This is a genomic window from Bradyrhizobium sp. USDA 4011 (genome assembly GCF_054063415.1).
This window is the reverse complement of sequence record NZ_JBSSGG010000001.1, coordinates 2,377,191-2,602,075: the sequence shown is the minus strand read 5'-3', so window position 1 is coordinate 2,602,075 and position 224,885 is coordinate 2,377,191. Positions and strand designations below refer to the sequence as shown.

The window sequence follows — 224,885 nt, the reverse complement described above, 5'->3', positions numbered from 1 at the left end:
GGTGCGCGAAGTCGAGGAAGAGATCGTCGCGCAGCTGGCTGCGGGGCAGCGCAAGACCGCCTGAGCGGGAAAGTCCTCAACACAACAAGCCCGAAGGGCTGCGACAGGGAGGTTTCAGTGCAGGCGCCGATCCAGATTATCGAAGGAAGTGTGGAAGGCTTGCCGAACCGCATCCACGAGGTGATCGATCATCACGTCGCGGCGACGCCAGATCATCCGGCGCTGATCGACGACAAGGGGCGGCTGACCTATCGCGAGCTCGATCGAACAATCGGCCGCGTCGCCGAGGCATTGCAGGCGCTCGGCATCCGCGCCGGCGACCGCATGATGATCGTGAGCGAGAATTCGATTCCGCTGGCCTGCCTGCTGCTGGCGGCGAGCCGGCTCGATGTCTGGTCGATCGTGGTCAATCCGCGGCTGTCGCCGCGGGAGCTGGATCAGATCAGGGATCACAGCGGTGCCCGCCGCGTGCTGCTGACCGCTGACGTCTCGCAAGAGGCCGCCGCGCATGCCGCGCGCTATGAAGCTGTCGTGCAGGATGTCGGCCCGCTCCGTGGCGTTGCCGTCACCGGCCTGAACCTAGCGACCACCGCCGAGCCGGTCGAGGCCGACGGTGCAAACCAGGTCGCGGTCCTGATCTACACGTCCGGCACCACGGGCACGCCGAAGGGCGTGATGCTGACCCACCGCAATCTCCTCTTCAGTGCCCGGGGCACCGCAGGCTTCCGCAAGATGGCCGCCGACGACGTGCAATATTGCGTGCTGCCGATCTCGCATATCGTCGGCATCTCGCTCCTGACGATGACCCTGATGGTCGGCGCTACGTTGCGCCTGGTCGCCAAGTACGATCCGGCCGCGCTGGTCAGGGCGATGGCCGAGGAGGGCATCACGATCCTGAACGGCGTGCCCGCCACCTATCAGCGTCTGCTCGAATACCGGCGCAACGCCGGCCTGCCGAAGCTCGATCGCGGCCGGTTGCGTGTGATCTCGGTGGCCGGCGCGCCGCTTGACCTTGAGCTTAAATCCCGGGTCGAGCAGGAGCTCGGGCTGCCCCTGCTCAACGGCTATGGCATCACCGAATGCTCGCCCGGCATCTCCGGCGTCCGGCCCGACAACCCGCGGGCCGACCACGCGGTCGGCACCGTGATGCCGGGCATCGAGGCAAAACTGGTCGGCCGCGACCTGAAGCCGGTTGCACCGGGCGAAGTCGGCGAGCTGCATGTCCGCGGCCCGAACGTGATGCGCGGCTATTACCGCGCGCCTGATCTGACCGCCAAGGCGATCGACCCCGACGGCTGGTTCAACACCGGCGACCTGGCGCGCTTCGAGAATGACATCCTGTACATCGTCGGGCGCACCAAGGAGATGATCATCCGCTCCGGGTTCAACGTCTATCCGGCCGAGATCGAGGCGGTGCTGAGCACGCACGATGCCGTTGTGCAGTGCGCCGTGGTCGGCCGGCCGGTCGAGGGCAATGAGGAGGTCATTGCGTTTGTGCAACTGATCAAGGGTTCGACGGCCACCGTGCAGGACCTGATGGCCCATATTGCGCCGCAACTCACCTCGTACAAGCGTCCATCCGAGATTATCCTGATGGACGCGCTGCCTGCGACATCGACGGGCAAGCTCCTGAAGCACAAGCTCGCGGAGTCGCTGCGCAGCTGAGGCTGAGCCGCCGCCGCAAGCCAGTCCACTCAAACAAGGCCGGAGTACACCATGCAGAAGAGAAACAAGACGGTCGCCGTCATTGGTGCCGGTGATTTCATCGGCGGCGAGATCGCCAAGAAGTTCGCTTCCGAAGGCTTCACGGTCTTCGCCGGCCGCCGCAACGGCGACAAGCTCGCGCCGCTTGTCAAGGAGATCGAGGCAGCCGGCGGCGAGATCCATGCGCGCTCACTCGATGCGCGCAAGGAGGAGGAGATCATCTCCTTCCTCAACGACGCCGACAAGCATGCGCCGCTGGAGGTCTGCATCTTCAACATCGGTGCCAACGTCAATTTCCCGATTCTGGAGACCACCGAGCGCGTGTTCCGCAAGGTCTGGGAGATGGCCTGCTACTCGGGTTTCCTCGCGGGGCGCGAGGCGGCGCGGCTGATGCTGCCGCGTGGAGAGGGCAACATCTTCTTCACCGGCGCGACCGCGTCGCTGCGCGGCGGCAGCGGTTATGCTGCCTTTGCCAGTGCCAAGTTCGGCCTGCGCGCCGTGGCGCAGGCGATGGCGCGCGAACTCGGACCGAAGAACATCCACGTTGCGCATCTGATCATCGATTCCGGCGTCGACACCGAATGGGTGCGGCAGCGCCGCATCGAGGCACTCGGCCCGAACGCGCTCGACAATCCCGATCTGTTGATGCCACCGGCTTCGGTCGCCGCGTCCTACTGGCAGCTCTACCAGCAGCCGAAGAGTGCCTGGACCTTCGAGCTGGAAATCCGGCCCTTCGGCGAGAAGTGGTAGGGAGCACGGCAGATGGAGCTCGCGCTATCCCCTGAAGACGCGGCATTTCGCGACGAAGTCCGCGCCTTCATCAAGGACAATTATCCGGCGGAGATGCGCGTCCCCAATCCGGAGACCGATCTTTCCAAGGAGCAGATGCTGCTCTGGCATCGCATCCTGCACAACAAGGGCTGGATCGCACCGCTCTGGCCCAAGGAATATGGCGGGCCCGGCTGGTCGATCACGCGCCGCTTCATCTTCGAGCAGGAGACGACGCGCGCCGGCACCATGCCGCCGCTGGCGTTCAGCGTCACCATGGTCGGCCCCGTCATCTACACGTTCGGCAACGCGGCGCAGAAGGCGAAGTTCTTGCCGCGCATCCTGTCCGGGGAGGACTGGTGGTGCCAGGGCTATTCGGAGCCGGGCTCCGGCTCCGATCTCGCCACCGTTCGTACCAAGGCGGTGCGCGACGGCGACCACTACATCGTCAACGGCCACAAGACCTGGACCACGCTCGCGCAGCACGCCGACTGGATCTTCTGCCTGGTTCGTACCGATCCGGCCGCCAAGCCGCAATCCGGCATCTCGTTTCTCCTGATCGACATGAAGTCGCCGGGGGTGACGGTGCGTCCGATCATCACCATCGACGGCTCGCACGAGGTCAACGACGTCTTCCTGGAGAACGTCCGCGTCCCCGCCGAGAACCTGATCGGTGAGGAGAACAAGGGCTGGACCTACGCCAAATTCCTGCTCGGCAACGAGCGCACCAGCATGGCTGGCATCGGCCGCTCGACGCGCTACATCGATCGGCTGAAGAAGATCGTGAAGGCCGAGATCCCGGAAGACGATCCGGCGCACCTGGAATTCATCAGGGACATCGCCCGCGTCGAGCTCGACGTGCTGGCGCTGGAGGCGACCGAGCTTCGCGTCGTCGCCCAGATGGCGCGCGGCATCGATCCGGGGCCGGCGGCCTCGCTGTTCAAGATCCGCGGCACCGAGATATTCCAGGATATCACCGAGCTGACCCATCGCGCGATCGGCAATGACGGCCTTGCGATCCGCGAGCATCCGGTCAGCGCCAACCGCTTCATGCCGGGCCCGGACTACGGCCACACGGCGTCGGAGAAATATCTCAACTCGCGCAAGCTCTCGATCTACGGCGGATCGAACGAGATCCAGCGCAACATCATCGCCAAGGCGGTGCTTGGTCTCTAGGGCGTGATGCTCAAACGAAGACCTGGAGCGCTTCTTATTGCGCTCTAGCAGCAGCGGCACGAGAGGATCGGATGGATATCCAGTTCACGGAAGAGCAGGAATTGTTGCGGTCCAGCGTGCAGCGGCTGCTGCGCGACCGATATGACTTCGATGCGCGCCGCAAGATCGTCGCGAGCGAGGACGGCTTCAGCCGCAAGCATTGGGCCGAGTTCGCCGAGCTTGGCCTGCTCGCCGCACCATTCGCAGAAGCCGTCGGCGGGTTCGGCGGCGGACCGTTGTCGACCATGATCATCATGCAGGAGTTCGGCCGCCATCTCGTGGTCGAGCCGTTCATCGAGACGGTCGTTGTGGCCGGCGGCCTGATCGAGCAGGCAGGTTCCGACGCGCAGAAGCAGGCCTACATCGCCGATATCATCGCGGGGTCGAAGCTGTGGGCATTGGCGTGGTCCGAGAGGGGCTCGCGCTTCGATCTTGCCGCGGTCGCCACGACAGCGCGCCGGGACGGCAATGATTATGTGCTCACCGGCGAGAAGACGGCAGTGATGGCCGCGCCTTGGGCGGACTATCTGATCGTGTCGGCGCGGACCTCGGGCCATCGCCACGATCGCGGCGGCGTCAGCCTGTTTGTGGTCGATCGCCGCGCCGCCAATCTCGATCTGCAGAGCTTCAGGACGATCGATGGCCGCCGGGCGGCCGAGATCAGCCTGCGCGGCGTACGCGGAGAATTGCTGGGCAGGGAAGGCGAGGGCGTCGCCGCGCTGGAGGCCTGCCGCAACCGGGCCATCGGCGCACTCTGTGCCGAGGCGGTCGGCGCGATCGGCGAGCTGAACGATGCGACGCTGAACTACTCCAAGACGCGCAAGCAGTTCGGCGTCACGATCGGCAGCTTCCAGGTGCTGCAGCACCGGATGGTCGACATGTTCATCGCGCATCAGGAAGCGCTGTCCCTGATGCAGCATCTCAGCCTCGGTCTCAGCGACGACGAGGCCGGCGTCTCCCGGCTCGCTTCGGGTGCCAAGTCCAAGATCGGCTATGCCGGCAAGTTCGTGGCTGATCAAGCGGTGCAGCTGCACGGCGGCATGGGCATGACCGACGAGCTCAATGTCGGCCACTACTTCAAGCGGATTTCCTCCATCAACATCCAGTTCGGCGATCCCGCCTATCACGTGCTGCGCTATGCGCAGCTCGACGCGGTCGCATAAGCCAGAGAGGCAAGCATGTCACAAGATGCAGTCATCGTTTCCACCGCGCGCACCGGCGTCGGAAAGGCCTACCGCGGCGCGCTCAACAACACCGACGGCCCGACCCTTGCCGGCCACGTCATGGCCGAAGCAGTCAAGCGCGCCGGCATCGCGCCCGGCGAGGTCGAGGACGTGGTGATGGGCTGCGCGATGCAGCAGGGCACCATGGTGATGAATGTCGCGCGCAAGGGCGCGATCCGGGCCGGACTTCCGGTTACGGTTGCCGGCACCACCATCGACCGGCAATGCGCCTCCGGGCTGCAGGCGATCGCGGTCGCCGCGCGTTCGGTCATGCTCGACGGCGTCGAGATCGCGATCGGCGGCGGCATCGAATCGATCAGCCTGGTGCAGAACGAGCACATGAACAGGTTCCACGCCGTCGATGACGAGCTGATGGCGATGAAGCCCGAGATGTACATGTCGATGCTGGAGACGGCGGAGGTCGTCGCCGAGCGCTACGGGATCGGCCGCGACAAGCAGGACGAATACAGCCTGGAATGCCAGCGCCGCGTCGGCGCCGCGCTGCAGGGCGGCCGCTTCAACGACGAGATCGTTCCGATCACGACCAAAATGGCCGTGGTCAACAAGGACACCAAGGAGGTCAGCTTCCAGCAGGTGACCTTGGCCAAGGACGAGGGTCCGCGGCCGGATACCACGGCGGACGGGCTCGCCAAGATCAAGCCGGTGTTCGAGGGCAAGACCATCAGTGCCGGCAATGCCAGCCAGCTCTCGGACGGTGCTTCGGCCTGCGTGATCATGAGCGACAAGATCGCCGCGCAGAAGGGGCTGAAGCCGCTCGGTATCTTCCGCGGTTTCGTCGCCGCCGGCGTCGAGCCGGATGAGATGGGGGTCGGCCCGGTCGCGGCGATCCCGCGGCTGTTGAAGCGGCACAATCTGAAGATCGACGACATCGATCTCTGGGAGCTCAACGAGGCCTACGCGGTGCAGGTGATCTATTGCCGCGACAAGCTCGGTATCGATCCGGACAAGCTGAACGTCAATGGCGGCTCGATCGCGATCGGCCATCCCTATGGCATGACCGGGGCGCGGCTCACCGGCCACCTTCTGATCGAGGGCCGGCGGCGCAAGGCGAAATACGGCGTGGTGACCATGTGCATCGGCGGCGGCATGGGCGCGGCGGGCCTGTTCGAAATCGTCCACTGACCGGAAACGCGGGAGAAACTTGTGAAGACAGCAATCACTGAACTGTTCGGGATCCAGCATCCGATCATCCAGGGCGGCATGCACTATGTCGGCTTCGCCGAGATGGCGGCCGCGGTGTCCAACGCCGGCGGCCTCGGCATCATCACTGGCCTGACCCAGCGGACGCCGGAGTTGCTGGCGAAGGAGATCGCGCGCTGCCGCGACATGACCGACAAGCCGATCGGCGTGAACCTCACCTTCCTGCCGAGCTTCACCGCGCCGCCCTATCCGGAATATATCGCTGCTATCCGCGAGGGCGGCGTCAAGGCGGTGGAGACCGCGGGCCGCAGCCCGGAACAGTATATGCCGGCGCTGAAGGCAGCCGGCATCAAGGTGATCCACAAATGCACCTCGGTGCGGCACTCGTTGAAGGCCGAGAAGATCGGCTGCGATGCGGTCAGCGTCGACGGCTTCGAGTGCGGCGGCCATCCCGGCGAGGACGACATCCCCAACATGATCCTGCTGCCGCGCGCGGCGGACGAGCTGACAATCCCGTTCGTGGCCTCGGGCGGCATGGCGGATGCGCGCAGCCTGGTCGCGGCGCTTTCGATGGGCGCCGCCGGCATGAACATGGGCACCCGCTTCATCGCGACCAAGGAAGCGCCGGTGCATGCCAATGTGAAGCAGGCGCTGCTCGATGCCGACGAGCTCGACACTCGCCTCGTGATGCGCGCGCTGCGCAACACCGAACGGGTGCTGAAGAACAAGGGCGTCGATGAGCTGCTCGAGATCGAGCACGAGAAGGGCGCCAGGCTGAAGATCGAGGACATCCACGAGCAGGTCGCCGGCGTCTACCCGAAGGTGATGATCGACGGCGAGATGGATGCCGGCGCCTGGAGTTGCGGCATGGTGGTCGGGCTGATCCATGACATCCCGACCGTCAAGGAACTGATCGACCGCATCATGAGCGAGGCCGAAGCGATCATCCGGCAGCGGCTGACCGGCTTCCTCGACGGCAAGTTTGAAACCACGGCGGCCCGCGCGGTCGCCTGACGGGAGAGTGCCATGACCGAGCATGTCAAAGTGGAGGTCGCCGCCGGCGTCATGACGCTGACCCTGCAACGGCCCGAGAAGAAGAACGCCCTGACCGGCGCCATGTATGACGCGATGTCGAACGCGCTGAAGCAGGCCGAGGCGGATCCAGCCGTCCGTGTGATCCTGTTCCAGGGCGACGGCGACAGCTTTACCGCGGGCAATGACCTGGCAGATTTTGCGAGCCAGGCGCGCGGCGAGAGCGCGGTCGATAGCCCGGCGCATCGCTTCATCGAGACCATCAGCAAGGCCGGCAAGCCACTGGTCGCGGCCGTGCAGGGCAATGCGGTCGGCGTCGGCACCACCATGCTGCTGCATTGCGACCTGGTCTATCTCGCCGAGAACGCGCGGTTGATCACGCCCTTCGTCAATCTCGCGCTGGTTCCGGAGGCTGCATCGAGCTGGCTGCTGCCCTTAAGGATCGGGCATGCGCGCGCCTATGCGATGTTTGCGCTCGGCGAGCCGATGGATGCGCAGGGCGCGCTGGCATCCGGCCTCGCCAATGCCGTGGTGCCGCAGGCCGATCTGCGCAAGAAGGCGCATGACGCGGCGGTAGCGCTGACCAGGCGGCCGGCCGGCTCGCTCAGCATGACCAAGAAGCTGATGCGCGAGCAGCAGCGGATCGCGGCGCAGATCGCCGAGGAGGGCGTGTTGTTCAAGGAGCGGCTGACGACACCGGAAGCGCGCGAGGCCTTTGCCGCGTTCGCCGAACGGCGCCAGCCCGACTTCACCAAGTTGTCGGCCTGACCGACAGCTAACTCACGGACACATCGAGGGAGCCAAAGCATGCGCGTCGTCGGCAGCCATCAATATCCCACCATGGAATCCGTGATCTACGGCAAGCCGGCGGCCGAAGCGCTGCGCGAGGAGGCCGAACGGCTGGGCGCGAAGCGCGTCTATCTGATCGCCAGCCGGACGCTGAACACCACGACCGACGAGATCGAGAAAATCCGCAAAGCGCTCGGCGATCGCCATGCCGCGACCTTCGACGGCGTGCCGCAGCACACGACGCGGGATGTCGTGACCCGGATCGCGCGACAGGCCAGCGAGGCCAGGGCGGACCTCGTCGTCGCGATCGGCGGCGGCTCTGTGGTCGACGCGGCGAAGATCGTGCTGATGTGCATGGAGCACGAGATCTTCGAGCCCGCCGGGCTCGACGGCTTCGAGACCACGCCGGACCGCCGGTTCGGACCGTTCCGCACGCCAAAGGTTCGGATGATCGCGATTCCCAGCACGCTTTCGGGCGGCGAGTACAATTCCGGCGCGCTGGTCACCGACACCGGCCGCAAGCTGAAGCAGATCTTCAATCACCCGATGATGATGCCGCGCAGCATCATCCTCGATCCCGCGATCACCAAATATACGCCGGAGAAGCTCTGGCTCGGCTCCGGCACGCGCGCGATGGATCACGGCATCGAGGCGATCTGCTCCAGTCGGCCCAACGTGCTGGTCGATGCGGTGTGCCAGCAGGGACTGCGCTATCTGCACGACGGCCTGCTGCGCACCAAGGCCAATCCCGGCGACGAGGCGGCGCGGCTGAACTGCCAATTGGGCTCGTGGCTGTCGGCCTTCGGGTTGCAGTCGCGGGTGCCGATGGGCGCAAGCCATGCCATCGGCCATGTGCTCGGCGGCACCTGCGACGTTCCTCATTATTTCTGCACGGCCGTGATGATGCCGAGCGTGCTGCGCTACAACCGCCCCGCGACGGAAGCGGCCCAGCAATCAATCGCTGCCGCGCTCGGTGCGCCCGGCCGCGACGCAAGCGAGGCGTTCGCCGGCTTCATCGCGCAGCTCGGCCTGCCGCGGCGGCTGGCCGATGTCGGCGTCGGTGAAGATCGCTTCGAGCTGATCGGCCGCAACGCCATGCTGTCGATCTTCACGCGGACCAACCCGCAGCCGATCCGCGAGCCCGGCGACGTCGTCAAGATCCTGAAGCTGGCCGCCTGAGGCAACAGCACACGGAGCAGCCCATCATGGCCGCCTTGCGCATCTTCTCCTATCTGCCGAACCCGCGGGTCTGGAAGGCAACCATCGCCGCGCGGTTCTGCGGCGTCGACGTCGAGGTCAGAGGCGCCTCCGGCAAGGAATTGCGCAACTGGCTGTGGGATTACGATGCCCGTCCGCTGGCGGAGCAGGAGCGCGCTGAGCTCGCCTCGCTCGCGCGAACCGGCCGGGTCGGACTGACCGGCGCGCAGCTCTTCAAGACCGATGCGTTCATGGAATCGCAGCCGTTCGGCAATGTGCCGGCCGCGTTCGGCGCCGACGGCAAGGTCGGGATATTCGAATCGAACAGCATCATGCGGGCCGTGGCGCGGCTCGGTGAGGCGGCGTTCCCGCTCTATGGACGCGACGCCTATGAGGCGTCCAGGATCGACAGCTTTCTCGACGTCAGCCTGGTCTTTGCGCGGGATACGCAGATCTATCTGCTCGCGCTGTCGGGCGGCACGGTCGATGCGGCCATTCATGCCCGTGCCAAGGACGCGTTCGCGATCTACGCCTCCGGGATCGAGCAGGCACTGTCGCCACGACGAGACGCGCTGGTCGGGAACGGCATCTCGATTGCCGACATCTGCCTTGCCGCCGAGCTTGCGCTGTTCATGAATGAGCATGCGCGGACCGAGCAATTGCGCACGCAGGAGCTGGAGAGAATTCTGCACCCGGGGGTTCAGGATACATATCCGCTGATGTTCGCTCACTTTGCCCGGCTGGTCGAGCACGAGCATATCAGGCCGGACCTCAAGCCCTACGTCGAGAAGCTACTGTCGAAGGCGGCCGCCTGATCTTGAAATCTGTTGGCTGCAACGCGGAGGATTGACTGCATGACCGCACCCGTCTGTCTGATATCCGGCGTTGGGCCCGGCACCGGCTCGGCGCTCGCCCGGAGGTTCGCTGAAGGCGGCTATCGGGTCGCACTTCTCGCCAGGAACGAGGAGCGCCTCGCCGCGCTGGAGAAGCAGCTGCCGAGCGCCAAGGCCTATCGATGCGATGTGTCCGATCCGGTGCAGGTCGAAACGGTCGCGTCGGCCGTGGAGCGCGATCTCGGCCATCCAGGTGTCGTGATCCACAACGCCGTCGGCGGCGCGTTCGGTACCTTCCGCGAGATCGATCCGCAGATTCTCAATCGCAACTTCCAGGTCAACACGATGGGCCTGTTGTACCTGGCGCGGCGGTTTGCCCCGGCGATGATCGGCGCCGGCAAGGGCGCCATCGTTGCGACCGGCAACACCTCGGCATTGCGCGGCAAGGCCGGTTTCGCGGGGTTCGCGCCGACCAAGGCGGCGCAGCGCATTCTGGCCGAGGCCATGGCGCGCGACCTCGGGCCGCAAGGCGTCCACGTCGCCTATCTCGTGATCGACGCGGTGATCGATCTGGAATGGACGCGGAAGCGCTGGCCGGAGCGGCCGGACGACTTCTTCATCAGGCCGCGGGCGATCGCGGACGAGGTCTGGCACGTCGCCCATCAGGACCGCAGCGCGTGGTCGTTCAACGTCGAGATCAGGCCGTTCGGCGAAGCCTGGTAGGCGCCGCACGGCGCTCGCAACAGCCGGTCAATTCATTCATAAGAGTTCAGGGGGAGTTCATGTTGGTGAAGACGTTTGCTGTGTCCATTGCGATGCTTGCGGCCGCTGCCGCTACCGCGGTCCGGGCGGAAACGCCCGGCGTCTCGGAATCAGAAATCAGGATCGGGGCGACATTCCCGTTCAGCGGCCCGGCATCGCCGCTCAGCAATGTTGGCAAAGGCCTCATGGCCTACGTCCATTCCATCAATGATCGCGGCGGCATCAACGGCCGCAAGATCAATCTCATCACCTATGACGATGCCTATTCGCCGCCCAAGGCGGTGGAGCAGACCCGCAAGCTGATCGAGAGCGACGAGGTGGCGTTCCTGTTCAGCCCGCTGGGGACACCAGGCATCGGCGCAACCATCAAATACGTGACTGCGAAGAAGGTGCCGCACCTCTTCGTCGTCAGCGGTGCGACCAAGTTTGCGAACTTCGCCGAGTTTCCGCTGACGACCACCGGGCTGCCGAGCTACACCACCGAAGGAAAGATCTACGCCAGGTACATTGCCCGGACGGCGCCCGACGCGAAGATCGCGATCCTCTACCAGAACGACGATCTCGGCCGTGACTTCGTGGCCGCGTTCAAGGAAACCCTGAAGGGCGAGTTCGACAAGAAGGTGGTGACATCTCCCTATGAGGTCACCGAGCCCACCATTGAATCACGCGTGGTGACGCTGAAGGCGTCGGGCGCCCAGGCATTCCTGATCGCCGGCACGCCGAAATTCGCCGCGCAGGCGATCAAGAAGGCGAGCGAGATCGGCTGGACGCCACTCACCATCGTGAATTACGTGTCGAGCTCGGTGTCCTCGACCATCGTGCCGGCCGGAGCGGACAAGGCGGTCGGCGTCGTCGTGGCGACCATCGCGAAGGATCCGAACGACAAGAAGTGGGCCGACGATCCCGGCATCAAATGGTATCGCGCCCACTTCGAGAAGTATCTTCCGGGTGCCGACATCGGCGACAGCAACTATCTGTTCGGGACCCAGCAGGGCCAGATCCTGGAGCAGGTGCTGAAGCAGTGCGGCGACGACCTGTCGCGCGAGAACATCGTGAAGCAGGCGCGCAACATCAAGGGACTTGTGCTGCCGACGCTGATGCCGGGCATCACGGTCAACACCGGGCCCGACAACAGCATGGCCTATACGCAGCTTCAGCTGCAGCGCTGGACGGGGAGCTCCTGGGAGCAGTTCGGCGGCGTGCTGAGCGCCGAGCCGAACTGAGCCGTCGCAAGGATGACTAACGCATCGTGCTAAAGCGTGATGAGATCAAGTCGAGTTGAAGCGGCATCGGAGGCCCACCTCTCCCCGGTGGGGAGAGGTGACCCGAATCCGGGGCCAAACCCCGATTCAACCTAACTCCATCCCGCTCTAGAGGAGCCGTCGTGCGATCGGCTTCGCCAGCGCGTTATGCCAGCTCCATTGCGATGATTGGTCGCCCGATCGCAGGCTCGCCAGGAACGCCGTGGTCTTCGGCTGCACCCGCGAGCCGTCGATCACCTCGAGCTGGCCGCACCGGTTGAGCGTGTGGAGCTTGCGCCCGGTCCATAGCGGCCCGGGATTGAGCAGATGTCGAACGGCCTGCTTGTAGGTCGTCGGCGACAATTCGAGCACCTCCGCAAGGCCGAGCGCCGCGCCGTATCCGTTGGTGCAGTCCTGCACCGGCCGCCACAGCTTTCCATCGACGGTCACGAAGTTGCCGGCCGGCCGCGTGGTCGCGCGATCCATCAGGATCGGATTGGCAGCATGCGGTTGCCAGGGGCCGAGCAATTGCCCGGCGTAGTAGATCGCCAGCGTGTCGGAATAGCCGCCGGTGCCGTCGCGCCAAGCGCCGAACATGTAATGGAGCCCGTTATGCTGCGTGATCGTCACGTCGGCAAGTTCGAGGCCGGACAGAAGCGTTGAGTGCCGCTCCCACTTGTCCGGAAAGCGGATGCATTTGTAGATCGGAACGTCGCGATGCGCGGTGCTTTCCGGGATCATCCAGAGTTCGCCGCCATCCTCGATCAGGAACGGGTAGGACAGATGCCAGGGCTCTTCGAGCACCGGCATGACCGTTCCGATCGGCCCGTTGCCGCCGAATTCGATCGCGGAAATGATGCCCTTGCCGGTCCGGTGGTCGAGGTCTTCGAAGAACACGAAGGTCCTGCCCTGCCATTTCACCGGGAACGGATCGGCATAGAAGTGGTTGCCGGGATCGCCGAGCACGTTCCAGGCAGGTCCCGACAGGTCGCCGGTGCGCCAGATATCCGTATTCCCGGCGAAGCGCCAACCGACATGCCAATGCGGCGCGTAGCAGCACAGGCGATAGATTTCCTTCGCGATCGAAGTCGCCACGCCGCGCACGACAAAGGGCGCTGGATTTCGCAGCTCGCCGCCGCTCGCCGGAGCAGCCAATTGCGGCACCAGCCGCGGAGCTCCTGACAGTATCGGCGGCAGCATCGACAGCGTGCGTGCCATCACCGTTTCGAGCCCGCCGCTCAGGCCGGCCGCGGTTTCCGCCGAGGGATGTCCGCGGTCCATCACCGAGCCGTCGAGCTCATTGACGATTTCGATCACCGGCAGATCGCCGGCGAGAATGGCCGAAAGTACGGCACTTTCTCCCGTGAGCCCGTTGAACCGCGGACGGAGATAGAGCCTGGCGGAGCAATTCGGATCCCGCGCGGCGCTGGTGAAGTCGACCACCACGTCGGGGTCGCCGGCGCGCGGACGCTCCGGGATCGCCTTCAGCCGGTCGGCGCCGCCGGCCTTGCCCTTGCGCAGCACGATGCGCTCGAGCTCGAACAGGATGTCGAGGCCCGCGGGTCGGGGCTCCGGCGTCGTGGTCCCGGCGATTTGAACGGGAATATCCTGATCGTTGACGCGCAACGGCTCGCGGCACATCCAGAGCCGTGGCTGCGCGCGGTCGCAGCGAAACTCGATAATCATGGCCAGCCCAACTTCCTAGTGCGCGTCCGCTCCCACGGCATCGCCGAGAATGCGGACGTATTCCTCTATCATGGCATCCAACGAATAACGCGACTTCAGGCCCACGGCGCTTTGCCGCAGCTGGTCGCCCAACACACGATCTGTCAGGACCTTCGATACGGCGGCCGAGAATTCGGCCTCGTTCGAAGCGTCAACGAATACCGCGGCAGGCTGCCCCTGGTAGGACAGCACCTCGCGCAGCACGGGGAGATCGTTGACGACGCACGGAATGCCGGCGCTCGCGGCTTCGACCGCGGCAAGCCCGAAGGTTTCGGCCTGCGTCGGGAATACGAAGACGTCGAGACAGGCCAGGAAATCGGCCATCTGGCGCGGTGCAATCTCGCCGATGAGGTGCAGCCGGTCCGAGACATCAAGCTCGTCCGCCAGGGCCCTCAGCCGCCCTTCATCCGCGCCCTGGCCGGCGAGCGCAAGGTGCCAGGATGGATCGGCAGCCAGCAGGCGAATGGCCGCATCGAGCCGCTTGTGCGGGTGCAGCCGTGCCGCGCAGCCGAGCAGGATGCGATCCGGCGGCAGCTTGAACTGTTGCCGCGCAACGTCCTTCTGCAGGCTGCGCGACTTGTCGTCGAAGCCGTGCGGGACGTGCTTCATGCGCGATCGGTACGGAGCCGGATAGCGCGCATATTCGCGCTCCATGTCCCGCGAGTTCAGCGTGATGCACTGGAAGAAACCGGTAGAGCCCATGATGATGTCGGCAGCGCGCACCGGCATGCTCATCGACAGCGCCGAGGACACCTGGTTGGCGATCACGGGGGCGCGGCTGACGAGGCGCGACACGCCTCCGCCGATCACATTGCCGAAGTGCTGGAAGGTCAGCACGGCGTCGGGCTTGCTGGTCCTGAGATGACCGGCGAGCGCCCACAGCATGCGCAGCAGCGCCACCGGATTTCCCGGACGGGTCTGCGCGCAATAGAACGTATTGGGCGGCTCGTCGAAGGAATCCGATTTGCGGAAGAAGAACAGGTTGGCGACGTCGTAGCCGCGTGCGGTGAGGCCGGCGCCGAGCAACCGCGAGATCTCCTGCGCGCCGGCGTTCTCGGCCTGGGTCTGCACCAGGACAACACGCAGCTTTCGCTTGCTCTCGTTCGGTCGATCGCGTGATGCGGTCGATGCCTCGCGCAATTCTGTGCTTGGCGTGTGTTGGAGCACGGATTCCTCACCCGTTGAAGGGGTGGATTCGTCCCCTGCATTTTTGCGCGCGTAACTATCACGCGAAGCGCGCGCGTGCATCGAGTAGCGTGTGTTGAGGTTACTGCTCATTTAGCAATCAGACATGTGTCGGCAATCGAGAACTATTATCTCACAGATAGGGTACAGCCGGCTCGTTAACTAATTGGTTACGGCAACCCGAAGAGGGGGTAACCGGCGATTAACCATGGATATTTACCTTGGAGCAGTACTGTCAGTTGAATTCGAGTCAGAGCCCATGAAGTTCGGTAGCCGGATAGGCCCGAGACGTTCCGAAGTCGCGGAACCCGCAGCGTCGTGGGAAACCGCCGGCGTGCCGGCTGGCCAATCCTCCGCGCAAACCACCAAGGGCGTGCTTAGCATTCCGGGTGTGTTGGCTTTTTTTCGCGAGAAGGGTCAACGCATCCTGATGCTTGCCGCGGTCATCTTCGCGGTCGGTGTCATCCTGTTGATGTTGATCCCGGCGCGTTACGCCGCGACGGCGCTCGTCGTCGTCGATCCGCGCGAGCAGCGCGTGACCGCCGACCAGGACGTCCTGCCCGGGATCGGTCAAGATGCCGCAGCGCTGCAGAGCTACGTCGAGATCGCCAAATCCGATGGATTTCTCGGACCGCTGATCGATCAGCTCAAGGTCGCGGAGGACAGCGACATCTCCGGTGGCAAGACCGACGCCACGCGCCTGCTCGACCGGTTTCGCAACCGGCTCGATATCTCAAGGCGCGGACTAACCTATGTTATCGCCATCAAATTCACGTCCAACAATCCGCAGCGCGCCGCGTACTACGCCAATGCGGTGGCCGAGGCGTTCGTGGCGAGCCAGCGCGGGACCCGCAGCGTGGCAACCGACGAGGCGGCCGACTGGCTGAAGAGCCGGCTCAAGACGTTGAACGACCGGCTGCGGTCATCGGAAGATGCCGTTGCCAAGTTCAAGCTCGAGCACCGGATCGTCAACGCGGGCAAGGAATCCACCACGCAGCAATTGCGCGTCACCGACCTGACGCAGCAGGTTGCCGCGGCGCGCGCCCGTACCGAGGAGGCCAAGTCGCGCTATGAGCAGCTGCAACGCGACCTGAAGGCAAATGTCGACGGGCCGGTCAAGCAGGACCTGCTGAGCGCGCTGCGGGCCCAGCGCTCCGCGCTCAACGACCAGATTGCGCAGAAGCGTGGGGTGCTCGGCGATCGTCATCCCGACCTCGTGATGGCGCTCAGCCAGTTGAGCGATCTCAACCGGCAGATCGAGATCGAGCGCAAGAAGAACATCGACACCGCGAAGTCGGAATACGAGGCGCAGCGCGATCAGCAGAAGGCGCTCGAAGACCAGCTGAAGGCGGCCGAGCAGCAGATCCTTGTCGATGGTCAAGCGCTCGTCAAGCTGCAGGAACTGCAGCGCGATGCCGATGCCAACAAGAATATCTACGAACAGTTCCTGTCGCGCTACAAGACGACCGACGAGCAGCGCGGTCTTCAGAACTCGCAGACCAAGGTGGCATCGCCCGCGACGCCGCCGGTGCGTTCGACGCTTCCGCCGCTTTCTCTGTTGCTCGTCGCGCTCGCGATCGTCTCGCTGTTGACGTCGACGGCGATCGTCGCCGTGCCCGGTCTGGATCTGAAGCGGCTCCCGATCAAGAGCATTCCGCCGCTTCGCCGCGCCGAGGCGCCCGCACCGGCGCCGGCATTGCCCTCGGCCGCGCCGCAATCTGCGCTGCCGCCGGGCTTGCCGGTGCTGGCCCGCATTCCCAACATGGTGTCGTCAGATGTCGTCAAGAGTGTCTGGCAGACCCCGATTTCGACGACGGCCGAGCCCGATCTCAGTCCGCATCTTCAATTGCTGATCGAGAACATCGAGCAGCTTCCGGGTGAGCACGGCAAGGTGGCGTTGCTGCTGTCGGTCGAGACCGGTGCGGGCGGCAGCACCGTCGCACGGTCGCTCAACCGGTCCGCCGTCAAGAACGGGATGCTCAGCGTCCTGATCGAGATGGAAACCAGCCGCACCGAAGCCGCGCCGCCGCAAGGCTCGGGGATCATCAAGGCCGATCTGCCGTCGGTCGTTGAACTGCTGGGCGCCAGCAGCAAGGCGCCGCCCTATCCGCAGGACGACATTCGCGCCGATTTCGGCCTGATCATCGTCGACGCATCGTCGCTTGCGATGCAGCCGGCCGCGGTCGCTCTGGCTTCCCATGCCGACATGGTGATCCTGGTGGTTCGCGAGGGCGTCGCCAACCCGGCTGCGATCGGCAAGGCGCGGACCGATCTGTCCAGGTTCGGTTCGGTCCCGATCGCGGTTGTCGTCAATCGCGTGGCGGCCAATGCCGCGGTCAGCAACCCTCGGCGCGAAGCCGTGGGATTGGCAAGCTGAAGCTCTAAATTCTTGTTTGACGGGTTTGCTTCACGCGAAGCGGCGTCCGCTTCGCTCGGAAACGCTCTAGTCCTTGCTATCCGCGACGCGGACTGCGTAAGCGCCAGCCTTCGACGACGCAAGATGCGACAACACCAGAATTGACGGGTCGACGCCGGTCCGCCGGCGGCACAGCACATTGAGCGCGACGGTGGCGAGCACCAGGGAAACCGTCGCCGAGATCGCCGCCCCGAGCACGCCGAGCCAGGGGATCAGCACGACAAATCCGACCAGTCGCAACGCCACGTTGGCGGCGACAACCGGGACATAATCGCGCTCATGCCCCGTCAGCTGCAGGACCGCGGCCGACGGCCCGCCCGCCGCCTGGAAGGCCGTTCCGATCGCGAGCACGATCAACACCCACTGCTGCGCGGCAAAATGCGGTCCGAACAGGCCGAGCAGGTAGGGAGCGCCGATCCAGACGATGACGAGCCCGCTGAGCACGCAGAGCGCGGTCACCTCGGCCATCAGCTTCAGCGTATGCTCGAGCTCGCGGTGATTCTTGCTGAAATACAGCGACGGCAGCCGGCGCGCGCCGAACGTGTAGAGCGCGGCGGAAAGCATCGCGAAGATGTTCGCCAGACGCGAGGCGGCGAAATAGACGCCCGCAGTGGCCGGATCCAGCATCCAGTAAACCAGGATGACGTCGAAATACTGGTTCGCCGCTTCGAGAATCGAGGCGAGCCAGAAGCGGAACGCGCTGCGGTTCCAGCGCGAGGTCTCGAAGCGCGCCGTGACCGCGCGCAGGTTCGGCAGCACGCGCACGATCGACACGATCTGCACGACCAGCCCCAACGCCATCGTGGCCGTCATCGCGGCGAACAGTTCGGCGGGGGTGAGCTGGCGGTGGCCGAACAGCGCCGCGATCAGGACCAGGACAACGGCAACTCGCCAGAAGAATTCGCGATTGCCTTCGCCCATCAGGATGCTGACCAGCGATCGTGCGATCTGGCTGCCGAGCATCAGCCCGGCATTGACGGCGGTGAACGCCGAGACCGAGAGGATCAAGAGCCACCATTCGCCGCGAATGCTCGCCACCGCGGCGATCGCGGCGATCGAGATCAGCATCCCGATCGCCGAGTACTTCAGGCTCGACAGCAGCACGCCCTTGGTCAACTCGGCCTGGCCGCGCACCTCGTACTCATTGAGGAAGCGAACCAGCAGCAACTCCTGGCCGACCAGGCCCACGACCGCGGCGATCTGGGCGACGGAGAGCAGGGTTGCGAAGTCTCCGAACGCGTCAGGCGTCATCGTCCGCGCCGCCAGCGAGAACAGGGCAAACGCGAGCCCGCCGCTGCCAACCTTGAGGAGGATGGTCCCGGCAACGCCGCGCGTGACATCGCGCCGTAGCATTCGAAGAACAGAGGCAATCACAAGCGACGTCTCAATATGCTGTCAGGCTGCTGACCCTAGCAACCGGTGAGGTCAGGAGTGTTAATGTTCTCTTGCTAATATTCCGTTCCCAACCGGCCTCCATGCGCCACGCAGTCGTGGATCTCGCCAAGATGTCGCGCTGCTCCATTCTGGAACGCTGTCGTCCTCGCTGTGTCCAAACGGCGCAGATTGGATTTTCCTCCGGCGCCCGGTGCGACAGCGTGGACCGCGCTGGTTGAAACCGCGTTAGCGCGCCAACGGCATCCGTCGAAGCTCCATGGCCTGGCCATTGCCCCGCCAGCCTGCCGTGGAGCGCCCAAAACATCGGTTTCATGACCGCTGTGGCTGCAAGCCATGTGCCGGGAAGGGGCTGATCGCAATGGGGCTCGTCGTTAACCTCGATCATGGAACTCGTCGTGTTCGTTCTGCGAGGCAGCAGGACGGGCAAGGAAATTGCAGTTCGGTGGTCAATTAGCCGCGGAGCGGACAAAGATGATTGCCGAGCAAAGCACCACCGAGCCGATCGCAACCTGCGAGGCTGAAACGATCGAGGCGGACGTTGCCATTGTTGGCGCCGGTCTGGCGGGCTCGCTCGCGAGGGCCGTCCTCACGCGTGCCGGGTATCGGGTCGTCCTGATCGACAAGCGCTCGATCCCGCCGGATGAATTCCGCGTCGAAAAGATCGCCGGACGGCAGATCGATATCTTCCGCCGCCTGGGCTTCATCGACGATGTCGAGGCCGTCGCCTCGTCCTATGACCGGGTGCTCAACATCAGGGACGGCAGACTGGTCGATATCGGCGTCGGCCGGTCCTACGGGGTTTCCTATGCCAACCTCGTCGACATGGCCCGCGGCCTGACGCCTGATACATCCAGCTTCCTGCTCGACCAGGTGACCAATGTCAGCTGCAGCGAGGATCGTCAGCAACTGACGCTGGCCTCCGGAAAACGCGTCGTCTCGCGCCTGGTCGTTCTGGCGACCGGCATGGCGGGCGCGCTTGGCTACAATCTCGGAATGCGCCGGAAGATAATCGCCGCGCGCCATTCGGTGACGTTCGGCTTCACGATCGCGCGGCCGGATAACGCACCATTCGGCTTCGACGCGCTGACCTGCTATGGCAAGCAGGCGGCTGACGGCGTCGACTATCTCAGCCTGTTTCCGATGTCGGGCGGCATGCGCGCGAACCTGTTCATGTTCCGCGATCCGACCGATCCGATCATGCGCGAGCTGCGCCGCGACACCAGGCGGACGCTGCTCCGTCTGATGCCCGGACTGGAGCGCTACCTTGGCGATTTCCAGATCGTCGGTCAGGTGCACAACTGGGTCATGGACCTGTCCGTGACCGAGGGCCATCTGCAGCCGGGCGTCGTGCTGATCGGCGATGCCTACCAGACCAACTGTCCTGCGGCCGGAACCGGCGTGAGCCGCCTGCTGGTGGATGTCGAGCGTCTGTGCACCGAATATGTGCCGCGCTGGCTCGAGACCGACGGCATGGGCACGGCGAAGATTGCGCAGTTCTATTCCGATCGCGACAAGCTCGCCGCCGACCGGCATTCACTGCAATTGGCGCACTTCCGCCAGGCTTTGACCTCGAACACCGATGTACGCTGGACCATGCAGCGGAAGCTGCACTTCCTGCGCCGCATGATCACGCATCAGGTAGATCGGATTCATCCGGGATGGGTGATGCGCGTTCGCAGCGCGCTCCGATAGAGCATGATCCGGAAAAGTGCGAAGCGGTTTTCCGAAAGATCATGCTCAAACAAAGAGCTGATGCGCGATGACGACGCAACCTATTCTCATCGCGCCTTAGGCGGCGGTAAGGCTTTCCCCAAGCGGCCTTACCGCGTGCCGGTCGAAGTGCGGACCGGCCTGAGGTCGGTCAACCGCTTGGCGGCCTGCTTGATCCAGGGCGCCTGCTTCAGCGCAAACAGTGCAAGCGATCCGGCCGCGCTGCCGGCCTGCGTCACGCTCGACATCGGCGTGGGCTGGCCTCCGAACTGCATCTTGTAGGGTTCGTCACCGATGGTGAAATCCAGCACCCGGTCTCCGCGCTCGATGCAGTCCTTGGCGACGCGTTCGAACGTCAGCGCGCCGATCGACTGGCTCTTGTATCCCTCGATGTCGAAAGCCGTCATGACGACGAGCAGGCTGCCGCGGTGAGCCAGCCCAAGGGCGGTGGCGATGACCTCGCCGTCCATCTTCATGGCATAGAGCCGGGTAAAGGAGCCCATGCCGCGCAGCGCCACGCTCGAGTAGAAATCGAAATATTCCGGACGCTGCAGCAGGTCACCGTCGCCGTGTGCCTGGAAACGCGGGCCGCGAAACTTCCTCATCACGTCCATGGCTTCGCCGATGGAATCGCTGTCGTCGCAGCATGAGAAGGTGAGCGTGCCCTTCTTGTGGATCTGGCGCCATTTCTTTGCCAGTTCCTTTTGATAGGATTTTCCCAGCGCGTTAAGCTGCCATTGCTCGAACGGCGCGACCAGGACCGTCGCATAGGCATTGGTGTCCATCAGGCTGCGGTGAGGCGCCCCGAGCAAATTCTCGATCGGCATTCTGGCATCGAGCAGCTTGGGGATGCGCAGCAGGTCGAACGGCCGGACCAGTTTGCGTAGCTTCTCGCAGGCCTGGCGGTCCTGCAGCAGGTCGGCGAATGTCTTCGTGGTGCAGACCGGCGACAAATAGTCGGACACGCGAAGGTCCGCGAATTCGATGGTGCGCATTGGGCCGCGCCGCACGCGCAGCAGCGGCAGCACGGCCGCAAGCGCGCTGTTGGCACGATGACGGACGACGACGACCAGCGGCTTCGCTGCCGCGGCGGGAGCAAGCTTGCGATAGAGGCTGTCGAGCCATAGCGGATGTTGGAAGGCGGTCGCGTCCGAGCCTTCGAACAATGTCGCGTATTCTTCAGACAGGAAGTCGAATGCGTCGTCGATGCAGACATCGAACGCGTCATCATTCTTATTCATGTGAAACCAAACAACGGGTTTTCAAAGCGCCGGTCGAGCCGCCGTGATCGCCTTATAGCAAAGGCTGATGATCTCGGGCACCGGGAGATTACGATTTGTATTAATGTGGTCCCTCGACCTTTGCGCAGTGTTGCTGCTCGAACGTCGCCGCGCCGAACGACCGGCATCGTTAACGATAACTTTACGGTCATCCCTGATCACCCGGCTGCGTGATGTCGCATGTGGTCTGGACCGGATATTGCAATTAAGGGCACGTGAGTACTGGAGCCCTGCCGAAATGTTGAGTCATAGCCAAAAAGCCCGCGCTTCCTACGATATTTCGTCCTCGCAGGACGGTCGCGAGCCGCCTCGGCGTCTCAATTCGGGCATGGCTGCTCCGCCTGTCCGGATTTGCAACACCTCGGGCGGCGAGCAACCGGTTTCCTCGATGGATGTCCCAGCCGAATCAACGATGCCGAACGGCATGCTGGAGCGGCGCACCAATCCTGTCGGCAGGGCTGCGACCGCCAGGGTTGCCCGGGCGACGATCGGCGGGCTGCGGCTCGCCGTGCTCGATCGCGAGCAGACCGCGGACTTCATGGTCGAGGCGGTGTATCCGAACCGGCGTATCAATCGGCCGCTGTACCTGACATCAGCCAATGGCGAGGTGTTGTCGCGCTGCTCCACCGAGCCGATGACCGACCGGCTGTTCCGTAGCGCCGACCTGATCAATGCCGACGGTCAGCCGCTGGTCATGGTGTCGAAGCTGCGGTCGCCGAACCCGCTTCCCGAGCGCGTTGCGACCACGGATTTGTTCCACAACGTCGCGCGCAAGGCGGAAAAACTCGGGCTGACCTTCTACCTGTTTGGCGCGAACGAGGCCGAGAACAAGGCGGCAATCGCCAATGTCCGCCGGGCCTACCCAGCGCTCAAGATCGTCGGCCATTCGCACGGCTATCTGCGCGGCGACGCGCTTCGGGCCAAGGTGGATGAGATCAACGCTCTGGCGCCGGACTTTCTCTGGGTCGCGCTTGGCGTGCCCTACGAGCAGGCCTTTGTCGACGAATTCATGCCGCGGCTTGGCAATGTCGGCGTCATCAAGACGTCGGGCGGATTGTTCAACTTCCTGTCCGGATCGCGGCCGCGCGCGCCGAGATGGATGCAGATCGTCGGGCTCGAATGGGCCTGGCGCCTCTGGCTCGAGCCGCGCCGGCTGTTCTGGCGCTATCTGACGACCAATCCGCACGCGCTCTATCTGCTGTTCAACCGGACCCGGTCCTCGGCGACCAAGGACTGAGTCCGTACCGAGTGCAATGTGCCGCTCCGATCCACCGGAGCGGCGAGCTCTTCAATGAGCGGAGTACAACCGATGGACGGTCGAGCAGTCGATAGCTCGGTCTGGCAGGCGCCGGGCGTTGATGCGGAAAATTTCGCGCGAACCATCGTCAATTGGTCGATCACCGTCAACGTGATCATGTCGATGGGGACGTTCCACCCCGCGCTGCTTCCGACCGAGGTAACGCTGGTTCAGCAGGCCGTCGCCCTGCTGATGTGGGGGGTGCTGATCTATGCGAGCCTGTTCATCCGTCCCTGCCTGCGGCTGGCGTTCAATCTCGACACGCTCGTGATTGTCGCATTCTATGCGTTCGCCACGATTTCGGTGCTCTGGACCAATCTGGACGCGGCGGCCCTGATGAAGGCTGGGGCGCTCGCGGTCACGACGCTGGGCGCGTTCTGCATGGTCAGCCGCGTCGACATCGACGACATCGTGAAGTCGACTACCCGCGGCCTCTTCGTTCTGATGGCGGGCTCGGCGTTTTGTGCGGCCGCACTCCCGGACATCGGCGTGGACCAGACCTGGATGCACAATGGGCAATGGCAGGGCGTCTTCGAGTCGAAGCAGACCCTGGGCTTCGCCGGTGCCTATCTCATGTTCTTTGCCTGCTATCGAAAGATAACCGGACAGGGATGGCTGCCGTTCCTCGTGACGTTCGCGCTGGCCTCGACTTGCGTCGTCTTTTCGGAGTCGCGCGGCGCCGGCGCCTTGTCGCTGGTCGCCTGTGCGCTGTTGCTGACCTCCTTGTGGTCGGTCAGGTGCATGCGAGTCTACGCGGTGCTGCCATGTGCCATGTGCGTCGCGGCCGCGTTGCTGATGCTGTACTTCTACACGACCGGCTACGACTCGATCCACGTGTTCGACACGACGATCAATTTTACCGAGAGAACCTTCATCTGGCATTACGCCATCAGCCATTTCGATGATGCGCCGCTGTTCGGGTTTGGCATCAACGGGTTCTGGACCAGACCGGAGATCTACGACTATTTCAACCAGAACCACGGCTGGGTGCTCGACAATTACCACAACGGCTACATCGCCATTCTCGTCGAAACCGGATTCCTGGGATATTTGCTGTTCATGGCGAGCGTCTTTCTGTTTTCCTACAAGATGCTCTGCCTGATCGCGGAGCGGGCGATCGACCGTCTGCATTGCGCGCTGATCGTCGGGTTCGTCTTCCTCAACTGCCAGACCAATTTTACCGAAACGGTATTCCTGCGTTCGACGATGTTCACATCGGTGCTGTTGATCGCCTTTTTCTTCGCCGCTTGCCGTTCGTTGCCGTCGTCGCGCCTGCAGCTGCGCGAACTGGAGCCGTCATGACCGCGTTTCGATTTGTTCCGCAAAGAGCCTTGAACGCGCTGCTGGCGGCGGCGCTTTCTGCCGTGCTGATCTCGCCCGGGCGTGCGGCCGGGCAGGGGGCATCTGCGGACGTCGCGGCGTTGGGGCGCGGCATCAATATTCTTGGCTATGACGGCATCTGGGAAGGTTACCCGAACGCGCCCTTTCGCCTGGAAAACCTCACCGCCATCCGCAAGGCGGGCTTTTCACACGTCCGGATCAACTTCTTCGGCTTCAAGCACATGGATGCCGGCAACATCCTGGATGACGCCGTCTTGCGGCGCCTCGATGCCGTGATCGAGCAGGTGCTGGCGAGCAAGCTGATCCCGATCCTCGATGAGCACGACACCGATCTCTGCCAACGCGACGTGCCGGAATGCACGGCGAAGCTCAAGGCGTTCTGGCGCCAGATCGCATCGCGCTACGCGGGCAAATACCCGGCGCTGGTGTTCGAGATCCTGAACGAGCCCGGCGGGAATATGACATCGGGCGAGTGGAACACGCTGCTCGGCGAATGCCTGGCCATCGTCAGGGGCACGAATCCGAAGCGCGATGTCGTTGTCGCCGTCCTGAATACCGAGGAGCTGCCGGTCGAGCAGTTGACGCTGCCGGCTGGCGACAGGAACCTGATCGTCACGTTCCACTATTACCTGCCGCTGCAGTTCACCCATCAAGGCGCGCCGTGGTCGGTGACTTTCTCGAAAATCGGCCCGTTGAATTGGGGCTCCGCGGAGGACGAAGCCAAGGCCGCCGCCGATTTCGACAAGGTCAGGTCCTGGTCGGAGAGGGAGCAGCGTCCGATCTATCTCGGTGAGTTCGGCGTCTACGAGCGTGCGCCGGCGGAGAGCCGGGCGAAGTACCTGTCGTTCGTGGCGAGGCGCGCCGAAAGCTTCGGCTGGGCGTGGGCCTATTGGCAATTCGATCACGATTTCGCGGCATTCGACGGCGCCCGGCAACGCTGGAACAGGGACATCCTCCGCGCGATCATTCCTCCGGCTCGATGAACCCTTGCGACCCATGCGCGGCCCCTGATGCAGAATCGCGCGGGACGCCATGCCTTGCCTTGCATGGCCCGAGGAATGATACTCGCTCCGGACCGACCAGGGAATCGAGAGCGTTGCCGGACATTGCGAGCAGGGAACAGTTCGATGTCAAGCGCGCAGCCTTTGCCGCAACCATCGGCAACATGCTGGAGTTCTACGACTTCATCACCTACAGCTTCTTTGCGACCGAGATCGGGCGCACCTTCTTCCCCGCGCATAGCGAATACGGCAGCCTCATGCTGTCGCTTGCGACCTTCGGCGCCGGTTTCCTGACGCGGCCGATCGGCGGCATCGTGCTCGGCATCTTCTCCGACCGGGTCGGCCGGCGGCCGGCGATGCTGCTGAGCTTTGCGCTGATGGGTGGCGCGATCCTGACCATCGCGCTGACGCCGTCCTATGCCAAGATCGGCGTCGTGGCGCCGATCATCGTGATCCTGGCGCGGATGGTGCAAGGGTTCGCGCTCGGCGGCGAGGTGGGACCGACCACGGCCTATCTCATCGAGATCGCGGCGCCCAGGAATCGCGGCCTGGTGGTGGCGTGGCAGCCCGCCAGCCAGGAGGTCGCGGCGACCGTCGGCGCCCTCGTCGGTGTCATCCTGAGCAGCACGATGGCGCCTGACATGCTCGAGGCGTATGGATGGCGCGTCGCGTTCCTGCTCGGGGCGGTGTGCCTGCCGTTCGGCATATGGATGCGCCGCACGCTGCCGGAAACGGTCCCTCACGGCGAGCGCGCTGCCGCAAGCGTCGAGAGCTCGAACCATGTCATGCTGGCGCGCCGGCATCTTCGCGTGATCATGCTGGCCGTGATGATCCTGGCCAGCGGCACGATCTCGACCTACGTGACGCAATACATGACGACCTATGCCAAGAATACGCTGCATGTGTCGCCGTCTCTGGCATTCACCGTCTCGCTGGTGAGCAATGGACTCCAGATCATCGGCGCGGTGCTGGGCGGCTGGCTTGCCGACCGGCTCGGACGCAAGCCGATCATGATCTGGCCGCAACTGGTCGTGCTGGTGCTGACCTATCCGGCCTTCCTGTGGATCGTCCGGGATCCCGGCGCGTGGTCCCTGCTGTTCGGCTTCGGCATCCTGTCATTCATCGGATCGCTGCCGTTCACGGCGTTCTATGCCGCCTTCACCGAAGCGCTGCCGCAGAACATCCGCGGCGGCGTGTTCGCCACGATCTATGCGGTCGCGATCGCGACCTTCGGCGGCACCGCGCAGCTCGTGGTCACGTGGCTGCTGCACGTGACCGGAGATCCGCTGGCGCCGTCCTGGTATCTGCTGCTCGCAGCAGCGGTCGGCATCGTGGCGATGAGCCTGATGCCGGAGACCGCCCCGGTGAAGATCGGCGAGAAGTGACCGCTGGGCTCAATCCATGTCGCGAAAGGCGTGGCCGTTGGCCTCGATCTCCTTCACGAGCTGCGGCGGCAGGTTGGCTTGCGCCGAGGTGCCGTCGAACACCCAGTCCTTGGCATCCGCCAGATCGGGAAGACCCGCACCCTTGCGGACATAAAGGCCGACCGACGCCTTCTTCGGGTTGATGTAGAGATCGTAGTCCATTGCGCGCCTCCTCTCGTTGAAGTTCAACGGAAGCTCCGGCACAGACTGGCCGGAGGCTTCCTGGAAGAGTCGACGCCGGCGGGTCTAGGCGGGTTTCTTCGCCTCCGGCGCAAGCACCACCGAGGCTTCGCTGGTCAGCATCAGGAAGGTGATGGTCTCCTGGAAGTAGAGCTGGACCGAGGTCGCCGTGTGGCTGAGATAGCCGATCGAAAGGTCCTGGCCGATCGAGAGCTGGAAGTCGCCGCCGCGGGTAGTGAGCAGGACGCCGCCCTCGATCGCAGGCGCCCAGATGATCTTGCCGTCGATCAGGCGCTGGATGTGCTGCAGCACGGGGTAGCCGTCGTCGGTCGCACCGCCGATCGCAGTGTAGGGCTCGGTGCCGAGCAGGAGCGTATAGGGACCGTTGACGCCGGCGAGCCGCAACTGGCTGACCGCTTGCGCGACCACGGCGGGATAGTTCTTGATGCTCGACGGCAGCTTCAGCACCGGGTTGCTGGTGCCCTGACGGATGCCCTGAATGCCGGCGGCCGTGTAGCCATCGAACACCGCGCGATCCTCGGCGAAGGCGATCTTTCGCGCGGCCTCCTTGAGAGGATCCCAGTCGGAATCATTGGAGCCGCGTTCGACGTCGTCGATCGCCTGGCGCGAGAGCTCGAACGGCACGCGCAGCTCGACCAGCGCGCGGACATCGCGCTGCGTCGCCTCGACCCCGTCGCCGGGCGTGGCAATTTTCTTGAGATGGCCGGTGCCGACCGCGGAGAAGTCCGTGCCCTTCGGACCATCGACGTCGACGACACGGCGCGCCGCCAGATGGCGCTTCAACGTCCGCGAGGCTTCCTCTTCGATCTGGGCCCATGCCGCGTCCGAGATGGGGGCTAGTCCCCGATGAAGATTATTCATGTCCAGCATCTCCTTTGAGTGAGCCGATCCCGAGCGATCCGTCGGACGGCGGTATTCTTGGTGCAGGTGGCTCGTCAGCCCCGGCGTCATCCAGCGACGGCTCGGCGGGCGCGGCCGCCGGCGCCTCGCTGGTGACGCCTTCCAGGAAGGTCGCCGACGGGATGAAGAACAATGTGCCGGTCACGGCGCGGCTGAAGTCGAGCAGGCGGTCGTAATTGCCCGGCGGCCTGCCGACGAACATGTTCTCCAGCATCTGCTCGATCCGGTGCGGGGACTTGGCATAGCCGATGAAATAGGTGCCGAACTCGCCCTTGCTGATGTTGCCGAACGGCATGTTGTCGCGGACGATATCGAACTCCTCGCCGTTCTCGACGATCGTCGTCAGGGCGTTGTGCGCGTAGCTCGGCTTCACCGCATCGTCGAGCTCGATGTCGGACAGCTTGGTGCGGCCGATGATCTTCTCCTGCATCTCGACCGGCAGCTCGTTCCACTTCGTCATATCGTGCAGGTATTTTTGTACGATCACATAGCTGCCGCCGGCGAAGGCAGCATCCTCGTCGCCGATGATCGTGGCCTCGGTCGCCGCCTGGTCCTCCGGATTCTCCGTGCCGTCGACGAAGCCGAGCAGGTCGCGCTCGTCGAAATATTTGAAGCCATGCACCTCGTCCGAGGTGGCAACCGCATCGCCGAGCCGCGACATGATCTGTGTCGCGAGCTCGAAGCACAGGTCCATCGGCACGGCGCGGATGTGAAACAGCAGGTCGCCCGGTGTGGCGACGGCGTGGTGGACGCCGTTGATCTCGCGGAACGGATGCAGACCTTGCGGCTTCGGCGCACCGAACAGCCGGTCCCATGCCTCCGAGCCGATGCCCATGACGCAGGACAGCCGGCCTTCGAGATCGCGGAAGCCGACCGCGCGCACCAGCGCAGCCAGATCGGCACACAGCGACCGCACCACGGTATCGTATTCCGGATTGGGCTTGATCGTGACCGCAAGGAAGATCGCCGCGCGCGTCAGCTTCGCAGCGACCGGTTGCGGAACGGCTGATGGCACGCATCTCTCCTTAACTAACGGCACTTTCACGCGAAAAAGGTCTGGACTGGACGCCGGATCAACGTCCAGACAGCGGAGAGGAGCATGCCATCGGAGCCTTTACAAGAGCCCGGATTGCTAGGCTTCCGCGGACGGACCAACCGGCTTGCCGGACTTCTCCTCCTCCAGCGTCACCGCAATGGCGGCGTTGGCGGAGAGCCGCACCTTGGAGCCTTCGACACCGGCAACGAAGCCGAGCTCGATATAGTGGTGATGGCCCTTGTGGAAGCCGTCGCTTTCGCTCTTCTTGAGCTTGATGCGGTTGCCTTCGACGTGATCGACGGTGCCGACATGCACGCCGTCGGCGCCGATGACCTCCATATTGTCCTTGATGTTCTGCTCCGTCATGGCGCTCTCCCTGGTTGCAGGTCGGTTTGTATATTCAGCTTGCATATGATGCGCGCAGACGACGCGGCGATGACGGCGCGTCGTCGGCGATCCGGGCTTCTCTCACACCGGTTCGAATTCGTCCGCGGCAGCGTTCTCGGGCTTCTTGCCGTTGAAGGTGAGGCCCGGCCTTGGTGGCGGAGAGCTTCACTTGCGAGCCGTCGCGCACGTCGCCGGCGAGGATCATCTCCGCGAGCGGGTCCTGCACGCTGCGCTGGATCACCCGTTTCAGCGGACGGGCGCCATAGGCCGGATCCCAGCCCCTCTCCGCCAGCCAGTCGCGTGCCTTCGGATCGAGCTCCAGCTCGATCTTGCGATCCTCAAGCAGCTTGCGCAGGCGCGAGAATTGAATCTCGACGATGCGGCCCATGTCGCTCTTCTGCAGCCGGTGGAACAGAATGATCTCGTCGATGCGGTTGAGGAACTCGGGACGAAAATGCGCCCGCACCATGTTCATCACCTGCTCGCGCACCGCGCTCGTGCTCTGGCCCTCCGGCTGGTTGACGAGGTACTCGGCGCCGATATTCGAGGTCATGATGATCAGCGTGTTGCGGAAATCGACGGTGCGGCCCTGTCCATCGGTGAGGCGGCCGTCATCGAGCACCTGCAGCAGCACGTTGAACACGTCAGGGTGCGCTTTCTCGATCTCGTCGAACAGCACGACCTGGTAGGGTCGGCGGCGCACCGCTTCGGTCAGTGCGCCGCCCTCGTCGTAACCGACATAGCCCGGAGGCGCGCCGATCAGCCGCGAGACCGAGTGCTTCTCCATGTATTCGGACATGTCGAGCCGGACCATCGCGGTCTCGTCGTCGAACAGATATTCGGCGAGCGCTTTTGCGAGTTCGGTCTTGCCGACGCCCGTAGGCCCTAAGAACATGAACGAGCCGATTGGCCGGTTCGGATCCTGCAGGCCGGCGCGGGCGCGGCGCACCGCGGTCGACACCGCACGCACGGCCTCGGCCTGGCCGACGACGCGCTTGCCGAGCATCTCCTCCATGCGCAGCAGCTTGTCCTTCTCGCCTTCCAGCATCTTGTCGACCGGGACGCCGGTCCAGCGCGACACCACAGCCGCGATGTTATCGGCGGTCACGGTCTCGCTGGCGGAGGAGGTCTCGCTGGCCTCGACGGCAGCGAGCTTCTTCTCGAGCTCCGGAATGCGGCCATAGGCCAGCTCGCCTGCCTTCTGGAATTCGCCCTTGCGCTGCGCGTTGGCGAGCTCCGTGCGCAACTGCTCGAGCTCGCCCTTCATCTTCTGCGCGTCGGAGAGCTTGCTCTTCTCCGACCGCCATTTCGACGTCATGTCCGCGGACTTTTTCTCGAGATCCACGAGATCCCTCTCGAGCGTCTGCAACCGGCTCTTGGAGCCGAGATCGGTTTCCTTCTTGAGCGCCTCCTGCTCGATCTTGAGGCGGATGATCTCGCGGTCGAGCGAGTCGAGCTCTTCAGGTTTGGAATCGACCTGCATCTTCAGCCGCGCCGCCGCCTCGTCCATCAAATCGATGGCCTTGTCGGGCAGGAAGCGGTCGGTGATGTAGCGGTTCGACAGCGTTGCGGCCGCGACCAGTGCCGAATCCGCGATGCGCACGCCATGATGCTGCTCGTATTTGTCCTTGAGGCCGCGCAGGATCGAGATGGTGTCCTCGACCGTCGGTTCCGAGACGAACACCGGCTGGAATCGCCGGGCCAGCGCCGCGTCCTTCTCGACGTGCTTGCGGTATTCGTCGAGCGTGGTGGCGCCGATGCAGTGCAACTCGCCGCGGGCGAGCGCCGGCTTCAACAGGTTCGATGCGTCCATCGCGCCGTCACCCTTGCCGGCGCCGATCAGCGTGTGCATCTCGTCGATGAACAGGATGATGCCGCCCTCGGCCGACGTCACCTCCTGCAGCACGGCCTTGAGCCGTTCCTCGAACTCGCCGCGATACTTTGCACCCGCGATCAGCGCGCCGAGATCGAGCGCGAGCAGCGCCTTGTCCTGCAGGCTCTCCGGCACGTCGCCATTGACGATGCGCAACGCAAGCCCCTCGACGATCGCGGTTTTGCCAACGCCGGGCTCGCCGATCAGGACGGGATTGTTCTTGGTTCGCCGCGACAGCACCTGGATGGTGCGGCGAATCTCCTCGTCGCGGCCGATCACCGGATCGAGCTTGCCATCGCGCGCGGCCTGGGTGAGATTGCGGGCGTACTTCTTCAGCGCGTCATAGGCATTCTCGGCCGATGCGCTGTCGGCAGTGCGGCCCTTGCGCAGGGCGCTGATCGCCGCATTCAGGTTCTGCGGACTGACGCCGCCCTTGGCGAGCAGCTTGCCGGCCTCGCTGTCCTTGTCGGCGGCCAGCGCCTGCAGCAGGCGTTCGACCGCGACAAAGCTGTCGCCGGCCTTGTCGGCGGCCTGTTCCGCTGCGGTGAAGGCGCGCGCGGTCTCGGGCGCGAGGTAAATCTGTCCGGAGCCGGCGCCGCTGACCTTCGGCACCTTCGCCAGCGCGTCCTCGGTCGCCTTGAGGATCGCGCGCGAGTTGCCGCCGGCCCGGTCGATCAGGCCGGCTGCGAGGCCTTCACTGTCGTCGAGCAGCACCTTCAGAATGTGGAGCGTCGAGAACTGCTGGTGTCCTTCGCGCGTCGCGAGCGATTGTGCCGACTGAATGAAGCCGCGGACGCGATCGGTATATTTTTCAATGTTCATCGTGGCACCTCAATGCAGCACAGTCTCGTCGAGATCCATTATGCCATGCATTGCCGCCGGCGACAGATGGCGGAACGATGACATCCATCATGCGACCGACAGGCGTCCAATCGTGCCGGGCGGAGAACCGCGGGCCTGACGCTGCCGTAGCTCGTATCGTGTGGTCGTTTCAGGGGAGTGTCAATCGCGGAGCGTGGCCGCCGGCATACCGCTTTTGATGTGTTTGCGACTGCCGCTGTTCGCTTCCGGCACTGATCCGGAGGCACTGCTACGGACGCACCGACAAATCGGGGTCCGGCATCACGCCGATGTGGCTCGGTTGATCGTGATGCTTGCGAAACGAGCGGCGCAATGAGCCCGGACGGTTGCAATCGTGCGAGAGCCGAAATCATGTTCGCGATTTCAGTAAGTGTCATCTCGCACCTCGCGGAATGCACGCGATGATGCAGACGTGCGTCGCGCGCTGTTCCACTGAATCGCGCGATCATGAGTCACTGCACACGCTGAACCGTCGATGAATGGCTGCGCGATGCGTTTGGCGCTGTTTCAGGTTGATGTAAGGTCAAGGCGCTAGCGATGAAGTGTGTCGGTCTGTTGCCGATGCACGGAACTTTTGTTCCGGTTCTCACGTTGAATGTGCTCATCGAAGAGGCTCCCCCAATGATCACTCGTCTTCTTTCGACCGCGTCGTGCGCCGCGATTGCCACGGCGCTGTTCACTGCGACGGCTGTGCCGGCAATCGCGCAGGATGCGGCATGCGCGCCGGTCTCTGCCGTCGATACCGCGCCGCCGCCGTTGCCGACCTACGATCAGCCGCCGGTGCCCGGGCCCGGTTACATGTGGTCGCCGGGCAATTGGTCGTGGGACGAGGATCGCGGCGATTACTACTGGGTGCCTGGCACCTGGGTGCAGCCGCCGCGGGTCGGGCTGCTGTGGACTCCCGGTTACTGGGGCGCTTTCGGCGGCGGCTTCATTTTTCATCCCGGATATTGGGGTGATCGCGTCGGCTTCTACGGCGGCATCAATTACGGTTTCGGCTACGGCGGTTCAGGCTACGAGGGCGGCCGCTGGGATCATGGCACGTTCTTCTACAATCGTGCCGTGAACAATCTGCAGGGTGCGCGGATCACCAACGTCTACGAGAAGAACGTCACGATCAATCAGACGACGGTCAACAACGTCAGCTACAATGGCGGCCGCGGCGGCATCGAGGTGCGGCCGACTCCCGCCGAACGTGAGATCGCCAAGGAGCAGCATTTCGCGGCGACGCCGTTGCAACGCAAGCAGGTCGAGACCGCAAGCCAGGATCCAAGCCTGTTCAAGCGGGCCAACAACGGCGTGCCCGCCATTGCGGCAACAGCGCGTCCCGGCGAGTTGAAGGGACCGGGCGTGGTTCGCGCGCGCCCGGCCGGCGAGGTGGTGCCTGCCAACGCTGCTCGGCCGGCGGCCGGGGAGCCGGCGCGGCCGGGCGCTGCAGCGGCACCCGCACCGGCCGATTCCCATGCGCTCCCGGTGCCGGGCAAGGAGCTTCCGGCCGCGCATCCGTCCGCTCAGGAGAACAAGCCTGCGGCCGAGGAGAAGCGCGCAACTCCCGAGACGAAGGTTGAGCCGCATCCCGCTGCACCGGCGCCTGCCGAATCCCACGCGCTTCCGGTGCCCGAGAAGGGGATTGCGGCGCATCCGCCCGCCGAGGTGAACAGGCCCGCGGTCGAGGAGAAGCGCGCAGCGCCCGCCACCGAGCCGAAGGTTGAGTCGCGGCCTGCAACGGAAGCGGCGCGGCGTGCCGCACCGGAGAGGCGGCCCGAGGAGGTGCGCAAGGAGGAGCCGCGGCCGGAGCCTGCCGCCGAAGCCCGCCGCGCGGCCGGAGCAGGCCGCAAGGCCCGAGCCTCGCCCGGAGCCTGCTGCAAGGCCGGAAGCGCGGCCCGAGACGATGGCGCGTCCTGAGGTGCATCCGCAGCAGCCGGCCCCTCGGCCGGAGCCGCACGTTCAGGCCGCGCCACACGTTCAGGTGCCGCCGCATGCCGCGCCGGCGGCAGGTCACCCCGCAGAGGAGAAGCGGCAGGAGCAACGCTGAGGTAAGATCGCGCTCCGCCGGCTCGTTCCGGCGGAGCGCGATATCTTCCGCTCGTGCGCAGGCGATCATCGCCGGAGGCCGGTCATGGCTCAGAGTCACGGTGGCGACGGACAGCTTGACGATGGAAAGCCTCGCCTGAGCGAGGACGATATACAGCGGGCCCTGCTCGGTCCGAGGGGCGTGCCGGGCAAGCCGGATCCCGCCAGGATGACGCCGCAGCAGAAAAAGAACATGCCGAACTATCTCGATCCCGGACATACCTCGTAAAGCGGCGATGACGTGAACGCATGCTGCGTCGTCCGTTCCCGGGCGGCGTGTCTGCGCACTTGCAAATCGTCTGCTTTTGCGTCCTCATGATTGCAGGTGCACTCACGGTGTTGCGGAGCAGGTTGTGAGAAATCCGTACGAGGTTCTAGGCGTCGCCCCGACGGCGTCCTCGGCCGATATCCAGAGGGCCTATCGAAAGCTGGCGAAGAAACTGCATCCGGATCTCAATCCGGGCGACAAGGCGGCCGAAGACAAATTCAAGGAAGTCGCCGCGGCGAATGATTTGCTCTCGGATGCCGACAAGCGCAAGCGCTTCGACGCCGGTGAGATCGACGCTGATGGCGCCGAGCGGCCGCAGCATCGCTACTATCGGGATTTCGCCACCGCGGATCAGGGGCATCCCTACGCCGACAGTTCGGGTTATGCCGATTATATGGACCAGGACGACGCGTTCGCCGAACTGCTGCGGCGCACCGAGCAAGCGCGGGCGAACCGGCGCGGCCGCGACCTGCACTACAGCCTCGTGATCGATTTCGCCGAATCGATCGCCGGCGCGAGCAAGCGCCTGACGCTTCCCGACGGCGGCACGCTCGATGTGACGATCCCGCCGGGACTGATCGACGGCCAGGTCATTCGTCTGCGCGGCAAGGGCATGCCCGGCACCGGCAAGGGCGGCCCCGGCGACGCGCTGATCGAAGTGGAGATCAGGCCCGATCCGCGCTTCACCCGCGAGGGCGACGACATTTCGCTGGAATTGCCGATCTCGCTGTCAGAAGCGGTGCTCGGCGGCAAGGTCAACGTTCCGACGCCGACCGGCGCGGTCACCATGACGGTTCCGAAGGGCTCGAACACCGGCACGACGCTGCGGTTGCGCGGCAAGGGCGCGCCGCGGGTCGGCGGCGGTCATGGCGATGAGTTCGTCAGGCTCAAGGTGGTCCTGCCCAAGGGGCCCGATCCCGCGCTCGAGGCGTTCGTGTCGAACTGGGACCGCAAGGGATTCAATCCACGCGATGATGGTGCATCATGAACAAGCAGCAGTTCCTGATCGATGCGGGTCTGGAGGCGCAGACCCTGGAGTTCTGGATCGAGCAGCAATGGCTCGTTCCGGACGAGACCGCGCACGAGATCAGCTTTTCCGATACCGACGTGGCGCGCGCGCATCTGATCCAGGATCTGAAGGGCGACTTCGGCGTCAACGACGAAGGGATCGACGTCATCCTCCATCTGGTCGACCAGCTGCATGGCTTGCGCCGTGCGTTCGAAGAGTTGCACAAGGATATCGCGTCATCGCCGCGCTAGCCGCCTCGCTTGCGGCGAACCTCAGCCTCTGGATCAGCCTTGGGAGACGATCATGACGGACAAGCCGACGCCGCTGACCCATGGCGAGATCGACGTTCTGATTTTGCAGGCGCTGGTGCGCAAGCTGATCGCAAAGGGCGTGCTGACGCCGGACGATGTCCGCTCGATGCTGTTCGAGGCCGCGAAAAATCTCGACCTTGTCGGCAGCGAACTTACGACGGAAGCCGCCAACATCATCGTGCAGGAGGATCTGGCGCCGGCATTCCTCGGCGGTTGATTTCGTCAGGTCTGGCCGCTGCGGCTGGAGACCAACCGGATTTGCGTGATCTGGTCGGCATTGCCGGCAAGATAGGACTGTGCGTCGCGTACCAGACGCTCGATCGCCGCGGCGTCATAGCCCGGATGACGGGTGTTCAGATGCAGATCGGTCTCGATCAGCATCACATTGGTTGTAACATCGGCGCCGATCTCGACCGAGAACGACACCAACGAAACGTGCGGGCTCTTGAACGCCATGTCTTGATCTCCTTTCTTCACGCGCAAAGCGCCGATATCACCGCGTTGGACGGTGGACGCCGTTACCCCAGGCTGCTGAATCTTCCCTCGCGGTTGCCGCATTTTGCGCGGCAACACCAGAATGCCTGCGATCGAGCTCCTCGATCATGCCGCGGGCGATCTCGCGCTCGCCCATGATCACGATGTCGGCTCCGAGCCCTTTCAGATGATCGACCTCGGCGTCGGAATGCGCGCGCGCGATGATCCGGATATCGGCATTTGTGGCGCGCGCCTGCTCGACGATCTGCCCGGCCTCGAACGCTTCGGGAATGGCGATGACGAGCGATCGCGCGCCGGCCGGATTGGTCGCGCGCAGCACGCTGGCGCGCGCGGCGTTGCCCGTCAGGGCTTCGATGCCGCGCTGCCTGAGCTTTGCGACCATGTCGTCGGACGCCTCGACCGCGAGGAACGACGCGTTGCGCTGATGCAGGGCATCGCCGACGATGCTGCCGACCCGGCCATAGCCGACCAGGATGGTGTGATCCCGCAAGTCGGTGACCGGGATCGCCTCGGAGGTTGCAACGATCGGCGAGGCGGCCTGCGGTTTCTCGAGCCGCGCGGTCAGCCAGTCGACTACCGCGAACAGCAGCGGGTTGAGCATGATCGAGAAGGTCGCACCGGCCAGGATCAGGTCGCGGCCGGCCTTTGGCAGCAGATTGAGGGCAACACCGAGCTCGGCCAGGATGAAGGAGAATTCGCCGATCTGGGCGAGGCTCGCCGAGATCATCAGGGCGGTCGCCATCGGATGACGGAACAGCACCACGATCAGCAGCGCAGCGAGCGACTTGCCGACCACGATGACGAACAGCGTCGCGAGAAACGGCCGCGGCTCGCGCACCACGCTGAGCGGATCGAACAGCATGCCGACCGAGACGAAGAACAGCACCGCGAATGCGTCGCGCAGCGGCAGGGTCTCCCGGGCGGCGCGCTGGCTCAGCGGCGATTCCCGCAGCATCATCCCGGCGAAGAAGGCGCCGAGCGCAAGCGACACCCCGAACAGCTTGGTCGCGCCGAACGCGATGCAGAGCGCGATCGCGAGCACGGCCAGCCGGAACAGCTCGCGCGAGCCGGTATGCGCGATGTAGTGCAGGGCCCATGGGATCAGCCGACGTCCGACCACCAGCATCAGCGCGATGAACACGGCGATCTTGATCAGCGTCAGCGCCAGCACGCCGGTCAGCCCGAGGCCGAAGCGGGCGGCGAGCGGATCGGCGACGAGCGCGCCGCCGTCGCCGCCCTGGAAGCTCGCCACCGCCGGGAACAGCACCAGCGCGAGCACCATGGCGAGGTCCTCGACGATCAGCCAGCCGACCGCGATCTTGCCGCGTTCGGTGTCCATCAGGCGGCGCTCCTGCAGCGCGCGCAACAGCACGACGGTACTTGCGACCGACAATGCGAGCCCGAACACGAGGCCCGCGCCGACGGTCCAGCCCATCAACAGCGCGAGGCCGAGGCCCAACAGTGTGGCGACCGCAATCTGCGCAACGGCGCCGGGCACCGCGATCGCGCGCACCGACAGCAGGTCGTTCAGCGAGAAATGCAGGCCGACGCCGAACATCAGGAGAATGATACCGAGTTCGGCGAGCTCGGTTGCCAGCGCCTGATCGGCGACGAAGCCGGGCGTGAACGGACCCACGGCGACACCCGCGAGCAAATAACCGACCAGTGGCGGAACCCGAAAGCGCTGGGCGATGGTTCCGAAGACGAAGGCAAGTCCGAGGCCCGCGACGACGGTCGCGATCAGAGGTGTGTCATGCGGCATTTCGCCTTGTCGCACAGCATGGTTGGCGGTGCACCGCGACCATTTGAGGCGCGGCATTCCGCGCGCGGAACTGTGATCTATTGCTCATAGCGTGAGCATATGATCTCATGCCGCGATGGATCCGCGGCTGCCCAAAACCGATCTGGTCATCTTCGACTGTGACGGCGTGCTCGTCGATAGCGAGGAATTGAGCTGCCGCTGCCTCGCCGAGGCGATGGCGAAGGCCGGCATCGAGATGAGCACCGAGCGGGCGCTCGAACTCTTCCTCGGGCGCAGCACCACGGCCCTGGTCGACTATTGCCGGGGCGTGGGCAAGCCGTTGCCCGCGACTTTCCTGCCCGAATTGGCGCACCAGGTGCGCGAGACCTTCCGCTCGCAGCTCAAGCCGATCGTCGGCATCGCCGCCGTGCTCGCGGAATTGCACCTGCCGTATTGTGTCGCTTCATCGAGCGATCTTGCCCGGGTGAGGTTCTCGCTCGAGCTGACCGGTCTTGCGTCGAGCTTCGGACAGCGGCTCTACACCGCGCAGATGGTCGAGCATGGCAAGCCGGCGCCGGATCTGTTCCTGTTTGCCGCCGGCGAAATGGCAGCCGAGCCGCGTCGCACGCTGGTCATCGAGGACAGCGTCAGCGGGGTGACGGCGGCGAAGGCCGCGGGGATGAAAGTGTGGGGATTTGTTGGTGGCGCCCACTATCGGTTGGCGGATGGCAGTGCTCTGCTGAAGCAGGCCGGGGCGGATCGAATCTTCGCCGCGATGACGGATTTCTGGAACGAAGGCTGACGCACGATCATGGCTGCGCCCGACAACGAAAAGTCTCGCCTCGACGATGCGGCGCGCGCCGGCTGGCTGTATTTCATCGCGGGCCACACCCAGGACGAAATAGCAAAAATGCTGCAGGTGTCGCGCGCCTCGGCGCAGCGCCTGGTGTCGCTGTGTCTGGCGGAGCGGCTGATCACGTTTCGTCTCGAGCACCCCATTGCAGCCTGCATGGAGCTGGCGTCTCGCCTGAAGGCGAGGTTCGATCTGGTGCATTGCGACGTCGTGCCGACGGATCCGGCGGCGCCGCTGTCGAATGCCGGGATCGCCGAACGCAGCGCCAATCTGCTGGAGCTGACGCTCCGCTCGGAGACGCCTGTCATCGTGGCGCTCGGCACCGGCCGCGCGGTGCGCGCCGCGGTCGAGCGGGTCTCTCCGATCGAGCGGCCCGATCATCAGATCGTCTCGCTGGTCGGCAACATCTCCGCCGACGGCTCGGCAAGCTTCTACGACACGGTCGGGCGGCTCGCCGACCGCACCGGCGCGCGGCATTACCCGATGCCGCTGCCGTTCCTGATGTCGAGCGAGGACGAGCGCAACCGCATGATCCGCATCGATCCGATCGCGCGGGTGAGGGCGGTCGCCGCCAAGGCCGATCTGCGGCTGATCGGCATCGGCCAGATGGACCAGAAGGCCCAGGTCCATGTCGACGGCTTCGTCACCCGCGAAGAATTGCTGGAGATGATGCGGCTCGGCGCGGTCGGCGAGGTGACGGGCTGGGCCTATGACGCCAAGGGCCGCCTGATCAAAGGCGGCACCAACAAGCGCCTGACCAGCATTCCGCCGCAGATCCCCGCGGTGTCGACCACGATTGCCGCGGCCGTCGGCGCCGCCAAGGTGCCGTCGATCAAGGCTGCGCTGGCGGGCCGGGTGATCAACGGCCTCATCACCGACGAGGCGACCGCGCGCGCGGTGCTGGACCGCTAGGCGGCTCTCTCTTCCGTTCAGGAACCACCCTTCCAGCGTGCAATGCAACCCGCAGTCGCGCGGGACGGTGCAGCCGCGCGCGCTTGACAAACTTTAACGATGGGATGAACATACGCCCAACACGTGGGCATATGCTCAACGTGACATAAGGGAGGTCACCTTGAAAAACGTCCTTTGCGCCGTTGCGGGCGCGGCTGCTCTTTTGATCTCTGCCCCCTCGATCGCCCAGACCACGCTGACGGTGGCGACCGTCAACAACGGCGACATGATCCGCATGCAGGGGCTCACCAGCGAATTCACCGCGAAGAACCCCGACATATCAGTCAAATGGGTGACGCTCGAGGAGAACGTGCTGCGGCAGCGCGTGACCACCGACATCGCCACCAAGGGCGGCCAGTTCGACGTGCTCACGATCGGCACCTATGAGGTGCCGATCTGGGCCAAGAAGGGCTGGCTGGTGCCGCTCGACAAGCTTGGCGCCGATTACGACGTCAATGACCTGCTGCCGAAGATCAGGGATGCGGTCTCCGTCGACGGCAAGCTCTACGCCGCGCCGTTCTACGGCGAGAGCTCGATGGTGATGTACCGCACCGACCTGTTCGACAAGGCCGGCCTGAAGATGCCGGAAAGCCCGACCTGGGACTTCGTGGTCGACGCGGCCAAGAAGCTGACCGACAAGTCGGGCGGCGTCTACGGCATCTGCCTGCGCGGCAAGGCCGGTTGGGGCGAGAACATGGCGTTCCTGACTGCGATGGCGAATTCCTTTGGCGCGCGCTGGTTCGACGAGAAATGGGAGCCGCAGTTCAATTCGCCGGAATGGAAGAAGACGCTCACGACCTATGTCGACCTGATGAAGCAGGCCGGCCCTCCCGGCGCCTCTTCCAACGGCTTCAACGAGAACCTCGCGCTGTTCAATGCCGGCAAATGCGCGATGTGGATCGACGCCACGGTGGCGGCGTCGTTCGTGACCAACCCGGCGCAGTCCACGGTCGCGGGCAAGGTCGGTTTCGCGCTGGCGCCGAACACCGGGCTCGGCAAGAACGCCAACTGGCTGTGGGCGTGGAGCCTGGCGATCCCCGCCGGCTCGAAGAAGGTCGAGGCGGCCGAGAAATTCATCGCCTGGGCGACCAGCAAGGACTACTCCAAGCTCGTCGCATCGAAGGAGGGCTGGTCCAACGTGCCGCCGGGAACACGGACCTCGCTGTACCAGAATCCCGAGTATCTGAAAGCGGCGCCGTTCGCCAAGATGACCCTGGCCTCGATCGATGCGGCTGATCCGAGCCACCCGACCGTGAAGCCGGTGCCCTATGTCGGCGTGCAATATGCGGCGATTCCTGAATTCCAGGGCATCGGCACCCAGGTCGGCCAGCAATTCTCGGCCGCGCTGTCCGGCTCGACGTCAGTCGATGCCGCGCTCGCCGCCGCGCAGTCCGTGACCGAGCGCGAGATGAAGCGCGCGGGCTACATCAAATAATCCACGCGATCCGATCGCCAGGGCGCGTCAAACGCCCTGGCCCCCGACCAGCTCAAGACCTCCCGAGCTGGGCTACTCGCGGCCATCCTGTCCCGCAGCGGGATGGTCGCTCCTTTCCTTAAGAAGGAGGCGGGGATGGCGACCCAGCAGACCCAACTGCTCGCACGCACGCTGCTCACGCCCGCCGTGGCGCTGCTGTTCATCTGGATGATCGTGCCGCTGGCGCTCACGATCTACTTCGCGACCCTGCACTACAATCTGCTCGATCCCGGCTCCGAATCCTTCGTCGGGCTGGAGAATTTCCGCTACTTCCTGACCGATCCGGCCTTCCTCGCCTCGCTGCAGAACACGCTGGTGCTGGTCGGCTCGGTGCTCGCGATCACGATCATCCTCGGCGTGCCGCTGGCGCTGTTGCTCGACCAGCAGGTGGTCGGGCTCTCGATCGTCCGGCTGATGGTGATCGCGCCGTTCTTCGTGATGCCGACGGTGAGCGCGCTGGTCTGGAAGAACCTGTTGATGCATCCGGTGTCGGGCCTGTTCGCCTGGATCGCGCATCTGTTCGGGCTGCCGGCGATCGACTGGTTCAACGATGCGCCGCTGTTCTCGGTGATCCTGATCGTCTCCTGGCAGTGGCTGCCGTTCGCGACCCTGATCCTCTTGACCGCGCTGCAATCGCTCGACGAGGAACAGAAGGAGGCCGCTGAGATGGACGGTGCGAGCGCGATCTCGACTTTCATCTACATCACGCTGCCGCATCTGGCGCGTCCGATCACGGTGGTGATCCTGATCGAGACTATCTTCCTGCTCACGGTGTTTGCGGAGATCTTCGTCACCACCGGCGGTGGCCCCGGTCTGCAGACCACCAATATCGCCTTCCTGATCTATTCGCAGGCGCTCATCCAGTACGACGTCGGCAGCGCCTCGGCGGGCGGCCTGGTCGCGGTGGTGCTCGCCAACATCGTTGCGTTCTTCCTCGTTCGTATCGTCGGCCGGAATCTGGAGGCGTAACCTCATGGCGCGGAAGGTCACGACACGGAACAAGGTGATCTCGACGGCGGCGGCCTGGCTGGCCGGCTTCCTGATCTTCTTCCCGATCCTCTGGATGGTGCTGGCGAGCTTCAAGACCGAGCTCGAAGCCTTCGCGATCCCGCCATCGTTCCTGTTCTTCCACTGGACGACGGAGAACTACGTCACGGTGCAGGAGCGCAGCGACTACCTCCACCACGCGCTCAACTCGATCATCATCGCCGGCGGCTCGACCTTGATCGCGATGCTGATCGCAATTCCGGCGGCATGGTCGATGGCGTTCTCGCCGACCAAGCGGACCAAGGATGTGCTGCTCTGGATGCTCTCCACCAAGATGATGCCGCCGGTCGGCGTGCTGGTGCCGATCTACCTGATCTACCGGACGTTCGGCGTGCTCGATACCCGAAGCGGCCTGATCTTCATTCTGTGCCTCGGCAATCTGCCGATCGTGATCTGGATGCTGTTCACCTATTTCAAGGAAATCCCGAAGGACATTCTCGAGGCGGCGCGGATGGACGGCGCCACGATCGGCCGCGAGCTGATCTATGTGCTGACGCCGATGGCGGTGCCGGGGCTCGCCTCGACCTTGCTGCTCAATCTGATCCTGGCGTGGAACGAGGCGTTCTGGACGCTCAATTTGTCGACCCTCGAGGCCGCGCCGCTCACCGTGTTCATCGCATCCTATTCCAGCCCGGAAGGATTGTTCTGGGCGAAATTGTCGGCGGCGTCGACGCTCGCGATCGCGCCCATTCTCGTGCTCGGCTGGTTCAGTCAGCGGCAGCTCGTCCGCGGCCTGACCTTCGGCGCGGTCAAATAGCAGAAGGGCTTTCGCCATGGGTCAGATTACGCTGCAAGGTGTGCAAAAATCGTTCGGGCCGGTCCACATCATCAAGGGCGCCGACCTCGAGATCGCCGACGGCTCCTTCGTCGTCTTCGTCGGTCCGTCAGGCTGCGGCAAGACCACACTGCTGCGGCTGATCGCGGGGCTGGAAGACGTCACCGGCGGCGCCATCCTGATCGACGGCCGCAACGTGGTCGACGTGCCGCCGGCCAAGCGCGGGCTGTCGATGGTGTTCCAGTCCTACGCGCTCTATCCGCATATGAGCGTGCGCGGCAACATCGCGTTCGGCCTGAAAATGGCAGGAGTCGCCAAGGACGAGATCAACCGCAAGGTCGAGGCTGCCGCGGCCACCCTCAACCTGACGCCCTATCTCGACCGCAAGCCGCGCGAGCTCTCCGGCGGCCAGCGCCAGCGCGTTGCGATCGGCCGTGCCATCGTGCGCGAGCCGAAGGCGTTCCTGTTCGACGAGCCGCTGTCGAACCTCGACGCCGCGCTGCGGGTGCAGATGCGGCTCGAGGTGACGCGGTTGCAGAAGCAGCTCGGCACCACGGCAATCTACGTCACCCACGACCAGGTCGAGGCCATGACCATGGCCGACAAGATCGTGGTGCTGAACGGCGGCAAGATCGAGCAATACGGTTCGCCGCTCGAGCTCTACGAGAAGCCGGCGAACCTGTTCGTCGCCGGTTTCATCGGCTCGCCGAAGATGAATTTCGTCACCGGCGAGCTCGCCAGGCAGCAGGGCGCGACCACCATCGGGGTGCGGCCCGAGCATTTGAAGGTCGAGCGCGACGGGCAGGGCGGCTGGCACGGCACGGTCGCGGTCGCCGAGCATCTCGGCAGCGACACCTTTCTCTATGTCGACGCTGCGGCATTGGGAACGTTGACCGCGCGCTATGTCGGCGAGCTCGACCTGCATCCCGGCGATCGGGTGTCGCTGATCCCGGATCCGGCACGCATCTATCGTTTCGACGACAGCGGAAAGTCGATCCACGCGTAAGGAAGAAGAAAATGTATCTCGAGAAATTCAGACTCGGCGGCAAGACTGCCATCATCACCGGCGCCGGTCAGGGCATCGGGCTAGCCTGCGCCGAGGCGCTCGCGGAAGCCGGCGCCAAGGTCATCATCGGCGACCGCGATGCCAAGGTCGCCAATGACGCGCAGGCGGCGCTGAAGGCCAAGGGCTTCGACGCCGATATCGCGCTGATGGACGTGACGGATTCCGGGCGCGTCTCGGCGGTCGCCGACGAACTGGTCCGCAAGTACGGCAAGGTCGACATCCTCATCAACAATGCCGGCATCGCGCGCAGCGAGACGCCGGCCGAGACCGTGACCGACGAGCACTGGCTCAACGTCATCGACGTCAATCTGAACGGCACCTTCTGGTGCTGCCGCGCGTTCGGCAATCACATGCTGAAGGCGAGGTCCGGCACCATCGTCAATGTCGGCTCGATGTCCGGCTTCATCGTCAACAAGCCGCAGGAGCAGTGCTTCTACAACGCCTCCAAGGCCGCGGTGCATCATTTGACCAAATCGCTCGCCGCCGAATGGGCCGCGCGCGGGGTCCGCGTCAACGCCGTGGCGCCGACCTATATCGAGACCCCGCTGAACGCCTTCGTGAAGAACAGCCCCCGCATGTATGACGCCTGGATTGGTGGAACCCCGATGGCGCGGATGGGGCAGGTCGACGAGATCGCCTCCGTGGTGCTGTTCCTGGCCTCCGAGGCGGCGAGCCTGATGACCGGAAGCATCGTTCTGGTCGATGGCGGCTACACTTGCTGGTAAGCTTGCGCCGGAAATGACGGAGCGGCCATGCGGCAAGCCTATATCGGGGTGGACGTCGGGAGCGCCAGCGCCCGGGCGGGGGTATTCGACGAGGCCGGGAAGCTATTGGGTTCGGCCCGGCATCCGATCCGGGTCTGGCATGAGCCCGGCGACATCGTCGAGCAATCGTCCGACGACATCTGGGCGGCCTGCGTGACGTCGGTGCGTCACGCGATGCGGGAGGCGGCGGTCGCGGCCGAGCAGGTCAAGGGCATCGGTTTCGATGCGACCTGCTCGCTGGTCGTGCTCGACAGAGCCGGCCGGCCGCTCACCGTCAGCCCGTCCGGCGACCCCGCGCGCAATGTCGTGGTCTGGATGGACCACCGCGCGATGGACGAGACCGAATTCGTCAACGCGACCGGTGATCGCGTGCTGCGCTATGTCGGCGGCGCCATCTCGCCGGAGATGGAGATTCCGAAGATCCTCTGGCTGAAGCGGCATCTGCCCGCGACCTTCGACGCCGCTGGGCATTTCTTCGACCTCGCCGACTATCTCTCGTTCCGCGCCTCCGGCTCGCTGGCGCGCTCGACCTGCACGGTCACCTGCAAATGGACCTATGTGGCCAGTGAGGGCGGCTGGAGCGAATCTTTCCTGAAGCGGGTCGGGCTCGAGGCGCTCGCTGCGGATCGCTTTGCCCGGATCGGGACCGAGATCGTGCCGCCCGGCTCGCCGCTCGGCCGCGGGCTGTCGGAGAATGCCGCACGCGATCTCGGCCTGGTGCCGGGAACCGCGGTCGGCGCCTCGCTGATCGATGCCCATGCCGGCGGCGTCGGCGCGATCGGTGGCCGTGATGGCTCGGGCGCCGACGTCGATGTCTGCCAGCGGCTCGCCTACATCATGGGAACGTCGGCCTGCATCATGGCGACGACGGTCGATCCTTGCTTCGTGCCCGGCGTCTGGGGCCCGTATTTCGAAGGCATGGTGCCGGGCTTCTGGCTGAACGAGGGCGGTCAATCCGCGGCAGGTGCCGCGATCGATCATCTGCTCAAATCGCATCCGGCGCATGCCGAGGTTTTGCTAGCTGCGAAGAACGACGGCGTCGATGTCATCGAGCACCTCGAAAGGCGCATCCTGGCGCGCAGCGGCAACGCCGGCGCGGCCGCACTTCTCGCCCGCAACGTTCATGTCCTGCCGGAATTCCTCGGCAACCGGTCGCCCTATGCCGATCCCGGCTCGCGCGCCGTGATCGCGGGGCTCGATCTCGACACCGACGTGTCGGCGCTGGAGCGGTTGTTCATCGCCGGCCTGTGCGGGCTGGCCTATGGCCTCGCCGATGTCATCGAAGCGCTGCAGGCCCACGGCGTCAGCGGCAAGACCATCGTGATCGGCGGCGGCGCGAGCCGCAGCCCCCTGGTGCGCCAGATCATGGCCGACACCACCGGCTACACGGTGGCGCTGCCGCAGACGCAAGAACCCGTCTTGCTCGGCGCCGCGATGCTTGGCGCGGTCGCCAGTGGTGCGCACAACTCGATCAATGCGGCGATGGCCGGCATGTCGGCGCTCGGGCGGCTGAGCGAGCCGACCAGGCCCGAGCTTGCCGATTTCCATCGCAAGAAGCGCGGCGTGCACAAGATGCTGCGCCAGCTCGATCGCGACAGCCGCGAGGCGATGAAGCGGGCGCCCGGTGCGGCGCCGGGTTGAGGTGTTTGCATGCTGCTGAGTTGCGGAGATGCGCTGATTGATTTCCTGCCGTCGCGGACGGCGGATGGACGCGAGGCCCTGACGCCCGCGGTCGGCGGCTCCTGCCTCAACATCGCGATCGGTGCCGCCCGGCTCGATGTTCCCACCGGCTTTGTCGGTGGCATCTCGACCGACACCTTCGGCCGAATGATCGCCGATCACGCCGCGGCGTCCGGCGTCGATCTCAGCCGCGCGACGCGCAGCGACCGCCAGGCCACGCTCGCCTTTGCGCGCGTGACCGGCACCGAAACGCAATACGCCTTCTATGACACCGACACGGCATCGCGGAACTGGATCTATCGGCGCGAGGCGATCGCGCTCGACGGCGTCACTTGCCTGCACACCGGCTCGACCACGCTGGTCCATGACAAGGGCGCGGCCGAGACGCTGGCCTTTATCGTAGATGCGCGGCCGAACGCGACCATCTCACTCGATCCGAACTGCCGGCCGAACCTCGTCAAGGACAAGGATGCCTATCGCACCCGCATGCTGGCGTTCTGCGGCAAGGCGGACGTCGTGAAGATGTCCGACGTCGACTTCGCCTATCTGTTTGGCGACGAGGCCTACGCTGCGCGCGCCGAGGCGCTGCTCTCGGGCGGCGCGTCGCTCGTCGTCATCACGCGCGGCAATGATGGCGCCTCTGCCTGGCATCGTGAGGCCGGATCGATCGAGGTCGCGTCGCCGGCCGTAAAGGTCGTGGATACGATCGGCGCCGGCGACAGTTTTCAGGCGGCGCTGCTCGCCGCGCTGCATCGGCTGGATCGGATCGCGCGGCAGCGGCTGCATGACATCTCCGCGGCCGAACTCGCGCGCGCGCTGTCGTTTGCCTGCAACTGCGCCGCCTTCACCTGCACGCGCGCCGGTGCCGATCCGCCGCGGAGCCGGGAGTTGCCTGCGGACACTTGGTAGGCCGGCGCACCGCGTGGCGCCATGCGCACAAGGCGATAGACTTGCGACATGCCGCACGGCACGATGCCCGGCGATCGACCATGTCTGATGCGAGCGCTTTGTCCCGATGAGCGATGATCTCTGTCTGCTGCCTGCCGTTGAGCTTCGCGCGCGGATCGCGCGCAAGGAGGTCTCTCCCGTCGAGGTCACAACCGCGGTGCTCGGCCGCGCCGAGCGGCTGCAGCCTGAGCTGAACTGCTTCATCACGCTGTGCGGCGACGAGGCGATGGCGCAGGCGAAGGCCGCGGAGCGGCAGGTCATGGCCGGCGAGCCGCTCGGCCTGCTGCACGGCATCCCGTTCACCGTGAAGGACATCGTCAGCACCAAGGGTGTGCGCACGACCTTCGGCGCGGTGCCGTACCGGAACAACGTACCCGATCATGACGCCGTGGCGGTGGCCCGGCTCCGTGCGCAGGGCGGAATATTGATCGGCAAGACCACGACGCCGGAGTTCGGCAGCAAATGCCTGACCGACTCGCCACTGTTCGGCCGCACCCGCAATGCGTGGAGCGCCGAGCGCTCCAGCGGCGGTTCCAGCGGCGGCGCGGCGGTGGCGGTCGCAAGCGGCATCGCGCCGCTGGCGGTTGCCACCGACGGCGGCGGCTCGACCCGGATTCCAGCCGCCTGCAACGGCGTTGTCGGGATCAAGCAGAGCAACGGCGTGATCCCGCACAGCCAGGTGCAGGACGCGTTCGGCAACCAGACCTATGTCACGCCGACCACGCGCACCGTCGCCGATACCGCGCTGATGATGCAGGCGATGGCCGGCGAGGATCCGTCCGATCCGTGGTCGATTGGCGTGCCGGTGCCTGATTATCTCGATCGTGCGGCGCCGCGCGGCGATCTCAGGGGCAGGCGGGTGCTGTACTGCCTGTCGCCGCCCGGGCGCCCGGTGACCGCGGACGTCGCCGCTGACTTCAAGGCGGGCCTCGACCGGCTGGCCAGCCTCGGCGCCGAAACTCGAGGAATTCTCCGGCGACGGCTTCGACGTCGAGCCGATCTGGCGCGCCATCAATCACACCGTCTGGCGGACCCGCTTCGAGAAGCTCGCGGCCGACCATCCCGATGATCTCAGCCCGACCTTCCTGAAGCAGCTCGCACTCGCCGCAAAGGTGAGCGGCGTCGCCTACCAGCAGGCGATGTTCGACCGCACCGCGCTGTTCCGCCGCGTGCAGTCGCTGCTTGCGCGCGGCGACTGGCTGGCGATGCCGACGCTGACCCGCACGGCGCTGCCGATCGATCAGGATCTGTTCGGTACCATCGACATCGACGGCCAGAGCTTCGACAGCGTGCGGCCGCACTGGTTTCCCTGGACCATGCTGTTCAACATGACCGGGCATCCCGCGGTCAGCATCCCTTCCGGCTTCGGCCGCGATGGCCTGCCGATCGGCCTGCATCTGGTCGGCCGCTTCCGGGCCGATGCCGACCTGCTGCGCGTCGCGGCGCTGTTCGAAGAGGCGAGCGATCTGCTCGGCCGCTGGCCGGCGCTGAAATCATGAATGACGCGGCCGAGGGCTTGCATTCGTTCGCGAACATGTTGAAACCTGCGGCCTGTTCCTTACCCTTCGGGCGGGCATGAGCGTATTCTTCCTGCGACGGATCCTGACCCTGGTGGCGACGCTGTTCGCGGCCTCGCTGATCATTTTCCTGGTGCTCGACGCGCTGCCCGGCGATGCCGCGCAGATGCTGATGGGCGCCGACGCCTCGCCCGATGCGGTGCGCGCGCTCACCGTCAAGCTCGGGCTCGACCAGCCGCTCACGGTTCGCTATCTGCTCTGGATCAAGGGCGTGGCGGTCGGCGACCTCGGCAACAGCTATGTCTATGGCACGCCGGTGGCCGGCCTGATCGCGGAGCGGCTGGTGCTGACCATCCCGCTCGCGATCATGTCGATGCTGATCACGGTGGTGCTGGCGCTCGCTGCCGGCATCTACACCGCGGCCAACCACAACAAGATCGGCGATGTCGGCGTGATGTCGCTGACCCAGATCGGCATCGCGCTGCCGAATTTCTGGTTCGCGATCCTCCTGATCCTGCTGTTCTCGGTGAAGCTGCAATGGCTGTCCGCCGGCGGATTTGCCGGCTGGGATGACGGCATCTGGCTCGGAATCAAGTCGCTGCTGCTGCCCGCGATCTCGCTTGCCGTGGTGCAGGCCGCGATCCTGGCCCGCGTCACCCGCTCTGCGGTGCTGGAGGTGCTGCGCGAGGATTTCGTCCGCACCGCGCGCGCCAAGGGGCTCGGCAAGCGCGAGGTGCTGTGGCGTCATGTGCTGCGCAACGCCATGATCCCGGTCATGACGGTCATGGGCTTGCAATTCGCCAATCTTCTGGCCGGCACCATCGTGATCGAGAACGTGTTCTATCTGCCGGGCCTCGGCCGGCTGATCTTCCAGTCGATCGCCAACCGCGACCTGATCGTGGTGCGCAACTGCGTGATGCTGCTCGCCGCGATGGTCGTGACAGTCAATTTCGTGGTCGATGTGCTCTATGCCTTCATCGATCCGCGCATCAAGGTCGCCAACCTGTGAGCGCGCCGCTGACCGCATCCGCCGGCACGGCGGCGATCGCACCGGGGACGAGGCCTGTGACCGGCTTCTGGTGGCGCGCCCTGCGCCATCGTAGCTTCGTGCTTGGTGCGGTGCTCAGCCTGCTCGTGCTCGGCGCGGCGCTGCTGTCGCTGGTCTGGACGCCGTGGTCGGCCTATGACATCGACGTCGCCTCGAAGCTGCACCCGCCGTCGGCGGCGCACTGGCTCGGCACCGACGTGCTCGGCCGCGATATCGTCTCGCTGCTGCTGGTCGGCGCGCGCTCCACCATCATGGTCGGCGTCATCGCCGTCGGCATTGGCCTGACCTTCGGTGTTGGCCTCGGCCTGACCGCGGCTGCCCGCAAGGGCTGGACCGAGGAGCTCATCATGCGGATGAGCGACTTCACCTTCGCTTTCCCTGCCGTGCTGTCGGCCATCATGCTGGCCGCGGTCGCAGGCCCCGGCATGGTGACGTCGATCACCGCGATCGGCATCTTCCAGATCCCGACCTTCGTCCGCGTCACCCGCGGCTCGGCCAATGCGATCTGGGCCCGCGAATTCGTGCTGGCGGCGCGCGCCGCGGGCAAGGGGTCGTTCCGCATCACGATCGAGCATGTGCTGCCGAACATCCTGTCGATCCTGATCGTGCAGGCGACGATCCAGTTCGCGCTCGCGATCCTCGCCGAGGCCGCGCTGTCCTATCTCGGGCTCGGCACCCAGCCGCCGCAGCCGTCCTGGGGCCGCATGCTCAACGATGCGCAGACCCTGCTGTTCCAGTCGCCGATGCTCGCGGTCTATCCCGGTGTTGCGATCGCGATCGCGGTGCTCGGCCTCAATTTGCTCGGCGACGGCTTGCGCGATCTGCTCGATCCCCGTCTGGCGCGGGAGCGCTGAGCATGGCTGACACAGGCGCGCCGTTGATCGAGGTGAAGGACCTGGGCGTCCGGCTCAACACCAGCCGCGGCCCGGCGCAGGCCGTCCGCGGCGTCAGCTTTGCGCTTCGGCGCGGCGAGACGCTCGGGCTGGTCGGCGAATCCGGTTGCGGCAAGTCGGTCACGGCGCTGGCCCTGATGGGGCTCTTGCCCGACAGCGCCGTGATCAGCGGCAGCATCCGGCTCGAAGGCGCAGAGCTCGTTGGCCTGCCCGACGCGGCTTATTGCAAGCTGCGCGGCAACCGCATCAGCATGATCTTCCAGGAGCCGATGACCGCGCTCAATCCGATGCACACGATCGGGCATCAAGTCGCCGAGCCGCTGCGGCGTCACACCGGTGTCTCGGCAACCGAAGCGCGGCAGGAAGCCATCGCCTTGCTCGATCGCGTCGGGCTGCCCGATGCGGCGAAGCGGGTCGATGCCTATCCGCACCAGTTTTCCGGCGGCCAGCGCCAGCGCATCACGATCGCGATGGCGCTCGCCTGCCAGCCGGAAGTGCTGATCGCCGATGAGCCGACCACAGCCCTCGACGTCACGATCCAGGGCCAGATCCTCGATCTGATCGCCGATCTCGTCGCGGTGCGCGGCATGTCGATGATCCTGATCTCGCACGATCTCGGCGTGATCGCCGAGAATGTCGAGCGCATGATGGTGATGTATGGCGGCACCGTGGTCGAAAGCGGCGCCACCGATGCCGTGTTCACCCGGATGGGCCATCCTTATACGCAGGGCCTGTTCCGCGCCCGCCCGCGGCTTGGCGCGCGCAAGGGGACGCGGCTCACGACCATCGCCGGCACCGTGCCGGAGCTGGCTGACTTGCCCGCGGGATGCACCTTCGCCGATCGTTGCGCGATCGTGGAAGGACGTTGCCGCGCGGCGCTGCCGGCGGTCGTCGACGTCGGCGGAAGCCATGGCGTGCGCTGCATAAGGACGGACGTCTCGATGGCGGCCGGGGGCATCGGCGCATGACCGTGCTCGATCAGCCCTGGTCCGCGTCCGCGACGCCGCTGCTCGAGGTGACGGATCTCGCGCAGCGCTACACCTTGCCGCGCGAAAGCCTGTTCAAGCCGGCGGCGCAGGTGCATGCGCTCAACGGCGTCACAGCGCAGGTCATGCCGGGCAAGAGCCTCGGCGTCGTCGGCGAGTCCGGGTCGGGCAAATCGACCTTTGCGCGGCTGGTGATGGCGCTGGAGCGGCCGACATCGGGGCAGGTGTCGCTGCTGGGGCGTGACCTCAATCGGATGCCGGCGGATGAGCTGCGCCGCGCCCGCCGCGATTTCCAGATGGTGTTCCAGGATCCCTACGGCTCGCTCGATCCGCGGCAGACCATCGCGCGCATCGTGGCCGAGCCGCTGACCGCGCTCGGGCGGATCGATCGCGGCAGCCTGCGCGAGCGTGTCGCCACGGTGCTGCGGCAGGTCGGGTTGCGCGATGCCGACATGTACAAGTTCCCGCACGAATTCTCCGGCGGCCAGCGCCAACGCATCGCGATCGCGCGCGCGCTGATCACCCAGCCGAAGCTGATCGTCGCCGACGAGCCGGTCTCCGCGCTCGACGTCTCGGTGCAGGCGCAGGTGCTCAATCTGATGCAGGATCTGCAGGATGAATTCGGCCTGAGCTACATCCTGATCAGCCACGACCTCGCGGTGGTCGACCTGCTCTGCGACGAGATCGCGGTGATGTATCTCGGGCGCATCGTCGAGCAGGGGCGGCCGACCGATCTGTTTGCGCGCTCTGCCCATCCCTATACGCGCGCGCTGCTGGATGCGGTGCCGCGCGCCCGGGCCGGTCGCGTCCGGCGGCGCCGCGGCGCGCAGGCGATCGGCTCGCAGGCCTCGGCCATCACCGGCTGTCCTTACGCGCCGCGCTGTCCGCTGGCCGACCAGCATTGTCGCGAGGCCGCGCCTGCGCTACGCAGCGTGGGAGGCGCCCATCTGGCGGCCTGCCATCACGCCGAAGCCGTGATGGCGCTGCCGCCAGTGGTCGCCGAGGCCGGTTAGTCCTGTGTGCGGGATGAACCCAAGTTGATCAAAGAACACGTCCGGGGAGCAGACCAATGTTGAGGAAATTGTGCGTCATCGCGGCGGTTGCCGCGCTCGCCGCAGCACCGCTGCCGAGCCTCGCGCAGGGCAAGAAAGACAGCGTTGTGATGGGCATGACGCTGGAGCCGCCGGGGCTCGATCCCACCAACGCGGCAGCCGCGGCGATCGCCGAAGTCACGCTCTACAATGTCTATGAGACGCTGACCAAGATCAACGAGGACGGCTCGGTGTCGCCGTTGCTCGCCGAGAGCTGGCAGGCCTCGCCCGATCTCAAGACCTACACTTTCAAGCTCCGCAAGGGCGTCAAATTCCACAATGGCGAACCCTTCGATTCCGCCGCGGTGAAGTTCTCGTTCGACCGCGCGGCCGCGCCGACCTCGACCAACAAGGACAGGAGCCTGCACCAGGCCTTCACGTCGGTGACGGCGCCGGATCCGGAGACGATCGTGGTCGCGTTGAAGTACGCCGAGCCCAACCTGCCGTTCCTGCTCGGTCAGGCATCGGGCTCGATCGTCGAGCCGAAGAGCGCGCCGACCGATGCGACCCAGCCGGTCGGCACCGGACCCTATACGCTCGGCAGCTGGGCCAAGGGTTCGTCGATCACGCTGGTCAAATGGCCGGACTATCGCAACGCCGCCGCGATCAAGCTCGCCAAGGTGACGATCCGCTTCATCGGCGATCCCGCCGCGCAGGTCGCGTCGCTGCTGTCGGGTGACGTCGACGCGTTCCCGCGGGTTGCGGCGGCGCGCAGCCTAGCGCAGTTCAAGGCCGATCCGCGCTTCGATGTCCTGATCGGCGGCTCGCGAACAAAAACCATCGTCGGCATCAACGAGCGCAAGAAGCCGCTCGACGACGTCCGCGTTCGCCGCGCCATCCTGGCCGCGATCGACCGCAAGGCGATGATTGACGGCGCCGTCGACGGCTTCGGCACGCCGATCGGCAGTTTCTACACGCCGGGGATCGCTCGGCTATGTCGATACCACCGGCATCAACGCCTACGATCCCGAACTGGCCAAGAAGCTGCTGGCCGAGGCCGGCGTCAAGACGCCGCTGGAGCTCAGCCTCAAGCTGCCGCCGCCGTCCTACGCGCGGCAGGGCGGCGAGGTGCTCGCGGCCCAGCTCGCCAAGGTCGGCATCGTGGCCAAGATCGAGAACGTCGAATGGGCGCAATGGCTGTCGCAGGTCTTCACCGGCCCGCACAATTACGACCTTACCATCGTCGCGCATGTCGAGCCGTTCGACCTCGTGAAGCTGACCGAGCCGGACTACTATCTCGGCTACAAATCCGAGGCGTTCAACGCGCTGTACCAGCAGATCATGGCGACGCCCGACGAGGCCGGCCGCGCGAAGCTGCTCGGCGACGCCCAGCGGATGCTGGCAACCGATGCGGTCGCCGGCTTCCTGTTCCAGCCGCAATTGATCACGATCGCCAGCAAGAAGCTGAAGGGCGTGTGGAAGGACGTGCCGCAGTTCGAGAATGATTTCTCGACCTGGGCTTGGGAGTAACTTGCGAGTAATCCGGGAGGAAGCGATCGCTCCGGCGGAGACCGATGGCCTCAGCCGGCGCCGCACCTCGCGCGACGCCGTCGCTTGACGCTTAGTCTCATTTTACGTGCTGCGCCTGCGAAGGCGAACGTGTCCGGCGATACGCGAAGGCGCCGGAAGACACCGATATTGCTCAGGTTGATGCAAGCCCGCGCTCGCAGCACTCGGGCGCGCGAACGCATGCTGTTCCGGCTTCGCAGTGAGCGCATCGGTTGTCTTTGTGAAGGACAGCGCTAACATGGAACCCGTCCATCGATACCTGTCGTTGTCTTTTTTGATCACCTATTGCAGCGCAACCAAGGCCACCAACGGTGCGCGGTTGCTACGGCGGCCAGGCCTCGAAGGGGAAGTAGCAAACATCATCCCTGATACTGCAACCAAGAAATAACGGGGGAGAGCATGTACGTGAAAGGGCTTGCGGCATTCGCCACAGCGGTCGGCGTTGGCCTGTTGTCCGGTGCTGCCATCGCACAAGAAGTCAAGCAGGAGAAGCAGTCGGTCCTGGGGAACGCCAATGTCCCTCCGGTGACCCAGGAGCAGCTCAACGCCGCCGACAAGAACGCGAAAGACTTCCTGCTCACCAACGGAAATTACGCGCAGACGCGGTTTTATCCGGGCAAGCAGATCGGCCGGGACAATGTGAAGAACCTGCACGTCGCCTGGATTTTCCAGACCGACGTCAAGGAGTCGCTCGAGACATCGCCGATCGTCGTCGACGGCGTGATGTATGTCACGACGTCGTTCAGCCATGTCTATGCGCTCGACGCCAAGACCGGCCAGCAGCTCTGGCACTATGCCCACAAGATGGGCCCGATCACGGTCTATTGCTGCGGTCCCAACAATCGCGGCGTTCAGGTGCTCGGCGACCGGGTCTATCTGGCGACGCTGGATTCCAAACTGATGGCGCTGAACGCCAAGACCGGCGAGGTGGTCTGGACCACCAACATCGCCGATCCCGAGCTCGGCTACAGCGAGACGATGGCGCCGACCGTGGTCAAGGACAAGGTGCTGATCGGCACCAATGGCGGCGAATACGGCGTCCGCGGCTTCGTGCGCGCCTATGATGCCAAGACCGGCAAGCAGCTCTGGAATTTCAACACCATTCCGGAGAACTCCGTCGGCGTCTGGGCGACCAAGGACGCCACCGGCCGCGACATGCATCGCAATATCCAGGCCGAGAAGGACATGCTCGCCAAGATCGGCGATCCCTATGCCAAGCTCGGCGGCGGCGTGTGGCAGAACCCGTCGGTCGATCTGGCGACCAACCGGATCTACTTCGTCGTCGGCAATCCCTCGCCCGACCTCGACGGCTCGAACCGGCCCGGCGACAACCTCTACACCAACTCGCTGGTCTCGCTCGATCTCGACACCGGCAAGTATGTCTGCCACTTCCAGTACATCGCCCATGACGTCTGACGTCTGGGACCTCGACGCGGTCAGCCCGACGGTGCTGGTCAACGTCAAGGACAAGGACGGCAAGACGATTCCCGGCGTCATTCATGCCGGCAAGACCGGGCACATCTATGTGCACGATCGCAAGGACTGCAGCCTGATTCGCTTCTCCGAGGCGATGGTGCCGCAGGAGAACATGTGGGTGCTGCCGACCAAGGAAGGTGCACGCATGCTGCCCGGCGCCAACGGCGGCGTCGAATGGTCGCCGATCGCGACCGACCCGGGACAGGAGCTGGCCTACGCCATCAACCTGCACCAGCCGATGACCTACCACGTCGAGAGCTCGGCCTATCCGAACGGCAAGCTGTGGCTGGGCGGGGCCTTCAAGGTGATCCCGAGCGAGAAGCAGTCGGGCAACATCACCGCGGTGAACTACAACACCGGCAAGATCAAGTGGCAGGTCAAGACACCAGAGCCGATGATCGGCGGCATCCTCGCCACGGCCGGCGGTCTGGTCTTCACCGGCGAAGGCAACGGCAAGTTCGCGGCCTATAATTCGTCGAGCGGCAAGGAGCTGTGGAGCTTCCGCGCCGGCGCCGGCGTCAACGCGCCGCCGTCGAGCTACATGATCGGCGGCAAGCAGTATGTCGTGGTCGGCGCGGGCGGTAACACCCAGGTCGATTTCAAGCGCGGCAACAACATCATCGCCTTCACGCTCGACTGAGCCGGGGCGTGATGCATCGTCACGCGTGCAAACATTGACGGCGAGGCGGGGCCGGGTCGGTCCCGCCTCTGTTTTCTTCGGATGAGCAGATGTTCCGCAGACTGATGATGTGCGGCGCCGCGCTGCTGCTGATGGCGGTCGAGGTGCAGGCGGAGACGATCGAGCAAAAGGTGCAGGTCTGCGCCGGATGCCACGGCGAGGACGGCAAGCCCGTCGACAAGACCATTCCGACGATCTGGGGCCAGCAGGCCGGCTATCTCTATATCCAGCTGCGCGATTTCAAGCGCGGCGACCGCAAGAGCGAGATCATGCAGCCGATCGCGACGCAATTCGAGCGCGACGACATGCTGGCGATCGCGGAATATTATTCGCAGAAGCCATGGCCTGACCTCGGCCAGCCGCGCGCGCCCAGGGATGTCGCGGAGAAGGCGGTCAGCGCCAGCGCTTCGGTCGGCTGCCCGGCCTGCCATCTCGATCGCTTCCAGGGCGACGGCACGGTGCCGCGGCTCGCCGGGATGGGGCGGGATTATCTTGCCAGGACCATCGCCGATTTCCGCACCCGCGCGCGCGGCAACAATCCCGGCATGTCGGACCTGATGCTGGCGACGTCGCCCGACGACCTTGCCGCGCTGGTGGAGTATCTGGCGGGGCTGTAGCGGCGGGTCGCCTCAGCGCGGCGTCAGCTCCTCGCGCAGCCCCGACAGGATGGTGAGATCGGCGGCGTGCTTGCCGGCCTTGTCGGCCAGCGCCGCATCGGCGCCGCGGGCGAGCAGCGCTTTCGCAATCGCGGGATGGTTGCCCTCGGCGGCGATCATCAGCGCCGTGCGACCGCGGGCGTCGCGTTCGTCGACCCTGGCGCCTGCGTCCAGGAGATAGGAGACGACCTCGAGCGCCTGCGCCTCTGGCACGGCCTCATCCGGTCCGGCCGCCCACATCAGCAGCGTCAGATCGTTGGCATAGCGCGCGTTGATGTCGATCTCGAGCGCAAGCAGCTGCTTGACGATGCCGAGTTGACCGCCGGCCGCCGCATACACCACCGGCGGCTTGCCGGTGTCGTCAGCCTTGCGGCCGTCGGCGCCGTGCGCCAGCAGCATGCGCACCACCATGTCCCGGCCGGCATAGGCGGCGGCCGCGACCGCCGAAGCGCCGCTGCGTCCGGTGAGGTTGACGTCGGCGCCGCGCTCGATCAGGCGCTGCACGATCGCGACATGGCCGCGCTCGGCCGCAAGATACAGCGCGGTCGATCCCGCGAGGTTGCGTGCATCGACCGGCGCGCCGCGGGCCAGCAGCAGGTCGACCATGTCGAGATGGCCGGAGCGGGCGGCGTGGCTCAGCGGCCTTGCGCCGAGCCGGTCCCGCGCATCGACCGAGGCGCCGCCATCGAGCAGCGCGGTGGCGAGATTGATGCAATCGGCATTGGCCGCCGCGAACAAGGTCAGCGAGATTTCGACTGCGCTGAGCTGCGCCTTGTCGGTCTCGTATTTGCGGATCAGCTCGCGACACCGTGCCGGGTCGGCCGCCGCGAGGCTGCTGTGGATACTGCCTGCAACAAGCAGCGCGGCAAGGGCGATGCGGCGATACAAGACGTGTCCTCCGTATGGGCTGCTGACAGCATCGCCATTCGGATTGAGCGTCGCATGATCCTTCGTTGCTGCCAAGCTGCGCAGCCGCGCGAGAACACGATGACATTATGTGGAATAGCGAGCGCGACCGCGCTGCGCTCCCTCGCCCCATTCTTATGGGGAGATGGGGTGAGGGGTCTCTCAGCGCATGCGAAGCCGGACGGATGCGCGGAGACTCCCCCTCACCCGGAACGCATCTAGCGATGCGTTCCGACCTCTCCCCGCGTGCGGGGCGAGGTGCAGCAGAGCCCGTTGCCTGCTCTAGCCGGTCTGGCCGGTGCTCGCATGTGCGACGGCGCGCGCGACATTGGCGATCACCTCGTTGCACTTCTCCATCGGAGCACTTGCCCCGGTCAGGTAGACCGTCACCACGATCGGCTTGCGGCCGGGCGGCCAGAACACGCCGATATCGTTATAGGTGCCGCGCTCGCCGGTGCCGGTCTTGTCGCCAACCCGCCAGTCGCGGGGCACGCCGGCGCGCAGCCTTGTGTCGCCGGTCTTGTTGGCGACCATCCAATCCACGAGCTTCTGGCGCGAGGCGGCCTGCAGGACGTCGCCGATCACCACGCGCTGCAGACTCTTCAGCATCGCGACAGGGCTCGTCGTGTCGCGCGGATCGCCCGGAACGGCTTCGTTCAGCGCCACCTCCCAGCGATCGAGCCGGCTGACATTGTCGCCGATGGTGCGGAAGAAGCTGGTGAAGCCGGCAGGCCCGCCGATCTCGCGCAGCAGCAGGTTGGCAGCGGTATTGTCGCTTAGGGTAATGGCGGCCTCGCAGAGTTCGGACAGCGTCATGCTCGATCCGACGTGTTGCTTGGCCACCGGCGCATAGGCCAAGATGTCCTTGGCCTCGACCTGCACGCGCTGATCGAGGCTGGATTTACCGCGGTCGACCCGGTGCAGCACCGCGGCCGACGCCAGTGCCTTGAAGGTGCTGCACATCGGGAACCGCTCGTCGCCGCGCTGGCTCGCGCGCAATCCGGTCTCCATGTCGAGCGCGGCGACGCCGAGCCGGCCGCTGGTCGCAAGCTCGATGCGTGCAAATTCCTCCTGCAGCCGCCGCGCCGGTTCGCCTGGTCCCGCCGCTGCGCTCTGTCCAGCCGCGGCGCTCTGTCCTGCCGCGGCGCTTGGCCGCGGCAGGGTGCAGGTCACCGCAAGGCCCAGCGCGCGCAATCCGAATGTCCGTCTCGTCAGCATGTCTCGTCTCCGTTGGCGGCGCGAAACTGCCGGGCGGCGTGACGGCGCACAAACAATCATTTATACAACGAGGCATGAGGAAAACTTGGTCATGACGCCGTGCGCCGGCATCTCCCGCTGAACGCGCTGCGCGCCTTCGAGGCGTCGGCGCGGCTTCTCAGCTTCACCCGCGCGGGGCTGGAGCTGCGCGTGACGCAGACCGCGATCAGCCACCAGGTCAAGCAGCTCGAGGAGCTCCTCGGCGCGAGCCTGTTCCGCCGCCTGCCGCGCGGGCTGGTGCTCACCGACGAAGGGCTGGCGCTGCTGCCGGTGCTGACCGACACGCTCGACCGGATCGGGGCTGCGATCGACCGCATCGAGGCCAAAGGCACGCGGGAGGTCGTCACCGTCGGCTGCGTCACGACGTTTGCGACCGGATGGCTGCTGCAACGGATCGATCGCTTCAAGCGCGCGCATCCCTATATCGACCTGCGCCTGCTCACCAACAACAACCGCGTCGATATCGCGGGCGACGGGCTCGATCTTGCGCTGCGCTTCGGCGACGGCTCCTGGCACGGCACCGAGGCGATCCATCTGCTGTCCGCGCCGCTCTCGCCGGTGTGCTGCGCCGACGTGGCGGGCCGGCTGCGCAAGCCGTCCGATCTCGCGCAGGAATTCCTGCTGCGCTCCTACCGCGCCGAGGAATGGCCGTTGTGGTTTGCGGTGGCCGGCGCGCCATGCCCGAAAATCCAGGGACCGATCTTCGACAGTTCGGTGGCGATGGCCGAGGCCGCCGCGCGCGGTGTCGGCGTCGGGCTGGTGCCGACAGCGATGTTCAAGAACGAGCTGGCGTCGGGCCGGCTGCTGCGGCCATTCGCGGCTGAAGTCCCGGCGGGGTCCTATTGGCTGACCTGGCTGAAGTCGCGCGAGGTGACGCCGGGCATGCGCGCGTTTCGCGACTGGTTGCTCGATACGTTGCGGGCGGAGGCAGATGAGAGCGAGCAGGCGAGGAATGCGCCCGCTTCACGGCCGAAGGCAAACACCAAGGCCAAACCAGGGGCCAAGGCGAACGCCGTGAAGAAGCGGACGCGCTAATCTTCGAGCAAGGCTCTTTACACCGTCATCCTGAGGAGCCGCGAAGCGGCGTCTCGAAGGATGTACGGCCCGGCTGGTGGCCGTCGACCCTTCGAGGGCCGCCAAAAAGGCGGCCACCTCAGGGTGACGGTGAGGGAGTGGGGAGCACCGACAACTTGTTGCAGCGGCACGCCCTACGCCAGATGGCACGCCACAGAATGCCCGTTGCTGCCTTCGCGCAGCTCCGGCGCGCTCTGGCGGCAGCGCTCTTCTGCGATCGGGCAGCGGGTGTGGAAGTGGCAGCCTTTGGGCGGATTCATCGGGCTCGGCACGTCGCCCTTCAGCCGGATGCGCAGCTTTTTCGCCTTGGGATCCGGCACCGGCACCGCCGAGAGCAACGCCTTGGTATAGGGATGCTGCGGATTGCGGTAGAGATCGCTGGCCTTGGCGAGCTCGACGATGCGGCCGAGATACATCACCGCGACGCGGTCGGAGATGTGTTCGACGACAGAGAGATCATGGGCGACGAACAGGTAGGTGAGGTTCAGCTCGGCCTGCAGATCCTCGAGCAGGTTGATCACCTGGGCCTGGATCGAGACGTCGAGCGCCGAGACCGGCTCGTCGCACACGATCAGCTTCGGCTCCAGGGTCAGCGCGCGGGCAATCGCGATGCGCTGGCGCTGGCCGCCGGAGAATTCATGCGGATAGCGCCGCATGTGCTCGGCCTTCAGCCCGACCTTGACCAGCAGGCGCGCGACGCGGTCCTCGCGCTCGCTGGCCGAGGTCACGAGGTTATGGATGATGAAGGGCTCGGCGAGGATCGCGCCGACCGTCATGCGCGGGTTGAGCGAGGCGAACGGGTCCTGGAACACCAGCTGCATGTTGCGCCGCATGGCGCGCAGGTCGCCGCCGCCGAGACCGATCACGTTCTGGCCGTCGAACACGACTTCACCGGAGGTTGGCTCGATCAGCCGCAATACGCAACGCCCGGTGGTCGACTTCCCGCAACCGGATTCGCCGACCAGCCCCAGCGTCTCGCCGCGGTTGACCGCAAACGACACGCCATCGACCGCATAGACCTGGCCGACCTCGCGCGACAACAGGCCGCCGAGCACCGGAAAGTGCTTCTTCAGATTGCTGACGCGCAGCAGCGGCTCGCTCATGACGCGTCTCCGAGGTGGCAGGCCATGCGATGGCCGGGCGCGATCTCGCGCAGCCGCGGCTCCTCGTCGATGCAGATGCTCATGGCGTGTTTGCAGCGGGACGCAAAACGGCAGCCGGGCGGCGGGTTGATCAGGATCGGCACCGAGCCGCCGATCGCTTCCAGCCGGGTCTTGTGCTCGGCGTCGAGATCGATGCGCGGGATCGAGCGGATCAGGCCCTGGGTGTAGGGATGGCTCGGATTGCCGAACAATTCGTCGACCGGCGCCTCTTCCACCACCTTGCCGGCATACATCACGACGACGCGCTGCGCGGTCTCCGCGACCACGCCCATCGCGTGGGTGATCAGCATCACCGCCATGCCGAGGCGCTCCTTCATGTCCTGCAGCAGGTCGAGGATCTGCGCCTGGATGGTGACGTCGAGCGCGGTGGTCGGCTCGTCGGCGATGACGAGCTTGGGCCGGCAGGCCAGCGCCATCGCGATCATCACGCGCTGGCGCATGCCGCCGGAGAACTGGTGCGGATAGTGATGCACGCGGCCCGCGGCATTGGGGATCTGCACCAGCTTCAGCATCTCGATGGTGCGCTCGAGCGCCTGCTTCCTGGTCACCGCCTCGTGGCGGCGCAGGCTCTCGGCGATCTGCTCGCCGATCGTCAGCACCGGGTTGAGCGAGGTCATCGGCTCCTGGAAGATGAAGCCAATCTCCTTGGCCCTGATGTCGTCGAGCTGATGGCTGGTGAGCGGCGCCAGATCGCGGCCCTCGAACATGATCTCGCCCGCGACGATCTTGCCCGGCGGCATCGCGATCAGCTTCAGGATCGACATCGCCGTGACGGTCTTGCCGCAGCCGGATTCGCCGACCACGCAAAGCGTCTCGCCGCGGTTGACGCTGATGTCGACGCCGTCGACCGCCTGGACGATGCCGTCGTCGGTGGTGAAATGGGTTTTCAGACCCTTGATGTCGAGCAGCGCCATCAGATCACCTTGCGCGCATCGAGCGCGTCGCGCAGCCCGTCGCCGATGAAGTTGATGGCGACGACCGCGATGAAGATCGCGCCGCCCGGAAACAGCGCCCAGTGCGGGCCGATATCGAGAAAGTCCTTGGCGTCATAGAGGATGCGGCCCCAGGTCGGCGTATCCGGCGGGAAGCCGAGGCCGAGGAACGACAGCGTCGATTCCGCGATGATCGCGGCGGCGACGTCGATCGTGCCGGCGATGATCACGGGTCCCAGCGCATTGGGCAGGATGTGGCGCACCACCTGCCGCACCGGGCTCGCGCCGAGCGCGCGCGCCGCCTCGACGAATTCCTTTTCGCGCAGCGACAGGAACTGGGCGCGCACCAGGCGCGCGACCGGCATCCAGCGCAGGCCGCCGATCACAAGCACGATCAGGATGAAGATGCCGCCCTCCGGGCCGAACACGGCCTTGAGCCCGTCGCGGAACAGATAGATCAGCATCAGGAGCAGCGGCAGTTGCGGCAGCGACAGGAACAGGTCGGTCAGCCACATCAGCGCATAGCCGAGCGCGCCGCGCGACATGCCGGCGAGCGCGCCGATCAGCGTGCCGACGAACACCGAGACCAGCATCGCGGCGAGGCCGACCGCGAGCGAGATGCGGCCGCCATAGATCATGCGGGCGAGCAGGTCCTGGCCGAGATCGTCGGTGCCGAACGGATGCGCCAGCGAGGGGCCCTGCATGCCCGCCACCACGTCGATGTCGCTCATCGAGACGCGCCAGACGAACGGGCCGATCACGATGGCTGCGATCAGCAGCAGCAGCAGCACGGCGCTGACCACGGCGGGCCGGTGCCGGCGGTAACGCCGCCAGGTTTCGCGCCAGGGCGAGTAGCCGCGCCGCTCAGCGGAAGGAGATGCGAGGGTCAAGCCAGCCATAGAGGACATCTGCAATCAGGTTGAAGAGCACCACGAGACACGCGAACACGAAGGTCACGGCCATCACGACCGGCGTATCGTTGGCGAGGATGGAGGAAATCAGCAGCGAGCCGATGCCGGGAATCCGGAAGATCTGCTCGGTGACGATGGCGCCGCCGAACACGGCGGGCATTTGCAGCGCGATCAGCGTGACGACCGGGATCATCGCATTGCGCATCACATGCTTGACGATCACCTTGGCCTGCCCGAGCCCCTTGGCGCGCGCGGTGGTGACATAGTCGAGCCGGATCACGTCGAGCATCGCCGAGCGCACGAAGCGGGTCATCGACGCCGCCTGGAACAGGCCGAGCACCATCACCGGCATGATGGCCTGCCGGATCATCTCCAGCAGCCAGGGGATGCCGCTGCCGGGCACGTCGGTGTAGACGAAGGGCAGCCAGTCCAGCTTCACCGAGAATACCAGGATGAACAGGATGCCGGTGAAGAAGGTCGGCAGCGAGAAGCCGATGAAGGCGAAGGTGTTGGCGAGTTGGTCGAACAGCGAATAGGGCCGGGTGGCGGCATAGACGCCGACCGGGATCGCGATCAGCAGCGCCAGCAGCTGCGCCGAGCCGATCACGTAGAGCGTGGTCGGCAGCCGTTGCAGGATCAGCGTGTCGACGTTGATCCGGCTGACAAAGGAGAAGCCCCAGTCGCCCTGCGCCATCGCCGCAAGCCAGTGCAAATAGCGGAGGTAGATCGGATCGTCGAGGCCGAACTTGGTGCGCAGCGCGGCCTGTACCTCGGGCGGCACGTTCGGATTGGTCGCGAGCTCGCTGAACGGATCGCCCGGCGCAAGCGCCAGCACGACGAACAGCACGACCGAAATCCCGAGCAGGCTCGGGATCGCGATCATCAGACGGCGCAGGATATATTGACTCATCGAGGGATCATCTAACTAACGCTCGCACCTTGAGCACGTTGATCTTGCTTCCAGTCGAAAGCCGAGCTTCACCTCGCCCCCGTGCGGGGAGAGGTCGGAATTCAAGCACAGCTTGAATTCCGGGCGAGGGGGATTCTCCAAGAACTCATCTCTCACGGTATTTGCGGTTGGAGCCTCCCCGAAGAACGGGGAGAGGGAGAAGATGCACCCACTCAACTCCGAACCCGTCCCCGTGTCTCAGGTTTCACGATACCAGTCTTGCAGATTGTCGGTTTGGTTGGCCCAGCCGGAGAGCGCGGGCCGCACCGTGTTGGAGCAGGCTTCCACTGCAAGCCGATGCATCACGGGGATCATCACCGTGTCCTGCCACATCAGATCGTTGCACTTGATATAGAGATCCGCGCGCTTGATCGGATCGGTCTCGGTATCGGCGGCATCGACGGCGGCGTCGAAATCCTTGTTGACCCAGCGCGGGAAGTTTGGTCCCTGCCACTTGTTCTCCTTGGTGGCGACGTTGCGCGAATGATAGCGGCGCATGTGCAGGGCCGGATCGGGTTGCGTCATCGGGATCTGGAACATCTCGATATCGGCATAGAAGTGCGAGTAGGTGTCGGGGTTGGCGACGTCGGAGGAGAAGAACACCGAGGCCACCACCGATTTCAGCTCGACGTCGATGCCCGCCTTCTGGCAGGCCTGCTTGACGATCGCCTGGGTCTTCTGCCGCGGTCCGTTGATCGAGGTCTGGTACAAAAGCTTCAGCTTCTTGCCGTCCTTCTCGCGGATGCCGTCGGAGCCCGCCTTCCAGCCGGCCTGCTCGAGCAGTGCGCTCGCCTTCTCGACCGAGAACTCCCATTTGGTGTTTTTGGAGACGAACTCCTCGGGGCCGTTGAGATAGTTGGCGGTGGTGCGGCCGGCGCGGCCGTAGATCACTTTCTTGATGGAGTCGCGGTCGACCAGCAGCGCGAGCGCCTGGCGCACGCGCGGGTCGGACAGGATCGGATGCTTGGTCTTCATCGACGAGCGTTCGCCGTCGACCTCGGTGTTGGGGTCGGTGAAGTTGATGGCGATGAACTCGATGTCGCCGCCGACGGCATAGAGCGTCTTGCCCTTGCCGCCCTTCTCCAGCCGCAGCAGCACCTCGTCCTCGACCTGGATGTTCCAGGCGAAATCATATTCGCCGGTCTGGATCACCGCGCGGGCCGCCGACACCGCGTCACCGCCGCCCTTCATCTCGATGGTGTCGAAATAGGGCCGGTTCGGCATGTGGTAGTCTTGATTGATCTCGCCGCGGATCAGGTCGCCCGGCTTGAATTCGATGTACTTGTAGGGGCCGGTGCCGACCGGCTTCAGATTGGTCGGCGCCTCGCGCGACTTGCCGCCCTTGAATTCCGCGAACAGGTGTTTCGGAATGATGCAGCCATAGGCGCCGACGAACGCGTTGGCCCAGAACGGCGTCGGATCCTTGAACTTGATGCGGATCGTGAGGTCGTCCACCTTCTCCACGGTCATGCCGGCGTAAGTCGCGCTCGAGACCGCGGCCGTCGCGGGGTCGCTGGCATATTCCCAGGTGAAGACGACGTCGTCGGCGCTGAACGGTTTCCCGTCATGCCATTTGACGCCGGGTTTGAGTTTCCAGACCACCGATTTGGCATCGGCGGCGAGTCCGCCGTTCTGGATCGAGGGAATCTCGGCGGCGAGGATCGGGTTGAGATGGCCGTCGACGTCCCAGCTGGCCAGCGGCTCGTAGAAGATGCGCGAGCCGTCCTGGTCCTTGGTGCCGGTGGCGAAATGCGGATTGAGCAGGGTCGGGCCCTGCCACCACAACAGCTTCAGCGGACCGCCGCCGCCGCGCTTGGTCGGCTTGTAGGGGTTGGGGCTCTGCGCCATCGCGACGCCGCCGATCGCCAGAATCTGGTTGGCCAACGGCGCGGTGAGGCCGACGGCAATCATTCGCTTGACGAAGGCGCGGCGGTCCATCCGTCCGTCCCTTACGTCGTCGATCATCCCGCGCAGATTGTTGTCGAACATTGTCCCCTCGGTCCGGCTCACGTGTGATTGCGGCGGGCCTTGGAACCGGCCGCCGTGCTGGCGGCAGATGGCACACCGAATGACCGCGAAGGTCAACGCCTCCCGAGGTTCAGCGACTAGGTCTTTTGGCTATCGCTTGTGCAGAACCGCTCCGCGCCGCACATCGGTTCGGCATTTCGGTGCCAAAGCGCGCCTGCGCGCGCCTCGCAGTGCGGAAAATTTGTTCGTTATCCTTTGTTCCGAGATGCTTTTTTGTCACGCGCGAGCGTTTTCGAGCGAGCGGATGCCGACTCGCGTGACGAAGATGCGTCAAACCAAAAAATCCAGAGCCCCCGCTCCGATCCAATCGGATCAGGATAGGCGCTGGCCGGGCCTCGCATCGACGCGCAGGCCCGGCTGCAGATGCGGCGCTCAGGCGACCGACATGTCCAACGGCGGTGCAACATTCGCCGGCAGCGGACTGACATAGGGCGTCCGGGTGGTCCGCTTCTTGAGGTCGGCCTTGGCGGCCGCGATCAGCTCCGGCTCCATCAGCGCCTTGACGCCGAGGCCGGCCATCGCCTTGGCGGCCTGCACCATCGCCTTGTGCGCGGCCGGCGTCTTGCCCTGCGCCACAACCTGCCAGGTGTGGAACGGCGTGCCGATTGCAACCGTCGGTGCATGGACCTGCACCGTCGGCACCACCCAGCTGACGTCGCCGACATCGGTCGAGCCGATCAGCGGATTGCGCTTGGCGTCGATCGGGACCAGGAAATCGGCCAGCGGCTGGTCGGTCGGCTCCATGCCGATCGCATAGTAGACCGAGGCGATGTCCTTGTCGGTCAGGGTCGCGCGGATCTTGCCGGCGAAATCCTTGTCGGCATCGTCGAAATGCGGCGGGCCGAGATCTTCCATGATCCGGTGCAGGGTCTGCTCCAGCGGGGTGTTGGGCAGGATGTTGGAGACCGCGGAGATGATCTTCATCTCCATCTTGGTCTCGGTCATCAGGGCTGCGCCCTGCGCGATCTTGTGCACGCGCTCGACCAGCTCGTTCATGCCGGGCAGGTCGCGGGCGCGGATCGAGTAGCGCACGCGGGCATGGGCCTGCACCACATTGGGTGCAATCCCGCCGGTGTCGAGCAGCGCATAGTGCACCCGGGCATCGCTCGGCATGTGCTCGCGCATGTAGTTGACGCCGACATTCATCAGCTCCACCGCATCGAGCGCGCTGCGGCCGAGATGCGGCGAGGCGGCCGCATGCGAGGTCCGTCCGGTGAAGATGAAATCGGCACGGGTGTTGGCGAGCGACGGCGTCACCGCCACCTCCCAGAAACTGTGCGGATGCCAGGTGATGGCGATGTCGGCGTCCTCGAACGCGCCACTGCGCACCATGAAGGCCTTTGCCGCGCCGCCTTCCTCGGCCGGACAGCCGTAGTAGCGCACCCGGCCCGGCACCTTGTTGGCGGCGAGCCAGTCCTTGACCGCGGTCGCCGCGAGCAGCGCGGAGGAGCCGAGCAGATTGTGGCCGCAGCCATGGCCGTGGCCGCCGCTCTCGACCGGACGAGGTTCGGCAACCCCGGCCTCCTGGCTGAGACCGGGCAGGGCGTCATATTCGCCGAGGAAGGCGATGACCGGGCCGCCCTCGCCCCATTCGCCCATCACCGCGGTCGGAATGCCGGCGAGGTTCTCGGTGATGCGGAAACCCTGGTGGCGCAGCTCGGCCAGATGTTCGGCGGATGAGCGCGCCTCGGTGTAGCAGACCTCGGGCATCGCCCAGACCCGGTCGCTCAATTCGATGAAACGCGGCTTGATCGTGTCGATGCCACGCCAAACATCACTACGGTTGTCCATTTGCTCCGGTCCCTCAACTAAGGCAATCTGAAGCGCGAAAGGCTAGCAGCTTGGCATGATGTCGCCTAGCGCCGGCCGGCAGATCAGCTGTTCCGCAACGTCACGTCTCGGTGTGGTTTTCTCTCGATCATGGCATGGTCATCGCATGACGCGCCGCCTCGCGTTACAATCCGGCGATGAGTGATTCAATTCCGTCTCTGCTACCTAGAAACTCGGGCCACCAGTTCGTGATCTATGCCGACGCCTGTTCCGGCGTTCCCGGCGCGCTGCATGAGCGCACCTTCGCGTCGGTGAACAATGTGGCCCGCAGTTCGGTTCAGCATCGAATGCGGTGGTTATGGGCTTTCGCCAGGACGACGGAGGGATAGGTCTCAAGCCGTCGGAATCAAACTTGTACGTCCCCCCTCACAAATTGATCACCCCGCGCCGCGCCGCATGCGCGACGGCGTCGGTGCGGCCGGTGGCGTCGAGCTTGTCGAGCAGGGAGCCGACGTGAAACTTGGCGGTGTGGACCGAAATTCCGAGCCGCTGCGCGATCATCTTGTTGGATGCGCCTTCGGCGAGCAGCGCCAGCACGTCGAGCTCGCGCGGCGTCAGCTCGAAGTCGCCGCCGCCCGCGGTGTCCCGGTTGCGCGCGACGAGCGTCGCCGTCGCCTGTTCGCCCGGCGCGGCAAGCCGCAGGCCGGTGACGCTGCCGAGCAGCGTCGCCAGCCGGTCGGCCAGGGCGGGGTCGTCGATCTCGAGTGCGATGATGATGTCCGAAGTGGGCTCACTGCTCACGTCTCGGGCCTTTCGCCGACCGTCACCTTGAAGTTCAACGGCTCGCCGCCGCGATGTACGGTGAGCTCGACGACGCTGCCGACGCTCTGCGGCCCGAGGCCGCGCGACAGCGCCCGCACGCCCGACAGTCTCTCGCCGTTGACGGCAATGATCACGTCGCCCTGGCGGATGCCGGCGGCAGCTGAGGGGCCGGCCTTGTCGACATTCATCACCATTGCGCCGAGGCCGTCGTCGAGACGGACCGGCTGCAGCCCGACGCCGAGATATCCGCGCGCGATGCGGCCGCTCTTCTCGAGTTGGGCTGCGACCCGCTCGATGGTCGCAGACGGGATCGTCAGCACGCGGCGCGGGCCGAGTACCGCCATGCCGAACGGCACGCCCGCGGCATTCAGCGCAAGCCCGCCCTGCTGGCTGTGCCGCAGCCGGACGTCGAGCTCGATCCTTGCGTCGATCTCGCCGCCGCGCAGGCTGCGCCAGGCGCCACCTGACCGGGAGACCATGCCGAGCCGCGCGATCGGCGCGCCGCGGTCGGCCGCGACGATCGCCGCGAGCGATCCGAGCGTGGGGATTTCGCTCGACAGCTCGATCGGCGCAACGTCGCCGTCGACGCGCAGCAGCGCGACGTCGGTGGTGTGGTCGCGTCCGGCGACGGTGGCTTGCCTGCGGCTGCCGTCGGCAAACTGGATTTCGATCTCGCCCTCGTCGGCGAGCGCTTCGTCCGCGGTGACGATCAGGCCGGTCTTCCAGACGAAGCCGGAGGCGCGCGCGCGATGCGAATGCACGGAGACGATCGCAGGCGCAGCGCGCGCAATGGTCTCGGAAAGGGCTGACGACAGCGAGGCGAGAGTGGTCGGTTCGGTCATGGGAAACTCCGTTGGCTTCCCCCAATCTGGGATGTTGCGGCCGGCGGTGAAACTGGCCGGATGGGCAGGGCCGGACGGGCCGATCGGAACTGCCGCTCAGCTCAACCGGTGCAGGGTCGCCTTCGGGCTTTCGCCGAACTTGGCGCGGTAGGCACTCGCCATGCGGCTCAGATGGGTAAAGCCGAGATCGAATGCAATATCGACGATGCGTTCGCCCGGCCGCGCCGTCTTGAGGCGGGCGTTGAGATGGGCGAGGCGGATGTCGAGCAGCATCTCGGAGACGGTGGTGCCGAAGTGACGACGGAAGCCGAGTTGCAGCGCGCGGACACCGGTGCCTGCGATCTCCGCAAGCTCGGCGAGATCCAGCGGCTCGGTCGCGCGGGTCTCGAGATAGGCCCGCACGCGCTTCAGCGCCGCCGGCTGGGCCTCGGCGCGGCCGTTGAAGACATCGATCGCCGAGCTCAGGCTGTGCCGCTGCTCGTTGAGCAAAACATTGAGAAACGACTCGCGCCAATCGGCCGCCGCGACCGCAGACAAGCTCTTGTGCGGCCCGATCTGCTCGGCTGTCGTCACGAGCTGCTCGATCCTGGCCGAGAGCGCCTGCCCGAACGGTCCGCCCAGCGCGACGGCCGGATCGAACTCGACCGGCCGGACCGCCACCCCGCCAAGCGCTGCGGCGCGATGCTCGACCAGCTTGCGGTCGAGCAGCACGATGAGCTGGGCGCAGTCGTCGCGCCAGGTCATCTCGGTTGGAATGGTCGGCGACAGCAGCGAGGCACAGTGTTGCGGCCCGGTGGTGAGCTCGCGCGCGGCGGTCCGCACCACGGCCGAGCCGGACAGCGGCATCTGCAACAGGAAGAAGCGGTCGAGGCAGCCCGGATTGATTGCGACCGATCCGCCATAGGCGACATAGTTGACCGAGAACCCGTCGAACCCCGCGCAATTATGGTGCGCGCAGAAATCGCGCTCCGAATGATCGACCGGCGTCAGATCGTGCGGACAGAAGATGCGCCCGATCGCTTCAGCCGCGTCGTCGACACGCGCGGTCGCGACGCGCGCGAAATCCTTCAGCCTTGCGCTTGTCGAACTGGCCCTTGCCGAAACCTCGTTGCCAACAGCAATCACGCCGGCCGTCCGGAGTTGTTTGAGGTCTAAAACATCATGCAGCCTAGTGCATCCGTCGGCAAAGGGGAACGCCGTTTCGTCGCGCAAACTGCCCGATCGGCGCGCAGGCAGATGCGGCGCCATTGGGCACAGGCTTCCGGGCTCGACGCTGCCGCATTGCAGCATGGTCGCGCCGGCTGCGGATTCGTTTATCGGCTAGACAGCCGCACCGGCTGGCGACAGGCTCAGTGTCGGCAATACGCATCCAAAACTGGAGAGGCTGATATGGGCGCGCTCGAAAAAGGCATTACCCGAACCGGCACGGGCTACGGCGGCAAGACCTGGAATATCCTGGGCCAGGTCTATTATCCGAAGGCGGTCACCGACTCGACCTTCGCGTTCGAGACCAACAGCGATCCCGGCCAGTTCGTGCCGGTGCACATCCACCCGACCCAGGACGAGTTCATCCTGGTGCAGGAGGGCGTGCTCGACCTCAAGCTCGACGGCGTCTGGGTGCAGGCCAAGGCCGGCGACCTCGTGCGCATGCCGCGCGGCATTCCGCACGGCTATTTCAACAAGTCGGACAAGCCGGCGCGGGCGCTGTTCTGGGTGTCGCCGATGCAGAAGCTCGAGGCGCTGTTCGAGAAGCTGCACAATCTGCAGGACCCCGTCGAAGTGGTGCGCATTTCCGCCGAGCACGAGGTGGACTTCCTGCCGCCGGAAGCCAACGAGTAGGCCGGCGGCCAGCAGACAATAGGCACGCGAGGCGGCAATCGCCGGAGCAGGCTCCGGCGATCGCGGGGATGCGCGCACTTACGAAATTGCACCTGTTCATTCATCGCGGAGACGTTTCATGGTCAAGCAGAAGCATGTGTGCGTCATCGGCGCCGGCATTTCCGGGCTCGCCGCCGGCAAGGCCTTTGCCGGTCGCGGTCACAAGGTGACCATCATCGAGCGCAGCGGCGATCTCGGCGGGGTCTGGGAGCCGGCGCGCTCCTATCCCGACGTGCAGACCCAGAGCCCGAAGGAGCTCTATCGCTACACCGACAAGGCGATGCCGGAATCCTATCCGGAATGGCCGAAGGGTCCGCAGGTCCATGCCTATCTGCGTGACTATGCCCGCAGCCATGGGCTCGACGGTGCGATGCGCTTCAACACCAGGGTCGAGAGCATGATGCGCCGCGCCGACGGCAGACCGGGCTGGACGCTCGCGCTGCGCTCGAGCGACGGCGCGACCGGCCATGAGGATTTCGACTTCGTCGCGGTCTGTACCGGGCAATTCAACGAACCGCAGACGCTGCCGCTGCCCGGCGAGGACAGCTTCAAGGCGCAGGGCGGCCAGATCCTGCATTCGTCGCAATACGGCGACCCCGATCTCGCCAAGGGCCGCAAGGTGGTGGTGCTCGGCGGTTCGAAATCGGCAACCGACATCGCGGTGAATGCGGTCAATTCAGGCGCCAGCGAAGTCACCATCGTGTTTCGCGAGCCGGTCTGGCGGATTCCCTATTTCGTCGGTGGCCTCGTCAACTTCAAGCGCATCCTCTACATCCGCGCGCAGGAGCAGATGTTCGCGAGCTGGGGCATCGGGCCGATGGCGCGCCTCGCGCATGTCGTGGCAAAGCCGTTCGTCTGGGCGAACTGGCGCGGGCTCGAGAGCATGCTGAAAATGCAGCTCAAGCTGAAGCAATGCGGCATGGTGCCGAAGGAGCGGATCGAGGACGGCGTCAACTGCTCGGTGCCGATCGCGACCCCCGGCTTCTATCCGATGGTTGCCGATGGCCGGATCAAGGCGGTGCAGGGCACCTTCGATCACTATGACGGCAAGACCATCGTGATGAGCGGCGGCCAGCGTGTCGCGGCCGACGTGGCGGTGCTCGCGATCGGCTACAAGCTCGGCGTCCCGTTCCTCCCTAAGGAGTATCAGGACAAGCTGGTCGAGCCCGACGGGCAATACCGGCTCTATCGGCTGATCGCCAACCCCGATCTGCCCGACATGGGCTTCGTCGGCTTCAATTCGAGCTTCTGCACCGTGCTGTGCGCCGATCTCGCGGCGAACTGGCTGGTACGCTACGCCGACGGCCAGCTCGCGCGGCAGCCGAGCGCGGCCGAGATGCATGACAACATCGCGATGATGCTGAACTTCAAGCGCGTCGAGCGGCCGGCGGCGGGCGTCTATGGTGGGCTCTGCGTCGCGCCCTATCACTTCAAGCATTTCGACGAACTGCTGGCGGACATCGGCACCAAGGCGTCGCGCCGCAACCCGCTCGTCGAAAAATTCACGCCGCCGGACGCGGACGCCTATGCGCGCTTCCTTGCGACCGCGCCTGAATACAAGGCGGTGGCCTAAAGCGTGAAGAAATAGGTTGTGCTGATGCGGCATCGCAGGTTTGCCTCTCCCCGTTGGGGAGAGGTGCAGCCGCTCTCGTGCCGATGTGGTTCAGTCGCGGCCGGCGTCGAGGAAGGCTTGCGCCAGGCGCTCGGGATTTGAGAAGCACAGCTCATGGCTGCCCGGCACCTGGACCAGGCGGAACAGCCCGAGCTTCTCCGACAGCCGCGGGTGCCAGGGCAGGCCATGCGGCATCGCGGTATCCTCGGTGCAGTTGACGTAGGATTTTGCGATCGGCATCTCGGCCGGATTGGTCCGCAGCGCGATCTTGTCCTGAAAGGTCTTGAGCGGATGCGGATTGAGCTGGTCATAGGCCTGCTGCGCCGTCTCGAGATCGGCGTCGTTGATGAAGGCCTCGCGCCAGATCGGGAACGGCAACACCACCGAGCCATCGCCGCGCTCGGCATGGATGGCATCGAACAGGCCGACATAGTGCGGCGGCACCATGTCGTTCAGACTCTCGCCATTGTTCGGCACGAACGCATTCCAGTACACCAGCCGGCGGATGCGATTGGCAGCGGCGTCGGCGACACCCGTGATGACCATGCCGCCATAGCTGTGGCCGACCAGCACGATGTCATTCAGATTGTGTTCGGCGAGGTAATCCACGATCGACTGGATGGCCTCGGCAAGGCCGGAGTCCTTGCGGTCGCCGGGCCGGTTGCCCTTGATGGTCGGGGTGTGGACGACGTGGCCGGCCTTGCGGATCGCAGCCGCAACCGGCTCAAACTCGGCGCCGGTATGCCAGGCGCCATGGACGAGAACATAGGTCGACATGTTGTACCTCCCTGTGTGATTTGGTCAGATCAATTGCGCGGTTCGGACGGCCGGGGATACGCGCTGACGTCATGCGGTTCCTGATGGATATTGACCCGAGGCTATGGAACGCGCTTGGCTGTAACCGAACCGGACTGGACTCGGAGTGAACTGATGCAGCAAATCGCCGCCGCGGATCGCTCGCGCAGGCTGAGCTGGAATACCGCGGACACACGGCCGGGCGAGCAGTTCGCCTATTATCGCGAGGCGATCTGCCAGGCCTTCATGAACCTGACGCCGGAGCCGCCGGCGACGCCGGGCTTCATCGCGCGGGTCGAGACCGTCGGGCTCGGCGACAGCGCGGTCAATCGGGTCAGTTTCCCGGAGCATGTCGTGCGGCGCTCGGCCGCCGACATCGCCGCGTCAAGCCGGCGCTGCTACTACCTCAACCTGAAGCTGGCCGGCCGCTGCCGCATCCGGCAGGCGGGTCGCGAGATCAGCCTGTCGCCGGGGCAGGTCGGAATCTTCGACAGCGGGCAGCGCTTCTCGCTGCTGCACGACCGCGGTCCCGCGCTGCAGGTCGCCTCGTTCTGGGTGCCGGCCGAGGCGCTCGATGAACGGCTGCCGTCGGCGCCGGAGGTCGCACCGGCGCGGGTCTCCGACGATCCGTTCGTCGGCCATCTCATCGCCGAGACGGCACAAGTGCTGAACAATTCGGCGCTCCGGGTGTCCGATACGGACAACGCGCGGCTGTTCGGCGTGCTGCTCGACCTGGTCGCGCTCAGCCTGTCGCGGTCCGGTCGCGCGGGCGTTCCCGAGAGCGCAGGTCTTGCCGATGCGACCTGGCTCGCGCTGCGCCGCGCCGTCGACCGCAGGCTGCGCGAGCCCGGGCTCGCTGTTGCCGCCGTCGCCGCCGCGATCGGCATCAGCGAGCGCTACGTCCACAAACTGTTCGAGCGCGCCGGGACGACATTCGCGAGCTACGTGATGGACCGCCGCCTCGACGGCGCCGCACGCGACCTGAAGGATCCGGCGGTCGCCGGGCGCGCGATCGGCGACATCGCGTTCGACTGGGGCTTCTCCGATCTGTCGCATTTCACCCGGCGCTTCCGGCATCGCTTCGGCTGCACGCCGCGGGACTGGCGCCGGGGCTAACGCAATTTTCGGAAATCACGATGTCACAATCATTCATCTATCAAGTCAGTCCGATGCGGGTCGTGTTCGGGACCGGCACCGTCGCGCAGTTGGCGGACGAGCTCGATCGGCTCGGCATCAGACGTGCGCTGGTGCTGGCGAGCCGGCGGCAGCAGGCTGAGCTCGGCGATCTCGCTGATTTGACCGGCGGCCGCATGGCGGGCGTTTTCGACGGCGCCGTCGTGCACACGCCGGTCGCGGTGACCGAACGTGCGATGCAGACGGTCGGCGAGTTGAAGCCCGATGGCGTGGTTGCGATCGGCGCAGGTGCCGCGACCGGATTGAGCAAGGCGATCGCGCTGCGCACCGACCTGCCGCAACTGATCGTGCCGACCAGCTATGCCGGCTCCGAGATGACGCCGGTGCTCGGCGAGACCGTGGACGGCGTCAAGACCACGCAGTCGTCGCCCAAGATATTGCCGGAGGCCGTGATCTACGACGTCAACCTGACTCTCTCGATGCCGGCAAAGTTCTCCGCGATATCAGGCCTCAACGCGATCGCACATGCAGCCGAAGCGCTGTATGCGCGGGACGGCAATCCGATCACCTCGCTGATGGCGGAGGAGGCGATCGCGAAACTCGCGTCATCGCTGCCGGACGTGATCGCGCGGCCGCGCGACCCCGACGCGCGTTCGGATGCGCTGTACGGCGCATGGCTGTGCGCGGTCTGTCTCGGCACCGTCGGCATGGCGCTGCACCACAAGCTCTGCCACGCCGTCGGCGCGCTGTTCGACCTGCCACATGCCGAGACCCATGCGGTGCTGCTGCCGCATACCATCGCCTACAACACGCCGGCCGCGCGCGATGCGATCGGCCGCGCCGCGCGGGCGCTCGGGGTTGCTGATGCGGCCGACGGCCTGTTCGATCTGTCGGCAAGGCTCGGCGCGCCGCGTTCGCTGGCCGAGATCGGCATGCCTGAAGACGGCATCGCAAAGGCGGCTACACTTGCCACCAAAAATCCTTACTGGAATCCGCGGCCGGTCGAAGAGCGCGGCATTAGCGATCTGCTCCGGCGCGCGTGGTCGGGCGCGCCGCCGCGGGCCGGATAGATCAAACCCCGATGGCGTTGCGCGCGATCACGTCGCGATAGAACGCCGCGCTCAGTTTCGGCACCCGCGCCTGGGTCTCGAAATCCACGCGATAGAGGCCGAAGCGCTTCGCGTAGCCGAAGATCCATTCGAAATTGTCCATCAGGCTCCACAGGAAGTAGCCGTGGACCGGCACACCGTCGGCGGTCGCGCGCTGCAATTGAGCGAGGTAGTTGCGCAGGAACATGATGCGGTCGAGGTCGTAGATTTGCCCGTCCGGCTGCACCTTGTCCTCGCCGGAGGTGCCGTTCTCGCTGATGTAGATGCTCTTGATGTTCCAGAGCTTGGCGGCAATCCGCGGCGCCCAGTAGATCGTCTCCGGCGCGATCCGCAGCCAATCCGAACTCATGTGTGGGAACGAGCCCGGCATCGGTAGCGGCTTCCAGCCGGGGGCTTGGTCGGTGGCGAGGACATAGCAGTGCGGCGCGTAGATGTTGAGCCCGACGAAATCGTTGGGCTGCGCGATGATCTTCAGCTCCTCGGCGGTGAATTTGGGCGCATCGGCGCCGGCATATTGCAGGAAGCCTTCGGTGTACTTGCCTTCGAGAAGGACGCCGAGGAAACCTGCATTGAGCTCGCGCGTCGCGATCTCGGTGGCGCGGATGTGCTCCGGCGTGTTGACCGCGGGCACGCAGGCGGTGATGTTTTCGGCGGGGCCGACCCGCGTGCCGGGCCGGCCCTTGGCGCGGATCGCCTGCACCGCGAGCCCGTGCGCCAGCGCGACATGGTGGCGCGCCTGGTTCACCTCGGCTGGCGGCAGCGTCAGGCCGGGCGCGTCGATGCCGAGCGCATAGCCAAACGGGAGGAAACGCCCGACCTCGTTGAGGGTGAAGATGTTCTTCACCCGGTCGGTCAACCGCTGCGCCACGTAGCCGGCGTAGTCGCCGAACGCCTTCGACGTGTCCCGTGAGCGCCAGCCGCCGACGCGGTCCTGCAATGCCTGCGGCAGGTCCCAGTGATAGAGCGTGGCGTAAGGCTCGATGCCGTTCGCGAGCAGCTCGTCGACCAGGCGGTTGTAGAAGTCGAGGCCCTTCGGATTCGGTATGCCGGTGCCATCGGGGAACACCCGCGGCCAGGCGATCGAGAAACGGTAGGCCTTGGCGCCGAGCTCCTTGATGAGGCGGATATCGTCCTTGTAGCGGTGATAGTGGTCGTTGGCGCGATCGCCGGTCGAGCCGTCCTCGATCTTGCCCGATGTATGGGTGAATGTGTCCCAGATCGACCGGCCGCGGCCGTCCTCATTGACCGCGCCTTCGACCTGGTAGGACGAGGTCGCGGTGCCCCAGACGAAGCCGGCCGGAAAGTTTGCGCCGTCAGGCCGCGGAGCGCGGTTCGCGGCCTGACCCGGGGCCGACAGGCCCAGCGCCGAGAGGCTTGCAAGGCCCGCAAACTGCCGGCGCGAGAACTTACCGAACATTATTGTCTCCCGTGGCCGGCCGCTGCGGCTGGAATGCCAGCCGCAGGTTAACCTTCCACCCTGCCGTTGAGCAACAACGGCCGAGAGGCCGAGGCGCGGTAGCGAGCGGCGCACCGATCGATGCGACCCGTTGCGATGTCAGATGTCGCGGAGTTGTCAGTTTTATGGCGACATGTTCTCTACTAGATTGCCTGCTACGTCCTTCCGCAATGACATCCGAAAATCCCGAGATCCCGGTGAGCTGCGCGATGAACAAGCCTGCGACCCATGTCCGAACCGCGCTGCTGCGTCGTCTTGCCACGGCAATCGGCTTGCTGCTGGCGACGGCCGCAGGCGCGCAGGCCGAGCAGACATTTTCGTTCGACGACACGCCCGGGAAGCTGCCGAAGACGGTCGTCCCGTTGAGCTACGCGATCGAGCTGACGCCCGATATCACCGGCCTGGCGCTGCCGGGCGTGGAGACCGTCGACATCGAGGTGCGTGAGGCTACGGCGCAACTGACGCTGAACGCGATCAACACGACGTTCGCCGAGGCTGCGATCGATGACGGCGCGCAACGCGCGGAGGTGACGACCGACGCCACCGCGCAAACCGCGACGCTGACCTTCGCCAGGCCGCTTGCGGCGGGCCGGCACAAGCTCCGCATCGCCTTCACGGCGCAGATCAACAAATTCGGCACCGGGCTGTTTGCGGTCGATTATCCGACCCCGACCGGGATCAAGCGGCTGATCTCCAGCAAGCTCGAGCCGGCCGATGCAAGGCGGATCTTTCCGTGCTGGGACGAGCCGTCGTTCAAGGCGAGCTTCGCGCTGAGTGTCGTGATCCCGCGTAGTCTGCTCGCGGTCGGCAACATGCCAATCGCGAGCGAGACGCCGGTCACCGGCGATCGCAAGAAGGTCACGTTCGCGCCGACGCCGAAGATGTCGAGCTATCTGTTCGTGCTCACGGTCGGCGAGCTCGAGCGCGTCACGGCGGATGCCGGCGGCGTCACCATCGGCGTGGTGACGACGGCGGGCAAGAGCGGGCAGGGCCGGTTCGCGCTCGACAGCGCGGTGAAACTGCTCGCCTATTACAACGACTATTTCGGCGTGAAATATCCGCTGCCGAAGCTCGATTTGATCGCCGTTCCCGGAGGGTTCGGCGGCGCGATGGAGAACTGGGGCGGCATCACCTTCTTCGAGAGCCGGCTGCTGTTCGATCCCGCGACCAATGCGGAGACCGCCAAGCGCGGCATCTTCGCCATCATCGCGCACGAGATGGCGCATATGTGGTTCGGCGATCTCGTCACCATGGCGTGGTGGGACAATCTCTGGCTCAACGAGGGCTTTGCCAGCTGGATGGCGACCAAGGCCTCGGAGCAGTTCTATCCGCAATGGCAGAGCTGGCTGAATGGTAACGGTGCGAAGCAGTTTGCCATGGTGCTCGATGCGCGCCGCACCTCGCATCCGGTGCAGCAGCCGATCGCCGATCACAGCGAAGCGGTCACGGCGTTCGATGCCATCACCTACAACAAGGGCCAGGCGCTGATCCGCATGCTCGAGACCTATCTCGGCGAGCAGGCGTTCCGCGACGGCATCCGCAAATATATGGCCGCGCATGCCTACAGCAATTCCACCACCGCCGATCTCTGGCAGGCGCTCGAGACGTCCGGCGGCAAGGCGATCACCGGCATCGCCGCCTCCTTCACCGAGCAGGATGGCGTGCCGCTGGTGGTGGCCGAGACGGCCTGCGATGGCACAGCACAACGCCTGACGTTGCGGCAGGACCGTTTCGTGGTCGCGCCGGCCAACGATCCGCCGCTGCCGGCCCACAGCTGGCAGATCCCGGTTGCGGTCGGGCCGGTGCAGGGCAGGCCGTTTGACGAGATACTGTTGAAGGGCAGTGCCGATATCCCGGCCGGTGCTTGCGGCGATGCGGTCAAGGTCAATCTCGGCGACGTCGGTTACTTCAGGGTCGAATACGGCCCGAAGAACCGCGCGGCGTTGCTGAACGCATTTCCGCACATGCAGGTCGCTGATCGGCTCAACGTCGTCACCGACAGCTGGGCGTTGGTGCAGGCCGGGCGCACTGAAGCGCCATCCTATCTCGCGCTGCTCGACGCGCTCGATGCCGGCGACCATCGCGCGGTGTGGGATCAGGTGATCTCGACATTTGCTGCGCTCAATCGCCTGTCGCGCGACCGCAGCGAGCGGCCGGTGATCCAGGCCTATGCCCGCGCCAGGCTGCGCCCGGTGTTCGACCGGATCGGATGGGACGGCGGCGGCTCGGGCGACGATGACACCGCGCTGCTGCGCGCGAGCCTGATCTCGGCGCTTGGCGACCTCGGCGACGCGGCAATCGTCGCCGAGGCGAAGCGGCGCTTTGCGGCGTTCCGCGATGATCCCAACTCGCTGCCGACCACGCTGCGCGATGCGGTCACCCATGTCGTCGGCATCACGGCCGATCGGGCAACCTATGACAAACTGCTGGCGCTCGCGCGCAACAGCACGGCGACCAATGAGCGGCTGCGCTATTATTTCGCCGCGGCCAGCGCCCGCGATACGGAGCTGGCGCGCGCGACGCTGGCGTTGACGCTGACCGATGAATTGCCCGATACGATCGTCACCGGGATGATCAACGCGGTTGCATCCGCAGGCGAGCAGCCGCAGCTTGCCTGGGACTTCGTCCAGGCGAATTTCGAGACGTTGCTGGCCAAGCAGGGACCGAGCTTCCCGAACTTCATGATCAATTTTACCGATCAGGCCCACGCGGCAGAGCTGGCCGCGTTCGCCCCGTCGCAATCCACCAGCGGCGGGCGGGTGACGGTGGCGCGCTCCTTGCAGGCGATCGCGATCTCGGCCGATCTCGCCGCGCGCGTGCTGCCCGCCGCCGATGCCTGGATCAGGGCGCACAAGCCGTGAGATCGCAAGAGAGTTTCCGGCGGCGCGCGATGCGGCTATGCTCCGTGGGCGGCATGCAATTAATGATGCGAGGCTGACATGGTCAAAGGTTCCGACTTGCTGGTCGCGGCCCTCGAGAATGAGGGCGTGGAACGGGTGTTCGGCGTTCCCGGCGAGGAGAATCTCGACGTCGTCGAAAGCCTGCGCAAATCCTCGATCAAGCTGATCGTGACTCGCCACGAGCAGGCGGCGGCGTTCATGGCGGCGACCTATGGCCGCCTGACCGGAAAGCCCGGTGTCTGCATGACGACTCTCGGCCCCGGCGCGCTCAACCTGACCACCGGTGCGGCCTATGCGTTGCTCGGCGCGATGCCGATGGTGATGCTCACGGGGCAGAAGGGCATCTTGAGCAGCCGGCAGGCCAAGTTCCAGATCGTCGACATCGTCAACACATTCCGTCCGCTGACCAAGCTGTCGCTGCAGATCGTCAGCGGCGCGACCATTCCGACGCTGGTGCGCGACGCCTTCCGGATCGCGACGCAGGAACGGCCGGGGCCGGTGCTGCTCGAACTGCCGGAGGATATCGCGCGCGAGGAGATTGCCCCGGTCGAGATCGTGCCGCCGCATCCGATCGAAATTCCGATCGCGCATGCGGCCGCCCTCGACCGCGCCGCCGACATGATCCTGAAGGCGCAGCGTCCGCTGATCATGCTCGGCGCGGCGGCATCACGGCCGCGTAGTACCGCGGGGATCGGCGACTTCGTGCGGCGCACCAAGATTCCGTTCTTCACCACCCAGATGGGCAAGGGCACGGTGTCCGGCGGCACCAATCAATATATGGGGACGGCCGCGCTGAGCGAGCGCGACTATGTGCATGAGGCGATCGACCGCGCCGACCTGATCATCGCGATCGGTCACGACACGATCGAAAAGCCGCCGTTCATCATGGGGCCAAAGGGGCCGCAGGTGATCCATGTCAGCTACACGGCGGCGAATGTCGAGCAGGTCTACTTCCCGCAATGCGAGGTGATCGGCGACGTCGGGCCGAGCCTCGAACTGCTGGCCGACCGGGTCGCGGGAAAGCTGCCGTCTGCCAGCGCGCTGCTCAGCCTGCGCGAGGGAATCCTGGCGAGGATCACCGATCGCGCCACCGAAGGCCGCTGGCCGCCGACGCCGCAGCGCATCGTGCACGATGTGCGGCAGGTCATTCCCGAGGACGGCATCGTCGCGCTCGACAACGGCATGTACAAGATCTGGTTCGCGCGCAACTACCGCACGCTGCTCGCGAACTCGCTGCTGCTCGACAACGCGCTCGCCACCATGGGCGCCGGCCTGCCGTCGGCGATGATGGCGGCGATGCTGTATCCGAAGACCCGCGTGCTCGCGGTCTGCGGCGACGGCGGCTTCATGATGAACTCGCAGGAGATGGAGACCGCGGTCCGCCTCAAGCTCAATCTGGTGATCCTGATCCTGGAGGATTCTGCCTACGGCATGATCCGCTGGAAGCAGGCGGTCGACAACTTCCCGGATTTCGGCCTGACCTTCGGCAATCCGGATTTCGTCAAATATGCCGAAAGCTACGGCGCCAAGGGCTCGCGGATCGAGAGCACGGAGGCGATCGTCCCGACCCTGGAGCGGGCCTTCTCCGGCGGCGGCGTGCATCTCGTAGTAGTGCCGATCGACTATACCGAGAACAAGCGGGTGCTGGTCGACGAGCTGCGCGAGAAAGTACAGCAGATCGATGTGTCGTAGAGCATGATCCGGAAAAGTGTGTAGCGGTTTTCCGAAAGGATCATGCTCAAAAGAAAGGCTAAAGCGCGATGATGCTCAACCCGGCCTCATCGCGCTGTGGCGGATTGCCGCCGACGGCACGGAACGAAATGCGCTCGGCTTGATTGAACGTAAGCCGCCATGGTAGCACGCCCAGCGATCAAGCCACGGCATCACTCGTTGTGCTGATGGTCGGCGATACCAGATCTGAGAGGTCACGTGACTGCACCAAATCCTGCCGCCGGCAAGCCCATCGATCCCGCCGCACTTACCAATGTGCCGCGGCTGGTCACGGCCTATTTTGCCGGCAAGCCCGACGCCCTCGATCCCACCCAGCGGGTTGCTTTCGGCACCTCGGGCCATCGCGGCTCGTCGCTGAAGAATTCCTTCAACGAGGACCATATCCTCGCCACCACCCAGGCGATCTGCGACTACCGGCGTGAGAAGGGCCTCACCGGACCGCTGTTCATCGGTATCGATACCCATGCGCTCGCCGAGCCGGCGCTGGCCAGCACGGTGGAAGTGTTCGCGGCCAACGGCGTCGAGATCATGATCGACGCGCAGGGTGGCTACACTCCGACGCCGGTGATCTCGCACGCCATCCTGAGCTACAACAAGGGCCGCAGCGCGGGGCTTGCCGACGGCGTCGTCATCACCCCGTCACACAACCCGCCGGAGGACGGCGGCTACAAATACAATCCGCCGCATGGCGGTCCCGCCGACACCGACGTCACCGCCGTGGTCGAGAAGAACGCCAACCGCTATATCGAGGCCGGCCTCAAGGGCGTCGCGCGAATGCCGTATGATCGCGCGCGCAAGGCCGCGACCACGCATCTGCACGACTACATCACGCCTTATGTCGCCGATCTCGGCAACACCGTCGATCTGGCGCTGATCAAATCCGCCGGCGTCAAGATCGGCATCGATCCGCTAGGCGGCGCGGCCGTGCATTACTGGCAGCCGATCATCGCGCGCTACGGCATCAACGCCACCGTGGTCAACAATGCGGTCGATCCGACCTTCCGCTTCATGACCGCGGATTGGGACGGCAAGATCCGGATGGACTGCTCGTCGCCTTATGCGATGGCGAGCCTGATCGGAATGCGCGACCGGTTCGACGTCGCCTTTGCCAACGATACCGATGCCGACCGCCATGGCATCGTGACCCGCTCGAACGGGCTGATGAACCCGAACCACTTCCTCGCCACCGCGATCGCCTATCTGTTCGCGCACCGGCCGCAATGGAGCAAGGACGCCGCGATCGGCAAGACCATCGTGTCGAGCTCCATCATCGATCGCGTTGCCAAGAAGCTGAACCGCAAGCTGGTCGAGACGCCGGTCGGCTTCAAATGGTTCGTCGAAGGGCTCGGCAGCGGCGGTTTCGGCTTTGCCGGCGAGGAAAGCGCCGGCGCGTCGTTCCTGAAGCGTGACGGCTCGGTATGGACCACGGACAAGGACGGCATCATCCTCGGCCTGCTGGCGGCGGAGATCATCGCCAAGACCGGCCGTGACCCCAGCGAATTGTTCAACGAGCTGACGGCCGAACTCGGCGTTCCCTATTACGAACGCATCGATGTCGCGGCGACGCCGAAGCAGAAGAACGCGCTGAAGGCGCTCGGGCCCGAGCAGCTCAACATGACTGAACTTGCCGGCGATCCCGTGCGCGCGGTCAGGACCAAGGCGCCGGGCAACGACCAGCCGTTCGGCGGCATCAAGGTCGAGAGCGAGGCCGGCTGGTTTGCCGCGCGTCCCTCCGGCACCGAGGATGTCTACAAGATCTACGCCGAGAGCTTCCGCGGACCGGATCATCTGAAACAGATCCAGGGCGACGCGCAGGCGGCGATCGCCAAGGTGTTCTGAGGCAGGGGCCGGCGGAATTCATGCGCGTATTGTTGACCGGCTCTTCCGGCTGGCTCGGCCGCTTCCTCGCGCCACAGCTTCGACAGGACGGCCATGAAGTGACCGGCCTCGACATCGTTCCGGGCGAGGCGACCAGTGTGATCGGCTCGGTGGCCGATCGATCGGTGGTCGATCGCGTGTTCGGCGATCGCGGCATCGAGGCCGTGATTCATGGCGGCGCGCTGCACAAGCCTGATATCGCCCGGTTCGCGCCGCAGGCCTTTGTCGACGTCAATGTCACGGGTACGCTCAATCTGCTGCAGGCGGCGGTTGCCGCCGGCCACGACCGCTTCGTGTTCACCTCGACGACCTCGCTGATGATCTCGCAGGCGATCCGCGACGAGGAAGGCCAAGCCGCGGTGTGGCTCGACGAGACCACGGGACCGCTCGAGCCGCGCAACATCTACGGCGTGACGAAGCTCACCGCCGAAGGCCTGTGCCGGCTCTACAGCCGCGAGCATGGCCTGAACTGTGCCGTGCTGCGCACCAGCCGCTTCTTCCCCGAAGACGACGACACGATCGTTGACATTCATGGCGAGAACCTGAAGGCGACCGAGCTGCTGTACCGCCGCCTGACCGTCGAGGACGCCGCCGATGCCCACGTCGTGGCGCTGGACAAGATCCGCGGCTTCGAGGTGTTCGTGATCAGCGCGCCGACGCCGTTTGCGCGCAGCGATGTCGCTGACCTGAAGACCGACGCGGGCGGCGTGATCGAACGCTATTTCCCCGACGCGCCGGCGCTGTTCGCGCGGCGCGGCTGGCATCTGCCGGGCTCGATCGGTCGGGTCTACGATGCCGGCAAGGCCGAACGGCTGCTCGGTTTCCGCGCGGTCACCGACTTTACCGCGGTGCTCGGCGCGCTTCGCCGCGGCGAACCGCTTCCCTTTGCGCACGATCCCGATTATGTCTCGCCGTCAACGAGGCTCGCAAATGGCTGACTTCCACGGCGTCTTCCCGTATCTGGTGTCCCCCATCGATCCCGCCGGCCATGTCCGCACCGAGGTGCTGGCGAGGCTCTGCGACGATCTGGTCACGGCCGGCGTCCATGGGCTGACGCCGCTCGGCTCGACCGGCGAATTCGCCTATCTCAACAACGCGCAGCGCATGCAGGTGGTGGCGACCACGATCGAGGCCGCGCAGGGTCGCGTCCCTGTCGTGGCCGGCGTCGCCTCGACCTCGACGGCCGACGCGGTGGCCCAGGCCAAGGCCTATCAGAAGCGGGGCGCTGCCGGCATTCTTGCGATCCTGGAAGCGTATTTTCCGCTCGGTGACGCCCAGGTGGAAGCCTATTTCCGCGCCATCGCCGATGCGGTCGACATTCCGGTCGTGATCTACACCAACCCGAATTTCCAGCGCGCCGACCTGACGCTCGACGTCATCGCGCGGCTCGCCGAACATCCGCGCATCGGCTACATCAAGGACGCCTCGACCAATACCGGCCGGCTGCTGTCGATCATGAACCGCTGCGGCGACAGCCTGAAAGTGTTCTCGGCCTCCGCCCATATTCCGGCCGCGGTGATGCTGATCGGCGGCCATGGCTGGATGGCGGGACCTGCCTGCATCATCCCGCGGCAAAGCGTCGAGCTCTACAATCTCTGCCGCCGCGCCCGCTGGGACGAGGCGATGGCCCTGCAGCGCAAGCTCTGGCGCATCAACGAGGCATTCGCCCGCTTCAACCTCGCCGCCTGCATCAAGGCCGGGCTTTCGAGCCAGGGCTACGATGTCGGCGACCCCGTGCCGCCGCAGGCGCCGCTCACCGCCGAGCAGCGCAAGGTGGTCGAGGCCGCGTTGCGCGACGTGGCGTAAAAGAGCGGGAGCCCGCGACGGGCGGACCTCGCGTCAACCTACACCGCTCTCAGGCCTTCTTGCGGCGTGTCGCGGATCAGGTTCTCAAGATCGCTCCGTTCGAGCGTCTCCTTCTCCAATAGCTGCTTGGCTGCGCGATCGAGGATGCCGCGGCGCGCGGTCAGAATGCCTTCGGTGCGCTGGGACACACGCTCGACGATCGCGCGCACCTCCTCGTCGATCGCGGCCGCCGTGTCCTCCGCATAATCGCGCTCGCGTACCGGATAGGGCCGATCGGCGCCGGCCAGGAAGTTGCCGGGCTCGCGTTCATAGGCGACGCTGCCGAGCTTCTCCGACATGCCATAGCGCGTCACCATGCTGCGGGCGATGTCGGTTACGCGCCGCAGGTCGTCTGCCGCGCCGGTCGAGAGATGGTCGAACACGATCAACTCCGCGCTGCGGCCGCCGAGCAGCACCGCCATCTTGTTCTCCAACTCCTCCTTGGTCATCAGGAAACGATCCTCGATCGGCCGCTGGATGGTGTAGCCGAGGGCGCCGACGCCGCGCGGGATGATCGAGACCTTGTGCACGGGGTCGACGCCCGGCAGCGAGAGCGCGACCAGCGCATGGCCCATCTCGTGATAGGCGACGATCTCACGCTCCTTCGGATTGAGCAGGCGGTTGCGCTTCTCCAGGCCGGCGACCATGCGCTCGACGGCGTGGTTGAAGTCGCGCATCCCGACCGCCTCGGCGCCGCGCCGGGTCGCCAGCAGCGCCGCCTCATTGACGAGATTGGCAAGGTCGGCGCCGGTAAATCCCGGAGTCAGCGCCGCTACGGCGTCGGCATCGACGTCGTCAGCGATTCGTATCTTCTTCATGTGCACGTCGAGGATCGCAATTCGCCCCTTCTTGTCGGGACGGTCGACCAGCACCTGGCGGTCGAAACGGCCGGCGCGCAACAGGGCAGGATCCATTATTTCCGGCCGGTTTGTGGCGGCCAGGATGACAAGGCCGGAACGCGAATCGAAGCCGTCGAGCTCCACCAGGAGCTGGTTCAGCGTCTGCTCCTTCTCGTCATGGCCTCCGGCGAACGGGCCGATGCCGCGAGCGCGGCCGAGCGCATCGAGCTCGTCGATGAAGATGATCGCCGGCGCCTTCTCGCGCGCCTGCTGAAACAGATCGCGCACCCGCGCGGCGCCCACGCCGACGAACATCTCGACGAATTCGGAGCCCGAGATCGAGAAGAACGGCACACGCGCCTCGCCGGCCACCGCCTTCGCCAGCAGCGTCTTTCCCGTGCCGGGAGGTCCGACCAGCAGCACACCCTTCGGCATGCGCCCGCCGAGCCGGCCATAGTCGGTGGGGTTCTTCAGAAAATCGACCACCTCGCGCAGCTCGTCCTTGGCCTCGTCGACGCCGGCGACGTCGCCGAAGGTCACGCCGGTGTCGGACTCGACATAGATCTTGGCCTTGCTCTTGCCGATCGCCATCAGCCCGCCGCCGAGGCCGCCGCTTTCCGCGGCGCGCTTGCCGATGTACCACCACAGGCCGAAGAACAGCAGCACCGGCATGACCCACGACAGCAGGTCGCGCAGCAAGGTGCTCTCTATCTGTCCGGTGAAGCGGACATGGTACTTCTCGAGCTCCTGCGCCACGTCCTGGTCGACCCGTGTGGTCACGAACTGCTTCTGCCCGCCGGGCAGCGGCTGCTTCAGCGTGCCCTGGATGGTGCGGTCGGAGATACCGACGGCGTCGACCTTCCCCTCGCGCAGCAATTGCTGGTATTCGCTGTAGGGAATCACCGCGACGCTGTTCACCGCCGAAATCATATACTGGATCAGGAAAACCGCGATCACCGCCATCACGGCATATCCGATATTGAACCGGGTCTGTTTGGTCATGCCGGAGGCTCCGATCAATATGGGGTGAATTGCCGGTTCGGACCGGGCGATCCCGCCAAAGCCGGGACCGGCGAGCGCGACGCATGACGGAACAACTCAGAACCGGCATCTCGGTTTCACTGGCGCCGGTTTGCGCGGCAAATCGCGCCCGGCCTTGTCAAGGCCGCAAAGTGTGGCATTTGTCCCGCAGCGGGCTCAGCAACTTCCGATGCCTGGGCGCGTTTATCGGCGCAACCGAATGAAAGCTCCATGAACCGACGTCACCTTGCGGCCCTTGCCGTCGTCGCGGCCATTCTGCTGATCTTCACGGCCGGCAACATGCGCCAGGCGCCGTGGAGCGGCCCGGCTGCCCGCGCCGTCGCCGAGCGTGGCGCGCTGTCGGAAGCCGAAAAGGCCAATATCGAGATATTCGAGAAGGTCTCGCCGTCGGTGGTCCAGGTCGTGACGCAGACCGCGGCCAATCCGCTGAGCGAGGAGCAGGAGGGCGGTGCGGCGTCCGGCACCGGCATCGTCTGGGACAATGACGGCCACGTCGTCACCAACAACCATGTGGTGCAGAACGCAAGCCAGGTCGCGATCCGCTTTGCCTCAGGGGAAGCGGTGCGCGCCGAGATCGTCGGCACGGCGCCGAATTACGATCTGGCGGTGCTGCGCATCCGCAGCGCGCGCAGCCTGCCGCCGCCGTTGGCGCTCGGCAGTTCGGCTGATCTCAAGGTCGGCCAGTTTGCCTATGCGATCGGCAACCCGTTCGGGCTCGACCAGTCGATGTCCAGCGGCATCATCAGCGCGCTCAAGCGCAGGTTGCCGACCTCCAGCGGGCGCGAGATCTCCAACGTGATCCAGACCGACACCGCGATCAACCCCGGCAATTCCGGCGGCCCATTGCTTGATTCCGCCGGCCGCCTGATCGGCGTCACTACGGCGATCCTGTCGCCGTCAGGCTCGAACGCCGGTATCGGCTTTGCGATCCCGGTCGACATCGTCAATCGCGTGGTGCCCGAACTGATCCGCAACGGCCGCGTGCCGACGCCGGGGATCGGCATCGTGACCGCAAACGAGGCGGTCGCCACGCGTCTGGGCGCCGAGGGCTTGATCGTGGTGCGCACGACACCGGGGTCGCCGGCCGAGCGCGCCGGGCTCCGTGGCGTCAATCTATCGACGGGTGAACTGGGCGACGTGATCACCGCGGTCGATGGCAAGCCGGTGCACCGGCTCTCCGATCTGGCCGATCAGATTGAGCAGGTCGGGGTCGGCAACAAGGTGCGGCTTACCGTAAATCGCGATGGCTCCACGCGCGATGTCGAGGTCGCCGTCGTCGATATCGGCCGGACGCAGTAATGTAGTCACTGGCCGGCCGGCTGCCACTGGCGCGTGCTCGCGCACGCTGCAGGATGGACGGTTTCGGTGCGCCGGTTGTCATGCGGCCAAAATCCGCTAAAACCCCCGCCAATTCTTGGAAGCTCGAAGGACTCACTGATGAACATTCTTCCCGGCAATATGCGTTTTGGTGCGGGCCAGCCGGTCAAGCGTCTGGAAGACCAGCGGCTGCTCACCGGGAAGGGGCATTTCATCGACGACAAGCCACAGGACGGCGCGCTCTGGCTGCACGTGCTGCGCTCGCCGCATGCCCATGCCAACATCAAGTCGATCGACGTCAAGGCGGCGCTCGAAATGCCCGGCGTCAAGGCCGTCTATACCGGCGCCGACCTCGTGAAGGACGATATCGGCACGCTGCCGACGCTCGCGATCTTCAAACGCCCCGATGGCTCGCCGATGACCGTGCCGCCGCGGCGCCTGCTGGCGCATGAAGTGGTGCGCTTCGCGGGCGAGGGTGTCGCAGCCGTGGTCGCGACCTCGCGCGTGCTGGCGCAGACCGCGGCCGAAGCGATCGAGGTCGATTATGAAGTGCTGCCGTCGGTGGTCGATCCGGTCGAGGCGATCAAGCCCGGCGCGCCGGCGGTCTGGCCGGAGGCGCCCGACAACATCGTGGCCGCGATGAGCTATGGCGACGCCGCCAAGGTCAAGGAAGCCTTCGCCGGCGCCGCGCACAAGGTGTCGCTCGACCTGGTCAGCCAGCGCCTGGTGCCGTCGGCGATGGAGCCGCGCTCGACCATTGCCGAGATCGAGAAGAAGACCGGCCGGCTCATTCTCCATGTGCAGTCGCAGACCCCGGGCTCGACCCGCGATCTGCTGGCGGAATCGATCCTGAAGCGGCCGAAGGACAGCGTGCGCGTGCTGGTCGGCGATATCGGCGGCGGCTTCGGCCAGAAGACCAGCCTCTATCCCGAAGACGGCATCGTCGCCTATGCAGCGACCAAGCTGAACGAGAAGATCCGCTGGCGCGGCGACCGCACCGACGAGTTCGTCGGCGGCACCCACGGCCGCGATCTCACTTCGACCGGCGAGTTCGCGCTCGACGCCAAGGGCCGCGTGCTGGCTTACCGCGTGCGTTCGATCGGCGGCACCGGAGCGTACTCGTCGGGCACCGCCAACATCATTCCGCTGGTGCTCGGCCCGTTCGTGCAGACCGGTGTCTACGATCTGCCGCTGGTGCATTTCGAGGTGAAGTCGGTGATGACCAACACCGCGCCGGTCGGCGCCTATCGCGGCGCCGGCAGGCCCGAGGCGGTGTTCATCGTCGAGCGGCTGTTCGATGCCGCAGCGCGCCAGATCGGCATGGACCCGCGCACCATCCGCAAGGTCAACTACATCAAGCCGGTGCAGCTGCCCTACACCAACGCGGTCGGACAGGTGTATGACTCCGGCGCCTTCGCCCACATGCTGGAGCGCGCTTCCGACTTGGCCGACTGGAACGGCTTTGCCGCGCGCAAGAAGGCGGCGAAGAAGAAGGGCCTGCTCTACGGCCGTGGCCTGACCAGCTACATCGAATGGACCGGCGGCCGCGCCCACACCGAAAACGTCTCGCTGCATGCGACCGCAGAAGGCCGCGTCATCCTGCATTCCGGCACCATGGCGATGGGGCAGGGCCTCGCCACCACCTACACCCAGATGATCGCCGATACGCTCGGCATTGCCATGGACAAGATCGACGTCGTCCAGGGCGACACCGATCTCGCCACCGGCTTCGGCAGCGTCGGCTCGCGTTCGCTGTTCGTCGGCGGCACCGCGGTTGCGGTCTCCGCCAATGACATGATCAACAAGGCGCGCGACAAGGCGTCCCACCTGCTCGAAGCCTCTGTTGGGGACATCGAGTATCGCGACGGCTTCCTCACCGTGGTCGGCACCGACAGGCGCATCAGCCTGTTCGAGATCGCGGCCAAGGAAAGCGGCGCCAAGCTCTCGGTCGAGAGCGAGGGCAATGTCGACGGGCCGAGCTGGCCGAACGGCACCCATATCTGCGAGGTCGAGATCGATCCCGAGACCGGCGTCACGCGGGTGGTGCGCTACACCACGGTCGACGACGTCGGCGTCGCGGTCAATCCGATGCTGGTGACGGGGCAGGTGCATGGCGGCGTCGTCCAGGGCATCGGCCAGGCCCTGTACGAAGGCGTGGCGTACAGCGAGGAAGGCCAGCTTCTGACCGCGAGCTATCAGGACTATTGCATCCCGCGCGCCTCGGACATTCCGCCGATCACCGTGACGCTCGATCCCTCCGCGCCCTGCAAGACCAATCCGCTGGGCGCCAAGGGCTGCGGCGAGTCGGGCGCGATCGGCGGCCCGCCCTGCATCACCAACGGCGTGATGGATGCGCTGAGCGAGCTCGGGATTACCCAACTGAATACGCCGCTGACGCCGGTGAAGATCTGGCAGGCGATAAGGGACGCGAAGGCGGGGGCGTAGCCCGCCGGCGTCGCCACCCTCGGACGAGGAGGGCGCTCACACGACGGCGCTTGCGCGATTTCGGAATATTGGAAATGTATCCCCGATTTGCCCGACGTGTCAAGTTGCCTGGTCGAGCGCCGGCAGCCGCCAGCTCCTTTGCATGGGGTTGTTTTCGATATTTTGGCGGCGCGCACTTGGCGAGGAGTTCCTTCCCGTCACCTCTCTCCAGGGGAGGGTGACGGGAAGGCGAGCGCGTCCCGGCGCGCGCTACAGCCCCAGCACCATCTTCGCGATGATGTCGCGCTGGATCTCGGACGATCCGCCGAAGATCGTATAGGCGCGCCCGTTGAGATATTCCGGCACCACCGGCAACAGCTCTTCCGGAATCGCCGGCTCGTGGTTGAGCCGGTAGAACGGCCGCGCCGGCTCCACGGCAAGCCCATCCTGGCCGATCACGTCGACGCCGAGCCGCGTCACCGCCTGGCGGATCTCGCTGACGCGGAGCTTGATCAGCGACGACACCGCGCCGGGATTCTGCCCGGTCTGCAGCGCCGACAGCACCCGAAGCTCGGTCATCTCGAGCGCATCGATATCGACCTCGACCTCCGACATCCGCATCGCGATGTCGGGGTCCTCGATGGCGCGGCCGGTGACCTCGGAATCGGCGAGATCGGAGATCGTCTTCAGCGCCTCGCGCAGCTTGGCCGACGCGATGCCGGAGCCGCGCTCGAATTCGAGCAGGTATTTGCCGTAGGTCCAGCCCTTGCCTTCCTCGCCGACTCGGTTGGCGACGGGCACGCGGACGTCGTCGAAGAACACCTGATTGACCTCGTGGTCGCCGCCGATGGTCAGGATCGGGCGCGTGGTGATGCCCGGCGTCTTCATGTCGATCAGGATGAAGCTGATGCCGTCCTGCTGCCGCTCGCCCTCATTGGTGCGCACCAGCGCGAACATGCGGTTGGCGTGATGCGCATGCGTGGTCCAGATCTTGGTGCCGTTGATGACGTAGTCGTCGCCGTCGCGCACCGCGCGGGTCTTCAGTGACGATAGATCGGAGCCCGAACCCGGTTCGGAATAGCCTTGGCACCAGTAGTCTTCACCCGAGAGGATTCGCGGCAGGTAAAAGTTCTTCTGCTCGAGCGAGCCGAAGCCGATGATGACAGGGCCGACCATCTTCACGCCCATCACGTTGACATTCGGCACGCCGGCGCGGGCGCATTCGGCCTCGAAGATCCAGCGTTGCGCCGGCGTCCAGTCCGGCCCGCCATGGTCCACGGGCCAGCCTGGCGCGCCCCAGCCCTTCTTGTGCAGCGCGCGCTGCCAGGCCATGCCGATGTCGGGGTCGGAGAACACCGACGGCGTCAGCGCGGTGGCGCGCTTCATTTCCGGCGTCAGGCTCTCGGCAATGAAGTCGCGGACTTCCTTTTCGAAGGCGCGTTCCTCGGTACTGAAGGTGAGATCCATGGTGCGCTCTCCGTTTACGCGTGGGCGCGGCCGCTGAGCGCGGCGTGGCGGCGATAATGATGGGCGCTGCCGCCGAACAGCGTGTCGAAGGCGAGCAGCCGCTTGAAATAGGCGCCGATGTCGAGCTCCTCGGTGACGCCCATGGCGCCGTGCAACTGGACTGCCTGCTCGGCGACGAAGCGCGCGCATTTGCCGATCTTCGCCTTGGCGCCGGATGCCGCGCGGCCGCGGGCCACCGGCTCGGCATTGGCCATCAGCGCAGCGCGCAGCGCCATTGACCGCGCTTCGTCGACCTGCATCGCGACGTCGGCGAGGCGGTGGCGGATCACCTGGTTGGCCGATAGCGGCCGCCCGAACTGTTTTCGAATCTTGGTGTATTCGAGCGTGGTGTCGAGCAGGGTCTGCATGATGCCGACCGCCTCGGCGCCGAGCGCGGCCATCGCGCGGTCGATCACGGTTTCGATCGCAGGGAGCGCATCGCTGCCGTCGCCGAGCAGCGCATCGGCAGGCAGTTGCACATCCCTGAGATCGAGGTTGCAGCCGCGCCCGCCACCGAGCCGTGCATAGTCGCGCAAGGTGAGGCCGGGTGTGCCAGCCGGCACCAGGAACAAGGCAAGCTTGCCGGACGCGCCATTGGCGTTGGCGATGCGGGCCGAGACGATGATCTGGTTGGCGGCCGCGCCGTCGAGCACGGCGATCTTGCTGCCATTCAAAAGCCAGCCGTCGCCGGTCTTGCCGGCCGTGGTGTCGACATGGGCAAGATCGAACCGTGCGGCGCGCTCCGAATGCGCGAAGGCGAGCGTGAGCGCGCCCTCGGCAACCCTGGGCAGGATCGCTTGCTGTTGCTCCTCGGTGCCGCATTCGGCGACCAGCGCAGCGCCGATCACGACGGTGGAGAGGAATGGCTCGGACACCAGTCCGCGCCCGAACGCTTCCATCAAGAGCCCGATCTCGATCGCGCCGCCGCCGAGCCCGCCATGGGCTTCGGCGATCGGCAGCGCCAGCCAGCCGAGCTCGGCGAACTGTTTCCAGATCGCGGGCGAATAGCCCAGCGGATCGTTCGCCGCCTTCTTGCGATGGTCTGATGTGAACGTTTCCGCCACGAAGCGGTCGGCACTTTCGCGCAGCAGGCGCTGCTCGTCGCTGAGAGTGAGGTCCATCTGGTCTACTTCACGTTGGCGGTTTTCTTGACGGAGGGATGCAGACCCGCGGGGTCCACCACCATTCCGAATTCCTGCAGATTGTGTGCGTGGCAGAGCTGATGCAGCGCGAAGGCCTGATCGATCGCGGCAGGCTGCCCCATGATGTCGATCGAGCGGTTCACCGCCTCCTTGGACAGCTTCAGCGCGAACGCGGGTTTTGCTGCGATGCGCCGCGCCAGCGCCAGCGTGAAGGAGGAGAGATCGCCGCGCGGCACCACGTGATTGACCATGCCGAGACGATGCGCCTCGTCGGCGCTCCAGACGTCGGCGGTGAAGAGCATCTCCTTGGCCTTGCGCGCGCCGAGCTCCCAGGGATGCACGAACCATTCGACGCCGCAGACGCCCATCGTCACCACGGGATCACAGAACTCGGCATCACTGCTCGCGACGATCAGGTCGCAGGCCCATGCCAGCATCAGCCCGCCGGCGATGCACTTGCCATGCACCTCGGCGATCGTGGGCTTGGCGAGATTGCGCCAGCGCCTTGTGATCTGCAGGTAGATCTCCTGCTCGCGCGCGAAGCGCCCATGCGCGTTGGGTTCGGCGAAGCCGCCCCAATTTCCGATTGGCGGGAAATCGACGCCCGCCTGGTTCTTCGCCCCCGGCCTGAGATCGTGACCGGCAGAGAAATGCGGGCCGTTGCCGGCGAGGATGATGACCTTGACCGCGTCGTCCTGCACCGCCTGGTCGAAGGCGGCATTGAGGTCGTAGGTCATCTGCAGGTTCTGCGCGTTGCGAGCCTCGGGGCGGTTCATCACGATCCGCGCAATCGCGGGCTCCGGCCGCTCGACGACAATCGTCTCGAATTGTTCAGACGCCAATGGATCCTCCCGGGATCGATTTTCTCGGCATGATGAACGGCGCAGGGCGGGATAGGCAAGGGGCATCATCGGCAAAACCGGCCGCGAATCCCGCCACGCGGGATTGTCGCGCGAAAATCTGCTACTCTGATCGAGAATCCATCGGGAGGACCTTCTTTATGCGCAAGCTTTGGACCGTGCTGGCAGCGCTGGCGACATTGAGCCTGACCAACTGCGGCTACAACGCGATCCAGACCAATGACGAGCAGGTCAAGTCGAGCTGGTCGGAGGTGGTGAACCAGTACCAGCGGCGCGCCGATCTGGTGCCGAACCTCGTCAATTCGGTGAAGGGCTTTGCGCAGCAGGAGAAGGACGTGCTGCTCGGCGTCACCAACGCGCGCGCCAAGGTCGGCAGCATCCAGGCGACGCCCGAAGTGCTCAACGATCCGGCTGCGTTCCAGAAGTTCACGCAGGCGCAGGGTGAACTGACCAGCGCGCTGTCGCGGCTCCTGGTCGTGACGGAGAACTACCCGCAGCTGAAATCGGATGCGCTGTTCCGCGACCTGATGGCGCAGCTCGAGGGCACCGAGAACCGCATCACCGTGGCACGCAACCGCTACATCAAGGCAGTGCAGGACTATAACGTCGGCATCCGCACCTTTCCGAACAATCTGACCGCGATGGTGTTCGGCTACAAGGAGAAGCCCAACTTCACGGTCGACAACGAGAAGGCGATTTCGACCGCGCCGAAGGTCGATTTCAATCCGGCGCCCGCGCCCGCGCCGTCGAAATAGCGCCGGCGTGTCCAGCAACGCGATGACAGCCGCACGCGTGTTCCTGCTGGCCTTCCTGCTGGGCTTCGTATGCCCGGCGTGGGCCGAGGTCGCGGTGCCTCAGCTCACCGGCCGCGTCGTCGATCAGACCGGGACGCTGTCAGCGGGCGACGTTGCGTCACTGAACGACAGGCTGAAGGATCTGGAGACCCGCAAGGGCAGTCAGATCGCGGTCCTGATCGTGCCGACCACCGGTGAGGAGACGATCGAACAGTTCTCGATCCGCGTTGCCGAGGCCTGGAAGATCGGGCGCAAGAAGGTCGACGACGGCGCGCTGCTCGTCGTCGCCAAGAACGACCGGCATTTGCGCATCGAGGTCGGCTACGGCCTCGAAGGCGTGCTGAGCGACGTCGTCACCCACCGCATCATCGACGAGGACATCACGCCCAAATTCAAGGCCGGCGATTTCGCCGGCGGCATCTCGGCCGGCGTCGACCGCATGATCCGCCTGATCAATGGCGAGCAGCTGCCGGCGCCGGAGCCGGAGCATTGGCAGGGTCCCAACCTCGTCGATCTCGCCAATCCGGTGACGATCTTTGTCGTCATCATCGCGGCGAGCGTGTTGCGCGCGATGCTGGGGCGGCTCTTGGGCTCGGCGGCGACCGGCGGCATCGTCGGCGTCTTCACCTGGATGGTGGCCGGCTCGCTCGCCACCGCCCTGGTGGTCGGGCTGTTCGCTGCCGTCGCGGCGCTGATCTTCGGCGGATTGAATTTTGGCGGTCCGGCGGCCGGCTCGGGACCATACCGGCGTGGCGGGGGCTGGTCCGGTGGCGGCGGCTGGAGCAGCGGCTCGAGTTCGGGCAGCAGCGGCGGCTTCAGCGGCGGAGGCGGCAGCTTTGGCGGCGGCGGCGCCTCGGGGAGCTGGTAGGCATATGGGCATCAAGCGCATCGGCAAGCATCTGCTCGAGCATCGCTGGCGCGTGCGGCGGGAGTTTCCGCCGCGCGTGCTCGACGCGATCGAGAAGGCGATCAAGGCGGGGGAGGCGACCCATTCCGGCCAGATCCGCTTCGTCGTCGAGGGCGCGCTCGACGGCGTGCCACTGTTCCGCGATCAGCCGGCGCGGGAGCGGGCGCTCGACGTGTTCGCGCACTTGCGGATCTGGGACACCCATTACAACAACGGTGTCCTGATTTATCTTTTGCTCGCCGACCGCGACGTCGAGATCGTCGCCGATCGTGGCATCGATGCGAAGGTCGGCCACGCCGGCTGGGAAGCGATTTGCCGCGCGATGGAAACGGACTTTCGCGCCGGCCGGTTCGAGCAGGGCGTGATCAAGGGGATCGAGGCGGTGTCGCGGGAGCTGGCGCGGTATTTCCCGCATGTCGCCGGCGGCCCGAACGAGCTGCCGGACAAGCCGGTGGTGATTTGAGCGACCAACGATTTGGTCCGGTGCTCTTCATCCTCCCCTGGAGGGGGAGGATCGACGCGAATGCAATGAGCGGCGAGGTGGGGTGAAGGTCTCTCCGCGTGAACGCTGCCCGAGTGGAGAGATCACCCCACCTCGGTTCGCATTGCGCTGCGCTTCATGCAAACCGATCCTCCCCCTCCAGGGGAGGATAAGAATAAGAAGACCCTAAGCCTTCACCGAAGGCCGCGCGCCGACGCGGTTGAACCAGGCGACGATGTTGGCGTTCGACGGGTCCAGCGGTTGGCCGACCTGGTTGCCGAAATCGAGCCAGCAATAGAGCAGCATGTCGGCGAGCGTGAAGCGCTTGCCGCAGATGTACTCGCGGCCGTCGGCCATCTGGTTATCAAGCCATTTGATGCGGTTGGCGGCGATCATCTTCAGCCCGGGGGAGGCCTCGGGCGCGACCGGAATGCGCTTCTCGAAGAACTTCAGCGCCTCGCCGAAGCGGTAGCCGTTGGCGAGCGGCTCGGCGATGTTGAGATCGACGCGGCGCGTCCACATCCGGCACTCCGCGCGCTCTTCCGGCGTCGTGCCGATCATCGCGGGCGAGGGGTGCTTCTCCTCAAGATATTCGCAGATCGCCGTGATCTCCGAGAGGTAGTTGCCGCAGTCGAGCTCGAGCGCCGGCATCTGGCCGTGCGGATTGCGCTTCAGATGTGCCTCCTCGCGGTTCTCGCCCTTGCGCAGGTCGACGGCCTGCTTGGGGATCTCGATGCCCTTCTCCGCCATGAACATGCGCACGATGCGCGGATTGGGTCCGATCGAGTCGTAAAGCTTCATGGTCCTCGCTCCCTGTTGTTTCAGCGTTGTTGTTGCCGTTGTTGAACAGGCCGCGCGCGGATTGTCAAATGTGACGGTGCGCGAAGATCAATCGTCGAGCTTGTTGAGGTCGCGCACCGACTGCATGATCGGCTCGAAATTCGAGCGTGCATCGAGCGCGTCGAACAATTGCGCGGTGTCCTCGAGCAGGGCGTGCGAGCGTTGCAGCGCGATCCGTACGTCGTCCTGCGGCGTGTCGGACAGCCGGCCATGACCCGACAGCAGGATCTTCGAATTGAGGCCCTTCAGCCGTTCCAGCGACTGGATGTAGTCGGCGATCGAGCCGGAGCCGAACACGCCGCCCATCACGCCGCCGGGCATCAGCGTGTCGGCGGCGAACAACAACCCCTTGTCCTGATCGAACAGCGAGATGCAGGCCGAGGTATGGCCCGGCGTGTACATCACGCTAAGGCGGAAATTGCCGAGGTCGATCAAATTGCCTTCCTCGAGCCAGATGTCGATGTCGATCGGCACGTTCGGTTCGTTGAACATCTTGCGCAGCATCGAGAAGTCGTCGCGCAGCATGATCTTGTTGGCGGCGAGCCGGTGCGCGGCGATGTAGGCGCTGCCGTGGAAATGATAGGCCGCGCCGATATGATCGAGATGCTCGTGGCTCAGCACCACCATGTCGATCATCTCGGGCGTGATGCCGAGATGGTTGAGGCAGGCAACCAGCGACGGATAGTTGGTCGATAGCCCGACGTCGATCATGATGGTCCGCTTGCTGCCGCGCACGAGATAGGCATTCGCCGCACGGTTCTTGAAGCGGATCTGGTAGACGTCGTCGGCTGCCTGGATCAGCGTCGCGACGTCGGCCTCGAACAGCGTCTTGAACGGGCTCGGCTTGCGGTCGCTCATGGTGCGCCTGCCGCTCTGTAAGTGACGGCGTTGGAGGCGCGCAGGCGTTTCGAGAGCGCATCCATCACCATCAGCGCGAACGCCGGCTGCTGGCTGACCAGATAGACGAAGCGGGCGTGGTTGATCCGCATCACCCGCGTCTTGGGCGCGGAGGCGATCGCGGTTGCGGAGCGCGCCGAGCCGTCGATCACGGCCATCTCGCCGAAAAACTCGCCCTTGCCGAGGCTGACGATGACCGTCTTGTCTCCGCCATTGATCTTGGCGATGTCGACGGTGCCGTCGAGCACGACAAACAGCTCGCGGCCGGTCGAGCCTTCCTCAAAAATGACGTCATCGACATCAAATTCATTGATGCACTTCTCGATCGTCACGGCGTTCTCCTGCCTTCTGGCTGGAAGACGCCGGTATGTTAATCGGGAAAACGCCGCGCGCAAACGGAGCTGACGCAGATTGCCGCATGGCAACATCGCCCAAATCCGGCCCGGAAAACTCCCTAAAATTTAGGTAATGGCGGAGCGGGGTAACCATTTCGCAAGCAATAAAAGTTACCGAATTGTCAACCTAGTCTGGAGACTTTGAACGTGAGTGAGCAGCAGAGCGAGCCGATCAGCGGTCAAGCCGGCGCCCAGATGGCGGCGAAGAGCGAGCCCGCGATGGCCGCGGCCGGCGTCGAGGCTGCCAGGCTTGCGCCCGAGCAGGAAGAGACGTCGCCAAAGGCCGACGCGCCGAGGATGGACGCGCCGAAGGCCGAATCCCCCAAGGTCGAGCCGTCCCGGCTCGATCCAATGATTGAGGCCAAGATCGACGCGAAGATCGAGCCGACCAACATGGACGTGCCCAAGGTCAAGACCGGCAAGCGTGAAGAGCCGCGTTTCCCGGGCAAGCTGATGATCATGGCGCCCGGTGACCGGACCTGGGACCATGAGGCGACCGCCGCCAAGCCGGGTGCCGAGCAGGCGGCCAAGGCAGCAGGAAAGCCGGCCGGCACGCGCCGGTTCGGGGCGATGGCCGCCGTGATTGCGCTGGCGACGGTGGCAGGGGCCATCGGTGGCGCGCTCGCGACCGCCGGGCTTGGCCATCTCGCCGCCCCCGCCGCTGCCTCCATCAGGGATGTGGCTGCCAAGGACGCTGCAAAGGACGCCGCTGCCAAGGAAGCGGCCGATGCCTCCTTCGCCCGGATCGAATCCGAAATCGCCGCGCTGAAGGCAAGCGTGGAGCAGACCGCCAAGGCCGGCCAGGCCCAGTTCAGCAAGGCCAGCGACCGGATCGAGAAGGTCGAGAAGGCACAGGCCGAGCCGCTGGCCAGGCTCAACAAGCTCAGCGAGACCGTCGACAAGCTCCGCGCCCCGCAGACGACCGTCGCCGCGGCGACGCCGGCCCGCGAGGTCACGGGCTCGGTCACTCCGGCGGCTGCCGCCGCAGCACCCGCGGCCGCAAGGCCCGAGGTCGGCCGCCTTCCGGTGGTCGATGGCTGGGCGCTGCGCGACGTCGGCAATGGCGGCGCATTGATCGAGGGCCGCGGCGGCATCTACGAGGTTTATGCCGGCGATCCCGTTCCCGGCCTCGGCCGCGTCGACGCCATCCGCAAGCAGGATGGCCGTTGGGTGGTCGTCACCAGCAAGGGCCTGATCGTTTCGCGTTGATCGGCCAAACAGGACGATACCAAGGCGGTTCACCGCGATGTGAAGCGCCTTTTTTGTTGAATAGGGTTTGCCGTGCGGTGTTAGTGGGGCATGAGCCGCGCGCTGAAATGCCTCCTGGTGATGTCCGTTCTGCTCGTTGGCGCCGTGCCGGCACGCGCCGCGGAGGATCGCGCGCTCGAGCGCGGCGCGGCGGTGATCGATCCCGCGATCCTGCGCGAACTCGATCATGGTCGCCTCAGTCTCGGCCGGATGCTCGCGCAGGAGCGTTCCGCCGACACGCCGCTGTCGAACCGCGATCTGTTCGGATTGCCTGCGATGGTGCCGGTGCGCGAGGCGCTCGATCGCGAATTCGATCGTTATGTCGGAAAGCACAAGGCAAGTCTGCCGAACGAGAGCATCGGGGTCGGCGACGGCTTTGCGTTTCAGCTGTTCGACCGCACGCTGTTTGAATCGCCTGACGTTCGCTTCGTGCTGGCCGGCATCGTCAACCGCATGGACCGCGCCTATGTGGCGCCGAAGGACTGCGGCGAGATCCGGCTGATCTACCGGCTGACCCGCACCGATGTGCCGCGGATCGGCGAGAACGCGGTGTCGCAGCGGCTGCCGATGACGCTGAACCTGGTGCTGAAGGCGAAGGGTGTCGGCAATGACGCGTCGCTGACCTGCCGCGAGATCGCGCGGCGCTGGCTGGCGACCGGCAGCGCGCCGCCGGCGATGGAGACACTCTTCGGCAAGGATGGCCCGCTCCACCTGATCGATGCCGGGAATATCGATCGCATCGAGACCAATCTGCAGATCGCGCATGCGCCGAAATCCGCGGTGCGCGACTTCCGCACCGACTATCTGCTGAAGGTGTTCGATTATGACGGCGCGGCAAAGCGCTTTGCCGAGGCGCCGCTGGAGAACCAGATCGATCGCGATCGCATTCTGGCCGACGAGGCGTTGAAGCGCGACTTCAAGACATGGCTGCTCGATCCCGGGCATTTTGCCGAGCTCGATCGCGGCACCCTGCTGATCCCCGATCGCTTCCTCGCAACCGGTGCGGTGGCGCCGACGCCGACCGGCTTCGACGTCAGCGACCTGGAGCCGGAGTTCGGGATGGTGCAGGGCGAGGGGACGGCCGGGCCGGCGGTGTTCTCGGAAGGTGACGTGGTCGGCGCGTTGCAGAAGGCCGCGGCGGACGGGACCAAGCTGCAAAACATCCAGTCGCTGGCCGGCTTCGAGCGGCGCCTCAACGACGTCACCTGCGCGGGCTGCCACCAGACCAGCGGCATTGGCGGCTTCCATTTCCCCGGCGTCGACTGGATGGCGGCAAAACCGTCGAACTCCACCGTGGTGCCGGCCTCGCCGCATTTCTTCGGCGACCAACCCCGGCGCCGCGATATTCTCGCAAGCTTCCGCGACGGCAAGGCGCCGGACTTTTCGCGCGGCTTCTCCAACCGGCCGCAACTGCGCGGCAGCGCGGAGCTTGCCGGCACCGAATACAGCGATGGCTGGGGCGCGCATTGCTATCTGCCGGGCGGAAGGCCGGCCGAGACCGACCGCAGCTTTCGCGGCTGGACCTGTGCCGAGGGGCTTGCCTGCCAGGTTGTTGGGAAAGCCTCGCGGATGGGGATGTGCTTTGTGACGGGGCGGTAATTCCAGCCGGAACCGAAGCGGCTGAGCGTCATTGTTCGATGCTATATTGCGGTTCGCGACCACGACCCGAACAGCCCAGCCCCTTGAGCGGAGACCGGCCGATGAGTGCTCCCGAGCAGGACAAGCAGCGCAACCGCGAGATCGCGGCCAACGAGGCCGAGCGTCAGGCGATGAGCGCCGTCCGCGTCAGCAGCTGGGCGATCGGGCTCGCGGTCGTCATCGGCATTATTGCCGTGGCCCTGGTCTGGTCCTGGCTGAAAAGATAGTCACTCACACGTAATGCTTCAGGCGCGGCCGCGATCCGGGTAAGGAGTACAGGTCTCACCTGCATCTCTATGCTCCCGGGGAAGCCCGTCTCCCCGCATGAGCGGGGCGACGGAGGAGCAGCATCAGCTCGACCTCAGGCAACCGCGCCCGATGCGCGCAGCTTCTGGATCGTGGCCTCGTCGTAGCCGGCCTGGCGCAGGATCTCGTCGGAATGCTCGCCGACCTCGGGCGGCTTGCGCGGCTGCACCTTTTTGGCGCCGTCGATGAAGATCGGACTGTTGACGGTCAGCATGGTGTCGTTCTCGAAGCGCACCAGCACCTCGTTCTCGATCATCTGCTTGTCGTTCGGGATGTCGTCGAGGATGCCGACGACGCCGAACACCAGGCCGTTGCCGTCGAGGATATTGCGCCATTCGGCGAGATCCTTGCCGGCGAACACCTCGTCGAAGATCTTGATCAGCTCGACCGAGCGCGCATGGCGGTCAGCCTTGGTGGCAAAGCGGGCATCGGCGACGAGGTCCTCACGGCCCATGCAGCGCGCCAGCGTCGGCCACTGCCGGTCTTCGTTGAGCAGCGACAGGATCAGCCAGCGGCCATCCTTGCACTTGTAGTGGTTGGTGACGGCGTTCAGCGCCTCTTCGCGCGGCTTGCGCTTCTTGAACTTGGCGCCGACGAGCTTGGCCTGCGCCAGCACGCCGTTGGCCCAGACGCCGTTGGCCATCAAATTGGTCGAGACATGCGAGCCCTTGCCGGTCTTCTCGCGCTGGAACAGCGCGGTGACGATCGCGCCGTAGAACGCCATCGCGCAGGGGTGATCGCCCATGCCGGCGACCGAACGGGCCGGCGTGGTGTCCTCGTCGGCGCGTACCAGGTCCATCAGGCCGGAGCGGGCCCAGTAGGCGTTGGAGTCGAAGCCGGGCTTGTTCGCTTCCTCGCCCTTCTCGCCATAGCCGGTGAAGGAAGCGTAGATCAGCCGGTCGTTGAGATGGGCGAGATGGTCGTAGGTGATGCCGAGCTTCGCCCGCACCTGCGGTGGCATGTTGGTGATGAACACGTCGGCCTCGGTGACGAGCTTGTAGAGCACTTGTTGCGCGTCCGGTTTGGTGAGGTCGAGCGCGAGGCTCTTCTTGTTGCGGGCCTCCAGCATCCACGCGAAATTGTGCTCGCTCGCGGGGTAGCCGGGCAAATTGGGCAGATTGCGGTAGGGGTCGCCGGCGCCGGGCGGCTCGATCTTGATGACGTCGGCGCCGAAGTCGGACAGCACGGTGGCGGCCGCGGGCGCCGCGATGAAGCTCGCGCAGTCCAGGACCTTGAGCCCGTCAAAAATGCCTTTTTCCATCGTGCCGTCGCTCCCGTGGCGCTTGTTGGTGTTTTTCCGGTAGCTGGAATTATCGTGTGCGATGATCCCGATCGGACCGCCATTTGACCCATCTCGGTGGCACGATGCAACGGCTTGTTGGGACGTCATTGCGAGGAGCGAAGCGAGGAAGCAATCCGCGCTTCAGCAGGCGGAGGTATGGATTGCTTCGCCTTGCTCGCAATGACGGCGCCCGTTACTCCACCCCCGCCATCAGCGCGGCATTGCCGCCCGCGGCGGCGGTGTTGATCGTCACTGTCTGCTCGGTGGCGAAGCGCGTGAGGTAATGCGGGCCGCCGGCCTTGGGGCCGGTGCCGGAGAGGCCGCTGCCGCCGAACGGTTGCACACCGACGACCGCGCCGATCATGTTGCGGTTGACATAGACGTTGCCGACCTGGAGACGGTCGATCACGTGCTCAATCGTGTCGTCGATGCGGGAATGGATGCCGAGCGTCAGCCCAAATCCAGTCGCCTCGATCGCGGAAAGCACGTCGCCGAGCCGTTCGGCGCGGTAACGCACGACATGCAGGATCGGGCCGAACACCTCCTCACGCAGCTGGCTCGCCGCCGACAGCTCGAAGATATGCGGCGCGACGAAATTGCCTGTCGGCGCCTCGCCGGCGAGATGCACCCGCGCCTCCTGCTTCATCCGCGCTATGTGCGCATCCAGCCGCTGCTTGGCCTCCGCATCGATCACGGGTCCGATATGCGTCGACGGTTGCATGGGGTCGCCGATCTTCAGCTCGTGCGCGGCGCCGGCGATCATCTCGATCATGCGGTCGGCGACGTCGTCCTGCACAAACAGCAGCCGGAGCGCCGAGCAGCGCTGGCCGGCGGAGCGGAACGCCGAGGTCACGACGTCGTCGGCGACCTGCTCGGGCAGCGCGGTGGCATCGACGATCATCGCGTTGATGCCGCCGGTCTCGGCGATCAGCGGCACGATCGGCCCGTCCTTGGCCGCAAGCGTGCGGTTGATCGATCGCGCCACCTCCGTCGAGCCGGTGAAGACCACGCCGGCGATGCCGGGATGGCTGACCAGCGCGGCGCCGACCGTGCCGTCGCCCTGGACCAGATGCAGGGCCGATGCCGGCACGCCCGCTTCGTGCAGCAGCGCGACGGCCTCGGCCGCGATGCGTGGCGTCTGCTCGGCCGGCTTTGCGATCACCGCATTGCCGGCCATCAGCGCTGCCGTCACCTGGCCGAGGAAGATCGCCAGCGGAAAATTCCACGGCGAGATCGCGACAAATGCGCCGCGGCCGCGCAGCTCCAGCATGTTGCTCTCGCCGGTCGGCCCGGGCATCGCCTCGCCTTGCCCAAACAGCTTCCGGCCGAGTGCCGCGTAGTAGCGGCAGAAGTCGATCGCCTCGCGCACCTCCGAGAGTGCGTCGTCGAGTGTCTTGCCGCCTTCGCCCTGCAGCAAGGCGAGGAAGTGCGCGCGGCGCTGCTCGAGCAGGTCGGCGGCCTTGTCGAGGATCGCGGCACGTCGGATGGCCGGGGTGCCGTCCCAGGCCTTGAAGCCACCGCGCGCGGCGACGACCGCGGCATTCGCCTGCTCGACTGTCGATGTCGCAACCATGCCGGACGCGACCTTGGGTTCGACGGCAATCGCCGACGTCAACGCATCGAGCGCCTTTCGTTCGCCGAATTCGATGCCATGCGAATTCTCGCGCTGCGGGCGATAGAGATCGGCCGGCAACGGAATTCCGGAGTGAGCAGCGTTAGTGTCGGCACCGATGATCTCGGCCGGGCGGCGCAGCAGGTCCACGATGGACACGCGATTGTCCGCGGCCAGCGCCACGAACGACGAGTTGGCGCCGTTCTCGAGCAGCCGGCGCACCAGATAGGCGAGCAGGTCGCGGTGGCTGCCGACCGGCGCATAGGTACGGTGAGCGATCTCCGGGCGATCCTCGCCGAGCTGTGCGTAGAGCGCTTCGCCCATGCCGTGCAGCCGCTGGAATTCGAAGCTTGTGGGATCGTCTGACAGTTCGAGGATGGTCGCGACCGTCAGCGCGTTGTGGGTGGCGAATTGCGGAAACAGCCGCGGCCGCAGTGCGAGCAGCTTTCGCGCGCAGGCGACATAGTTCAGATCGGTCATCGCCTTGCGGGTGAACACCGGATAGCCGTCGAGCCCGCGCTCCTGCGCGCGCTTGATCTCGGTGTCCCAATAGGCGCCCTTGACCAGGCGCACCATCATCCTGCGGTCGAGTGCGCGCGTCAGCTCGTCGACATAGTCGATGACGTCGGCAGCGCGCTTCTGATAGGCCTGGATCGCAAGCCCAAAGCCGTCCCAGCCGGCTAGCGACGGGTCGGCGAAGGCAGCCGCGATGACGTCGAGCGACAGCTCCAGCCGGTCGGCTTCCTCGGCGTCGACGGTGAAGTTGAGATCGAACGCCTTGGCGCGGCGTGCGAGGTCGACCAGAAGCGGCACCAACTCGGTCATCACCCGCGCGTGGCTGACCGCCTCGAAGCGCGGATGCAGCGCGGAGAGTTTCACGGAGATGCCGGGCCGGTCGGGCAGCGGCTGATCGCCGGCCGCCTTGCCGATCGCGTCGATCGCGCGGGCGTAGGATTCGAAATAGCGATGGGCATCGTCGGCGGTGCGCGCGCCCTCGCCAAGCATGTCGAAGGAATAGCGCGAGCCGCGCGCGGTGTGCGATTGCGAGCGCGACAGCGCCGCCTCGATGGTCTCGCCGAGCACGAAATGACTGCCCATCAGCCGCATCGCCTGCCGCGTCGCGGCACGCACCGCGGGGGCACCGAGCCGCTTCGTCAGCCGGCCTATCGTTCCTTGCGGTGTTTCACCGGGCTGGATCACGCGCGCCGACATGCCGAGCGCCCAGGCCGAGGCGTTGACCAGGAACGCGCTCGACCTGGTCTCGTGGTTGACGAAGTCGCCCTGGCCGAGCTTGTCCTCGATGAACTGGTCGGCGGTGCGGGCGTCGGGCACCCGCAGCAGCGCCTCCGCCAGCACCATCAGCGCCAGCCCCTCCTTGGTCGAGAGTGCGAACTCGCGCAGCATGTCCTCGACCCCGCCGAGCGGATCGTCGTTGGCCCTGATCGCCTCGATCAGGTGCGTCGCGCTGCGATCGATCCGGGCCTCCGCCTCCGCGCTAAGCCTGGCATCCTGGCGCAGGCGGCCGGCGATGGCGGCGTCGTCGGGGGCGTAGGGCGCGCTGAACGGCGGCGGGAGCGGGGATGGGTCGAGCATGACGATTCCTTGGGCGGTTCCTCGAGGGTTGCACGGGAACACCTACGCGCGGTCGCACCGTAGTTCGATAGACAAATTAGCAGATTTGCCTTAGGAAATCAGGATCAACTAGAGTATTGCCGTAGATATGACAGACATAGATAAGATCGACCGCAAAATCCTCTCGATCCTGCAAGGGGATGGCCGGATCGCCAATGTGGAGCTGGCTGAGCGGATCGGCCTGTCGCCGACCTCGGTCGGCGAGCGGCTGAAGCGGCTGCAGCGCGATGGTTTCGTCGAAGGCTATGGCGCGCGGCTCAATCCGCATCGGCTCGGGCTCGGCCTCCTGGTGTTTGTCGAGGTGCTGCTCGACAAGACCACGCCCGACGTATTCGAGAAGTTCGCCAGGGCCGTCCAGACCGCGCCGGAAGTGCTGGAGTGTCACATGGTGGCCGGCGGCTTCGACTATCTGGTCAAGGCGCGCGTCGCCAACATGACCGCCTATCGCAGGTTTCTCGGCGAGACCCTGCTGGCGCTGCCGGGCGTGCGCGAGACGCGAACCTACGCGGTGATGGAGGAAGTCAAGCGCGACGCGCCGCTGCCGGTCGGCTGACAGGCTCCCGATCTGATCCACAGCCATGCGCAGGATGTACGCAGGATGTCTTGGCATCGCGACGCACCCGCGATAATTCTGCCCTCAGTTGGGGGCCGCGACATGGACGATGCCAATCAGCCGATAGGTGCGAAGCGAACCGGGGTTGCCGGCGCGTTATGCGCGGCCATCTTGTCCCTGTCCGCGATGACGCCGTCCCGCGCGGCCGAGCTCAGCTCCGGCATCATGCAGCTCTATACATCGGTCTCGATCTATCCACCGTCGGCCTCGGCGATGACGGTGTGCTACGGCTTCGTCTGCCGGCGCCGCGAGATGCTCGACTTCAGCGGAGCCGACCGGGCGGCCCTGACCAGGATCATGGCCACCGGCCGCGCCAACGCCGCCGCCGAACGCGCGGCCGTGCAAAAGGCCGTGATCTGGTTCGACCGCCGGATGGGGCCGATCCTCGGCACCGACAAGCGTGTGGCGAAAGCCGACTTCCGCGCCAACGACGACAAGCACAATTACGATTGCTGGGACACCACCCGCAACACGACCAGCCTGATGCTGGTGATGCAATCGTGGAACCTGTTCAAGTTTCACGACGTCGGGGATCCCCACTATCGCGGTTTTTCGTTGGGGCAAACGCCGCACAACACCGCCGTTCTGCTCGAACGCGCGACCAAGGTGGAATGGGCCGTCGATCTCTGGCCCCGCGGTTATCTGCAACCGCCTGACGTCATGACCGTCGCCAAATGGGTGACGGAAGATTGAACGGCTGAACGTTCCTGCCGCGCGCGTTCCCGTTCACGGCGCAGCATTTTCCGTCGCGACTCGGGCACGATGGAGAGAGACATCCCGCGATTGTCGGTGAGGCTGACGTGCGGCGGGCTACAGCAATGGGGGCGGTGCCGGGTGTGACGGTCAAATGGCCAATAGCGGCACGCGATCGGTGGCGGCCGAAAAAAGTTCAACGCCGTGGCGCGCGGGCGCCGTGCCCGCTCCGCCGAACGTCACGTCGTGTGATATTGGATCGGCCCTCACTCCCGGATCTTGTCCGAGAGTGCGCCGCTGGATCTCGCGCGGTGCGCTAGACCTTGAGGTTCTCGGCTGACGTCTTGCCGCGATTGGCAATCTCTTCGTATTCAACAGACTGGCCTTCGTTGAGGCTCTGAAGACCGGCCTTCTGAACTGCTGAAATATGAACGAAAATGTCCTTGCCGCCTGTAGCGGGCTGGATGAATCCATAACCCTTGGTCGGGTTGAACCACTTCACTGTACCTTTGGGCATTCCAGTCGTCTCCGCGGAATCAATCGAAAACAGACCAGTCGGTCCCCGCACAAACCGGCTTGTCCGTACCACACAGGATAGCAGTTTGAAAAAAGCTGGGTAGATCAAACCACGGTGTGTTTTTGCCCGGAAACAACCCGCTTTGCGGAGTTTTGCAGCTGGATTGCCTGTTTCGTGGTCAATTGATGCGCTGCAAAAAAGACCGGTTCCACTTGGATCGATAGCCCCGCGCGCGGGCTTTCTGCCAGCGCGCGGGGGATGGATCGGCCGCGTCTCAATAGGTCGCGGAAAGATACTCGACGATCTTGCCGACGTCGGCCTGGTCGATCGGCGCGCCGTAGACCTTGATCATCTTGGTCACCTCGGCCTGCCAGAAGTCCTTCTTGAACTTCTCGCCCTGCGGCTGGGTCTTGATGTAGTCGGCCGAGTGGCAGGCGGTGCAGTTGTTCTGCACCACGTCGAGGTTGGGACCCGGCTTGAAGGTCGCGGTCTCCTCGGGGAGCGTGTAGTTGACGGGTGCGGCCATCGTAGCTCCGATCGACAGTGCGGCGATCACGGCGAGGGAGGCAAGCAGCTTGCTGGTCATGATGCTTCTCCTCACGCCGCGGTGACACGCACGGTTTCGACGACGTTGCGCAGATAGCCCGCGGGATTCCACAGCGGATCCATCGGCTGGGTGTCGCCGGCATTGTTGGTGGCGCGCACCTTCAGCTCCGAGGCGCCGGCCGGAAGTGCCACCTTCAGCTTCCATTCGCGGAAGGCGTATTTGCCGAGATCCTTGCCGAGCTTGGCCGGCGTCCAGCTCTTGCCGCCGTCGATCGAGACCGCGACCTCCTTGATGCCCTTGCCGCCGTCGAAGGCGATGCCGCGCAGCGTGGTGCGGCCGGCCTTCAGCCTGGCGCCGTCGGCAACGCTGGTGATGAATGAACGCACCGTGAAGCGGTTGATCGGGATCGTCGCCTTTGGTGCGGTGCCGGGCTCGACCGCATTGTTCGGCGTATCCGGAATCCGATAGGCCGACTTCATCCAGAAGCCCTCGAACACATTGTCGATCACGGTGATCTCGTTGAGGTGCTTGACCCAATAGGTGCCGTAATAGCCGGGCACCACGAGGCGGAGCGGGAAGCCGTTGAGGAATGGCAGGTCCTCGCCGTTCATGCCCCAGGCCAGCATCACCTCGCCGTCGCGTGCATGGTCGATGTCGAGCGCCTTCACGAAGTCAGGCGTCGTGTCCATCACCGGACCGTCCATGCCATTGAAGGTGACCTGCTTGGCGCCGGCCTGCACGCCGGCCATGTCCAGCACGGTCTTCAGCGGCACGCCGTGCCAGCGTGCGCAGCCCATCGCGCCGTTGCCGAGCTGGCCGCCGGCGACGCGCGGGTTGAAGAAGCCGCGGCTGTTGCCGGAGCACTGGTTGACGGCGACGAGCTCGACAGCCTTCAGCTTCCGGATCTCCTTCAGCGACAGCCTCACGGGCTTGTCGACCTTGCCCTTGATCTCCAGCGTGAACTTGTCCGGATCGAGATCGTAGGGGATGCCGGCGAGGTGGTAGCGGACGAAGAACGCGTTGTTCGGCGTGAGCGGCCCGTCGTTGAAGACCGCAAACGGCGTTTCCAGCTGCGGCGGCCGGGCGGTCAGGCCGATCATCGGGCGCTTCTGCGGGTAGTGCACCAGCGGGCGCTCGCCATTGCCGAAGGGCAGCGTCACGGTGTCGAGGGCGAATGCGCCCCTTGATCCCAGCCCCGTCACCAAAGCAGCCAACCCGGCGCGCTTCATCAAGTCTCGTCGATCGAGCATTCCGCTTCCTCCGAAGCTGTTCTGTCGTGAGCTGGTCATCACCAGGCTCACCTTGCCTTGCGCGCCTTCGCATCATGGAATGCGCGCCGCGACAAATGTCGCACCTGACAACCCCAAGTCAATTGAGCTTTCGCAGCGTTGCGTCGCAACAACGAGAAGCCCCGGTCGCATGCGGCGACCGGGGCATTTCCATCCAAGTCGAAGGTTCGATCAGTAGCAGACGTTCACGGTGCGATAGCGATAGCCGTAGGGCGTCATCACCAGGCGGGTGACGTAGCAGCCGGAATCGACGAAGCCGACGGAGATGCCCGGGCCACCCCAGAAGTGATGGTGATACGGATGCCAGAAGAACGGCTTGGCCGAAGCCGAGGTCGGCGCCAGCGCGGCGGCAGCAAGCGTTGCGGCAGTCGCGAGAGCAAGCGTGACTTTGCGAAGCATGGTCGTCTCCTTCAGATGCGCGTTGAACTCTGTCGCGGCGCGGTTGCAGTGTTACCCATCGCCAGTCAGTCGCATCCGGCACCGGGCGCGTTCGAGCATCTCTGCTGAACGCAGCTTCGGATGTGCGGCAGGTCACATTCGGTGAAGGGGAAGATGAACCGGTCAGGCCGCCACGGCGTGTCGGTCGTCGACCAGCGCGGACAGGACGCGCGTCGTCTCGACGGTGCGCACGGTCATCGGCTCGTTGCGGCCGCGGATCGCGACCTCCTGCGCCGGCAGGGCATCGTCGGCCAGGCCGGCGGTGACGCGCACCTCGTCGGAGATGACCGCCTCGCAGGCCAGCGCCTTCGTCATGTCCTGCAGCCGTGCCGCGACGTTGACGGCGTCGCCGAGCGCGGTGAACACCATGTGGTCGCGATAGCCGATGTCGCCCACGATCACCTCGCCGCCATGGATGCCGATGCCGAAGCGGATCGGCTCGCGCAAATCGTGGCTGAGAAACTGGTTCAGCTCGTCGATATTGGCTGCGATCAGCGCCGCCGCGCGTAGCGCCTGGCGGCAGGCCACCTGCCGGTCGGTGCTGAGCCCGAACAGCGCCAGCATGCCGTCGCCGATGAACTGGTTGGGCCGCCCGCCGGCTTCCAGCACCGCCTGCGACACCGCGCCGAGGAAGCGGTTGACGATGAACACGGTATCGAACGGCAGCCGCTTCTCGGCAAGCTGCGTCGAGCCACGCATGTCGACGAACATGCTGACGAGATAGCGCTCCTGGCCGACTCGTGTCGGATTGGCGGCGTGCGCGTTGGCCGACATCGTGTGCGGCAGGAACAGCTGGAAGAAGGCCAGGTCGGCGGTCGGCCGCAACTGGCAGGCCAGCCGGATCGACGGATCGTCGGTGCCGACCCGGTGCAGCACGAAGGCTTCGCGCGGGGAAGGCTCGGGGAGGGCGGCGTGATCGCCGATGATGCGGATGCGGCAGGTCGAGCAGCGCGCACGGCCGCCGCAGACGCTCGCATGCGGCACGTTGTAGCGCAGGCTCGCTTCCAGCACGCTCAATCCCTTCGGCACCCGCAGCGTGCGGCCGTTGCCATAGGACAGCGCGATCATGCCGCCGCGGCGCTCAAGCAGGGCACGCGCGCCCCGCGCCAGCAGCACGAGGCCGAGCAGGGCGAGATAGCCGAACGTCAGGCCATCCGTGATCTTCCCGAGCGTGGCAGCCTGTGCCGCCGTGCCGAGCTTCTGCACCGACAGCTCCTCGCGCCGCCAGTCGGGATCCTGATAGTCCTCCATTGTGGCGCGGCCGCCCTGATAGATGCCGAGCATTGCCAGCGTCGGGATCAGCACGGCTACGGCCAGCAGGAACGGCGCGGCGCGCGGGAAGAACGCGCGCAGCCGCAGCCAGAAATACAGCCCGATGCAGCCATGCACCCAGGCGATCAGCAGCACCGCAAACATCAGCCACAACCGGACCGGCGAGGCGATGAAGAAGGTGTAGAGCTCCTGCGGGTAGAGTTTCTCGTGCCCATACAGGGTCTGGCCGAGCCGCACGCCGACGATGTGGATGATGATGAAGACCGGGATGCTCAGGCCGAGCACCAGCTGCAGCGGCTCGATCGCCTTCCAGCGGAACTCGCGGCGCTGGTACAGCGCCCAGATGCCGAGGCCGGTATGCACCAGGCAGGCGCCATAGAACACGATCGCGACCGGCAGGAACTGCCAGAATTCGGTGTGGTAGTGCACCCCGATCGCCATCGCCTCGGTCGAGATATTGCCGAGCGCGTGGTTGAGGAAATGGCTGATCAGGTAGGCGAACATGATCGCCCCCGTGACTAGGCGAACCTGCCGCTGGCCGATGCCGCGGGCCATGTCCTGCAAATGTTCGCGCGAGGGGGAGGCCATGCGATTCATATCGGCAATTCTAGTGCTTAATTCCCGCGCTGAACACCACCTCGGGTCCGGACGGGTCGCGGTAGCGGGCCGTGCGGCACGTTGACACTCGGTTAAGAGTCGAACAAAAAGCGCCGTGACGATAGCCCGAGCCCAATCCGGAGCCGATAACATCAGCGTTAAGCCGGCCCGTTCGCGCGCGCCGGATTGGCGCGGCGTGATCGCCGTGATCGTCGCCATGACCGCGATGCGGCTGGTCTATGCCCATGCGCTCGATCTGCGCACCGACGAGGCCTATTACTGGACCTGGTCGAAGGAAAACGTGCTGTCGTTCCTCGACCATCCCCCGATGGTCGCCTGGTTCATCCGTTTTGGCACGGCGATCCTCGGCGACACCAATCTCGGCGTCCGCCTCGGTGGCATCGTGGCGATGCTGGCCTCCCAGCTCCTGCTCGCCGACATCGTCCGCCGCGCGACATCCAACAATGTCCGCGCCGTGATGCTCGCGCTGCTGCTGCCGGAGGCGGCGCTGTATTACGGGTTGTTAATGGCCAAGGTCGCGCCCGACACCGCGCTGATCCCGTTTTCGGTCGCGATGCTGTGGTCGCTGGTGCGGCTCGCGCAAAGCAATGACGGGCGCTGGTGGCTCGCCGCCGGGCTGTTTGCCGGGCTGTCGCTGCTGTCGAAATTCACCGCGATCATGTTCGCGCCGGCGGTGCTCGCCTTTGCGCTGGTGCCGGACTGGCGCTGGCGCTGGCTGCGCAGCCCGTATCCCTACCTCGCCGCGCTGATCGCGATCGTCGTGTTCGCGCCGGTGCTGATCTGGAATGCGGAGCATGACTGGGCCTCGTTCCGCTTCCAGGCGGTGCGCGCCACCGCCGAGCGCGATCTCACGTTCCGAACGCTCGGCGAGTTCATCGGCATGCAGTTCGGCCTGGTCGGCTTCGTGCTGCTGCCGGTGACGCTGTTCGGGACAGTGCTGACTGCATGGCGCGGCTATAGCGGGCGCGAGCCGGTTGCGATCCTGCTTGCGACCGCGGTGCTGGTGCCGTTCGTCTATTTCCTCTGGAAGTCGCTGACCTTGCGGGTCGGCGACACCTGGCCGATGTTCCTGTGGCCGGCCGGATTTGCGGCGGTCGCCATCGACGTCACGCGGATGCCGTTCGAGGGCTGGTCGCTCGGGCTCATCAAATCGACCGTGTCCTGGGCGCGGACTGCGATCACATCGGGCATCGTCTTCGTCGTCTGCGTCTTCCTCTATTACATGATCGCGCCGTGGAATCTGATCGGCCGCACCGATCCGATCGGCACCGAGGCAGGCTATGATGTGGTGGCCGCGCATACCCTGGCGCAGGTGCAGGCGACCGGCGCGACCTGGGTCGCGACCACGGACTATCGCACCTATGCGATGCTACGCTGGATGCTGCGCGGACGGGTGCCGGTCATCGAAATCAATGAGCGCGGCCGCTTCCAGGGTTTTGCGGATCCGGGCATGAGTCAGATCCGCGGTCACGTCGGCATCTATGTCGGGCGCGAGCCCGAGAACAACCTGCCGCTGTGGAGCGAGACATCAGCGGTGCGCCAGCCGCTGGAGCGCGTGACGCGGAGCTGGCGCGGCATGGTGATGGACACCTACGCGCTGGAGAAGATCAGCGGCTGGACACCCGATCTGTCGCCGCCGCCGGACACCACGTTCTTCCGCTGGCGCGTGCTGGCCTTCTCCTTCTCCCCGCCTGCGCAGGGCTGTCCGGGGAAGTTCAACCATAGCAGAGTTCCATCTGGTCGAGGGACGTTGTGGATTTGCGACGGCCAGGGTTGATTGGCGGAGGCTTTTCGATGCTGGCGAAGGCTCGCCGGGTGAACAGGAACTGGCTGACGAGTTCGGCGAGCCTGAGCGGCAGCATTTTGATGCAGTGGGACCGCGCGGCAATGCGCAACAGTAGGTAGGCAATCATCGCAGCAAGGACTTGCAGGCGGATTGCATTGTCATTGGTGCCGAGGAACTTGCGAATGTCGAGGTGTTGCTTGATCCAGCGGAACAGCAGTTCGATCTGCCACCGGCTCTTGTAGAGGGCGGCGATCTCGACAGCCGTTCGGGTCGTGTCGTTGGTGAGAAGCGTGATCACGCCGCCGTTCTCCCGCCTGACCTTGATGCGCCGCAGCGGTATCGGCAAACGCGAGTCGCCCTTACTGGTGAGCTTCACCTCGTCGTCGACGATGATCTTGAAGCCGTCCCCCTTGCTGTTGCGGATGGTGCGATGCCTGACCGCGCGTAGCCGGATGCTCGTCTTCGGCCGGGTCACGAAGAAAGCCTTGCTGTCATTGATCTTATGCCACCAGTCGAAACGGCAATATCCCTTGTCGAACACATAGGTTGTGCCGGCCTGGATCGGAGTCTGGCGACCGATCTCGATATCGTTGACGTTGGCAGCCGTCACCTCGACGCACTTCGGGATATCGCCCTTGGGATCGTAGACCACGTGCAGCTTCATGCCGCGGATGCGGCCGTTCCACGCCGCCCAGGTGCAAACTTTGCCAAGCGGGATCGGACTGGCATCGATCAGGCGCACCATCTCCGTGCCTTCGCCCCGCAACTGCCGGCTTGCCATCGCCGACAATCGTGCAAAGGTTTGCGCAAAAATGCTGGACGGGCGGCGGCTGTTGGCATCCGACAGTGTCGAGCGGGACAACCTGCCGGTGCCCAGGTGATAGTGATGCTGAGGATTGGCGTTGAAGCCGGTCACCACGGCGCGCAGGCTGTTGTTCCCGCTCAACTGCGCATAGATCAGCGCTACCAGGTGATCCCAGCTCTTGAACGACTTGTCATAGGCATCCCCGTCCAGACGATCCACAGCCGCCTGAAACTGCCGCCGATTGATCGGTTCAAGCAGCCTACTAAAAATGCTATCGCGAAATCGCATGCTCGGCCTTCTGTGTCTCGACAACCAGAAAAGACCGATTTGCCTCGGTTTCGCCGAGCATGCACCGCGACACAGTGAATCATTCCCCGGACAGCCCTGCCGCCTGCGGGGAGAAGGTCGGGATGAGGGGGAGTCTCCGCAGGGACGGTGAAAGACGGACTCGTGGAGACTCCCCCTCACCCTGATCGCATCTGGCGATGCGATCAGGCCTCTCCCCGCAAGCGGGGCGAGGCGAAGACTGCTATTCCTCTTCCTCGCGCTTGCGGATCAAATCCTTCGCCAGATCGGTCAGTGCCGGGCGCGGCAGTGCGTTGAAAGGAAGTGGGCGGGTGACGTCGATCGCGGCGAGGCCGAGGCGGGCGGTCAACAGGCCGTTGAGCATGCCTTCGCCGAGGCGTTGTGACAGTTTGGCCGCGATGCCGTGGCCGAGCATCTGCTGGATCAGGCTGTCGCTCGCGGCCATGCCGCCGGTGATCGCCAGATGCGCGATGACGTGGCGCAGCAGGCGGATCATGCCGAGCGCGCCGGGCCGGCCGCCATAGAGCCGCGCCAGTTGCCGGATCATCCGCAAGCTCGCCACGAACACGAACAGCACGTCGATCATCGCGCGCGGGCTGACCGCGGTGACGACGGAGACACGCTGCGCGGCCGTCGACACCAGCCGCCGCGCCTCCTCGTCGAGCGGCGCCATCAGTTCGCGCTCGGCGAGGCGGATCATGTCGGCGCCGTCGATGATGTCGTCGGTGTGGCTCTGCAACGCGCTGCGGGCGCGGGCGAGCTGCGGGGTCTGGTGCGCGAGCTTGAGCAGCTCGGCGACAACAGCCCGGCTCGCGGCGCGGTCGTCGCTGATCAGCACTTCCGCGGCGCGCAGATGCAGCTTCTCGATGGTCGCCAGCCGCGCCAGGCCGACCAGCTCGCGTGTGGTCACGACGGCCAGCGCCACCGTGGCGATGACGGCGAGCCCGAGCCCGAGGACGCCGAGCCCTTCGTTGCGCGCAAACAGATCCTCGACCAGGTTGATCACGCCAAGCCCGGTGCCGAGCACCACAAGGCCCGCGACCGCGCTCCAGAACAGCGTGCCCCAGCGGAAGCCGCGGCGCGCCGGCAGCAGCGGCGAATCAACTGGCACCGGAAGCTGCGCGGGCTCGGCCTCAGGCACGATCTGGATCGTTCCGCGGGTAAGGCGGCTGCTGTCGTCGGGATCCATCACGACCACGCCGGGATCGTCGAGCTTGAACGTCGCCGGCCGCCGCGGGGGCGTCTTCTCGTTCATTGCAGTCTGTCTCCGATCAGGAACTGAAGGGCGCGGTCAAGGCGGATGTGAGGCAGCGCCGGCTCCGCATCGCCGCCTCGTTCCAGCTTCGGTGGCCGGAAGCGCAGGAAACGATAATCGGCGGCCTCGGCGCCGGCGCTGGAGAGGCCGCGGAATCTGCCGTTGAACAGCTCCTCCGGATTGTCGGGCAGGTCGCCCGGAAAGGTCGCAACTTCAGTTTCGCCGTCCAGCGTCCCGCCATTGGCGACCTCGCCCGGCGCCGGCGTGCCGAGGATCGATGGCAGCCGGTCGCGGCCGCGCTGCACTTGAGCTTCGCGCGTGGCGCGCACCGCGGCGAGCGCCACCACGTCGATGGCAGCGCCGGCATATTCGGCGCGCTCGGCGGCCCGGGCCACGATCCGCCGCAGCACGGCTTCCAGCCGGTCGTGGCTCTGGTGATGCAGATGGTCGGCCTTGGTCGCCGCGAACAGGATGCGGTCGATGCGCGGCCGGAACAGCGCGCTCAGGATCGTGCCGCGGCCGATCCGGAAGCAGTCGAGGATGCCGGCGAGCGCCGCCTTGAGATCATGCAGCGCCTCGGGGCCGGCATTGAACGCGGCGAGCGCATCGGCCAGCACGATCTGGCGATCGAGCCGCGCGAAGTGATCGCGGAAGAACGGCCGCACCACGACGTCCTTATAGGCCTCGTAGCGCCGCCGCATCATCGCCCATAGCGAGCCGTCGGGCGCGTTGCCGTCCACGGGCACGTCGAGCGGCGCAAAGGTCAGCGCCGGCGTATCGGCGAGGTTGCCCGGCATCAGGAAGCGCCCGGGCGGCAAGAGGCTCATCGCGAAACGCTCGTCGCGGCAGGCGCGCAGATAATCGGTGAACAATCTTGCCTCGGTGCGCGCGGCCTGCTCGTCCTCCTTGGCCTCGGGCTTCAGCGTTGCGAGATGGGCGTGCCATGGCGCCGCCAATTTTGCGCGCAACGGCTCGCGCGACAGCGCGAGGCTCTCCGCCGACCATTGCTCGTAGCTCTTGTTCAGCAGTGGCAGGTCGAGCAGCCACTCGCCCGGATAGTCGACGATGTCGAGGGTCAGCGTGCGGTCCGCGCCATTTTGCCGCTGATACTCGATCACGAGGCGGAGCTCGGAGATGTCGGTGGTCGAGCTCGGCCAGGTCCGCTCCTCGATCAGAGTGCGGACATGGTTCTCGTAGGCGAAGCGCGGCACCGCATCGTCGGGCTGCGGGGCGAGATAGGCGCGCGCGATCCTCCCCGAAGCGTAGGCCTCGAACACCGGGAAGCGGCCGCCACGGGTCAGGCCATGCACCAGCGCGGTGATGAACACGGTCTTGCCGGCCCGCGACAGGCCGGTGACGCCGAGACGCACCGTCGGCTTGAAAAGGCCCTCGCTATAGTCGAGCAGCGCCCGCGCCGACAGACGCGCTTCCTCGACGATATCAGAGAAGCGGGGGGGCATGGAGGGTTAACGAAAAGACCCGGCAGGAGGAGCCAAAAAAGGTGGGCGATCACCCGCAAGGTGGCGATTATCGGGCCAAAATCAAGCTTCACATTTCCGGCGCCTTTGCGGGCCAGGGGAATGCAAGGGGGATTGAACGCGTCACGCCACTCGCGTTACCCATAGTCCATCGGCCCACAGGAAAGCCCTGCATGACGGTCTTTCGCCTGAAGCAAATCTCGACCTCGATCCACGCGGCCGGCGCCGCGCTGTGGAACTACGACCGCGCCGAACTGATCGCCGACGGCGTCGTCCATCTCGTCGGCGTCTGTTTCGGGCTGGTTGCCGCCACCGCGCTGATCGTGCTGACCGCGGTCTATGCCGGCCCGTTCGATATTGCCGTGGTCTCGGTCTATGTCGCGGGCCTGCTCGCGATGCTGACGCTGTCGGCGACCTATAATCTCTGGCCGGTGTCGCGCGCCAAATGGGTGCTGCGGCGCTTCGATCACTCCGCGATCTATTTGTTGATCGCCGCGACCTACACGCCGTTCATCGTGGAACTGAAGGACAGCATTTTCGCGATCGCGCTGCTGATCGGCGTGTGGTGTGTCGCGATCGTCGGCATCTGGCTGAAGCTCGCCTATCCCGGCCGGTTCGACCGGCTCGCGGTCGGGCTTTATCTTGCGATGGGCTGGAGCGGCATCATGCTCTACGACGCCGTCGTGAAGGCATTGCCGGCGAAGGCGCTCGGCTTCGTGCTGGCCGGCGGCATCCTCTATAGCTTCGGGGTGATCTTCCACTCCTGGCGGCGGCTGCGCTTCCAGAACGCGATCTGGCACGGCTTCGTGCTGCTCGGGGCCGCCTGCCACTATACGGCGGTGTTCGACGTCGTGCTGGCGAGCTGAAGTTCTCGCCATCCGCGGCGGATGGGCTATCATAAGCCCGTAGGCCCGTCCTGCTCTCTCCCGTCACCCCCGCGCAACGGCTTTGCCGTTGTCGCTGGAGGAGCGCGGCACGCGCGTCTCGAAGGGTCGACGCCACCAGCCGGGCCGTGCATCCTTCGAGACGCGCTCCGCGCTCCTCAGGATGACGGGATAGATAGATGGGTGAGCAACGTGACAGCGTTCAATCAAAGATATCGGGAGGATAGCCATGCAGGTGGCAGGTAAAGTCGTGGTGGTCACCGGCGGTGGCAACGGCATCGGCAGGGCGCTGTGCGAGGCGTTCCACGCCGCGGGCGCATCCAAGGTCGTGGTGGTCGACCTCGATCATGCGGCGGCCGAGCAGGTCGCGGCCTCGGTCGGCGGCGCCGCGTTCAAATGCGATGTCGGGCAGGAGAAGAACATCCTGCACGTGATCGACGAGACCGAGCGCATGTTCGGCCCGATTGCGCTGTTCTGCTCCAACGCCGGGATCGGCGGCGGCTTCGATCCGCTGTCGAAAAATGCCGGCGGCACCTCGGACGAGCCGTGGTCGCGGAGCTGGGCGATCCATGTGATGGCGCATGTCTATGCCGCGCGGCATCTGGTGCCGCGCATGAAGGCGCGCGGCGGCGGCTACTTCCTCAACACGATCTCGGCCGCGGGCCTGTTGTCGCAGGTCGGCAGCCCGGCCTATTCGACCACCAAGCACGCCGCGGTCGGCTTTGCCGAAAACCTCGCGATCTCGCACCGCGCCGACAACATCAAGGTCTCGATCCTCTGCCCGCAGGGCGTCGACACCAACATGCTGCGTTCGATCCCGAAGGGGCCGCAATCCGGCGACGGCGATCTCTCCGCCGAGCAGGTCGCGCGGGATGCGCTCAAGGGCATCGAGCAGGAGACCTTCCTGATCCTGCCGCACCCGCAGGTGCTCGGCTACATGCGCAAGAAGACCGAGAACTACGACCGCTGGATCGGCGGCATGGCCAAGATCCAGGCCAAGATGCGGGAGAGCTACGGGGAGTGACTCGCGGGAAAGACCGGCCGCGCACCTCGCTGCGGTGTGAGGTGAGCGCGCTAGTCAGGCTCCCTCCCCCCTTGCGGGGGAGGGTTGGGGAGAGGGGTGTCCCGGGCAAGATGACGGAAGTGCGTCGCGCTTTCGCAACTTCGATCGCGCACCGTTGAGACTTATATCGAGAGAGCGCGTCGTGTGGCACCCCTCTCCCTAACCCTCCCCCGCAAGGGGGGAGGGAACCCAGCCGCAAGTGCCTTCCTTACGACCGCGTAGAGAGATTGCATTGCCTCTCTGTTCGTGACGACGAGGAGTGGCGGTTGCCGCTCACCCCTTCGGGGCGTAGAGCAGCGGCACCGCGGAATCCACCATCACCTCGATCAGGCTGGCGCCCGGATGCGAGAGGGCGCGCTGGTAGGCGCCCGGAAGCTCGGCCGATTTCGTCACCCGCATTGCGTCGCAGCCCATGCCTTCGGCGAGCTTGACGAAATCGATGCCGGGCAGGTCGAGGCCCGGCACGTTGCGCACCTGCATCACCTGGCTGAACGAACGCATCGCGCCGTAGCCGGAATTGTTCATCACGACGACCGTCAGCGGCAGCTTGCGCTGCGCGGCGGTCCACAGGGCCTGGATCGAATACATCGCCGAGCCGTCGCCGATCAGGCAGACCGTGCGCCCCGTGCTGCGGCCGAGCGCCATGCCGACCGCGGCCGGCAGGCTGTAGCCGAGGCCGCCGCTCGCCATGGTGTAGAAACTGTCCTGGCCGCGCATCGGCATCGCCTTCTGCATCAGCGGGCGATGCGACGGCACCTCCTCGACCAGCGCGTCCTGCGGTCCCATCGCGGCCGAGAGCGCATGCAGCGCGTATTCGGCAGGGATCGGATCGCCGGCCGCGGGCGCCGGCGGCAGGACGCGGCCCGGCGATGCGGTGCGCCTGGTCTCGGGCAGCATCTCGAGCAGCGCCGTCAGCGCCGGCTTCATGGTGGCGACGATGCTGTGGCCGGTCGGCGTCATCGTGGCGGCATCGGGATCGTCGGTGATCTGGAAGATCGTGGTCGTGCCGTCGAAGATCGCGGCATGGCCCTCGACATGGAAGGTGAAGACCGGCGCGCCGACCACGACGACAAGATCGTGATCGCGCAAGGCATCGGAGAGCTGACCCGGTGCGGCATGCAGGAAGCCGGCAAATTGCGGGTGCCGCTCCGGGAACGAGCAGCGCGCCGAGAACGGGCTGGCCCAGACCGCGGCCTTCGTCTTCTCGGCGACTTTTACCATGAGATCGACGGCTTGCGCGCGATCGACGGCGGGGCCGACGACGAGGGCGGGGCGCTTGGCCTCGCCCAGCGCGGCGGCCAGCGCCTGCATCGCCGACAGATCGGGGCCGATTTCGCGGCTGACCTGGCGTGCATCGAGCGGCTGTGTCGCATGCGCCCAGTCGTCGATCGGCACCGAGACGAAGGTCGGTCCGCAGGGCGGCTGCATCGCGACATAATAGGCGCGTGCGATCGCCGCCGGCACGTCCTCGGCGCGCGCCGGCTCGACCGCGAATTTTACGTAAGGCCGCGGAAATTCGGAGGCGCGCTCGGCATAGAGGAACGCCTGCAGCGGCATGATGGAGCGCGCCTGCTGGCCGGCGGTGATCACGAGCGGGGTCTGGTTGCGATAGGCGTTGTAGATGTTGCCGAGCGCGTTGCCGACGCCGGCCGCCGAATGCAAATTGACGAAACCGGCATTGCGCGTCGCCAGTGCGTAGCCGTCGGCCATGCCGACCACGGAGGCCTCCTGCAGGCCGAGCACGTAGTCGATGTCGTCGGGCCAGTCGCTCAGGAACGGCAGCTCGGTCGAGCCGGGATTGCCGAATACGCGTCTGATGCCCCACGCGCGCAGGAGGCCGAAGGTGGCCTCCTTGACGGTGACGGTCTTGCCCTTGCTGGCGGCGGGTTTGCGGGACGACATCGGGCGGTTCCCATTGCTGTCTTGTTATGCAGTCTTGTTACGTTCCGTCATTGCGCGCGGCAAAGGCGGAAAGGCAATCCACCTGTCGATGGATTGCCTGACGATGTCAAGCCGCCGCACCCATAGTTGCCGTGGCAACGGCTGAAATTTGCGCGGGCGCCTGTCCCGTCATCCCCGCGCAAAGGCTCCGCCTTTGTCGCTGGAGGAGCGCGCTCTTGCGCGCGTCTCGAAGGATCGACGGCCACCGGCCGGGCCGTCGATCCTTCGAGACGCCGCTTCGCGGCTCCTCAGGATGACGGGACGACATTTCGCAGTGGCTCCCTAATTGGCCTTCTGCAGCGCAGCGGTCTGCTTGGCGAGCTGCTTGTCGAAATCCTGCTCCAGCCCCGCCACATAGGCGGCGTTTTCACCCGGCTTGACGAACGGGTTCGGCGCGCCGTCCTTCATCCGTGCGTGCTTGGCCTGCATGCCGTAGACCTCCGGATGCGGTCCGAGCAGCACGTCGACCTTCATCGCCTTGACCTTGGCGAAGGTCGAGCGGTAGTCGTCGACGATGCCGGGATAGGTCGGGCGGCCGACCAGCCGGTTCAGCGCCACCGTTCCGCTGCAGAAGAACAGCACGTTGCGCTGCTGGTTGCCGTCTTTCACCGTCATCTCCCAGCTGGTGCAGCCGGGCGAATGGCCGGGTGTCGTGTGCGCGGTCAGTGTCACGTCGCCGAGCGTCACCTTATCGCCTTCCTTGACGGTGCGGTCGACCTTGACCGGCGTAAAGGCAAGATCGGCGTTGCTCTCGTCGCCCGGATAATAGCCGCCTTCAAGCAGGGGCTTGTCGCGCTCGCCGGCGATCAGCTGCGCGCCGGTCTCCTGCTTGATCTCGGCAAAGCCGCCGGTGTGGTCGAGATGGGCGTGGGTGTTGAGGATATATTTGATGTCGCCTTCCTTGAAGCCGAGCTTCTTGATGTTGTCCTTGATCATGCCTGTCGACTGCTGCATCGCCGTATCCATCAGGATCAGCCCTTGCGACGTCTTGATGATATAGACCGCGATCCCGTCAGTGCCCACGTAGTAGATATTGTCGACCAGCTCGTACGGTTCGAACGGTGCGGTCCATTTCTTCATGACAACAGCCATGAAATCCTTGAGCGTCTGTGCCTGCGCCCCGGTTGCGATCAGCGCGAGCACGCACAGCGCGGCTGCGATCGTCCTCATGGTTGCCTCCCGATTTGTTGTTGTTTGTGCACGAAGGCGCACTATGCGTGCCGGCAACGCCGATCGCAAGCCGCGGACAGTAAGCAGCCGGACATGCCACCGCCTGTCCGGCGCATGCCTGTTCCGCGCTCAGCTCGCGTATTGTGCGATGCCGTTGCCGAACGACCAGTTTTCCTTGGCGACTTCGACCAGGTTGATGAAGATATCGTCCGGACGTCCCTGCAACAGGCTCTGGAAATCGTCCACGATCCGCTTGTAGAACGCCTTCTTCATCTCGACCGTACGCCCGGCATTCAGCGTGATCTGGATGAAGATGAGATCGTCGCTGTAGGTATTGCCGAGATAGCTTTCGGCGTAGTTCAAGTCGCCGCGATCATGCTCGGTGATGACCTGAAACTTGTCATTCTCGGGTACGTTGATCACCTCGCGCATTGCCTTGTAGACGATCTGGCCCAGGGTCTTGCGATATTCGGCGGACTTGCCGCGCTTCAGGTCGATACGAACGAATGGCATGGTGGTCTCCGTTGCTATGCGGGGCTCGGCCGGATCGGCCCCGTGTGATCGGGACGCTGCGACGGTGCGAATGCTCTCGCGTCGTCCGCTTGCGCCGGCGGCGTCGGGAATTCAGCGGGTCGCCTTGAAGGTCTCCCATCGCGCATCGCGCTCTCTTTGATATTTCGGCGTTCGCTCCGCGACTATGTCCGCCCATTGCAGCGGCTCGCCGCAGGCTTGGCAGACCGGACCGAGCCCGGCCGGCTTGCCGCAGGCAAGGTGCGTGTAGTTCATGGAAAGGCCGTCCCTGGACGACTTGCACCAGGTCTCGCCCCAGGCGCGGAGCGCGAACATCACCGGGAAGAACGCCTCACCCTTCTTCGTCAGATGATATTCGTGGCGCAGCGGATGCTTGTTGTAGACGCGCCGCGTCACCAGTCCGTCCGTTTCCAGCTTCTTCAGCCGTGCCGTGATCATCTGCGGGGTCGCGCCGGTGTAGGCCTGAATTTCCTCGAAGCGGTGGTTGCGCGCGAACAACTCGCGCAGCACCAGCACGGTCCAGCGATCGCCGACCACGGTTTCCGCGCGGGCCACCGGACAGAGCGTTTGGTCAGCAGGGTTACCCTTTGACTTTGCCATCACGTTTTCTTCATCGGCATTGTTACTATGATTTTCATAGTAATTTGCGCTATCGTCGGTTCGGGGGCAACGGGCATCTTCGGCCCGGTCCTTCACATTTCAAGGAGCGAGCCATGAGTGCTGAAAGCAAGGGTTCGAAGCCGGGTGTCGACATGAGGCTCGAAGTCGTCGTGATTCCGGTGTCCGACGTCGATCGGGCCAAGCGCTTCTACGAAAACCTGGGCTGGCGGCTCGACGCCGACTTCGTCAGGGCGGACGGCTCCCGCGCGCTGCAATTGACGCCGCCGGGCTCGCCGACATCGATCCATCTCGACAAAGGCTCGGTCCTGCCGCGATTCCTGATCGTGAACGACATCGAGGCGGCACGCGCCGAGCTGATCGCGCGCGGCGCCGATGTCAGCGAGGTGTTTCACCGCGGCGCGGAAGGCCGCATCAAGGGGCCTGATCCGGAACGGCCGAGCTATGGTTCACTCGCGACGTTCAGCGATCCCGATGGCAATGTCTGGCTGCTGCAGCAGGTCACGCAACGCCTGCCCGGACGCGTTGATACGGACCGCACGACTTTCAGTTCGCCCGCCGATCTTGCCGCCGCACTTCGCCGCGCGGCAGCCGCACATGGTGAGCACGAGAAGCGGACCGGCGGGCACGATGCAAATTGGCCGGACTGGTATGCCGACTACATCGTCAGCGAGCAGGCCGGCAAGCCGTTGCCCGAGTGAAAAGTCAAACAGGAGTATCCGTCATGGCCAAGCTTGCAATCGTTGCCACCGTCGAGGTCGCGCCGGGCAAACGGGATGAGGTGCTGCCGCTGTTGCAGGCACACCGTGCCCGCTCGCTGAGGGATGAGCCGGGCACGCTGCAGTTTGATGTTCTGGTGCCGCGCGACGACGCTTCGAAACTGCTGCTCTACGAGGTCTATCAGGATGACGCCGCGTTCGCGGCGCATCGCAATGCGCGATCGATCGCACAGTTTCGCGAGGAGACCGCCGACCTCGACGTCAACGTTGCCGGCACATGGTGCACGCCCGCCGAGTAGACGTTGTCGTCGCTGTCGCGGCTGCGCGATCAGACCATCTGACGCAGCAGGCTGATCAGGCGGCCGCATTCATCGTCCGTGCCGACCGTGATGCGCAGGAAATCCTCGATCCGCGGCTTCTGGAAATGCCGCACCAGCACGCCGCGCTCCCGCAGCTTTGCGGCGAGATCCGCGCCGCGATGGTCACCGTGGCGCGCGAACACGAAATTCGCATGCGACGGCAGCACTTCGAAGCCGAGCTCAGTGAGGCCGCGGGCGAGCGCCTCGCGAGTCCTGATGATGCGTTGCCGGGTTTCTTCAAACCATGCGTCGTCCTCGATCGAGGCGACGGCACCCGCGATCGCGAAGCAATCCAGCGGATAGGAGTTGAAGCTGTCCTTGACGCGCTCCAGCGCCTCGATCAGCGGGCGCTGGCCGACGGCGAAGCCGACCCGCAATCCGGCCAGCGCGCGCGACTTCGACAGCGTCTGGATCACCAACAGATTGTCGTGGTGCGCGACCAGCGGCACGGCGCTCTCGGCGCCGAAATCGACATAGGCCTCGTCGACCACCACCAGCCGGTCGGGATGCTCGGTGACCAGCGCCTCGATCGCGGCGCGCGGCAGCGCGATGCCGGTCGGTGCGTTGGGATTGCATAGCAGGATGGCGCTGTCCGGCCGCCGGTAGTCCGCAAGCTGTATCCGCATCGCGGCATCTAGCGGGACCGCCTCGTAGCCGACGCCATAGAGGCGACAATAGACCGGGTAGAAGCTGTAGGTGATGTCGGGGAACAGCAGCGGCGCGTCGTGCTTCAAAAGCGCCGGAAAGGCGTGGGCCAGCACCTCGTCCGAGCCGTTGCCGACGAACACCTCGTCAGACGTGACGCCGTAGCGCCTCGCGATCGCCTCGCGCAGGGCCGATGCGCGCGGGTCCGGATAGAGCCGCAGGCGATCCGTGGTCGCTGTGATCGCCGCCACCGCGCGCGGCGACGGCGGGTAGGGATTCTCGTTGGTGTTGAGCTTGATCAGGCCGTCGATCTTCGGCTGCTCGCCGGGCACGTATGGCGACAGATTGTGGACGACCGAACTCCAGAAGCGACTCATGATCTGCGATCCAGGGATGAATGCGATCACAATACGGAATACGAGGCGCTGATGAAAGCGCCTCGTTGTCCCGTCGCATTCTGATGTGGGTCGCGCTTGCGAGCTACCAGGTCGCCGTGCCCTTCATGGTCGGCTGGCCCTCGGCATTGGCGGTCCACAGCTCCATGCCGCCGTCCTTGTCGATGGCATTGATCGAGAACTCGCTGCCCTCGAACAGCGGCTGCACGCCGCGATAGGTGAGCTTCTTCGGCGGCTTGCCGCCGCGCAGCTTGGCGGCGAGTTCGACGATGAAGGAGGCCTGCAGCGGGCCGTGGAAGATCAGGCCCGGATAGCCCTCGACCTTGGTGACGTAGTCGCGATCGTAGTGGATGCGGTGGCCGTTGAAGGTCAGGGCCGAATAGCGGAACAAGAGCACCGGATCGGAGACGTGGCTCTCGCGATGCTGCGCAGTCGGGGGAGGCGGCGGCGCCTTGGCAGGCGCTGCGGCTTGTGTGCTCGTCATCTCGCGATAGACGATGTCCTGCCGCTCGCGCACCGCAAGCCCGCGCGAGGTCGTCACCTCGTGATGGACCGAGACGAAGCACAGCGTGCCGGTCGAGCCCGATTTCACCGTGACGTCGGCGATGCGCGAGGTGCGTTTGGCGTCGTCACCGATGCGCAACGCGTCGAAGAATTCGAGTTCGCCGCCGGCCCACATCCGGCGCGGCAGCGGCACCGGCGGCAGGAAGCCGCCGCGGGTCGGGTGGCCGTCGGGGCCAAGCTGCGACATCGGAAACACCGGCTGCGCCAGGCACCAATGCGTGGTCCACGGCGCGGCGTCGCCGGCCTTCGGCTCGCCGATCTCCTGGAACAGCGTCGCACGCAGTCCCATCACGAGATATTTGGTGACGACGTCGGAGGCCTCCTGGGAGCGGCCGATCCACTGGCGGAGATGATCAAGGTCGAGTTTATCGGTCATGACTGTGTTGCCCGGTCAGGAGGGATCTCAGGATCGTTGGATGCGCTCGCCGATCGCAGGCACCTTGCCGTAGTGCCTGTCCTCGCCGACGAAAATCGCGGCCGGTGCCGGATAGCTGACACGGCCGTTCGGCGTGTCGACCTCGACGCGGCGCAGATGCGGATGCCTGGCGAGGTCATCCATGCTGTTGACCTCGGCGAAGGCGATGTCGGCCTCGGCGAGCTTCGCCAGCAAGTCCTCGCGCGTCAGCCTGCCGAAACTGTCGCCGACGATCTGGTCGGTCAACGCGCGGTTGCGCACGCGCTCGACCATGTTGGCAAAGCGCGGATCGTCGGGCAGACCGGGCTGGCCCAGCACCCTGGCGCACAGCGTCTTCCACTCGCGCTCGCTCTGGATCGAGATCAGGATCTCCTTGCCGTCCTTCGAGCGGAACACGCCGTAAGGTGCGATCGAGGGATGGGCGAGGCCGATCCGCTTCGGCGACTTGCCGTCCTCGGCATTGAGCAGCGGCACGGTGAGCCAGTCGGCCATCACGTCGAACATCGAGATGCGGATATCGGCGCCCTGACCGGTGCGGCCGCGGCCGATCAGCGCCTCGAGGATCGAAGCATGCGCGGTAGCACCGGTTGCGACATCGACGATCGACATGCCGACGCGCGAGGCGCCCTCGGGGCCTCCGGTGATCGAGGCGAGGCCGCTTTCGGCCTGGATCAAGAGATCATAGGCCTTGCGATCGGCGTACGGACCGGTGTCGCCATAGCCGGTGATGGTACACATGATCAGTTTCGGATAGGCCTTGCGCAGCCGCTCCCGCGAGAAGCCGAGCTTGTCCATCGAGCCCGGCTTCAAATTCTGCAGCAGCACGTCGGCGCCCGCGATCAGCTCCTCGAGCTGCGCGCGGCCTTCCTTGGTGGCGAGATCGACCACCGCGGAATCCTTGCCGCGGTTGAGCCAGACGAAATAGCTGCTCTGGCCCTTCGCCGCGGCGTCGTAGCCGCGGGCGAAATCGCCCTCGGGGCGCTCGATCTTGATGACATGGGCGCCGGCATCGGCCAGGCGTGACGAGCAGAACGGCGCGGCAACCGCCTGTTCGACGGCGATGACGGTCAATCCCTCAAGCGGCAGCATGATTCTCGAAACTCAGTAGGAGCGGGGCATGCCGAGCACGTGCTCGGCGACGAAGGACAGGATCAAATTGGTCGAGATCGGCGCCACCTGGTAGAGCCGCGTCTCGCGGAACTTGCGCTCGACGTCGTATTCCTCGGCGAAGCCGAAACCGCCATGGGTCTGCACGCAGGCATTGGCCGCTTCCCAGGAAGCATCCGCCGCCAGCATCTTGGCCATGTTGGCCTCGGCACCGCAATCGAGCCCGGCCTCGTATTTGCGGGTGGCTTCCTTCACCATCAATTCGGCCGCGCGCATCGAGGCATAGGCCTTCGCAATCGGGAACTGGATGCCCTGGTTCTGGCCGATCGGCCGGCCGAACACGCTGCGCTCCTTGGCGTAGTTGGTCGCCTTCTGGATGAACCATTTGGCATCGCCGACGCATTCGGCCGCGATCAGGATGCGCTCGGCATTCATGCCGGAGAGGATGTAGCGGAAGCCCTTGCCTTCCTCGCCGATCAGGTTCTCCGCCGGCACCTTCATGTCGGTGAAGAACACTTCGGTGGTGGCGTGGTTCATCATGGTGCGGATCGGGCGAATTTCGAGGCCCTTGCCCTTGACCTCGCGCATGTCGACGATGAACACCGAGAGCCCGTCGGTGCGCTTCCTGGACTGCTCCTTCGGCGTGGTGCGCGCGAGCAGGATCATCAGGTCGGAATATTCGGCGCGGCTGGTCCAGATCTTCTGACCGTTGACGACGTAGTGGTCACCCTCGCGGCGCGCGAAGGTCTTCAGCGACGAGGTGTCGGTGCCGCTGGTGGGCTCGGTGACGCCGAACGCCTGCAGCCGCAATTCGCCGGTCGCGACCTTCGGCAGATACTTCGCCTTCTGCGCGTCGTTGCCGTGCCGCAGCACGGTGCCCATCGTGTACATTTGGGCGTGGCAGCCGCCGCCATTGCAGCCGGCGCGCTGGATCTCTTCGAGGATCGCCGCCGCCGCCGACAGCTTCAGGCCCGCGCCGCCATACTCCTCGGGGATCAGCACCGAGAGATAGCCGGCCTCCGTCAGCACATCGACGAACTCCTTCGGATAGGCCATCTGGCGATCGAGCTTGCGCCAGTATTCGCCGGGAAACTGCGCGCAGAGTTTTGCGACGGCGTCGCGGATGTCGGTGTGGTCGTCGGTGTGCTGATCGTGTGCGGTCATGATTTCGTTTTGCCGAGAGGTTGCGCCAGAGCGTTGTCGAGCGAAGCGGAAACCAGTTCGCGTGAGGAAAACGCCCGCTGTTGTGGGGTCCCGGTAAACTCCCTATGCTGTTTTGTTATAGCGTATGAACCTGCCTTCCAGGATTGGCAAGTATGGATTTCCGCCAGCTTAGGACCTTTGCGTGCGTCGCGGAACTCGGGAGTCTGAGCAAGGCATCCGATACCCTGCGGGTCGCGCAGCCGGCGCTGAGCCGGCAGATCAAGCTGCTCGAGCATGAGCTGCGCACCGAATTGTTCACGCGCAACGGCCGCGGCATGGTGTTGACCGATGCCGGCCGGCTGCTGCTGGCGCGCACCGGCGGTATCGTGCGGCAGATCGACCAGATCCGGGACGACATCCAGTCCGCGGGCGGCGCGCCGTCCGGGCGCGTCGTGCTCGGGCTGGTGCCGACGGTGAGCTGCGTGATCTCGGCGCGGCTGGCGCGGCGCACGGTGGAACGCTATCCCGGCATCTCGCTCTGCATCGTCGAAAGCTACAGCGGCCACCTGATCGAGTGGCTGCATCGCGGCGAGATGGACCTTGCGGTGATCTACGGCCCGTCGGTCGATCTGCACCTGGCGGTGCAGAGCCTCGGCCGCGACTCGATCGTCGCGGTCGGCCCGCGCGGCAGCGGGCTGAAGCAGAAGAAGCAGGTCGATATCGGCTGGCTGCTGCGCCAGCGCCTGGTGCTGCCAAGTCATTCGCACGGGCTCCGCGCCATGATCGAGCATGCGGCGGCGAAGAAGAAGGTGACGCTCGACGTCAAGCTTGAGGCGGATTCGTTCCGGGTGCTGACGAGCCTGGTCGAGGAGGGGCTCGGATACACCATGCTGCCGCCGTCCTCGGTGCGCGGCGAGGTCGCCGACGGCCGGCTCGAGACCGCGCCGCTCGCGCGGCCGGCGCCGCGGCGCGAACTGACCCTGGCCTCGCCGGTCGAGCATCCCGGCTCCAATGCCATCACGCTGATCGCCAAATTGCTGCGCGACGAGGTCGCCGCGTGCCGCGCCGAGGGGCTCTGGGATATCCAGCTCGCCTGAACGCGGCTTCGCATCACTTCACCTGGAAGCCGAGATGACCGCGGAAGCGGTTCTTCAGATAGGTGCCGTCGCGCGGCGGCAGCGCGCGCTCGACTTCACCGGCCGCGATGCGGATGCGCGCCAGCCGCGGACCGCCAGCGAGATCGCGCATATCAGCGCGGAAGCGTTCGATGCCTGCCAGGTCGGCGATGTCGGAGACATTGCCGATGCCCGCGCCGCTCGCGATCACCTCGAGCCTGGCTCCCAAGCCGGAATGGCTGAGCTGCATCCCGGTCTCGCCGAAATGGCCGTTGTCGAGCACCGCGATCGAGAGATTGCCGGGCTGCTTGGTGGCGATCGTCAGCAGGCTGCCGATCCCCATCAGCTGCTCGCCGTCGCCGGTGACGACCAGCACCGGGCGCTTCGGCTGCGCCAGCGCAAGGCCGAGCCCGACCATCGCGGCACCGCCCATCGCGCCCCAAAGATAGAAGTTGCCGGGGTGCTCGCCGGCATCGAACACGTCATAGGACGAAGAGCCGAGCCCGGAGATCACGAGCAGGTCGCCGCGCTCGGTGAGCAACGCCTTCACGGCGGCGCGGCGGTCGAGAGTGCCTGTTGGCGCTGACATCAATGCGTCTCCCTGGTCCACTTCTTGCGGCCGATCATCCGCTGCGAGATCAGCACCGCGACCTGCTGGTCGCCGTCATAGGCGAGCGAGGCGGCGGCCGAGATCACTTCCTCGGCGTCACCGGGGTGCTCCAGCCGCAGCACGGTGGTGCCCATGATCTCGAAGGCCTGCGGCGTCGCGCGGCCCATCGGGATCTGCCAGGGATTGAACTCGGCCCATTCGCCGCGCATCGTCACCAGCGTGAGCAGCGGAAAGCGGCAGCTCGCCATCAGCGACAGCATGTTGACGCAATTGCCGACGCCGCTCGACTGCATCAACAGCACCGCGCGGTCGCCGCCGAGCCAGGCGCCGGCGGACAATGCCACGCCTTCCTCCTCGGTCGTCAGCACCGTGGTCTTGATGTCGGCATCGGCGTGCGACAGCTTGATCAGCTTCGAATGTCCCGCGTCGGGAACGTAGGACACTTGAGCGACGCCAAAATTCTTCAGCGTGCGGTAGATCGCGACCGGCCAGTCGGTGCCGGTGGCGTTGTCCTGGTGAACGGCAATCTGGTCCATCGTGGCCTCGGCTAGGGGCGCGCAGTGGCGCGTCCTCACCGAAGCCCTTTACCGCGCGAGCAGCCTTGATCCCCTTCGCATCTGGCTCGCGCAGCTATACCGGATTTGTATATCCCCGTCAGCGCGGCCGGGACCCTCGAACTCAGGCGTTCGGCTGCAGAAACGAGCCGTATTGCTTGCTCGCGACGACCGCGGCGGCGGCCTCTCCAATGACGCGCATCGTCGCCATCATCGGCCATGGCACAAGGCTGACCCGGCGCACGCCGGCGCGGGCAAGCTCCGGGATTTCGGGAACGCCCCGCGTCACCATGATGTTGACCGGCAGCGGCGTCAGTTGAACGAGCCGCTCTGGGGCTACGGCCCGGCCGTCCGGCTTGGAGTCCGGCGCGCGCGTAAAAATCTCCGGCACGGGGTGCCGGCAAATTCGGCCATGATGTTGACGCGCGCTTCCAGGGATCGCCGGAAAGCGCCTCGCCAGGACGCTGGTTCTGGCCGATTGAGCGGGAAAAGCGAGGGATGCCGGCTTCGCCGGCAAGTGGTGGCCGTTGTCCCCGTGGCCGCCTGACCTGCACGATGTCTATCGCGGGTCGCATTTTTGATCTGGATCATAGAGCCGGTCGATCAGCGCAATACAGAGTAGCTCAACCCTCGCCATGCAAGGGGGACGTCTCAACCGGAAGAACCCCAAGGGATCATTGATGTGATTAATCTCGCAAGGATTGAACGCGATCCGAACTACCGGGAACTCGTGCGTCGACGGTCGTCGCTGGGTTGGAGGTTGTCGCTGATCATGCTTGTCGTCTATTTCGGCTTCATCCTGCTGGTGGCCTACGCTCCCAAGTTTCTGGGCACGCCACTGGGCAGCGGCGTGATGACGATCGGCATTCCGATCGGCTTGTCCGTCATCGTGCTCGCCTTTGTGCTGACGGGCATCTACGTGCGCCAGGCGAATTCCAGCTACGACGCCCTCGTTCGCAAGATTGTCGAGGGGAACCGCCCATGAAAAAGGTCTCCTGGCTTCTGACGCTTCTCCTCGTCGGCATGCCGACGTTCGCGCTTGCCGCAGGTACCATTGATGGCGGCTCAAAGCAGGCGATCAACTGGTCGGCGATCGGCATGTTCGTAGGCTTCGTCATGCTGACGCTCGTCATCACCTATTGGGCCGCAAAACGGACCGCGTCGGCTGCGGACTTCTACTCGGCCGGTGGTGGAATCACCGGCTTCCAGAACGGGCTGGCGATCGCCGGCGACTATATGTCGGCGGCCTCCTTCCTCGGCATCTCGGGCCTCGTCTACACCTCCGGTTATGATGGCTTGATCTATTCGGTGGGCTGGCTCGTGGGCTGGCCGATCGTGACCTTCCTGATTGCCGAGCAGCTGCGCAATCTCGGCAAGTTCACCTTCGCCGACGTCACCTCGTTCCGACTCGGACAGACCGACATCCGCATCCTGGCGGCGTGCGGCTCGCTGGTCACCGTTGCGTTCTACTTGATCGCCCAGATGGTCGGGGCCGGCAAGCTGATCCAGCTGCTGTTCGGTCTCGACTACTGGATCGCGGTCGTCCTGGTCGGCGGTCTGATGATGATCTACGTGACTTTCGGGGGAATGAAGGCAACAACCTGGGTGCAGATCATCAAGGCCGTGTTGCTGCTTGCGGGCGCGACGTTCATGGCCGGAGCCGTTCTCTACAAGTTCGGGTTCAGCCCGGAAGCGCTGTTCGCCAGGGCGACCGAGGTGCATCCCAAGAAGATCGCGATCATGGAGCCCGGCAGTCTGATCTCCAATCCGTTGTCGGCGATCTCGCTCGGCCTCGCGCTGATGTTCGGAACGGCCGGCCTGCCGCACATCCTGATGCGCTTCTTCACGGTGAAGGACGCCCAGGCTGCCCGCAAGTCGGTGTTCTATGCCACGGGCTTCATCGGCTATTTCTACGTTCTGACCTTCATCATCGGCTTTGGCGCGATCACGCTGGTGTCCACCGATGCGACGTTCCTGGACGCCTCCATCCTGGAGAAGACCAAGAGCGGCATCGCGGCCATCAAGGGCGGCTCGAACATGGCGGCTATCCATCTCGCGAACGCGGTGGGCGGCAACCTGTTTCTCGGCTTCATCTCGGCGGTCGCGTTTGCCACCATCCTGGCTGTGGTGTCCGGTCTGGCGCTGGCCGGTGCATCATCCATCAGTCATGACCTCTACGGCATGGTGATCAAGCGCGGTGCCGCCAACGAGCAGGACGAAATCCGAGTCTCGAAAATTGCGACACTGGTGCTGGGCGTGCTCGCGATCTTCCTGGGCATCGTGTTCGAGAACCAGAACGTCGCGTTCATGGTCGGCCTTGCGTTCGCCATCGCCGCGTCCTGTAATTTCCCGGTGCTGGTAATGTCGATCTTCTGGAAGGGGTTGACGACGCGGGGCGCGCTGATCGGCGGTTTCCTCGGTCTCATCAGCGCCGTGGTCGGTGTCGTTCTATCGCCGGCGGTGTGGGAGGCGACCCTGGGCTACGCCAAGGGTTCGGCGCCGATCAAGCTGGACAATCCCGCCCTGTTCTCGATGGCGATCGCCTTCGCCGGGATCTGGTTGTTTTCGATCCTGGATCGCAGCAAGCGGGCGGCGATCGACCGCGACGGCTTTGATGCGCAATTCGTCAGGAGCCAGACCGGTATCGGCGCGGCCTCCGCCACGACGCACTAAGAGGCCCTCAGGATAGCCCCTTCGGTCCCGGCCGGGTTCACGACCCGGTCGGTACCTCGCTCAACCGGCCATCAAAACCGACATGCCCAAGGCGTTCGACATCAGCAATGCACCGTTCGATCGCCTGACGCCGGGCGAAGCCGAGATGCTGCGGGCGTCGCTGGATGTGGCATATTTCCGTCCCGGCGACGTGATCCTCGGCAAGGGCGCGCCCGCGGATGCGCTCCACGTCATCATCAAGGGCACGGTCGAGGAGCGCGACGAAGCCGGGCTGGTGGCCCTGCTCGGCCAGAAGGACACTTTCGACAGCCGCGCGCTCGTCCACGACCAGAACGGGCACGCGTTTCTGGCACGCGATGAGACGCTTTGTTACACCATTCCCAGGAAGGTTGCGCTCGACCTGATCAAGGCGAACCCGCGCTTTGCCGCCTTCTTCTACCGCGAAATCTCGCGGAAGCTGGACGAACTCGCCAATGACCAGGAGGCGGAACGTTTCGGTTCGCTGATGTATGCCAAGGTAGGCGAGCTTTTCCTGCACCCTCCGGCGTTTCTGGTTGCAGGGGATACGATCGAGGCCGCCGGTCGCCTGATGCGCCGGATCGACAGCAACGCGCTGTTTGTTCGCGATGGTGAGCGGGTCGGCATCATCACCGGAATGAGCCTGTCGAAGGCGGTGGTGCTGCGGCGCGAGTCGGTCGAGCTTCCGGTTGGTCTGCTCGCGAACTTCGACATCGTGTCGGTCCAACGCACCGATTTCGTGTCCTCGGCGCTCCTGCTCATGACGAAACACAACAAGCGCCGGCTCGCGGTGAAGGACGGCGAACGGTTGGTCGGCATTCTGGAGGAGATCGACCTGCTGGGATTTCTGGCAGGAAGCGCCCAGGTTACCGCCGGCCGGATCGATCGAGCCTCAAGCCAGCAGGATCTGGCCATCGCGGCACGCGAGATCGAAGCTCAAACACGGGTGCTGCGGCGACAAGGCGTCAAGGTGGAAGTGATCGCCGAGATCGTCTCCGACCTCAACAGACGCCTGCTGCGGCGATTGTTTGAAATGGTTGCGCCGGCCGAGATGCGCAGCGGTAGCTGCCTGATCGTGATGGGCAGCGAGGGGCGCGGCGAGCAGACGATGCGTACCGATCAGGACAACGGCCTCATCCTGTCCGCCCCTGTCGACGTCGAGACTCTTCAATCGTTCCGGAGCGGGTTCTCCAGTGCGCTGCAGGGTTTCGGTTTCCCGCCCTGTCCCGGCAATGTCATGGTAAGCAATCCGGCATGGTCCAAGCCGCTTGCTGACTACCTTGCGGATTTCCGTCGATGGGTTGCGCTCCCCGACGAGGCCGCGCACATGAATGTCGCCATCATCTATGATGCGCAAGCGATTGCCGGCAATTTGCAGCTGCTGCACAGCGCCAAAGCGGAGCTGATCGACCTGGTGCGGGGCGAGCAGGCCTTTCTGGCCCATTTCGCGCGCGCGGTCGATGCGTTCGAAACGCCCATCGGCCTGTTCAACAACCTGATCACGTCGGAGGGCACCGGGGACGCGCTCGACCTCAAGAAAGGCGGCATCTTTCCCATTGTCCACGGCGTTCGCAGCCTCGCGCTCGAGCAGGGTCTGCACGAGACCTCCACCGACAAGCGGATATCCCGGCTGTGCGACCTGGGCATATTGCGCACCGAATTTGGACGCGACCTGAAGCAGGCCTTCCGGTTCATGTTGATGCTCCGGCTCGACGCACAACTGGCCGCGTCGGCCGGCACGTCGGGCACCTTGGTAAGGCCGGCGCAGCTATCCAGCATGGAACGCCATCTGCTGCGTGACGTGCTTCAGGTGGTGAAACAGTTTCGCGAAATTGTTCGTCACCACTTCAAGCTCGCGATGTTCTAGAATGCTTCCGCGTGCGATCAAACGATTGCTCCACCAGGCGACCCTGAGCGATCAGTCGTACCGTTTCATGTTCGATCGCCCCCCGGACGACGACCTCGTCGCCATTGACTGCGAGACGACCGGCCTCAACGTGCGGAAAGACGACGTTGTCACCATTGCTGCCATCAAGATCCGCGGCAATCGAATCCTGACCAGCGAGCATTTCGAAGCAGTCGTGCACCCCGACAGCGAGATGAAGACGGAGGCGATCAAGATCCACCGCTTGCGTCAGTCCGATGTCGAGGCCGCGCCAATCGTCTGGAAGGTGCTGCCGAGTTTTCTGCGCTTCATCGGTTCGCGTCCCCTGATTGGCTATTACGTCGACTTCGACGTCGCTATGCTGGACAAGTACATCCTTCCGCTGGTGGGCATCGAACTGCCGAACCGGCGGATAGAAGTCTCGCGGCTCTACTACGAGCGCAAATACGCCGACGCGCCGCCCAACACGTCGGTCGACCTCTCGTTTTCCGCAATCCTCAAGGACCTCCGTATTCCCTCGCTCAATCAGCATGATGCGTTCGACGACGCATTGATGACGGCGATGATGTTCGTTCAGTTGCGCGACCTTGCCCAGCGCGGTGGGCGGATCGCGCGCCAGCGCACCAGCCCCGTTTTCAATCCGACCGGGGCATGATCGAGCCCTGGTCCGGTAGAGCCGAAAGGTTTCAGCGCACGTTCTTGCCAACCGTGAAGACGTACATGTCCCAGAACGTCTCGGGGTGCTCGACCTCGAAGCGGTGCCACTGGTCGAGATTGGTCTCGTCGGCCGTGCCCGGAAACTGTTTGCGGAATTGCTCGAGCACCGCCGGATCGTCAAACGGCTCGAAACCCCCGAACGACAGGTCGTGCTCGTTCAGGAATGCCGCGATCTCGGGAATCGTCAGGCGATGTTCCATGACATTGAACAGCAGATCGCGGCAGCCGCTCATGCTGTAGAAATCCTTGGCGCTGATCAGCGGCTTCCATTGTTCGGCTTCGCGAAAAATGTCCTGGCGGCACCGTCTGATGTCGTCCGCGGTGGTGCGATAATTGCGCGTGGCGATGCGGGCACGGGCCTCCACGATGACGCGGCGGGCCAGATCGCTGTAAAGGCCGATGCGCATCGCGCCGCCCGGCCGCAGCAGCGAGACCAGTACGTGCCAGCCGGCAAAAGGCTCGGCCAGATGGTGCAGCACGCCGACCGATTCGATGCTGTCGAAGGTGCGACCGATCGCGCCCAATTCCAGGATATCCGCCTGCGCATATTCGATGTTGTGCAAGCCCAGCTCCCGCGTCTTGCGGCGCGCATAAGCAAGGCTGGTCATGCTGATGTCAACCGCGAGCACGCGGGCATTCGGATAGACCTGCGCGATCTGGATCGCGTGCGAGCCGGTGCCGCAACCCGCGATCAGGATGTCCAGTCTGGCTTGCTGTTCTTCGGTCGCGACGGTTCGTCCCCGCGCTCGATCGGCCGCGAATGCCGTCAGCGGGTTGATGGTCCAGCGCGGGTAGGGATTTTCCTCGTATTGGCGCATCACTTCGACGGATACATCGTTCTTGATCGGGGTGAGCGTCGCAATGGCGCCGCGCTCTTCCGCCTCCTCGCGCGGCTCGCGAAGCTGTACCTTTAACAGGCCGGCTACGGCCTTGGGCCAGTCCCGCCGCAGCAGCGCGTCCGTCCCAGGCAGGGCATGAAGCGGAAAATAGGCCGCCACCACCGCCAGCGTGATCGGCGCGATCGCGGCCGCCGATGCGAGGTCTTTCAGCAATCGATCGCGCAATGCGCCGGCGAGTTCGCCTTCCGCCTGGCTCTGTCCGCAGGCATATTCGTTGATGAAGCATTGCCGGGCGAGCGCGCAGGCAAAGCCGACGATCTCGTCGTCCGCTGCGTCCTGATCGCTCGCGCGCCGCAACAGCTCGGCCCGTGCATAGCCGAGCAGCACCTCGAGTTGCATGCTTGCCAGCGTCGTCGCTTCCATCGAGGCGCACAAGAACAGGTCGCGAGCAAGCAGGCCGATGCTGTCAGTGCCGAACAATTCGGTGCTCGTGACCGGCAGCGGCCATTTGCCGGCGATCCGCCCGATATAGGCGGTGACGGTCGGGCTCTGCATGATGAAGCCGACGGCCTTCGTATCCATGCCGAGCGCCAGCGCCTTGGCGAAATGTGCGGCCGCCTTGGCGCGATTGCCCGCCGCCTGGTACGAATTGCCGGCATTGTAGTGGCAGGCGGCGTTCACCTCGTCGGAGGTAATCGCTTTCGCGAACATCTTCGCGGCAGCCCGGTGATCGCCGGCTGCCTGCGCCATCAGGCCGAGAAGATTGAGGCTCTGCACATGGGTGGGCTCGCGCGCGAGAATGTGCCGGCAGATCTCCTGCGCTTCGTTGAAGCGGCGCATCCCGTAGAAGCGGCTTGCCTCGGCAGCAAGGTCGGCAATGCTGACGCTGGCGGAGCCGAACGCGGGTGCGCTTTTGCCGGACTCGTCTCGTCGCTTACCGGCCGCCCGCCGTTCTTTTCGGTTCATGTTCCGTCAACTGGCCCAAGCTGCAAGATACTGCCGCACCGGCCGGCTTGCAGCCGCGCATCGACAGTCACGTCAGGCAGACATAGGGCCGAACGTACTTGCAGCCAAGGATATTCTAGGCTCAGCCCGGGATCCGCACCGGCAGGTTCTCGATGCCGCGGACGAAGCTGGAATAGACCCGCTTCGGTTCGCCGACCACCTCGATGCGGTCGAAGCGCTTCAGCATCTCCTGCCAGACGATCTTGAGCTGCAGCTCGGCGAGCCGCATGCCGACGCAGCGGTGGATGCCGAAGCCGAACGACAGATGGATGCGCGGCCGGGCGCGATCGATGATGAACTCGTCGGGGCGGTCGATCACCTCGTCGTCGCGGTTGCCGGAGACGTACCACATCACGACGCGGTCGCCCTTCCTGATCGTCTTGCCGCCGATTTCGGTGTCCTGGAGCGCGGTGCGCCGCATGTGCGCGAGCGGCGTCTGCCAGCGGATCACCTCCGGCACCATGGTGTCGATCAGCGCGGGGTTCTCCTTCAGCTTCCTGAACTGGTCGGGATGCTCATGCAGCGCCAGTACCGAGCCGCTCATGGTGTTGCGCGTGGTGTCGTTGCCGCCGACGATCAGCAGGATGATGTTGCCCATCAGATTGTCGGGGTCCATGTGCCGGGTGGCGTCGCTGTGCGCCATCATCGACAGCAGGTCGTTGCGCGGGGCCGAGTTGACGCGCTCGTTCCACAGCTTCGAGAAATAGGCGTAGCACTCGTCCATTTCCTGCCGCCGCTGTTCCGGCGAGTTGACGATGCCGCTCTTCGGCAGCGCGGTGGAGACGTCGGACCAGCGCGTCAGCTTGCGCCGCTCTTCCCAGGGAAAGTCGAACAATGTCGCCAGCATCTGGGTGGTCAACTCGATCGAGACGCGTTCGACGAAATTGAAGGTCTCGTTGCGCGGCAGGTTGTCGAGCACGCTCGCCGAACGCTGGCGGATCAGCTTCGCCAGCTCGTCGAGATGCGTTGGCGTGAACATCGGCGACACGGTCTTGCGCTGATGGGCGTGCTTGGGCTGGTCCATCGCGATGAAGCTCGGATAGTCGTAGCCGGGCGGCACGTCGCGGATCGAGATGCCGCCGAGCGTGGAGTCGGAGGAGAAGATGCCGTGGCTGGTGTCGACATGCATGATGTCGTTGTACTTCACGACCGACCAATACGGCTCGATCGGCGCATTGGTGCAGTAGTGCACCGGCTCTTCCTTGCGCAGCCGCTCGAACCACGGCCACAGCGTGTCGTTCTGGAATAGTTTTGGCGCGCCGGGGTGAAAATCCCTGAGGGGCGTCGCATAGGCTTTCTCGCGCGCCTGGCGCAGCAGCTCGGCCCGGTCGGCGCGGATGGCGGTCTGGACGTTCATCTCAGCTAGCTCCAGTGAATTTTCTGACTTCCACCTCTCCCGCTTGCGGGGGAGGTCGGATCGCATCGAAGATGCGATCCGGGTGGGGGCTTTCTCCATACCAAGAGTGTCACTTGCGGCGACACCCCCACCCCAACCCTCCCCCGCAAGCGGGAGAGGGAGTTAAATCGTCACGCGTCAGGCGGCAATGCGCACGGGCAGCGTCTCGTAGCCCTTGATGAAGCTGGAATACACCCGCTGCGGCTCCTCCACCACCTCGATCGTGTCGAAGCGCTTGAGGATTTCCTCCCAGATGATCTTCAGCTGCAGCTCGGCGAGCCGCAGCCCGACGCAACGGTGGATGCCGAAGCCGAACGAGATGTGGGTGCGCGGCCGGGCGCGGTCGATCAGGAACTCGTAGGGCTTCTCGATCGCCTCTTCGTCGCGGTTGCCCGAGACGTACCACATCACGACCTTGTCGCCCTTCTTGATCTGGCGGCCGCGGAACTCGAAGTCGGCGAGCGCGGTGCGCCGCATATGGGCGAGCGGGGTCTGCCAGCGGATCACTTCGGGCACGAAACTGTCGATCAGCGCTGGGTTCTCCTTGAGCTTGCGGTATTGCTCCGGATGCTTGCTGAGCGCGTAGATGCTGCCGGACAGCGTGTTGCGCGTGGTGTCGTTGCCGCCGACGATCAGCAGGATCAGGTTGCCGAGGAAGTTCTTCGGATCCATGTTCCGCGTGGCGTCGCTGTGCGCCATCATCGAGAGCAGGTCGCTCTTCGGCGGCTGGTTGCTGCGCTCCTTCCAGAGACTTGCGAAATAGCTCGCGCATTCCATTAGTTCGGCCTGCCGCTCGTCCTCGGTGGCGACGAGGCCGCCGGCGCCGGGCAGCGTGGTCGCGACGTCGGACCAGCGGGTCAGCTTGCGACGGTCCTCCCACGGGAAGTCGAACAGCACCGCGAGCATCTGCGTGGTCAGCTCGATCGAGACCTTGTCGACCCAGTCGAACACCTCGCCGCGCGGCAGATTGTCGAGGCACTCGGTCGAGCGGTTGCGGATATTGATCGCGAGCTCGTCGAGGTGCGTCGGGGTGAACATCGGCGCCACGGTCTTGCGCTGCGCCGAATGGCGCGGCTGATCCATCGCGATGAAGCTTTCACGGCGCAGATCCGGCGGCACGTCGCGGATGGTGATGCCGCCGAGCGATGCGGCCGAGGAGAACACCGCGTGGTTGGTCTCGATGTCCATGATGTCGTTGTAGCGGGTGATCGACCAGTACGGTCCGAACATCGAATCCTTGCAGTAGTGCACCGGATCCTCGCGGCGCAGCCGGTCGAAATACGGCCAGAAGGTATCGGTCTTGAACAGCTCGGGATGGCCGGGATCGTAATCTGCGAGCGCAAGCGTGTTGGCGCGTTCGCGTGCGGCATCCAGATTGGTGTCGTCGACCAGATCGATGGTCCCGTGCATGAGCGGCTCCTCAACCGTTTCGCGGCCGGGGCATCGCCGGCGCGGCATGTTTTACCGAATTACATTCTCATTCCGCGGTTTGCGCAAGGGCTCTCAACGCGCATTTGGCCGCATTGATGTCAGGTCAAGCGGCCGAATCCGGGCTTTTCGCCGGGGGAGGGGACGAGGCGCCGACCAACGCTGTTTGAAACGGCGTTTGATATTGGTCGGGCCGCGAGGGCGGCGTCTATTGGGTGCCGGGCTTTTCGCAGGGGTAGGTGTCCTGCATGCCCCACAGCAGCAGGAGAGCGACCACCATCTCGCCTTTCGCGGACCGCTTGTCGGCCGACTTGAGCATGATCTCTTCGGTTTGCTCGCTGGTCAGCGCGAGGCTGTCGGGCATGCAGAACAGCAATTGGCCGCCGTGCCGCTTCAACCAGGCATTGGAAGCCATCAGGCCGCCCCTGACGCCGTCCAGGTACATATGATTGAAGATGCGAATGTTCTCATTCTTCGGATTGCGATAGGAATCCAGCCGCACGTCGACGGCAGCGGCGGGAGCCGCCGTGAGCGCCAGAAAGCACGCCGCCAAGATCCATCTGTTCATCGCCAAGGTTTCCTCGCGCTTGCGGCGGCGTCTTTGCCGTTCGGCTTGTCGGCTAAGTCGGCAAATTACCGCTTTGGGTTCGAATCGCGCGACCTCGATGTGAGAAAACGGGCGGCAGCTCGGCTCACGACCGATCTCCAGCGGTCCCGTTAAGGGAAAGCCAACCCCACCCAGCCAAAAGCCGCCCGCGCTCTCGACCTGCTGTGAAACCTGGATCACACTCACAGCGACAAACCTGTGCTTTTGATGCGCAGAGATTGTCCCGTCCTGGAGCTATCCCGTGAACGACATGAGCTGGACCCCGCCGGGGCCGCCGCAGCCGCGACCGCAACCGGTTCCGCCGCCGATGCCGGTGGCGTTTTCCGGGAGCCGGAACGAGTTCTTCCGCCTGGTCTCGCGCGGCGCCGGGCTCGAGCTCGTCACGCTCGGCTTCTACCGGTTCTGGCTCACCACGGACATCCGCCGTCACCTCTGGTCGAACACCCTGATCAACGGCGATGCGCCGGAATATACCGGCCGCGGCAAGGAGCTCCTGATCGGCTTCCTGGTCGCGCTGGCGATCCTGGTGCCGGTCTATCTCGGCTACGCCTTGCTCGTCATCGAAGCCGAGCACGGCCAGACCTTCTCCTCGCTGCCGATGGTCGCCTTCTTCTATCTGTTCGGCCAGTTCGCGATCTACCGCGCGCGGCGCTATCGGCTCACCCGAACGGTGTGGCGCGGCGCCCGCTTCTGGATGAGCGGCTCGGGCTGGATCTATGCGCTGAAGGCCTCGCTGTGGGGCCTGCTGGTCGTGATCACGCTCGGCCTGGCGCTGCCCTGGCGCGAGGCGGCACTCGAGCGCTACAAGATGCGGCATTCCTATTACGGCGATCTGCAGGGCTCGTTCGAGGGCCGCGGCTGGGATTTCTTCAAACGGGGCTGGTGGCTCTGGCTCTTGATGCCGTTCGCGCTGGTCTCGGTGTTCGGCCCGTTCGCCTATGCCGCGTTCAAGGCGATCGAGTGGCGCTGGTGGCTGTCGGGCATCCGCTTCGGCGAGGTCAGGCTGGAATCCACCATGCGCCGCAGCGCGCTGATCGGGCTGTACTGGAAAGTGATCGGCTGGGCCGTGCTGCTCGGCGCGCTGTTCTCGGCCTATCTCGCGCTCTGCATCTTCCTGGCCGCGAGCATGGCCGGCTCCTCGATCGCGGACTTCTTCAGAACCGAGGCGTTCGCCAGGAGCATTCCCCTGATGGTCCTGCTCGGCATCGGCTATCTTGCCCTTGCGCTGGCGATGAACGTGGTGATGCGGGTCTATCTGATGCGCGATCTCTGGGTCCGGGTGCTGTCGTCGACCATCGTGTACAACATCGAGGCAGCGGCCAATGTCACCGCGCGCGGCGAGCTCGCCAACGCGCTCGGCGAAGGCTTTGCCGACGGCCTCGACGTTGCGGGATTCTAGCGCCATGGAAGCCGATGTCAGCCAGGCCAATTCCGCGGCGCCACCTGTCCCGGGGGCGGTATTCTTCGACGGCGCATCGAACCGTCGGCGCATCGTCGCGCTCGAATTGTCCGATGCGCTGGAGATCAGGGAAGGCGGCGAACTGCTCGCGCGCTGGGCGTTTGCCGACATCCGCCGCGCCGACAGCCCGTCCGGCCTGCTGCGGCTGAGCTGCCTGACCGCGCCGGCTCTGGCGCGGCTCGAAATCCGCGACGCGCAGCTGACGGCCGCGCTGGTCGCGCGCTGCGACAGGCTCGAGCAGGACCTGCCGAACCGCAAGGGCGTCGCCGGCATCGTCGGCTGGTCGCTCGCGGCCGCGGTGTCGATCGTGCTGGTGGTGCTGTTCGGCGTGCCGCTTGCCGCCGAGCGGCTCACGCCGCTGGTGCCGGATTCCTTCGAGCGGCGTCTCGGCGATGTCGCCGAGGCGCAGGTCAAGGTGGTGTTCGACGGCAAGCCGTGCGGCAACGCGGCCGGCCAGGCGGCATTCGAGAAGCTGGTCGGCAAGCTGCGGGAGACCGCGGGCCTCGACAATTCGGTGCAGTCGGGCGTGCTGGCGACCTCGGTGCCGAACGCCTTCGCGCTGCCGGGCGGCAAGGTCTATCTGTTCGAGGGGCTGTTGGAGAAGGCCGAAAATCCCGACGAGATCGCCGGCGTATTGGCGCATGAGCTCGGTCATCTCCGCCATCGCGACAGCATGCGCGAGCTGATCCACAATGGCGGCACCTCGTTCCTGATCGGGCTGCTGTTCGGCGACATCACCGGGTCCGGCGCGCTGCTCTTCGCCTCGCGCTCGCTGGTGACGTCATCCTATTCGCGCGACGCCGAGACCAATGCCGACAGCTTTGCGATCGAGACCATGCACAAGCTCGGCCGCCCGGCGAAGCCGATGGGCGAACTGATGTTCCGCGTCACCGGCAAGGAAGGCGGCAAGGGACTCTCGCTCGTCTCCAGCCATCCGCTGACCGAGGATCGCCTCACGCGCATGGACAAGGCCGATGCCGGCAGCCGGGCCAACGGCCAGCCGCTGCTGTCGTCCGCCGAATGGCAGGCGCTGAAGGGCATCTGCGGGGCGGGCAAGGTGTGAAGCAGGCGGATTTCGAGACTGGAGCAGTCCCATGCCGCGTGAGGACAGATACTGGTTTCCCGCCAAGCGCTACGGCTGGGGCTGGGGACCTCCGAACAACTGGCAGGGCTGGTCGGTTGTCGCGGGCTTTGTCGCGCTGATCGCCGTCGGCGCAGCGACGATCCTGCCGCATTCTCCGGCACGCTTCATCGCCTATGTCGTCGTGCTGAGCGTCCTGCTCACCGGCGTGTGCTGGTGGAAGGGCGAGCCGCCCCGCTGGCGCTGGGGCGGCGACTAAAGCGGGATGAGTTTTGATTGAATCGGCTTTGGCGCGGTCTCGGTTCACCTCTCCCAAAGGGAGAGGTGAACCGAGACGCCGTTCCAGCAGTAGCTGACAGCCGAACCTCTACTTCACCAGCCTGAACTTGCCGCCGTCGACCTTGATCAGGAACGCCGAGCGTTCGTCATAGCCATTGTGGTCGGTCGCGCTCATCGTCGAGAGGCCGTTGTTGAGGTAGACGTCCTTGCCGCGTTCGAGCTCGTCGCGCAGTGCGGCGCGGAATTCCGGCGTGCCGGGCTTCGCCGTCTTCAGCGCGCTCGCCGCCGCCCGTTTGAACAGCGTGACGGCGTCCCACAGATGCGCGCCGAAGATGTTCGGGCTCGAGCCGTTGACCTTCTCGTAGGACGTCACGAACGCGTCGCGCGCCTGGCGGAACGGATCGCTCGCCGGCAGATCGTCGGCGATGGTGAAGGCCTCGCCGGTGAAGATTGCGCCCTCGACATTGGCGCCGCCGAGCTTGATGAATTCCTCCGACGCAACGCCGTGGGTCTGGAAGATCTTGCCGGCATAGCCGCGGCTGCGCAGCGCCTCCTGCGGCAGCACCGCCGGCGTGCCTGCGGATGCGATGAAGATGGCCTCCGGGTTGGTCGCGATCACCTTCAGCGCCTGGCCCATCGCGCTGGTGTCGGCACGCGCATAGACCTCATGCGTCGTGACGGAGAGGCCGAGCGTGGGTGCCAGCCGTGACACCTCATTGTAATAGCCTTCGCCATAGCCGTCGGACACGCCGATATAGCCGAGCGTCTTGATGCCGGATTTCGTGATGTATTTCAGGATCGCCGCCGCCATCAGATCGTCATTGGGCACCACCTTGAACGCCCAGCGGCGGCGGTCGTCCATCGGCCGCACGATCGCGGTCGCCGCCGCGAGCGAGATGATCGGCGTCTTGGATTCGAACGCGACGTCGAGCATCGGCATGGTAACCGGGGTCAGCGAGGAGCCGATCAGGATATCGACGCCGTCCTGGATCACGAGGCGGCGGGCATTCTGCGTGCCCTTGGTCGGGTCGGACTCGTCGTCGAGCGCGATGTAGACCACCTTCTCGCCGCCGATCTCCTTCGGCAGCGCGGCAATGGTGCGCATCTGCGGCTGGCCGAGCGCCGAGCCCGGCCCGGATGCGGACACCACGACGCCGACCTTGATGTCGGCACGCGCGTCCGGCGCGATCAGGAGCGCGCCCGCAAGTACCCAGAGTCCGGCCATGGCCAGCTTCATTGCAAATCCTCCCCAGCAGGTTCTTTTTTCTATAATGCGCGGCCGATGATAGCCGACCGGCGTCCGGTTCGGCATCTTATTGATTCCACCGGATGCGTCTGTCCCCCTGATTGGGGACACAGGGGAAGGTTGGTGATCCGGCCGCGACCCGGTCCTGAAACCTCGCGTTTACCACTTCCTTAAAGGCCGCGAGAACCAGTTTCCCTAATCGGGCAGCAACGACCTGCTGCTATTGAAAGATCAGAAGAGGGAGTACGAACCATGTTCAGCATCGTTCGGATCCTGGTTTTGATCGCATGTGCGCATGCGGGATCCACGTACGCGGAAATGCCGCCTGACGGCTCGCGGCCTTTGCAAGCAGTTCACGCAGTCCACGTCGATGAGTGAGCCTCATCCGATCGCGCCCGAGCACGCGCGCGCCATCTGCGAGGAGATCGGCGAGCGGTTGCGCTACGCCCTGCGCGGAGATTACGCCGATCTGCCGCCAAGGCTGCAAGAGCTCGTGGATGAGCTAGCTCGGCAGGATTGTCAGGTGCCGTCGCTGTTGCCGACGACGGCGGACAGGAGGAGACCGCTGGTCGTCGCGGCCTAGGTCTTGGTTCACGACGACCTACCGACCTGCCGATTGGAAATGTCCGGCGGTTGAATGTGTGCTAGCCTGCATCCCGGGATGGAATTGCCGTCCGGCATCTTGGGAGGACCTGGCTATGAAAGGCTCGTCGTTCTTCACGAATCTCGCTGCCACCGTCTTGTCGATCGCGCCGCTGCTGTGCGGATCGAGCGGCCCGGCTCGGTCGCAGCCCAGCCCGCTGCCCAGCATTTCGGTCGAGGCGCCGCGGCACGTCGGCGTGCAACCGAGGCCGAAGCAGCACGCGGCTGCTCGCAGCACCGCGTCTTCGTCTCCGCATGCGGCTGCGACCTCGGTGTTCTGCATCGGCGGTTGCATGACGAGCATGAAGTCAGGTGACCGCCCCTGGATCGGCTGCTCCTGGTCCGCCGGCGCATCTGCTTATACCGGATGCCGAAACATCGGGCCCGGCGGCGTGCCCTTCAAGAGCTATAATCAGTGCACGGAAATCGGACTGAATAACGGTTGGAGGAGCGGTGAAGTCTCCGCGTATTGCACCAACCTGGCTTTGAAGTAGGTAGGCGCAAGTCCGCGCTACACGTTCTTCGCGACCTTCCGCGTTCGCGTCGGTCCGGCGCCGGCGATCGTCGGCTTGATGTTCCACACCGCGCGCACGGCCGCGAAGGCGTGCGCGATCACCGGCTCCTGGCGACGGGCGGCCAGGCAGGCGAAAGAGAGATCGCAGGTGAGCTTCACCCGGTCGGAGACCACGAACTGATGCGGGCGCGCCATCCGTGGCGCCAGCACGCTGTCGCGCGCGAGGCTGAGGCAGAGCCCGGATTCGACGAAGTCGATCATCGCCTCTTCCTGATCGGTGTAGCCCACGCGTTTCGGCAAGGCGCCGAGCGGACGGAAGATGTCGTCGAGCATCCGGCGGTGGCCGGAATGCGGCGGTGTCGCGAGCCACGGCAGCTCGGCAAGCTCCGCCCAGTCCTTGCCGATCACCCGGTCCCGCCAGCCGATCGGCGCGATCACGCGGTAGTGGTAGCTCAGCAGCGGCGCCAACTGGTAGCGGCCGTCGGCGATGGTCCGCTCAGCGAAGCTGTGATGGTTGAGCTGCTCCGGCGGCGTGGCGTCGACGTAATAGCTGACGTCGAGCTCGCCCCGGCCGACCTGCGCTAGCACGTCGTCGCTGACGCCGTGGCGCAGAAACACTTCGGTGCGTTGCGAGGACATCGCAAGGCTGCGCACGAACGGCCCGAGCCGGGTGAATTCGGGGTCGAGGATGGTGCCGACGCGCAGCGTGCCGCGCTGCGCCTCGTTCAGCGAGTCGGCCATCGCCTTGAAGTCGGATGCCGCGGCTACTGCGCGGTGCGCCAGCGGCAGCAGCGCGGCTCCGGCCTCGGTCAGCGTGAAGCCGCCAGGGGTGCGGTTGAACAGCTGCAGCCCGGTGCTTTCCTCCAGCGCCTTGAGTTGCAGGCTGACCGCCGGCTGGGTCAGTTTCAGCATCGCTGCAGCGCGCGATACAGTGCCCTCACGGGCAACCGTGATGAAGCAACGCAAGGCCTGGGTACGGGGAAGCTCGCTCATTGCGTGAGCTTATAGCACACTTTTCCTGCCGTGCATCCGACCTTGTCGCGTAATTATAATACAACCAATGCGAGAAATCAGGATGGCCGCCACGCAACCATGCCTTCGGTCCGCGCGCGCACCTCCGGCGAGGCAAGGCAGGTTGCGACCGCCTCATAGCCGGGCGCGCCGGGCACGGGCGTGACGCAGATCGGCCGGCTGTGATTGGCGGGGCACAGGATGATCGCTTCGTCGTCGCCGACCGCATCGAGGTCCAGAATCGCGTTGGAGCGCGTGAGGAAGAACAGCGGCCGCGCCTCGGGCCCGCGGCGGCGCAGATGCGCGATCACGGCTTCCTGGCTGGCCGCATCGAGCCCTTGCTCGAGCATGTCGATCACCAGGATCGCGTCGCCATTGGCCTCGAGAGCGGCGAGCAGGGCGGTCAGTGCGGCTGAATCCACCGCGCCCTCGGCGAGCAGGGCGGCAAGGCTCGCCTCGACCCTCGCCTTGTGCGCCGGGTCGGCATCGAGCCGCGCGCGAACGGCCGCGCCGCCGTCAGCGGCACGGTCCAGCCCCACGAAGCTGGCGTCGGGCAGCACGTCGGCGAGCCGCTCTGCGAGGCGCGTCTTGCCGCTGCCGAGCGGCCCGACGATGTAGTTCAGCAGCTTGATGTCATGCAGTTCGAAGCGCTCGCCGCCCCACGGCCACGGCAGATCGAACGCGACGCCGATCGCGCGCCGTACCCTGACCGCACCGATGAGATCGCACGTCGCGGGCATCTTGCCGCGGCCGAGGTCGGCGCGCAGCCGGCGCACCCTGGCGATGCTGTCGCCGCTCTGGCGGATGCGTGCTTCGAGCGTGGCCTCGTGCGCGGCCAGCACGCGATCGAGGATCACTGCGTCGCCGCTCAGGATCCGCGTCACTTCATTGATGCTGAGGCCGAGCGCGCGCAGCGCGACGATTTCGGCGCCGCGCGCCATCTCGGCCGCACCATAGGCGCGCCATCCCGCCGGCGTGCGGCCAGGTGCGATCAGGCCGCGCTCCTCATAGAGGCGCAGCGCTTTCGCCGAGATTCCGAGCTGCCTTGCAGCTTCGGACGGACTGAGGAAACGGGCAGCAGGAGCATTCATCGAATCACCTCGCGTCGTCTGACCGCGCTTCTATGGAGGCGGCCGCAGGGGCAAGGTCAAGCGGGAGGTGCGACAAACCCGACGGGCAACTCGGATTGGTAGGATGGGTAGAGCGAAGCGAAACCCATCATTGGCGCCGCGGGTACGAATCGATGGATTTCGCTGCGCTCTACGCATCTGCGCGCCGTCAGCCTCAGTTGATTCGGGCGAAAGATGTCGCGAGAATGCGGATGCGCGACTCACGGCCCGTGCAACATACCCGGTGTCGTCCCTGCGAAAGCAGGGACCCATAACCACGAATGGTTGTCGGTGAGCGACGTTGGTACGACGAGTCCCTTCGATAACATCGGCTGCGGAGTATGGGTCCCTGCTCCCGTGCGCAATTGCGCACTAGGCAGGGACGACACTGGAGTGTGTGACGGGACGCTGCGTTCCCTATAACTCGCAGATGCCCTCACTCCAGATGGTTCACCTTCGCCACCCAGGCGCGGACGTCGGTGAGGACTTCGGGCAGCGCGGCCTTGACCTCCTGCACGTTCATGCCGGGCCTGATGCGGGGGTCGTAGAGCAGATTGAGCAGGTATTGGTCGTAGACGTCGAAAAAGCCCATCGAGACGCTGTCGTTGAACATGGTCCACGGCACGGTCGCGGTGTCGTTGATGGGGCCGAGCGACTGCAACAGCTCCTCATAGGCGCAGTCGAGGAAGACGAAATCGCCATTGTCGACGGTGAGGATGACGTCGGAATGCTCGATCTCGTAATTCTCGTTCTTGCGGAAGCCGGACAGGCATTGCGGGTCGAGCGAGGTGCGGATCTCCCTGGCGCGCTCCTGGCCGTAGAAAGTCGCGATCGTGCGATACAGCTCGCGGTCGCGCACCAGCTTGACCACGACATTGGCCGCGTCGTTGTTATCGGTCATCGCGATGTCGAGATGCTGCACCTTGGCTCGGATGTCGGCGATGACCTTGGCGAGCTGGACCTTGCGGTCGGCGCGGTTGCCGTCGGCGAACACGCGCACCGGCCTGTCGTATTTGCGGATGCGGTCGACCCGACCGGCGAGATGATATTCGGCGCCGAACGCGGTTTTAAGAAAGCCCTCGACGATCTCGGCGTCGGTGAAGACCTTCTTCTCGTTGCGCTGGCGCGAGGCGATGGCCGGAATCTCTGCGCCCGTCGCCGGTGCGATGGCGTCGGTGAGCGAGGTGGTGAGCGCCGCGGCGAGCAGCAGCAGGATCGGCGAGCAAGGTTGGCGCATTCGAACCACGCTGCCGCAATGCGCGCGGCAGCGCAAGCCGGGATCAGCGATCTTGCCGGATGAGCGCCTGGTTGCGTTGAAATCGACGCGATCAGTTCTTCACCACCACGGTGGCGCCGACCGAGACGCGATCATAGAGGTCCTTGACGTCGTCATTGGTCATGCGGAAGCAGCCCGACGAGACGGCCTGGCCGATCGTCTCGGGCTCGTTGGAGCCGTGGATGCGGTACAGCGTCGAGCCGAGATACATCGCGCGTGCGCCGAGCGGGTTCTCGATGCCGCCGGCCATGTGGCGCGGCAGATCGGGGCGGCGGCGCAGCATCTGCGACGGCGGCGTCCACGACGGCCATTCCTTCTTCGCGCTGATGCGGTGGACTCCGCCCCAGCGGAAGCCGTCGCGGCCGACGCCGATGCCGTAGCGCAGTGCCTGGCCGTTCGCCAGCACCAGATAGAGCCGGCGCTCCGCGGTGTTCACCACGATGGTGCCGGGGGCATAGTTGGTCGGGTAGTTGACGGTGGTGCGCGGGATCGGGCTCGCGCCGCCACCGCCGAAGAAGCTCGGGGCCTCGGACTGGTAGCCACGGGAGTCGAAGAACTGGGCCTGGGCCTGGCGGGCACCTGCCAGGATGGTGAGCGCGGCAAACATCACGGCAATCGGGCGCATCGTCGTCCTCGCGAACAATCAAATATGCAGCCAAAAAGGCCACAATCGCCGGCCTTTCGCAAGCGACGAAGCCGTGACTTCAGGCACTTTCGAACAGGACGGTTTAAAAAGGCAACAGACCGGAAGCGATAGCTGCATTGTCCGGCCAAACCTTTGACGAAGCGGATGAAGAATGGTTGATCTGGAGCGACCTCAAGAACATCTCGAAACGGGAGCGTGAGCATGAACGGTGCGGAAAGTCTGGTGCGGACATTGGTCGCAGGCGGCGTGGACGTCTGCTTTACCAATCCGGGCACCTCGGAGATGCATTTCGTCGCAGCTCTGGACAAGGTCCCCGGCATGCGCTGCGTGCTCGGCCTGTTCGAAGGTGTGGTGACCGGTGCGGCCGACGGCTATTTCCGCATGAAGGGAACCCCGGCCTCGACGCTGCTGCATCTCGGGCCCGGCCTTGCCAACGGTCTTGCCAATCTGCACAACGCCAAGAAGGCGCATTCCGGCATCGTCAACATCGTCGGCCAGCACGCGACCTACCACATCGGTTACAACGCACCTCTGACGTCCGATATCGAAGGCCTGGCGCGGCCGATGTCGTCCTGGGTGCGCACGTCACCCGATGCCAAGTCGGTCGCCGCCGATGGCGCGGCCGCGATCGCCGCGGCCAGGAGCGCGCCGCCGCAGATCGCAACCTTGATCCTGCCGGCCGACACCGCCTGGAACGAGGCCGACGGCATCGCCGAGGTGGCTGTCGATACGCAGCGCCCGAGCTATTCGCCGCAGGCGGTCGACACCGCGGCAAAAATCCTGCACGGCGATGCCGCGCACACGCTGCTGCTGGTCACCGGCAGCGCGCTGACCGAGCAGGGGCTGGCGCTCGCCGAGCGCATCGCCGGCAAGACCGGCTGCACCGTGATGGGCCAGACCTATCACCCGCGCATGGCGCGCGGCCGCGGCCGCTTCTCGATCAACCGCATCCCCTATGTGATCGAGCAGGCGCTGCCGATCCTGAAGAATTTCCGTCACATCGTGCTGGTCGAGGCCAACGATCCGGTGGCGTTCTTCGCCTATCCGAACAAGCCGAGCATGCTGAAGGCGGAAGGCTGCGAGGTGCATCGCATGACCGCCTGGGGCGAGAATTCGGTCGCAGCCCTCGGGGCGCTCGCCAATGCGCTGCATGCGACGGCGCAGGACGTCAAGCCGCAGCAGCACCAGGAGCTGGTCAAGCCGACCGGCGCGCTGAACCACACCGCGATCGCGCAGGCGATCGCGTGCGCGATCCCCGAGAACGCCATCATGGTCGATGAATCCGTCACCACCGGCCGGGGCTTCTTCCCGCCGACGGCGGCAGCCGCGCCGCACGACTGGCTGCAGAACATGGGCGGTTCGATCGGCTTCTCGACGCCGGTCGCGACCGGCGCCGCGGTTGCCTGTCCGGACCGCAAGGTGATCTGCATGGTGGGCGACGGCAGCGCGATGTACACCATCCAGTCGCTGTGGACGCAGGCGCGCGAAGGGCTCAACGTCGTGACCATCGTGTTCGCCAACCGGATCTATCAGATCCTGCGCGGCGAGTTCGACGGCGTCGGCGCCGGCGAGCCCGGCAAGCGGGCGCAGGACATGCTGAAGATCGATCGGCCGACGCTCGATTTCGTCGCGCTCGCGAAGGGCATGGGCGTGCCGGCGGTGGCGGTGACGACTGCCGACGAGTTCAACAAGGCGCTGGCTGATGCCGTCGCCGAGCCGGGCCCGCGGCTGATCGAAGTGCAGATGTAGCAGCGCGATTTGAAGAGGCCGCGGCGGCGGCCCAGTCCAGTCGGAGGCGCCAATGCAGACCGAGCTGAACAAGGTGATCGCCGCCGTGCAGGAGTTTTACGCGCAGGAAACGTTCCTGCTGGAGCGCGATCTCGGCGAGCGAACGCTTACTCACCGGCTGGCTGTCTATGTCGAGCGGCAGTTTCCCGGCTGGCAGGTCGATTGCAACTATGATCGGCTCGGCGAGCGCACGCTGCGGCTGCCGCGCGGCTCGGGGAGCTCGACCGATGACCATCTCGGCAAGTCGATCTATCCCGATATCGTCGTGCATCAGCGCGACATCCCGAACAATCTCCTGGCCGTCGAGCTGCGCAAGGACAGCAACCACCAGCCGCTCGAGCACGATCAGCGCAAGCTGCAGGCGCTGACCGATCCGAATGTCTGGTTTGCCTATGCAATGGGCATTCTGGTGATCGTCGGACAGCACGGCGTGAGCCATTCCGAAGTCTATGCCGGCGGCGCCATCGACAGCGCCATGTCGCGCTGGTTTGCGGAGCGCATACGCGAGAGCGGGCTCGCGGGCAGGCGCGACGATGGTGCCCAGCATTGACTCTGTCGCGATGAATCTTGCTCTGCATCGCAGTGATAGCCCGTTTGGATCATGCGTTGCCGCCGCACGCGCGTCACAAGAGAAGGTGCGGGAGGTGGAGCAATTCCTGGAGCTGGTGGTCAATTTTCAGAACGATCCGATGGCGGTGCGGACTATCGGCTCTGCGCCTCTTTCGCTCCCTCTCCCGCACTTTAATTTTCTGGTTCAATTCTCACTGTCTCAATTTTGGCTTGCCCAACTTGCCCCAAGCGGTCGGCGCATTTGATCGCGACGCGACGGGCGAGGCGGCATCCGCACCGAGACAGCAAGCAAAAAGGCCGCCTTTGGGGCGGCCTTTTCCGTGATCGTCAGATCCGTGATCGGCTACCGCGATTGTTTCTGTTTATTGCTTGGCCGCATCATCGCCGGTCGTGGCGGCGCCAGCCTTGGTGCCTCCCTTGGCGCTCGATTTCTTTCCGCTTTTCTTGGCTTTCTTCTTCGGCGCCATCTTGGTTGCCTCGCCCTTGGTCGCCGTGTCGCCGCTTTGCGCTGCGGGGGCCGGGCTGCTGCCGGCCTTGTCCTGCGCGAGCGCGGTGGACGAGACGAAGGCAAGCGCCGTGGCGGCGAGGATCAGTGTTCGCACCGGATGGTTCTCCCAAGTTGGTTTTCGGCGTCCCCTGAGCGGGACAGAATGTCGCAGGTTCCGCGACGTCGATCAGCAGTCCGTGAGCTGTGCCTGACCGGCATCCGCCACGAAGCGCCGGAACCGGGAACCGCACGCCGCGTTATGTCGCTGGGCAGGAGTTCCGAGGAGAGACGCCATGCGCTGGCGATCAGTGACGGAAACCACCAATACGGTGCTCGACACCGCCCCCGAGGACACCTTCTACACGGTGGGCTGGACCATCAGCGGCCTGGCGACACTGGCCACCATCGTCGCGGTCTGGATGTTTGGGATCTGAGGGCGAATCGGCGACCGGCTTGCCTCCGCCGGCGGGCAGTCGCTGCGTGCGCCGGTCGGCTACTTCCGCAAAATGGCCAGCGCTTCCCGGTAGAGCTGCGAGAAACCGAGCAAGAGCGCACTCGACAGCAGGAACATCGCGATGCTGTCATAATCGTCGGCCGTCGGCCAGGCGAATTCGAAATAGGGCGGCATGAACACCCACCAGACGATCGGTACCGTGATGATGGTGGCAAAGGCGCCGGCCGGTGCGCCGCCCATCAGACCGGCGATCAGGATCGCCGGCACGAAGGCCGCGAAATAGAACTGCATGCCGAAGCTCGCGAACATCTCCTGCGTCGCGGTGGCGAGCACCACGGCCAGCAGGGCGACGACGAACGTCGACAACGACCAAGGCCGCAGCTTCAGAATGTAATCATTGCCCTTGCGCATTGAGACGTCCCGGCCCCCGCGAGTTCCCGGAAGGTAGCCGAGGAAGCCTGCAAACAAAACCCCGTAGGACTCCGAGGGTCAGCGTTGTGCTCGGCATAGTGAAAAGGAACCGCGCCCCGGTCAAGCCGCTGCCGATTGTCGCGCTTATTGCATTGCGGCAAGGAGATATCCTATTCGGCCGCACGCCAATACGCCGGGCGTCATCGCCGCCAGCCTTTGCCGTTACGCCACGGCCTTCTTCTTCGATTTGCTCTTGGCCGGTTTTGCAGTAAGCCGGATTCCCATTGCCCCGATGATGCGCAGGATGGTTGCGAACTCCGGGTTGCCATTCTCGCCAAGCGTCTTGTAAAGCCCCTCTCTGGTCACGCCGGCGGCCCTGGCAACCTCGCTCATGCCTTGTGCTCGGGCGACGAGATTGAGGGCGTCTCGGACTTCGGCGGGATCGCCATCGGCGAGAACAATGTTCAGATACTCAGCTCGCGCCTCCGCTGTGCGAAGGTGTTCGGCGGCATCGAACTTCTTCAGTTTGCTGACTTTCATCCTCAGTCCTCCAATGTCTCCGCGATTTCCTTGGCCTTCCGAATGTCCTTACTCTGGGTCCGCTTGTCGCCGCCGCAGAGCAGGATAACGACGACCTTGCCGCGCCGAGTGTAATAAACCCGGTATCCCGGTCCGTGATCGATGCGAAGCTCGCTCACTGCGCCTCCGACCGATTTAGAGTCCCCGAAGTTTCCAGCGGCAACCCGTGCGATCCGCCGAACAATCTGCAAGCGGGCGCGCTGATCGTTCAGCGCGGCAAGCCAGTTGGTGAAGTCAGGCGTTTCGCGAACGTCGGATCATGCAGTGATTGTAATCTATAGATTACATCTATAGATTACAATTGTGCAACCGAAGATGTGATCTATAGGTTACAATCCCACTATGCCTTTTCCCGGCTAGGCCCATGATGTGCTCGTCGGCGCTAGGGAACGCTACTCGCTGACCGAGTACATTGAAGACCGTATCCGGGCGGTTGGAGCGATCGACGATCCCGACAAGACACGCGACAAGAAGCAACGGTGACGCTCGGAAGTCCCGGGCAGTGAGGCTACGATTTCGGCGCGAGTTCCCGGCCCAGACTGCGGACCCGATGCCCGTTTTGGGCCTGGTCCGACATGCATCCATGCCCGGCTTGGGGAGCAACGCGGACGCAATCAAGTTCGGAGATGGTAACCCATTGATCCGGCTTGCATCGGCTCCTTTGCATGGGGTTGTTTTCGACATTTTTGATCAGGCGGTCCCGAAGGGCAGCAGAATGTCGACAATCGCCCGCACTCGGCGGTTCAGGAAGGGGAATGGTGGACGCACAAGGGATCGAACCTTGGACCTCTCCCGTGTGAACCACAATCCGTAGATCCAGGCTGACCACGCACAGCCACAGTTTTGTCGAAATAATTCGTTTTATTGCAGTATCTTATGGCCGCTTTAGCCTCAGTAGACCATAAGCGGCCATACTGCATTTTGTGTGCCCCTGTTGTGCCCGCCGCAGATTTCCCCTTGGGGCACAACAATGAGGGAAGATCTGAGGTCTGGTCTCTCGATTCTTCCTTTTGGGGCACATTGTGAGGGAAGCTCTGAGAGCTTGCCCCGATTGGGCGCGATTGCCCCTCGCAGGGGCACACCGGGGCACAGAGGTGGGGAATGGATCATGACGGAGCCGACCAACCAGCTGACACTCACCGATGCGGTGATCCGCAACGCCGTGCTGCCGCCCGGCAAAGCTCAGCATTATCTCCACGACGACAAACTGCCTGGCCTTGCCCTGCGCATGCGCGTCACCGGGGGCCGAACGTGGGTTTACCTCTTCACCAAGCCGGGAATAAGAGGGACGCAACGCAAGACCCTCGGCCCATGGCCCAAGTATAATGAGAAGGCTGCGCGCAAGGCCGCCACCATCGCCGCCGGCGAGGTGGTCAAGGGCATGGACCCCAACGACGCCAAACGCGAAGCGAGGCGGCAACAGGCAGCCGAAAAGCAGCGCACCATCCTGGCAGACCTCGTCGTCGACGATGGTCCCTACCAGACGTCCTTGACCGGACGTCAGGTCGTCAACTGGAAGCCAGCCATGTCGGCGTTGCGGCGCGGGCTCAAGGAGCACGCTGAGAGCGGCGTGGGGGACCTGACGCGGCGGCAAATCATGGCGGCGGTCGACCGCGTCGCCAAAACCGGCAAGCGGGGCGCGGCCAAGGACCTGCGCAAGCACACCCACACGTTCCTCGAATGGTGCGTTGGCGAGGGCTATGTCAACCACAATGTGCTGGCTGGCTATCGTGAGCCCAAGGAAACCCGCGCGCAAAGGGTCGCACGCCGAACGAAGGGCCGTGCACTGACCGATGAAGAAATCATCAAGGTCTGGCACGCATCCGGCAAGCTCGGCACCTTTGGGCTCCTGACGAGGGTGTGCCTACTCGGTGGCCCGCGCCGGAGCGAACCCACCCTGATCGAATGGCAGAAGCACATTATGGATGATCGCATCACCTTCGATGCGGCTTGGACCAAGATGGGCTTGCACCACGATGTACCGCGCACACACCTCGTTGATGAGGTGCTCGCGGCCGCGAAACATTTTCAGCGCGCCACGTCCGACTTCGTCTTCCCGTCACCGAAGACCGGTGGCCAGATGTCGGGCTTCACCAAGATGGTCAATCGGTTGATCAAAGAGGCGGGTGTTGCAAAATTCACCATGCATGACTTAAGGCGCAGTTTGCGCACCATCATGTCGCGCTGCGGCTACGACAACGAGATCCAGCGGCTGTGTGTCGGGCAAAAGCCGAGCGGAATCGATCAGGTCTACAATCACGACGAACAGTGGATCATCCGAAAAATGGCATTCGAAGCGGCCCATGATTACATCGCGGAGCTGGTCGGCGCGATGCGGGTCGGCAAAGTCGTGCGCCTGCAAAGAACGAATCCGCTCGATCCGATCAAGGCTGAACTGCTGGGTCGTCTCCGCGAGCATTATGCGGCTGAGACGGCTTAGTAGCTTTGTCTGATTTGGCCAGATAGTCCCGCACGGCATCGACCCGATAGAGCGGGCGGCCGTCGACGTAGCGCCATTTCAGGGTGTGGTTCGGATCGCGTCGCCACTGTTCCAGCGCCCCGGGTGTGCGCCGGATGACCGCGGCCGTTTCCAACGCCGTCAAATTGGAGCCGCCCGGCAGCGTATCGATATCGAACGTCGCGGGGGGCGGCATGCCACGACTCTTGCGACGGCGCTTCGGGCTACTCGGCGCTTTGCTGGAATCTGGCGATCCAAATACCTCGTTCCGATTCTGGTCGTCGTTCATGCGCTCCGGACCAATGATCGGTCTGACGCAATAAGATCGTAGGCTGATCCAGCAAGAAAGAAATCAACTGCGAGGGTATGGCTGCTGGATGGCTGTGGCGTACAAATAGGACGAACCGGTTCAATTGGCCTACGAAGCGCTCGGGGGCGCAAATTGCATTCATTCCGACCTTCGGCCTCATAACCTGAAGGTCATAGGTTCAAATCCTATCCCCGCAACCAAGCTAAATGTTTGATTTCAAACTGAAAAAGCCCGCCTCTGGCGGGCTTTTTCATGTTTTGCAGGTGCTTCCCACGTGTTACCAGTAATTGCGCCGTTCTCCCTTTATTATCAATTGGTTACAAGGCATTCTTTCGACCGGTTACCCTGGCTTACAATTTTCTACATGGCACATGATTGGCACATGAAATCGAAGTGGCCATTTGCCTTTGCAACGAAAACTTGCAGAATGAAATTATTCGCATAATAGCTTCATTCATGGCGTTGCCCTCATGCTTGATAAGTCGGCCTATTATCACGGCGCCGCTGTCATCCCGATTCTCGAAGATGCGCGTTGCCAGTCAATCCGCAAGCTCGGCTCGCTCGGATATCTCCTAAATGATGAGAGCTTTCTCTTCATTAAGTACACAACCAAAGAGAGATCGCCGTGGCGCTTCACGTTCGACCAGGAGGACGTAGAGCGGTCGATCGGCATGGCCACCAAGTATCGACGGCTTGTCTTCGGCCTAGTGTGCGGCAGCGACGGCGTCTGTGCGATTGATTGGGATCAAGGTCGCGACCTACTCGGAAGCAAGCCCGGCTGGATCGCCGCATCCCGCAAGCATAACCACAGTTATACGGTTTGGGGGACAGGCGGCGAGCTAAAGCGAAAGGTATCGCTCGGAAAATGGCCAGCGTTGGCCTTTGGCGTCGAAGCGGACGAGAGCGCGAATGCCGCATAACGCCGCCGCTCCCATTCACCATCGAGAAATCATCCGTGATGGGCAGCATACGACGGAGGCGTTGAGCGCGCTCGCCAACGAGATCTCCGATCCCACTTCTCTTCACGTCATTGCGGAACGAGCTGCGAGCATTCTTGGATACGCGATCGATCCCGTATCCGGTAATGAGGAGCCCAGCTATGGGCTTCTCTACGGCCTCATTCAAAGCGGCAAGACCAGCGTCATCGCTATTACGACCGCGATGGCCGTCGATAACGGCTTCAAATGCATCATTATCCTGACGTCCGACCTAAACCCGCTTTATACGCAAACCCTCCGCAGAATTCGAAGCCAGCTGCGCGGATTAAAGGTATTTGGGAAGTCGGAATGGGACGGCCCCGCTTTCGAGCGGCAACTGCGAACGTCGCCTTTCGTCGTTGTCTGTTCAAAGAATTCGGATCACTTGTCCAGCCTGATCGAGGCGTTTCGAAAGATCGGGGCGGCGAACGGTGCGCGCGGGCTTCCCGCGTTAATCATTGACGACGAGGCGGATCAAGCAAGCCTAAATACACATACCCAAAAGAATGCCACGAAGAGCACGAACGAGATCAGCACGATCAATAAGTTGATCTCCGATTTCAGGAGCTTCTTCAGAACAAACACTTACTTGCAAGTTACAGCGACTCCGCAGGCGCTCTTTTTGCAGACCCCGGATCATAATTACCGCCCTTCATTCACCGTGCTCAGCAACCCCGGGCCAGGTTATGTCGGAGGTGAAGCGTTCTTCGAGGATGATTCAAAGCTTCTCGTGCCCGTCGACATCGATGAAGTCGATGAACTCAAATCAGGACACCAACCTAATCCGACGCACCGCATTCCAGCCGGAATACGCGAGGCGCTCCTGACCTTCTTCGTTGCCGCTGGCGCAAAGAACATCCAATTTCCGCAAGAGAATTTCTCATTTCTCTGCCATATCAGCCATACGAAGATCGATCATCGGCATATCGTCGAATTATTTGAGCGGTTTCGGGAGGACACAGTCAACACTCTCGCCGAACCGGGAAAATCTCCATACACGAAACTCCACCACGATCTCACCGAAGCCTACCGTAACCTGGCTGAAACCGAACCTGGCCTTCCTCCGTTCGACGCCGTTTTGCAGAAGATTGCTTTTCTTCTGCCTGCGGCGAGCATCAAGGAAATCAATTCCAACTCGAACGAAGAAATCGTTCCCGATCATCCTTACAGCATTTTTGTGGGCGGCAATAAGCTCGGTCGTGGTGTAACGATCCCGAACCTTATTACCAGTTACTACGGCAGAAACCCAAAACGACCCAATTCCGATACAGTGCTACAGCATGCGCGCATGTACGGCTATCGGCAGAAGCACATCGGTGCTACCCGACTATTCTTGCCGGAAAAGCTCGCCGAGCATTTTCGTATCATTCACCAGATGGAGACGGCGCTTCGTGCGCTTATCGAACGCCATCCACAAGGCGAGTTCGAAGGCATCTGCTTGGCTTCACCTCTGCAAGCAACACGACGCAATGTGCTAGACCCGAATGCCATCGGCGTCTATGTGGCCGGGGGATGGGTGAACCCGCGCTATCCACTTCGTACGGCCGCTACAGCGGAGGCCACACAATGGCTTGACGCCAAGCTCTCCAGCTACAATGGAACCAAGCCTTATTACGTGACGGATGTGCCGTCTGTCATTGAGCTGATTCAGAAATGTGAATCTGATCCCGAGCTTGGAGCGGAGCTTTGGAACGGGAAGACGATTGGTGCCGCGCTCGAAAAGATGGAAGTGCTGAAGGGCGCTAAGGCATACATTCGTGTCAGCCGCGATCGTGAATTGGAAGCCCCTCGTCGAGAGACGCAAGGTTTCTATAGCGGCGGAGAGGACACTGAGGTGCCAACCGACGCCGTAACGCTGTTCATGTACCGATTAAAGAAAAGTGCCAAAGGTGAAGCCGTATGGCTGCCCCAGGTGCGCTTTCCCGACGGAAATTACGCCATCGCCTTCAGCTTTGAATAGCGAACGCCGGCATACCCGCATTAAGCGTCGGTCCGGTCGAGCCGGAAGTAGCGTGTCTCGCCCGTACCCTTGGTAAATCTGGCTGCGTCGAATTTCGTCGGGCGCACGTACCAGCATTGCGTGATTTTGCAGACCGAAGAGACCGCAGCGGACGCAACTGCCTCCATTTTCGAGCCGGTAAGTCCGATCTCAAAATTGAAGCCTTGGCGCACATACCACTTGTTGAAGCCTCTGAGCATAAATGCGGTAGCCTTTTCCAGATCATCCGAATTGATATAAGTTACCTCCGAACTGGCGCTATCCGTAGCCGCAATCTCGGCGATTTGCTTGGCGACCCGATTGCGAGGCGTGGTTCCTTCTGGCGCAACCACCTCAAGACGGTCGATCACGTGATTGTCGATCAATGAAAGAAGGCGCTCGTGCTTTGGAGATGCGAACGCGAACAGCACATTGCGCCGTGTCTCGTCGGCGTCCGCCTGAAGCAGTGGCAGACATTCGTACGGTCCAATCTCGCCCGTCAAAATGCCGGAAAGCGTATCGAAGAACTTCTGCCGGTTATGCTGTTCTTCGGCCTTGAGCAAGGCTTTCATGTCTCGATCAGTCGGGTAGTAGCTCTTCGCTTGCGTATGAGCTACTAAAACGGTGCCCGATTTCTGTAAGCCATCGCGGACAGCGTGAAATATGACGGGCTTTGCCAATCCCGTTACATCGATTAGGGCGGGCTGATTTGTGAGCGGCAATCCGTCCGCAATCGCAGTGCGATATGGAATCACGTCGATCTCGGTGCCCCAACTCTTGAGGCTGTCCAAAATCTCTTTCGATCGGCCCGCATCCTCGTACTGAATAGCAATAACTCTAGTCGGCGGTAGCGCCTTTGTCAGGGCGCGCACTGACGCGAGGGTGCGGTCCTCAAAGCCAAGGCCGATGACAATCTGTGCCGGCCTCACCGCGGCGATCCCAGAGCCGTTGAGCGTCTTGACATTGATGCTTTGCGTCGGAAGGCGTGTGAGGTCCGGCGACGGCTCTTCCGGAGCTTTTGGCTGTTCGGGCTGTGGCGGTGGCAGGCTTTCAAAGAGGTCCATTGTGACCTTGGCAGCAGGCGCCGCGACTGTTGGCTCTATAGCCGGCTCCTCCGGTTCCGCGTCGTCCTCTTCCGCCAGCGGCCCCCCAAGGTTTCTCATCAGGATTTCTTTTCCGGCCGCCGGATTTGCGAGCCATTCCTCCAGGTTCGCTCCGGACAACTCAAACCGATCTCTTTCGGCAAGGCCAATGAAATTGGTGAGCCCGTAAATGCGCCTAAAGGTCAGCTTGAATTGGAGAATTGGATCGGAATCCTTCGTCTTGGTTCGCGGGCTTCCGCCCGTGAATACAAACACGCCAGCGTCGATTAGATCACGAAGCTGGGCCATCTGCTTGCCCGTGTCGCCTGTAGTCACGCGCACATAGATCGACGAGTATTGCCGCAGTCGGCGCGCCGTCTTTCCATTCTTCTTGGCGTCCTTGAAAGACTTAAGCAGCAACTCGTACGAAGCTTCCGCGAACGACCGAGCTACATCCTTCAGTTCGCTCCTACGCCGGTTGAGATCGTAGAGACGATGCGAGCAGTGATCCTGAAAGCAGTCGCACTGGACTTGCGCCGGTACGGGAATTCGACCGTTTGCCGCTTTGATGATCCGTTCATAAAGGCTGATAACGTCGCCGATGTCGCCAACACATACATGGGCGAGCGCGGTGATGCCGCGATAGACTTCTTTGCGTTTGCTTGAAGTGGAGGCGCTTTCGGCAATTTCTCGCGCGATCGTTTCCATGTTTTCGTCGCCAAGCAATTGCGACGGCGTCGCACGCGGATGTGCCGAGAAGTGTTCGGCGCGTTGCTCCAGAATTCGTTCGACGAACTGCTTTCCCTGCGGTCCCTTTATCTTGTCATACACTTCGGAGCCGAGGTCGAATACGGAATAATCGCGGCCCTCCCGGGCCGGGAAATTCTCTCCGGGTGTTTTGAGCTCCAGCTCCATTGTTTGCACTTCGGATGTGATTTTGAATGCGCAAACAGGATGCTGGAATAGCAACGCCGAAAGCAGCTCCCGGATCGGGCCACCTTTGAGGTAGCGGGTTGAGACATCATCAAGCAAGAACAGTACACGGCCAGCCATCCAGTGTGGGGAACACACCCGCAATGCTCTCCGCCAGATGAATAAACGCATCGCTCGGGTTAATCTGCAAGCGCAAGCTGTTGCCCGGCTGGCTGTGCTGCACGAGTGCCTTTCGCAGGCGGGCGTCGAAATCATCGAGATCGATGGCATCTGATAGCTCGCCGGAATTGGTCAGGATATCGGTCAACGCCCTGCCAATAACCTTATGGGAATGCTCATTGACGCCCGCTGTGCGAATGTCGCGCAAGTGCATGATCGAACGGACCGCCTCGACGGCATACGCTAGTATTAGCCGCGCAAACGGATCGGCGTTTGTCGTTTGCCCGGGGTCGCGTCGGTCGATAAGCCTTTGAGCCGAGACGAACAGGCCGATGTATCCATCGCTGCTGACACGCCCAATGACAGTGTCGGCAGTTTCGCCGCGCGCCTGCGAAGCGCGCGCATGAAACTGAAGTGCGCGCAGCAGCATTGTCTTGCCACAGCCGCGCATGCCGGTGATGATTTGCGGACCTGGCGTGCTGATCTGCTTCAGCCATGTGCCCTCCGGATCGATCAGGAGAGCCGGCACGTGCCATGGTTCAAGAGTCAGCGCGTTGTATGCCGAACCGAAACTCGTCAAAGCCAGCGGCTGCCGCCACGACCGCCATGAATGGCGCGGTATCATCTCATACGCGAGCCGAACTTGTCGGATGAGATCTTGCGCAGATGGAAAACGCGTATTCTCTGCCGGTGCGGCCAGGACTTGGAAAATGTCTTGCAAGGTGCTCGCCAACCGAAAATCATGATCAGACACCTGATCCGGGCTGGCCAACAATCGCGCGCTCAACCGCGCAATGTGCTCAGCAATTCGGCTGATATCACCTTCGCGTTGCTTGGCAGGATCGCTCTTGGTTTGTACCGCGGCGGAGCCGAGATCGATGGCGACCGCCCGAATGGATGGGTCTACAGCGTCGGCGCGAAAGCTGTCCTTCTTAAGTCGCTCGACGATGATGTTGCCGGCATGCAGATCATTGTGAAACACCTTCTTGCGCTCTAGCTCTTCGCGCAAGCGCAAAAGATCAATGGCCATCTGCGCCGCTATGGCTGCCGTGACCTTCTGCTCGCCATCGAAGTAGTCGGTGAGAAGAAGGCCGTCGATAAAATTAAGCTCCGCGACGCAACATTGGAGCGACTGGTCGCCGAATTGAACCTGCTCGTCAGGAAGCATGTCGCGGATTCCAACGAGGTGCTCGGTTCCCTCCGCTATATCGCGGTGCAAAAGGCATTCTTCCTCGAAATCCTTCCCGGGAAAGAACTCATAGAATGCTTTCGGCGTAACCTTCAGAACGGATTTGTTGCGCAGCCCCGTTTTGCGCTCGGCTACGTATGTCGCCGCATAAAAGCCTCGTCCCAAAGGCCGCAGAATCTTGAACGGGCCAATTTCTGCGGGAGCGTTGCTCAGCGGAAAGCCGAAGGGGCGACCGCAGCTCGGGCACGGATCGGTTATCTCATTGTCGTTATAAGTAGCTGCGGGACAAAAGAAGCAACAATAGCTAGGCACGGACAAACTCCTCCAGACCGACAGCGTAGTCCATCAGCTCGACGACACGGAAGCATTTCATCAGGGGGGGCGCGCAGCTAGGCCAGAGGCCTTGCGTCGCGCGAACTGACGCCAGTATTTCTCCGTTCCTAACGAAGCTGCCGGGCCTTTTGCGAAGAATCAGGCCGAGGTTATCCGGGAATGGCTCTTCATTGGCAGGCGCGTTCGCGGTTACAAACGCCGAACGCAATCCGGCAAGGTCAAGCGAGAAAAAGCCGCTTTGTTGTGCGGCGATCTCTGTCCGTGGCGCTCGCGCAATTGCTTCTGCCTTGCCAAGGAAGCCATCCTCAGTGCCACCTTGCGCGGCGATGTTCTCGAAGAACGGCTTCCCGATTTCTTTCACAAGCGACCCCCGAGCTGGATGCAGAGCGCTGACGTGTGCTGCGAGTAGCAGGCAGCGATCGGCATGATCGAGAAGCCATTGGTCTTGGCTACCGTCGATCAGCTTGCTAAGGGCTAACAGTGCTTCCCCCCGCCCGATGTATGGTTGGTAGGGTGTGCGTGCATCGGTCAATCCTGCGACGGCGCTAATTCCCACTGCCTTCGCAGCTAAACAGAATGATTTGGCCGTCTGTCTGGCTGAGGCGAAGTCACCGCCAAAATTCCCATGAGGTGCGACCCGCACATCAAGGCCCGCGGACTTGACGCCGCACGCAATCTTTTTCGCAAGGATACTGGCCACGGCCAAAGGAGGCACGTCTTGCGCGCCCGATTTCTGGCGATAACGGAAGAGCGTGGCATCCAGCGGCGCGAAATCGGGGCCGGCGAGAAAGTGCGCATAGCCGCATCGGTCTAAAGCAGCCCGCGCTGCGGCTGCATCCAGGTCGGCCTTATATCCGGGGACTTGAGCAAGCACATCAATCCCTCCCGCCGGCCGGCCTGGCACGCCGAGCTTCGGGACTTGGAAGCCGAGGTTGCGCAAGTATAGCGGGCACAGCAACGTCGAAAGTGATGATGGAGCCCCGGTCGAAGCGACATCCGCGGTGGCGATATCATCGGGAAAAGTCAGAGTGTTTCCGCTGCGCGCCAGCACCTCCGCAAGTCGGCCGATCTCATCGACTCCCCACGAATCTCCGATCGCTGAGGCGACAACCGATGCCATCGCCGCTTCTGACGGATTTCGCGCAAGATCTTCGATCAAATCTAACGAGCGCATCTACCGGTACCCACTTCCTCTATAACGCCAGCGTTAACGCCGACAGGTAGCCTAGCCGGGGCGGAGAACGCGGGCCACGCGGCGAACGACATTCTCCGGGGTCCGCAGCTCGTGCTGCCAAAATCTCAATAGTGTCCAACCTTGCTTCTTCAAAGTCTTGTTTACCAACAGGTCGCGTTGACGATTTCGTTTCAGCTTTTGTTGCCAAAAATCCTGATTTGTCTGCGGCATTGATCCGTGGCGCGGACAGCCATGCCAAAAACAACCGTCGACAAAAACTGCGATCTTCTCCTTTGGAAACACAAAATCAGGCTTTCCAAAAATCCGTGACCGCCGCCGCCATCCTCGAATTCGGTTGGCGCGGAATATTGCGATAAGACGTAGCTCGGTCGCCTTGTTCCCGCTCCCTCTTACGCGGGACATGATCTCTGAGCGCTTGCGGGCGGAAAAAACGTCTGCCATCTGCTTCTGTCTTAGCCGCGCAGCCTAAAGTTCTGTGAATTCTCAACCCCTGAGAGATCGGCGGGCCGCGCGGCGGGACTTCGCTTTTGCGTTTGCTAAGCTCTTGGCGATTTCGCCGGCATGGCGACGAATGAAAGTCGGCGGAAGCGCGTTGCCGATCATCAGCGCGATAGATTCCTTGCTCCTGTCGGCCGGAAAGCGGTATCGGCGCGGAAATGACTGAAGGATGGCCGCCTCGCGCAGCGTGATGGCGCGGTTCTCAGCCGGATGGAGAAACCGGCCCTTCGAAGGATTGAAGCACCCGCCCGTGATCGTGGGTGCGGGCTCATGCCATGCCATGCGCCCGTATATGTCGTTGAATCCATCTGTTCGCTTGTGACAGGCAAGTTGTCGCGATCTCGGGAGATCGGTTCGACTGCCGCCGTCTTTCGGAATTGCGCGGATCAAGTTCAAGACTTTCTCACTCCGGTTCTCCGGCAGATTTTGCAGCTTGTCACGGCTGTGACCGGGAGACTTCAAATCGCCTATCGCCTTCCAAACCGTCTTGATGTTGTCAGATTCCTTGGCAAGCGGGACATCGAAGCGGCGTCCGGCGACCAAGATCAATCGCTTACGTCGTTGCGGCACGCCATAATAGCGAGCGTCCTTGATGTCCCATTCGACCCGGTAACCGAGCTTTCGGAGATCGCGGCAGAGTTTCTTGAACGACCAATGCTGCGCAAGTCCTGGCACGTTTTCCATCATGATCGCTTTGGGCTGGAACGCGCGAGCAAAGCGCATCATCTCAGTGATGAGACCGTTCCTCTTATCGCGTTTTTGCGTCGCGCCGTTTCGCGTGCGCAAGGAGGAGAAGCCCTGGCAAGGCGGGCAGCCGGCCAAGAGATCGAGCTCGCCAACCGCAAGCTTCAAACGCTTACGAAGCGACGCGGCCTTCACCGCGAGAATGTCGTCGTGACACACGGCGACACCGGGATGGTTCGCCTTGTATGTCTGGACAGCCAAGGCGTCTTTTTCGATGGCGGCGAGGACTTTAAAGCCCGCCAGCTTCAACCCCAGCGTGAGTCCCCCGCATCCGGAAAACAAATCTATCGCAGTGTACTTGGATTTCATTCACAGAACGCAATTCGCCCGAGCCCGGCCGGAACAGCCGCGGCCGTATCTTTGACGAATCACGGACTCTCCCTCAAGCCTGTTGAAGGCGAGCGCATAAGCCGTTGAATTATCAATTGATTTTAGTGCCGCTGTTATGCGGCGTCGCTTGCGGTCACAGGAATTTAGCTTACGGTCTCAAAAACGGGTGATTCCTTGAGCCGACCAGCTCTGGGTGCATAGTTCTTGGGAAATAGAGTGGCCAGCGCCATTTGTGACAATGACATATCACGTCGAGACTAGTTTATGCCAAACACGAGCCCGATCTGGGACATTTTCATTTCGCACGCATCTGAGGATAAGGACGGCTTTGTGCGGCCGCTCGCGCATGCCCTGCAAGGCGTCGGTGTGAAAGTTTGGTACGATGAGTTGTCATTAAAGCTCGGCGATTCACTATCGCGGTCCATCGATAAAGGACTGGCACAGTCTCGGTATGGGGTGGTGATCCTCAGCGCAGCGTTCATGCGCAAAGCTTGGCCTGAATACGAACTGCGTGGTCTTGTCGCCCGTGAAATCGGTGGACATAGCGTCATTCTTCCAATTTGGTTTGGTGTCGATCACGAGGACGTACTCGCCTTCAGTCCGCCCCTCGCCGATAAAGTCGCGGTCAAGACAGGTGACGTGGGGTCAGCCGAAGAAATTGCCCTTCAAATCTTGTCGGTCGTACGCCCCGACATTTACGCGAAGATCGACAGAACCACGTTCAAGCACCAGCTAGGCGAAGCTGACTTGGCGGCGCTTCAAGAAGAGTTGGACGCGGCGCGACAGGAATTGGCCGAATATCGCTGTCCCTCCTGCGGCTCCGACATTGTGGAGCAGCAAGATGTCCCGCTGGATTTGGAGCAAAAGCATTCTGGTTTGCTGCGTAGCTTCGAATGCGGCTTTGTCGAACTAGATGGTGGGACCCAGCGACCATGCCCAAATGATCCTCGGTTCCCAAAATTCGAGGAATACGACGTCCAGTGTCACGAAGATACTTCAGAGAAGCTGACCATGTTTCGCTGGACTTGCCATGCGTTCCCCAAAACCATTATGGCGCGGGCAGTTCGGCTAGATAGTTTTCCTGGGCCGACAGAAGGGGAAGCACGAGCAAGGTTGCAAGAGCAGTATCACCGGCTCGCACGAAAGCGCTAGAAGAGTGTCGCTCGCCGGAGGCACTCGCGCAAAGGGCTCGCCTTCGGCGCCGCTATCGCTGCCCGTTGCGCGGGTGCCTTGTTAACCGGTCTCGCGACTGCACTCGCTTTCGGGTCCCGCCGTCATTTCATGCCGGCGTCGCTATCACTGCCCCTCAACGGGTGCCATCTTTCCCGCCTCCGCTCCGCTTCGGCCAGGGCGCTCAGCTCGGCCGGTATCCTCGGAATGTTTGGTACGTCTGTGTACTCCAGCGCAGGCGCGGATGGCGCTTCAGCGAAGCTTGATCGAACGATCATGGCGGCTGAAATGGAGAGCGCACCATGCAAAACCTTGTCAGACAATCCCAGGATTGGCGTATTAGGTCCTTCCCCGAGCTTCTCGATGACGTAAGCCATCGTGCCGAACATCAGGGTTTCGAGTTGTTGTCCCTCGACCACCGGTAAGCAGCGGTCGTTGTCTTCCCTCATCCATCGTTGGTAGACGTTTTCAGCCATGAGAAAGGGCGAATTAGAGCGAGATTTGTTGAGTTGAATCAACCTTCGCGTGTACACCTAGGGAATGGTTGCAGCAAGCGGATTGCATGCCAATGAGCATATTTGACGACATCACCCGGGAGAATGATCAGCCGCGTCAGGAAGGCGAGCCCCTCTTTTCCTACCTCAACAAGAGTAGCCGTCCCGAAGCCCAGCGAGTGCGCGATTTAGTCGATGAATGGATATCGGAATACCCGGAATCTCATCGTGAAGGCCTCATCGCTCGGTTGCGTTCCGACATTGATGACCATCATCAGAGTGCGTTTTTCGAGCTGTTCCTTCACAAATTCCTTCGTGCTCGGGGCTGTAAGATCATCGAAATCGAGCCTAAGCTTCAACACACGAATAAATCTCCTGACTTTCTTGTTGAGGCGCCGACAGGTGAACGCTTCTATCTCGAAGGCGTCTTGGCCTCCGGCCGCTCGAACCAAGAGACGGCGGCATACGCGCGGCTCAATACGGCCCTTGCCGCCATCGACAATGTACCATCGCCCAACAATTTTCTCTCGCTCACGACAGAGGGGCTCCCAACCGCTCCCCTTTCACTGAAGAAGCTGAAGCGCGGTGTGCAGCCGTGGATTGCTGGATTGCCCGCGGGTGCAGCCGCCAAAAATGCCCCTGCATTCAGCTACGAAGAACATGGGTGCCGTATAGAGCTGCGGGCGCTTCCGCGAAGCAAGCCCGAGGAAGGCGCCCGAGCCGTCGGCAGGAGAAACTTCCCCATTACCCAGATAACGCCGCATCAGGAAATTCGCCCAGGCCTCAAAAAGAAGGCGTCTCGTTATGGCGAGCTTGATCTTCCTTACGTTGTCGCGATCGATTGCTTGTCGATGTATCACCGCGAAGAGGGTGTGATTGATGCGCTATTAGGCGAGCCATATGTCGCAATCACAAAACTTCCCGACGGCTCGTTGAAGGAGGAGCACCTACGGAGGCCGGACGGCATTTGGTACGGGCCACCCAACGGCCAGCCTCAAAACACACGCATGAGCGGCGTGCTCGCATTCTTCCGAATTGACGCTTGGAACTTTGTCACCAAGAACGGGATTCTCATCCCCAATCCATGGGCCGGAAAGCCCGTGCCGGCCCTCAATCTGGGAACGGCCGAGCTGACGCTAGTAAATGGCACATATGAGCGGGTCGAGGGATCGCCCGTTGGACAACTGTTAGACATGCCGGCGAACTGGCCTGAAGAATAGTTGTCAATTTTCAGGGAGAGACCAGCCGTTTACGCCGAAGTGCTTTTCGATGATGTTGACGAGGGCTTTCTCAAAGACTGAGTTCGATTTGAGCATGCCGACCAATTCGAGCGCAGCTTTCCGCTGATCGGAACCGTAGAGCGCGAGCGCACCCATGAGGGCCGCTTCCGCAGACAATGGTCTAACGAGGGCGCCCCCAAAATTGTCTGCCTTGCCCAGGACGCGTAGAATGCCATCCACGCCGGTATCGACCGCGTCGCTGAGGGGCTGTTCCGGTCGAAAGGCATTTGCCGCTTTTAGCTGGCTGTCCACCGAATGCAGCGAGTTTCCGAGCAGGAAGGCCAAGACCCGCCCGCCGATGCGATAGGTTGGCGCGTTTCGGTCTTTGCAGCCTGATTGGTAGAGGCGGCACCGATCGGGGCGATGCCGAATGAATGAAAATCCTGTGCAGTCGGCCAATTCAAGGTCGCTATCGACCATGAATTCCGAAGTGTAGTCGCCATTCCAGTACCAACGACCACCCTGCCTAACGACCGGACCTTTATCGGTACGAGGGTCGTAAGGAGTGACGTGACGGGAATTTGAGAGATCGCGGTTGGTTACGAGCAAGCGATAGGCATGGGGCGAGTATTTTATTGCCTCGACCCAGTAGAGTTGCCGACCCCTTATGATGTCGCGCCATGAAAACGAAAACTGGACATTGCCATAGATCGACCCCGGGCCCCAGGTGTTGGCAGACACCCACGCCACGCATGTCCGTGATTTATTAAGTCGGCTCTCGTCGTAGATCAATCCAGCGCGTATCCGGTCATCCTCAAGGATACGTCGCGCACCGGGGACATGCACCACATGGTGGACCGTTTTCAGCTCGTGATACGCACGTGCAGTCGCGCTGGTCGGCAGCGTTAGGCGGTAGGGTGTCCATTCAGGCATCGGGCTAAGTGCTTCAATTGAGGCTTACCAGCCTAGCGCGTTGCCCCCCGACCGCGCCATCTCCGGATGTTCAACGCCATCCTACATGGCACATAACTGGCACATGACGCCAAAACGGCGCGAAATTTAATTTCTTGCCCTTCCGTAAGTATAAGATTATACAAGCGTTTCTCATTGGCGCGGGATAGAGCAGCCCGGTAGCTCGTCAGGCTCATAACCTGAAGGTCTTAGGTTCAAATCCTATCCCCGCAACCAACGCTCCCCTAGATTCTAGGGGTTTAGCCGCCCTCTCGGAAATCCTGAGCAGGGCGGCGAGTTGGCCGTAAATTTCGATCCTCACGGGCTTGTACCGGCCCCGTGGATGGACGACGACTTTCTCAACAATCTCCCGAATAGCTTCGTTGGCCGCCAAGCGGCTGTCCTCGTCTGACTCGGACAGGGCCTTCTTAAGGTTCTGGATCTTGTCGCGGTACGCGTTCGCCGCATTGGGGTGGAATTCCACGGCGGGCGGGACAACATCGGCTATGGCCGCCTCAATCTCATCGCGCTCAGCCTCCAGGGCGGCCAAGCGCTCGCGCAAGGCGCGGCTGGGGGCCTCACCCAAGAGCGCGTCGACGGCTTTGGAGATCGTTCCGTTGACGTTGCCCAGCCGCTTTTCGAGGTCGCGGCGCCGATGAGCGGTCGAGCTGTGCAGTTCGCGCGACATCCGGTGATACTCGCGGACGTACTCGGCAATCAGTTCGGGCGACGCCAAGTTCTCCTCGATGCCTTTCAGGACCAGCGCCTCGATAGCCTCGCGTGCCACGGTGCGCCGGTTTTCGCAAAGGCCGGTCGCCGCAGGCCTTGCGCAGCTCATCGAGCAGCGCACGTTGGCGCGGATGGACGACGGGGATCTCCCGCGCGCGGCCGCCCTTGCACCAACTGGATTGCATCGCCAGGCGATCTCCTTTGTCGGCCTGGTTCACGCGGAATTTCAAGCTCTCTTCCAGCCGCATGCCGAACGCCATCTGCAGGCGCAGCGCGAGCTGCACACGATAGGGCAGGGCGGCAAGCTTGTCGGTGGAGGTGGTGTGGGCACGATTGCCGTTGAAGGCCGAACGCCGCTCAATGCCGGCGCTGTCGTTGTCGCGCGGCACGACGCCTGGCTTGCGGACTCTTCCAGCCCACCAGCGCAGCCAGCCCATGCGGTTCTTCATGGTGCCGACCGAAAGTCCCGACGATCGCCAATGGCCGACGAGCGCCTCAACATGGCGCGGCTTCAGTGACGACGCGGCAGGGAGCTTGAGGCCGAGCGCGCGGAGGTCGCGTGCCATCAGCTGCAAGCCCCGGTGCCGTTGGCTGCGCGTGAGATACGACCCGACACCATCGCTCAGGGTGATGGTTTTCAGGTCGTATGCGAGCGCGTCCATCGTCGTTGCCTTCGTTAGTGCATGTTGTTTTTTGCGAGAATCGGGATTGAACGAAGCCGCTGCCGCGGCGTAGGGGGCAAGGTGGCATAGATCGCCTCCTGGCTGAGAGGATGTGGGTGTTGGAGCCCACCCCCTCAGACAGGAGTATCGAGATGGCCGATTTGAGCCCTCTTCGCCGCCGCATGATCGAAGACATGACCGTCCGCAATCTGTCGCCGGCGACGCAAAGATCCTACGTCAGCGCGGTTTCGAAGTTCAGCCGCTATTTTGGCCGATCGCCTGACCGGTTAGAGCTGGAAGACGTCCGCGCCTTCCAGGTGCATTTGGTCTCGACCGGCATCTCATGGCCGGCGCTGAACCAGATCGTCTGTGCGCTACGGTTTTTCTACGGCGTCACGCTCGGCGAGGCGCTCATCCCAGAGCGCATTCCCTATGCGCGAGAACCGCGCAAGCTGCCGGTCGTTCTCAGCGCCGACGAAGTGGTTCAGTTTCTTGAAGCGGTATCGAGCCTGAAGAGCCGCGCCGCGCTCACCACCGCCTATGCGGCCGGGCTCAGGGACTCGGAGGTTGCGGGACTGCGGATCGAAGACATCGACAGCGCCCGCGGCGTCATCCAGGTGCGCCACGGCAAGGGCGCGAAGGATCGCAACGTGATGCTGTCGCCCCAGCTGCTGGGCATCCTGCGCACCTACTGGCGGCTCGCCCGGCCGCGGCTTTATCTGTTCCCTGGTCGTGACGAAGATCATCCGATCGATCAGACCGTGCTGCATGCCGCCTGCCGGTCGGCGGTGAAGGCTGCGGGCCTGACCAAGCGCGTCACGCTGCACACGCTGCGCCACAGCTTCGCGACACATCTTCTCGAGAACGGAACCGATATCCGGATCATCCAGGTCTTGCTCGGGCACAATAATTTGTCGTCGACAGCGCGCTACACGCAGGTCGCCACCGATACGATCCGAGCGACGCAGAGCCCGCTCGATCGCCTGTCGCTGGAGGTGACGCCACCTGGATGACCCGCAGCGGGATGCGGGTCATGACCCGCTCCGACATCCGCTCCAACAGGCCCGCCATCGAGATTGCCGATATTCTGCGCCGGCATGGCGACGCCTATCGCCGTGTACATGCCGGTCATCTGGGGCGGGTCGAGCGGCGCGTGATGAGCGCGATCGTTGCGTGCCGGACCGAGGCGCTCGGCGGCCACATGGAGGCTTGCGACGACTGCGGCACGACACGCGTTGCCTATAATTCCTGCCGCAATCGGCACTGTCCGAAGTGTCAGGGGAGAGCCCGAGCCGCGTGGCTCGCCGCGCGTCAAGCCGACCTGCTTCCGGTTCCCTATTTCCACGTCGTCTTTACACTTCCCGCACCGATCGCCGCGATCGCTTTCCAGAACAAGGCCGTCGTCTATGCCATCCTGTTCAAGGCTGCCGCCGAGGCGATGACGACGCTCGCCGCCAATCCACGCCGGCTCGGCGGTGCGATCGGCGGCGTCGCCGTCCTCCACACCTGGGGACAGACGCTGATGCATCATCCCCACGTCCATTGCGTCGTTCCGGGTGGCGGCCTCTCGCCCGATGGCGCGCGCTGGACCGCTTGCCGACCGAACTTCTTCCTGGCCGTCAAACCGTTGTCCAGACTATTTCGCACACTTTTTCTCAAACGTCTGTCGGCAGCCTTCAACTCCGGTGCCTTGCGTTTCTTCGGCGATCTCGGAGCTCTGGCCGAGCCGGCTGCCTTTGCGGCCCACCTCGACGCCATGCGACGCATCAACTGGGTTGTTTACGCCAAGCGGCCCTTCGGCGGACCCGCACAGGTCCTGGCCTATCTCGGCCGCTACACCCATCGCGTCGCGATCGCCAACAGCCGGCTCGTCGCACTCGACGACGATCATGTCGCCTTCTCATGGAAGGACTATCGCCAAAACAGCGCGACAAAGATCATGAATCTCAAGCCCGATGAGTTCATTCGCCGTTTCCTGCTTCATACGCTGCCTGACGGCTTCCACCGCATCCGCCACTTCGGCTTCATGGCCAACCGCCATCGCGCTGCCAAGCTCGCCCTTTGCCGCGAACTTCTCGATCATGAGCGAACAGCCCCAAACGATGGCCAGCCGTCGCCTGTGGATTCGGAGGCTCAAACCTGGGCCGAGGTTCCTGCCTGTCCCGATTGTGGTGGCGTCATGCGCATCATTGAGCGCTTTCGACATAGCTTCAGACGCCCCAGCCCTCGAACATCACCGTTCCGATGCGACACATCGTGAGCCAAGTCATGTCGTGCACGACGATCATCATTCGTCATTTCGCTCCCAGCGTCTCGATCATCGCGGACGATGTCGAATCCGTGCTGTCACACTGCGCGACAACAACCGTCCGATGCAGCAAAAGGCCTATCGCGATCTCAGGCGAAGCGCGTCTGATCTCAACTCTTCCAGGATGCGCACTCCTGTGTCTCTGCCTCACGCGCCGAGCCAGCAGATCGGGCATGGCGATCTCGAACAATCCCCATAGCTGCAAAACCGCGAATAGCCTCCCGCGCCTTCGTTCAATCCGGCTTCAATGAGGTCGCGTCATAAGCGCCTGCCGCGCCCTCGCGTGAGCGCGACCTCACAGAACCCTCCAGATTCCCAGAAGGGACAATTTCTGATTCAAACTCCATGCTGGAACGGGGCCAGCATGGATGACGCGACCCTATTCGGAAGATCTTCGTGAACTCGCTCTGGCGCGGGCTGACGCGGGCGAGACCGTTCGTTCGATTGCAGAAGCGCTTCAGATCAGTCCTTCCTGTGTGACGAAGTGGAAGAATCTGCGGCGGGAGACCGGAGGCGTTTCTCCCGGCAAGATCGGCGGTCACAAGAAGCCGGTTCTGTCCGGCACCAATGCCGACTGGCTGCGCAAACGCATTCGCTCCGGCCCATTCACTTTGCGGAAGCTGACGCAGGAACTGGCTGCGCGCGGCATCAAGACCGACGTGCGGGCAGTGTGGACGTTCGTCCATGCCGAAGGGCTGAGCTTCAAAAAAAACGATCCTGCCGGCCGAACAAGATCGCCCCGATATCGCGCGTAAACGGACGCGCTGGAAGACCCATCAGGGCAGGATCGACGCTTCGCGCCTGGTCTTTATCGACGAGACCTGGATCAAAACCAACATGGCGCCGCTGCGAGGCTGGGGACCGAGTGGGCAACGTCTCCAGGCGTCTGCGCCTTTCGGCCATTGGAAGACCATGACCTTCATCGCGGCGCTGCGCCACGACCGGATCAGCGCGCCATGGGTCATCGACGGCCCCATCAATGGCGAGCTCTTCACCCTCTATGTCGAGCAGGTGCTGGCGCCGACCCTCGCAAAGGGTGAACTCGTCATTCTCGACAATCTCGGCAGTCACAAGGGCAAGGCGGCGCGCAACGCCATCCGCGCCACAGGAGCCCATCTGCTTTTCCTGCCGCCCTATAGCCCCGACCTCAATCCGATCGAGCAGGTCTTCGCCAAGCTCAAACACCTGATGCGAGCCGCGCAGCCGCGTGATGTCGAAGCGACTTGGCGCAAGGTCGGCGAACTCCTCGACGTCTTCTCCAAGGAGGAGTGCGCCAACTATCTCAAAAATTCAGGGTACGTTTCCGTATAAACACATCATGCTCTAGTGTTTATGACCGCCGCGAAAGCCTTGGCATGACGCGGCCCGCCTGACTGGCGGAATGGTCGTTCCAATGCGGCGAGCGACGCCGCGTTGTCTCGTTCTGGTCTGTGATCGGTTCGCTACCGGGAATGCGGCCAGCTCCTTCCATGCTGTGCGTCGGCATTGCCGAGTTGTTGCGTTTCCTTGTCATTACTTGCCTCGTATCGGCGTGCCGCCGGCATTGCCCGTGGGGTTGCACTGGCGGCGGGATGGCTGGGGCAAACCCAGCTCGGGTTCGTCGTGTGGACATCATCTTGCTCCTTTGAAACGGTTGTGACCTGTCGGCCGGGGATGGTTCGTCTTGTCGTACGGCCTGGCGAATATCTTCTGGCACTCGCCGGCACTCGGCCATTGCAGAGCCCGTGCCTATTCAGCCGACGTGCGGAATGATTGTGCAACCGTGGAGGGAAGTTGTCCGACAATCTTAGCGCCGTGCGTGCGGCGCGCGCCCTCACTACTGGTCTTTGACTGTAGTGAGGGCGCTTGCAGCGCGAGTGCCGGCGCGCCGGCATCGGGGAGGGGGCTCCCCGAGCCCTTCCCATGGCCGCTTAGGGTTGCACCACCCAGCGGCCAGCGGAGGCCTCGCGCGGGCCTCCACACCGCGCGCGGCCGGGGACACCCCGGCGCCCCGCACTGCGTCCCGTCGTGGAATCGTGAAATCGTGGACACGATAGCCGGGCAGAGACGCGAAGGGCGCCCGCATGGCGTTCTTTTTGTCTATCGTCTTCTTTATTTGAAGAGGTCGAGTTGAGGATCATCGACGATGCCGTTGTCGGATCTGAACTTGGCGGTCGTCATGTCCTCGGATGCCCACGGGAAGTAGAGAAGGCCGCACGTCGGGCAGGGGGAGTTCTGCGGTTCGGGACTTTCCCTGGTCCACTGCATCAGGTGATCTCCCGTGCAGCGGTACCAATGGCGGTGCATGTTAATCGCCATCGATGGCCTCGTCGGCCTCGTAGCTGCTGTCGGTGAGCACCTCAGGGCGGTAGTGGCTAAGCTTCTCGTCCTCGCACTTGGGACAAACCCGCGTCAGAGGAATGCCGCGCGCGTCATTGGCCCAGCGGGAAAGAAGCCCGGACCCGCAAGGGCACGGACGTGCGTCGTCGATCGCCATGGGCGTCTCCGGGAAAAAGGGATGTAGATGTTTTGGTGTGGCGGAATCTTGCGCCGCCTGGCTGCGATTGAAAAGCCCCCCGCCTGGCCGCTGATACATGCCCGTCGGCTAGGCAGACAGCTTTACGGCCCGTCACGTTGCGTCAGCATCGGGGCACAGCGTTCCGCTGGAAACATCCTCTCGTTTTGAAAAGGAAAACCGATGGCCGAGAGCAAGCTGCCCTCGCATGACGCATTCGTCGTCAGCGGTGACGGCAGGAAATCGACGTGGACCCGGATAGGCGCCGCGTGGCCGAACGACGACGGCAAGGGCTTCAACATCGTGATCGCACCCGGCGTTGCGGTGTCGGGCAAGATCGTCTTGCGCGAACCGAAGTCGCAAGGCGACCAGGAGGGCGACTAGATACGGTTTCGTTTGTCGAAGCCAATGCGCTCCTGGACGTGTTTCATGCGGCGATCGAGATGACCTCGTGGCCACACTGGCGCAAGGATCAGTTCATCCGGGCCGTTGAAGCGCTGGCGGAAGCCCAGCTAGTCGTTGACGGGGCGATTGCGCTGCCGCAAGAGGCGGAATCCAGGCAGCGCTTCGCCGCCGCCTTCATCCTGTTTGCGAAATGCTGAAGCTCCCCTACGGGGGAGCTTTTTTGGTTTTGGCGTGTCCCGTCGGGCCGGGCTTTAGGCTGCGCCCGGAGCCGATCACGTCTCCGCCCATTCGGGTCACAATCCCTCACGCAAGTCATATTGAACCCTTCGCCGGAGGCACTCGGTCACGCCGCTGCCTGCGGCACCGCTATCATTGCGGCGCGCGCCGGGTGCCGTTCCAGAGCGGTCTCAGGGCCGGAGAACGGTCCTCGCTGCGCTGCGGGCCATACTCCTTTTTCCTTTGGCCCCACCAGCTAGAAGCGGGTTGACTCGTCGTTCCCATTTTGTTCTTTTAAGCCGAGTCCGCCACCTGAGCGAACCGATGCCGACACTTGAATACATCCGCGCCGAGATTGAGCACATGCGGCGGCAAATTGGCCGCCAGCAGAAGGAAATCCTGACCCTTCAGCGGGCCGGCATTCCCACGACCTCGGCTGAAGCGCTACTGGAAAGAATGCAGGCCAAGGTAGATGGCCTGGTCGAGGAACGGGATCGCAAGAAGGGTGAGGCGAAGCTCGGCAAGACCTACCCCTCGGGCAAGCGGATCAATGGAACGCCGGCACAGCGCAGGGCGTGATGGACAACCTGCGGCGATTTCCCGCGCCCTGGGTGATGGAAGATCACGCGGACGGTTTTCGGGTGAAGGACGCCAACGGTTTCTTCATTTGCGGGGTCGCGCATCGTGACGACCTGCACCGAGGCAAATACCAATACGCCAATAATTTCCTTTCACGCGATGAGGCGCGGCGGATCGCCAAGGCGATATCGCGATTGCCAGAACTCCTCAGGCGTCCGCAATACTGAGATCGCATAGCCCGCTAAACTACGGTGCCGAGATTTAAGGTTAATCGAAGTATGCCGCAGTTTCGTGAGCCTGCGTGTGCCTTCCGTCGTATAGTCAGCGACGGAGGGATGATGAAAGCCACGCATGAAGATTTGCAGGCATTGAGATTGTTGCGAGCCTTTTCCGAGATTAAGGACCCACAAGCGCGCGAAGCCGTCATCGCATATGCCGAGCAGGTGCGTGAAGACGTTGAGCGTGGACGCTCCGACCTTAAGCCCGGGCACGACAGCTATGAATGACCTAGCCGGCGTCGCCGGTGTCCGATCGGCCAGAAACGTTCTGGTCGTTCAGCTGCACGATCGGCAGTGGCTTGGTCCTGGGCGGCCCTTTCTCATAACGCGAGGCCAGATCCAGCAAGCGCCGCTTGATAGATGGGTCCGCTCGGCTCGCCAAGTCGCGAACCAAACTGGCCCGTTGTTTGTTAAATTCATCGTCGAGCATGGGACCACCAAATAAAGTCCATTATACTCGCTGTCGTTTTCATAGGTTAGTTTCGAGTTGCGTATGGTTAAGCGTGCGGCCGGGATGCCGGGCTTCATCAAGCCCCAGCTTGCGACCCTGCGGAGCAAGGCTCCCTCGGGCGGCTACCTCCACGAAATCAAATACGACGGCTACCGCGTGCAGCTGCACCTCGACCAGGGCAGGGGCATAGCCTACACCCGCAACGGTCTCGACTGGACGAAGCGCTTCTCAAGGATCGTCGCCGGATTCGACGTTCCCGGTCAGGCTATCGTTGATGGAGAGGTGGTGGTCGTCCACGAAGGGCACACGAATTTCTCCGAGCTGCAGGCCGACCTCGCCAAAGGCGACCAGGGCCGTTTGTTGTACTACGCCTTCGATCTCCTGTGGCTGGATGGCCAAGCCTGTGTGGTACGCCGCAGGTTCAGCGTAAGGCCCTGCTCAAGGGACTGTTCGATACCCACGCACTTGAGCCACCCGCGCTCTACAGCGAACACCTCGAAGGCGACGGGCAGGCTCTGTTCGCGCATGCCGCCAAGCTTGGCTATGAGGGCATCGTGTCGAAGAAGGCGGCGGCGCCGTATCGCTCCGACCGCAGCGACAATTGGCTCAAGGTCAAAACCGTTCAGCGCGGCAAATTTCCAGTGGTGGGATTCATCAAAGACCCAACCGGTGTTGCGGCGCTTTATCTCGGCAAGCGGCAAGGCAAAGACCTTGTGTATATGGGCAAGGTAGGGACCGGCTGGGACCGCACGACCTCAAGCAAGATTCGCAAGGCGCTGGACAGCGTCATTAGTCCAAAGAGCAAATTGAGTAAGCCACTCAGAAAACCCAAGGCAACGTGGGTTGAGCCTGTTTTTAAAGCGGAAATCGAATACCGCGACATCACCTCGGAAGGATTGCTGCGCGCGAGTTCTTTCAAGGGAATTTCAAGAAAGTAACCCGTGTTATGGATAGCATCGTGTTCCGACCTTACGGTTGATCTATCACCGTGCGGCCCAAGGCAACTACCGGTGATGAGAACGCCCATCACAGCGCTCCCGCCCCACACCAACAGGGAAAGCTGCGCCATGAAGAAACGGCGTCGTTTCAAACAAACAGAAACCCTTCAGGAACGGCTCAGGAAGTTCGCGGCCGACAGTCGTGAACAGGCCCGCACAATGCCCGCAGGCGCAGAGCGTGAGCAGCTCGTGAAGAAGGCCCGCCAGGCTGACACCGCAGCCCACCTCGATGAGTGGATGAGTTCACCGGGGCTACAGTCGCCGAAATAGGGCTCGGAGGCATCTCCTCCCTCCAGGTCCTAAGGGCCCCCGTATCCGGCGCAGGGCTATCGCATGTGGCCGAGGAGTTCGAAGAGGAATGCATCGTTCCATCCGGCGCGCTTGAGCTTGCCGCGCAGGGAGACTGTCGTGTCCGGGTGGGCTTGGGCGACGTTGAGAGCCAGACGCCTGAGCACGGCCAGGTTGGCCGGTCCGTTGTCCTTGCGATTGCGGGCGAGGTCCTCGTCGAGGGTGACGTCGAGCGGCCAGTGCAGGCGATTTTCGATGCCCCAATGAGCACGGACGATGCGCAGGACCTCTTTGCGGCTGTAGGGGCGGCTCATCAGGAAGTAGCGCTCGACCGTGTCGTCCTGTCCCCGCTTGCTGGTGATGCGGGCGACAGCTTTGAGGCCCGGAAAGTCGTGCTTCTTGGCCATGCCAGGAACCGATGCGACCAGCGCCACACGCTTCTCGTTGCGTCCATGTTCCGCATCGATGGTGGTCAGCGAGGTCTTGCCCTTGCGTTTGACGGCGCGGATTGCGGCTTTGGCATCCTCCAACAGAGCGGGCTGGTTCGCCTTCACCGCCAGCACGTAGTCACCGCCCCGTGCCACAATCGCTTCGGCCATCCCGCGGTGGCAATGCAGGGCATCGGCCGTGACCACGCAGCCCTTGAGTTGCAGAAGCGCAAGCAACTGCAGGGCACCGTCGGCTTCGTTGTTGTTCGGCGCCAGCACATTGGCGAGCGCCATGCGCGTCTGCTCCGCCCAGGCGGTCACCATCACCGGCGGCATGTGGCTCTTGCCGCGTTCGTAACCCCGCCGCAACGCCTTGCCGTCGAGCGCGATCACCCCGCGCGGCCGCTTGATCTTCGCGCCTTGCGCAAAGGCCGTCATAAAACGCCGGAACGCGACCTCGAACGCCTTCGGATCGAGCATCCGGAATACCCGGCTGAACGTGTCGTGGCTCGGCAGGCCATTCTTGAGCTCCAGCACATCCTGCCAAAGATAGGCCTTCATCCGGGCAAACAGTGCCATGTCGGTGCAACTCGTCGCCCCGCACAGCGTCGCCATCAGTGCGATGAACAAGATCTCGGTCAGGTCATGCAGCGCGTTGTCGGCCCGCGGGTCGGGCAAATCTTCAAAGCACTCGGCAAATCGTTGCATCGGCCGCTCCCTCTAGATCAGGAGCGACCTTCAGAATCTCTTTCTCCCGATTTGGCAACTACTTGCAGCCGCGCACGTGCGATTCCCCTGGTATCCGGCGGGGGCCCTTTGCGTTAGGAACGGCACCTTTTAGGCCGCGTTCTAAAATGATGAGTGACGTGCATATCCTTGTCGAAGAATCCGTTCAGATCGCTTGGGATTTCCTCGAACGGTCTGGCGAGATCACCGATGGCTACGAGACCAGCCAGTTTCTTGTGAGTACTGTTGGCCGCATGGCGCTCGCTGGTGAGCGGCGCAAGCTTATGTTGGCGAACCGCGCCATCGACGTGTATAGGGCGAGCAGGCGGGAGGCCGCATGAACAAACGCATTGACGAGGCCGTTGCCGCCCGCGCCTACGAGCTGTGGGAGAAAGCGGGAAGACCGGAGGGCCGGGACGAAGAATTCTGGCATCTGGCAGAGCAGCAGCTGTTGAACGAGGACAAGTCGTCAGCCCTGCGGACCCCTGACACGCTGTGATCAACCCCAACTGCCCCATTTGCCATGGCCTCGGCTGGGTATGCGAGAACCACCCACAGTTGGCGTGGACAGACGAGCCGGGCGGCTGCCGGTGCGGCGCCGGCATGCCGTGCGCGTGCAATCGGTCGGATGACATCGACGCTGGCATCGAGGCGCCTGATGCTGGCCACGTGATCGACTGCGAGCCACCACCGAGCAGGCATTAGCGAGTTGCGACCAGAAGGCAACGCGCCGTATCCGGTCAGCCGATTTTATGAACATCCCCGGGCTGGAGTTCGAGCTCTTCGAACATTTTCTGCTGTTCTGACGTCAGGGTGATATCCAGAACTTCGGCGGCCCAACCTTCCGGAACGGAAGCGAGTATCAACGTAATGGCTTGACGCGGCTTGGCCCGCGCAATCCATACCTGCGTCGTCTTTGTGTCGTCCGCAGACACTTCGACGATCGTGAACTTGTTGCCGAACGATTCTGCCATGCCTTCCAATTCGGAGGGCCCACGCTGGTTGCTATCGTAGTCTTGATGTTTTGACAAATGTCCAGATTTTCGCCGGATAAACCCTTATTGCTGCCTCACCGTCCTTCGCAGATGCGTGCTGCAGGACTTGCCTGAAGGTGGGCGCACCGGAAATGTCAACTGAGCTTAAATCGGCCCTGTAACCGAGACATCGCAGCTTGTACGTTTGGTGCTATGATTATGACGCGGCAGTGCAGCATTTTCCGGGGATTCTCTTGGCATCTAAGAACAAGTCGGGACTACAACCCCAGCCTCCAGTCAACGAACGGCCTTTGGAGCGCGCCGAGCGCTTGGCCAATCTGCTGGCCTCCATCGTTGAGACCAGCGACGATGCAATTGTAAGCAAAAATCTAGATGGCATCGTTACAAGCTGGAATAGGGCAGCCGAGCGCATCTTCGGATATACGGCAACCGAGGCGATCGGCCGGCCCATTACGCTCGTGATCCCGGAGGACCGGCTCAGCGAAGAACGGGAGATCCTGACCCGCATCCGACGAGGTGAGCGCATCGACCATTTTGAGACGGTCCGGCGCCGTCGGGATGGTAGCTCAATCGTCGTGTCGCTGACTGTTTCTCCTGTCAAGGATGCCCACGGCAACATAGTCGGCGCATCAAAGATCGCTAGAGATATCACCCAGCAGAAGCGCAACCAGGAGCATATCAGCATCCTGGCACGCGAGGCCGAGCACCGAAGCAAGAACATTCTCTCAAACGTACAGGCAATCATCAATCTCTCTCAATCCGATACCGCCGAGGGGCTGAAGGAAGTAATCAGCGGGCGCATCCAAGCGATGGCAAATGTTCATTCGCTGTTTGTTGAAACTCGGTGGATAGGAGCCGAAGTCTCGGCGATCGCCAAGCAGGAGTTTGCCCCCTACCTCGAAGAGGGCGACGAGAAGCGGATTGCGATGGACGGTTTGCAAACCATGTTGGAGCCCACCGCTGCGCAGGCGATCGCGGTGGTCCTGCATGAGTTGGCCACCAATGCCATCAAATATGGAGCGCTATCCAACGCCAGCGGACGCATAGAATTGGCCTGGTCGCGCGACGAGGCTAGACGGCTGATGCTCCGCTGGACCGAATTGGGCGGACCGAGGATAAACGCGCCCCACCGCAAGGGATTTGGTAGCCGCCTCATTGAAGGGACGATCAGCCCGCTGGGCGGGAAGGTGCTTTTCGAGTGGCGCGCGGAAGGGCTTGTTTGCGAAATTGCCATTCCGACATGAATCGCAATCGAACCGGGTGTCGCTGCTCTTACCGCCGCTGCGACGGCTGGTGAAGCCACATCTGATGCGAAAGCCGACACCGGACGATACAGTTCAGCGGCTTAGTTTTATCGTCAGCGTATGCGTCCTGTGTTCCGCGGAAATGGCCAAAGCTATTGGCGCAAGGACCATCGCTGGAGCAGAGGGAAAGAGCGATATAACCCTAGGGGTGTGCGCCACGGTCATTCCCATATCGGCGGCTGCAGCTGCCCGACCGGATTTACAAAGCATCAGATGGATGCCACGCTCGATGCTCGGGGCACCAAGTCTCCCCCTGCAGCTAAGCTGGACGAAGGATGTCGGGCACGAGCGAAGCGGCTCCCTTGAGCCGTAGCCAAGCCTCCTCGGCTTGCCGCCGGCAATCCTCGGCCTGGAGATGATATCGTTCCACGTCAGTCACAGGACAATCCAGAGGAAGGCTAAAGGCTGGTTCCCGGTGGCGAGAAGGGCTACGTTCCCTGCAAATGGTAGGGGATGCTAGATGCCGATTAGGAGGTTGCTCGAACCCGGCAAATACACGCCGGAAGAAGTTGAAATCCGGACCAAGGCGTTCAGCCTGGCCCTGGGCATGATGGGGCTAGTCGACCGCAACGATCCGCTTTGTGAGCTGGTGGCACGCAAAGATCCTGGAAGCCGCCGAAGCCGGCTCGGGAAATCCGAAAGAGATCGCGGAGGCGGCGGTAGCCGCATCGGGCTTCGGTAGCCGCCTCTCACGATCAGAGATTCAAACCTTATCGCTTCGCTGGCGGCCCGCTCTTGTTGCCGGGCAGGCCTTTGACGTTGGACGGGTCCTGTTGCTGGACGTGCTGGTTCTGCGGGTTGGCGCCCACCGTGCCTTGACCCGGCGCCGGTCCATTCTTGTTGCCGGGGGCGCCGATGATGCCGGTTCCTGAATTCTGCGCGCTCGGCGAACTCGCCGCCCCGCTTGAGCTGCTGGCCGAATCCGGTCGCCCAGGCGCCGTAGCGGCCGCGCCCGGCTTTTCCTGCTCGCCCACATAGCCGGATTCGCCTGAATTATGGGTCTTGACGCCCTTGTCAGCTTCGCTTTGCTGGTTCTGGGCAGCCGCTGGTTGAACCATCACCGGCGTCGCTGCGATGACAGCGGCTGCAAGGGCGATCGTGCATGTCTTCATGAGCATCCTCCTCCAGGTTGCCCCAGAGCCACAACACGTTTCGTCGAATTGATTTCCTTCGTTTGCGAAAAAAACGCGATGCTAACACGGCGATCAAGGCTCGCCGCCCGCGACGCGCGAGCAGTTTAAAGGCGCGCTGCGCTGAGTTCTCGATGCCTGCCGGCTCGGTTCAAGCGACTGAGGCGAGGAACCTCACGTTCGACAGAGTGATTATCGGTCATGGACCGCACTCGAAATCGCCCTTGGACACCCGAGCAGATCGAAACTCTGCGCCGCCTCCGAGAGAAAGGAGCGTCGATTTTCCGGGCTTCTGTAGCGTTGAAGCGACCGCTTCCCGCCCTACGCAATAAGGCACGCGAGCTGGGGATGCCATTTCCAAGCAGGAACGAGTTACTCCGGCAAAGAAGGGCAAAAGGCATAGGTGGGCCACACACCTGATGCGAAAGCAGACAGCCAGCGATACAGTTCAGCGGCTTAGTTTTATTGTCAGCTCATGCGTTCTGTGTTGCTCGGATGCCTGCTGGCCTCGGTAGCCGGCGTTGCCGTGGCCCAGGATTGGGGCAACATCGCCGTCATCTCCGCGACGCTCGGCAACAACAGCAACCGGCTGTGCATCGGTGACCACTCGCGGTCCGGCGACATCGGCTGCCCGACTTATGCGCCGAGCCTAACCACGGCTGGCGACGTCAGTGTGAGCGGCAACCTGTCGGCCAACAAGTTCATCGGCGACGGCTCCGGCCTGACCAATGTCGGCGCGGCGAGCACCGACCGCATCGTCTCCGGCACCACCTCCATGCTGGCCATCAGCAGCACCAGCTATATCAGCCTTACCCAGGCGGGCACCAGTACCGGCTGGTTCGATCCCACGCGTGGCCTGGTCACCATCGGTGTGAGCAGCACAGGTGGGATCAGTGCAACCACCGGCTTTTTCTCGGGAGATATTCAATTCGGAACAGGCATCAATAAGTTCTTTTCGGCCAGGGATTCTAGCAATTATCTCCAGCTTCATAACGGCGCAGGGGTTTTAAGTCTTTCTGCAAAAGTGGATCAGGTCTTTATTACCTCCGGCACCGAAGCCATGCGCATCGTCAGCAGCGGCTACGTCGGTATCGGCACCACTGCCCCCACTTACCAGCTCGATGTCAGCACCAGCGTCAACGGTTCGGCGGGCGTAAACATCGGCAACTACTCGTCCGGCGCTGCCGCGGCGGCTACTTTGCACTTATACAATGGCGCCAACCGGCTGCAAATCGTCCAAAACGGCATCAACAACGCCAATACGGGTGCCTACAGGGCCTCGATGAGCACCTTTGCGGGAACGGCTGGGGGGATAAACTTTGCGGGTTCGGGACCCAATGGCGTTCTCGGCTTCTACACCGGCGGTGTCTCGACCACCAATGAGCGCCTGCGCATCATCTCCACTGGTCTGGTCGGTATCAACACCACCACGCCCACCACCGCGTTGGAAGTCAACGGCACGGTCTCCGCCACGCGCTTCATCGGCGACGGCTCGGGCCTCACCAACGTCGGCGCGGCCAGCACCGACCGCATTTACCTCTGGCACCACCAGCATGCTGGCGATTTCCAGCACGGGCTTCATATCTATCACCCAGGCTGGCACCAACACCGGTTGGTTCGATCCATCACGTGGCCTCGTCACTATCGGCCTCTCCAGCACCGGGCCGATTAGTGCCACGCAGGTTTATGCCGGTAACTTCGGTACCTCTGGCAGCCTGATTTTTCGCGACGTCGGTAACCTCACTGCCAACAGCAGCATTTTAGCCTCCGGCAACAACGTCAACGCCAGCAACTTTGTGCCCGCCAGCACTGGTGGCGTGCTTTGGAACACGGGGCTCGATAAAATCATTGGCGACGGGAGTAATCACTATATCGCCATCAATACCTCCGGCACCGAAGCCATGCGCATCGTCAGCAGTGGCAGCGTCGGCATTGGAACGATGGCGCCGAGCGCGACGCTGCATGTCAACGGAAATGTTCGAATAAGCAGTGGCAGCGCCGTCTTCATCACTATTGGCCCAAGCACCGACGGACAGAATTTGATAACTACTAACAATGGTCCGCTACGCATCAATCAAAACGTTGCCGACAACGTGTATTTGGTCGGGGGTAATAGTGGGGGAAAAGTTGCTATTAATTTATCTACAAGTGTTGCGCCCAACGCTAATCTCGAAGTCTCCGGCACCATCTCCGCCACCAATCTGGTGGTAAACGGCGTCAGTATCACGGGCGCCACCGCCAGCACCGACCGCATTGTGAGCGGCAGCATCAATGCTATCGCCGATGTCTCGTCGGGTGCCGTCCGGATCAGCGGTACGCTCGCGCTCAACAACACCGGCAACGAGCCCTGCGACGCGGCGCACTACTACACTTTCCGCGCCAATCCCGTGACGCAACGGCTGGAGATGTGCCGACCTTAATTTGCTGAAATCGATGGCCCCCGCCCTCGGCCGAGGGTCAGCCCGGCCGATTGCCGGTGTTGAGCGCGAGTGTACCGCTGATCCGGACGGCACCCGACGAGATTTCTGTAACGGCGTTGATGCTACCGCCAGAGATGCACTGCGCTTTGCGGTTGGAAGCCCCGACGGGCTGACGTCGCACTCCTGGCGGGTGTGGACCGAAAAGAAAAGCGAACTCTATTTGGCTTGCAGGGACGCTTTCAAAGACACCAAGGTCAGCCTTCATGCGAGCGGAAGGTGGCGCATGGGATTCACCAGCAAAGCCGTTCGCGATAACCCGAAACTCATAGAAGGTGATCGGGATCGAGCCTGGGAAGTTTGGGATAAGCCGCCTCCGGTGATGCCCGATGTTGTCGTTGCGTTCAGCATGTATTTTCCGGCTTCGGAGTTTGTCCTAGCCAAAGAACAGCGCTCAGACAAGAGCTGGAAGGATGTTCGATACATTCCCGCAGCGGGCGATGGGTTCACCACTGTGGTGAGTTTGTGCATCGCGGATACGCAAATGAGCGTTGAGCATTCTGGCACGAGCAGCGAACTCGGCGCATTTGACCTCGCGGATGGCAAGTGCGTGCGCTTGATTGCGCACGACACCGTTGATACCGACGTGCTGCGGGTCGTGAATGAGCAACGCGCGAAGATGTTGGATTTCGCGCAGGCGAACCGATTAGAAATGCCGGCAGACACCTTCGGCTATTTTCTTGGCCACAGGCCCGACGGCGTCCGCAACCTCATTGGCGTAAGATGGCCGGTTGCAAGCCCTACGTAGTCCGTGGGCGTCGCGCAACAGACACTCCGTGCGTACCTAGAGGACGGCATTAGCTGATTCGGTGAAGCGATTGCCGAATCTTCAAATTGCAGGTACATGCGTCGCCCCTCGTGCGTTCAGCTACCGATTCGGAGCATGGAATGACGAAACGATATTAGAGCCGGCTCCGTAAATCTGAACAGGGCGATAAGTGGAGTTTCTGCCTGACGGCGGGCAAGATTGTCCCGCGAATCAGGAGAGACGATGACGAGACGCGCACGCCGGAACCACACACCGGCTTTCAAGGCGAAGGTGGCGCTGGCCGCTGTCAAGGGCGACCGAACGATAGCTCAACTGGCCGAGCACTTTGACGTTCACCCCAATCAGATTACGGCATGGAAAGCCCAGCTGGAGGGTGGAGCTTCCGGAGTTTTTGGACCTGGCAGCGCCGCGCCCGCCGTGCCTGCAATCGACGTGAAGTCGCTGCACGCTAAGATCGGAGAACTGACGCTGGAGAACGATTCCTAAGAAACGGCAGCATCTACTTTCGGCTCCAAGGGCTGGAGAACAAAGCCGAATGCCTTGGCACGCCGATGCAAATTGTTGACCACTCGCGTCCGGTAACACGTCTCGTAGGACGAGGCCCCGGGATCGACATAGTCCATTCCGTATCGCAGAGCATTGTAGAACAGAACTGCGATCTTCCGGGCCGTGGCGGTCACGGCCTTGGCCTTGCCGATGCGCGCTGAGAGCCGTCTATAAAAGGCGCCGAGCGCGGTGTCTGTACGACCCACGGTCACGGCAGCAAGGCGCAGAAGTGCCGCCGCTCGGCCGCCGGATCGGCGCGTTCGGGACGAGAGCATTTTGCCGCCGGAGACCTTGTTGCTCGGCGCCAGTCCCAGCCAGGAGGTAAAATGCTTTGCACTTGGCCACGAGGAGAGGTCGTCGCCGCATTCAGCGATCAGCTTCAGCGAGAGGTAAGGACCGAGGCCGTCGATCGCGGTGAGGTCCTTTCCGAGCAACGCGAACAGCGCCTCGCGGACGTCGAAAGCTGGAGCGTTCGCCTGATCGGTTCGATTCCGACGCCGCGAGACCCGCGGCGCTGATCCATGGCCATGACCGCGATGGATGCTCAGTTCTTTCAACACGGCTTCGATCCGGGCGTCGCAGGCGGATGCCTTCTCGTGGTAGGCGTCGTAAAGCGCAAGTGCCTGCTCGAGCGCAAACAGATGCTCGGCGCGATAGCTTCCGGTGAGCGCCTTCGCGATCGTCTCGGCGCTGGAGCGGCAACTGTAATGGCGCAAGCACGCCAGCGCCTCCGGATCGCGCTCGCCGGCAAGGATCGCGCGTATGATACGCAGGCCGGTCGCGCCGGTGATGTCGGCGACAACGTGGTGCAGCTGAAGATTCATCTCCGTCAAGGCCTTCTGCATATGCTGGATGTGTGAGGCCGCGTACTCCAGCAGACGCTCGCGCTGACGCACGTAGGCTCGCAGCTCGGCAATCTTCCCTTTGGGCCGAAAGCTGGCCCGCAGCAACCCGAATGAATGGAGCCGCTGCAGCCATTGCGCATCGCTGACATCGGTCTTGCGCCCCGGCACGTGCTTGGCATCGCGCGCATTGACAAGAAACACGGTAAACCCCCGGGCATCGAGAAGCTCGAAAATCGGAATCCAGTAGACGCTGGTCGATTCCATGACGACGGTCTCGACGCCGCATTCCGTAAACCAGTCGACCAGCCGATGCAGATCGGCCGTGAAGGTACCGAAGCTGCGGACTGGCTGCGGTGCGCGATCTGCCCTCACAGCAGCCATGTGCATAGTCGCTCCGACGTCGATGGCAGCCGCGTTCGGGTGCACCATCGGCATCTTACCACCGTTCCTCGACTTCGATCTTTTGGCGTTCATCTCTAATCCTCCTGCTGACGGTCGCGGAAGGGCTGGGCTGCGCTATTGGTCAGATTCCTAAACGGGATCGCTGGATGGCGTCACCACTCTCAAGTGCGCAACAACCCATGGACCAGGTTTTTTAACGGGGTCACGTGCCACCAAAATCGTATCGGCCGCTCCCTTCCGGTCGGCAATCTAGCGCCGGTCCGTTTCTATCCCACAGGGGGCGCGCAGCGCCGCGCATAGTTTTTTAGAAGGAGCGCTCACCAAGGCGGGATTGCTGAGCGCAAAGCGATGATCGACCGTGAGCACGATCTGTCGATCACCAGGCAGGCGGAAGTTTTGAAGATCAGCCGTAGCAGCGTCTATTATCTGCCGCGCCCGGTGTCGCCCGACGATCTCGCGACAATGCGACGGCTTGATCGGCTGCATCTGGAGTTCCCTTTCGCCGGTTCGCGAATGTTGCGAGGCCTGCTGGCTGCCGAGGGGTGCAAGGTCGGCCGCCGGCATGTCAAAACGCTCATGCGGCGGATGGGGATAGAGGCGCTGTACCGTCGTCCGCGCACCACCAAACCTGAGCCCGGGCACAAGATCTATCCGTATCTGCTGCGCGGCGTGGAGATCACGCGCCCGAACCAGGTCTGGGCAATGGATATCACCTACATCCCGATGGCGCGCGGCTTCGTGTATCTCGCTGTCGTGCTGGACTGGGCGACCTGCCGGGTTCTGTCGTGGCGGCTCTCGATCACGATGGAGGCGGCGTTCTGTGTCGAGACACTGGAGGACGCTTTGGCGCGTCACGGCAGGCCTGAAATCTTCAACACGGATCAGGGCTCGCAGTTCACCGGCTCGGCCTTCACCGGCGTGCTCGCCAGCAACGGCATCGCCATCAGCATGGACGGTAAAGGAGCTTGGCGGGACAACGTGTTCGTTGAGCGATTGTGGCGCAGCGTCAAATACGAGGAGGTTTATCTGCGGGCCTACGACAGCGTGTCCGACGCCCGCGCCTCGATCGGCCGATACCTGGACTTTTACAATGCCCGACGTCCACATTCGAGCCTTGACGGCGGCACACCGGATCAAGCCTACTTCAACCCGCTGCCAATCCGCATGGCGGCCTAACCCCGGCAGAGCCTCCACTTATCGACGCGGAGATTCTGTTCAGACAACCGGGGACCAGCTCTCTCAGCAGGCTCCATTCGGTGACTCACAAACCAGCTTTTCTGGTGGCGCGAAGCGCGCGATTCGTGTCCAAGTTCTGACTCGGGACAAAGTCAGTCAGGTTCAAAACACCGGCTGCGTTTGGGGCGCCTTGGGGTTTTCAAAGCGTAGTCAGGCGCTTGATGCGTGCTGACTGAGCTGGCACGCCTGTTGCTATTGGGATGCAGAACACGGAGTGAGGGCTGAGCGCACACCAGATGCGCAAAACGAGTGATGCTCTCCTTCTCTTGAACCCGTGTGCTCCGTTTCTGAGAGAGACAGGCTAGCACACGAAATCGCGCAACGAGTGGCAATAGTTTTGGAGCGCAACATGGTGCTGCACATGGAGTCCCAAGCTCCCCCGATCAAGGTGGAGAACTGGCTGCGAGGCGAGCCCCTCACGAGCTTCCAGCCCGGGAAGGTGTACATCGTCGAATTTTGGGCAACTTGGTGCGGACCATGTGCGGCAGTGATGCCTCATCTAGTAGAGCTGCAAGAGAAATACAAAGACAGCGGACTTGAGGTGCTCGGCGTCGCAGCTTACGAAGAAGCTGCAACGGCGGACGAGGCCCGAAGAAGCCTGGACGCGTGGTTGACCGACAAGTTCTCGAACCTGAACTATCGGATCGGGTTCGACTCCACAGGCGAAATGAACAAGCTTTGGATGGAATCCAGCTTTTCTGTCGGGATTCCTACCTCGTTCGTCGTTGACCGTGACGGCCACATCGCCTTTATCGGTCCTCCGATGCAGCTCGATGACGTCTTGCCGAAAGTTCTTAACGGCAGCTGGCGGACCAGCGATGAAGCTAAAGCCGCCGACACAGAGCGGATCGAAACCGGACGACGCGAAATGGACGAAATGACGCGCGGGCGGGCGTTGACTGAGCCGATTCTCGCAGCGATGAAAGCGGAGGATTGGGCAAAGGCGGTTTCGGCGGTCGAAGAGGCCCTCGCGGTGATGCCGGACTACCTTGCCTTCCGCGGGCGCCATGCGGATCTGTTGCTTCACAAGCTGCGCAACATGCAGACCGGCTTGCCGGTTATGAGGCAATTCGCTCGCGACGCGATCGACAAAAACAATGAGGTGTGGATGGAAAAGGCGCTGCGTCAACTCTTCAATCCGGCGAATGACAACTCCCACTTCCCGTCTGCCGAGCGCCTTGCGATGGGCAAAGAGTTGTCCGAACACATTCTTGCGCTGAATCCTCCGCACCGGGACGGTGGCCTCAAGTGGCTGTCTTATGGGGCGGTCGCGCAGTATTATTATGAGAGCGGCAACAAGGATCGCGCAATCGAATTGGTCGAGGTGGCATTGAACTCGCTAAGCGGTCCTGAGCCTATCCCCGACGAACTGAAACAGCACGTCACGCCGCCGTTGGTCCAAGCGCTGGCCAACTACAAGGGTGAGAAGGCTTGCTATGAGAGTGTTTGTGCAACTCCGCAGGGAGCTCAGTGATGGCCCTGTAACTTGCTCACTTGGGATTATTAATAAACACCAGGCGAACTACGCGCAGGCTCGACAGAACCTGATCGATCACATTTCACGCTACAGTCACACTAAGGGCCTCGATTCCGTGTGGTTCATCCAAGCAACGTCGACAGCTGTGGCGTTACCGGAAATCCCATGACTCAACATCTTGCGAGCTGTCGCGAGCACAATCTCGCGGAGCAGTCCTGGCTGCCATCCGTGGCGTGGGTTGAGGGCCGGTTTATTGTCGTGCATGCCAAACGAACAGATTCTAGATTCGTGACTTGATCTGATACTCCTACATCTGGTTGAGCTAAACTGTCGACGTCAAATTAGGTTCATACCCTGCTCGCCCTACCTGCGACATCGCATAAGCGGCACTAGCGAACATTCAACAGCGCCGGTAGGTTTGTCACCTTGGCTGGTCGTCCGAGTATTTGGATGCCGCGGGTTGCGTTTGCACAAACAAGCCAAGTCTGGGAAACAACATGGCCACTGGGGGGGAACGCCTGCATGGGAAAAACTCGAAATCGGCCAATAAAGCAGCACTGCGTGCCACAGTGCTACCTGCGCCAGTTCGCCAATATGCATGGTAAGGCTCACGAAGGCTCACCACGTATCGGTCTTCGACCGCAAGAAGGCGCAGAGCTACAAGAACAACACCCAGGATGTGGCATGCCAGAACTACTTCAATCGCATCCCGCTCGACGGCATGGATCCGGATGCGCTCGAAGCAGCCATGTCGGAGTTCGAGACCAAGTTGGCCGATGCCTAGGGCGGTATCAATGAGGTGCGCCACCTAGAGAACGAAGACGATCGCGCGCACCTCCTCACGCTCATTGGGCTCACGGCCTTGCGAAATCCAGATGTGCGTAAGAACATCCGCGACATCGCAAGCGACGTCGGCAGGATGAACATTGCCGCGCGCCTCCAGAACGAACTGACATACAACGCGAGCGTCCAAGAAGCCAAGGCTCAAGGTGGCTTGCCGGACGACTGCAACGTCACCCATAACGAAATGAAAGCGGCTTTTGAGGATGGCTGCTTCAAGATCGTCCTCGACAATAACGCGCTGATTAGCACAGCGAACCCGCTGCGCGTCTCGACTGCCTGTACCACCTTCCGCGGGATGCACGATCATCTTGACGCTCCCCGAGCGAATGCAGGCGTAATCACCCCAGGCAGCCCGTCGATACCACAAGCCAAAGCATCGGCAGGGGAGGCGCATGGGCTGGTCATTGCGTTTGCCAGCATAGGATAATTGGACACCCCGCAGGGGCTTGAAGCTTACGCAGCGTCAGGTTGTATATTGCCAACCTTCGTGATGTGTAAGGGAGCAAAACGGCCGGTACTGGTAACCAGCGCTGGTGATGGACGACGAGACGCACCGCATATGATGCTCAGCTGCGCCACCGAGTTCGGTCCGCTGATCGTCTTCTATGCTGTGAATGCGAAATTTCAGTTGATGGCGGACGCTCAATTCTCAAGGGTGGGAGCGCACCTGACCTACCTGGATTGGTGGCCGCCGAATCCAACCGTTGGTCTATGCTGGTCCTTCAGGACTTGCAGATTTAGGAGAGATCAGGAGGCTACGAGAATGGCTAAACGCGCACGCATTCGCTACGTCAACAAGACAGGCAGAAAGAACCCTCACGAAAGAATCACACATGTTGGGGAGCTAACCCCGACGGGACGCCATCGACGCGAAGCATTGATCAGGTTATCAAAGATATCGAGATAATCATGGTTTGCAATACGCTATTGCATGCCGGGCGTGATCCTGTTGGCGGTCGATATCGTGCGCCGTCATGGTGATCTGCTCGATGAAGCCATCGTCCGCCGCGAGCTCGAAGGCAGCATTTGTCGCTGTACCGGCTAGCACAACATCATCAAGGCGGTGCTGGATGCGGCCGGCCGCATGAAGGTTTCGCAGGCCGCCGAATAAGCAGCGCGGCTCCGCCGATCGAGAGCTTTCAAAACGTAAGTGCGCAAATAAAGTTTGCTCGGGAAGACAGACATGGGTCTGGATGGGATTGGCGCCAGCGTTGTGCGCAAGGAAGGCAAGCGGTTCATTACTGGCAGGGGCCGGTTCGTGGACGACATCAAATTGCCAGGCATGACCTATGCCCATTTCATCCGCAGCCCGCATGCACACGGCAAGGTAAAGAACATCGATGCCTCCGCCGCGCTGGGGATGCCTGGCGTGGTCGCGGTGCTCAATGGCAAGCAGATCGTCGACGACAAGGTCGGCAACCTGATCTGCGACTGGGCCATCACCTTCAAGGATGGCAGCCCGATGAAGATGGACGCATGGCCGGCGATGGCGCCGGAAACCGTGCGCTTCGTCGGACAGGCAATTGCGGTCGTGATCGCCGAAAGCAAGAATCTAGCGCGCGATGCGGCGGAGGCTGTGGTCGTCGACTACGAAGAGTTGGCGGCGGTTGCCGACGTGCACGCCGCGATCAAGGCCGGCGCGCCGCAACTTCACCCCGAAGCTCCCGGTAACCAGGTCTATGACTGGGTCATCGGCGGTGAAACCGCCGTGAACGGCGCCTTCGCCAAGGCCGTGAACGTGGTGAAGATGGATGTCACCAACAACCGCCTCGCGTCCAATCCGATGGAGCCGCGCTCGGCGATCGCCGACTATGACGCGGCCGAGGAGCACTACACGCTCTACACAACATCGCAGAATCCGCACGTCGCCCGCCTCGTGCTGTCGGCGTTCTACAACATCGCGCCCGAGCACAAGCTGCGCGTGATCGCGCCCGACGTCGGCGGCGGCTTCGGCTCCAAGATCTACATCTACCCGGAAGAGATGGTGGCGCTGTGGGCCTCCAAGAAGGTCGGCCGTCCGGTGAAATGGACCGGCGACCGCACCGAGGCCTTCCTCACCGACCCGCATGGCCGCGACCACGTCACCCAAGCCGAGACGGCGTTCGACAAGGACAACAAGATCCGCGGTTTGCGGGTGAAGACGCATGCCAATTTCGGCGCCTATATGTCGCTGTTCTCGTCGGCGGTGCCGACCTATCTCTACGCGACGCTGCTGTCGGGGCAGTACGTCATCCCGGCGATCTATGCCGAGGTGATCGGCGTCTACACCAACACCACGCCGGTCGACGCCTATCGCGGCGCCGGCCGACCCGAGGCGAGCGACCTGCTTGAGCGCATGATGGAGACCGCGGCGCGGCAGCTGAAGGTCGATCCGGCAGAGCTGCGCAAGAAGAACTTCATCACCACGTTTCCGTATCAGACGCCGGTTATCATCGCCTACGACGTCGGTGACTTTAACGCCTCGATCGATGCCGCGATGAAGGCGCTCGACTACGCAGGCTTCGCTGGCCGCAAGGCCAAGGCGAAGTCCGAAGGCAAGCTGCGCGGCATCGGCGTGTCCTGCTATATCGAGGCCGGCGGCATCACCCCCTCGAAGGCGGTCGGCAGCCTGGGCGCCGGCGTCGGACTGCGGGAATCGGCGGAAATCCGCGTCAACCCGGTCGGGACCATCGAGGTGCTCACCGGCTCGCACAGCTACGGCCAGGGCCACGAGACGACGTTCTGCCAGCTGGTCGCCGACCGCCTCGGCGTTCCCATCAGCCAAGTCTCGATCGTCCACGGCGACACCGACAAGGTGCAGTCCGGCATGGGCACCTACGGCTCGCGCTCGGCGGCTGTCGGTCTCAAGGCGATGGAGAAGATGGAGGCCAAGGCCAAGAAGATCGCTGCGCATGTTCGGAGGCCGACATCGTCATCGAAAACGGCGAGTTCAAGGTCACCGGCACCGACAAGTCGGTCGCGCTGCCGATGGTCGCGCTCGCCGCCTATACCACGCACAATACTTCGTGGCGGCCGACGACTTCGGCCGCCTCATCAACCCATGGTCGTCGAGGGCCAGGTCCATGGCGGCCTTGCCCAGGGCATCGGGCAGGCCCTGCTCGAGCAGGCGGTCGAAAGCCCCAAAAGTCGTCGAATTACCGATCGGTCTCGAAATCAACATCTATGCGTGCGCCGTTCGCAAGGAGGTAACCAGAAAGCTGGGAGCGTGAAGGCAGATCCTATCCTTGCGGTCAACGATCGGAGTGAGCGCCACCCTCGTAAACAACACCACACACCTTAGGCAATCTCAAAGAGGAGACAAGATGTCGATCACGATGACTCATAACGCCAAGTCTGCCGCTGAGGACCGTACTCAGCCGTTGGGGAATTTCAAACTTGCAGCAGGAGTCACTCTGGCGGTGCTGGCGCTGATGGTGTTCTGGCGCATCTTTCAGCAGGTCTATGCTTGGAGTGCCGGCCTCGATTCGACTGAGCCCGCGTTCGATGCTGCCTGGATGACGTTGTTGAAGGTTGAGCTTAGCGTCATCCCTTTGCTCTGGGTGGTGACTTGGGCGTATCTATGGTTCACGCGAGACCGCAATCTTGGCGCGCTCAAACCGCGGGAAGAGCTCCGGCGTTACTTCAATCTGGTCCTGTTCATCTTCGTCTATGCCTTTTGCGTCTGGTTCTCTACCAGCTTCTTTGCCGAGCAGGACGCCTCATGGCATCAGGTTGTGGTCCGGGATACAAGCTTCACGCCGAGTCACATCGTGCTGTTCTACGGCACCATGCCACTCTACGTGCTGTTTGGCGTGGGATCATTTCTGTACGCGATGACGAGGCTGCCGAAGTTCGCAACGCAGATCTCAATCCCATTCGTGCTCGTGGTTGTAGGTCCGTTTCTAATATTGCCGAACTTAGGCTACAACGAGTGGGGCCATGCCTTCTTCCTGATGGAAGAGGTGTTCTCCTATCCCTTGCACTGGGGTTTTGTCGTGATGGGCTGGAGTGTGCTGGCCTTGGGTGGGCTCCTGATCCAGATCGCGATGCACATGCTTGAAGTGATCGGGCGGCTTTCCCAAGAGGACGAAGTTTCGGTCGCCACCCAGCGCTGAAACCGCTTATGAACCATTAATCGCTGACAGCCCAGCATGTGCAAAGCATGCCGTCTTGTAATCATGTCGGGCGTCGGCTTCTAGGAAGGTCGATCTCAACTCGGTAAAAGAATTAGGAGGAAGCCATGCAAAGAGGAACGTCTGTGAGACTGTATGGGCTCGAATGGCCTAAAGAGTCAGCAAGAATCTCAAGAGTGTTTGACCTTCTCGTCGCCGCCATCCTTTTTCTGGCCGTCTCCGGCGCATTCCACCTGCATTGCATGCTGACCGCAGGGGACTGGGATATGTGGATCGATTGGAAAGACAGACAGTGGTGGGTCACCCTGACTCCAATTATGGCCATAACATTCCCTGCAGCTTTGCAGTATGTGTTTTGGACGAAATTTAGACTTCCAATCGCCGCTACATTTGCGGTCGTTTGTCTCCTGTTCGGTCAGTGGATAAATCGATATTTCGGTTTCCACCTGTGGTCGTACTTTCCGATGAGCGAGGTCATTCCAGCGCTGCTGATACCTGGCGCACTAGTCCTCGATGTCGCTCTTTTGCTGACCGGGAATTTTTTGTTCACGGCGATGTCCGGCGCCTTTGCGTTCGCACTACTTTTCTACCCGACTAACTGGTTTTGGCTGGCGCCATATCGGCTACCCGTAGAAGTGATGGGGCAGCTTGTTTCCGTGGGCGATTACATCAGCTATGCCTTCACCCGCACCGCCCTGCCTGAGTATATCCGGCTGATAGAGCGGGGCACGCTTCGAACTTTTGGTGGCCACTCAGCCATTATCGCGTCCTTTTTCTCGGCATTCGTATCCATACTGATGTATTTGGCGTGGTGGCATATCGGAATGCTCCTCGCTCGCGTGGTAACGACGCCAAACACCCTGAAAAATTTCATGGGGCTCACCGATAAGGATGAGCCAGCTGAGACGGCCCGAAAATCCGTGGACGGTACCAGCCTGCAAGGGCGCTTCGTCGCAGCCGAATGATCCTGCTGGAACTGTGGAGGACTCCAAATGAGAACATTCTGTTTCCGCAAAGGCTCATGCGTGCGTGTAGTCTTATCGGCAGCGGCGGCGATCATGCAGATTGGAATACTGACCTTCGTCCCAGATGCTGCTCTGGCGCATGGTGAGCGCAATCAGGAGCCGTTTCTGCGGATGCGAACGGCTCATTTTTACGATGTGAAGTGGAGCACGAACGAAATTCCCGTGAACGGTGAAATCGTTGTCACCGGCAAGTTCCGACTTTTCCCGATCTGGCCAGTCAACCTACCCCTTCCCGAAGCGGCCTTTCTGGGAAACGGGACGCCGGGCCCGGTGCTAGCCCGAACCGAGAGCTACATTAATGGCGTCCCGGCAATTCAGTCCACCAAACTGGAGTTGAACCGGGACTATGAATTCAAAACAGTGCTCAAAGGACGAGTGCCAGGCCACCATCACGTCCATCCGATGATCAACGTGATGGGAGCCGGGCCGCTGCTCGGACCGGGAAACTGGCTGACGGTGACGGGGAACGAAAGCGACTTCAAGCTTTCAATCAAAACTCTCAGTGGCGAGACTATCGACAATCTCGAAACCTGGGGCCTTGGCAGGGTGTTCTTCTGGCATGGCTTGTGGGTTGCGATCGCCATCGTATGGCTTGTCTGGTGGTTGCGCCGGCCGCTCCTGCTGCCACGTTTTCGCGCGTTGACGGAAAAAGGCGGCGATCGATCTCAGCTCGTTACCAGCATCGATCGCCTATTCGGGGCCGGTTTGCTCGTGGCGACGATTCTCATCGTATTCTTCGGCTTTCAGGCGACCGACACCGCTTATCCAAGGACGGTGCCGCTGCAAGGGTCCCGCGCAACCGTCGAGCCCCTACCGGAAGTGCCTGAGCAGGTCAAAGTTGCGGTCAACAAGTCAAACTATGACGTCCCTGGCCGCTCGCTTCGTATGAACGTGACACTGACGAACAATGGGAGCTCGTCAGTGCAGCTTGGCGAGCTCTTAACTTCCAATCAGCGCTTCATCAACCATGAGGTTAGCCAGGCAATGGCGACGGTGGATCCGAATTACCCCAAGGAATTGCTTCCTCCGAATGGGCTAAAGGTGAGCGACAGCCGACCGCTCAAGCCGGGTGAAACGAAGACAGTCGATATCGAAGCGGCCGACGCGGCATGGGAGACGGAGCGCTTGAGTAGCCTGATCAACGATCCGGACAACACGTTGGGAGGACTGTTGTTCTTCTATGACGAGCACGGCAAGCGGACAATCTCAAACGTCAGCGGCCCCATGGTCCCTGTATTCACCGATCCCGACAACCGCACGGCTGAGAATCCGAAAGGAGGGATGGGTTGAACATAGTAAAAGCCGCAGTGCTTGGAATTCCATCTTTGCTCGTCATCCTGGACTGCGGTGGGGCGCGGCCAGCGATTGCACACGGGGGAGTATCGATGGAGAAAGACGTGTGCAAGCTTCGCGCAGGGCCCTATATGATGCATTTTACCGGATACCAGCCGGTCAAGCAGGGGAATCAGGAGTTTTGCGAGGACATTCCGGAAATCGGCCGCACCGTCATCGTCTTGGATACCATCGGCGATGTGCTACGTGATCTGCCCATCGAGGTGCGGTTGTTGCGAGACGCCGGCAACGACGTAGACAGCGAGGCCGTCCTTCGAATCCCGCCAAAAAAATATCCGACAGGCTCACTATCGTTTCAGTACACGTTCCCCGAATCCGGGCGCTTTGTGGGCCTCGTGACAGTCGGCGACGGACCGAAATACGTATCGAGATTTCCGTTTTCGGTTGGTTACGGCAACGGGATTTGGGTCCGATATAGGGACAGTTTCGCAATCGTTCTAGGAACGTTGGCAGCCGGGGCCGCCATGTTTTGGTACTCCACGTTGCGGAAGGAAAGCTAGGCTATCACTTTGTCGACCGCTGTCTTGCCATAAGGGGCACACGCATGTCTCACGAAAAACACAGAAACAAGAGCGATTGCATCCGAGTAGCGACGGGGCGGCCATCACTTGATCCTGCTGGCACGCTAAACTTGACTGCCGGCGCCGGCAGGGCGCGAACTAGGCTGATTGAAGGGACGGTAAAAGAACTCTCGTCCGCAAGCCGGCGTCCGGCATCAGCGCTTGGCATCACGTTGCTGTGCGTTGGCCTCGTGTGCCTGCCGACGGCTGCCTCTGCACATGCCGCTCTCGTGAAGTCAGATCCCGCGAGCCGGGCAGTGTTAGCTCATTCGCCGCAGCAGATCGAACTGTGCTTCAACGAACGCATAGAGCTCAAGTTTTCGAAAGTGGAGCTCAAGAACGCCAACGGTCAGTCGCTAACGCTCGGCGATTTGAAAGCAGGCAATGATCCGAAGTGCATGGTAACGGCAGTATCTGACATGAGACCGGGCAGCTATTCGGTTCATTACCGCGTGCTCTCGCAAGACGGGCATGTGGTGGACTACGGCTATCAGTTCACCGTCAAGGAACGTTAGGCATGCGGAATGACTGTATTGTTTCCAGCTCTGTGCAAGGCCATCGCTGACATTGCGCTTGCATGGGTCATAGGCGGAGTACTCTTTCTGTTGCTGGCAGGGCCGTCTTCCGATGCGTTCCTTGCCGCTTGGCAAAGACGAGTGCAGGTGAGCTTTCTCTGGGCAGCCGGCATTCACCTCTTCGCTACCGCCGGGTTATTTATCGCTCAAGTCGCGATTGCGACAGATATGGCCCTACTGGAGATAGTAGCGGCTGGCCAGACGCTGGAAAGCTTCGGATTTGACACACATTACGGTCGGATCACGCTTGCAAGGTTAGCGCTCTCTCTTCTTTTGCTGCTGCCGACAGCGATCCTAATTCGCGGCTGGTCGAGGGAGCGGCAACGTTCAGCTTCAATCGTGACAGCCGGGACAGCAGCACTGATCGCGCTGATTGGTCCACTTGCTGGACACGCCGCCGGGGAAGACGACAGCCGTTGGCTCGTTCCGACTTATCAACTTCACGTGCTCGCGGTTTCTGCTTGGCTTGGGGCCTTACCGGCTTGGATCTGGCTGGTGGCTTCGGTCGCTGTCACCCCCACGGAGACTCGGCGCGTCTATGTCGCAGCGACGCTGCGACGTTTCTCCCAACTAGCAATCGGTTTCGTGGTCGTCGTCGTCGCATCAGGTTTGGTGCTCGCGTTTAGCTCCACTAGTTCGGCTGGCGAGTGGCTTGGCACGACCTACGGTCAACTAATTATAACGAAGCTTGCTCTACTTGCATGCATCCTGTTGGTGGCCAATCGGATTCGCACGCGCTTCCTACCCGTCATGGAAACCGTAGGAGCAAGACCCGTGGCTTTTCTTGCAGGAGCTGGATGGGCAGCAACTGAATTCTTTTGCGGTGTTCTGATCGTCGGCTGCGCAGCCGCGCTCTCTTCAGTCATACCAGCACGACATGATCAGCCCATCTGGTGGCTGCCGTTTCGCTTTTCGATCGAAGCCACGTGGCCGGCGTGGCCGACGCCCGTTATCGCGCCGGGCGCCTTCTCACTAGCACTATTGTCACTCTTCTGGGGCCTGCTCGTTTGTTTGAGAAAGCCGCAAAAGGTAAAAGCAGTCGCGGCAGGCGCCGCCGCCGTTATTTCGGTCGCAGGCGGTCTGTCGCAGATATCCGTGCAAGCCTATCCCGATACTTACCGCCGCCCTTCGGTTGCCTATTCGACGATATCAATAACCAATGGAAAGCGTCTATTTGCCCAGAATTGTGCGGATTGCCACGGCAGCGGAGGGCTTGGCGATGGTCCGGCGGCATCGACCCTTCCCAAGCCGCCCGCGAATTTGAGCGAACCGCATACTGCGCTGCACACGGCCGGCGACATGTTTTGGTGGCTTAGCCATGGAATTCCAAAAAGCGGCATGCCCGGATTTGCTGATGTATTGGACGAACAGGCCCGCTGGGATGTGATCAACTTCCTGCGGACGTTTTCAGAGGGATTTCAGGCGCGCCTCCTGTCGCCTGAAATCGTACCCGATCATCCGTGGCTGGGGGCTCCCAATTTTTTCTTAGAGGACGAAAATGGGGCGGAGAGGGAGCTGAAGGACTTCCGTGAGCAAAGCAATGTGCTGCTCGTGTTTCCCGAAAAGTCCGATGCAATGCGCGTTGAACAGCTACGCCTTGAGCAGAATAGATTCCGGAAAGAACGATTGTGGGCGATTATCGTGTCGCCGGACGCAAAGCTGGCGGCGGGCGTCCCGAATGTCCGGCGTGGAGCACAAGAGGTTAGAGAAAGCTACGATCTGCTCTCCCGGAGCACTACAAATCGTGGAGATCCCAAGCGTTTGGAAATGGGAAGACATTCCATGGAATTCCTAATCGACAGGTTCGGATACATCCGTGCGCGCTGGTTGCGGGAGGAGGACGAATGTGGTTGGGAAAATTCCGACGAGCTGATCTCGCGGGTCCGAGTTCTCAATAGAGAGCCCAAAATTCTCCCGCCAGCCGCTCAACATGTGCACTGAACTAGTGGAAATCTTTCAGGGCTCGCAAACAAAGGAGGAAAGCATGCAAATATCATCCCGTCCCAACCGGTTTGGCGATCGATTCGAACAGTTCATTTGGTGCATGATTCTTGTGGCTGGCGCTCTGGTCGTGGCTCCAGCCCACGCACAACACCATGAGCCGGGCATGCACCATATGCACGGGTCTGACGGTGCGCCTATTGCGAGATCGGGAAATACCGGCGAGCTGCCCGCATTGAAGATCCTCCTGCCGCAATCGGGTAATACCATCGGCGAGCGTGTTGCTTTCGTTTTCCAAGCCGACGATAACATCGCAGAAATGACCATGAGCTCTGCCAATCCGAGCGTTCATCTGCATGTTTCGATGGACGAAACCGAGCTCATGCCAATGGCAGACCAGCTGATCCAGCTTGGTGATGGCCGCTATCTCTATGTTTTCGATCTTCCTGCCAAGCCCGGCCGGCACACAATAAGACTCTATTGGGCGGATCCGCAGCATCACACAATCTCCGAGACGGTACAGACCCTCAACGTGGTTGTGAAGGAATCAAAATGAGCAAGCCGTCAATCATTGGGGGCTTAGGGGTGAGGCATTATCAGGAAAGTCATGCGGGTGCGCTATGATCGGCTCGCCAAGGTTGTTCGACCGCAGGTCTCATGGACGCTCGTGCATTGCTGGCGTCATTTGCGTCGGCGCTTCGTCAAGCTGGCGCGCAACAGCAAATCGCCGATCGCCGAGGCCGCGGTTCACCAGATCGCACAGCTCTATGCGATCGAGGCCACGGTGCGCGGATCATCGCCGGAAATTCGGCTGGCCGCGCGCAGGAAAGCACGTTGCGCACGTGGGGTTTGCAGCTCCGGGAAAGAATCGGCTTCAAAAGAGCTGCCGTGGCTGTGGCGAGCAAGCTGGCAGTGATAATGCATACAATGCTTAAGACTGGCGAGCTGTTCAATCCGACAGCCGGAGCCATCGCATGAATCCGATTAGCGTTCTGAAGCTGAACGCTCGAGGTGTCCCTTGAGCCATTCCGCTGATGGGGTTGCACCGCTGACTCAGCAAAGTGCGTCGTCCACATTGAAGGGCTCGTCCCGCGAAGCTCCATCATGCGCCGGCTACTGTCGACCGCGAAGACAACCGTACACCCGGCAAGCACTTCAACAAGATTATATGCTTGACCTTTCAGCAGCGATTAGACAACCCCATCATAAACGGGATGGTGCGGGTCAGAGCGTGTTTAGGGATCAAGAGCGTCATCCTGCATCGGCGCTCGAAGTCGAGCGATAATTTCGCCTGCTCGCTTACCGTCCTTAGCGATAGTACTAAGTGCTCGCCGGGCTTCTTCCAGATCTGGCGGTTGAGTGCCCAACCAGTTTAAGGCGGCCTCTGCATTGAGAATCGCGGCTGTGAGCGCGTTGACGACAGCACTATAGGTGCGCACAACCTCTGCTGACGTCTGCAATGGCGCTTCGCCCTTCGCCTTGCGCGGATTTCCTTTTGGTTCGCTGAACCGGCTGCGATGCACCTTGCGCGGCCTTAGGTGCAGAAGGGCGTTTGCAGCCGTGCGGATCAGATCGAGTACCAGGTCGGGCTGGGCCCGCTTGGGGGCGCGGCGGCCGTCGATCTTAAGGACAGTCGAGCGTTTTGTGACAAGACATTGAAGGGCCGGTTGCACGATGCTGGCCTTGCCGCCCAAGATGTACCAACTCGGCTTCCACTTCCAGGACATAGCGCGCTCCTCTAGTGGGTCATGAGAACGCCTCGGCGCTGTCGGCCGAGGGAACCGTTTCAACGTCGATGGGACGCGAACAGCTCGCTGAGTACCGTCGAAAGTGCCGATCGTTGCGATAGCCAAGGCGCCAGCGACAGGATGGATCAACTTGATCATGAGTATCTTCCCTTCCTAAAAACGGCAGGGCTAGGCAACGCAGATGTCGGGCACGGCAACTTTCTGGAACAGATGAGGGGAAGCTACCGCCGAGGCCGGATAGGTGGCGATTTTTGCTAGAAAGTCAGGATGGGTGAAGGCCGCGCGGAAGTGTGCGGTGGATTCCCAGACGGCGTAGTTCAGATAGGTCGAGCTGTCGCCGAGAGCTCTGTGCAGCTGAGTGGAAATGAAGCCCGGCTGTCGCTTCATGAACGCTGCGTCGTCCTGCCAGGTTTTGAGAAAAGCCGCCTCATCGGCTTTGTCGAGAGTGAATAAGTTCACCAGGACGACCGAATTTGCCTCGATAGCAATCTGGCGGTCGATCGGGAAGGAAGGGTCCAGTGGGCGTAGCAACGACATGAGTGCCTCCATCGCTAGTTGATATGTGATGCCTAATTGGTATTATGATTACATAACAGATTGACATTATGATGTCAATATAAAATAGTGGTGACAAATGAAAAAAGCCGAGCGAACCCCCGAGGGTGACGCCCTGACCGACCTTGTTCTCGATCTATTCAGGCTCTACAGCCTACTTCTGACGGCCGGCGACCGTCTGGTCGCCCCGCTTGGCCTAACAAGCGCACGCTGGCAGGTGCTTGGCGCCATTGTGTCCGCCGAACGTCCCCAACCGGTCGCTTGGCTCGCACGCGACCTCGGCGGCAATCGTCAAAACGTGCAGCGAATTATCAATGATCTGCACAGGGAGGGCCTCGTATCTTTTGAGGTCAACCCGCATCACCGACGGGCGCAGCTCGTCGTGCTCACTGAGAATGGACAGCGCGCCTTCGAAGCCGCAATGGAATTGCAGGCTCCCTGGATCAACGATCTTTCAGAAGGGCTGTCGGTCAAGGATATACGGATTGTCCATCGCGTGATCACGGCCTTGCGAGATAAGCTTGAGGGCGCGGGCGGCTGTGCCACCAGTTTCTCGAAATAGAACGCTGCCGGGTATGGCGCGACATGTATGGAACGGCCCGCGGCGCAAGAGCTTTCTCAGTCGAGTTCACACATGGGAGCGGTGCGGTCATGTATACGGCCTGTAAAGCGCGGCGCATGACCGCTGGCCTCGATGAAGTCCGCGACACAAGGGGCTAAATCAATCAGACGCGCTTGAAGCGCATTGTCGCGCCAGCCTCACTCGTGTCGGGATTTCGTCCCGTGGGTTCATCGCCTGTTATTGCTCCTTGCCCTCTGCCGGCCCGCGCCGGTCAGATCTCTTTGACAACTGCTGTATTCATCAAGCGGCAGCCGTAGTCGTCGCTAGCGTCTCCGGATGCCGATAAATCCCGCCCCTGTTCAAGAGCGCCCAGGCAATTCGCGCTGTCTTGTTTGCAAGTGCGACCGCTGCCACCTTGTACGGACGTCTGGCGAGCAGCGACTTCAACCATGGCGGCGCCCGATCAGCCTTCCGGGCAATTCGCAGGACGGATGTCGCCCCAAGAACGAGGAGGCTCCGAAGCTCGGGGTTTCCCATCTTCGAGATTCGCCCCATCCGCTCCTTGCCCCCACTCGAATGCTGTCGCGGCGTCAGTCCCAGCCAGGCAGCGAAGTGACGAGCGGATTTGAAGCCGCCGGGATCTGGCACCAGCGCCTTGATGGTCGCCGCTGTCATGGCTCCAATGCCGGGGATGGTAGTCAGTCGGCGCATGTCCTTGTCGGTCCTTGCCGCAGCAACAATGGCTCGCTCGAGCTTGTCAATCTGGTCCGCCTGAGCCTCGATCTGATCGGCAACTGCCGTCAGCACAAAGCGCGCTGCCGCAGGCAAGCGGATATCTGCTATATCCCGTACGATTGCAACCAACGCCTCGACCTTTGTCCGGCCGGCGGCGGCAATGATGCCCAACTCAGCCAGATGCGAGCGCAGGGCGTTGATCGTCTGCGTTTGCTGTTTCACCAGAAGTGCGCGACTCTTCAGGACCATCGTTCCGGCTTGTTGCTCGGCCGTTTTGATCGGAACGAAGCGCATGGTCTTGCGAGTCACGGCTTCGCTGATGGCCTCGGCATCCGCCGCATCCGTTTTTCCACGCTTCACAAACGGCTTGACGTAAGCTGGTGGGATCAGCCGCACTTCATGGCCGAGAGTTGCAATCTCGCGTGCCCAATAGTGAGCGCTGCCACAGGCTTCTATTCCGACAAGGCAGGCCGGCTGCTTCGAGAAGAAATGCAGCACCTCGCTGTGCCGTAGTCTCCGGTTGAACACCGGCGAGCCATCGGCACCCGCGCCGTGAATTTGAAAAATGTGCTTCGCCAAATCACCGATGGTGCTAACCTGCTTTATGGAACGGTCCCTCCTTGTGGCGTTCGAACAACGACCACGTTTTAGCACGATGATGCTGTCGGAGCGGGCCGTTCCACCACATCAATCAGGATGAGAGCGCGTCACCTTGATCGCCGCCGCGCAGCCGGGCTCGAAATACATGTCCCGGCAGCGTTTCATTCTCAAACTGAGCCCTGAAATCCCAGTTAGCGCTACCCTAGCAATGGCCGTGCCACAGGTTCGTGACAGGAAACAACAAAACGGCCTCAAGCATTTTCCGGGGCTGGCTCGGACGCTGAGGCCGTATGGCCAGCGAGGAACGAGCAAGCAAAAAGACGACGACCGGCACCAATTTCTGAAGATCACTAGCCAGAACAAGGCTCGCCAGCGCGGAGTCCGGCAGTCAATTGAGGCGACCTTATCGGCTCGCCCGGTCTGCTGCCTCCGGCTCGTTTTTTGATCCGGAAAAACCTCCAGGCTGGGCCGGTTGGTCTACGTTGTCAGCGCCTTTCCCGGCTCCAGCAAACGCACGAAAGTCCCGCTCTCGTGTAGCTCGAGCCAACCCTTCTCAACTGCGTGCTTGATGCCAGCTCCGAACTCCGGTCCGCTGGTCTTGAGCGTGTAGAGAAATGGCGCGTTGATCCGCTCGATGTAGATGCGGCCATCCTGGACCTGCTCAATGCTGGCTGCCAATTCGACAAGCTTGCGCGCGGCGCTTCAGGGCTGGCGTAAGGTCGTTCAGCAGACAGCTTCAATTCTCAGCGATCCCTGGGCCACCAAACAGAAGGTGGATTGCGCGTTCCAGACGATCGTGATCACCAATTCCAGGCCATCGTGATCACTCATTCCAGAGCATCGTGATCACCGTTTCCAGGGGATCGTGATCACCAATTCCACAGGATCGTGATCGCTATTTCCAGCGAATCATGATCGGGGACAGCGAGCCGGACACCACTGACAGTCTGCAACCCAGGTAGCTTGATCTTTTGCCCGACAGCAGAGGATCGAGATGCCGACAGAGAGACTGTCCATGCGCCACATTCGCGAAGTTTTACGCCTGCACTATAGCGTCGGCATGTCGCAGCGCGCGGTTGCCCGCAGCCTCGGCCTGGCCCAGGGCACGGTCAACAAGTACCTCAACCTAGCGCGCCGGGCCGGCCTGACCTGGCCGTTGCCGCCGGAGCTCGGTGACGATGTCCGGCTCGAGAACCGGCTGTTTCCGCCACCGTCCGATTTGCCCAGCGACGAGCGGCCGCAGCCGGATTGGGCGCTCGTGCATCGCGAGCTGCGGCGGAGGAACGTCACGCTGATGTTGTTGTGGGAGGAGTATCGCGGCTCCCACTCCGACAGTTTCAGCTATTCGTGGTTCTGCGAACGCTACAGGGAGTGGGCCAGCCGCCTCAAGCCGACCCTGCGCCAGGTTCATGTCGCCGGCGAGAAGCTGTTCGTCGACTATTCTGGCCACACCATGGAGGTGGTTGACGGGCTCACCGGCGAGGTGCGCAGCGCGCAGATCTTCGTCGCCGTGCTCGGTGCCTCGAACTACACCTACGCCGAGGCCAGCCTCAGCCAGAGCCTGCCGGACTGGATCGGCTCGCACGTCCGCGCCTTTGCCTTTTTCGGCGGCACCGCCCGGCAGACGGTGAGCGACAATCTGAAGGCCGGCATCACCCGGGCCTGCTTTCACGAGCCGATGGTGAACCGGACCTATGCCGATCTCGCCCGCCATTACCGCACCGCCATTGTGCCGGCGCGGCCGTATCGTCCGCGCGACAAGGCCAAGGTCGAAGTCGGGGTCCAGATCGTCGGGCGATGGATTCTGGCGCGCCTGCGCAACCGCCGCTTCTTCTCGCTCGCCGCCCTCAACGAGGCAATTTACGCGCTCCTTGTCGAGCTGAACGATCGACCTCTCCGGAGCTGGGGACGAAGCCGGCGCGACCTGTTCGAGGAGCTCGATCGCCCGGCGCTGACCCCCTTGCCGGATGAGCCCTACGAGTATGCCGAGTGGAAGCGCTGCCGGGTCAATCTCGACTATCATATCGAGATTGCCAAACATTATTACAGCGTGCCTCACCACCTCGTGCATCAGGAGGTCGAGGCACGGATCACCCTCAAAACCGTCGAGATTTTCCTGCGCGGCAAGCGTGTCGCCTCGCATCTGCGCAGCACCCTGCCGCATCGTCCGACGACGATCCCCGAGCATATGCCAAGCTCGCATCGCCGCTACCGCGACTGGACCCACGAGCGCATCCGCTCCGAAGCCGCCAAGGTGGGGCCCGACGCCGAGACCCTGATCGACGTCATCCTGCGCTCGCGGCCGCATCCGGAGCAGGGCTTCCGCTCGGCCATCGGCATTCTCGGGCTGGTCAAACGCTATGGCCAGGAGCGCGTCGACGCCGCCTGCGCCCGTGCCCTTTTGCTCAATGCCCGTTCCTACAAATCGGTCGCTGCCATCCTCAAGAACGGCACCGACAAAACCGCGCCTCCGACCCAGGACGCACCCATCCTCTTCCACGCCAACATCCGCGGCCGCGGTTACTACAACTGATCAGGAGATCATCGTGCTCATCCATCCGACCGTCGAACGCCTGCGCGCACTCGGCCTCACTGCCATGGCCGATACCGTCATCGAACTGCAGAACAATCCCGAGGCCGCCGAGATGCCGCACCCCGATTGGCTCGGCCTCCTCGTCGATCGCGAGGTGACCGCCCGCGACAACCGTCGCCTCACGCGCCGCTTGAGCAATGCCAAGCTCCGCCAGGCCGCCACCATCGAGAACGTCGACTATCGCACCGCGCGCGGTCTCGACCGTTCGTTCTTCCAGACCCTCGCCTCCGGCCAATGGATCCGCGATCACAACCATCTGGTGATTGTCGGCCCGACCGGCACCGGTAAGTCCTGGCTGGCTTGCGCGCTCGGCAACAGAGCATGCCGCGATGGTTTCTCCGTCCTCTACAAGCGCGTGCCCCGCTTGTTCGCCGATCTCGCCCAGGCGCGTGGCGAAGGCCGTCTCGCCCGTCTGATCGCGGCGCTGGAGCGCGTCAATCTACTCATCCTTGACGACTGGGGGCCCGAACCGCTCACCGCCGACCAGCGTCGTGATCTACTCGAGATCGTCGATGATCGCTACGACAAGGGATCATTGTTGATCACAAGTCAGCTCCCCGTGTCGCAATGGCATGACGTGATTGCCGATCCCACGCTTGGCGATGCCATCTTGGATCGCATCATTCACAATGCACACCGCATCGAGCTCAAGGGCGACAGCCTGCGTCGGTGGGCCGACGATAGGACAAACGCGTGACCACCGCACGCCCGATCGCCCCACCGGCCCACAGGTCCCTCCCGCGCGCGCCGCTGCGTCGCTCGTGGGGCCACTCCGCGCCGCGCGCGGGGCCCTCCCATGGACCGCCGGACCGATCTCCAAACCCTCCCGTCTGTCTTGACCAGGAAGACCATTTCCAGCACACATTAAACACGTCAGTCGTGTTCGCCTCCGCAAGTGATCACCATCGTCTGGAATCCGTGATCACGATCGCCTGCAATCGCTGATCACTATCCGTGGAATACGCAGGTGGATTACTGGCCGAGATCTTCGTGGTCCGTAAGACGACGAGATGGCTGCGCTTAAACGGGCGCCCCTGACCGAGCATTGCTTATCGCATATAGCGCCCGAGCTCGTGGATGAGCATGATCTGGGCCGCCGAACGATGTCGAGCGCTACGGTCTGGTGGTTGTCGCAGCCGGGACACTTCACCTCAAGATAGCGATAGCCGGCATTGAGGGCGTCCCCGGGGGCCGGGGAGGGCTGGGCAGGGCCTTGGAAACCAAACATGCGGGCATTCCAAGCCTGACAGGCTAGGTGTTTAGTCCCGGGCTTTGATGGTGCATTCTTGTCGCACGATTCGAAGGATGCGCTATGGGACAAGTTTTACACGGCTGCGCCACCACGACGGAGGCAGTCCGTCGAGCAATACAAAATAGTCAAGAGAGCCTGAGAGCACTCGCCAAGCGCTACGGGATCAACCAGAAGACTGTCGCGAAGTGGAAGCAGCGCGAGACCGTCGCCGATCGTTCGACAGGCCCCAAGGAAGCCAACTCGACAGTCCTTTCCATCGAGGAGGAGGCGGTCATCGTCGCTTTCCGGCGGCATACACTGCTGCCGCTCGATGATTGCCTCTATGCCCTGCAGCCGACCATCCCGCATCTGACGCGGTCGTCCCTGCATCGCTGCCTCCAGCGCCACGGCATCAGCCGATTGCCGGAGATTGAAGGCGGCAAGCCTTCGAAGAAAAAGTTCAAGGCTTATCCGATCGGCTATTTCCACATCGACATCGCTGAGCTCTAGACTGCCGAAGGCAAGCTCTACCTCTACGTCGCAATCGATCGCACCAGCAAGTTCGCCTTCGTGCAACTGGTCAGGAAGACGGGAAGGACCTCCGCCTCGGCCTTCCTCGAAGCTCTGATCGCGGCTGTCCCCTACAAGATCCACACAGTGCTCACCGACAATGGGATCCAGTTCACCTTCCCGCCCCGCTATGTGGACGGCCCGACAGCAAGATACGTGACGCATATGTTCGATATGCGATGCCAAGAAAACGGGATCGAACATCGGCTGACCAAGATCAAGCATCCCTGGACCAATGGCCAGGTCGAGCGCATGAACCGCACGATCAAGGAAGCGACCGTCCAACGCTACCATTATGATCGACACGATCAGCTCGAAGCTCACTTTGCCGACTTCATCACCGCCCACAACTACGCTCGGCGGCTGAAGACCCTGAAGGGCCTCACACCCTACGAATACATCTGCAAATGCTGGACTTCCCAGCCAGAACGATTCAAACTCAATCCGCTCCAGCAAATGCCGGGACTAAACACCTAGGGCGTCAGCGTCCTCGCGCGCTCTTCTTCAGGGACTTCAGCAATCTTCATTGCTGCGCGATGGACGAAACCCATGATGGCATCGAACGCTGCTTTTCTGGTCTGGCGTCACCGCCACTCTCCCCCCGAAAATTGAAGGTTTATCGCAACTTCCGCAGCCAAGGCAGGGAGCCCGGAACCACCAGTTCGGGATGCGCGTAGGCTTAGATGGCGCCAATCTTCACGCAGATCGCGTGAGCTAGATGAATATCGGGAGCGCTATCAGGAACCACACAATGGCGTCCGCGTCGCGATCCGGCGCAAACTCTCGATTCGGGTCCGTCTCCCACCCGTGGGGCACTACTGAAACGGACTCGCTGGGCCGGCTACGCTCGACTGCGCGCCGCAATAGCTGTTTGACCGTAGCTTCGCGCTTTAACGTCGCATCTGTGCGTGTTTCTCGGTCGGACATCCCAAAAAGCTCCATCGCAGCGATATCTCGAGTGCCTACTGTTTGTCAGGTGGCTCGGGAGGTGTTTCCGGCGCGGCGGGTTCGGCGGCGGGTGTAGTACCCCTGAGCTCCGACGGTGTGACACAATCGCCTGCCCAAAGCTTGGTCCCCCTCACCGTTCCCACGAGCTTACAACCCATCGGGGCCAGCGGCTGTTTTTGCGGCTTGGCCGCGCGGGCTTTGGGGGGCGCGGTCGCCTTCGGCGCGGCAGTTTGAGCGTAGGCAGATGCCGAAAAGCCGAGAATGGCGGTGGCGAGAATCAGCGCAGGCCTCATCATCTTCCTTCTCCCCAGATTTACTATTTGGCGTCGGAGGTAACTTCGTCCTCGACTTCAGAGCTTACTCGGCGAGACCGTCCGATCAGGCCCAAGGCGCCGAGAACAATGAAGAGGCCGCCCGCGATTATGAGCCAATGCCCAAGCCTCACCGGCTGGAGTAGCTCGGCGAGCGCGTCCATCCCCTATCTCTTTGTGGGTCGGGGTTGATCGAGACGGTATTCCCGGAATTCCGAGGGCCCTTTCACCAACCTGCGCCTGCGAACCACCTCCTCTCTGGATGGAGTCTCCGGATCGGCTAAGCGAGCGATGGTTTTTTTTCGGCAAGTTCTTTGGCTCGAACAGCGATGGCGCCACCGGCCCTTGTCGCAGGCCTTGCAAATGAGAAGGCTCTGCCGAGCCCCAGCTCGACCAGGCGGCGGATGGCTTCGGAGCGGCCGGGGAGGTCTTCTTGCTTGGCCGCCCAAGCATCGACGCTTTTCCGTAATTCCGAGGACAGGCGGATAGCCGTAACCGGGTCCTGACCGGTGGCCGGCCGGCCCGGACGTTTCCGTACTACGTTTTTCGTTGAGGGCTTCATAATAAGTGTAGTACGCTAATCGTTCTTGGAAAACAAGCGGGCTGCCGTCGTGTTGCAGAGCGAGACATGGACACAGCCGGAGCGAGGAGACCATGGTGGCGTGGGTCTTGGTGAATGTCCCCCTCGACGAAGCACGGAACGCTGGAGCTGCTCCAGTACGTCACCGCCAGACGCGGCTGGCCCGGTGATAGCTGGCACACCGGCCTGCCCGAGAAACTCGCCTCGGGCCATCAACCGGTTCTTTGGGAGCGTCTCGTGAAGGTAATAAGCACGAACAAGTCGGTATCAGCTCAGAGATATGGTGGGGGACCGCGACAGAGGGCGGTGATAAGTTGGAAGGTTTTATGAACTGGGCTCCCGTCTTGAGTTGCGAAGGGAGCGGCACCCGGGGACGTGATATCCAATCTGGGATGATCCGCCCCAGACCGCTTTGCAGGCCGTCCTTTCCGCCATCAAAGCGAACTGAGCCTTCACAAGGCTAAAAACCCGTCGGTCACGCTGGCGGGTTTTCACGGGACGCAGAGTTTTGCCCGGACGTTGCCGGAGGGCAACGTCACCTCATAAATGAAGGGCACAACACTATCCGCTTAGTATCGGCTCCTTCGCGCACGCCGGATGTGCCATCCGCATTGCCGGCAACTGCGATGAGGATATTATCTTTCGCCCAAGGCATTCCATTGTAGACGCGGGTCAGATTTTCCCGCGATACCTTAAATTGGGTGCAGCCGTGCGCCAGCGCCGCTTCATCGTTGGTCAAGTCCGGTTTTGCTTTACGCCCAAGACGCATAAGTTCGGTAGGCGTGCATGCAAACTCATCATCGAACGCCTGGAAATGAAGACGGGAAAGAAACCGATTCAGTTCGCCGAGGTGATCCGGCCCTTCTGGGCTTACCAACAGATGGATGTTGACGAAGTTTCCCTTCACGGTGCCCGTGTTCAACCGAAGCTCGATGGTAGGAATAGCAATTCGCAATTCTTCAGGCGGCCCTTGTCCTTCTCCGCCCGGACGAACTCGTAGGATCGAGTAACGCAGTAGTGGCGGAGCGCGCCTGGGCCGCCGAATGGGTGACCTCGATCCTCGCCAAGGAAGGCGTCACGATTGATCCGACCGCGAAAGAGCATGTCTGGTCGGCGTTGACGTCACTCGCATCCTCACCCGTTGAGGAGCGGACGATCACTGGTCTGACCGTCCTGCTGCAATCGACCGCGCTCAAGCAGGCGCCGCAACCCTATTGTGTCGGCGGCCCCTCCGGCCGGCTGCTCGACGCCGAGGTCGAGCAACTCGGCTTGGCGTCGGTCCAGGCCTTTGAGACCGAGGGGCTGATCGGTGCCGGCGCGGCACCCGCCGTCCTTACCTACCTGTTCCATCGCATCGAAGGGCGACTCGATGGCCGGCCGACGCTCCTCATCATCGACGAGGGCTGGCTCGTGCTCGACGATCCCGCCTTCGCGCAGCAGCTCCGAGAATGGCTGAAGACGCTCCGGAAGAAAAACGCCTCCGTCGTCTTCGCCACGCAATCGCTCTCCGACATCGACGGCAGCAACATCGCACCCGCAATTGTCGAAAGCTGCCTGACGCGGATCTTTCTGCCCAACGAGCGCGCCATCGAGCCGTAGCTCACAGCAATCTATCGGCGCTTTGGTCTCAATGATCGCCAGATCGAGATCATCGCGCGGGCGACGCCCAAGCGGGACTACTACTGCCAATCAAGACGCGGCAATCGGCTGTTCGAGCTGGGGCTTGGCCCCGTCGCGCTTGCCTTCTGCGCCGCATCCTCCAAGGCCGACCATGCTGCCATCGAATGTCTTCTCGCCGAGCACGGCCGCGAGAATTTTACGCCGGCCTGGCTCGCGGATCACGAGCTGCTATGGGCCGCCGACCTCATCCCTGACCTGACAAACCTGGAGGTGTAATCATGACCACCCGTAAATTGCGGCGCGCAGGCTTAATGGCCATGACCTCCCTCTGACTCGCCCTGTCGCTTCAGCCGCTTGTGACGACGCCTGCCTCGGCGCAGTGGATCGTCTACGACCCCTCCAACTTCAGCCAGAACGTGATGACGGCGGCGCGCGAGCTGCAGCAGATCAACAATCAGATCCAGATGCTGACCACCCAGGGCGCCAAGCTGATCGGTCAGTATGACAGCTCCGTTGCGTTCGGCCAGAGTCGGGTCCTCCTGGTCTGGACCCGCATCATCATGCCGGACGGCAATTCGATCGTGCTGGAACGTCAGCCCGGCGCCGACACCGGTATCTCGTCGGGTCCGAAGGTGAGCGGGCGGTTGGCGCCCATCTTGACGCCGGTCCAGCCATTGTCGTTGTGCGAGGCGGTGACCATCGCAACGCAGGGCACGTCGAGATCGAACTGCGCGAAATAGGCCATCGGCGTCACCGCGAGCCCGATGTCGTGCACCTTGCAGCCTGCCGCCATCAGGCCCGAGATCAGCGCGTATTTGATCGAGGCGGAAATAGCCGCGGAAATCGTGGCCGGTGACAAAATCATAGTAATCCATCAAGGTGATAGTTCACGCCCGCTTTAACTTGGTTGACCCCGGACTCCACGGTCACGCTGTTGCCGAACGGGTTCGCGAACGTCAGGGTTTTGCTGCCGAAAGCAAGGTGATCATATTCGAGCTTCGCCGACCAGTGAGATCCCAACATGTATTCCAGGCCGCCGCCGGCGATCCATCCGGACCTGGTGGTGTTGGCCACGGTCGAACCGTCGAGCCCGCTGTTCACCTCCATACGGTAGTCGGCATTCATCCACGCCGCGCCGCCCTTGGCGTAGAGCATCAGCGGTCCCGTGACATAGCCGACCCTGCCGCTCAAAGTGTCATACCAATTGCGGTCGCTGGTAATCGAGAGGGACGCGGTCCCGGCGGGATCAACGAAATTGGTCTTGCCCTGCGCTGACGTCCAGCCGAGTTCTCCCTCGACGCCGACCAGCCAGTTCGGCGCAAGCAGGTAGTTGTAGCCAAACTGCAGACCGCCGAGCGCGCCGCTCGGATTGGTCCTGTCAGTGCCAATCGGCGTGGTCACGTGCTCGCCGGCGCTGAACGCGCCGCCGAAATTGGCGCCCACATAGGCGCCGTTCCAATGGTAGGCGATCGGGGCCGCGGCTGGGGCCTTGGTGTAGAAGCCGGGCAAGACACCGGTGGTTTTCTCGGGAGCGCCGAGCTTCTGGGATATGCCAAAATAGTATCCGCGCCGCGGTCCGTATTGTGACGCGAACACGCCGATGCCGCTGCCGTTGCGGATCTGGTAGATGTAGTCGGCCACGTTGACCACGTCGAACCGGACCGTAACGGGCAATCCGTTCCAGCCATGGTCAAACTCATGCGAGACGCCGGTGTTGACCTGCCAATAGGATGGGAGGTGATCACCGTTCGGAACGACGCTGCCGTCTGCATTCACAAGATCAGTACGCAAGCCGCTGCCGTAGATGAAGGTTGCGCTCACGGTGGTCCCGTCCAACCAGCTATGGGTATCGAACCATCGGTATGCGATCCTCCCCGAACCCGTATAGAGTTGTTCGTGGTCGGTGTGGATCCAATTGTTCTGGATGTAGACCAGATCGTCCGGGCCAAACAGAGTCTGGTTTGACACGACCTTCTTCGCGCGCTGAACCCCGTAGGCCCAGCTGGTGTCGGCGGAGAAGCCGCCGTATCTGAACCTGAGCGCCAGCTCCGCACCATAATTGTAGGCCTTGTCGTAGTTGAAAGCCGTGAGCGCGTAAGCTTGGCCGAACTGCCCATCGTCGAGCAAGTCCCTGGCGTTTTTGTAATAAATGCTGCCGGCGAGCTCGAGGCTCGGACAGTTTGCGACCGCGGTCGGAGCCTTGGCAGGCATTCCGCCCGACCCGGTCGGACATTGCGGCAGCAGTTGCTGCCTGAAGCCGGCGTCATATACATCCGCCCGCTCGGGTTGGATCGCACCGACATTCTGGAGGGGCTGGCCAGCCACCTGGCCGGCCAGTACGGCGGCCTGATCGGGAGTGACGGTCGGGGTACCTGCGGTGGTCCCGTTGAAGATCTGGGTTGGAATTGTCCGACCAAGCGCCTGCGGTGCCGGTTCGAAAGTCCGCATGTAGCCGATGTGTAGCACGGTCGACCACCATGGCTTATAGGTTAGACTCGCGCGCGGACTAAACTGGTTGGCGTCGACATATTGGTAGATCTGATCGAACCGCAGGCCGTAATTGAGCGTGAGTTTGTCCGTCAGCCGCCACTCGTCCTGGGCGTAGGCTCCAAGCTGCCAGCCAAATAACTTGCTGCTGTCGAGAATGTTGAACGGCGTGTCGATCGCAGTCATGCCGTTCGGATCGTTCGGATCGAGCGGCTGCACCGTGCTTGTTGTTGCGATTCGGGTCTGTTCGCCTTGGGTGTAGAAGCCGGCCCGTAAGGTGTGCGCGTCGTTCAAGCGGTAGGAGAAATCGCCGGAGACGCCATTGAGGAATGAGCTGCGGAAGACATCGGACGCAACGTTGTTGATGAAGAGATCGCCCACCGGGTCGGGCACGAAGTGCAGATCGCTGTAGCGTGAATAGTACGACAGCTGCGCATCGAAATTGCCTTCGGATTTCTGCCACGCGATAACATTGTAGGCGTTCTTTTCGTACTGGTTCTGGTTGAGGGTGGCAGAATCGAAAGCGCTTTTGCCAAAGGCCGTATAGGCGGGAGCAGTCGGGTTGGCGGTACCGTCCGGGTTGAGGCAGGGGTTCGCTGGGTCGAAAGGACCACCGCAGAAACCTCCCGCGTTGCCCGGCTGCCCGGGGTTATTGGGAATCTGGTAGCGGGTCTCGCCGAACCCCGTAAGAGTGACCACCCGCGTCGTTGGATCGAGGACGGTGGACGTGTAGGCGAAGAACCTGCCCTGTTCAGAGTGATCGTGGATGGCGTTGGGGGAAGCTATGGCATTTTCAAGGCCGAGGCCGGTGCTGAGATAGCGGCCGGTGACGTAATAATCGGTCTTTCCCTCGACTCCTCCATATTCGAAGCTGGGCGTGATGGTCTGACGGCTGCCGCCGTAGACGCTGACGCTGCCGCCGGCAAGCGCCGCGCCGGTCTTGGACGTGATGTCGATGACACCAGCTGTATGCAGGCCATATTGCGCCGGCAGCGCGCCGGTGAGCAGCTGTATGTTGCCGATAAAGGACGTCTCGAGGATCTGCGAGAAGCCGGAAACGCCGTCGGGCAGCAGAATTCCGTTGATCCGGTACTGAACGTTGGCGTGCTCGTTGCGGACATGATAATCGCCCGCGCTCGTCGAGTCCTGCGAGACGCCCGGAAATTGCAGCGCAAGGTCGCTGAGCTGGACGGCGTTTCCCTGCGGGATATTCTCGATGTCCCTCTGAGTGAGTTCATAGGTCGTCGCGCCAGCCTTCGGCAGGATCACATTGTCGCGCCGCTGGTCGAAGTTCTGGGTCTGCTGGACGACCTGACGATTGGCCGCTGCCTGGACCTGCTCTGGGGTAGGCGCCGGCTGCGCCGGCGCGGGCTGCACCGGCGCGGGCTCACGCCTTACCACGCGCGGCTTCTGCTTGGGCTTGGCCGGCTGCTTCGGCGCTTCCACCTTGGTCTCGGGAAGCACCTTGGGTGTATTTTCCGCAGGAGGTGGGGTCTGCGCGCGAGCCGTGGCGCCGAGGCCGCAGATCATGAGCGAGGCCACTCCGCTCGTTGCTAACATTCGCTTGATGAAAACTGACATTATCCCGATTCCTGGAACGCGTGAGCGGAGTCGGCGCTGCGGGCGAAATCCGCAAGCACCTGCCGTCGGGCTGCGACGGACCGAATTGATTTCATTCGGGAGATCGCGCGGTGCGATCCTCCCGATACTAAATGGATGTCAGGAAATCGGAGGTGCGCGTGACTGAAACGCACGCCAGGCGGATGCCACGCGAGCGAAATTGCTCTCGGTGGGCAGAGCCGAGAATGCAACAATCTGCGGGAGCGGCAACGATGGCGGCGTGGGAAACAGCGCCATGTTAGCCATCGCCATCACCGCGCAGATGGCGCAAATGTCACCCGAGTGCTCGCCCGAGTTGTGATTGGAGGCAGGTTGCGGCTCATGCTGACTGCTGGCGGCATGAGCGGCGAAGGAAAGCTCAGATGCGGCCAAGCTCAATTCAGGAGCGGCGATCGTAGCAGAGGCAACGCCGTGGAAATGGCCGAACGACAACGCAAGCTGGATGCCCAGCGCCAAAAACGCCAGCCAAGACACGCGCCTTGTGTTGGATCGGAACCACTTCATGCTGAAACGCGCCTTTCGTCGAAAGGTCGAACATTCAGACCCAATCGACGTCGACGAGAGTTTCGCGAACTTGATTGAACGCGGTCAACAGCGGTCAAGCAAAGCGTCGTCAGAATCAGGCACTCTGTGGGATTTTGGCAACGCCAATCAATGCGGATGCGTTCAGTCGACGCCCCCATGTGCCTTGTGAGATAGGCGCGCCTCGCGCATTCGCTCTAGCGGACAGGCCTCTCGCCTGCGAGCCGAAAAGCTCGTGCCCGAAATTGACGGGCGCGATGAAGCTGTCCTGCGTGCCGGGCTTGGCCGCGGGAAAGGCCGGGAATGGGCTGGCGCGGTGGAGGATGTCGAGCGCCTCCTGATCTAGCACGCTGTTACCCGAGGATTTTGTCACCTTGCTGGCGACCACCTCACCTGCGCGGTTCAATTCGAAACGCACCATCACCGTGCCCGACGCTCCGTGCGCGGCCAGCGGATAGCGCTTATAGCGCTGCAGATGCCCGAAGATCAGCGCATTGTAGGCGTTCGAGCTGGCCACGCTGAACTCGGCGACGCGCTCGTTCTTGGGAACAGCGCGGGTCTCCGGCGCGGGGGTCATGAGTTGAGCCTCCGGCTTCTCGACCTTCTCCTCCTCCCGTGGCAGCGTGACCTCCGCCTGCGGCTGCGGTGGAGGCTGCTCGACCTGCTCGACCGGCTTCTCCTCGACTTTGCGGTCCTCTGTCGGCACGGCCTCCGCCTGTTGCATGGTTGGGCCAACCGCGATGTCCTGATTTTGAATCTCGGGCGAACTGGCTTCGACCGGCGCGAGTGTCACGGTGATGGCGGGAATGATGTTGGGCTCGACCGGCTCGCGGGCATACCACTCCACGAGCGAGGCAACGATAGCTACATGCGCGGCGAGGATCGTCACGCCGGCCAGCGTCCAGCGGGACAAACCGCGCCTCTCCGGAAGATACAGCGCGAGCGAATTCATTGCTTGGTTGCCGGCGTTTCGAGCCCGACCAGGGCGAGCTTGAGATATCCGGCGTCACGCAGGATGTTCATCACACTCATCAGGTCGCCATAGCTCACCGACTGGTCGGCGCGGATGAAAATTGTCTCGTCCCGGTGATCGTTGGTAGCCGTATCGAGCGCGGCCGGTAGCGCCTCGCGCGAAATGATGCTTTCACCGAGCGCGATCGCGAGGTCCGGCTTGATGGTGATGAACACCGGCTTGTCGGGCCGCGGCTGCTCGGGTGCGGTCGAGGCGGGCAGGTTGACACCGATGTCGACGGTGGCAAGCGGAGCTGCCACCATGAAGATGATGAGCAGCACCAGTATGACGTCGATGAACGGCGTGACGTTGATCTCATGCAGGACCTCTAAACCGTCATCGCCTGATCGCGTGCCGAGACGAAACGCCATGCCACTCACTCCGCCGCCGCGCGCGGCAGGATCGCGGTGCGGCTGCTCTGGCTGCGGCTGATCAGGAGCAACAACTGCGCCGAGGCGTCGCCAAGCAGCGTGCGGTAGCCAGCAATTACGCGCGCGAGATGGTTATAGATGACGACCGCCGGAATGGCAGCGACAAGTCCAAACGCAGTGGCAAGCAGCGCTTCCGCGATGCCGGGAGCCACCACCGCGAGATTGGTGGTGTGGGACTCGGAAATCCCGATGAAGGAGTTCATGATGCCCCACACCGTGCCGAACAGGCCGACGAACGGTGCCGTGGCGCCGATCGTCGCAAGGATGCCGACCCCGCGCGAGACCTGCCGCGTCATCGCCGCTTCCACGCGCTCCAGCCGCAGGGCGACGCGCTCTTTGAAACCGTCGTCGATGGGGCCTTCGGATAGCTCCGCCTCGCGCGCGGCGGAAGAGACCAGTTGCGCAATCGCGTCTCGATCATCACGGCAGGCGCGCACCGCGTCCTGGAGACTACCGTCCGCCTCGAGCATCCGTATTCGACGTCGCGCAAGCCGTGTCGCGATGCTGAGCTCGACGGTCTTGGAGAGCCAGACCGTCCAGGTCACAAGCGATGCGAAGGCAAGCCCAACCATGACAGCCTTCACCACGATGTCGGCGTTGAGGAACATGCCCCATGGCGACAGGTTGTGCGGCAGCAGAGGGTTCGGACCTTGAGCAAGCGCGGGCCCTGTGAGCATCGCAAGTGTCGAGCAGACGATCGCGCTCCCCAGTCTCGTTCCGCGCCAGGGTTTCACGGACCACACGTTGCGCCCGCCTATCGATGATATGTCGTTGTGCATGGTCCTCACCGCCTCTGCCAGGTGTTCGGCGAACTATCCGCAGCGCTGCTCAGACATCGGGGCGAACATGCTGATACCGAAACCGACCTGATACTTCTAGTTCGTGTCCACACGTCGGCCACGAATTCTGCTTCAGGCCGACGAAAACGCGAACGCGCAAATGAAAAGACTCCGCCCCACTGTTGCCAGCGTGGCCGTGCACGCGGTGCCACAGCGGGAAGAAAGCGTAATGTCAGGAAACCGGTGGGGCGCACGATTGAGCAAAGTTGTCTTTCCAACCCCGAGGAAGCCGGACAAGACGGTGACGGGGAGTTTTTGCATAAAGATCGAAGAGCCTTTTTAGGGGGCCGGTGCGTGTCAAGCGCCGGCAGCCCGATCGCTGTAATATCGTCATAGCCGTGAAGTCGGCCACGTTCAGACCCTAGATCTCTGTGTAGTCCAGGACCGTATGTTCTCCGGACCAGACCATGTCTGCGTCGTAAATTCGTTCTCGGCGCGTGGACCTGAAGTCAATCCCGAGAATGATCTGGCCCGTGGCCCTGTTTTCGCCGTTGAAGACTCGGGACGGAGAAGAAGCGGGGAGGAGGGCCTCCTCCCGCGTTTGGGACTTGGTCATGAACGATCCTTGGTGTAATGTCGTAACAGTACAGTGCCTGTTATACTGTTACACCTGAGACAGTCAAGGTGAGATGGAATGCACCGCGACCCAAATCCGCGCGGAACTCGCGTGCACGAGGAGATGCATGGTCACGCCGTTGGCGGCGACGCAGTTGAATCTCGCGCCCGCTCGTACGCGGTGTCGAAAGGGGTGCCGTTCA

General features: G+C 63.4%; 205 protein-coding genes, 1 tRNA gene and 16 pseudogenes (2 of these 222 cut by a window edge). 129 read left to right on the top strand and 93 right to left on the bottom strand.

What is annotated here, in order from left to right:
- The 12 genes from ACVW1C_RS12190 to ACVW1C_RS12135 all read left to right on the top strand — a co-directional run.
- Window positions 1-64, top strand: partial view of a DsbA family protein gene (locus tag ACVW1C_RS12190; RefSeq protein ID WP_456758624.1) — the end only. Its footprint begins 575 nt before the window's first position; only the last 64 of its 639 coding nucleotides appear in the window; its start codon lies off the left edge, out of view; it ends in the stop codon at window positions 62-64.
- Window positions 65-117: 53 nt separating this feature from the next.
- On the top strand, window positions 118-1,665 hold the full coding sequence (locus tag ACVW1C_RS12185) for a class I adenylate-forming enzyme family protein (protein WP_456758623.1): 1,548 nt from the start codon (window positions 118-120) through the stop codon (window positions 1,663-1,665).
- 51 nt (window positions 1,666-1,716) lie between these two features.
- Window positions 1,717-2,454, top strand: a complete 738-nt coding sequence (locus tag ACVW1C_RS12180; RefSeq protein WP_456758622.1) for an SDR family oxidoreductase — start codon at window positions 1,717-1,719, stop codon at window positions 2,452-2,454.
- Between the two features lie 12 nt (window positions 2,455-2,466).
- The gene (locus ACVW1C_RS12175) at window positions 2,467-3,648 is read left to right on the top strand and encodes an acyl-CoA dehydrogenase family protein (RefSeq protein ID WP_456758621.1); all 1,182 of its coding nucleotides are present in this window, start codon (window positions 2,467-2,469) and stop codon (window positions 3,646-3,648) included.
- A gap of 71 nt (window positions 3,649-3,719) precedes the next feature.
- Window positions 3,720-4,850 carry an acyl-CoA dehydrogenase family protein gene (locus tag ACVW1C_RS12170; protein ID WP_456758620.1) on the top strand — a complete coding sequence of 377 codons (1,131 nt, stop codon included), beginning with the start codon at window positions 3,720-3,722 and terminating at the stop codon, window positions 4,848-4,850.
- A gap of 15 nt (window positions 4,851-4,865) precedes the next feature.
- On the top strand, window positions 4,866-6,053 hold the full coding sequence (locus ACVW1C_RS12165) for an acetyl-CoA C-acyltransferase (protein WP_456758619.1): 1,188 nt from the start codon (window positions 4,866-4,868) through the stop codon (window positions 6,051-6,053).
- A 21-nt stretch (window positions 6,054-6,074) separates the two neighbouring features.
- The gene (locus tag ACVW1C_RS12160; protein ID WP_456758618.1) at window positions 6,075-7,085 is read left to right on the top strand and encodes an NAD(P)H-dependent flavin oxidoreductase; all 1,011 of its coding nucleotides are present in this window, start codon (window positions 6,075-6,077) and stop codon (window positions 7,083-7,085) included.
- Between the two features lie 12 nt (window positions 7,086-7,097).
- Window positions 7,098-7,871 carry an enoyl-CoA hydratase-related protein gene (locus ACVW1C_RS12155; RefSeq protein WP_456758617.1) on the top strand — a complete coding sequence of 258 codons (774 nt, stop codon included), beginning with the start codon at window positions 7,098-7,100 and terminating at the stop codon, window positions 7,869-7,871.
- A gap of 39 nt (window positions 7,872-7,910) precedes the next feature.
- Window positions 7,911-9,071 (top strand): iron-containing alcohol dehydrogenase, encoded by a 1,161-nt coding sequence (locus ACVW1C_RS12150; protein WP_456758616.1) that lies wholly within the window; start codon window positions 7,911-7,913, stop codon window positions 9,069-9,071.
- Window positions 9,072-9,097: 26 nt separating this feature from the next.
- Window positions 9,098-9,904 (top strand): glutathione S-transferase, encoded by an 807-nt coding sequence (locus ACVW1C_RS12145; protein ID WP_456758615.1) that lies wholly within the window; start codon window positions 9,098-9,100, stop codon window positions 9,902-9,904.
- 39 nt (window positions 9,905-9,943) lie between these two features.
- Complete coding sequence (locus tag ACVW1C_RS12140; RefSeq protein ID WP_456758614.1) at window positions 9,944-10,645, top strand: SDR family NAD(P)-dependent oxidoreductase; 702 nt, start codon at window positions 9,944-9,946, stop codon at window positions 10,643-10,645.
- Window positions 10,646-10,704: 59 nt separating this feature from the next.
- Window positions 10,705-11,907 (top strand): ABC transporter substrate-binding protein, encoded by a 1,203-nt coding sequence (locus tag ACVW1C_RS12135; RefSeq protein ID WP_456758613.1) that lies wholly within the window; start codon window positions 10,705-10,707, stop codon window positions 11,905-11,907.
- A gap of 147 nt (window positions 11,908-12,054) precedes the next feature.
- Here ACVW1C_RS12135 and ACVW1C_RS12130 read toward each other — a convergent pair whose 3' ends face one another.
- A complete protein-coding gene (locus ACVW1C_RS12130; RefSeq protein ID WP_456758612.1) occupies window positions 12,055-13,611 on the bottom strand; it encodes a glucosamine inositolphosphorylceramide transferase family protein in 1,557 nt (518 codons plus the stop codon).
- 15 nt (window positions 13,612-13,626) lie between these two features.
- The gene (locus ACVW1C_RS12125; protein ID WP_456758611.1) at window positions 13,627-14,817 is read right to left on the bottom strand and encodes a glycosyltransferase family 4 protein; all 1,191 of its coding nucleotides are present in this window, start codon (window positions 14,815-14,817) and stop codon (window positions 13,627-13,629) included.
- A gap of 277 nt (window positions 14,818-15,094) precedes the next feature.
- Here ACVW1C_RS12125 and ACVW1C_RS12120 point away from each other — a divergent pair, with 277 nt between their 5' ends.
- Window positions 15,095-17,212: a GumC family protein gene (locus ACVW1C_RS12120; protein ID WP_456758610.1), complete on the top strand. Its 2,118-nt coding sequence runs from the start codon at window positions 15,095-15,097 to the stop codon at window positions 17,210-17,212.
- A gap of 66 nt (window positions 17,213-17,278) precedes the next feature.
- On the opposite strand, the gene ACVW1C_RS12115 is transcribed toward ACVW1C_RS12120, so the two are convergent.
- On the bottom strand, window positions 17,279-18,604 hold the full coding sequence (locus ACVW1C_RS12115) for a lipopolysaccharide biosynthesis protein (protein WP_456758609.1): 1,326 nt from the start codon (window positions 18,602-18,604) through the stop codon (window positions 17,279-17,281).
- 513 nt (window positions 18,605-19,117) lie between these two features.
- Between ACVW1C_RS12115 and ACVW1C_RS12110 the strand changes: the two genes are divergently transcribed.
- On the top strand, window positions 19,118-20,338 hold the full coding sequence (locus ACVW1C_RS12110; protein WP_456758608.1) for an FAD-dependent monooxygenase: 1,221 nt from the start codon (window positions 19,118-19,120) through the stop codon (window positions 20,336-20,338).
- Window positions 20,339-20,466: 128 nt separating this feature from the next.
- On the opposite strand, the gene ACVW1C_RS12105 is transcribed toward ACVW1C_RS12110, so the two are convergent.
- The gene (locus ACVW1C_RS12105) at window positions 20,467-21,597 is read right to left on the bottom strand and encodes a GNAT family N-acetyltransferase (RefSeq protein ID WP_456758607.1); all 1,131 of its coding nucleotides are present in this window, start codon (window positions 21,595-21,597) and stop codon (window positions 20,467-20,469) included.
- Between the two features lie 463 nt (window positions 21,598-22,060).
- Here ACVW1C_RS12105 and ACVW1C_RS12100 point away from each other — a divergent pair, with 463 nt between their 5' ends.
- The 4 genes from ACVW1C_RS12100 (at window position 22,061) to ACVW1C_RS12085 (ending at window position 26,660) form a co-directional block, all read left to right on the top strand.
- Window positions 22,061-22,873: a WecB/TagA/CpsF family glycosyltransferase gene (locus ACVW1C_RS12100; RefSeq protein ID WP_456763058.1), complete on the top strand. Its 813-nt coding sequence runs from the start codon at window positions 22,061-22,063 to the stop codon at window positions 22,871-22,873.
- A gap of 72 nt (window positions 22,874-22,945) precedes the next feature.
- Window positions 22,946-24,235, top strand: a complete 1,290-nt coding sequence (locus ACVW1C_RS12095; protein WP_456758606.1) for an O-antigen ligase family protein — start codon at window positions 22,946-22,948, stop codon at window positions 24,233-24,235.
- On the top strand, window positions 24,232-25,257 hold the full coding sequence (locus ACVW1C_RS12090; RefSeq protein ID WP_456758605.1) for a glycoside hydrolase family 5 protein: 1,026 nt from the start codon (window positions 24,232-24,234) through the stop codon (window positions 25,255-25,257). Before ACVW1C_RS12095 ends, ACVW1C_RS12090 begins: the two co-directional genes overlap by 4 nt.
- A gap of 113 nt (window positions 25,258-25,370) precedes the next feature.
- Complete coding sequence (locus ACVW1C_RS12085) at window positions 25,371-26,660, top strand: MFS transporter (RefSeq protein ID WP_456758604.1); 1,290 nt, start codon at window positions 25,371-25,373, stop codon at window positions 26,658-26,660.
- Window positions 26,661-26,669: 9 nt separating this feature from the next.
- Here ACVW1C_RS12085 and ACVW1C_RS12080 read toward each other — a convergent pair whose 3' ends face one another.
- The 5 genes and pseudogenes from ACVW1C_RS12080 to clpB form a co-directional block, all read right to left on the bottom strand.
- Window positions 26,670-26,861, bottom strand: coding sequence for a hypothetical protein (locus ACVW1C_RS12080; protein ID WP_057019217.1), 192 nt, complete (start codon window positions 26,859-26,861; stop codon window positions 26,670-26,672).
- An 84-nt stretch (window positions 26,862-26,945) separates the two neighbouring features.
- Entirely contained in the window at window positions 26,946-27,761 is an 816-nt protein-coding gene (locus ACVW1C_RS12075; RefSeq protein ID WP_456758603.1) for a family 1 encapsulin nanocompartment shell protein, read from the bottom strand.
- Window positions 27,754-28,815, bottom strand: coding sequence for a Dyp-type peroxidase (locus ACVW1C_RS12070; protein ID WP_456758602.1), 1,062 nt, complete (start codon window positions 28,813-28,815; stop codon window positions 27,754-27,756). Before ACVW1C_RS12070 ends, ACVW1C_RS12075 begins: the two co-directional genes overlap by 8 nt.
- A 117-nt stretch (window positions 28,816-28,932) precedes the next feature.
- Window positions 28,933-29,202 (bottom strand): DUF2171 domain-containing protein, encoded by a 270-nt coding sequence (locus ACVW1C_RS12065; RefSeq protein WP_456758601.1) that lies wholly within the window; start codon window positions 29,200-29,202, stop codon window positions 28,933-28,935.
- A 102-nt stretch (window positions 29,203-29,304) separates the two neighbouring features.
- A pseudogene (gene clpB, locus ACVW1C_RS12060) lies at window positions 29,305-31,918 on the bottom strand (ATP-dependent chaperone ClpB).
- A 660-nt stretch (window positions 31,919-32,578) separates the two neighbouring features.
- Here clpB and ACVW1C_RS12055 point away from each other — a divergent pair.
- The 5 genes from ACVW1C_RS12055 (at window position 32,579) to ACVW1C_RS12035 (ending at window position 35,835) form a co-directional block, all read left to right on the top strand.
- Window positions 32,579-33,862, top strand: a complete 1,284-nt coding sequence (locus ACVW1C_RS12055; RefSeq protein WP_456758600.1) for a hypothetical protein — start codon at window positions 32,579-32,581, stop codon at window positions 33,860-33,862.
- A gap of 214 nt (window positions 33,863-34,076) precedes the next feature.
- The gene (locus tag ACVW1C_RS12050) at window positions 34,077-34,259 is read left to right on the top strand and encodes a hypothetical protein (protein ID WP_456758599.1); all 183 of its coding nucleotides are present in this window, start codon (window positions 34,077-34,079) and stop codon (window positions 34,257-34,259) included.
- A gap of 124 nt (window positions 34,260-34,383) precedes the next feature.
- The gene (locus ACVW1C_RS12045; protein WP_456758598.1) at window positions 34,384-35,286 is read left to right on the top strand and encodes a DnaJ C-terminal domain-containing protein; all 903 of its coding nucleotides are present in this window, start codon (window positions 34,384-34,386) and stop codon (window positions 35,284-35,286) included.
- Window positions 35,283-35,558: a chaperone modulator CbpM gene (locus tag ACVW1C_RS12040; protein WP_456758597.1), complete on the top strand. Its 276-nt coding sequence runs from the start codon at window positions 35,283-35,285 to the stop codon at window positions 35,556-35,558. Before ACVW1C_RS12045 ends, ACVW1C_RS12040 begins: the two co-directional genes overlap by 4 nt.
- Window positions 35,559-35,610: 52 nt before the next feature.
- The gene (locus tag ACVW1C_RS12035; RefSeq protein WP_456758596.1) at window positions 35,611-35,835 is read left to right on the top strand and encodes a hypothetical protein; all 225 of its coding nucleotides are present in this window, start codon (window positions 35,611-35,613) and stop codon (window positions 35,833-35,835) included.
- Between the two features lie 5 nt (window positions 35,836-35,840).
- Here ACVW1C_RS12035 and ACVW1C_RS12030 read toward each other — a convergent pair whose 3' ends face one another.
- Window positions 35,841-36,074, bottom strand: coding sequence for a hypothetical protein (locus ACVW1C_RS12030; RefSeq protein ID WP_456758595.1), 234 nt, complete (start codon window positions 36,072-36,074; stop codon window positions 35,841-35,843).
- Window positions 36,075-36,111: 37 nt separating this feature from the next.
- A complete protein-coding gene (ybaL, locus tag ACVW1C_RS12025; protein ID WP_456758594.1) occupies window positions 36,112-37,875 on the bottom strand; it encodes a YbaL family putative K(+) efflux transporter in 1,764 nt (587 codons plus the stop codon).
- 115 nt (window positions 37,876-37,990) lie between these two features.
- Between ybaL and ACVW1C_RS12020 the strand changes: the two genes are divergently transcribed.
- The 18 genes and pseudogenes from ACVW1C_RS12020 to ACVW1C_RS11935 all read left to right on the top strand — a co-directional run bounded on the left by ACVW1C_RS12020 (window position 37,991) and on the right by ACVW1C_RS11935 (window position 57,228).
- Window positions 37,991-38,656, top strand: coding sequence for an HAD family hydrolase (locus ACVW1C_RS12020; protein WP_456758593.1), 666 nt, complete (start codon window positions 37,991-37,993; stop codon window positions 38,654-38,656).
- Between the two features lie 9 nt (window positions 38,657-38,665).
- Window positions 38,666-39,619: a sugar-binding transcriptional regulator gene (locus ACVW1C_RS12015; RefSeq protein ID WP_456758592.1), complete on the top strand. Its 954-nt coding sequence runs from the start codon at window positions 38,666-38,668 to the stop codon at window positions 39,617-39,619.
- A 160-nt stretch (window positions 39,620-39,779) separates the two neighbouring features.
- The gene (locus ACVW1C_RS12010; RefSeq protein ID WP_456758591.1) at window positions 39,780-41,093 is read left to right on the top strand and encodes an ABC transporter substrate-binding protein; all 1,314 of its coding nucleotides are present in this window, start codon (window positions 39,780-39,782) and stop codon (window positions 41,091-41,093) included.
- A 135-nt stretch (window positions 41,094-41,228) separates the two neighbouring features.
- Window positions 41,229-42,101, top strand: a complete 873-nt coding sequence (locus tag ACVW1C_RS12005; RefSeq protein WP_171947724.1) for a carbohydrate ABC transporter permease — start codon at window positions 41,229-41,231, stop codon at window positions 42,099-42,101.
- A gap of 4 nt (window positions 42,102-42,105) precedes the next feature.
- The gene (locus tag ACVW1C_RS12000; protein ID WP_456758590.1) at window positions 42,106-42,936 is read left to right on the top strand and encodes a carbohydrate ABC transporter permease; all 831 of its coding nucleotides are present in this window, start codon (window positions 42,106-42,108) and stop codon (window positions 42,934-42,936) included.
- A 16-nt stretch (window positions 42,937-42,952) separates the two neighbouring features.
- Window positions 42,953-43,960 carry an ABC transporter ATP-binding protein gene (locus ACVW1C_RS11995; protein WP_456758589.1) on the top strand — a complete coding sequence of 336 codons (1,008 nt, stop codon included), beginning with the start codon at window positions 42,953-42,955 and terminating at the stop codon, window positions 43,958-43,960.
- Window positions 43,961-43,971: 11 nt separating this feature from the next.
- Window positions 43,972-44,745, top strand: a complete 774-nt coding sequence (locus tag ACVW1C_RS11990) for an SDR family NAD(P)-dependent oxidoreductase (RefSeq protein WP_456758588.1) — start codon at window positions 43,972-43,974, stop codon at window positions 44,743-44,745.
- Window positions 44,746-44,772: 27 nt separating this feature from the next.
- Entirely contained in the window at window positions 44,773-46,425 is a 1,653-nt protein-coding gene (locus ACVW1C_RS11985) for an FGGY-family carbohydrate kinase (protein WP_456758587.1), read from the top strand.
- Between the two features lie 9 nt (window positions 46,426-46,434).
- Window positions 46,435-47,373 carry a carbohydrate kinase family protein gene (locus tag ACVW1C_RS11980; protein ID WP_456758586.1) on the top strand — a complete coding sequence of 313 codons (939 nt, stop codon included), beginning with the start codon at window positions 46,435-46,437 and terminating at the stop codon, window positions 47,371-47,373.
- A 106-nt stretch (window positions 47,374-47,479) separates the two neighbouring features.
- A pseudogene (locus ACVW1C_RS11975) lies at window positions 47,480-48,911 on the top strand (amidase).
- A gap of 76 nt (window positions 48,912-48,987) precedes the next feature.
- Window positions 48,988-49,938 carry an ABC transporter permease gene (locus ACVW1C_RS11970; protein ID WP_456758585.1) on the top strand — a complete coding sequence of 317 codons (951 nt, stop codon included), beginning with the start codon at window positions 48,988-48,990 and terminating at the stop codon, window positions 49,936-49,938.
- Window positions 49,935-50,831: an ABC transporter permease gene (locus ACVW1C_RS11965; RefSeq protein WP_456758584.1), complete on the top strand. Its 897-nt coding sequence runs from the start codon at window positions 49,935-49,937 to the stop codon at window positions 50,829-50,831. The genes ACVW1C_RS11970 and ACVW1C_RS11965 overlap by 4 nt, the downstream gene beginning before the upstream one ends.
- Window positions 50,832-50,833: 2 nt before the next feature.
- Complete coding sequence (locus tag ACVW1C_RS11960) at window positions 50,834-51,838, top strand: ABC transporter ATP-binding protein (protein WP_456758583.1); 1,005 nt, start codon at window positions 50,834-50,836, stop codon at window positions 51,836-51,838.
- The gene (locus ACVW1C_RS11955; RefSeq protein WP_456758582.1) at window positions 51,835-52,869 is read left to right on the top strand and encodes an ABC transporter ATP-binding protein; all 1,035 of its coding nucleotides are present in this window, start codon (window positions 51,835-51,837) and stop codon (window positions 52,867-52,869) included. Before ACVW1C_RS11960 ends, ACVW1C_RS11955 begins: the two co-directional genes overlap by 4 nt.
- A gap of 56 nt (window positions 52,870-52,925) precedes the next feature.
- A pseudogene (locus ACVW1C_RS11950) lies at window positions 52,926-54,417 on the top strand (ABC transporter substrate-binding protein).
- Between the two features lie 444 nt (window positions 54,418-54,861).
- Complete coding sequence (locus tag ACVW1C_RS11945; RefSeq protein ID WP_456758581.1) at window positions 54,862-55,872, top strand: outer membrane protein assembly factor BamB family protein; 1,011 nt, start codon at window positions 54,862-54,864, stop codon at window positions 55,870-55,872.
- A complete protein-coding gene (locus tag ACVW1C_RS11940; RefSeq protein WP_456758580.1) occupies window positions 55,862-56,572 on the top strand; it encodes an outer membrane protein assembly factor BamB family protein in 711 nt (236 codons plus the stop codon). The genes ACVW1C_RS11945 and ACVW1C_RS11940 overlap by 11 nt, the downstream gene beginning before the upstream one ends.
- A gap of 89 nt (window positions 56,573-56,661) precedes the next feature.
- On the top strand, window positions 56,662-57,228 hold the full coding sequence (locus ACVW1C_RS11935; protein WP_456758579.1) for a c-type cytochrome: 567 nt from the start codon (window positions 56,662-56,664) through the stop codon (window positions 57,226-57,228).
- 12 nt (window positions 57,229-57,240) lie between these two features.
- Here ACVW1C_RS11935 and ACVW1C_RS11930 read toward each other — a convergent pair whose 3' ends face one another.
- Both ACVW1C_RS11930 and bla read right to left on the bottom strand, forming a co-directional pair.
- A complete protein-coding gene (locus ACVW1C_RS11930; RefSeq protein WP_456758578.1) occupies window positions 57,241-58,155 on the bottom strand; it encodes an ankyrin repeat domain-containing protein in 915 nt (304 codons plus the stop codon).
- Window positions 58,156-58,455: 300 nt separating this feature from the next.
- Window positions 58,456-59,391: a class A beta-lactamase gene (gene bla / locus ACVW1C_RS11925; protein ID WP_456758577.1), complete on the bottom strand. Its 936-nt coding sequence runs from the start codon at window positions 59,389-59,391 to the stop codon at window positions 58,456-58,458.
- Between the two features lie 99 nt (window positions 59,392-59,490).
- On the opposite strand from bla, the gene ACVW1C_RS11920 reads away from it, so the two are divergent.
- Window positions 59,491-60,465 (top strand): LysR substrate-binding domain-containing protein, encoded by a 975-nt coding sequence (locus ACVW1C_RS11920; protein ID WP_456758576.1) that lies wholly within the window; start codon window positions 59,491-59,493, stop codon window positions 60,463-60,465.
- A 173-nt stretch (window positions 60,466-60,638) separates the two neighbouring features.
- On the opposite strand, the gene ACVW1C_RS11915 is transcribed toward ACVW1C_RS11920, so the two are convergent.
- From ACVW1C_RS11915 to ACVW1C_RS11875, 9 genes are all read right to left on the bottom strand, one after another.
- Window positions 60,639-61,607 carry an ABC transporter ATP-binding protein gene (locus tag ACVW1C_RS11915; protein ID WP_207832411.1) on the bottom strand — a complete coding sequence of 323 codons (969 nt, stop codon included), beginning with the start codon at window positions 61,605-61,607 and terminating at the stop codon, window positions 60,639-60,641.
- Window positions 61,604-62,584, bottom strand: a complete 981-nt coding sequence (locus ACVW1C_RS11910) for an ABC transporter ATP-binding protein (RefSeq protein ID WP_456763057.1) — start codon at window positions 62,582-62,584, stop codon at window positions 61,604-61,606. Before ACVW1C_RS11910 ends, ACVW1C_RS11915 begins: the two co-directional genes overlap by 4 nt.
- A complete protein-coding gene (locus ACVW1C_RS11905) occupies window positions 62,581-63,498 on the bottom strand; it encodes an ABC transporter permease (protein ID WP_456758575.1) in 918 nt (305 codons plus the stop codon). Before ACVW1C_RS11905 ends, ACVW1C_RS11910 begins: the two co-directional genes overlap by 4 nt.
- Window positions 63,464-64,420 (bottom strand): ABC transporter permease, encoded by a 957-nt coding sequence (locus ACVW1C_RS11900; protein WP_092116606.1) that lies wholly within the window; start codon window positions 64,418-64,420, stop codon window positions 63,464-63,466. The genes ACVW1C_RS11905 and ACVW1C_RS11900 overlap by 35 nt, the downstream gene beginning before the upstream one ends.
- A 237-nt stretch (window positions 64,421-64,657) precedes the next feature.
- On the bottom strand, window positions 64,658-66,448 hold the full coding sequence (locus ACVW1C_RS11895; RefSeq protein WP_456758574.1) for a peptide ABC transporter substrate-binding protein: 1,791 nt from the start codon (window positions 66,446-66,448) through the stop codon (window positions 64,658-64,660).
- A 411-nt stretch (window positions 66,449-66,859) separates the two neighbouring features.
- A complete protein-coding gene (locus ACVW1C_RS11890) occupies window positions 66,860-68,278 on the bottom strand; it encodes a M20 family metallopeptidase (RefSeq protein WP_456758573.1) in 1,419 nt (472 codons plus the stop codon).
- Window positions 68,279-68,683: 405 nt separating this feature from the next.
- Window positions 68,684-69,058, bottom strand: coding sequence for a response regulator transcription factor (locus ACVW1C_RS11885; RefSeq protein ID WP_456758572.1), 375 nt, complete (start codon window positions 69,056-69,058; stop codon window positions 68,684-68,686).
- Entirely contained in the window at window positions 69,055-69,921 is an 867-nt protein-coding gene (locus tag ACVW1C_RS11880; protein WP_456758571.1) for a S1C family serine protease, read from the bottom strand. The genes ACVW1C_RS11885 and ACVW1C_RS11880 overlap by 4 nt, the downstream gene beginning before the upstream one ends.
- A 96-nt stretch (window positions 69,922-70,017) precedes the next feature.
- Window positions 70,018-71,046, bottom strand: coding sequence for an AraC family transcriptional regulator (locus ACVW1C_RS11875; RefSeq protein ID WP_456758570.1), 1,029 nt, complete (start codon window positions 71,044-71,046; stop codon window positions 70,018-70,020).
- A 264-nt stretch (window positions 71,047-71,310) separates the two neighbouring features.
- Here ACVW1C_RS11875 and ACVW1C_RS11870 point away from each other — a divergent pair, with 264 nt between their 5' ends.
- A complete protein-coding gene (locus tag ACVW1C_RS11870; protein WP_173638340.1) occupies window positions 71,311-71,760 on the top strand; it encodes a cupin domain-containing protein in 450 nt (149 codons plus the stop codon).
- A 118-nt stretch (window positions 71,761-71,878) separates the two neighbouring features.
- On the top strand, window positions 71,879-73,372 hold the full coding sequence (locus tag ACVW1C_RS11865; RefSeq protein ID WP_456758569.1) for a flavin-containing monooxygenase: 1,494 nt from the start codon (window positions 71,879-71,881) through the stop codon (window positions 73,370-73,372).
- A 90-nt stretch (window positions 73,373-73,462) separates the two neighbouring features.
- On the opposite strand, the gene ACVW1C_RS11860 is transcribed toward ACVW1C_RS11865, so the two are convergent.
- Window positions 73,463-74,188, bottom strand: coding sequence for an alpha/beta hydrolase (locus tag ACVW1C_RS11860; protein WP_456758568.1), 726 nt, complete (start codon window positions 74,186-74,188; stop codon window positions 73,463-73,465).
- A gap of 153 nt (window positions 74,189-74,341) precedes the next feature.
- On the opposite strand from ACVW1C_RS11860, the gene ACVW1C_RS11855 reads away from it, so the two are divergent.
- On the top strand, window positions 74,342-75,322 hold the full coding sequence (locus ACVW1C_RS11855; protein ID WP_456758567.1) for a helix-turn-helix domain-containing protein: 981 nt from the start codon (window positions 74,342-74,344) through the stop codon (window positions 75,320-75,322).
- 20 nt (window positions 75,323-75,342) lie between these two features.
- A complete protein-coding gene (locus ACVW1C_RS11850; RefSeq protein WP_456758566.1) occupies window positions 75,343-76,410 on the top strand; it encodes a maleylacetate reductase in 1,068 nt (355 codons plus the stop codon).
- Window position 76,411: 1 nt separating this feature from the next.
- Here ACVW1C_RS11850 and ACVW1C_RS11845 read toward each other — a convergent pair whose 3' ends face one another.
- Complete coding sequence (locus ACVW1C_RS11845) at window positions 76,412-77,866, bottom strand: GH1 family beta-glucosidase (protein ID WP_456758565.1); 1,455 nt, start codon at window positions 77,864-77,866, stop codon at window positions 76,412-76,414.
- 248 nt (window positions 77,867-78,114) lie between these two features.
- On the opposite strand from ACVW1C_RS11845, the gene ACVW1C_RS11840 reads away from it, so the two are divergent.
- From ACVW1C_RS11840 to ACVW1C_RS11820, 5 genes are all read left to right on the top strand, one after another.
- A complete protein-coding gene (locus ACVW1C_RS11840) occupies window positions 78,115-80,766 on the top strand; it encodes a M1 family metallopeptidase (protein ID WP_456758564.1) in 2,652 nt (883 codons plus the stop codon).
- A 78-nt stretch (window positions 80,767-80,844) separates the two neighbouring features.
- Entirely contained in the window at window positions 80,845-82,497 is a 1,653-nt protein-coding gene (locus ACVW1C_RS11835; protein WP_456758563.1) for an acetolactate synthase large subunit, read from the top strand.
- Window positions 82,498-82,734: 237 nt separating this feature from the next.
- A complete protein-coding gene (gene pgm, locus ACVW1C_RS11830) occupies window positions 82,735-84,375 on the top strand; it encodes a phosphoglucomutase (alpha-D-glucose-1,6-bisphosphate-dependent) (protein ID WP_456758562.1) in 1,641 nt (546 codons plus the stop codon).
- A gap of 20 nt (window positions 84,376-84,395) precedes the next feature.
- Window positions 84,396-85,352: an NAD-dependent epimerase/dehydratase family protein gene (locus ACVW1C_RS11825; RefSeq protein ID WP_456758561.1), complete on the top strand. Its 957-nt coding sequence runs from the start codon at window positions 84,396-84,398 to the stop codon at window positions 85,350-85,352.
- Window positions 85,345-86,220 (top strand): dihydrodipicolinate synthase family protein, encoded by an 876-nt coding sequence (locus ACVW1C_RS11820; protein ID WP_456758560.1) that lies wholly within the window; start codon window positions 85,345-85,347, stop codon window positions 86,218-86,220. Before ACVW1C_RS11825 ends, ACVW1C_RS11820 begins: the two co-directional genes overlap by 8 nt.
- Before the next feature lie 38 nt (window positions 86,221-86,258).
- On the opposite strand, the gene ftsH is transcribed toward ACVW1C_RS11820, so the two are convergent.
- On the bottom strand, window positions 86,259-88,100 hold the full coding sequence (gene ftsH / locus ACVW1C_RS11815; RefSeq protein WP_456758559.1) for an ATP-dependent zinc metalloprotease FtsH: 1,842 nt from the start codon (window positions 88,098-88,100) through the stop codon (window positions 86,259-86,261).
- 249 nt (window positions 88,101-88,349) lie between these two features.
- Here ftsH and ACVW1C_RS11810 point away from each other — a divergent pair, with 249 nt between their 5' ends.
- Together ACVW1C_RS11810 and ACVW1C_RS11805 are read left to right on the top strand one after the other, a co-directional pair.
- Window positions 88,350-89,438, top strand: coding sequence for a S1C family serine protease (locus ACVW1C_RS11810; RefSeq protein WP_456758558.1), 1,089 nt, complete (start codon window positions 88,350-88,352; stop codon window positions 89,436-89,438).
- A gap of 138 nt (window positions 89,439-89,576) precedes the next feature.
- Complete coding sequence (locus tag ACVW1C_RS11805; RefSeq protein WP_456758557.1) at window positions 89,577-91,901, top strand: xanthine dehydrogenase family protein molybdopterin-binding subunit; 2,325 nt, start codon at window positions 89,577-89,579, stop codon at window positions 91,899-91,901.
- 249 nt (window positions 91,902-92,150) lie between these two features.
- Here ACVW1C_RS11805 and ACVW1C_RS11800 read toward each other — a convergent pair whose 3' ends face one another.
- From ACVW1C_RS11800 to ACVW1C_RS11790, 3 genes are read right to left on the bottom strand one after another with little or no spacing between them, the layout of a single operon-like run.
- On the bottom strand, window positions 92,151-93,347 hold the full coding sequence (locus tag ACVW1C_RS11800) for an acyl-CoA dehydrogenase family protein (RefSeq protein WP_456758556.1): 1,197 nt from the start codon (window positions 93,345-93,347) through the stop codon (window positions 92,151-92,153).
- 14 nt (window positions 93,348-93,361) lie between these two features.
- The gene (locus tag ACVW1C_RS11795; RefSeq protein ID WP_456758555.1) at window positions 93,362-94,507 is read right to left on the bottom strand and encodes an acyl-CoA dehydrogenase family protein; all 1,146 of its coding nucleotides are present in this window, start codon (window positions 94,505-94,507) and stop codon (window positions 93,362-93,364) included.
- Window positions 94,508-94,512: 5 nt separating this feature from the next.
- Window positions 94,513-95,370 (bottom strand): enoyl-CoA hydratase, encoded by an 858-nt coding sequence (locus ACVW1C_RS11790; protein ID WP_456758554.1) that lies wholly within the window; start codon window positions 95,368-95,370, stop codon window positions 94,513-94,515.
- Window positions 95,371-95,528: 158 nt separating this feature from the next.
- Here ACVW1C_RS11790 and ACVW1C_RS11785 point away from each other — a divergent pair, with 158 nt between their 5' ends.
- Genes ACVW1C_RS11785 through ACVW1C_RS11775 form a run of 3 tightly spaced genes read left to right on the top strand, consistent with a single transcriptional unit; the run spans window position 95,529 to window position 97,552 of the window.
- Window positions 95,529-96,143 carry a LemA family protein gene (locus ACVW1C_RS11785; RefSeq protein ID WP_456758553.1) on the top strand — a complete coding sequence of 205 codons (615 nt, stop codon included), beginning with the start codon at window positions 95,529-95,531 and terminating at the stop codon, window positions 96,141-96,143.
- A gap of 22 nt (window positions 96,144-96,165) precedes the next feature.
- Window positions 96,166-97,050, top strand: a complete 885-nt coding sequence (locus ACVW1C_RS11780) for a TPM domain-containing protein (protein ID WP_456758552.1) — start codon at window positions 96,166-96,168, stop codon at window positions 97,048-97,050.
- 4 nt (window positions 97,051-97,054) lie between these two features.
- A complete protein-coding gene (locus ACVW1C_RS11775) occupies window positions 97,055-97,552 on the top strand; it encodes a TPM domain-containing protein (RefSeq protein ID WP_456758551.1) in 498 nt (165 codons plus the stop codon).
- Between the two features lie 204 nt (window positions 97,553-97,756).
- Here ACVW1C_RS11775 and ACVW1C_RS11770 read toward each other — a convergent pair whose 3' ends face one another.
- The 3 genes from ACVW1C_RS11770 to ACVW1C_RS11760 form a co-directional block, all read right to left on the bottom strand.
- Window positions 97,757-98,371, bottom strand: coding sequence for a glutathione S-transferase family protein (locus ACVW1C_RS11770; protein ID WP_456758550.1), 615 nt, complete (start codon window positions 98,369-98,371; stop codon window positions 97,757-97,759).
- 87 nt (window positions 98,372-98,458) lie between these two features.
- Window positions 98,459-99,268 carry an MBL fold metallo-hydrolase gene (locus tag ACVW1C_RS11765; RefSeq protein ID WP_456758549.1) on the bottom strand — a complete coding sequence of 270 codons (810 nt, stop codon included), beginning with the start codon at window positions 99,266-99,268 and terminating at the stop codon, window positions 98,459-98,461.
- Window positions 99,265-99,639, bottom strand: a complete 375-nt coding sequence (locus tag ACVW1C_RS11760; protein ID WP_456758548.1) for a Crp/Fnr family transcriptional regulator — start codon at window positions 99,637-99,639, stop codon at window positions 99,265-99,267. The genes ACVW1C_RS11765 and ACVW1C_RS11760 overlap by 4 nt, the downstream gene beginning before the upstream one ends.
- Window positions 99,640-99,843: 204 nt before the next feature.
- Here ACVW1C_RS11760 and ACVW1C_RS11755 point away from each other — a divergent pair, with 204 nt between their 5' ends.
- The 3 genes from ACVW1C_RS11755 to ACVW1C_RS11745 all read left to right on the top strand — a co-directional run bounded on the left by ACVW1C_RS11755 (window position 99,844) and on the right by ACVW1C_RS11745 (window position 102,815).
- Window positions 99,844-100,911, top strand: a complete 1,068-nt coding sequence (locus ACVW1C_RS11755; RefSeq protein ID WP_456758547.1) for a hypothetical protein — start codon at window positions 99,844-99,846, stop codon at window positions 100,909-100,911.
- Between the two features lie 90 nt (window positions 100,912-101,001).
- Window positions 101,002-102,549, top strand: a complete 1,548-nt coding sequence (locus ACVW1C_RS11750) for a hypothetical protein (RefSeq protein ID WP_456758546.1) — start codon at window positions 101,002-101,004, stop codon at window positions 102,547-102,549.
- Window positions 102,550-102,650: 101 nt separating this feature from the next.
- Window positions 102,651-102,815, top strand: a complete 165-nt coding sequence (locus tag ACVW1C_RS11745; protein ID WP_456758545.1) for a hypothetical protein — start codon at window positions 102,651-102,653, stop codon at window positions 102,813-102,815.
- A gap of 134 nt (window positions 102,816-102,949) precedes the next feature.
- Here the strand turns inward: ACVW1C_RS11745 and ACVW1C_RS11740 are convergent, their stop codons facing one another.
- Window positions 102,950-104,155, bottom strand: a complete 1,206-nt coding sequence (locus tag ACVW1C_RS11740) for a CaiB/BaiF CoA transferase family protein (RefSeq protein ID WP_456758544.1) — start codon at window positions 104,153-104,155, stop codon at window positions 102,950-102,952.
- A gap of 214 nt (window positions 104,156-104,369) precedes the next feature.
- Window positions 104,370-107,381: a bifunctional proline dehydrogenase/L-glutamate gamma-semialdehyde dehydrogenase PutA gene (putA, locus tag ACVW1C_RS11735; protein ID WP_456758543.1), complete on the bottom strand. Its 3,012-nt coding sequence runs from the start codon at window positions 107,379-107,381 to the stop codon at window positions 104,370-104,372.
- A 127-nt stretch (window positions 107,382-107,508) separates the two neighbouring features.
- Here putA and ACVW1C_RS11730 point away from each other — a divergent pair, with 127 nt between their 5' ends.
- Together ACVW1C_RS11730 and ACVW1C_RS11725 are read left to right on the top strand one after the other, a co-directional pair.
- Window positions 107,509-107,973 carry an Lrp/AsnC ligand binding domain-containing protein gene (locus tag ACVW1C_RS11730; RefSeq protein ID WP_176529485.1) on the top strand — a complete coding sequence of 155 codons (465 nt, stop codon included), beginning with the start codon at window positions 107,509-107,511 and terminating at the stop codon, window positions 107,971-107,973.
- Window positions 107,974-108,159: 186 nt separating this feature from the next.
- Window positions 108,160-108,726: a hypothetical protein gene (locus ACVW1C_RS11725; RefSeq protein WP_456763056.1), complete on the top strand. Its 567-nt coding sequence runs from the start codon at window positions 108,160-108,162 to the stop codon at window positions 108,724-108,726.
- A 316-nt stretch (window positions 108,727-109,042) separates the two neighbouring features.
- Here ACVW1C_RS11725 and ACVW1C_RS11720 read toward each other — a convergent pair whose 3' ends face one another.
- The 5 genes from ACVW1C_RS11720 to ACVW1C_RS11700 all read right to left on the bottom strand — a co-directional run bounded on the left by ACVW1C_RS11720 (window position 109,043) and on the right by ACVW1C_RS11700 (window position 113,377).
- Window positions 109,043-109,243, bottom strand: coding sequence for a cold-shock protein (locus ACVW1C_RS11720; protein WP_021079749.1), 201 nt, complete (start codon window positions 109,241-109,243; stop codon window positions 109,043-109,045).
- 274 nt (window positions 109,244-109,517) lie between these two features.
- Window positions 109,518-109,829 carry a SorB family sulfite dehydrogenase c-type cytochrome subunit gene (gene sorB, locus ACVW1C_RS11715; RefSeq protein WP_456758542.1) on the bottom strand — a complete coding sequence of 104 codons (312 nt, stop codon included), beginning with the start codon at window positions 109,827-109,829 and terminating at the stop codon, window positions 109,518-109,520.
- 11 nt (window positions 109,830-109,840) lie between these two features.
- Complete coding sequence (gene sorA / locus ACVW1C_RS11710) at window positions 109,841-111,040, bottom strand: SorA family sulfite dehydrogenase catalytic subunit (protein WP_456758541.1); 1,200 nt, start codon at window positions 111,038-111,040, stop codon at window positions 109,841-109,843.
- A 210-nt stretch (window positions 111,041-111,250) separates the two neighbouring features.
- Complete coding sequence (locus ACVW1C_RS11705) at window positions 111,251-111,478, bottom strand: hypothetical protein (protein ID WP_176529489.1); 228 nt, start codon at window positions 111,476-111,478, stop codon at window positions 111,251-111,253.
- Window positions 111,479-111,640: 162 nt separating this feature from the next.
- Window positions 111,641-113,377 carry an adenylate/guanylate cyclase domain-containing protein gene (locus ACVW1C_RS11700; RefSeq protein ID WP_456758540.1) on the bottom strand — a complete coding sequence of 579 codons (1,737 nt, stop codon included), beginning with the start codon at window positions 113,375-113,377 and terminating at the stop codon, window positions 111,641-111,643.
- Window positions 113,378-113,603: 226 nt separating this feature from the next.
- Between ACVW1C_RS11700 and ACVW1C_RS11695 the strand changes: the two genes are divergently transcribed.
- Window positions 113,604-115,184: a glycosyltransferase family 39 protein gene (locus tag ACVW1C_RS11695; RefSeq protein ID WP_456763055.1), complete on the top strand. Its 1,581-nt coding sequence runs from the start codon at window positions 113,604-113,606 to the stop codon at window positions 115,182-115,184.
- Here ACVW1C_RS11695 and ACVW1C_RS11690 read toward each other — a convergent pair.
- The 3 genes from ACVW1C_RS11690 to ACVW1C_RS11680 form a co-directional block, all read right to left on the bottom strand.
- Window positions 115,123-116,286, bottom strand: coding sequence for an IS4 family transposase (locus ACVW1C_RS11690; protein WP_456757919.1), 1,164 nt, complete (start codon window positions 116,284-116,286; stop codon window positions 115,123-115,125). The genes ACVW1C_RS11695 and ACVW1C_RS11690 overlap by 62 nt on opposite strands.
- Before the next feature lie 241 nt (window positions 116,287-116,527).
- The gene (locus tag ACVW1C_RS11685) at window positions 116,528-117,559 is read right to left on the bottom strand and encodes a YcjF family protein (RefSeq protein ID WP_456758539.1); all 1,032 of its coding nucleotides are present in this window, start codon (window positions 117,557-117,559) and stop codon (window positions 116,528-116,530) included.
- Window positions 117,556-119,019 carry a YcjX family protein gene (locus ACVW1C_RS11680; RefSeq protein ID WP_456758538.1) on the bottom strand — a complete coding sequence of 488 codons (1,464 nt, stop codon included), beginning with the start codon at window positions 119,017-119,019 and terminating at the stop codon, window positions 117,556-117,558. Before ACVW1C_RS11680 ends, ACVW1C_RS11685 begins: the two co-directional genes overlap by 4 nt.
- Window positions 119,020-119,210: 191 nt before the next feature.
- Between ACVW1C_RS11680 and trhA the strand changes: the two genes are divergently transcribed.
- Together trhA and ACVW1C_RS11670 are read left to right on the top strand one after the other, a co-directional pair.
- Window positions 119,211-119,903, top strand: coding sequence for a PAQR family membrane homeostasis protein TrhA (gene trhA, locus ACVW1C_RS11675; RefSeq protein ID WP_456758537.1), 693 nt, complete (start codon window positions 119,211-119,213; stop codon window positions 119,901-119,903).
- 247 nt (window positions 119,904-120,150) lie between these two features.
- Window positions 120,151-120,945, top strand: a complete 795-nt coding sequence (locus ACVW1C_RS11670; RefSeq protein WP_456758536.1) for an SDR family oxidoreductase — start codon at window positions 120,151-120,153, stop codon at window positions 120,943-120,945.
- 312 nt (window positions 120,946-121,257) lie between these two features.
- On the opposite strand, the gene mdlC is transcribed toward ACVW1C_RS11670, so the two are convergent.
- The 4 genes from mdlC to ACVW1C_RS11650 form a co-directional block, all read right to left on the bottom strand.
- Complete coding sequence (mdlC, locus tag ACVW1C_RS11665) at window positions 121,258-122,886, bottom strand: benzoylformate decarboxylase (RefSeq protein ID WP_456758535.1); 1,629 nt, start codon at window positions 122,884-122,886, stop codon at window positions 121,258-121,260.
- 321 nt (window positions 122,887-123,207) lie between these two features.
- Window positions 123,208-124,095 (bottom strand): BJP family subclass B3 metallo-beta-lactamase, encoded by an 888-nt coding sequence (gene blaBJP, locus ACVW1C_RS11660; RefSeq protein ID WP_456758534.1) that lies wholly within the window; start codon window positions 124,093-124,095, stop codon window positions 123,208-123,210.
- 129 nt (window positions 124,096-124,224) lie between these two features.
- Window positions 124,225-124,608 carry a tautomerase family protein gene (locus ACVW1C_RS11655; protein ID WP_456758533.1) on the bottom strand — a complete coding sequence of 128 codons (384 nt, stop codon included), beginning with the start codon at window positions 124,606-124,608 and terminating at the stop codon, window positions 124,225-124,227.
- A gap of 111 nt (window positions 124,609-124,719) precedes the next feature.
- Window positions 124,720-125,226 carry a winged helix-turn-helix transcriptional regulator gene (locus tag ACVW1C_RS11650; RefSeq protein ID WP_456758532.1) on the bottom strand — a complete coding sequence of 169 codons (507 nt, stop codon included), beginning with the start codon at window positions 125,224-125,226 and terminating at the stop codon, window positions 124,720-124,722.
- Window positions 125,227-125,339: 113 nt separating this feature from the next.
- Between ACVW1C_RS11650 and ACVW1C_RS11645 the strand changes: the two genes are divergently transcribed.
- Both ACVW1C_RS11645 and ACVW1C_RS11640 read left to right on the top strand, forming a co-directional pair.
- Window positions 125,340-125,945 carry a VOC family protein gene (locus tag ACVW1C_RS11645; RefSeq protein ID WP_456758531.1) on the top strand — a complete coding sequence of 202 codons (606 nt, stop codon included), beginning with the start codon at window positions 125,340-125,342 and terminating at the stop codon, window positions 125,943-125,945.
- Between the two features lie 23 nt (window positions 125,946-125,968).
- Complete coding sequence (locus ACVW1C_RS11640; protein ID WP_456758530.1) at window positions 125,969-126,262, top strand: putative quinol monooxygenase; 294 nt, start codon at window positions 125,969-125,971, stop codon at window positions 126,260-126,262.
- A gap of 29 nt (window positions 126,263-126,291) precedes the next feature.
- On the opposite strand, the gene hisC is transcribed toward ACVW1C_RS11640, so the two are convergent.
- From hisC to ACVW1C_RS11620, 4 genes are all read right to left on the bottom strand, one after another.
- A complete protein-coding gene (gene hisC, locus ACVW1C_RS11635) occupies window positions 126,292-127,344 on the bottom strand; it encodes a histidinol-phosphate transaminase (RefSeq protein ID WP_456758529.1) in 1,053 nt (350 codons plus the stop codon).
- Between the two features lie 103 nt (window positions 127,345-127,447).
- Window positions 127,448-128,302, bottom strand: coding sequence for an FAS1-like dehydratase domain-containing protein (locus ACVW1C_RS11630; RefSeq protein WP_456758528.1), 855 nt, complete (start codon window positions 128,300-128,302; stop codon window positions 127,448-127,450).
- 27 nt (window positions 128,303-128,329) lie between these two features.
- On the bottom strand, window positions 128,330-129,430 hold the full coding sequence (locus tag ACVW1C_RS11625; RefSeq protein WP_456758527.1) for a CaiB/BaiF CoA transferase family protein: 1,101 nt from the start codon (window positions 129,428-129,430) through the stop codon (window positions 128,330-128,332).
- Between the two features lie 12 nt (window positions 129,431-129,442).
- Entirely contained in the window at window positions 129,443-130,612 is a 1,170-nt protein-coding gene (locus tag ACVW1C_RS11620; RefSeq protein WP_456758526.1) for an acyl-CoA dehydrogenase family protein, read from the bottom strand.
- A gap of 152 nt (window positions 130,613-130,764) precedes the next feature.
- Between ACVW1C_RS11620 and ACVW1C_RS11615 the strand changes: the two genes are divergently transcribed.
- Window positions 130,765-131,688 carry a LysR family transcriptional regulator gene (locus ACVW1C_RS11615; protein WP_207832298.1) on the top strand — a complete coding sequence of 308 codons (924 nt, stop codon included), beginning with the start codon at window positions 130,765-130,767 and terminating at the stop codon, window positions 131,686-131,688.
- Between the two features lie 13 nt (window positions 131,689-131,701).
- On the opposite strand, the gene ACVW1C_RS11610 is transcribed toward ACVW1C_RS11615, so the two are convergent.
- The 3 genes from ACVW1C_RS11610 to ACVW1C_RS11600 all read right to left on the bottom strand — a co-directional run bounded on the left by ACVW1C_RS11610 (window position 131,702) and on the right by ACVW1C_RS11600 (window position 133,261).
- Window positions 131,702-132,295, bottom strand: coding sequence for a thiamine pyrophosphate-dependent enzyme (locus ACVW1C_RS11610; RefSeq protein WP_456758525.1), 594 nt, complete (start codon window positions 132,293-132,295; stop codon window positions 131,702-131,704).
- Window positions 132,295-132,852: a phosphonopyruvate decarboxylase gene (locus tag ACVW1C_RS11605; protein ID WP_456758524.1), complete on the bottom strand. Its 558-nt coding sequence runs from the start codon at window positions 132,850-132,852 to the stop codon at window positions 132,295-132,297. The genes ACVW1C_RS11610 and ACVW1C_RS11605 overlap by 1 nt, the downstream gene beginning before the upstream one ends.
- Window positions 132,853-132,994: 142 nt before the next feature.
- Window positions 132,995-133,261 carry a hypothetical protein gene (locus ACVW1C_RS11600; protein ID WP_456758523.1) on the bottom strand — a complete coding sequence of 89 codons (267 nt, stop codon included), beginning with the start codon at window positions 133,259-133,261 and terminating at the stop codon, window positions 132,995-132,997.
- A 291-nt stretch (window positions 133,262-133,552) separates the two neighbouring features.
- Here ACVW1C_RS11600 and ACVW1C_RS11595 point away from each other — a divergent pair, with 291 nt between their 5' ends.
- The 4 genes from ACVW1C_RS11595 to ACVW1C_RS11580 all read left to right on the top strand — a co-directional run bounded on the left by ACVW1C_RS11595 (window position 133,553) and on the right by ACVW1C_RS11580 (window position 138,101).
- On the top strand, window positions 133,553-133,855 hold the full coding sequence (locus ACVW1C_RS11595; RefSeq protein WP_456758522.1) for a DUF485 domain-containing protein: 303 nt from the start codon (window positions 133,553-133,555) through the stop codon (window positions 133,853-133,855).
- Complete coding sequence (locus ACVW1C_RS11590; RefSeq protein WP_456758521.1) at window positions 133,852-135,543, top strand: cation acetate symporter; 1,692 nt, start codon at window positions 133,852-133,854, stop codon at window positions 135,541-135,543. Before ACVW1C_RS11595 ends, ACVW1C_RS11590 begins: the two co-directional genes overlap by 4 nt.
- A gap of 82 nt (window positions 135,544-135,625) precedes the next feature.
- Window positions 135,626-137,428, top strand: coding sequence for a putative nucleotidyltransferase substrate binding domain-containing protein (locus ACVW1C_RS11585; protein WP_456758520.1), 1,803 nt, complete (start codon window positions 135,626-135,628; stop codon window positions 137,426-137,428).
- A gap of 1 nt (window position 137,429) precedes the next feature.
- Window positions 137,430-138,101 carry a 3'-5' exonuclease gene (locus tag ACVW1C_RS11580; RefSeq protein WP_456758519.1) on the top strand — a complete coding sequence of 224 codons (672 nt, stop codon included), beginning with the start codon at window positions 137,430-137,432 and terminating at the stop codon, window positions 138,099-138,101.
- 31 nt (window positions 138,102-138,132) lie between these two features.
- Here ACVW1C_RS11580 and ACVW1C_RS11575 read toward each other — a convergent pair whose 3' ends face one another.
- From ACVW1C_RS11575 to ACVW1C_RS11560, 4 genes are all read right to left on the bottom strand, one after another.
- The gene (locus ACVW1C_RS11575; protein WP_456758518.1) at window positions 138,133-139,968 is read right to left on the bottom strand and encodes a methyltransferase domain-containing protein; all 1,836 of its coding nucleotides are present in this window, start codon (window positions 139,966-139,968) and stop codon (window positions 138,133-138,135) included.
- Window positions 139,969-140,089: 121 nt separating this feature from the next.
- Entirely contained in the window at window positions 140,090-141,364 is a 1,275-nt protein-coding gene (locus tag ACVW1C_RS11570; RefSeq protein ID WP_456758517.1) for a cytochrome P450, read from the bottom strand.
- A gap of 177 nt (window positions 141,365-141,541) precedes the next feature.
- On the bottom strand, window positions 141,542-142,813 hold the full coding sequence (locus tag ACVW1C_RS11565; protein WP_456758516.1) for a cytochrome P450: 1,272 nt from the start codon (window positions 142,811-142,813) through the stop codon (window positions 141,542-141,544).
- A 226-nt stretch (window positions 142,814-143,039) separates the two neighbouring features.
- Window positions 143,040-143,624 carry a hypothetical protein gene (locus ACVW1C_RS11560; RefSeq protein ID WP_456758515.1) on the bottom strand — a complete coding sequence of 195 codons (585 nt, stop codon included), beginning with the start codon at window positions 143,622-143,624 and terminating at the stop codon, window positions 143,040-143,042.
- Between the two features lie 64 nt (window positions 143,625-143,688).
- Between ACVW1C_RS11560 and ACVW1C_RS11555 the strand changes: the two genes are divergently transcribed.
- The 3 genes from ACVW1C_RS11555 to ACVW1C_RS11545 are packed head-to-tail and all read left to right on the top strand — an operon-like array spanning window position 143,689 to window position 146,237.
- Window positions 143,689-144,837 carry a DUF898 family protein gene (locus ACVW1C_RS11555; protein WP_456763054.1) on the top strand — a complete coding sequence of 383 codons (1,149 nt, stop codon included), beginning with the start codon at window positions 143,689-143,691 and terminating at the stop codon, window positions 144,835-144,837.
- 4 nt (window positions 144,838-144,841) lie between these two features.
- Window positions 144,842-145,960, top strand: coding sequence for a M48 family metallopeptidase (locus ACVW1C_RS11550; protein WP_456758514.1), 1,119 nt, complete (start codon window positions 144,842-144,844; stop codon window positions 145,958-145,960).
- A gap of 31 nt (window positions 145,961-145,991) precedes the next feature.
- The gene (locus tag ACVW1C_RS11545) at window positions 145,992-146,237 is read left to right on the top strand and encodes a hypothetical protein (protein ID WP_456758513.1); all 246 of its coding nucleotides are present in this window, start codon (window positions 145,992-145,994) and stop codon (window positions 146,235-146,237) included.
- A 108-nt stretch (window positions 146,238-146,345) separates the two neighbouring features.
- Here the strand turns inward: ACVW1C_RS11545 and ACVW1C_RS11540 are convergent, their stop codons facing one another.
- Entirely contained in the window at window positions 146,346-147,494 is a 1,149-nt protein-coding gene (locus ACVW1C_RS11540; protein ID WP_456758512.1) for an ABC transporter substrate-binding protein, read from the bottom strand.
- 379 nt (window positions 147,495-147,873) lie between these two features.
- Between ACVW1C_RS11540 and ACVW1C_RS11535 the strand changes: the two genes are divergently transcribed.
- A complete protein-coding gene (locus ACVW1C_RS11535) occupies window positions 147,874-148,086 on the top strand; it encodes a hypothetical protein (protein ID WP_456758511.1) in 213 nt (70 codons plus the stop codon).
- 115 nt (window positions 148,087-148,201) lie between these two features.
- A complete protein-coding gene (locus ACVW1C_RS11530; RefSeq protein WP_456758510.1) occupies window positions 148,202-148,639 on the top strand; it encodes a hypothetical protein in 438 nt (145 codons plus the stop codon).
- A 17-nt stretch (window positions 148,640-148,656) separates the two neighbouring features.
- Here ACVW1C_RS11530 and ACVW1C_RS11525 read toward each other — a convergent pair whose 3' ends face one another.
- The 4 genes from ACVW1C_RS11525 to ACVW1C_RS11510 all read right to left on the bottom strand — a co-directional run bounded on the left by ACVW1C_RS11525 (window position 148,657) and on the right by ACVW1C_RS11510 (window position 152,680).
- A complete protein-coding gene (locus ACVW1C_RS11525) occupies window positions 148,657-149,652 on the bottom strand; it encodes a LysR family transcriptional regulator (RefSeq protein ID WP_456758509.1) in 996 nt (331 codons plus the stop codon).
- Between the two features lie 77 nt (window positions 149,653-149,729).
- Window positions 149,730-150,761 carry a MerR family transcriptional regulator gene (locus tag ACVW1C_RS11520; protein ID WP_456758508.1) on the bottom strand — a complete coding sequence of 344 codons (1,032 nt, stop codon included), beginning with the start codon at window positions 150,759-150,761 and terminating at the stop codon, window positions 149,730-149,732.
- Window positions 150,762-151,215: 454 nt separating this feature from the next.
- The gene (locus ACVW1C_RS11515) at window positions 151,216-152,016 is read right to left on the bottom strand and encodes a DUF2927 domain-containing protein (protein WP_456758507.1); all 801 of its coding nucleotides are present in this window, start codon (window positions 152,014-152,016) and stop codon (window positions 151,216-151,218) included.
- A 91-nt stretch (window positions 152,017-152,107) separates the two neighbouring features.
- Window positions 152,108-152,680 (bottom strand): L,D-transpeptidase, encoded by a 573-nt coding sequence (locus ACVW1C_RS11510; protein WP_456758506.1) that lies wholly within the window; start codon window positions 152,678-152,680, stop codon window positions 152,108-152,110.
- Between the two features lie 222 nt (window positions 152,681-152,902).
- Between ACVW1C_RS11510 and ACVW1C_RS11505 the strand changes: the two genes are divergently transcribed.
- The 3 genes from ACVW1C_RS11505 to ACVW1C_RS11495 are packed head-to-tail and all read left to right on the top strand — an operon-like array spanning window position 152,903 to window position 155,304.
- Entirely contained in the window at window positions 152,903-154,450 is a 1,548-nt protein-coding gene (locus ACVW1C_RS11505) for an acetolactate synthase large subunit (RefSeq protein ID WP_456758505.1), read from the top strand.
- A gap of 52 nt (window positions 154,451-154,502) precedes the next feature.
- On the top strand, window positions 154,503-155,039 hold the full coding sequence (locus ACVW1C_RS11500; RefSeq protein WP_456758504.1) for a hypothetical protein: 537 nt from the start codon (window positions 154,503-154,505) through the stop codon (window positions 155,037-155,039).
- Window positions 155,023-155,304, top strand: coding sequence for a hypothetical protein (locus tag ACVW1C_RS11495; RefSeq protein WP_456763297.1), 282 nt, complete (start codon window positions 155,023-155,025; stop codon window positions 155,302-155,304). The genes ACVW1C_RS11500 and ACVW1C_RS11495 overlap by 17 nt, the downstream gene beginning before the upstream one ends.
- 117 nt (window positions 155,305-155,421) lie before the next feature.
- Here the strand turns inward: ACVW1C_RS11495 and ACVW1C_RS11490 are convergent, their stop codons facing one another.
- A complete protein-coding gene (locus ACVW1C_RS11490) occupies window positions 155,422-155,661 on the bottom strand; it encodes a hypothetical protein (RefSeq protein WP_456758503.1) in 240 nt (79 codons plus the stop codon).
- A gap of 178 nt (window positions 155,662-155,839) precedes the next feature.
- Here ACVW1C_RS11490 and ACVW1C_RS11485 point away from each other — a divergent pair, with 178 nt between their 5' ends.
- On the top strand, window positions 155,840-155,980 hold the full coding sequence (locus ACVW1C_RS11485; RefSeq protein ID WP_456758502.1) for a hypothetical protein: 141 nt from the start codon (window positions 155,840-155,842) through the stop codon (window positions 155,978-155,980).
- Window positions 155,981-156,039: 59 nt separating this feature from the next.
- On the opposite strand, the gene ACVW1C_RS11480 is transcribed toward ACVW1C_RS11485, so the two are convergent.
- From ACVW1C_RS11480 to ACVW1C_RS11470, 3 genes are all read right to left on the bottom strand, one after another.
- Window positions 156,040-156,411, bottom strand: coding sequence for a DUF4118 domain-containing protein (locus tag ACVW1C_RS11480; RefSeq protein ID WP_456758501.1), 372 nt, complete (start codon window positions 156,409-156,411; stop codon window positions 156,040-156,042).
- A 222-nt stretch (window positions 156,412-156,633) separates the two neighbouring features.
- The gene (locus ACVW1C_RS11475; protein ID WP_456758500.1) at window positions 156,634-156,951 is read right to left on the bottom strand and encodes an addiction module antidote protein; all 318 of its coding nucleotides are present in this window, start codon (window positions 156,949-156,951) and stop codon (window positions 156,634-156,636) included.
- A 2-nt stretch (window positions 156,952-156,953) separates the two neighbouring features.
- On the bottom strand, window positions 156,954-157,181 hold the full coding sequence (locus ACVW1C_RS11470) for a type II toxin-antitoxin system RelE/ParE family toxin (protein ID WP_456758499.1): 228 nt from the start codon (window positions 157,179-157,181) through the stop codon (window positions 156,954-156,956).
- 917 nt (window positions 157,182-158,098) lie between these two features.
- On the opposite strand from ACVW1C_RS11470, the gene ACVW1C_RS11465 reads away from it, so the two are divergent.
- Window positions 158,099-159,430: a tyrosine-type recombinase/integrase gene (locus ACVW1C_RS11465; protein ID WP_456730803.1), complete on the top strand. Its 1,332-nt coding sequence runs from the start codon at window positions 158,099-158,101 to the stop codon at window positions 159,428-159,430.
- On the opposite strand, the gene ACVW1C_RS11460 is transcribed toward ACVW1C_RS11465, so the two are convergent.
- Window positions 159,375-159,737 carry a hypothetical protein gene (locus tag ACVW1C_RS11460; RefSeq protein ID WP_456758498.1) on the bottom strand — a complete coding sequence of 121 codons (363 nt, stop codon included), beginning with the start codon at window positions 159,735-159,737 and terminating at the stop codon, window positions 159,375-159,377. The genes ACVW1C_RS11465 and ACVW1C_RS11460 overlap by 56 nt on opposite strands.
- A gap of 491 nt (window positions 159,738-160,228) precedes the next feature.
- On the opposite strand from ACVW1C_RS11460, the gene ACVW1C_RS11455 reads away from it, so the two are divergent.
- Together ACVW1C_RS11455 and ACVW1C_RS11450 are read left to right on the top strand one after the other, a co-directional pair.
- Window positions 160,229-160,678, top strand: coding sequence for a hypothetical protein (locus ACVW1C_RS11455; protein ID WP_456758497.1), 450 nt, complete (start codon window positions 160,229-160,231; stop codon window positions 160,676-160,678).
- Window positions 160,668-162,695, top strand: coding sequence for a Z1 domain-containing protein (locus ACVW1C_RS11450; RefSeq protein ID WP_456758496.1), 2,028 nt, complete (start codon window positions 160,668-160,670; stop codon window positions 162,693-162,695). Before ACVW1C_RS11455 ends, ACVW1C_RS11450 begins: the two co-directional genes overlap by 11 nt.
- 20 nt (window positions 162,696-162,715) lie before the next feature.
- On the opposite strand, the gene ACVW1C_RS11445 is transcribed toward ACVW1C_RS11450, so the two are convergent.
- From ACVW1C_RS11445 to ACVW1C_RS11425, 5 genes are all read right to left on the bottom strand, one after another.
- A complete protein-coding gene (locus ACVW1C_RS11445; protein ID WP_456758495.1) occupies window positions 162,716-164,827 on the bottom strand; it encodes a hypothetical protein in 2,112 nt (703 codons plus the stop codon).
- Window positions 164,820-166,388 carry an ORC-CDC6 family AAA ATPase gene (locus ACVW1C_RS11440; RefSeq protein WP_456758494.1) on the bottom strand — a complete coding sequence of 523 codons (1,569 nt, stop codon included), beginning with the start codon at window positions 166,386-166,388 and terminating at the stop codon, window positions 164,820-164,822. The genes ACVW1C_RS11445 and ACVW1C_RS11440 overlap by 8 nt, the downstream gene beginning before the upstream one ends.
- The gene (locus ACVW1C_RS11435) at window positions 166,381-167,583 is read right to left on the bottom strand and encodes a hypothetical protein (RefSeq protein WP_456758493.1); all 1,203 of its coding nucleotides are present in this window, start codon (window positions 167,581-167,583) and stop codon (window positions 166,381-166,383) included. Before ACVW1C_RS11435 ends, ACVW1C_RS11440 begins: the two co-directional genes overlap by 8 nt.
- Window positions 167,584-167,634: 51 nt before the next feature.
- Entirely contained in the window at window positions 167,635-168,006 is a 372-nt protein-coding gene (locus tag ACVW1C_RS11430) for a very short patch repair endonuclease (RefSeq protein ID WP_456763053.1), read from the bottom strand.
- An 81-nt stretch (window positions 168,007-168,087) separates the two neighbouring features.
- Window positions 168,088-169,155 carry a DNA cytosine methyltransferase gene (locus ACVW1C_RS11425; RefSeq protein ID WP_456758492.1) on the bottom strand — a complete coding sequence of 356 codons (1,068 nt, stop codon included), beginning with the start codon at window positions 169,153-169,155 and terminating at the stop codon, window positions 168,088-168,090.
- A gap of 285 nt (window positions 169,156-169,440) precedes the next feature.
- Between ACVW1C_RS11425 and ACVW1C_RS11420 the strand changes: the two genes are divergently transcribed.
- A complete protein-coding gene (locus ACVW1C_RS11420; protein WP_456758491.1) occupies window positions 169,441-170,328 on the top strand; it encodes a toll/interleukin-1 receptor domain-containing protein in 888 nt (295 codons plus the stop codon).
- 122 nt (window positions 170,329-170,450) lie between these two features.
- Here the strand turns inward: ACVW1C_RS11420 and ACVW1C_RS11415 are convergent, their stop codons facing one another.
- Window positions 170,451-170,822, bottom strand: a complete 372-nt coding sequence (locus ACVW1C_RS11415) for a hypothetical protein (protein WP_456758490.1) — start codon at window positions 170,820-170,822, stop codon at window positions 170,451-170,453.
- Between the two features lie 92 nt (window positions 170,823-170,914).
- On the opposite strand from ACVW1C_RS11415, the gene ACVW1C_RS11410 reads away from it, so the two are divergent.
- A complete protein-coding gene (locus ACVW1C_RS11410) occupies window positions 170,915-172,060 on the top strand; it encodes a hypothetical protein (RefSeq protein ID WP_456758489.1) in 1,146 nt (381 codons plus the stop codon).
- 3 nt (window positions 172,061-172,063) lie between these two features.
- Here the strand turns inward: ACVW1C_RS11410 and ACVW1C_RS11405 are convergent, their stop codons facing one another.
- Window positions 172,064-172,993: a hypothetical protein gene (locus ACVW1C_RS11405; RefSeq protein ID WP_456758488.1), complete on the bottom strand. Its 930-nt coding sequence runs from the start codon at window positions 172,991-172,993 to the stop codon at window positions 172,064-172,066.
- A 178-nt stretch (window positions 172,994-173,171) separates the two neighbouring features.
- On the opposite strand from ACVW1C_RS11405, the gene ACVW1C_RS11400 reads away from it, so the two are divergent.
- Window positions 173,172-173,248: transfer RNA gene (locus tag ACVW1C_RS11400), tRNA-Met, on the top strand.
- 566 nt (window positions 173,249-173,814) lie between these two features.
- On the opposite strand, the pseudogene ACVW1C_RS11395 reads toward ACVW1C_RS11400, so the two are convergent.
- A pseudogene (locus tag ACVW1C_RS11395) lies at window positions 173,815-174,402 on the bottom strand (phage integrase N-terminal domain-containing protein); the annotation flags it as partial.
- A 152-nt stretch (window positions 174,403-174,554) separates the two neighbouring features.
- On the opposite strand from ACVW1C_RS11395, the gene ACVW1C_RS11390 reads away from it, so the two are divergent.
- From ACVW1C_RS11390 to ACVW1C_RS11380, 3 genes are all read left to right on the top strand, one after another.
- Entirely contained in the window at window positions 174,555-175,415 is an 861-nt protein-coding gene (locus ACVW1C_RS11390; RefSeq protein WP_456758487.1) for a tyrosine-type recombinase/integrase, read from the top strand.
- A gap of 20 nt (window positions 175,416-175,435) precedes the next feature.
- Window positions 175,436-176,662, top strand: a complete 1,227-nt coding sequence (locus tag ACVW1C_RS11385) for an IS91 family transposase (protein ID WP_208073737.1) — start codon at window positions 175,436-175,438, stop codon at window positions 176,660-176,662.
- A gap of 416 nt (window positions 176,663-177,078) precedes the next feature.
- A protein-coding gene (locus ACVW1C_RS11380) for an IS630 family transposase (protein WP_456655323.1) occupies window positions 177,079-178,021 on the top strand; the annotation gives its coding sequence in 2 pieces (ribosomal slippage) (window positions 177,079-177,414 and window positions 177,416-178,021; 942 coding nt in all).
- A gap of 780 nt (window positions 178,022-178,801) precedes the next feature.
- Here the strand turns inward: ACVW1C_RS11380 and ACVW1C_RS11375 are convergent.
- Entirely contained in the window at window positions 178,802-179,008 is a 207-nt protein-coding gene (locus ACVW1C_RS11375) for a hypothetical protein (protein ID WP_456758486.1), read from the bottom strand.
- Window positions 178,998-179,186 (bottom strand): hypothetical protein, encoded by a 189-nt coding sequence (locus tag ACVW1C_RS11370; RefSeq protein ID WP_456758485.1) that lies wholly within the window; start codon window positions 179,184-179,186, stop codon window positions 178,998-179,000. Before ACVW1C_RS11370 ends, ACVW1C_RS11375 begins: the two co-directional genes overlap by 11 nt.
- Window positions 179,187-179,387: 201 nt before the next feature.
- Between ACVW1C_RS11370 and ACVW1C_RS11365 the strand changes: the two genes are divergently transcribed.
- The 5 genes from ACVW1C_RS11365 to ACVW1C_RS11345 all read left to right on the top strand — a co-directional run bounded on the left by ACVW1C_RS11365 (window position 179,388) and on the right by ACVW1C_RS11345 (window position 180,910).
- Window positions 179,388-179,588: a hypothetical protein gene (locus tag ACVW1C_RS11365; protein WP_456758484.1), complete on the top strand. Its 201-nt coding sequence runs from the start codon at window positions 179,388-179,390 to the stop codon at window positions 179,586-179,588.
- A 59-nt stretch (window positions 179,589-179,647) separates the two neighbouring features.
- Window positions 179,648-179,806: a hypothetical protein gene (locus tag ACVW1C_RS11360; RefSeq protein WP_456758483.1), complete on the top strand. Its 159-nt coding sequence runs from the start codon at window positions 179,648-179,650 to the stop codon at window positions 179,804-179,806.
- A gap of 343 nt (window positions 179,807-180,149) precedes the next feature.
- Window positions 180,150-180,404 carry a hypothetical protein gene (locus ACVW1C_RS11355; protein ID WP_456758482.1) on the top strand — a complete coding sequence of 85 codons (255 nt, stop codon included), beginning with the start codon at window positions 180,150-180,152 and terminating at the stop codon, window positions 180,402-180,404.
- On the top strand, window positions 180,404-180,631 hold the full coding sequence (locus ACVW1C_RS11350) for a hypothetical protein (protein WP_456758481.1): 228 nt from the start codon (window positions 180,404-180,406) through the stop codon (window positions 180,629-180,631). The genes ACVW1C_RS11355 and ACVW1C_RS11350 overlap by 1 nt, the downstream gene beginning before the upstream one ends.
- Window positions 180,632-180,742: 111 nt before the next feature.
- The gene (locus ACVW1C_RS11345; RefSeq protein ID WP_456758480.1) at window positions 180,743-180,910 is read left to right on the top strand and encodes a hypothetical protein; all 168 of its coding nucleotides are present in this window, start codon (window positions 180,743-180,745) and stop codon (window positions 180,908-180,910) included.
- Between the two features lies 1 nt (window position 180,911).
- On the opposite strand, the gene ACVW1C_RS11340 is transcribed toward ACVW1C_RS11345, so the two are convergent.
- Window positions 180,912-181,112 (bottom strand): hypothetical protein, encoded by a 201-nt coding sequence (locus tag ACVW1C_RS11340; protein WP_456758479.1) that lies wholly within the window; start codon window positions 181,110-181,112, stop codon window positions 180,912-180,914.
- A gap of 63 nt (window positions 181,113-181,175) precedes the next feature.
- Here ACVW1C_RS11340 and ACVW1C_RS11335 point away from each other — a divergent pair.
- From ACVW1C_RS11335 to ACVW1C_RS11325, 3 genes and pseudogenes are all read left to right on the top strand, one after another.
- Window positions 181,176-181,505, top strand: a pseudogene (locus ACVW1C_RS11335) (ATP-dependent DNA ligase); the annotation flags it as partial.
- A gap of 11 nt (window positions 181,506-181,516) precedes the next feature.
- Complete coding sequence (locus tag ACVW1C_RS11330; protein WP_456758478.1) at window positions 181,517-182,071, top strand: ATP dependent DNA ligase; 555 nt, start codon at window positions 181,517-181,519, stop codon at window positions 182,069-182,071.
- A gap of 129 nt (window positions 182,072-182,200) precedes the next feature.
- Window positions 182,201-182,401, top strand: a complete 201-nt coding sequence (locus ACVW1C_RS11325) for a hypothetical protein (RefSeq protein ID WP_456758477.1) — start codon at window positions 182,201-182,203, stop codon at window positions 182,399-182,401.
- Between the two features lie 56 nt (window positions 182,402-182,457).
- Here the strand turns inward: ACVW1C_RS11325 and ACVW1C_RS11320 are convergent, their stop codons facing one another.
- Window positions 182,458-183,555 (bottom strand): ISAs1 family transposase, encoded by a 1,098-nt coding sequence (locus tag ACVW1C_RS11320; RefSeq protein WP_456758476.1) that lies wholly within the window; start codon window positions 183,553-183,555, stop codon window positions 182,458-182,460.
- Window positions 183,556-183,701: 146 nt separating this feature from the next.
- On the opposite strand from ACVW1C_RS11320, the gene ACVW1C_RS11315 reads away from it, so the two are divergent.
- Both ACVW1C_RS11315 and ACVW1C_RS11310 read left to right on the top strand, forming a co-directional pair.
- Window positions 183,702-183,914, top strand: coding sequence for a hypothetical protein (locus tag ACVW1C_RS11315; protein WP_456758475.1), 213 nt, complete (start codon window positions 183,702-183,704; stop codon window positions 183,912-183,914).
- Window positions 183,911-184,072 carry a DUF2934 domain-containing protein gene (locus ACVW1C_RS11310; protein ID WP_456758474.1) on the top strand — a complete coding sequence of 54 codons (162 nt, stop codon included), beginning with the start codon at window positions 183,911-183,913 and terminating at the stop codon, window positions 184,070-184,072. The genes ACVW1C_RS11315 and ACVW1C_RS11310 overlap by 4 nt, the downstream gene beginning before the upstream one ends.
- A 241-nt stretch (window positions 184,073-184,313) precedes the next feature.
- Here ACVW1C_RS11310 and ACVW1C_RS11305 read toward each other — a convergent pair whose 3' ends face one another.
- The gene (locus tag ACVW1C_RS11305) at window positions 184,314-184,547 is read right to left on the bottom strand and encodes a hypothetical protein (RefSeq protein WP_456758473.1); all 234 of its coding nucleotides are present in this window, start codon (window positions 184,545-184,547) and stop codon (window positions 184,314-184,316) included.
- A 329-nt stretch (window positions 184,548-184,876) separates the two neighbouring features.
- Here ACVW1C_RS11305 and ACVW1C_RS11300 point away from each other — a divergent pair, with 329 nt between their 5' ends.
- The gene (locus tag ACVW1C_RS11300) at window positions 184,877-185,812 is read left to right on the top strand and encodes a PAS domain S-box protein (protein WP_456758472.1); all 936 of its coding nucleotides are present in this window, start codon (window positions 184,877-184,879) and stop codon (window positions 185,810-185,812) included.
- 770 nt (window positions 185,813-186,582) lie between these two features.
- On the opposite strand, the gene ACVW1C_RS11295 is transcribed toward ACVW1C_RS11300, so the two are convergent.
- A complete protein-coding gene (locus ACVW1C_RS11295; protein WP_456763052.1) occupies window positions 186,583-186,846 on the bottom strand; it encodes a hypothetical protein in 264 nt (87 codons plus the stop codon).
- 631 nt (window positions 186,847-187,477) lie between these two features.
- Here ACVW1C_RS11295 and ACVW1C_RS11290 point away from each other — a divergent pair.
- The 4 genes and pseudogenes from ACVW1C_RS11290 to ACVW1C_RS11275 all read left to right on the top strand — a co-directional run.
- Window positions 187,478-188,674, top strand: coding sequence for a hypothetical protein (locus ACVW1C_RS11290; protein ID WP_456758471.1), 1,197 nt, complete (start codon window positions 187,478-187,480; stop codon window positions 188,672-188,674).
- The gene (locus ACVW1C_RS11285; protein WP_456758470.1) at window positions 188,556-189,422 is read left to right on the top strand and encodes a hypothetical protein; all 867 of its coding nucleotides are present in this window, start codon (window positions 188,556-188,558) and stop codon (window positions 189,420-189,422) included. Before ACVW1C_RS11290 ends, ACVW1C_RS11285 begins: the two co-directional genes overlap by 119 nt.
- Window position 189,423: 1 nt before the next feature.
- Window positions 189,424-190,227, top strand: a complete 804-nt coding sequence (locus tag ACVW1C_RS11280; protein ID WP_456758469.1) for a hypothetical protein — start codon at window positions 189,424-189,426, stop codon at window positions 190,225-190,227.
- Between the two features lie 243 nt (window positions 190,228-190,470).
- Window positions 190,471-190,728 (top strand): annotated as a pseudogene (locus tag ACVW1C_RS11275) (transposase); the annotation flags it as partial.
- 2 nt (window positions 190,729-190,730) lie between these two features.
- Here ACVW1C_RS11275 and ACVW1C_RS11270 read toward each other — a convergent pair.
- On the bottom strand, window positions 190,731-192,113 hold the full coding sequence (locus ACVW1C_RS11270; RefSeq protein ID WP_456758468.1) for an IS110 family RNA-guided transposase: 1,383 nt from the start codon (window positions 192,111-192,113) through the stop codon (window positions 190,731-190,733).
- A gap of 228 nt (window positions 192,114-192,341) precedes the next feature.
- Here ACVW1C_RS11270 and ACVW1C_RS11265 point away from each other — a divergent pair.
- From ACVW1C_RS11265 to ACVW1C_RS11190, 16 genes and pseudogenes are all read left to right on the top strand, one after another.
- Window positions 192,342-193,217: pseudogene (locus tag ACVW1C_RS11265) on the top strand (IS3 family transposase); the annotation flags it as partial.
- A 409-nt stretch (window positions 193,218-193,626) separates the two neighbouring features.
- Complete coding sequence (locus ACVW1C_RS11260; RefSeq protein ID WP_456758467.1) at window positions 193,627-194,751, top strand: TlpA disulfide reductase family protein; 1,125 nt, start codon at window positions 193,627-193,629, stop codon at window positions 194,749-194,751.
- A 601-nt stretch (window positions 194,752-195,352) separates the two neighbouring features.
- Window positions 195,353-195,538 carry a hypothetical protein gene (locus tag ACVW1C_RS11255; protein ID WP_456718394.1) on the top strand — a complete coding sequence of 62 codons (186 nt, stop codon included), beginning with the start codon at window positions 195,353-195,355 and terminating at the stop codon, window positions 195,536-195,538.
- 93 nt (window positions 195,539-195,631) lie between these two features.
- Window positions 195,632-196,024 (top strand): hypothetical protein, encoded by a 393-nt coding sequence (locus ACVW1C_RS11250; protein ID WP_456758466.1) that lies wholly within the window; start codon window positions 195,632-195,634, stop codon window positions 196,022-196,024.
- Window positions 196,025-196,493: 469 nt separating this feature from the next.
- A pseudogene (locus tag ACVW1C_RS11245) lies at window positions 196,494-196,708 on the top strand (2Fe-2S iron-sulfur cluster-binding protein); the annotation flags it as partial.
- A 72-nt stretch (window positions 196,709-196,780) separates the two neighbouring features.
- Window positions 196,781-198,736 (top strand): annotated as a pseudogene (locus ACVW1C_RS11240) (xanthine dehydrogenase family protein molybdopterin-binding subunit); the annotation flags it as partial.
- 1 nt (window position 198,737) lies between these two features.
- Window positions 198,738-198,806, top strand: coding sequence for a hypothetical protein (locus tag ACVW1C_RS11235; protein WP_456734319.1), 69 nt, complete (start codon window positions 198,738-198,740; stop codon window positions 198,804-198,806).
- A 93-nt stretch (window positions 198,807-198,899) separates the two neighbouring features.
- The gene (gene amoC, locus ACVW1C_RS11230; protein ID WP_456730809.1) at window positions 198,900-199,691 is read left to right on the top strand and encodes a bacterial ammonia monooxygenase, subunit AmoC; all 792 of its coding nucleotides are present in this window, start codon (window positions 198,900-198,902) and stop codon (window positions 199,689-199,691) included.
- Between the two features lie 125 nt (window positions 199,692-199,816).
- Window positions 199,817-200,674 carry a bacterial ammonia monooxygenase, subunit AmoA gene (gene amoA, locus ACVW1C_RS11225; protein WP_456758465.1) on the top strand — a complete coding sequence of 286 codons (858 nt, stop codon included), beginning with the start codon at window positions 199,817-199,819 and terminating at the stop codon, window positions 200,672-200,674.
- A gap of 27 nt (window positions 200,675-200,701) precedes the next feature.
- Window positions 200,702-202,024 (top strand): bacterial ammonia monooxygenase, subunit AmoB, encoded by a 1,323-nt coding sequence (amoB, locus tag ACVW1C_RS11220; protein WP_456758464.1) that lies wholly within the window; start codon window positions 200,702-200,704, stop codon window positions 202,022-202,024.
- A 95-nt stretch (window positions 202,025-202,119) separates the two neighbouring features.
- Window positions 202,120-202,587 carry a hypothetical protein gene (locus ACVW1C_RS11215; RefSeq protein WP_456718389.1) on the top strand — a complete coding sequence of 156 codons (468 nt, stop codon included), beginning with the start codon at window positions 202,120-202,122 and terminating at the stop codon, window positions 202,585-202,587.
- Window positions 202,588-202,631: 44 nt separating this feature from the next.
- The gene (locus ACVW1C_RS11210) at window positions 202,632-203,162 is read left to right on the top strand and encodes a copper resistance CopC family protein (RefSeq protein ID WP_456758463.1); all 531 of its coding nucleotides are present in this window, start codon (window positions 202,632-202,634) and stop codon (window positions 203,160-203,162) included.
- Between the two features lie 9 nt (window positions 203,163-203,171).
- Entirely contained in the window at window positions 203,172-205,163 is a 1,992-nt protein-coding gene (locus ACVW1C_RS11205) for a c-type cytochrome (RefSeq protein WP_456758462.1), read from the top strand.
- 43 nt (window positions 205,164-205,206) lie between these two features.
- A complete protein-coding gene (locus tag ACVW1C_RS11200) occupies window positions 205,207-205,719 on the top strand; it encodes a hypothetical protein (RefSeq protein ID WP_456730814.1) in 513 nt (170 codons plus the stop codon).
- A gap of 51 nt (window positions 205,720-205,770) precedes the next feature.
- Window positions 205,771-205,941 (top strand): annotated as a pseudogene (locus tag ACVW1C_RS11195) (IS66 family transposase); the annotation flags it as partial.
- A 47-nt stretch (window positions 205,942-205,988) separates the two neighbouring features.
- A pseudogene (locus ACVW1C_RS11190) lies at window positions 205,989-206,141 on the top strand (IS110 family transposase); the annotation flags it as partial.
- A gap of 257 nt (window positions 206,142-206,398) precedes the next feature.
- Here the strand turns inward: ACVW1C_RS11190 and ACVW1C_RS11185 are convergent.
- Together ACVW1C_RS11185 and ACVW1C_RS11180 are read right to left on the bottom strand one after the other, a co-directional pair.
- Window positions 206,399-206,890, bottom strand: coding sequence for a hypothetical protein (locus tag ACVW1C_RS11185; RefSeq protein WP_456758461.1), 492 nt, complete (start codon window positions 206,888-206,890; stop codon window positions 206,399-206,401).
- A gap of 189 nt (window positions 206,891-207,079) precedes the next feature.
- Window positions 207,080-207,448: an antibiotic biosynthesis monooxygenase family protein gene (locus ACVW1C_RS11180; RefSeq protein WP_456758460.1), complete on the bottom strand. Its 369-nt coding sequence runs from the start codon at window positions 207,446-207,448 to the stop codon at window positions 207,080-207,082.
- 97 nt (window positions 207,449-207,545) lie between these two features.
- On the opposite strand from ACVW1C_RS11180, the gene ACVW1C_RS11175 reads away from it, so the two are divergent.
- Window positions 207,546-208,028, top strand: a complete 483-nt coding sequence (locus ACVW1C_RS11175) for a MarR family winged helix-turn-helix transcriptional regulator (protein WP_456730819.1) — start codon at window positions 207,546-207,548, stop codon at window positions 208,026-208,028.
- Window positions 208,029-208,328: 300 nt separating this feature from the next.
- Here ACVW1C_RS11175 and ACVW1C_RS11170 read toward each other — a convergent pair whose 3' ends face one another.
- The gene (locus ACVW1C_RS11170) at window positions 208,329-209,369 is read right to left on the bottom strand and encodes an IS110 family RNA-guided transposase (RefSeq protein ID WP_456763051.1); all 1,041 of its coding nucleotides are present in this window, start codon (window positions 209,367-209,369) and stop codon (window positions 208,329-208,331) included.
- 106 nt (window positions 209,370-209,475) lie between these two features.
- Between ACVW1C_RS11170 and ACVW1C_RS11165 the strand changes: the two genes are divergently transcribed.
- Window positions 209,476-209,808, top strand: coding sequence for a hypothetical protein (locus ACVW1C_RS11165; protein ID WP_456730821.1), 333 nt, complete (start codon window positions 209,476-209,478; stop codon window positions 209,806-209,808).
- Between the two features lie 32 nt (window positions 209,809-209,840).
- On the opposite strand, the gene ACVW1C_RS11160 is transcribed toward ACVW1C_RS11165, so the two are convergent.
- Entirely contained in the window at window positions 209,841-210,041 is a 201-nt protein-coding gene (locus ACVW1C_RS11160; RefSeq protein WP_456730822.1) for a hypothetical protein, read from the bottom strand.
- A 316-nt stretch (window positions 210,042-210,357) separates the two neighbouring features.
- Between ACVW1C_RS11160 and istA the strand changes: the two genes are divergently transcribed.
- The 3 genes and pseudogenes from istA to ACVW1C_RS11145 all read left to right on the top strand — a co-directional run bounded on the left by istA (window position 210,358) and on the right by ACVW1C_RS11145 (window position 214,234).
- Window positions 210,358-211,896 (top strand): IS21 family transposase, encoded by a 1,539-nt coding sequence (istA, locus tag ACVW1C_RS11155; protein ID WP_456758459.1) that lies wholly within the window; start codon window positions 210,358-210,360, stop codon window positions 211,894-211,896.
- A gap of 13 nt (window positions 211,897-211,909) precedes the next feature.
- Window positions 211,910-212,653: an IS21-like element helper ATPase IstB gene (gene istB, locus ACVW1C_RS11150; protein WP_456758458.1), complete on the top strand. Its 744-nt coding sequence runs from the start codon at window positions 211,910-211,912 to the stop codon at window positions 212,651-212,653.
- A gap of 615 nt (window positions 212,654-213,268) precedes the next feature.
- Window positions 213,269-214,234, top strand: a pseudogene (locus tag ACVW1C_RS11145) (IS481 family transposase).
- Between the two features lie 1,897 nt (window positions 214,235-216,131).
- On the opposite strand, the gene ACVW1C_RS11140 reads toward ACVW1C_RS11145, so the two are convergent.
- A complete protein-coding gene (locus tag ACVW1C_RS11140) occupies window positions 216,132-216,518 on the bottom strand; it encodes a hypothetical protein (RefSeq protein ID WP_456758457.1) in 387 nt (128 codons plus the stop codon).
- Between the two features lie 98 nt (window positions 216,519-216,616).
- Between ACVW1C_RS11140 and ACVW1C_RS11135 the strand changes: the two are divergent.
- From ACVW1C_RS11135 to ACVW1C_RS11125, 3 pseudogenes are all read left to right on the top strand, one after another.
- Window positions 216,617-217,492, top strand: a pseudogene (locus ACVW1C_RS11135) (TraG/VirB4 family ATPase); the annotation flags it as partial.
- A gap of 80 nt (window positions 217,493-217,572) precedes the next feature.
- A pseudogene (locus ACVW1C_RS11130) lies at window positions 217,573-217,650 on the top strand (DUF4141 domain-containing protein); the annotation flags it as partial.
- Window positions 217,651-217,680: 30 nt separating this feature from the next.
- Window positions 217,681-217,842 (top strand): annotated as a pseudogene (locus ACVW1C_RS11125) (TrbI/VirB10 family protein); the annotation flags it as partial.
- Here the strand turns inward: ACVW1C_RS11125 and ACVW1C_RS11120 are convergent.
- The 7 genes and pseudogenes from ACVW1C_RS11120 to ACVW1C_RS11090 all read right to left on the bottom strand — a co-directional run.
- A pseudogene (locus ACVW1C_RS11120) lies at window positions 217,830-218,079 on the bottom strand (phosphomannomutase/phosphoglucomutase); the annotation flags it as partial. The pseudogenes ACVW1C_RS11125 and ACVW1C_RS11120 overlap by 13 nt on opposite strands.
- Complete coding sequence (locus ACVW1C_RS11115) at window positions 218,078-221,233, bottom strand: TonB-dependent receptor domain-containing protein (RefSeq protein WP_456763050.1); 3,156 nt, start codon at window positions 221,231-221,233, stop codon at window positions 218,078-218,080. The gene ACVW1C_RS11115 and the pseudogene ACVW1C_RS11120, both read right to left, overlap by 2 nt.
- Window positions 221,234-221,422: 189 nt before the next feature.
- A complete protein-coding gene (locus ACVW1C_RS11110; RefSeq protein WP_456758456.1) occupies window positions 221,423-221,827 on the bottom strand; it encodes a DUF2946 family protein in 405 nt (134 codons plus the stop codon).
- 115 nt (window positions 221,828-221,942) lie between these two features.
- The gene (locus ACVW1C_RS11105; protein ID WP_456758455.1) at window positions 221,943-222,797 is read right to left on the bottom strand and encodes an energy transducer TonB; all 855 of its coding nucleotides are present in this window, start codon (window positions 222,795-222,797) and stop codon (window positions 221,943-221,945) included.
- Window positions 222,794-223,228 carry a TonB system transport protein ExbD gene (gene exbD, locus ACVW1C_RS11100; RefSeq protein WP_456758454.1) on the bottom strand — a complete coding sequence of 145 codons (435 nt, stop codon included), beginning with the start codon at window positions 223,226-223,228 and terminating at the stop codon, window positions 222,794-222,796. The genes ACVW1C_RS11105 and exbD overlap by 4 nt, the downstream gene beginning before the upstream one ends.
- A 5-nt stretch (window positions 223,229-223,233) precedes the next feature.
- On the bottom strand, window positions 223,234-223,965 hold the full coding sequence (gene exbB / locus ACVW1C_RS11095) for a tonB-system energizer ExbB (protein WP_456758453.1): 732 nt from the start codon (window positions 223,963-223,965) through the stop codon (window positions 223,234-223,236).
- A gap of 234 nt (window positions 223,966-224,199) precedes the next feature.
- Entirely contained in the window at window positions 224,200-224,388 is a 189-nt protein-coding gene (locus ACVW1C_RS11090; protein ID WP_456758452.1) for a GTP-binding protein, read from the bottom strand.
- Window positions 224,389-224,794: 406 nt separating this feature from the next.
- Between ACVW1C_RS11090 and ACVW1C_RS11085 the strand changes: the two genes are divergently transcribed.
- Window positions 224,795-224,885, top strand: the 5' portion of a protein-coding gene (locus tag ACVW1C_RS11085; protein WP_456758451.1) for a transcriptional repressor. Its footprint extends 383 nt past the window's final position; the window shows 91 of its 474 coding nt (coding positions 1-91); it begins with the start codon at window positions 224,795-224,797; its stop codon lies beyond the right edge, outside the window.

What these genes read in the sequence shown, in the direction of transcription:
- ACVW1C_RS12180 (WP_456758622.1), top strand. Translation starts at nt 1,717, where the DNA reads ATGCAGAAGAGAAACAAGACGGTCGCCGTCATTGGTGCCGGTGATTTC.
- ACVW1C_RS12175 (WP_456758621.1), top strand. Translation starts at nt 2,467, where the DNA reads ATGGAGCTCGCGCTATCCCCTGAAGACGCGGCATTTCGCGACGAAGTC.
- ACVW1C_RS12170 (WP_456758620.1), top strand. Translation starts at nt 3,720, where the DNA reads ATGGATATCCAGTTCACGGAAGAGCAGGAATTGTTGCGGTCCAGCGTG.
- ACVW1C_RS12165 (WP_456758619.1), top strand. Translation starts at nt 4,866, where the DNA reads ATGTCACAAGATGCAGTCATCGTTTCCACCGCGCGCACCGGCGTCGGA.
- ACVW1C_RS12155 (WP_456758617.1), top strand. Translation starts at nt 7,098, where the DNA reads ATGACCGAGCATGTCAAAGTGGAGGTCGCCGCCGGCGTCATGACGCTG.
- ACVW1C_RS12150 (WP_456758616.1), top strand. Translation starts at nt 7,911, where the DNA reads ATGCGCGTCGTCGGCAGCCATCAATATCCCACCATGGAATCCGTGATC.
- ACVW1C_RS12145 (WP_456758615.1), top strand. Translation starts at nt 9,098, where the DNA reads ATGGCCGCCTTGCGCATCTTCTCCTATCTGCCGAACCCGCGGGTCTGG.
- ACVW1C_RS12140 (WP_456758614.1), top strand. Translation starts at nt 9,944, where the DNA reads ATGACCGCACCCGTCTGTCTGATATCCGGCGTTGGGCCCGGCACCGGC.
- ACVW1C_RS12135 (WP_456758613.1), top strand. Translation starts at nt 10,705, where the DNA reads ATGTTGGTGAAGACGTTTGCTGTGTCCATTGCGATGCTTGCGGCCGCT.
- ACVW1C_RS12130 (WP_456758612.1), bottom strand. Translation starts at nt 13,611, where the DNA reads ATGATTATCGAGTTTCGCTGCGACCGCGCGCAGCCACGGCTCTGGATG.
- ACVW1C_RS12120 (WP_456758610.1), top strand. Translation starts at nt 15,095, where the DNA reads ATGAAGTTCGGTAGCCGGATAGGCCCGAGACGTTCCGAAGTCGCGGAA.
- ACVW1C_RS12115 (WP_456758609.1), bottom strand. Translation starts at nt 18,604, where the DNA reads ATGCTACGGCGCGATGTCACGCGCGGCGTTGCCGGGACCATCCTCCTC.
- ACVW1C_RS12110 (WP_456758608.1), top strand. Translation starts at nt 19,118, where the DNA reads ATGATTGCCGAGCAAAGCACCACCGAGCCGATCGCAACCTGCGAGGCT.
- ACVW1C_RS12105 (WP_456758607.1), bottom strand. Translation starts at nt 21,597, where the DNA reads ATGAATAAGAATGATGACGCGTTCGATGTCTGCATCGACGACGCATTC.
- ACVW1C_RS12100 (WP_456763058.1), top strand. Translation starts at nt 22,061, where the DNA reads ATGCTGGAGCGGCGCACCAATCCTGTCGGCAGGGCTGCGACCGCCAGG.
- ACVW1C_RS12095 (WP_456758606.1), top strand. Translation starts at nt 22,946, where the DNA reads ATGGACGGTCGAGCAGTCGATAGCTCGGTCTGGCAGGCGCCGGGCGTT.
- ACVW1C_RS12090 (WP_456758605.1), top strand. Translation starts at nt 24,232, where the DNA reads ATGACCGCGTTTCGATTTGTTCCGCAAAGAGCCTTGAACGCGCTGCTG.
- ACVW1C_RS12080 (WP_057019217.1), bottom strand. Translation starts at nt 26,861, where the DNA reads ATGGACTACGATCTCTACATCAACCCGAAGAAGGCGTCGGTCGGCCTT.
- ACVW1C_RS12075 (WP_456758603.1), bottom strand. Translation starts at nt 27,761, where the DNA reads ATGAATAATCTTCATCGGGGACTAGCCCCCATCTCGGACGCGGCATGG.
- ACVW1C_RS12065 (WP_456758601.1), bottom strand. Translation starts at nt 29,202, where the DNA reads ATGACGGAGCAGAACATCAAGGACAATATGGAGGTCATCGGCGCCGAC.
- ACVW1C_RS12055 (WP_456758600.1), top strand. Translation starts at nt 32,579, where the DNA reads ATGATCACTCGTCTTCTTTCGACCGCGTCGTGCGCCGCGATTGCCACG.
- ACVW1C_RS12050 (WP_456758599.1), top strand. Translation starts at nt 34,077, where the DNA reads ATGGCTCAGAGTCACGGTGGCGACGGACAGCTTGACGATGGAAAGCCT.
- ACVW1C_RS12040 (WP_456758597.1), top strand. Translation starts at nt 35,283, where the DNA reads ATGAACAAGCAGCAGTTCCTGATCGATGCGGGTCTGGAGGCGCAGACC.
- ACVW1C_RS12035 (WP_456758596.1), top strand. Translation starts at nt 35,611, where the DNA reads ATGACGGACAAGCCGACGCCGCTGACCCATGGCGAGATCGACGTTCTG.
- ACVW1C_RS12030 (WP_456758595.1), bottom strand. Translation starts at nt 36,074, where the DNA reads ATGGCGTTCAAGAGCCCGCACGTTTCGTTGGTGTCGTTCTCGGTCGAG.
- ybaL (WP_456758594.1), bottom strand. Translation starts at nt 37,875, where the DNA reads ATGCCGCATGACACACCTCTGATCGCGACCGTCGTCGCGGGCCTCGGA.
- ACVW1C_RS12020 (WP_456758593.1), top strand. Translation starts at nt 37,991, where the DNA reads ATGGATCCGCGGCTGCCCAAAACCGATCTGGTCATCTTCGACTGTGAC.
- ACVW1C_RS12015 (WP_456758592.1), top strand. Translation starts at nt 38,666, where the DNA reads ATGGCTGCGCCCGACAACGAAAAGTCTCGCCTCGACGATGCGGCGCGC.
- ACVW1C_RS12005 (WP_171947724.1), top strand. Translation starts at nt 41,229, where the DNA reads ATGGCGACCCAGCAGACCCAACTGCTCGCACGCACGCTGCTCACGCCC.
- ACVW1C_RS12000 (WP_456758590.1), top strand. Translation starts at nt 42,106, where the DNA reads ATGGCGCGGAAGGTCACGACACGGAACAAGGTGATCTCGACGGCGGCG.
- ACVW1C_RS11995 (WP_456758589.1), top strand. Translation starts at nt 42,953, where the DNA reads ATGGGTCAGATTACGCTGCAAGGTGTGCAAAAATCGTTCGGGCCGGTC.
- ACVW1C_RS11990 (WP_456758588.1), top strand. Translation starts at nt 43,972, where the DNA reads ATGTATCTCGAGAAATTCAGACTCGGCGGCAAGACTGCCATCATCACC.
- ACVW1C_RS11985 (WP_456758587.1), top strand. Translation starts at nt 44,773, where the DNA reads ATGCGGCAAGCCTATATCGGGGTGGACGTCGGGAGCGCCAGCGCCCGG.
- ACVW1C_RS11980 (WP_456758586.1), top strand. Translation starts at nt 46,435, where the DNA reads ATGCTGCTGAGTTGCGGAGATGCGCTGATTGATTTCCTGCCGTCGCGG.
- ACVW1C_RS11970 (WP_456758585.1), top strand. Translation starts at nt 48,988, where the DNA reads ATGAGCGTATTCTTCCTGCGACGGATCCTGACCCTGGTGGCGACGCTG.
- ACVW1C_RS11960 (WP_456758583.1), top strand. Translation starts at nt 50,834, where the DNA reads ATGGCTGACACAGGCGCGCCGTTGATCGAGGTGAAGGACCTGGGCGTC.
- ACVW1C_RS11955 (WP_456758582.1), top strand. Translation starts at nt 51,835, where the DNA reads ATGACCGTGCTCGATCAGCCCTGGTCCGCGTCCGCGACGCCGCTGCTC.
- ACVW1C_RS11940 (WP_456758580.1), top strand. Translation starts at nt 55,862, where the DNA reads ATGACGTCTGACGTCTGGGACCTCGACGCGGTCAGCCCGACGGTGCTG.
- ACVW1C_RS11935 (WP_456758579.1), top strand. Translation starts at nt 56,662, where the DNA reads ATGTTCCGCAGACTGATGATGTGCGGCGCCGCGCTGCTGCTGATGGCG.
- bla (WP_456758577.1), bottom strand. Translation starts at nt 59,391, where the DNA reads ATGCTGACGAGACGGACATTCGGATTGCGCGCGCTGGGCCTTGCGGTG.
- ACVW1C_RS11915 (WP_207832411.1), bottom strand. Translation starts at nt 61,607, where the DNA reads ATGAGCGAGCCGCTGCTGCGCGTCAGCAATCTGAAGAAGCACTTTCCG.
- ACVW1C_RS11905 (WP_456758575.1), bottom strand. Translation starts at nt 63,498, where the DNA reads ATGGCTGGCTTGACCCTCGCATCTCCTTCCGCTGAGCGGCGCGGCTAC.
- ACVW1C_RS11900 (WP_092116606.1), bottom strand. Translation starts at nt 64,420, where the DNA reads ATGAGTCAATATATCCTGCGCCGTCTGATGATCGCGATCCCGAGCCTG.
- ACVW1C_RS11895 (WP_456758574.1), bottom strand. Translation starts at nt 66,448, where the DNA reads ATGTTCGACAACAATCTGCGCGGGATGATCGACGACGTAAGGGACGGA.
- ACVW1C_RS11890 (WP_456758573.1), bottom strand. Translation starts at nt 68,278, where the DNA reads ATGGACAACCGTAGTGATGTTTGGCGTGGCATCGACACGATCAAGCCG.
- ACVW1C_RS11880 (WP_456758571.1), bottom strand. Translation starts at nt 69,921, where the DNA reads ATGACCGAACCGACCACTCTCGCCTCGCTGTCGTCAGCCCTTTCCGAG.
- ACVW1C_RS11870 (WP_173638340.1), top strand. Translation starts at nt 71,311, where the DNA reads ATGGGCGCGCTCGAAAAAGGCATTACCCGAACCGGCACGGGCTACGGC.
- ACVW1C_RS11865 (WP_456758569.1), top strand. Translation starts at nt 71,879, where the DNA reads ATGGTCAAGCAGAAGCATGTGTGCGTCATCGGCGCCGGCATTTCCGGG.
- ACVW1C_RS11860 (WP_456758568.1), bottom strand. Translation starts at nt 74,188, where the DNA reads ATGTCGACCTATGTTCTCGTCCATGGCGCCTGGCATACCGGCGCCGAG.
- ACVW1C_RS11855 (WP_456758567.1), top strand. Translation starts at nt 74,342, where the DNA reads ATGCAGCAAATCGCCGCCGCGGATCGCTCGCGCAGGCTGAGCTGGAAT.
- ACVW1C_RS11850 (WP_456758566.1), top strand. Translation starts at nt 75,343, where the DNA reads ATGTCACAATCATTCATCTATCAAGTCAGTCCGATGCGGGTCGTGTTC.
- ACVW1C_RS11845 (WP_456758565.1), bottom strand. Translation starts at nt 77,866, where the DNA reads ATGTTCGGTAAGTTCTCGCGCCGGCAGTTTGCGGGCCTTGCAAGCCTC.
- ACVW1C_RS11840 (WP_456758564.1), top strand. Translation starts at nt 78,115, where the DNA reads ATGAACAAGCCTGCGACCCATGTCCGAACCGCGCTGCTGCGTCGTCTT.
- ACVW1C_RS11835 (WP_456758563.1), top strand. Translation starts at nt 80,845, where the DNA reads ATGGTCAAAGGTTCCGACTTGCTGGTCGCGGCCCTCGAGAATGAGGGC.
- ACVW1C_RS11825 (WP_456758561.1), top strand. Translation starts at nt 84,396, where the DNA reads ATGCGCGTATTGTTGACCGGCTCTTCCGGCTGGCTCGGCCGCTTCCTC.
- ACVW1C_RS11820 (WP_456758560.1), top strand. Translation starts at nt 85,345, where the DNA reads ATGGCTGACTTCCACGGCGTCTTCCCGTATCTGGTGTCCCCCATCGAT.
- ftsH (WP_456758559.1), bottom strand. Translation starts at nt 88,100, where the DNA reads ATGACCAAACAGACCCGGTTCAATATCGGATATGCCGTGATGGCGGTG.
- ACVW1C_RS11810 (WP_456758558.1), top strand. Translation starts at nt 88,350, where the DNA reads ATGAACCGACGTCACCTTGCGGCCCTTGCCGTCGTCGCGGCCATTCTG.
- ACVW1C_RS11805 (WP_456758557.1), top strand. Translation starts at nt 89,577, where the DNA reads ATGAACATTCTTCCCGGCAATATGCGTTTTGGTGCGGGCCAGCCGGTC.
- ACVW1C_RS11800 (WP_456758556.1), bottom strand. Translation starts at nt 93,347, where the DNA reads ATGGATCTCACCTTCAGTACCGAGGAACGCGCCTTCGAAAAGGAAGTC.
- ACVW1C_RS11795 (WP_456758555.1), bottom strand. Translation starts at nt 94,507, where the DNA reads ATGGACCTCACTCTCAGCGACGAGCAGCGCCTGCTGCGCGAAAGTGCC.
- ACVW1C_RS11785 (WP_456758553.1), top strand. Translation starts at nt 95,529, where the DNA reads ATGCGCAAGCTTTGGACCGTGCTGGCAGCGCTGGCGACATTGAGCCTG.
- ACVW1C_RS11780 (WP_456758552.1), top strand. Translation starts at nt 96,166, where the DNA reads ATGACAGCCGCACGCGTGTTCCTGCTGGCCTTCCTGCTGGGCTTCGTA.
- ACVW1C_RS11775 (WP_456758551.1), top strand. Translation starts at nt 97,055, where the DNA reads ATGGGCATCAAGCGCATCGGCAAGCATCTGCTCGAGCATCGCTGGCGC.
- ACVW1C_RS11770 (WP_456758550.1), bottom strand. Translation starts at nt 98,371, where the DNA reads ATGAAGCTTTACGACTCGATCGGACCCAATCCGCGCATCGTGCGCATG.
- ACVW1C_RS11765 (WP_456758549.1), bottom strand. Translation starts at nt 99,268, where the DNA reads ATGAGCGACCGCAAGCCGAGCCCGTTCAAGACGCTGTTCGAGGCCGAC.
- ACVW1C_RS11750 (WP_456758546.1), top strand. Translation starts at nt 101,002, where the DNA reads ATGAGCCGCGCGCTGAAATGCCTCCTGGTGATGTCCGTTCTGCTCGTT.
- ACVW1C_RS11745 (WP_456758545.1), top strand. Translation starts at nt 102,651, where the DNA reads ATGAGTGCTCCCGAGCAGGACAAGCAGCGCAACCGCGAGATCGCGGCC.
- ACVW1C_RS11740 (WP_456758544.1), bottom strand. Translation starts at nt 104,155, where the DNA reads ATGGAAAAAGGCATTTTTGACGGGCTCAAGGTCCTGGACTGCGCGAGC.
- putA (WP_456758543.1), bottom strand. Translation starts at nt 107,381, where the DNA reads ATGCTCGACCCATCCCCGCTCCCGCCGCCGTTCAGCGCGCCCTACGCC.
- ACVW1C_RS11730 (WP_176529485.1), top strand. Translation starts at nt 107,509, where the DNA reads ATGACAGACATAGATAAGATCGACCGCAAAATCCTCTCGATCCTGCAA.
- ACVW1C_RS11725 (WP_456763056.1), top strand. Translation starts at nt 108,160, where the DNA reads ATGACGCCGTCCCGCGCGGCCGAGCTCAGCTCCGGCATCATGCAGCTC.
- ACVW1C_RS11720 (WP_021079749.1), bottom strand. Translation starts at nt 109,243, where the DNA reads ATGCCCAAAGGTACAGTGAAGTGGTTCAACCCGACCAAGGGTTATGGA.
- sorB (WP_456758542.1), bottom strand. Translation starts at nt 109,829, where the DNA reads ATGACCAGCAAGCTGCTTGCCTCCCTCGCCGTGATCGCCGCACTGTCG.
- sorA (WP_456758541.1), bottom strand. Translation starts at nt 111,040, where the DNA reads ATGCTCGATCGACGAGACTTGATGAAGCGCGCCGGGTTGGCTGCTTTG.
- ACVW1C_RS11705 (WP_176529489.1), bottom strand. Translation starts at nt 111,478, where the DNA reads ATGCTTCGCAAAGTCACGCTTGCTCTCGCGACTGCCGCAACGCTTGCT.
- ACVW1C_RS11700 (WP_456758540.1), bottom strand. Translation starts at nt 113,377, where the DNA reads ATGGCCTCCCCCTCGCGCGAACATTTGCAGGACATGGCCCGCGGCATC.
- ACVW1C_RS11695 (WP_456763055.1), top strand. Translation starts at nt 113,604, where the DNA reads ATGACCGCGATGCGGCTGGTCTATGCCCATGCGCTCGATCTGCGCACC.
- ACVW1C_RS11690 (WP_456757919.1), bottom strand. Translation starts at nt 116,286, where the DNA reads ATGCGATTTCGCGATAGCATTTTTAGTAGGCTGCTTGAACCGATCAAT.
- ACVW1C_RS11685 (WP_456758539.1), bottom strand. Translation starts at nt 117,559, where the DNA reads ATGAACGAGAAGACGCCCCCGCGGCGGCCGGCGACGTTCAAGCTCGAC.
- ACVW1C_RS11680 (WP_456758538.1), bottom strand. Translation starts at nt 119,019, where the DNA reads ATGCCCCCCCGCTTCTCTGATATCGTCGAGGAAGCGCGTCTGTCGGCG.
- trhA (WP_456758537.1), top strand. Translation starts at nt 119,211, where the DNA reads ATGACGGTCTTTCGCCTGAAGCAAATCTCGACCTCGATCCACGCGGCC.
- ACVW1C_RS11670 (WP_456758536.1), top strand. Translation starts at nt 120,151, where the DNA reads ATGCAGGTGGCAGGTAAAGTCGTGGTGGTCACCGGCGGTGGCAACGGC.
- mdlC (WP_456758535.1), bottom strand. Translation starts at nt 122,886, where the DNA reads ATGTCGTCCCGCAAACCCGCCGCCAGCAAGGGCAAGACCGTCACCGTC.
- blaBJP (WP_456758534.1), bottom strand. Translation starts at nt 124,095, where the DNA reads ATGAGGACGATCGCAGCCGCGCTGTGCGTGCTCGCGCTGATCGCAACC.
- ACVW1C_RS11655 (WP_456758533.1), bottom strand. Translation starts at nt 124,608, where the DNA reads ATGCCATTCGTTCGTATCGACCTGAAGCGCGGCAAGTCCGCCGAATAT.
- ACVW1C_RS11650 (WP_456758532.1), bottom strand. Translation starts at nt 125,226, where the DNA reads ATGGCAAAGTCAAAGGGTAACCCTGCTGACCAAACGCTCTGTCCGGTG.
- ACVW1C_RS11645 (WP_456758531.1), top strand. Translation starts at nt 125,340, where the DNA reads ATGAGTGCTGAAAGCAAGGGTTCGAAGCCGGGTGTCGACATGAGGCTC.
- ACVW1C_RS11640 (WP_456758530.1), top strand. Translation starts at nt 125,969, where the DNA reads ATGGCCAAGCTTGCAATCGTTGCCACCGTCGAGGTCGCGCCGGGCAAA.
- hisC (WP_456758529.1), bottom strand. Translation starts at nt 127,344, where the DNA reads ATGAGTCGCTTCTGGAGTTCGGTCGTCCACAATCTGTCGCCATACGTG.
- ACVW1C_RS11630 (WP_456758528.1), bottom strand. Translation starts at nt 128,302, where the DNA reads ATGACCGATAAACTCGACCTTGATCATCTCCGCCAGTGGATCGGCCGC.
- ACVW1C_RS11625 (WP_456758527.1), bottom strand. Translation starts at nt 129,430, where the DNA reads ATGCTGCCGCTTGAGGGATTGACCGTCATCGCCGTCGAACAGGCGGTT.
- ACVW1C_RS11620 (WP_456758526.1), bottom strand. Translation starts at nt 130,612, where the DNA reads ATGACCGCACACGATCAGCACACCGACGACCACACCGACATCCGCGAC.
- ACVW1C_RS11615 (WP_207832298.1), top strand. Translation starts at nt 130,765, where the DNA reads ATGGATTTCCGCCAGCTTAGGACCTTTGCGTGCGTCGCGGAACTCGGG.
- ACVW1C_RS11610 (WP_456758525.1), bottom strand. Translation starts at nt 132,295, where the DNA reads ATGTCAGCGCCAACAGGCACTCTCGACCGCCGCGCCGCCGTGAAGGCG.
- ACVW1C_RS11605 (WP_456758524.1), bottom strand. Translation starts at nt 132,852, where the DNA reads ATGGACCAGATTGCCGTTCACCAGGACAACGCCACCGGCACCGACTGG.
- ACVW1C_RS11590 (WP_456758521.1), top strand. Translation starts at nt 133,852, where the DNA reads ATGAAAAAGGTCTCCTGGCTTCTGACGCTTCTCCTCGTCGGCATGCCG.
- ACVW1C_RS11585 (WP_456758520.1), top strand. Translation starts at nt 135,626, where the DNA reads ATGCCCAAGGCGTTCGACATCAGCAATGCACCGTTCGATCGCCTGACG.
- ACVW1C_RS11580 (WP_456758519.1), top strand. Translation starts at nt 137,430, where the DNA reads ATGCTTCCGCGTGCGATCAAACGATTGCTCCACCAGGCGACCCTGAGC.
- ACVW1C_RS11575 (WP_456758518.1), bottom strand. Translation starts at nt 139,968, where the DNA reads ATGAACCGAAAAGAACGGCGGGCGGCCGGTAAGCGACGAGACGAGTCC.
- ACVW1C_RS11570 (WP_456758517.1), bottom strand. Translation starts at nt 141,364, where the DNA reads ATGAACGTCCAGACCGCCATCCGCGCCGACCGGGCCGAGCTGCTGCGC.
- ACVW1C_RS11565 (WP_456758516.1), bottom strand. Translation starts at nt 142,813, where the DNA reads ATGCACGGGACCATCGATCTGGTCGACGACACCAATCTGGATGCCGCA.
- ACVW1C_RS11555 (WP_456763054.1), top strand. Translation starts at nt 143,689, where the DNA reads ATGAGCTGGACCCCGCCGGGGCCGCCGCAGCCGCGACCGCAACCGGTT.
- ACVW1C_RS11550 (WP_456758514.1), top strand. Translation starts at nt 144,842, where the DNA reads ATGGAAGCCGATGTCAGCCAGGCCAATTCCGCGGCGCCACCTGTCCCG.
- ACVW1C_RS11545 (WP_456758513.1), top strand. Translation starts at nt 145,992, where the DNA reads ATGCCGCGTGAGGACAGATACTGGTTTCCCGCCAAGCGCTACGGCTGG.
- ACVW1C_RS11540 (WP_456758512.1), bottom strand. Translation starts at nt 147,494, where the DNA reads ATGAAGCTGGCCATGGCCGGACTCTGGGTACTTGCGGGCGCGCTCCTG.
- ACVW1C_RS11535 (WP_456758511.1), top strand. Translation starts at nt 147,874, where the DNA reads ATGAGTGAGCCTCATCCGATCGCGCCCGAGCACGCGCGCGCCATCTGC.
- ACVW1C_RS11530 (WP_456758510.1), top strand. Translation starts at nt 148,202, where the DNA reads ATGAAAGGCTCGTCGTTCTTCACGAATCTCGCTGCCACCGTCTTGTCG.
- ACVW1C_RS11525 (WP_456758509.1), bottom strand. Translation starts at nt 149,652, where the DNA reads ATGAGCGAGCTTCCCCGTACCCAGGCCTTGCGTTGCTTCATCACGGTT.
- ACVW1C_RS11520 (WP_456758508.1), bottom strand. Translation starts at nt 150,761, where the DNA reads ATGAATGCTCCTGCTGCCCGTTTCCTCAGTCCGTCCGAAGCTGCAAGG.
- ACVW1C_RS11515 (WP_456758507.1), bottom strand. Translation starts at nt 152,016, where the DNA reads ATGCGCCAACCTTGCTCGCCGATCCTGCTGCTGCTCGCCGCGGCGCTC.
- ACVW1C_RS11510 (WP_456758506.1), bottom strand. Translation starts at nt 152,680, where the DNA reads ATGCGCCCGATTGCCGTGATGTTTGCCGCGCTCACCATCCTGGCAGGT.
- ACVW1C_RS11505 (WP_456758505.1), top strand. Translation starts at nt 152,903, where the DNA reads ATGAACGGTGCGGAAAGTCTGGTGCGGACATTGGTCGCAGGCGGCGTG.
- ACVW1C_RS11500 (WP_456758504.1), top strand. Translation starts at nt 154,503, where the DNA reads ATGCAGACCGAGCTGAACAAGGTGATCGCCGCCGTGCAGGAGTTTTAC.
- ACVW1C_RS11495 (WP_456763297.1), top strand. Translation starts at nt 155,023, where the DNA reads ATGGTGCCCAGCATTGACTCTGTCGCGATGAATCTTGCTCTGCATCGC.
- ACVW1C_RS11485 (WP_456758502.1), top strand. Translation starts at nt 155,840, where the DNA reads ATGCGCTGGCGATCAGTGACGGAAACCACCAATACGGTGCTCGACACC.
- ACVW1C_RS11480 (WP_456758501.1), bottom strand. Translation starts at nt 156,411, where the DNA reads ATGCGCAAGGGCAATGATTACATTCTGAAGCTGCGGCCTTGGTCGTTG.
- ACVW1C_RS11475 (WP_456758500.1), bottom strand. Translation starts at nt 156,951, where the DNA reads ATGAAAGTCAGCAAACTGAAGAAGTTCGATGCCGCCGAACACCTTCGC.
- ACVW1C_RS11465 (WP_456730803.1), top strand. Translation starts at nt 158,099, where the DNA reads ATGACGGAGCCGACCAACCAGCTGACACTCACCGATGCGGTGATCCGC.
- ACVW1C_RS11460 (WP_456758498.1), bottom strand. Translation starts at nt 159,737, where the DNA reads ATGAACGACGACCAGAATCGGAACGAGGTATTTGGATCGCCAGATTCC.
- ACVW1C_RS11455 (WP_456758497.1), top strand. Translation starts at nt 160,229, where the DNA reads ATGCTTGATAAGTCGGCCTATTATCACGGCGCCGCTGTCATCCCGATT.
- ACVW1C_RS11450 (WP_456758496.1), top strand. Translation starts at nt 160,668, where the DNA reads ATGCCGCATAACGCCGCCGCTCCCATTCACCATCGAGAAATCATCCGT.
- ACVW1C_RS11435 (WP_456758493.1), bottom strand. Translation starts at nt 167,583, where the DNA reads ATGCGCTCGTTAGATTTGATCGAAGATCTTGCGCGAAATCCGTCAGAA.
- ACVW1C_RS11430 (WP_456763053.1), bottom strand. Translation starts at nt 168,006, where the DNA reads ATGTCCCGCGTAAGAGGGAGCGGGAACAAGGCGACCGAGCTACGTCTT.
- ACVW1C_RS11425 (WP_456758492.1), bottom strand. Translation starts at nt 169,155, where the DNA reads ATGAAATCCAAGTACACTGCGATAGATTTGTTTTCCGGATGCGGGGGA.
- ACVW1C_RS11420 (WP_456758491.1), top strand. Translation starts at nt 169,441, where the DNA reads ATGCCAAACACGAGCCCGATCTGGGACATTTTCATTTCGCACGCATCT.
- ACVW1C_RS11415 (WP_456758490.1), bottom strand. Translation starts at nt 170,822, where the DNA reads ATGGCTGAAAACGTCTACCAACGATGGATGAGGGAAGACAACGACCGC.
- ACVW1C_RS11410 (WP_456758489.1), top strand. Translation starts at nt 170,915, where the DNA reads ATGAGCATATTTGACGACATCACCCGGGAGAATGATCAGCCGCGTCAG.
- ACVW1C_RS11405 (WP_456758488.1), bottom strand. Translation starts at nt 172,993, where the DNA reads ATGCCTGAATGGACACCCTACCGCCTAACGCTGCCGACCAGCGCGACT.
- ACVW1C_RS11390 (WP_456758487.1), top strand. Translation starts at nt 174,555, where the DNA reads ATGGCCGATTTGAGCCCTCTTCGCCGCCGCATGATCGAAGACATGACC.
- ACVW1C_RS11385 (WP_208073737.1), top strand. Translation starts at nt 175,436, where the DNA reads ATGACCCGCTCCGACATCCGCTCCAACAGGCCCGCCATCGAGATTGCC.
- ACVW1C_RS11375 (WP_456758486.1), bottom strand. Translation starts at nt 179,008, where the DNA reads ATGGCGATTAACATGCACCGCCATTGGTACCGCTGCACGGGAGATCAC.
- ACVW1C_RS11370 (WP_456758485.1), bottom strand. Translation starts at nt 179,186, where the DNA reads ATGGCGATCGACGACGCACGTCCGTGCCCTTGCGGGTCCGGGCTTCTT.
- ACVW1C_RS11365 (WP_456758484.1), top strand. Translation starts at nt 179,388, where the DNA reads ATGGCCGAGAGCAAGCTGCCCTCGCATGACGCATTCGTCGTCAGCGGT.
- ACVW1C_RS11360 (WP_456758483.1), top strand. Translation starts at nt 179,648, where the DNA reads ATGACCTCGTGGCCACACTGGCGCAAGGATCAGTTCATCCGGGCCGTT.
- ACVW1C_RS11355 (WP_456758482.1), top strand. Translation starts at nt 180,150, where the DNA reads ATGCCGACACTTGAATACATCCGCGCCGAGATTGAGCACATGCGGCGG.
- ACVW1C_RS11350 (WP_456758481.1), top strand. Translation starts at nt 180,404, where the DNA reads ATGGACAACCTGCGGCGATTTCCCGCGCCCTGGGTGATGGAAGATCAC.
- ACVW1C_RS11345 (WP_456758480.1), top strand. Translation starts at nt 180,743, where the DNA reads ATGAAAGCCACGCATGAAGATTTGCAGGCATTGAGATTGTTGCGAGCC.
- ACVW1C_RS11340 (WP_456758479.1), bottom strand. Translation starts at nt 181,112, where the DNA reads ATGCTCGACGATGAATTTAACAAACAACGGGCCAGTTTGGTTCGCGAC.
- ACVW1C_RS11325 (WP_456758477.1), top strand. Translation starts at nt 182,201, where the DNA reads ATGAAGAAACGGCGTCGTTTCAAACAAACAGAAACCCTTCAGGAACGG.
- ACVW1C_RS11320 (WP_456758476.1), bottom strand. Translation starts at nt 183,555, where the DNA reads ATGCAACGATTTGCCGAGTGCTTTGAAGATTTGCCCGACCCGCGGGCC.
- ACVW1C_RS11315 (WP_456758475.1), top strand. Translation starts at nt 183,702, where the DNA reads ATGATGAGTGACGTGCATATCCTTGTCGAAGAATCCGTTCAGATCGCT.
- ACVW1C_RS11310 (WP_456758474.1), top strand. Translation starts at nt 183,911, where the DNA reads ATGAACAAACGCATTGACGAGGCCGTTGCCGCCCGCGCCTACGAGCTG.
- ACVW1C_RS11305 (WP_456758473.1), bottom strand. Translation starts at nt 184,547, where the DNA reads ATGGCAGAATCGTTCGGCAACAAGTTCACGATCGTCGAAGTGTCTGCG.
- ACVW1C_RS11290 (WP_456758471.1), top strand. Translation starts at nt 187,478, where the DNA reads ATGCGTTCTGTGTTGCTCGGATGCCTGCTGGCCTCGGTAGCCGGCGTT.
- ACVW1C_RS11285 (WP_456758470.1), top strand. Translation starts at nt 188,556, where the DNA reads ATGCTGGCGATTTCCAGCACGGGCTTCATATCTATCACCCAGGCTGGC.
- ACVW1C_RS11270 (WP_456758468.1), bottom strand. Translation starts at nt 192,113, where the DNA reads ATGAACGCCAAAAGATCGAAGTCGAGGAACGGTGGTAAGATGCCGATG.
- ACVW1C_RS11260 (WP_456758467.1), top strand. Translation starts at nt 193,627, where the DNA reads ATGGTGCTGCACATGGAGTCCCAAGCTCCCCCGATCAAGGTGGAGAAC.
- ACVW1C_RS11255 (WP_456718394.1), top strand. Translation starts at nt 195,353, where the DNA reads ATGGTAAGGCTCACGAAGGCTCACCACGTATCGGTCTTCGACCGCAAG.
- amoC (WP_456730809.1), top strand. Translation starts at nt 198,900, where the DNA reads ATGTCGATCACGATGACTCATAACGCCAAGTCTGCCGCTGAGGACCGT.
- amoA (WP_456758465.1), top strand. Translation starts at nt 199,817, where the DNA reads ATGCAAAGAGGAACGTCTGTGAGACTGTATGGGCTCGAATGGCCTAAA.
- amoB (WP_456758464.1), top strand. Translation starts at nt 200,702, where the DNA reads ATGAGAACATTCTGTTTCCGCAAAGGCTCATGCGTGCGTGTAGTCTTA.
- ACVW1C_RS11215 (WP_456718389.1), top strand. Translation starts at nt 202,120, where the DNA reads ATGGAGAAAGACGTGTGCAAGCTTCGCGCAGGGCCCTATATGATGCAT.
- ACVW1C_RS11210 (WP_456758463.1), top strand. Translation starts at nt 202,632, where the DNA reads ATGTCTCACGAAAAACACAGAAACAAGAGCGATTGCATCCGAGTAGCG.
- ACVW1C_RS11205 (WP_456758462.1), top strand. Translation starts at nt 203,172, where the DNA reads ATGACTGTATTGTTTCCAGCTCTGTGCAAGGCCATCGCTGACATTGCG.
- ACVW1C_RS11200 (WP_456730814.1), top strand. Translation starts at nt 205,207, where the DNA reads ATGCAAATATCATCCCGTCCCAACCGGTTTGGCGATCGATTCGAACAG.
- ACVW1C_RS11185 (WP_456758461.1), bottom strand. Translation starts at nt 206,890, where the DNA reads ATGTCCTGGAAGTGGAAGCCGAGTTGGTACATCTTGGGCGGCAAGGCC.
- ACVW1C_RS11180 (WP_456758460.1), bottom strand. Translation starts at nt 207,448, where the DNA reads ATGTCGTTGCTACGCCCACTGGACCCTTCCTTCCCGATCGACCGCCAG.
- ACVW1C_RS11175 (WP_456730819.1), top strand. Translation starts at nt 207,546, where the DNA reads ATGAAAAAAGCCGAGCGAACCCCCGAGGGTGACGCCCTGACCGACCTT.
- istA (WP_456758459.1), top strand. Translation starts at nt 210,358, where the DNA reads ATGCCGACAGAGAGACTGTCCATGCGCCACATTCGCGAAGTTTTACGC.
- ACVW1C_RS11115 (WP_456763050.1), bottom strand. Translation starts at nt 221,233, where the DNA reads ATGATCTGCGGCCTCGGCGCCACGGCTCGCGCGCAGACCCCACCTCCT.
- ACVW1C_RS11110 (WP_456758456.1), bottom strand. Translation starts at nt 221,827, where the DNA reads ATGAAGTGGTTCCGATCCAACACAAGGCGCGTGTCTTGGCTGGCGTTT.
- ACVW1C_RS11105 (WP_456758455.1), bottom strand. Translation starts at nt 222,797, where the DNA reads ATGAATTCGCTCGCGCTGTATCTTCCGGAGAGGCGCGGTTTGTCCCGC.
- exbD (WP_456758454.1), bottom strand. Translation starts at nt 223,228, where the DNA reads ATGGCGTTTCGTCTCGGCACGCGATCAGGCGATGACGGTTTAGAGGTC.
- exbB (WP_456758453.1), bottom strand. Translation starts at nt 223,965, where the DNA reads ATGCTCACAGGGCCCGCGCTTGCTCAAGGTCCGAACCCTCTGCTGCCG.
- ACVW1C_RS11090 (WP_456758452.1), bottom strand. Translation starts at nt 224,388, where the DNA reads ATGCAAAAACTCCCCGTCACCGTCTTGTCCGGCTTCCTCGGGGTTGGA.